We start from the raw sequence: 230,686 nt of genomic DNA on the forward strand, positions 1-230,686 counted from the left end.
AGCGCGACAAGCTCTAACTCGAATAGCAACTCGGCGCAAGCACAGCGAGCTCCTGCTGCACATCGATTACCTGGCAATACAGGTGCTCCAATTCCACAAGCTGCGAGTATGGAAAGCTTGAGTGATTATGTTGCGCAGTTGTCATACCGTTTGGTGAGCAGTAGCCACTATGTTTCACAATCGACGCCGCTTGCTGTGGCGTCATTTGTTGAGTTACAAAATCTAAAAGCAACAAGCCTATTTGGACTCCAAATCGAAGAAAGCATGCTTTCGCAATTACAGCATTATGGTTTCTCGGTGATTGACTATAAAGCCACCGGTTTTATGCGTATTACACCGGAAGGTGACTTCGTTTTTAGTCGAGATGTGAAAGAACTGCCAAGGCGGCATCCCATTGAGTACTATGTCAGTGGAACCTACAGCCGCAGCAAAGAAGGTATTATTGTCAATGCTCGTATTATCGGCGTTGAGTCTAAGGTTATTGTGGCGTCAGCAGAGCAGCTGATCCCTCACCACGTTTATTATAGCTCGGTGCCAAAGGTGAGCCCTAAACGTACTTCTGAACTGTTAGTTCAAAATCGCAAATAAGGGAATGCTGATGAAAACTGTCTTAAGTCCTATAGCGCTAATACTAAGCCTGAGTGCTTGTGCTCCAAATACGGTGGTAGAAGAAGCCATTGTCTATGACCAGGATGTTCACGCAGTCCCTCATGATCATGCTGCTCATAATCGCTCTGCGGTTGCAATTACACAAGATGGACAGATGCTGCTCTATGATGTTAACGATCCACGGATGTTAAATATCAACAGTAATAGTGCTTCTTATCAACGAGGGGTTACGGTTAATTCTATAAAGGCGGGTGAATTTGAAGCCTTAGCATCCAATCCATCGGTAGTACCGCTGCAGCGAAGTATCGATTCAAATGGTCTTGAGGTTGGACCGAGTGCTTTGGTACTCGGGAGCGGTCAAAGTCGAATAATCTCCCCTACTAAAAAGCCTTCTCCAGCGCCCCATTATTTGAGCGGTGTAACGTTAACTGACTATACACAATTGTTAGCGAAGCAATTGGTGAGCAGTTCGCATAAAGTAAATACGAATACCGCTATTGGAATTGCATCATTTGTTTCGTTACATGAGTTTGAACAAACCAATTTATTTGGAATGCAGGTCTCTGAAAGCTTGATCTTTGAAATGCAACAATGGGGCTTTAACGTCATTGACTACAAAATGACAGGGCGGCTTAAGATTACCGAAAAAGGTGACTTTGTCTTTAGCCGTGATGTGAAAAGCTTACAACGTAGTCAACCTATTGAATACTTATTAGTTGGCACCTTTAGCGGTACACAAGATGGAGTTTTGCTTAATGCGCGTCTCATCGATGCGGAGTCTAAATCGGTGGTAGCAACATCGCAGCAATGGGTGCCATCATATGTTTATCAGCGAAGTATGCCAGCAAGCCCTAGCGCTAGTCCGCGTATGAAAGATGGTATTGTTATCTTGGATCCTCAGGTTCAACCGGCGAGTCCTAAATCAAGTCAGTGGGGCGAGCGAGGTTAGTTCGTCTCAGATACAAAAAAACGAAGCTATTGGCTTCGTTTTTTTTGTATCTGTTACTTGTCGATAAATCAGGCGGTGTAATCTTTACCAAGCCGAGACGCAATATTCTTTTGACCAGCTTTATCGTAAGTGGTGCTATTGCCACTCGTAAGTTGTTGTAAAAATTCTCGCTGAGTGCGAGTTTTTTGGCTGGAGGCAATAATGATTTTTTCTAAGACATCATTTTTTTCTTGGCATTGCAAAAGGGTCACATTGATTGAATCGCGCATGCTTGTTAGTTGGGGTATTTGAGCAATTGAATCACGCTGTTGGTGTTCTGATAGTAATTGGTCATTGCTTTCAAGAGAAGTAAGTAGGACGTTTTTTTGTTTGCTTAAATCAATGATATGCTCAGCTTGTTCTTGTTCTAAGGCTAGTTTTTCTTGATCCAAAAGCAGCAATAGCTCTTCAACAAGCTGTTGCTGCGTTTCTAAAATCTGTTCTATTAACATTGATTAGCCATATATTGTATCGAGCTGAGATTCGAAACCACCCATCTTTTGAGCAACACGTTCGGCATTGACTTGATAGCTACCATCGGCAACAGCGGCTTTAATTTGCTCAAAGCGAGCGCTCTTACTTGTATCTTCACCAATCAAAGATTGTTGCACTTGATGTAGTTGTTGGGCTTGTTCAGTAATCATAACCGAATCCTGGGCTGCGGCAGGCTTGCCACTGCTTTTGCCTGAACTAGTGGTATCGTTCGAACGATTTTCGTTGACTTTGGCATTATCGAGGACACTACGTCCAGCACCTAAGTTATTGATGTTCATAGCCATGTCGGCTCTCCACTAAAAAATAAACTTTCTTGATTATATATATCGACGCGATTTCTCGAATCTTTAGTTTTTTTTCACTATTTATTGCAAATGAATTTTTACAAGACCGCTGGCGACAACAAAAGCATTTATTTTTCGTTGTGACTTATTGTTTATAACGCGAATTCTATCACCAATTGTACCGTCGTTTAAAGCGGTTCCGTCGGTAGATATGCTTAAACCTGTACCGACAACTTCAATCGTAATCGGATCTCCTTCACAAACAATACACAAATCGCGGCTTTTTATCAGTTGCCCTGGCCTTAGTTTGCGTTTAACTCGAGCACCTTCAAGTCCTTCAATGTCTTGGTAATAATCGCCACGTACTTTAGACTCTGCTAAGTACTCTCGCTTTATGTTGCTTGAGGACAATAGTTGACCTTCAGCGATGTGCTCACGGACAACGATGGCTGGTTTTAAAATACTAACCCTAACCGGAATATACACACGCCAGTTAATATCGTCAGCGCAGGTTACTAGTACGGAGTTGGACCGGCGTATTTTTGTTTGGGTTAAGCGTAAATTGAAATTGCTGCTGCATTCAATAATATGAGTGCGTTTATCAATCTCAGCTACGTCAATCTCAATTCGTGTGTCAGCGCCACTTTCAAGCTGACTTAACACTAACTGTTCGGCTTGATCTTGTAGCTGTTGCTGCGTCGTTGCCGCAAATGAGGCAAAGTTTGGCAAAAAAGCTAAACTAATCATTAATATGAACTTAAACATTTTCATATTGCTTCCGATATATAGGCATAAGTAATAAATATTTCTGTATAATCTAATTAACTGCCGGTCTTGTTGAGGAAGACGACAATATCTTGGCACAAGTAAAAATTTGTATTCTGTAGACGCTAATTTGCAAAATGCATGCCTTAAATTTATGGAGCGAAATATATGGCCGGAATCTTAGACTCGGTAAATCAAAGAACGCAATTGGTTGGACAAAACCGCCTTGAATTGTTGCTGTTTAAGCTTGCCGGAAGACAACGCTACGGGATTAATGTTTTTAAAGTGAAAGAAGTTCTGCAATGTCCTCCTTTAACTTCGTTGCCTAAGTTGAACTCTGTCATTAGAGGCGTTGCGCATATTCGTGGTCAAACTATTTCTGTCATCGACTTAAGTTTGGCAACTGGCGGTCCAGCTATTCAAGACTTAGAAAACCGGTTTATTATTATTTCAGAATACAATCGCTCGGTGCAGGGATTCTTAGTTGGATCGGTTGAACGTATTGTGAACACCAACTGGGAAGACATTTTGCCGCCACCTAAAGGCTCAGGCAAAATGAATTATCTTACCGCCGTCACAGAAGTCGATAAGGAACTTATTTCAATCTTAGATGTTGAAAAAATTCTAGATGAAATCTCTCCTGTATCAACCGTCGTTAGTCAGTCTATTGTTGATGAGGCTGCAGCTAATCTGAAAATTGACAAGAAGGTTTTGGTTGTCGATGATTCCTCTGTTGCCCGCAACCAAGTTAAGCGAGCAGTGACTTCCCTGGGTGTTGAAGCACTGTTATGTAAAGACGGACGTGAAGCTATCGATTTGCTTAAATCCATGGCCAAAGATGGGCCTATAGGTGACCAAATCGCTCTTATCATTTCAGATATAGAAATGCCGGAGATGGATGGTTATACATTAACAGCTGAAGTGAGATCGACACCTGAACTTAAAGATCTTCACATTATATTGCATACCTCGCTTAGTGGGGTGTTTAACCAAGCGATGGTCGACAAAGTAGGAGCTAATGCCTTTATTGCTAAGTTTAGCCCTGATGAATTGGCAAATGCGGTTCGTAATTCTATTTCGTAACTGAGAAGGTAGCGATAGTGAAAGCCATTTCTGACGCAGTATATAAGCAGTTCAGTCAATTTTTGGAACAGCAGTGCGGGATCGTACTGGGTGACAATAAGCAATATTTGGTTAAAAGCCGGCTCAGCCCCTTAGTGGCACGTTATGACTGTGACAGTATGGATGCGTTGGTTCAACGAGCAATGAACGGCAGGGAACGAGATCTGCGTATTATCGTTGTAGATGCGATGACGACCAATGAAACGCTTTGGTTTAGAGATGGTTATCCGTTTAAACTTTTGAATGATATGATTCTCCCTGATATGAAAGCTTTGCCGCGGCCTGTCAAAATTTGGTCGGCGGCATGTTCATCAGGACAAGAACCCTATTCAATGTCGATGATTGCGCATGAGTTCATGCAGCGCAAGCCAGGATTCATTAAAGGGGCTCAAATTGTTGGCACCGATATATCTCCAAGTATGCTTGAGCACTGTAAACAAGGCGAATATGACTCATTAGCCCTAGCACGAGGTCTTTCACCTGAACGTAAGCGGATGTTTTTTGAAGACTGTGGTAATAATCGTTTTCGCGTCAATGCTAAAGTGAAAAGCTTTGTGAATTTTAGAGCTCTTAATTTACTTGATAGTTATGCTTTGATGGGCAAATTTGATGTTATTTTTTGCCGCAATGTTCTTATTTATTTTAATGCAGACGTAAAAACTAAGATTTTGAATCAGTTTGCGCAAGCTTTAAATCCTGGTGGGTACTTAATGCTAGGAGCCTCTGAATCATTGACTGGTTTAACTGACCGCTTCGAAATGATTCGCTGTAATCCGGGCATTGTTTACCGCCTAAAATAATTATAAGTACAAATCAAATAATGAAAGCGGCAAGCCCATTGCCGCTTTTTGCCGCTTTAGCCCCAAAGTCCTTCTTGCTCGTATTCAAAAAATTAATTGCCGTTTATTTCTTTCAAGCTCAGCGATATTTTATTTCTAAAAGCAACTCAACCTGGCTCAACACTTGCTGTCTAAAACCTTGGCATTGAGTCTGTTATCGAGCTGATGCCTACACCAGTTTAACTGCCGCTATTTCCCAGATTTAATTTTTACCTTTAACATCAGATGGTTAGAGGTTCTTATACGACAATGCCTACTCTTTCTCGAGATTTCGTAGATTTTCGTGAGTGCAGGAAGCGAAAAGTGACAAAAATGTGTCTTTATATTCATTCATAGTTGGCATATTGATTGCTTTAGAATCACTAGCAAAAATTCTAACGGTTCTGACATTGGATCAAAAGTGGGGTAAACATGGCAATTAGTTTCGATAAAGCATTCGGTGTTCATCAATACACCGCTGGCGTAAGGGCTAAAAGGGCAGAAGTCATTGCCAGTAATATCGCTAATGCTGATACTCCGGGCTATAAAGCGCGAGATGTTGACTTTAGTAAAGCGTTAGCCAATGCCAAGACCAATCAGAATGTACGTATGGCAACGACCAATGAACGTCATATTGGTGGCGCTAGTGGCATCTCAAACGACATTTCATACAAAGTACCGACTCAGCCAGACACTGGTGATGGTAATACGGTTGAGTTGGATAAAGAAAAAAATTCCTTTATGCAAAATGGCCTGGAGTACCAAGCCGGTATGAACTTTTTGAACAGTAAGGTAATGGGTTTGAAAAAATCGATTAATGGTAACTAATTATGAGCTTTTTCCGCGTTTTTGATGTGAGTGCTTCTGCGATGAATGCGCAGCAGGTCCGCCTAAATACCACGGCTAGTAACCTAGCCAACGCTGAGAGTATTAGTTCTAGTGTAGGCGAAACCTACCGCGCTAGAAAGCCAGTTTTTGCTGCAGAATTTAATCGAGCCAATGTGGATTTGGCTGCGTCAACAGAAGTGAATGTTGCCGGAATTGTTGAGTCTGACGCCCCGCTGCGTCGCGAGTATTACCCGGATCATCCGATGGCAGACGAAGAAGGTTACATTTATAAACCAAACGTCAATGTCATGGAGGAAATGGCCGATATGATTAGCGCATCACGTTCGTACCAGACTAACGTACAAGTAGCAGAAGCGGCGAAAACGATGCTAAATAGCGCACTCAAACTGGGTAAAGGCTAGGAGAATTCATGAGTATTATTAATCCCGCTTCAGCAGAAATGTACTGGCCGACTGAACAAGCTACGCCAGAAAATAACAATGGCAAACTTGGGCAAGAAGATTTTTTCGCCTTATTGACTACTCAGCTTCAATTTCAGGATCCGAATAACCCGGTTGAGAATGCTGAGATGATTGCCCAAATGGCGCAATTCCAAACGGCAGAAGGTATTGCAGATATGGGGACTCAACTGCAAGACTTAAACTCAATTATGACGTCGCAAGCAGCCCTTCAGGCATCGACACTCGTTGGTCAAAAGGTGTTAGTTCCTATGGAACAGGGGTATAACTCTGGTGCTGGTTTCGATGGTGTTGCTGTTGCAAATGGTAGTGCGTCAAATATTAAAGTCACCATTGAAAATGAAGTTGGGGAAGTGATTAAAACCATTGATGTGGGTGAAGGCAGCGGTAACGTTGAATTTAAATGGGATGGAACAGATGCCAACGGCGACCCGGTAGCCGAAGGTAAGTATAACGTTAAGGTCAATGCAAGTCAGGGGGGTCAACAAGTTGACTTACCGATGGCAACTTATTCAGAAGTAAGCAGCGTGAGTCTCTCCGGAGGTGCAAGCGGTGTGGTTGTTAACCTAACTGGTCTAGGTGCAATTCGATTGTCGGATGTACTTGAAGTAGCCAAAGGCTAATTATAAATTTAGTGATAGGAGAGAGACATGTCATTTAATATCGCACTAAGCGGCGTAAATGCTTCGCAAAAGGACTTAGATGTCACGGCAAACAATATTGCCAACGTAAATACCATTGGTTTTAAAGAATCACGTGCAGAGTTTGCGGATGTATATGCCACATCCATTTTCTCTAATGCAAAAACAGCCGTGGGTAATGGTGTTAAAACTGCCGATGTTGCGCAACAATTCCATCAGGGGTCTCTAGCGTTCACACAAAACGCCTTAGATTTGGCGATTAGTGGCGAGGGTTTCTTTGTTACAGCTTCGGATATTACGACGCAAACTCGCGAATTTACTCGTGCTGGTGCTTTCAAATTGAATTCTGATAATTTTATTGTCAATTCTCAGGGGCAATACTTACAAGGTTATACCGTTAATACCGGTGGCACACCTTCAGCCGTAAGTATGGCAGCAACGAAGCCGATTCAAATCAATTCAGAGGTAGGAACGCCGACTCAAACAACAGAAGTGAGTATGAGCTTTAACCTACCTTCTGGCGGATCTACGCACGATATTGGCGACTTCGATCCTACTGATAGTGATACCTATACCTCTGCGACTTCTGTAACTGTCTATGACTCACAAGGTGGTTCACACGTCGCAGAAACTTATTTTGTGAAGGATGATACTGCGCCCAACACCTGGCATAAGCTTGTCTATATAGATGGAAAACCAACCGATGTTGTAGGTGGATTCCCGCAAACACCAAATGGCGGTAACACCAACCCTATTATCCCGAACTCTGCACGACTGGTGTTTGATAGCGCGGGTGCTCTAGACCCTGTCAATTCTTTGCCATTAGTCATTAAAACTGTTCCATTAGGTGGAACGCTGCCAGCGGTTCCGGGAGAAAATTTCCCAGGGGACGTATGGGACCGTACGAATGGTTCAGTAGACCCAGACCAAGAGATTACATTTAATCTCAACTCACCGACCCAATATGCTTCGGCATTTGAAGTCAGTAGTTTATCTCAAGATGGTTCAACTGTTGGTAAATTGACGGGCATCGATATTGGACCCGATGGGTTAGTGGTTGCCTCATACTCGAATGGACAAACCACCAATATTGCGAAGGTCGCAACTGCAAAATTCGCAAATAACCAAGGTCTTGGCCAAATTGGTGATACCTCATGGCAACAAACCCAGTTAAGTGGGGAAGCGATTGCTGGTGAAGCAAACTCTGGAACCTTTGGTAAAATCAACTCAGCTTCTCTTGAACAAGCAAACGTTAACCTAACCGAGCAACTTGTGAACCTAATTACCGCACAGCGTAATTTCCAAGCCAACTCGCGAGCTTTAGAAGTGAACTCCACGCTACAACAAACAATTATCCAAATCCGTTAATTTCCCCTGGGTTTCGGCAAAGGCGGCTTCGGTCGCCTTTTTTATTTCTTCAAACTTGGTTCGTCTTTTGCATTAGTCCTACTAGTCAGCCATTTGACGAGGATTAGGAATGGATCGTCTCTTATATATATCGATGACCGGTGCCAAAGAAAACATGAATGCCTTGGCATTGCGTGGCAATAACTTAGCCAACGCCAATACCACTGGTTTTAAGGCCGACATCGAGAATGCCCGAGCTATGCAAGCGTTTGGTGAAGGTCTGCCAACACGGGTTTTTGCCCTTACGGAAAAGGCCAGTGAAAACTATACCCAAGGTATGCTTCGCACCACAGGACGGGATCTTGACGTTGCAGTAAAAGGCGATGGTTGGATATCGGTACAAGATGCTGGTGGTGAAGAGGCGTTAACTAGAAATGGTAACTTCGAGATATCTGCCGCTGGTGTTTTACAAACCAGCAATGGTTTACCGGTACTAGGTAATGGAAACCAACCGATTGTGATCCCGCTGCCAGTAGAAAAACTAGAGATCCATCGCGATGGTACGATTGAAATTCAACCCGAAGGCGCATTGCCAAATGCCTTAGAGGAAATAAATCGAATCAAATTGAGCAAGCCTGAAAACCCGAGTCTAGAAAAAGGTGAGGATGGTTTGTTTCGATCTCGGGTGGGTGAACAGTTTGTAGCTGATGCAACGGTTAGCGTTGAAAAAGGGGCTTTGGAGTCAAGTAATGTGAATCCAGTCCAAGAAATGACCCACATGATGAGCTTGCAGCGTCACTATGAGTTGCAAGTAAAAATGATGAAAACTGCCGAAGAAACAGATAAAGCATCTAGCAGTTTACTTCGTTTGACTTAATAAAAGGAATAGCACATGCACCCAGCACTATGGATTAGTAAAACCGGCTTAGATGCCCAGCAAACCAATGTATCGGTTATTTCCAATAATTTGGCGAACGCAAGTACTATCGGTTTCAAAAAATCTCGCGCGGTGTTTGAGGACTTGTTGTATCAAACAGTTAACCAGCCTGGGGGGCAGTCCTCTGCAGATACGCGTCTACCAACTGGTTTAATGTTAGGTGCAGGTGCCAAGGTTGTGGCAACTCAAAAACACCATACTCAAGGAAACGTTCAAACTACCGACAATTCATTTGACATGATGATTAGTGGTCGCGGATTTTTTGAAATTCAATTACCAGATGGAACCTCTGCCTACACTCGCAATGGTCAATTCGCGATGGATGACGAAGGTACCTTAGTGACCTCAGGCGTCGGGTATCGTCTGCAACCCGAAATACAAATCCCACAAGATGCGGAAAGTTTTACCGTCGGTGTCGATGGTGAAGTCAGTGTACGTATTGCTGGTGAGGTGGATAACCAAGTCATTGGCCAAATTACTTTAGTTGATTTTGTTAACCCCGCAGGTTTAGAGCCGCGAGGTGAGAATCTATTTTTGGAGACTGGCTCTAGTGGCGCACCGCAAGAAGGGGTCGCTGCACAGGATGGTTTTGGAGCGCTACATCAAGGTTCGCTTGAAACATCAAACGTTAATGTGACTGAAGAACTGGTAAATCTAATTGAAGCGCAACGAATCTATGAAATGAACTCTAAAGTAATTTCATCGGTTGACCAAATGCTAAGTTTCGTCACGCAACAGCTATAAAGAAAAAGTGTAGGAGTGTAATTATGATTCGGTTAATGATGACGAGTGTTCTAAGTTTAGCGTTAGCGGCATGTTCTAGCCCTAACTACTCGGTGGTTCCTGATGATCCTGCATTTGCACCGGTCTATCCTGAAGTTGTGCCGCAACAAGCTGAGGTTACCGGCTCCTTATTTACCAAAAATTATGCGAATAATTTGTACTCAGACCAAAAAGCGCATCGCGTTGGCGACATCATTGTCGTGAACCTTGATGAGAGTACTCAAGCCAAAAAATCGGCGACCAATGAAAATGCAAAGAACAACAAGTTTCAAGTGGACAGCTTCAGTGTACCTACAGGAACACCCATAGTTGGAGGTATTGATTTAGCCGGAACGTCTTTTGGACAAACACGTTCATTTAATGGCGAAGCCGATGCTGCTCAAAGTAACAGTTTAGCTGGAAACATTTCTGTAAACGTTATTGAAGTACTGGCAAATGGCAACCTGATTATATCCGGTGAAAAATGGCTAATGCTTAACAACGGCAATGAATATATACGACTAACGGGGATTATACGTCCGCAAGATGTTGATCCCGATAACTCAATTACATCGCAGCGGGTTGCCAACGCTAGAATTAACTACGGTGGAACTGGTGATTTTGCTAACTCCACTGAATCTGGATGGGCAACTAAATTCTTCAATGGTCCAATCTGGCCTTTCTAGAACACAGATAAAAGTAAAGGGATAGGACATGAGACATTTAATCGCAATTACCTTGGTATCAAGCTTGTTGTTCAGCGTGACCAGCCAAGCTGCTCGTATTAAAGACGTTGCTGACGTTGCTGGGGTACGTAGTAACCAACTGGTGGGCTATGGTCTTGTTGTCGGTCTGCCGGGTACAGGTGAAAAAAATAGTAAATTCGCCGAACAAAGTTTTGCCACCTTACTGCGTAACTTTGGTATTACTGTGCCGTCCGGTACTAGCTTGAAAATCAAAAACGTTGCACCGGTTGCTGTTCATGCAGAACTTCCAGCTTTCTCAAAACCTGGGCAGCTGATAGATATCACCGTCTCTGCTATTGGTGAAGCAAAAAGCCTTCGCGGTGGAAGCCTTGTACAAACGTTTCTAAAAGGGGCTGACGGAGAAGTCTATGCTTTGGCGCAAGGTAGTTTAGTGGTTGGGGGTTTTGGAGCGGAAGGTGCAGATGGCTCAAAAGTTATCTCTAATACACCAACCGTTGGTCGTATCCCAAATGGCGCAATTGTTGAGCGCTCTATCCCTTCTCCATTTAACAGTGGTGACAAGATTACTTTCAATTTGAAGCGCGGTGATTTTTCTTCAGCGAATCGTTTGGCCGAAACCATTAACGGCTTAGTTGGACCCAATACTGCAACCGCAATTGACGCTAGTTCAGTTGAAGTTTATGCACCTCGTGATCCTGGGCAACGGGTTGCTTATTTAGCGACTTTAGAAAACTTAGAGTTCGAACCGGCATCAGAGGCTGGTCGGATTATTGTGAATTCTCGTACCGGAACGATTGTTATTGGCAAAGATGTACGTCTTCTTGCAGCGGCGATTACGCATGGTGGCTTAACGGTTAAAATTTCAGAAACACCATTGATTTCTCAACCCAATCCATTTTCGGATGGTGAGACAGTTGAAACCACCGTGAGCGATATCGAAGTGACCCAAGAAGACAGCCGTATGTTCAATTTTGATCCCGGCGCCTCTCTAGATGAATTAGTTCGCGCAGTGAACCGAGCTGGTGTGGCACCTGGAGACCTTATTTCTATCCTTGAAGCGCTCAAGCAAGTTGGCGCTATTCAAGGTGATCTGATGATTATTTAGAGCATCGCTATGGATAAGCTAGGCACCAACATACTCAACAACAGTCAAAATGATAGTGTTTTTGACCTACAAAGCTTAGACAAGCTACGTAGTGCAGCGCAGAAAGATCCTACAGCTGCTTTGCAACAAGTTGCGAGCCAATTTGAAGCTATGTTTATGCAAATGTTGATGAAGCAAATGCGTCAAGGGATCGAGGCATTTGAGTCAGACTCGCCGATGAACAATCAACGGGTAAAACAATATACTCAAATGTATGATCAGCAAATGTCTTCTGACTTATCCAGCAGTGGGGCACTAGGGCTTGCAGACGTAATTGTTGCGCAGTTGGATCCCAGTCGTCAGGGGGATCAAAATGGGGCAAGCTTACGTCAATCAGCCAATTTACCTCCAATTCCTCTAGAAAAAACGTTCAATTTACTTGAGCAAAGTACTCTTGGCACAAATCCTGCTCTATCGTTACCTATATCGACAAATACAGAAAAATCTTTAACGTTAAATGGTGAACTTGCTAGCAAAGTACCTACGATTAATGAAACGAATGCTTTTGTAGCGCCAGCAAGACCCTCTACAGAGGAAACCGCGAAAGGGCAAACAATTATTAAACGGCAAAATTTTGCCTCACCTAAAGAGTTTGTTGAGATGTTGTATCCGGTTGCAGAAAAACTTGCTAAACAAAGTGGTGTCTCACCTCTTGCGATTATAGCGCAAGCTGCTTTAGAAACCGGTTGGGGCAAAAAAGTTATCGCAAATAAAGATGGAAGCAGTAGCCATAACTTATTTGGGATTAAAGCTGATTCAAGATGGAAAGGGGACAGTTCAGTGGTCAATACATTGGAATATAGACAAGGTGTTGCAGCGCAAGAAAAAGCCGCTTTTCGTTCTTATGAATCGCTAGAAGAAAGTGTATCTGACTATTTGAAGTTTATACAAGGACCGCGCTATACACGCGCCCGAGAAGTCTCTGCTGACGGTGCAAAATACGCGATTGAATTGCAACGCGCAGGTTATGCAACCGACCCCAATTATGCGAACAAGATAATCTCGATTATGAACAGTAAGCATTTAGCTCAGCATCGAGAGCAAGCAGGGGAGCTTTAAGCTATGGCTTCAAATTCTTTACTCAGTATTGGAACCTCTGGCGTTATAGCCCATCAGCGAATGCTGATGACAACGGGTAACAATATTTCGAATATCAATACCCCTGGGTACTCGCTACAACGCACTTTCTTTCAGTCAGATGTTTTAGGTGGAGTACGCGACGGGAATACCCAACGGGTTGTAAATAGCTTTTATCAAGCGCAAGTATGGCGTGATACTTCAGGCTTCAACAATAAAAATGCGTATCTAGAGAGCATTAGTAATCTCGATTACATTGTTAGTGATGACTCCCTGTCACTTAGTAACCAGTTCGATAGCATGTACGCAGGCCTGCACGCGATGGCTGATGATCCCAGGGCTCTCTCAACTCGCGAGTTGTCGTTATCTGGCTTTAGTACCATGCAACAGCGCTATGCAAATTTAAACGATCAATATCGAATTCAAAGTGATGCCAACAACAATGATCTTAAAGGGAAAGTACAAGAATCAAATGATTTGATTCGAGAAATTTCTGATCTCAATAAGCAAATAAAGGCTTATGCCGAGAACCCTGTCGATGGTGGCGTGGCAATATTACAAGACAAACGTGACGAAGCGACTCGTAAACTTTCCGAGCTCGTAGAAGTTAACGTTATTGGTAATGAGGATGGTACCAGCTTAGTATTCTTGAAATCTGGACAATCCTTAGTTTTAGAACAAGACTATGCCACTTTATCCATGGAAGATGGCGACCCTGACAAGACCAAACTGGACTTTCATATTAGCGTTGCTGGCACTTCACGCAAAGTTCCATTTGAAAACGTCGGTGGTGCTATTGCAGGCCTGATGGAATATCGAGCCGAAGTCATAGAAGTCAGTCGAAACCAACTTGGTCAGCTAGCGATCGCAATGGCGGATGCCTTTAATACGCAAAATGCTTTAGGTATGGACCTCAATGGCGACATTGGTGGGGACATATTTGAGCTTCCAAGTTTTGATGGCAAAGCATTTAGTACGAACCCTTCGACCGGTCAAATTTCGGGTAGCTTTGTTGCTGGAGAAGGCAGTGACGTATTGCCTTATGATTATCGTATACAGTTTACTAGCGCTAACACCATTGAAGTACAGCGTTATCAAGGTGAAACACCTATAGGAACTCCTGAGTTACACGACTTTACCGCACCTGTGCCCCCAAGTACTGCAACAGAGTTTTTTATTGATGGCTTAGAGTTCGATATGTCAGGAGGCCCGTTTGCTGCAACCGACAAGTTTTTGATTCAGCCGACGCGCGATGCATCAGCAGCATTGCAAATGGCAATGACACAACCCGAAAAATTGGCGTTAGCAGCACCAGTTAGAGCTGAGCGCGATATTAACAACCGTGGGAATGCATCTGTAACGATTGATGATGTTTATAGTACGCAGGCAGGTGGGTCGGCGTTTATTCCACCAGGTTCTTATGATATTAACTACCCATCAAGCGTAGAGATTAACGCTGCGGGTGACTACGAAATCTATGACGGAAATACCCCTGCAGTTCTTTTAGGTACCGCGCCGGCTAATAGCAATGGACAAAATTTATTTGCCAGTGCTGGCATCACACCTGATCCAGGCTATGACATTAATATTAACGGTGATGTTCAGGAAGCGGATACTTTTAGTTTGGGTTACAACACAGATGGTTACGCTGACAACTTTAACGCCTTAAAAATGGTTGACCTGCAACAAGCAGATACTGTTCGTAAAAGTATTGCCTCAACGGGTGATAATAAAATGACAATGAACGAAGCCTACGCAAGTTTGGTCAGTTTCGTGGGTGGAAAAACAAGCACTGCTCGTGCAGATGTTGCTGCAAACGATGCATTATTAACTCAAAGCCTCAATCGGCATTACTCGGTATCTGGGGTAAATATGGATGAAGAAGCTTCCAACTTAATCCGTTTTGAGCAAGCTTATGCAGCATCTTCGCAAATTATTGCTGCAGCAAAAACAACGTTCGATACGTTACTTAGTTCAATAAGGTAAGCAATTATGCGCGTTTCAAATAACATGCTTTATCAAACATCGCTTAGGGGTGTACTCAAGTCGCAACAGGAACTAGAGGTATACAACAAGCAATTGGTCTCAGGGAAAAAACTGCTTACTGCGGCTGATGGTCCTGCAGATATGAGTAAAGCTATGTTTCTGAGCACAGAGATTTCGCTTAATGAGCAATATAGAAAAAACGTATCGCTTTTAGAAAGTGGCTTGAACTTCGAAGAGTCGGTATTACAGGGCGTAATGACCTCTATGCAACGAGCTCGTGTTCTAGGAATACAATCTGGGGACGGTATCAATGGGATGCCTGAGCGAGAATCATTAGCAGATGAACTCGAACAAATCAGAGAAGAATTACTAGATTCTATGAATTCGAAGGATGCTAATGGTGAATATATTTTTTCCGGTCACCAAAGCTCCATACAAAGCTTCGCATTTGATGGACAAAAATATAGCTTTCAAGGTGATCTAGGAACTAGCCAATTAAAAGCTTCTTCTTCTATATATATTCAAAGTAATGATTCAGGTGGCGAAGTTTTTGAGAATGTAAACAAAAGATATGGAACAAGTGGAGATGTAAACCTTACTTCAAGGGTTAATGATCAAACAGGATTCGATACTTTCCATCAAAACAATTACGATCCTATTACTGCGGCCAATAATACTTATAATGTGGCTATTACAACTGGCCCGCCGGATACTTATACCGTAACTAACTCATCGCCGGGGTTTATACCCATTACTGGGCCCTATACCGCGGGAGAACCTATAGCATTTAATGGATTATCTATAGATATGAATGGTAGTGCTACCGGTAGTTTTGACTTAGAAGTACCTAGTAAATCCAATGTTCTTAATGTTATTAACGATTATATAAGCGTCTTAAGAGACCCCGCTGCTATTGGCGATCCCTTTGAAGAGGCACAGGCAGATTTCATTGTAGGAATTGACAATAGCATGAGCAAAGTCAATCTCACTATGGGCTCGCTTGGTGCTAGGGGTAACTCTTTAGACCGCGTAGTTGACGCATCTCTTGCAATGGATGAAGTGAATCAAGGGTCACGCGCAGCGATAGCTGAGGTTGATTTTGCCGAGGCTGTTACGAATTTACAAAAGGCGGAGTTGGCACTTAATACCTCGTACTCAAGCTATAGTCGTATTAGTCAGTTATCACTGTTTAATTATTTGTAAAAAATTCTAAAGTTATTTATCTACTATCCGATACAGGGGTGTCTCAAATGAGGCACCTTTTTTTATATATAAAGGCGTACATTATAAATCTAATAGTATTAAAGTTTTAAAAAAACTATTAAAGATTTTTGAATAGAAGCCGTTATAAGTATTAAGCCAGGCGATAAAATAATAACTGGCAACAAATAAAACCAGTAAATGGTTAAGTAAAAATCGATAGGAGATACAATCATGGGTTTATATGTTAACACTAATGTTTCGTCGCTGAATGCACAACGTCAACTATTTAATTCAAGCAACGGACTAGATACCGCTTTCCAACGTTTATCATCTGGTTTTCGAATCAATGGAGCAAAAGATGATGCTGCTGGCTTGCAAATTTCAAACCGAATGACTTCACAGATTCAAGGTTTGGACCGCGCAGTAATGAATGCTCAAGACGGTATATCATTGGCTCAAACTGCTGAAGGCGCGATGGACGAAGTTACAAACATGCTTCAACGTATGCGTACTCTTGCCATTCAATCGCAAGACGGTATCAACAACTCAGATGACCGTTTAGCTCTACAAGCTGAAGTTAGTCAACTTAAGGCTGAGATCAGTCGAGTAGGAACTACGACTAAGTTTGGTACGACAGTATTGTTGGATGGGCAGTATAGTGAGAAATTTTTAGTCGGTGCAAATGCTGGCGAAAACATTTCGGTAGCAATCACCACAACAGTTACGCAAGCAGGTTTGGGTATAGCCGGTTTAGCAGTGACAAGTCCAGGGACTGCTAGTGCAGCAATGGCGTCTATTGACTCTGCGCTTAAATCAATTGATGCTGAACGTGCCCAGCTTGGTGCGGTTCAAAATCGATTCCAATCTACAATCCGTAACTTGTCAAACATCTCTGAGAATGTCACAGCTTCACGTTCTCGTATTAAAGATACAGACTTTGCGAAGGAAACTGCTGAACTAACTAAGCAACAGATTTTGCAACAGACTTCGACGACTATTTTGGCTCAAGCGAACCAACGTCCTCAGGCTGCACTATCTCTCCTAGGTTAATTTTAAACAAAGAAAAGGACGGTGGGGTTCAGACCACCGTCCTCAGACTGCAGTTGCGACACATACTCTTAGGAGGCTCATTTCCATAAAATCGTGCGCAAAAGTTTCGCTCTACATCTCCTATCAACTTGAGCGTTGGCCAGCAAGTTACTTTGACTTCGCTGGCCTTTTTTGCAGTGGTTCAGACTGCGATATAGATAAAGCAAACTGTGTGCCAATATTAAAAACAGTTTTTTGACAGCTATATAGTTATTTTAGTTCCGTTTTCCCTAATGTGCTTGGAATTTGTAATTCTTAAAGTTCATTTGCAGGGCAAAAATTGCCGCCTGGCATTGTTTTTTCTTAAACGGCAAAAAAATTCCGCTTTTTTTCTAAAGTATCATTTCCCCCTGCCGTTATAGATTTTGAAACAATAAAAACTCTTCAAAATCGCTTGTCTTGGTGGAGGTTCAGTCCCCAAGAGGTTCACAAACGGACTTGAAGGATCTGTCTACTCGAATAGTTCAATCGTTGTAGATTAACTCTTAGGAGGCTCAAATTATGGCTTTAGTAGTAAATACTAACGTATCTTCATTGAACGCTCAGCGTCAATTGTACAATTCAGGCAATGGACTAGACACTGCATTCCAACGTCTAAGTTCTGGCTTCCGTATCAACTCAGCAAAAGATGATGCGGCCGGCTTGCAAATTTCTAACCGAATGACTTCTCAAATCCAGGGTCTTGATCGCGCTGTTATGAATGCACAGGATGGTATCTCTGTTGCTCAAACAGCTGAAGGCGCGATGGATGAAGTTACGAACATGCTACAGCGTATGCGTGTTCTTGCTGTTCAATCACAAGATGGTGTGAACAACACAGATGACCGTGTAGCCCTTCAAGCAGAAGTAAGTCAGCTGAAACAAGAGATTAGTCGTGTTGGTACAACAACTAATTTTGGTGGCACTGACCTACTTAAAGGCGATTACAGCGCAAACTTCCTAGTTGGTGCAAATGCCGGTGAGAACATTCTACTTAAAATCGGCCAAACGATTTCGCAAGCTGGTCTTGGTATTACAGCTACCTCTGTAGGTACTGCAGCAGCAGCTTCGTTAGCAATGACAAAAATTGATAGCGCGCTTAAAGCCGTAGATAAAGAACGAGCTAGCCTTGGTGCGGTTCAAAACCGATTCCAATCTACGATTCGTAACCTATCTAATATTTCAGAGAACGTATCTGGTGCTCGTTCTCGAATTAAAGATACGGATTTTGCGAAAGAAACTGCAGAGCTAACTAAGCAGCAGATCCTTCAGCAAACCAGTACTTCAATTTTGGCGCAAGCAAATCAAAGACCACAAGCTGCGCTATCATTGATCTAAGCTTTTTTGGCTTGATGAGAGTATAATAGCCACGCTGATGTAGTTAGCTGTGGCTTTTTTGCTTAGGAGAATAGCGATGGACACAAGTATTTCATCAATAGGTAGTACAGATGTCTCAAGGGACATCTTGCGCGATAGTCAGAAAACGAATGCAGAGATTGATCCGCTAACTAAGACTTCAAAGGCAAGCGAAGCCGTAGAAAAAACTGAGGCAACGCAAACGGCCGAAGTTGACCTTAAGAAGACGGAAGAACTAAAAGAGATTTCTCGAGAAGCAATCGAAGATATAGCTGATAGTGTTAACACGGTAATGGAAACGTTAGATCGTGATATACGATTTGTTATTGACGATAAAGACGGTGAATATTTCACATCTATAGTTGATAAAAACACCAAGGAATTGATTCGTGAGATTCCCAACCAAGAAGTCCGCGACTTGGCAGAGAAATTGCAAAATTATAATGCAGCTATCAATGAAGTGAGTGGACTTTTTGTCGACAAGCTTATTTAGTTAGATTGGAGTCAGAGTTATGACGGGTATTACAGCAGCAGGTATCGGAAGCGGACTAGACTTAGAGGCATTGATTACGGTCACTCTTGATGCTCAGCGCGTCCCACAAGAAGCACGTTTGCAAACTAAACGTGATTCACTTGATGTGACACTTTCGGCCGTAGGCGCGATAAAGTCGGCGATGAGTGCTTTTTTAGATCAACTCGAAAAAGCAAAGACTAGCTCTACGTTTTTACCTCGAATGGCTCTGGTCGATGGTACGGTTGCAACCGATTCCTCAACCGAGACAACGACAAGTTCTTCTCCGTATACAGTGTCGTTGTCCGATGATGCTGCTAATGGTTCCTACGATATCTCAGTTCTTAGTTTGGCCAAAGGTAGTCGTTCTTCAACTCAAACTAGTTATGCTGATAGCAACGCTATTGTTATTGATAGTGCCGGTGAATTAACATTTACCACCGGTAGTGGTGCTGGAGCAGAAAGCTTTACAGTAGAAACCACCGCTGGAATGACTTTAAAACAATTGCGAGAAGCGGTAAATGATGCAACTGGAAATTCTGATGTATCACTGAACTTAATTAATACAGGTAGTGGTACTCAACTTGTTATTGATTCTGCTCGAACCGGGATAGATGAATTTGGTAATCCGAATAACTTAACTATCACAAATAGCGGCGGCGCAGATGCTAGCCTTGATGCACTAATTGCTAATATTGCAACGACCGATGATGCAAGCAACGCTGTAATTACCGTCAATGGTATTGAAGCTCAGAGCGATACGAACAACTTTGGTGATGTGATTTCTGGGGTATCATTAACTGTCAATAGTTTGACTGCTGCAGAAACCAGCATGCAAGTTAAATCTGATGATGATGCTGCGATTGCTAATGTGAAAGCATTTGTGGACGCGTACAACAAAGTTATTAGTGAAATTGATAAATACAGTAAACCTGACACTGTGCTTGAAGGTGAAGATACCGAGCGTAAAGAACTGAGCGGGGATTCGATGTTCCGTTCGATGAAATATACCTTGGGTGGGATGACGACTAAGGGTTATACGGACCCGAATGACCCAAGCCGTATCACAACCTTTTATGCTTTGGGCATAGAAATGGACAACGATGGTGTACTCAGTTTAGATTCTACAAAATTAACCAAAGCTATTGATGGCGATTTTTCTAGAATTGGCGAGATTTTTGCAGGTGAGGGAGGGGTCGCGGATACCTTTACTGGCTTTGTAGAAGCCTACGAAAAATCTGGAGGAGTTCTTGCTTCCAGAGAGGATACCACACGATCTCAGTTGCGTGACTTAGATCACGCAGATTTGGCACTTACAGAACGCATGGCAGAGCATGAAAAAACATTGCGTGCAAAATATACCGCATTTGATGTAACAATGGGTTCCCTAAACAGCCAAATGTCCTACATCATGGGTCAACTTGGTTAAAATAATATTGAGTCAAATATGTATAAAAACGGAATAAATCAATACCGCCAAGTCGGGATCAAGGATCAATTAGCAACAGCTGATCCGCACCGTGTCACACAAATTCTGATGCAGACAGCGCTCGAAAACCTTGCCACGGCAAAAGGATTTCTAGAGCGAGGTGATATAAGTAGCAAAGGTAAACCTTTAGCAAAAGCCACTACGATCATTACGTCGCTAAGGGACACCTTAGATTTCGAGAAAGGTGGTGACATTGCGAGTAACCTCAATGACCTATATGTTTTTATTCTTGCTCGTCTTTCTGAAGCATCCATTACTAACGATGCAGCAATAGTAACGGAAGTCATTGAGTTAATGCTTCCAATTAAATCTGCTTGGGATCAAATTCCAGAATCCGCGAAAGAGGAAGCGTATGCTCAGCGATAGTGCTGACCTAGATAAAGTTACTAGAATTGCTAGTGCAGAGAAAATACTATCTGAAATTAGCCAACTATTAGAAGTAGATGCCCCAGATTTGGAGCATCTAAATGCATTACTATTAAGTCATTTTACAATAATCGAAGAACTTTTCGAAACACACAATCCTGCCTCAGACGAACATTTTGCCTCTCTAATGCGCGACCATTCTGCTAAGCTTGCAGTTGTATTAGAGCATTGTGCCGAACAACATCACTTATTAGGACAAAAACTGGGCTCACTTAATCGTGGCCGGAAAGTACTTAATAAATACAATCAAAACGCATAAAAATAGCCTTATTATGATAAATACTTTTGATTTTCAAATAGAATTAGACGAGTCGATACAACAAGCGAATGAAGCATTGTTGGCGCCATTAATGCGTAAGCGTTATGAGCGAAACTTGCAAGCCATTTCGCAATTTGATCTGAATCTAGCGCACGGAATTGCAAATCACCATAGTGTTAATTACTCGCCATTTATCACTAAACAAAAATACATAAATATTTCAAATCATCATAAAGGGCGTGCGCTTTATTCTGTAAACCCGCAAGCACAAGTTAATAAACAGCTCGATGCGTTTTCACGATATTGCCCCGAGTATAATCCCGGTTCATCACAGATCATTGAGCCTGTTGTTGAGTACGGCGCACCACTAGAACTGCAAATGCCGGGCTTAATTGATAATCTAAAGCCTTTTTCTCAAACTGGAAATAATTTAGTAATACTCGGATGCGGATTAGGACTTCATCTTCGCCAGCTGCTCCAATCGAGAGAGTGGGAACACGTACTAATCGTCGAACCGGAACTCGATTTATTACATAATTCACTTTTGTCCGCACAATGGCGAGAGTTGTTAGCTGTAGTCAATAGTAATAAAACTGTGCTCAGCATCAATTCTGGTAGCGTAGACCAAGAAGCTGTCGACGAAATAGATAATTGGCGTAAAAAGCATAATGTAGAGCAATTCTGTGTCTATCGACATTACGATTATGCTGCCTTTAACCATTTTGAGTATGATGTGTTGTGTGGTAGAGACCCATTTGCTGATAGTTATGCGTACCCAGAGCAGTCTCATCAACGTGATTTTGAAATCAGTTTTTCTTTATCCAATTTCATATCGCCATCTATTCAACAATATTGGAATAACAATAGTTCTGATCTAAAAGCTAAGTTTTTTAAGAACATAGCTGCATTTGAGCGCTATATGCCTGATATTGCGAATTTTGCGCGCAATCACAAAAGTAGCTTATGGACATTAATCACCATTGGTGAAAATGACTACGCTTATGTTGATCTCGAACAAGGTGTTGTTGTTGGCCTGCAAAGTCAGCAAGACTGCGAACGATATTTCGATTTCTATCAGAAAAAACCAAGGATAGATGCGCTTGATGCTCGTCAATCGTTTTTGAAACCTAGTCCATTTATCCACTATAAACATTCAAGTAGTCTAAAAGATCTAGTTCTAGAAATCCCCGAAGAAGAATCGTCTTTACCCTACAAATTGCCATCTTTGATTATGTACGGATGTCAAAAAGGCTATCAGATTGAAAACTTATATCGTGACCACCAAGTTGATAATTTCATTCTCTATGAACCCAATCATGATTTTTTCTTCGGTTCTCTGCATTTAATAGATTGGGAAATGATTTTTAGTAGTGCTCATAAGAATGATGGAAAAATATATCTAAATATTGGTGATGACGGCAGCAATATGTTCGACGATATTCATCTACGCTTACAAAGCTATGGTATTCATATACTTTCCTATACATTCTTTTTTGTTAGTTATTTTCAATCACAAATGGATCGTAGCATCCGCGACACGAGAGAACAGTTCCGGGTTCTACTGGGTATGAGTGAGTTCTACGATCATGCGTTTTTCAATTTAAATCATACCAATGAATCATTTAGGCTCAATCAACACTACCTGTTACGAAATAAGCCTACGTCAATAATACAGCGCTTAGAAAATACGCCAGTGTTCATCGTTGGAAATGGTCCATCTCTAGATCAAAGTGTTGAGACACTTAGGGAGATGCAAGGTAAAGCAATAATTGTATCTGTAGGCACTAGTCTTAAAGCCTTGTATGAGCTAGGTATTAAACCAGATATGCATGCAGAGGTAGAACAAACTAGAGCAACCTTGCATTGGGTTTGCCAAGTTCCCGATCCCGACTGGCTTGCGAGTATCGATTTAATTACAGTTAACGGCATTCATCCTGATGTTTCTGCAATGTTCCGTGATACTTTGTTTTGTTTTAAAGTTGGTGAAGCCGGTACCATTTCACATCAAGAAATTGATCCGGATTTCTCTCGTTTTGAACAAATCGCATACTCATATCCTACTGTGTCAAATTGTGCATTATCCTACTGCTTAAAGCTCGGTTTTAAACAAATATACCTGTTTGGAGTTGATTTAGGCTTTAAAGATATCGATAAGCACCATAGTAAGCATTCAGCATATTACAATGTGAACAGTAAAGGCGAGCAGCTATACGATTATCGTAAACATGGCGTTGGCTTACGTGTAAAAGGGAATTTCGAAGACTTTGTTTTTACAAAGCAAGAGTTTAAGTATTCTGCGATGATCTTGGCACAAGCAATCGAAGAGTATCCTGCTGCGGAAGTCTATAACACTTCTGATGGCTCTTTCATTGAGGGCACGCAACCCTTGCCTTGTGACCGTGTTTTATTAGGTTCAGATGATATTGATAAACAAGGCTTTATTGACGAACTTAAATCAAATTGTTACGACACTAATATGAGACCTGCATATGAGCAGTTCAAAAAACATTTTGAATATGATGCGTTTGAGGAAAACCTTGATGGTGTTACAGAGCTAATTAGCCGAGATTGTGAGTCGTGGGATGATATTCTTGAGGCCCTAAATGCACAAACGAGCCTAATAAAAGCATCGGCGCGACAAGAGAACTCATTATTCTTCTATTTGGTACGGGGTAGTGCAACTTTTTGTTTAACCTATCTAACGCGCTTGGCTTATTCTTCATCGGATGAGCAAACGGGCTTAGACAGATTTAATGAAGGTAAAAGCATATGGTTGCAATATTTAGAGGATATCAAAGTTCAAGTTCGCGATGATTTTGGAGCGTTCGATCAAACTTCAGGGCCGATTCCTGGAAAAGATTTTGAATCACTACCTGCTTTGGATATTCTAGAGAAACGAAAAGCTTTGAATTTGTAGTATAGATAAGGGAAGGATTGTTTAAAAATGGAAAGTATCCAAACTTTAATGGAAGAGTCTGCACAAGATGCAGTTAACTACGCGAACGAAAACTATGAAGTTGTGCTTGATTATTCTTTTGATAGCGTAAAGAGTGCTGATGCTATCGTTCAATTACTAAGTGATACTGTTATTGATGATCAAACAATGTTTACTCTGTCGTACATATTTGGTGCGTATCTTGGTGAAGTTTATAGACGCGAACGAGAAGGCGAATGGTTGTACGTTGAGGCGACTGATAGTGAGCCTCCACAAACGTTTTTTAAACATGGTGAGAAAACCTTCGCACTGCCTAGTAAAGTTTATCATGTATTAAATGGAAGTAGTGATGAAACCTTGACCGAATATATGTGGAAGCTTTTTGATAGTTCGCAAACCCACTAGCATTTGAATAAGTATCTACGGTATTGATCGTCCCAATCACCGTAGGTATTGGTTGAACTATTGAAAGGACGGCAATGGTTGTTATGGTTTTAGCGCCTAGTAATAACTGATACTACTCCTCTCCAACCTTTGTCTTTAAATCAAAAATTGTTGATAATTAACTGCTCGAGATATCTAGTCAAAATAGTTTGTCCTCTTCTTTTAGATGGTGTTTACCTAAGCAGCTCTCGGTTGGATCTTATTTTGCATAGGATTCATATCTATGACTATTAGCTTATTTGGAAATTTTCTATGGCAAACATTGTGAATTGGAAGAACAGTCAGGTTTTAGAGCATGTGTTTGCAGAGGATAAGAAACCATTAGACGCTTTGCATGCTTCAAAAGCACTGACAGAGTTTTTGACACATTTAGAAACAATGAGTGGCTCCGACGCGGAGGAAAGCAATAGAATTTTTAATCTTCTGGTTGGAGAAGTCTATGCTCTTTCAGCGGATAACTTAGATTGGGAAATCCTTTTACACTCGATTAACTTAAGATTTGGTGATTCAGAAAGTGCAATTGAAAGCCTCGTTTCAATTATTCGTAAGCCTTCTATCGCTTTTGAAATTAAATGGTATGTCTATTGGCAATTGGTAAGGCATTTCTTCACCAATAGGCAGAGCTATTCGACGGAGTTTCGTTATCAGCAGTTGAAGAGTGCTTACACATCCATTTTTAATATATTCTACAAAAGCCTAGAGCAAGATATTAAAGCAATCAAAGGAATAGAAACTTCTATTTTGGGCCAAGTAGAGAAAACTAAAATACGACCATCCTCAAATAAAATTATAATTGTAACTAATCAATTTTTGTCCTCAAAACATGCGCCAACTCGCCTGTGTTTAGATATGGCTTGTTCTTATATGGGGATGGGATTTGAGGTTTGTATTGTCAATCTTGCTAGCCTTCCCAGACTTGGAAATACTTTGTTCTTCGATGGTAGAGGTTTTAATCATGTCGAACAGTTAAGTGAGCCACAGCAGCAAATTTCATTTAGCGAGAACAAAATTGTTCGTGCGCCATCACTAACTAGTGGTTCTACGATTAGTTATGGGAATACAGATATTCCATTTGTACAAATCCGTTCTCATAGTGATGTTGCCAGTATTGCGCAGTGTCTGGACGAACATAATCCTGCTTTGGTTATATCGCTTTCCGACAGCAACCTCTTAACGGATTCAATTTCGAAACTCTATCAACAAAAATTTCCAGTTGTAACTTTTCCAACAGTTGCTGATCTCCCTATACAAATTCATACCATTCCGGTTTTGCGTAAAACGAAAAGAGATTTTGTTCCGAGCGATGTTAATTTTGAGAAAGCGTTGTTCTCAAATGACCACTATCCTCACCGGCACGTGAGTTCAAATGCTTCACGAGCTGATGTGGGATTACCAGCTGATAAGTATTTGATATCGATCGTTGGTAGTAGATTACAAGATGAAGTCGATGAAGACTTACTAAAGTGCTTGAGTGCTTTAGTCAAAAGTGACTCTGGTATAGCGGTAGCGTTTATTGGTAGTGAGAGCTTTGCAATCGAAGGTTATTTTGACGATAGCTTGGATAATGTAGTCTTTCTAGGCCACCAAAAAGATCTCTTTACCACAATTTCAAATACAGATCTTTTTGTAAATCCTGATCGAGTTGGCGGTGGCACCGGTGCGGTCATGGCATTAGCCGCAGGTTTACCTGTTGCGACTTTAGATAGGCATTACAGCGACGTAGCATGGAGTGTTGGTACAGAGTTTTCATTTGATAGTTTTTCGACAATAAAGTCTTTTATAGTGCGGTGTAAAAATGAAAGTAGTTTTGCGCAACTACAAAGAGAGTTGAGTCTAAAGAAGTATGCAGAAAAACTAGATGCTAATGCGGTTTATCTAAAACTTTTGAATGATTGTGGTCTAGACATTCCCTATGCAGATTAGGATCGTACGATTTATAGCATCAGTTCTCGAAACTGGCGTTGCAAGTAGTTTGAGGGAGTTGAAATGAAGATTGCCATTATGCAGCCTTACTTTTTGCCATATATCGGATACTTTCAGCTGATTAAAGCGGTAGACACATTTGTTCTTTATGATGATATTCAGTACACCAAAAAGGGTTGGATAAACAGGAATCGTTTGAGTTGTAAAGATGGCGAAGTGGCAATTTCTTTACCAATCAAAAAAGATTCGGATTACTTGAATGTGAATCAGAGGTTTATTTCAGAAGCTTGGAACCAAGAACGTACCAAATTACTAAGAAAAATTGACGCTTGGTATAGTAAATCACCGTTTTTCACTCAGGTTTATCCTTTACTCGAGAGGATATTGTTGGACGATTCTCGTAATCTTTTCGATTTCATTTATTCATCATTAAAAGTACTTATTGAGTTCTTAGGTATATCAACTTCGATCATAAAGAGTTCTAGCTTGTTGTTAGATAATGATCTTAAAGGTCAAAGTAAAGTACTTCAAATCTGTGAAGAATTAAACGCCTTAACTTATGTTAATCCCCAAGGTGGGGTAGACATGTATCGAAGAGGGAATTTTGAAGCTAAGGGGCTTAAACTTGAGTTTTTGTTTAGTCAAGCAGAACCATATGACCAACTGTCTTCGAGTTTTATCCCATATCTGTCGATCGTTGATGTACTTATGTTTAACGATCTTGAAACCGTCAATACGATGCTCAACGAACAATACCTAATTAAGCAGGCGATATAAAATGTTTAAATGGAAAAAGCTAGGAAAAGTATTTGACCCGACAGCTTGTCTTGAACGTGAATGGTTGTGCGAATTTGCTCAAGCACCCTCCGTTTTAGTATTTGATGACTTTATTCGTGTGTACTTTTCTTGTCGTCCAAAAGCTGATGCCAGTGGCCAATATACAAGTTATTCCGCTTTTGTTGATCTTAGTAAATCAAGCCCGTTTAAAGTCATTAGGGTCAGCGATGAACCAATACTTTCATTAGGATCCTTAGGAGAGTTTGATGAATTTGGTACTTATCCTGTTTCGGCTATAAGGCATGAGGGTAAGGTTTGGGCCTATTATGCGGGATGGACGCGATGTGTCAGTGTTCCTTTCAACACAGCAATTGGGCTCGCTCACAGCGAAGATGATGGACAACAGTTTACAAAATTTGGTTCAGGTCCAATTTTATCTTATTCGCCGGATGAGCCATTTGTGATCAGTGGTCCCAAAATTCGACGTTTCAATGGCAAGTGGTATCTCTTTTATATCTCAGGAAGTAAATGGGTTCTTGCAGATAACGGAAGAGCAGAGCCTGTTTATAAGATCAGGATGGCTGTCTCGGATGACGGCTTGAACTGGCATCGAATGAACAAAAACTTAATTGAGAATGTTTTAGAGGGTGATGAGGCTCAAGCTAGCCCAGATGTTTTTTACTCAAATGGTCGTTACCATATGTTTTTCTCCTATCGTTACAGTCTAGGATTTAGAGGAAAGGAGAGGGGTTACCGAATTGGTTATGCTAGCTCATCTGATCTCGAAAACTGGGTACGTGATGATAGTAAAGTTGGGATTGACGTCAGCCAATCAGGGTGGGATTCCGAAATGATCAGTTATCCGCATGTTTTTGAAATTGATAACAAAGTGTTTATGTTCTATCTAGGCGATCAAGTTGGCCGATTTGGTTTTGGAGCAGCTGAACTAGTTGGTGAACTTTGATGAGATGCAATCGATGAAAAATCTAAAGTGGCAAAAGAAGGGGCTAATTTTTAATCCGGGACAACACACACTGGCAAATAATTGTCACTCATTTGCGCAATCGCCGCAGGCTCTTGTATTTGACGACTATGTCAGAATATATTTTTCAACACGCCTTAAAGAACCTGACAACATGTATCGTAGTCATGTGTCGTATGTCGATTTTGATATTGAAATGCAAACTATAATTGCAGTCGCAAAGAACTCGGTGATTCCCCTCGGAGAACTTGGCTGCTTCGATGAGCACGGTATTTTCCCAATTAACCCTGTACAACATGATGGAAGGATCTTAGCTTATACCTGCGGTTGGAGTCGACGTAAATCGGTCTCAGTTGAAACTGCAATCGGTTTTGCTGAAAGCTTTGATGGAGGTGTAACGTTTCAGAAGAAAGGCCTGGGTCCGATTATGGCCGCTTCAAGTCATGAACCATATTTGGTAGGCGATGCTTTCGTGAAATTTTTCGAAGGTAAGTTTCACATGTGGTACATGTTTGGGGTTACTTGGAAGAAGTTTGATACAGAAGCTGCTCCCGACCGAGTTTATAAAATAGGCCATGCAGTTTCTGACGATGCTATAAATTGGAATAGATCATCTGGCCATCAAGTTGTACCTGACCATTTGCACGCTGATGAAAGCATGGCTTTGCCAACTGTTTTTTTCCATGATAAAAAGTACCATATGATTTTTTGTTTTCGAGAGTCCTTTGACTTTAGAAAAAATAGTGGACGTTCTTATAGACTTGGCTACGCGTATTCAGATGACCTTGTAAACTGGAAACGAAATGACTCTCTTTTAGGAATTGACTGTTCGCTAGACGGCTGGGATTCTGAAATGCTTTGTTATCCTCATGTCTTCAAGGTCAGAGAGCAAGTTTACTTATTATATAATGGGAACAAGTTTGGTGAGTCAGGTTTTGGTTTAGCGGCTCTCGATGTATGAATGCTATCCATTATACCGTTAATCAGTCGACATACCCTCAGATAGAAAAGCATCTTGAAGCCTGTTATGAGCCCGAAAGTTCTTCGCTCAGAAAGTACGTTGTGCTTACTGATTATGCTATGAAAATCTTTTCTAAAGCAGAGAAGTTCGAGGCTTGGGTAGACGGTACTCTAGTAGGTCTGGTTGCTGTTTATATGAATACCAAGCAAAGCGCACATGTTACTAATGTAAGTGTACTAAAGAACTTTACTGGTGAAGGGATTGCGACAATTCTTATTGAAAGAAGCATTGTTGCCGCTATTAATAAATCTTTGGATGTAATGACCTTAGAGGTTGAGTTAGCGAACCACTCAGCGCTATCACTTTATCGTAAAATTGGCTTTGTCAATACAAGTGTAATTTCTACAAAACAAGTAATGAATCTTGATATTAAGGGACGTGATGAAACAAGGTAGAGACTATAATCAGGAAATAAAGGATACAGATAGTCATAAGTACGCTTATGGGTTCGATTTCGATGTGATGCACCCGTTTATGCTTCGCTCGTTTGAACCTTTTTTTGTGTCCGGTAACTTACTTGAATTGGGGAGCTTTAAAGGACGTTTCACTCAACGATTAATTCCACTATTCAATGATATAACTTGCGTGGAAGCTTCTTCTGAAGCAATTGAGACGTCACAAAAGATGCTTCCCAAAGATATAAAATGGTTTAACTCTCGATTTGAAGACGCTCAGCTACCTGCTAAATACAAAAATGTCATTATGACACATGTGCTAGAGCATATAGACGATCCCGTGTCGGTTCTAAAACGTATTAATGATGAGTGGTTGGCCGATGGCGGTCGATTTATGTTGGTTTGTCCAAATGCAAACGCACCATCAAGGCAAATTGCCGTTAAAATGGGTCTAATATCACATAACTCGGCAGTTACCGAAGCTGAAGAAAAGCATGGGCATCATCGAACCTATAGCTTAGATACCTTAGAAAGGGATGCAAAAGCAGCGGGGCTAAATGTTGTCCATCGTTCTGGTATTTTCTTTAAAGCCTTGGCTAACTTTCAATGGGATCAGTTATTAGATACCAGTATCATTTCTGACGAGTACCTTGAAGGATGCTACCAATTAGGTCATCACTATCCAGATCTTTGTGGTAGTGTTTTTCTAGTTTGCGAGAAGGGTAAATAACCCAATTGGTTTTAGCTCACTCATAAGGGGGTAATAGTTGCCCCTTAATAAACTAGCACTGAGCTCTATAGGCATGTGCGGGCAAAACAGCTGTTCTGATTGTATCGCAGATCATTGTGACATCATCTTTTGTCATATTACAGTGAAGCGGCAAACAGTATGAGTTTCGAGCTACTCTAGACGCTACAGGCAGGTCGTCTGCAACACTTCCTGGCTGCAAAGGGTAGAAATAGCGTCTGCCAAATACATTTTGAACTTTAAGCGCTTGGTCGACCTTTAATAGCATTTGTTCATCAATAAATTGGAGTGGGAAGTAAGCGTAGTTTGGAGACTTCGTGAGCTTGAGTAGATTCGAGTTTGAAAAATCTGCCAGTTGGTCTTTATATGCTTCAGTAAGCAATTTCCTGTACACAATTTCTTTATTTATGTGTTCGAGATTTGCTAAGCCAAAAGCAGCTTCAATCTCATTCATTTTTGCATTCGTTCCGACATGGCCGGGTTTACCATCTTGGTAACCAAAGTTGATTAGTGATTGAGCTTTTAGATAGTCTTCTTCAGATTTTAAAATCAGAGCGCCACCTTCAACGGTGTTGAATATTTTTGTCGCATGAAAACTCAACGCTGTTGCGTCACCGCTAGTTAGCGCTGTTTTTTGATGTAAACTGGGTGGACCAAAACTTTGCGCACCGTCATAAATTAATTTTAAATTATGTCGCCTAGCTAGCTCTTCGAGTTCTGTATTGTGAGCCGTTCTTCCATAGACATTAACAGGTAAAATAGCCTGAGTATGAGGGGATATTTTATTTGAGACTTGTTTTGGACATAAACAAAGGCTTCTCTTATCTATGTCGGCAAACACCGGTTTTGCTCCAACCCATTCAATAGCCTGACCAGTAGCTGCGAAGGTGAAAGGGGTTGTAATGACTTCTTTGTCAATATTAAATAGTTTTAAGGCAAGCTGCAGAGCGCTAGTCCCGTTTGCAGTGAGAACTAAATAGGGCACATCTAAGTATCCGGTTAATTTTTTTTCTAATTCTTGAACAAGGTGCCCGTTATTAGTTAGCCATCTAGATTTATATATTTCATCGATGTAACCATTTAGCACTTCCCGATCAGGAAGGCTTGGCGATTGCACCAAAAGAGCTTTTTCTCTTATTTTCGAATTCATCTAGACTCTTCCTTAATCATACTGAGACCTTAACTAAATTTTCATTAGTTTGCCAAATGAGCGTTGTAGTCTAATGCAATATATAGTCCAAAAGTGTAGTCCAACATACATGAAGTATATACGAATATACAATTAGGCATCATTTTCTAGTCATAAATGTGCGCACAATGTGATTACTTGTATTTAGGAATAGTCTGCACGTCAATCTTTTGTCTTTAATTGGTATAGATGTTAGTAATTACCATGAGCCCAATAACTTAAGAAACAATGTCCAAAGAATAGTTCTGCTTATTAAGCTTCTTTGGCTATACAATTCTACGGAAACGATCTCAGAATCCATGTACTGCGCGCAACTTCAAACGAAATCTATGAAAGTTTAGCTGCTAAAGGGTAGCCAATTGTAGACTAAGAATTTGTCACATCACGATAATTTCGTAGCGGATGTCAATACACGGTTTCAACAATCATTAACAAAATAAGTTAGCCTCTGCTTACAATTCCCCAGGATATTGGAGTTGCATGATCTATATCGCAATCAGCTCTCAAACCAATTATTTCATCGAGATACTTTGGCGCTAAACCAAAGCCAGGACGTATACTTTTCACATTATCGGTAGTAAAAAGCTCGCCTTTTTGGATGTTTTTGCAGGCATATAATGAACGTCTAAACTGAGCGTTTTCTTTTTCACTCGAAGCCTGAGAATATGATACATGGCCCAAAGCAGACCAAGCGGTTTGTGCCGAACTACAAAGTTGTTTTAACTCTTTTGGCTCGATAGAAAAACTGTCGTCTGGTCCACCGCCGAGCCGATCTAAAGTGACATGTTTTTCAACGATCGATGCACCTAAAGCGACAGCAGTAATAGCGGTCGTGTTATCGATAGTATGGTCAGACAATCCAGTAACCAAACCAAACTGTTCTTGCATATCGACTAGAGTGTTAAGGTTGTAATCACTGGCTGGAGCAGGGTAGCCACTTACACAATGCAATATTGCTAATTGACTACATCCAGCACTTTTAGCTGTATCTATCGCTTCTTGAATCTCGAGCTGATTGGCCATCCCTGTCGAAATGATCATCGGCTTACCTGTTGCTGCTACATATTTAATGAGCGGTAAATCAATGGCTTCAAAAGAAGCTATTTTATAGGCGGGGGTATTGAGATCTTCTAGTAAATCAACGGCGCTATTATCAAATGGTGAGCTAAATAGTGTTACCCCTAATTTGTTCGCGAAATCGAATAGCTCTTGATGCCACTCCCATGGGGTGTAAGCGGATTCATATAGTTCATAGAGAGTTTTGCCAGCCCATAATCCGCCGCTAATTTGGAATTCTAGCTTGTTACTATCCAACGTTATTGTATCGGCACGATAGGTTTGAATTTTAACTGCGTCGGCACCAGATTTTTTAGCTGCTTTGATAAGGGACAATGCATTATCGATGCTCCCATTATGATTTGCAGATATTTCGGCAATGATATAAGGAGAGCAGCCTTTGCCTATATATTTATTGTCGATACATATACGTCTAGTCATGCGGAACATCCTTTGGCGGCGTAGCGAAATCGGTTGTTTCCTATATATTGAAAGCCTTGTTTTCTAAATAATGCTAAGGAAGCAACGTTTTGAGGTAAAATCGTAGCGTAAAAATCTGTTTTGGGCATAAGTATAATTGCTAGTTCTAAGGCTGCTTTCGCAACCCCCAACCTTTTACTACTGTCGGGGGTGACGATAGAAACTTCGTATGCTGAAAATTCTACTAACCAGTCAAGCCTTAGCATACCAAGTTGGGTATCCTTGCTGCTTACCATATATAGGTGGTAGTTTTTATCCGAGAGTTGCCTTTGAAACCAAAGCTGGTGTTCAATATAGCTAGGTATCGAAGGGTTTAAGGCATACTCGCGGGTTGCTGGTTCTTGTTGCCACTCAAACAGTTGTTGGCAATCATTGCTGTTGGCCAATTTAAGGTGGACTAATAGCCCATCCTTTAAGCTTGTTTGAAATATACAGGCAGCTGCTCTCCGAGAGCCGTGTGCATCGACTAGAGCAATAGACTTACTGACCATACTCTGGTAGTTCGATTGAATGTAATTAAGTGCTTGCTCTAGCTTAGTACCGTTGAGCTCAGAGGGAGAACCTAAGGCTATACTAGCGCCTTGGTGCTCAAGAATTTTACAGATTTCTTTTTGATTCTCGGCTAGTTCAATACTGATACTTGGTAGTCCTAATGCGCAGCGCTCCCATGCACTAGCACCGCTAGCGCCAATAGCAAGATCATGCTGAGACAGTATTTCAGCCATGTTAGAAACAGCAAAGAGTACCTTGTAATTTGTGAATCGTGACGTGTTGCTAACATCGACTAAAGATGATTGATGTGGGTTATTTGGGCCAACAATGATTGTGATTCGCACACTACTATTAAGTGAACTATTCTCCAACATTAGCATGAGTTCTTTAGTCACATTATTTCGATCTGTGCCCCCTAAACTGACTAGTAGCGATTTAACTTTCGAAGTGTTTTTACGTTTGACTAGAATTTTATCTTTAAATTGCAAAAATTCATCTCTAAGCAATGCAAAGTCAGTACCCAGCAGTAAGTTTGTAAATTCGGGTACAAGTGGGTAGTAAGCGGAAAGGTCTCGAGCGTATGTTTGGTCTAGTAAAGTGTCACAGTGATGAAATCGATTGGCTAAATCATCAATCACAACGAGATGGCGAGTACAAGGTTTTAGCATTGCTTCCCAACGGCTGTCGATACCATAGTGGTCAACCACCATGTAGTCAACTCGGGGCAATTCTTCGAGATTGCTAATTGTTGCTTTTGCATCACCTCTGTAGCTGCGTCCAAGCCAGCTTGATGTTAATTCTGGGTCAATGTTGCTATTACCAGCTGGTATCAACGATACCTTGAAGCCAAACGATCTTATAATCGAGCAAATATTTCCTGGGTGGTCTGTGCAGATAAAACTCAGGTCATGACCAAATTTTTTTAGTTGATTTGCAAGCGACAAACAGCGATACACATGTCCACTTCCGATGACCAATGATGAATCGACTCTAAATACAAAGTTCACTGACTGGCTCTATAATCGTATAGGAACTCAGCGATGGCCCAGTCTTCTAAGTCGTCTATATCTACGCAGCTGTATTTTCCTAGTCGTAAACCTAATGATTTGTCACTATATATTGAAGTGTTATTTAAAAAAGCCGACACTTTACCCCAGTAAAACTGACCCGTATCGTAATAGGCTTCTCTTAAGTCTTGACTCCTACTATTTAGATGCTCTGGTACTGTCATCGATAGGAAACCTTTTGAATCCCGCAACAATGCTCGTTGAATAGGGCTAGTAAACTCAGCGATAGGGAACACATAATCAGCGCTTTCCGCTTTTAATAAACGGATACCCTCACGTAGTTGGCCTGGAGTAACAAAAGGTGCTGTAGCATATATACAGCAGACATTTTCGAAATGCTCTTCTTGATCGAGTTGCGTAACCGCATGGTGCATAACATCTAGTGTGGTTGCGTAGTCATCGGCAATATGAGCAGGACGCATAAAGGGAACTTCTGCGCCGTATTGTATCGCGATTTCCGCTATTTCCTTGTCATCTGTTGAAATGATTACCCGATCAAAACATTGGCTTTTAATTGCACTTTCGATGCTGTAGGCGATAATTGGTTTACCATTAAACAGCTTGATGTTTTTCCGCGGAATGCGTTTGCTTCCACCGCGAGCCGGAATAATCGCAATATTCAAGAAAACTGCTCCCGTAAGGTAAAACAAATATGCTGAATTTCGGAACTTTCTAAGTCTGGAAACAAAGGCAGGGTCAATATTTGTTGATAAAAGCTTTCAGCATTTGGGAAATCCCCTAATTTAAAACCAAGTTTCATATAGTAGGGTTGCAAATGAACAGGGAAGTAATGCACATGAACTTGAATCCCAAGCTTTCTCATTGCGTCAAATACTGCGCGCCGCTTAGCGGGGTCTTTCAACCGGACAATTTGCAAGTGTCTTGCTGAATAGCTTTGCTTAAGCGGTTCTACGATATCTAAAGGAAAGCCTACAAGTAGTTCACGATAGAGAGCCGCAAGTTGATTTCTTTTATCTACAAAGGAATCTAAACGAGTCAGTTGACTGATACCGAGCGCCGCATGAATATCAGTCATACGATAATTTAGACCCAGCTCATGTTGTTCATAGTACCAGTCACCTTCATTTGGTCGCGTCAATTGCGAATTATCTTTGGTGATGCCGTGGCTTCTGTAAAGCTCAATACGTTTGGCCAAAGCTGGATTCTGAGTTGTGACCATCCCTCCTTCGGCGGAGGTCACAATCTTGACAGGGTGAAAACTAAAAATGCACATGTCACTGTACTGGCAAGAACCAACTTTATTTCCATCATGACTACCACCAATTGCATGAGAGGCATCTTCAATAACTGCGATACCATAATCGTTAGCGAGCTTCGAGATAGCTTGCATGTCACTACTATGGCCTGCTAGGTGAACGACTATTATAGCTTTTGGTAGTTTCCCAACAGCTTCTGCCGCTTCAAGTTTGGTTGCTAGAGCATTGGGACACATATTGCCCGTTGTCGGCTCGACATCAACAAAGTCAATTGTTGCACCACACAAACGGGCGCAATTGGCGGATGCCACAAAGGTAATAGGTGATGTCCAGACAATGGAGGAGCTATCGACATCAAGCGCTAAGCAAGCAATGTGAAGTGCAGACGTTGCACTATTTACGGCAACGGCAAACTGACTATCGACTAATGTGCATACTTTCTGCTCAAACTCTGGGACTTTTGGGCCTTGAGTCAAATAATCTGACTTCAGAACATCTATAACCGCATTGATGTCTTCGTCTACAATATTTTGTTTACCGTAAGGAATCATAACTCTGCCATTTTATCAAAAGCCAAGATTTGTTCCGTAGTTAGAAAGTCTGGATTGGTCTCAGAATGGTATTCAAAGCCCTGTGCTACTGTTGTCCCTAATTCGTCGATTAGGTTACGCGAGTAGTTATGCTCGTCGTTGTAAAACTTGATACTCGGGCAAATTACGAAATGGTCATTAAATTCCAAAGTGAGGTGGGAGTCATCACTTGGGCACATGACCTCATGTAATTTTTCACCAGGTCGAATACCAATAATATCAAGAGGTAGTTCGGGTGCATACGCTTTAGCCAAATCTGTGATCCGAACCGAAGGGATTTTGGGGATAAATATTTCGCCGCCATACATACGGCTAAAGTTTTTGAGTACGAAATCTACACCTTGTTGAAGCGTAATCCAAAAGCGGGTCATATCTTCGTGAGTGATAGGTAAGTTTTCGCTACCATTGGCAATAAGCTGTTTAAAGAATGGGACAACTGACCCGCGGGAGCCAACAACATTGCCGTAGCGTACAACTGCAAAGCGAGTCTGACCTTGACCGACCATGTTGTTTGCCGCCACAAATAGTTTGTCAGACGCCAGTTTGGTCGCCCCATACAAATTGATTGGAGAGGCAGCTTTATCGGTAGAAAGTGCAATGACCTTGGTCACGTTGTTTTCTATAGCAGCCTTGATTACATTTTCGGCGCCATGAATATTAGTTTTAATACACTCCATGGGATTGTATTCAGCTGCTGGAACTTGCTTCAAGGCGGCTGCATGAATCACATAGTCTACGTCATTCATGGCTTGAATTAGGCGCTCTCTGTCGCGAACATCCCCGATAAAGTAGCGCATGCAGGGGTCATTAAATTCCTGCTGCATTTCAAATTGCTTGAGCTCATCACGCGAATAGATGATCAATCTTTTTGGCTTGTAACGCTCCAATATAGTTTTAGTATATTTTTTTCCAAAAGAGCCTGTGCCACCGGTAATCAGGATAGATTTGTTATCAAACATAAAGATTCCATTTATTCATAAGTAATGAATTGCTTGTCTCGTTTGAAAATACTGCAATAACTGCACCATTTTATTATTAATAAGTATTAACGCAGTTTTTTAACGGCATCGCAAACATTCTACGATAGAGCTGTGCTAATGAATTGAAATATTGACCTTCTACAAGGCATACGTCAAACTTTTGTCGTTATTTGGCGACAGACCTTGCAAAATTTTGACGCTCGCTTAGAATAACTGCTAGTAATTGCTTTGAGATCAATAACTCAAGCAACCATAGCCAAGGAATATCAAGGACGATGCAAGAACCACGCACAATTTTGATTTGTGATAATGATACGCAGCGCGCGCATGAGTTAACCACCGTGCTCAAATTCATTGGCGAAAGCAGTGAAATTTGCGAAAGCTCTGTTGTCCAAGAGCGAATTAAAGCTGGCGGCGAATTTGTTGCAATCATCTCTCCTTCGGTTATGGATGCTAATTCACTTATAGAACAGTTTTTAGCCGTACCATTTTTGGTAATCGGCGATGACAACTCTATAAAGGGTCAGGGCAATTTAATTGGTTCCGTCGCACAGCCTTTTGCCTATGAGCATCTCACTCAACAATTACATCATTGTCTGACTTATTTAACTCAACTACCCACCAAAAATGCAGCACCACGAAGTGAACGCTTACGACAAAACTTGGTAGGCAAGGGCATAGCAATACAAGAAGTGCGTCATCTCATTGAGCAAGTCGCCAATAAAGATGCCAATGTATTGATTCTAGGAGAATCGGGCACTGGTAAAGAGGTGGTTGCACAAGCCATTCACGATCACAGCCCACGCGCAGAAGGCCCTTTTGTGCCGATTAATTGTGGTGCTATTCCCGCAGATCTTTTAGAAAGTGAATTGTTCGGTCATGAGAAAGGCGCGTTTACTGGTGCATTCGCCATGCGAAAAGGGCGCTTTGAACTCGCAGCAGGAGGCACGCTTTTTCTAGATGAGATCGGCGATATGCCAATGCCGATGCAGGTGAAATTACTCAGGGTGTTGCAAGAACGTTCTTTTGAACGAGTCGGAGGTGTTAAACCGATAAAAGCCGATGTACGTATCATTGCAGCAACCCACCGTCAGCTCGAAACCATGATAGAAAAAGAACTTTTTAGAGAAGATCTATACTACCGACTTAATGTGTTCCCGATCGAAATGCCTTCACTTCGTGAGCGCCAAGACGATATTCCCTTGCTGCTCCAAGAATTAGTAAATCGCCATGAAGACGAGCATGGGGCTGTCGTGCGTTTTACCCAGCGCGCAATTGAGTCATTAATGGCACATCAGTGGCCTGGAAATGTACGGGAACTATCTAACTTAATTGAGCGTTTGTTAATCCTACATCCAAATCAAATTGTGGATGTCTCAGACTTGCCTCCAAAATATCGGCATATTGATGCACCGGCGTTTGAACCTGATTACAGTGAAGAAATTGCTGAGCGAGAAGCCTTGCTTGCTATTTTTGACGACGAAGCCCCCGAAAATCTAGATCTCTCTGACCAAGCATTTTTTGAAGAAGAAGCGATTGATTTTAGTCAAACCGAAGATGAAGTATCAGAGCCAACACTCAATGGTGGATTACCAGAGCATGGCTTAAACCTCAAAGAGTTATTAGCACAGCTTGAAGTTGATATGATCTGCCAGGCTCTAGAGCAACAAGATGGAGTTGTTGCAAGAGCGGCTGAACAATTACAAATGCGAAGAACAACCCTTGTTGAAAAAATGCGTAAGTATGGCTTGAATAAGGATAACGCCTAAAATTCCCACAAGATGCTGAAATAATTCATTATTTTTTTGGCATTTAAATTGCAATAAATCCGTAGAGCCAATTCAATGACAGTAAGGCACTATGAATTTACCAGCAGACATCGCGTGTTCAAAAAGCGCCAATATCCCCAACCACGATCTGACTCAAGTTTTTGAGGTCATGCCTTCTGCTTTGATTATACTTGATGCGAAGGGATTTATTGCCAGAATTAACAGTGCTGCGTGTGTATTGTTGGGCAAAGATTTAGTTGGCAAACGCTGGTTAGATGTTGTCCCACAAATATTTGCTCCACGAGCCGATGATGGTCACGAGTTATCGCTTAAAGATGGGCAACGAGTACAGTTAAATATCTCACCGTTAAGCGCACCTTTAGGTCAGTTGTTGGTATTTACTGACCTCACTCAAACCCGGGCCTTACAAACTCGCGTTGCGCGTATGCAGCGTTTGTCATCTTTGGGCAAAATGGTAGCGTCCCTAGCGCACCAGATCCGAACCCCGCTTTCTGCTGCAATGTTATACGCAGCAAATCTAGGTAATCCCAACTTAGGCCATGACTCACAACTGAATTTTCAGAGCAAGTTAGTTAATCGCTTAAATGAACTAGAGGGTCAAGTAAGCGATATGTTGTTGTTCGCTAAAGGTGGTGATACCAGTACCGCAACGATAGAAAACGGTAACCAATTATTAGAGCAGCTATCGATAAGCTGTGAAACTATATTAGCTAAGAAAACCCAAAGTCTAACTCTACGGTACAGCGATACTGCGTTACAAATTATCTGTAACCAAAGTACCTTGTTGTCAGCATTAAGTAATTTGGTAGAAAACGCATGCCACGCCAGTGAGGAGCATCAGCAGCTCGTTTTATCTTTAGAGCAAGAGGGTCACTTTGCTAGTTTCTCTGTTGAAGATTTTGCTGGTGGGATATCTGAGATCGAGAAAGTACGCCGCTGCGAGCCTTTTTACACAACTAAAGCAAATGGTACTGGTCTTGGTCTAGCTGTAGTTAATGCTGTAAGTAAAGCGCATAACGGTAAGTTAGAGTTTATAAATACTGATCGCGGTTGCCTTGCCAAAGTTTCTATTCCACTGCACGACGTGCAATCTCATGCCAAAGCTGTAGGAGAATAATTATGCCCACTACACATATTTTAGTCGTTGAAGACGATAAGGGCCTACGAGAAGCACTCGTTGACACCTTATGTTTGGCAAACTATCAGTGTTTGGACGCATCGAGTGCTGAAGAGGCATTGCTAATACTTAAATCTCAACGTGTTGATCTAGTCATCAGCGATGTGCAAATGGGTGGCATGGATGGCTTAAGTTTATTGCGCAATATTCGTCGAAGTTGGCCTAAAGTGCCTGTTTTACTAATGACTGCATATGCCAAGATAAATGATGCGGTGGGTGCCATGAAAGATGGGGCTGTCGACTATTTGAGTAAACCATTTTCGCCGGAAGTGTTACTTACCGCTGTAGAGCAATATGCACCGGCACTAAAAGTTGAAGCAAGAACTCCTATTTATGGCGACCCACATACAGCGCAGTTACTTGAACTCAGCAAAAAAGTTGCACAGTCTGACGCTTCGGTATTGATTACTGGGCCTAGTGGGGCTGGTAAGGAAGTATTATCCCGATTTATTCATGATAGTTCGCCTCGAAGCGAGCAAGATTTTGTCGCTATAAATTGTGCTGCGATCCCAGATAATATGCTTGAAGCCACTTTGTTCGGGTACGAAAAGGGTGCCTTTACTGGTGCTATCAAAGCTTGTCCGGGTAAGTTTGAGCAAGCTCAATCGGGTACAATTTTGCTCGACGAAATTTCTGAAATGGATCTCGCGTTGCAAGCAAAGCTACTACGTGTACTACAAGAAAAGGAAGTAGAGCGCTTGGGCAGTCGAAAGACGATCAAATTGGATGTAAGAGTTTTAGCGACTTCAAACCGAGATATGCGTGAATTAGTTGATCAAGGCCGCTTTCGCGAAGACTTATATTACCGATTGAATGTTTTCCCGCTTAATTGGCTACCGCTTAAACAGCGGCCAGGTGATATTTTACCTCTCGCACAACATATGTTGCAACGCTATCAAGGAGCACAAGCCAAACACTTTTCGCAGCAAGCGAAGAATACCCTGTCGAGTTATGCGTGGCCAGGTAATGTGAGAGAGCTAGAAAATGTAGTCCAGCGTGCCCTTATCCTGTGTGAAGCCGATGAAATTGATAAGGCCCAGCTGTTGATAGAAGGTATACCCTTGCAACAACCGGCAACTCCTATTCGCAAAGAGGCTGAAGTCCAAAGCAATCAAATGTCTGTACCAGCGCCTCTTCGAGAAGAGAGCAGTGGCGAAGAAGCTCTAGGGGCGGAGCTTCGCTATCAAGAACAACAAATTATTCTAGATACGCTCAAGGCCTGTAATGGCAAACGTAAAGACGTTGCTGAAAAACTTGGTATTAGTCCTAGAACGCTGCGTTATAAACTCGCTAAGATAAGAGACTCAGGGGTTGCTTTAAGCGTTTAAGCTTAAACCAGCATACTACTACTCCCAAGTTATCTAAAACAAAGACTTGCACATAGCTTGTTAAGTCTTTGTTTTACCTCTTTTGTAGTACTAATTGATTCCTTTTAGTAAATAAACCTCATCTTTAGACTTAAAATTGCGTATAATACGCCGCGATAAAAAGTCGATTTAGACGTTAATGTGTTGAGGGGAATGAATGCCAAACTCGAGTTCAGTTATCACCGTTGATGGACCTAGCGGAGCCGGCAAAGGAACACTTTGCCAACGCTTAGCAAGTCATTATGGTTTTCATCTCCTTGATAGCGGTGCTATCTATCGTGTTCTCGCCTTAGCTGCTCTGCATCACAATTTAGAGCTCGACAACGAAGAATCGTTAGCACTAACAGCTGCGCACCTTGATGTGCGCTTTGCCTTCAGCAGTGGTGACCTACAAGTCATTCTCGAAGGCGAAGATGTTACCCGAGAATTACGCAAAGAAACTACCGGCAACGCCGCATCTAAAATCGCAGCGTTCCCGAGGGTGAGAGAAGCCCTGTTAAGACGCCAGCGCGCTTTTCGCGAATCCCCTGGTTTAGTTGCTGATGGCAGAGATATGGGGACGGTTGTCTTCACCGATGCGCCTGTAAAGATTTTCTTAGATGCGAGCGCTGAAGAAAGGGCCCAGAGGCGCTATAAGCAGTTGCAACTCAAAGGCTTTGATGTTAGTTTTGACCACCTTTTGAGCGAAATTAAAGAACGTGACCACCGAGATCGTAATCGAAGTGTAGCTCCTTTAATCGCTGCCGAAGGCGCGTTAACTATTGATTCTACTTCTCTTTCTATAGACGAAGTAGTTCAAATGTCGATTAATTATATCGACAAAATACTAAACCGGTAATCTCCGGTATTGGGTCACCAAATCTAAGGATGGATTAGGTGTATATTTTTAACCCCAACTAGCAGGATGCTAGCTGGTCGTTTATATGTGTGTAAACTAATTAAACATGACTGAATCTTTTGCTCTACTCTTTGAAGAATCTTTAAAAGACCTGGAATTCCAAGCTGGTTCCATCGTTAAAGGCACCGTTGTTGGTATTGAAAACGGTATGGTTTTGGTAGATGCAGGTTTGAAATCTGAATCTGCTATTCCTGCTGAACAATTCAAAAACGCTGCTGGCGAACTTGAAGTTGAAATTGGCGACCAAGTCGACGTTGCACTTGATGCTGTCGAAGATGGTTTCGGTGAAACTCAACTTTCTCGTGAGAAAGCGAAGCGCCATGAGTCTTGGATCCAATTGGAGAAGGCTTATGAAGATCAAGAAACAGTAATTGGTGTTATCAATGGTAAAGTCAAAGGCGGCTTTACAGTTGAAGTAAACACAATTCGTGCATTCTTGCCTGGTTCTTTGGTTGATGTGCGTCCTGTCCGTGACACGGCTCACCTTGAAGGCAAAGAATTAGAATTCAAAGTAATTAAGCTAGACCAAAAACGCAACAACGTTGTTGTTTCTCGTCGTGCCGTAATCGAAACTGAAAACAGTGTAGAACGCGAGCAGCTTCTTGAGAATCTACAAGAAGGTCAAGAAACTAAAGGTATCGTTAAGAACCTTACCGATTACGGTGCGTTTGTTGACTTGGGCGGTGTTGACGGCCTACTACACATTACTGATATGGCTTGGAAACGCGTTAAGCACCCAAGTGAAATCGTTAATGTTGGTGATGAGATCAACGTTAAAGTTCTTAAGTTTGACCGTGAGCGCACACGCGTATCATTGGGTCTTAAGCAACTTGGTGAAGATCCATGGGTTGCAATTGCTAATCGTTACCCAGAAGGCGCTCGCCTTGAAGGTCGCGTAACTAACCTTACTGACTATGGTTGCTTCGTTGAAATTGAAGACGGTGTTGAAGGTCTTGTTCACGTTTCAGAAATGGACTGGACAAACAAAAACATTCACCCATCTAAAGTTGTTAACGTTGGTGATCTTGTTGAAGTTATGGTTCTTGACATCGACGAAGAACGTCGTCGTATTTCTCTAGGTCTTAAGCAATGTAAAGCTAACCCTTGGGATCTATTCGCAAGTACTCATAATAAAGGCGATCAAGTATCAGGTAAGATCAAGTCAATCACTGACTTTGGTATCTTTATCGGTCTTGACGGTGGTATCGATGGTCTTGTTCACTTGTCTGATATCTCTTGGGATGTTGCTGGTGAAGATGCTGTTCGTGACTTCAAGAAAGGCGACGAGATCGAAGCTGTTGTACTTCAAGTGGATGCTGACCGTGAGCGTATTAGCTTGGGCGTTAAGCAACTTGGTGAAGATCCATTCAACAACTTCCTTGCAGACCTTAAGAAAGGCACTATCGTAAATGGTACCGTTAGCGAAGTTGATGCTAAAGGCGCTACGATTGAGCTAATCGAAGGTGTTGAAGGTTACTTGCGTGCTGGTGATATCAGCCGTGACCGTGTTGAAGATGCATCACTACTTCTTTCTGTTGGTGATAAAGTTGACGCTAAGTTCATGGGCGTTGACCGTAAAAACCGCGTAATCAGCTTGTCTATCCGTGCGAAAGATGAGTCTGACGAGAAAGAAGCAATGGCTAGCTTGAACAAGAACGAAGATGCTCAACTTGGCAATGCCATGGCTGACGCATTCAAATCGGCTCTTAAAGGCGAATAAGTCTTAAACTAAGCAGTTGATTTAAAGGGGGGACTTGTCCCCCCTTTGTTCTTTATCTACACTGATAACATCAACGTACAAAACTACATTGGAGTTACCATGACCAAGTCTGACCTGATTGAGAAGCTTGCTGCAAGTCACATGCACCTTTCAACCAAAGATATTGAAACCGCAATTAAAGAAATTCTTGAAAAAATGGCTGATACTCTTGAATCTGGCGAACGTATCGAGATTCGAGGTTTTGGAAGTTTTTCTCTGCATTATCGAGCTCCCCGTGTTGGACGCAATCCTAAAACTGGCGAAAAAGTCGAGTTAAGCGGAAAACAAGTCCCACACTTTAAACCGGGTAAAGAGTTACGTGAGCGCGTTAATCTATAGTTGATTCAACGATCAATCGTGGAGTCATAAGCAGTTTTCCGGCATAATCAATCCATTGGATAAACAGCTTCATGGTTTAGGAGAGTTGGATTGAAAACTATTGTTATCGCGATTATTCTCATCGTTATGTTTATTTTGGCTATTGCGCTTGGCGCTCAAAATGAACAACTAGTTTCGGTGAATTATTTAGTAGCCCAACAAGAATTACGATTATCGTGGTTGATGGCTGGCTGCTTTATTGCTGGCGTGCTAGTCGCATTTATGAGCATTGCTTTGTACTACTTCAAACAAAGCTTTGAACGCAGTAAATTAAAGCGCAAAGTCAGTAAACAGCAAGTAACTATTGAGAAATTGCAAAATCAAAACCTTAAGGTTTAGTTTTTAGATGTATGGCCTGCTGTTTTTACTGCTTCCAATTGCTGCCGCTTACGGTTGGTATATGGGACAGCGTAGCTATCAAAACTCTAAAAAACGTCAAGCCAATCGATTTTCTCAACAATACGTCACCGGCCTTAATCTATTACTAAATAATCAAAGTGATAAGGCCGTAGACTTATTCATCGAAATGCTACAAGTCGATGAAGACACCATTGATACCCATTTGGCCTTGGGGAACTTATTTCGTCAACGCGGCGAAGTAGACCGGGCAATTCGCATTCATCAAAACTTAGTTGCTAGACCTAGCATCGATCCAGACCAACGTATTTTAGCCCATCTACAACTTGCAAAGGACTATTTAGCTGCCGGTTTACTCGATCGTGCTGAAGCGCTGTTTATCGAATTACTTGAAGAAGAAGACCATCGCGATGTGGCACTTAGTCAGCTGTTAAACATATACCAGCAAACTCAAGAGTGGACCAAGGCGATTGCTGTTGGTAAAAAAGTATCGAATAAAGTTGTGACTGATATTCAGCGTCAACTTGCTCATTTTCACTGCGAACTGGCAGTTCAAGTCGATACTCTAAGTCAAGAAGCCAAGACCATAGCTTATTTAAAAAAGGCATTAGTCTTAGAGCATAAGTGTGTTCGGGCTAGTTTGCACTTAGCACAAGTTTATAATCGTGCACAGCAATACGAGTCGGCAGCTAGAATGCTCAGCGGAATTTTAGATCAAGATAAAGATTTGTTTTCGGAAGCGTTAGATCCTCTTGAAACGGCATATTTAGCTTTGGATTTACGTCTCGAGTTAGTTGAATTACTTAAAAAAGCGATACAGAATAAAACTGGGGTGTCAGTCGTGATGCGCTTGGCTCATTACTATGAGCAAGATGGTCGCTTTGAAGATGCAAAGCTTCTACTGAATACTGAATTGCATCGGCAGCCGACTATGAAAGGCTTTAAGCAGCTGATGACTTACCATATTCGAGAAGCTGAGCCCGGACAAGCAAAACAAAGCCTCGAGTCCTTACATTCAATGGTAGGAGAACAGCTTAAGCTTAAGCCTCACTACCGCTGTAAACGCTGTGGATTTGCCACACATTCTATATACTGGCATTGCCCATCTTGTAAAAGTTGGGGAAGTGTTAAACCCATTCGCGGATTAGACGGAGAATAATTGTGTTACACGAACCTCGCATCATTGTGGCATTAGATTACGATGATGAAACAGCTTGCCTAAATTTTGTCCGCAGTCTTGAACCTGGTAGTTGCCGGTTAAAAATTGGCAAAGAGATGTTTACCTTGTTCGGACCTGAGTTGGTTCGTAAAGTTCAGGGACTGGGATTTGAAGTTTTTTTGGACCTTAAGTTTCATGACATTCCTAATACAGTAGCCAAAGCAGTGGCTGCAGCTGCTAAATTAGGGGTGTGGATGGTCAATGTACACGCCAGTGGAGGCGAGCGCATGATGATCGCTGCTCGCGAAAGTTTAGATAATGTAGTTGGTTCTAAGCCAAAACTAATTGCTGTGACTGTGTTGACCAGTATGGAACAAGCCGACTTATCTAGGATTGGGGTCACTGTATCCCCACAAGAGCACGTTTTGCATTTAGCCAGTCTTACACAACATTGTGGCTTAGATGGTGTTGTATGTTCCGCACACGAAGCTAGACAGCTAAAAATTCAATGCGGTGACGAGTTTTTATTAGTAACTCCTGGCATTCGTCCATCTGGAAGTAGTGTTGGCGACCAAAAAAGAATTATGACGCCTACACAGGCTAGACACGTCGGTGCTGATTACTTAGTGATAGGGCGCCCGATTACTCAGGCGGATGAGCCGAAACTAGTACTTGAGCAGATCAATCAACAGCTTGTTCAGTAATCAGTCAATGGGGGCTGGCTCTCGGCTCCCATGTTCTTTCTTCGATAGCTGCCCATGTGCAGGTATTTTTGTCGAAAGCCCACCTTTCGTAATCAATATAAATCAAACTTGGTATTCAATTACTTTCCCAATTTATATAAACAATGATGATTTTTCGATCTAACTTCTATTCATCAACACTATATGTCCAAGCTATAACCTAACAGTTGTTATATTATTCGAATCTGGTTGTTTAGTTTCGAAAAACTAATAATGACACTACGTAAGCGTTTAAGTTGTTACAAATTAGATTAGTGACAAGACAAGAATTTAATAATAAACGAAAATTTACTTTTCTTTACAAATGGGGAGGCGTTTAGTCAGTCTTCTTGAACTTTATTTATAGAAGTGACAATAAAGAAGTTTATTTGAAATAGGTAGTTATAACATTTGTTTTACTCGGCACGCTTGATGTGCCGAGTAAAATGACTTTCAAAGCTAGTTAAATCAAAAAGTCTGCTTTTGATTTGCCCTGTTCGTCAATGGCGCGCTGAATTACCGCGGGTGTGCGTCCTTGACCTGTCCATGTTTTCTCAACGCCTGCTTCTGTGTAGCGATACTTAGCTGGAAGGGGAGCGCGTTTGCGTTTTGGTGCTGCAGCTTCAAGCGTAGATACAAGCTCGTTTGGATCAATGCCGTCGTTGGCTAGCATTTCTTTGTACTTCGCTAATAACTCTCTTTTTGCGCGTTGTTGTTCGAATGCTTGGTTTTCTTCTTCTTTGCGAGCTTGGATAATGTTCGAAAGTTTGGCTGATGTTTCTTCTAACTGCTCGATACTAACTTCACGGGTTGCTGCTTTCAAACTACGTGCGTTTAAAAATACCTTTAAAAAGTCACTCATATTAATCCTCAATTTTACAGTGTAGATGTTGTTAATTTACCGTTCATTGGGCTACTGAACTATTATCTTGTTATCGTTGCAGTATATACCTTGATATTATAATAAACGATCACTTTAGAATGTAGAAACTATTATTTGAGTTCTTAATACCTAATTTTTGCAAATAACTGATTTTCTAAGTCAATATAGTATTCATTTGACTGAGCATTATTTTACTTAGATTTATTGTATTAAGGATGAATGCTGTTAAGACATATATAGCTACGTTTCTGAGACTATTATAAAATTAGCGACTGCTTTTTCGAGCATATCATCGTTAGTGCGTGTGGTGTTTTATCTTTACTATTCTTGATTATTTGGAATTTTAGGGTTGCTAAATGCTAATTTCGTGGTGTAAATACCTTTATTTTTGCGTCCTGTTATGGAAGAATGCGCGCTTACTGCAAAGTAGAGGTGCGGTAGTCATTAGTTATCAAGCGTAGGCGGCAGCCGCAAAGACTTGATTAAAGGGGCTATCGCCGAAGCGACAACTTAGGCATAAGTTGAAGCTGGTATTGTTTCGAATAGGAGCTGTACTGTCATAGTTAACCAGGGATTTATTCCCTAGCCTTTAAACTATGGAGCGCTACTGCATATTTAGTTTAATGATTGATAAACTAGACATCAGTAGTTCTCCTTTTAGAAGAAGAGATCATGCAACTAGCACAATATTCAGATTCCGCATTATCGTTAATCGCGCCAATTTGTGCCTTACTGGCCGCCGTGATAACCCGTCGTATTATTTTGTCCCTAGCCATTGGTATCATTGTCGGCACCTTGTTTTTAGTAGAGCTAGATATTACCAAAGGTGGCAGCTACCTTGGGGCGTCTGTCATTGGTTTGGTTTGGAGCGATGGCGCTATAAATACCTGGAATGTATATATTATTGGCTTTCTTTTGTTACTTGGGGTGATGACCAAGTTAATGAGTCTAAGTGGGGCCAGTTCTGCCTTTGCACACTGGGCAAGCCAGCGGATCAAGACTCGCCGCGGCGCGAGCATGTTGACTGCAGGGCTAAGCTTTCTAGTTTTTGTAGATGATTATTTTCATAGCTTAGCTGTTGGTAATCTAGCTCGACCTATAACCGATAAAGCACAAATATCTCGCTCTAAACTTGCCTATTTACTTGATTCAACTGCGGCGCCAGTTTGTGTCCTTATGCCGCTCTCAAGCTGGGGCGCTTATATCGTCACAATAATAGGCGGCTTACTAGCTACGCATGCAATAACTGAGATCAGTCCCTTAGCGGCTTTTGTAAGTATGATCCCTATGAATTTCTATGCGGTTTTTGCCCTAGTTTTTGCCTTAGCTGTTGCCTACTGGAATATCAATTTGGGTGCCATGCGCAAAGAGGAACAGCGTGCACAAAGTGGCGAGTTGTATGATCATCACAAAGGCATGCCAGCTGGTATGGTAGAAACGGACAATGAGCAAGTCGACCTAAACGCAGGTCCGTGGGGATTAGTGTTGCCAATTCTAGCAATGACACTAGCTTGCTTCAGCTTGTTTATTATCACAGGGGCTAATGCTTTAGACGGTGACCAAGGTTTTAGTTTGATGGCCGCGCTTGAAAATACTGATGTAACCTTATCCTTACTACTCGGTGGTGTGGTAGGGCTTGCAGTCTGCTTATACTTTAATTTTAAACAAGGACAAAGTCTGGGTTTAATTGCTAACGCCTCCATTCGCGGTATGCAAACCATGAAAGGTGCCATTTTAATCTTATTATTTGCATGGACAATTAGCGGTGTAATATCTGATTTGGAAACGGGCAAGTATTTAGCCTCACAAATTGGCGACAGTATTCCTTATCAACTTCTACCTCTAATAGTATTCATCCTTAGCGGCATCATGGCATTTTCTACCGGCACAAGTTGGGGGACGTTCGGTATTATGCTACCAATTGCAGCGGACATGGCAGCGGGGACGAATATCAGTATGATGCTGCCAATGTTAGCTGCTGTATTAGCGGGTTCAGTATTTGGCGACCACTGTTCACCGATTTCAGATACAACAATTCTTTCATCGACTGGCGCGGCATGTCACCATTTAGATCATGTTGCAACACAGTTACCCTATGCACTACTTATAGCAGCCATTAGTGGCTTTAGTTATGTGGTTTACGGTTACAGCGAAAACGTATGGATTGGCTTAGGGTTTGGGTTGGCAGTGCTACTTGCGGTTGTTACTATATTGGTCAAACACCCTCGCTTTGCTAAACACACAGTCTTTAACCCGGTTTAATAAGGAATTTAGTTTTAATGGCAAGTCTTTACTTTAAATACGCAGCGATGAACTCTGGTAAATCAACGCAGTTAATTCAAGCGCATTTTAATTATCTGGAGCGTGGATTAAAGCCCATTGCCTATATCCCGCTGATCGATAATCGAGCTGGAAAGGGCAAGATTAAAGCGCGCATCGGCCTTGAACTTGAAGCCTACTCATTCTCAGCGTCTGAAGACTTATATGAACACATTAAGCAGCAAGCGATAAACACCCAAGTAGATGTTGTTATTGTTGATGAAGGGCAGTTTTTAAATCGCGAACAAGTTTATCAACTTGCGAAAATTGTCGATGAACTTGGATTACCGGTAATGGTTTATGGCCTTAAAACTGATTTTCAAGCGAATCTATTTGAAGGCGCTTACCATTTATTGTGTCTTGCCGACAAAGTTGAAGAGCTAAAAACAATTTGTTGGTGTGGGAATAAAGCGCACTTTAATGCACGGGTTAATGACCTAGGGCAAGTTCTTCGCGAGGGCGAGCAAATAGAAATCGGTGGCAACGAACGTTATATTGCGCTTTGTCGTAAACACTTCATGTCGGGACAAGCTAGCTAGTTGAATGTATGTTTGCCAGCGCCTCACTACAACGGCGCTCGGCAGATTTCAGCTCCATTAAAACTACTTGTATGTCTTCTTGCTGTCGCAATAACGCACTGCGTTTTATGGCGATCATTTGCATTAATAACTCAACCTCCTGCTCAGACTCCAAGCTGGCGTCGTACAGATTGAATAGTTCTCTAATTTCGTTAAGAGAAAATCCGAGACGCTTTCCACGTAATATGAGCTTTAATCGCAGCTTGTCATGCTTACTATAAATACGTTGGTTAGCATCGCGTTCAGGACTAAGTAGTCCCTCGTCTTCATAGTAGCGAATACTGCGGGTTGTAATAGCGAACTCGGTAGCGAGCTGAGAAATCGTAAATTGACGCTGATTGGACACGAAAAACTACTCCTGAATGTTTCAACTCACTAGCGCAAACAAGCATGTTGAAATTGCGCATCTGAGAGTGCATTAAAATAGTATTCGCTAATGACTTTTTCATCTAGTCCAAAGCGTACACTTTTGGTCTGAAGTGTTGGCCAGCTCGCTTTTTCAAGATCAATGATGAGCGACAAGTAAAGTGCAAGGGTACCGCGGCGCGTCATCAACGCGTCATTTACTTCGTTAGCTACCCCAATTTCACTCAGTATCACTGACATATCTTGATCTAGTATCGTTGGCATTAATGAGAATAGACCGGTTAAAAATGCGTGGTCGGGATCTGCTTTTTTACTTGCTTTTGCCATTGATTCGCAAAAGTTTGCACGCACCAATGCCATACTAAATAGTTCTCTAGGTTTGTCCTGTGCGGCGGAAGCCATCGCGACTAAGCTTGCAAAACGCTGTAGTTTTTGTTGTCCCAAAAAGCTTATCGCTTGGCTAAACGACGATACAGGTTTAGCGTTACTATAAATAAGTGTGTTAACGTATTTAAGCAGTTTATAACTGATGGATAGGTCTTTACTTATAATCGAATGCAATTTCGCTGGGCTGGTGTCACTTCGGTAAACTTCCGCTAATAGTGCTAATGCACTGACTTGACTAGAACTTAGTTGAGGCTTGCGAAACATCTGCGGTCGACAGAAAAAATAACCTTGGAATAAGGTACAACCAAGCAACTTCATTTGTTCAAACTGAGTATAGTCTTCAACTTTCTCGGCTAAAAACTGAATGGGGTAGGATTGCAAATGTTCAATGGTATCTGATATCTCTTGAGTTGAACTGATCTGAATATCGAATTTTACAAAGCTGATAAACTTAAAAAAAGGTTCCCACTGTTCACTATAGAGAAAGTCATCGAGAGCAAACAAATAGCCTTTAGTGTGAAGTTGCTCAACTGTCTCTAGTAGTTGCACATTGGGCTCTAGATTCTCAAGCAATTCAATGACGATTTGTTGCGGGCTAATGAGGCAAGGGATCATATCGAGCAAAGCTTGGCGAGGGAAGTTCACAAAACATGGACATGCGCCAGCGACCTGTTCAATTCCCATATGAAAGAAACTATGTTCAATAACTTTACTTGTCGCCTCGTTCTCTGGGACCATAGGAAACACATTGTTGGCGCTGTTGCGATACAGTAATTCATAGGCGACTACATCTTGATCTTCATTGAGTATGGCTTGGCGTGCCAAATAGCTAAAGTCAGTCACAAGCGCAGTCCCTCTGGCTAAAAATCTAGTATTGTCGATTTACCGTAACGCTACAAGCAAAAAAGCCACTACAAAGTAGTGGCTTAAAGTATGTATCACAAATTAGCTTTTACTAAGTGATTAGAACTTATGGTTGTATTGAACACCAACAATCCAAGCACTAGTTTTGCTAGTTGCAGTCATAGTGCCGATGTTGTCTTGGGATTCACTTACATCGATGGTTTTACCATCAATATATGCCAAGGCCAAGTCTAAACTAGAAGCTTGGTTAAAGGCATAAGTACCACCAACGCTGTACCACATGCGGTCTGAATCAGGAATTGAGATAACTCGCTTATCTTGAGATATTGGGCTTTCATCTTTGGCAATACCAGCTCTCAATGTTAATTTCTCATTAAGGTAGTAAGTTGTACCTAAAGACAAGCGCCATGAATCATCCCAACCATAGGTTTTCGGATAAACTGTGCCGTCGTCAAGATTGAAGTCTATTTTGTCAAATGAAGACCAGCCAACATGCATTGCACTGTAGTGAACGGCCCATTTTGGAGCAACTAGATGGTACCCAGAGAACTCAACAATGCTTGGTAGCGATAGCTCTAAGCTATTAATTGTTGTTGGTGCCCCCGCTTGGTTAATATAAGAACTGTGACTTGAATCAGCCTTAAAGTCGATACCAGACTTGTAGCTTAAACCAAAGCGATTACGTTCGTTTAGTTCGAGTAGTGCACCAACATCCCAAGCAAAAGCGTAGCCATCGCCTTCAAAGTCAAGACCAAGCTGTCCCGCACCAAAAGCTGACAAATCAGGTCCAGGACGCTTAAAGGTACCTTCTCCCTTTAATGCTTTTAAGCTGGCACCTAAACTGAACATTTCGTTGATACGATACGAACCCGATACACCTAGGGTAAAAGTAGAAACTTCTGTGGTTCCGCCAAATAAGCCAGCTGCTCCGTCTTGAAATCCTGCGGGAGTCAGCATTGACCCTTCTGCATTAAATTCATCTGAAAAGCCAACTGTAGTACCAAAGTCGCTATAAGCCGACAAACCTACAGCAAATTTATTGTTGATTGGGTGGATATAGTACAAAGCAGGCACATATGAAGTGCTCGAAAGGTCTTTTCCATCCATAATATCTTGGGTAGCAGTAACTCCATTGTCGTACTTGACATTGGTTTTGTTGGTATCCGGGATAATTACATTCACACCACCTGAAAACTCAGGGCTGTCGAACATGGCCATAGCAGCAGGGTTGCGAGAGATAACGGCGGCGTTATCGGCGATTGCGGCGTCACCAGCGTAAGCACGGCCAAGGCCAGAAGCAGAATGGTTGGTTAGTTGAAAACCGGCTGCTAAAGTATGTGCGCTGCTAGCAAGTACACCACTGGCGATCAATGCCAATTGAAGTTTGTTTAGTTTCATAGATCCCTCTTAAACAATATGGTTAGGTACGTCGGGGGAAGTGGCGGTTTATTGTTTTTCTAAGTAATCCGACCACTGACCTCGGATTAGTATACTCAAGAAATGCTAAATGTTAATACCTTGTAACAGTTATTTTTGTGAAACCGCTCAATAAAGTCCAATTCTTTAGTCGTATAGGGATTCTAAATAAATTCAACACTTTAGAGCTATTACTCTAAAGAGTGTGGGAACTAAAAACCAAAAGGGCGAGCTTAAAATTAGCTCACCCTTGTTAGCTTATTGTTATATATCTTGTGCTTAGATCGATTGCACGAAGTTTTTACTCAATGATTGTAGCGTAGGCTCCAAGGTTTCCATGCGATCACCTACAATAACCATACTGGCGTTCTGTAAGGTTTGAACTAATCCATGCATGCGCTTGTCACCAAAGGATTGACTGGGTTTTAATCCACGGCCGTCAGGTACCACAAACACGTTAATGTCGCCCATTTTTCCATCAATCACCATATGTAAAGCGGGGCCACCGTGGTAGCTACAGTGATTCACATACTTCACTTGTCCGGGCATGCTATCAAAACTTGCACCGTAACGCGCTAGCTTAGCATTAACCATTGCTAAGTTAGGGTGCTCGTTGGCCTGACTGGTATAAGGCATTTCTTCGTAGACATGGGCCAGTGCAACACTGCCGATGTCGGGCTGCTGAAACTTGCTGAGTAAGCCACTATTGAAACTCAAACCTAAAGCAAATGCTACCGATGCCGCTAACGCGAGATGCAACCGTGCTTTACGTTTATACTGACTGCGGCCCGTATCAAAGCTTTGACGCAGTATCAGCCGCTCAGCCATTCCTTCAGGAACATCAACCTTAAGTGCCGATTCAAGCTTGGATTCAAAGCTTTGCATTTCGTCAAATAGTTTGCGATTGCTGCTATTTTCATTTGCAGCGGCCATAAATTCAGATTCACGCTCTCGCGGATTTGCCAGTAATTGGCGGCGAAATTCTAACTCATCCATGCTGGGCTCCTCGTTGAGATTCGTTTTCCAATGCTTCTCGTAATTGATTACGAGCGCGAAATAGTCGAGTCATTACTGTGTTTTTGTTTAATGAAAGTAAGTCGGCAATTTCATCGCCACTAAAGCCCCCAACAACTTGAAGTAATAGGGGCTCTTTATATTCGTTTTCGAGTTTGTCTATTTGTTTATATAGCCATTGCTGCTCGATCGTCTGCTCAGTTGTCATTGAAGTGGTATCAGCGACGTTGTGGTCTTCGATATCCACCAAATCAAACTGCTTGCGCTCAAAGCGACGTGCATTTTCTCGGCGTAAAATAGTAATCAGCCAGGCTTTGGCTGACGATTCGTCCTTTAAGCTATCGAGGGATCGCCAAGCACGCAAAAACGTTTCTTGGACAATGTCCTCTGCAACCTGTTTATTGCGTACCAGCCAATATGCATAGCGGTAGATATCTTTATGTAGCGCTTGGACGAGCGCTTCATAGCGTTTTTGTTTTTCTTCCATGTCCGAGTTGACCGTGCTTCGGCCAACTTTCTTTCGCCCAAATACCATTTTTATTCCTAATTGCTGCTTTTACGCCGTTTTATAATAAAAGTGATGCTGTTGCTGACCTCATTATTCTAACTCACAATGCGATGTAGGTCAGCGCTAAGCGCTTCAAATCTGCAATTTGATCTAGATCAAATTCTAGGCTTGCATTCTAGGGTACTGTCCTAGGATAAAATTAAAGAGGTTGTCGAATGCAAACTAAACTTGAAGAGTCGAAAACGTGTTGTTGTGTGGATGTTGGAGCAATTATTGATGGAGAAGAGCTGGTAGCGTCGGCTGATGAATTATATGCCAATCAAGAATCTGCCCAAGCACGCCTTGAAGATTTAAGTGCTAAAGCACGCCGCGCTGAGTCAGACCCATGTGTTATAGAGCACAGTTTTGAAACACAAGAAGACGGTGTGCGTTTACGCGCTAGTTTTACTTTCTGTAATCAAGCCGAGAGTTTGATTTTTCAGCTAGGAATGAATCGCTAACACTTTTAGTACTAAATCGGTCCTATCAAAGGCTCCCTAGGAGCCTTTTTCTTTTCCTAGTTCTATTTTGCCATTTAGCTCAGGCAGGCTGGAACGTTTGTTTTGCTGGCTTATGTAAAGAACACGAACCTTACGTGCTTCCTCTAATAATCGGATGTCATCGCGCGGATTGTTCTTTGCGTCGGTATTCCAGATTAGCTCTTGTAGTACTTTTCGTATGGGTTCGATATCGTCCATGGCTTGGGGGTGACGCTCAAGCCATGTGTCTAAGCAAGTTAACATTTGTCGTGGTTCTTGGCCTTCGACACTTTCCTCAAAACTTTGCCAAAGCTGCTTTTCGCTGAGGACTTTATTGTTGGTAGCCATCTTGTTCGAAACAAAAAGCTCAAATTCATCGCTATTAGTGTCTTCGATAGCTTGAGCGGGGCTCTCTTGATTTGTTGTCTGCAACAATTCTGGCTGTGCCTTAAGCCCTTGTCCTTGAAGTTGACGACGTTTATATAGGAATAGTCCTAGCCATGCTAAAAGTGTAGCTATCCAAGCGCTAGCAAAAAACCAGGACCACTTAGAGTTAGGTTTTTCGCTTAGATCATGAGTCCCATTTTCAGTGCTTTGAGCGGCAACGCTCACAATTGACTCAACTGTTTGCGATGGTTCAACAATAATTACTCGACCGTCAATCTGGGCTATTTCGCGTTGGTCCAATTTGGTATTCCACCAAGGAAGAGAAATTCCTGGGAGCACCAAATTGCCAGATTTGTTAGGAATTAAAGTTGTTCGTTGCACCCTTTTGGATAAAACAACGCCATCTTTTACATAAGTTCGGTCAACTGGTGGTTCAGGGTAAGCTCTAAAGTCTGCACCGTAATCTTGATCCAGAGAGGGGAGTTGATTAACCCCAAGGCCTGCTACAGTTATACTTATTTGGCGTACAAAACCATCACCAGCACTGATGTTTAGGACTTCTGGCTCAATTGATTCGCTTATCGCAACATCATGACTGGGAAGCCACGTCCCGTCATAGTTTTCAGGAATGCCTTTGACGTCAAGTACAAAAGGATCTTCTTCAAGTTCAACGGCTATGACGCTATTGTTTGCGGTTCGAGCAACTCCGCTTAGATGCGGGCTGGTTATCGATATTTCGCCTGCGGTTTGTGGTGTTATTAACCAGTAACGACTTAACACGCGATAGCGGCGCCCTTGTATTACTTCGGTTGATCGCTCATCTTCCCCGAGTTGTTCAATTTTGGCCCCTAAAGCATTGGGTGCGAGAATGTTAGCTTGTTCGAGTTGGTCTGCGACAAGCAGCCGCATTTGATAACGAAGTGCTTGGCCAACGTAAGCTGTTTCTGCTTCAATATTGATTTGCATTTGCACCGCTGGATCATCTTCGGTCATCGTTTGCATTGCAATAGCTTCAATTTGAATCGGCTGCGTTTCAATGCCATCAACATTTAGAGAGGGAATAAGGTAAGAGCCTGCTTCTCGGACTAATAGGGTGGTTATCCAACGCGTTTCTTGACTGCTTTTTCCGTTTATATTCTCGTAATTTCTAGACGTAGAAGTGCTACCGACCACAAACCCCGCTCTTAGTAGTGAGCTTGCATCAAATTTTGAGACATCTAAGCTAGCATCCGCGACGACTTCCAAGGTGAAAGCTTGCCCCGCAATCACGGGGTTCTGATTCACACTCGCGCTCACTTTGTAGGCCGCGCTAGCTTGGGTTATGGCAGTGCCAAACACAGTGAGTAAAAGAATTCGAAAAAGTAACTTCATTTACCAAGGTTCCTTTGACTGGGGTTGCTGGCGGCGCTTTTTATATTCAAGGATCATACGATTTCTTAATAATAAGCTTGGGTCATTGGGAAGTTGTTCTAACCATTTCTGAAGTTCTTCGTCACTGGCTTCGCCTTGGGATTTAGAGGGCTGTTGCTGCTGCGGTTCGGTTTGGTTATTAGCTTCAGGTTCCAAGCCTGCTCCAGGTTGCTCGCCATTTTCTTGTTGCGGGCTTTGCTCCTGTTCAGACGCGGGTTGTTGGTCTTTACTCTCTTGCCCTGGTGAACTTTCACCCGCCTGCTGTTTGCCCGATGACTGTTGATTCGATTGCTGATCATCGGATTGCTCATCATTAGACGATTCACTTTGTTGCTGTTGTTGCTGTTGTTCCTTTAGCTTTTGCAATAGTTCGATATTTTGCTGCGCTGCGCTTAAATTAGGATCTAAGCTTAGTGCTTGTTGATAACTTTCTATGGCGGCATCAAGCTCACCAAGCTGGGCTAATGCATTGCCTTGGTTGTATTTACCAACAGCACTTTGATCGAGCTCGAACTTAGCTTTAGCTTTTTCAAACTCTCCGGCACGATATAAAGAAGAACCCTGCCATTGGGGGTCCTCAAATTGTTCAGCGGCTTGGCCATAATCTTGATTTTCAAATAATTGCTGCGCTTGTTGTTGCTGATTTGTCCACCAAGAGCTAGTCGTTTGCGCATGTACTTGACTAGGGCTAAGTAAGGGGAAGGTTAAAAATGCTACTAAGATCGGCGATACACTATAAAAGCTTGAAATCCCAAGTAAGACTAAAATAGGGAACAATAAATAGTAGCCAAAATCCTGATAATTCAGTGCAGTATGACTTAACTCTCCAGATGTTGGGGTGCTAGAGAGAGCGGGCAGCGCTAGCAATTGCTGTATGTCCTGATCGTTGGCTTCTAGTTTTAAGCATAGTCCATTGGTTTGCTGACATAGAGGTGTGAAGTTTTCAAACTTCATTTTACTAATGACCACAGAACCGTCGCTATCTCGCATTTGCTGACCGTCTCCCAAAGCAATGGGAGCACCTTGTTCGCTGCCAAGCGCTAAAACCGAAATACGTAGATTACTGCCGGCGATATACTTGAGGCTTGCTTCAACGCTTTGTGAGCTCATGCCGTCACTTACTAATAATATGTCGCCGCGCTCTAAACCTGATTGAGCAAATAGGTCAACGGCTTTTTGGATACCAAGCTCTATAGCGCTGCCATGAACGGGCATGATTTCAGGCCCCAAATGAGGGATATAGTTTTTGAGGTTTTCTATGTCTGTCGAAAGCGGGCTGATGACAAAAGCGTCACCAGCAACAACAACAAGGCCCGTTTCACCACTACGCCAAAACTCTAATAAGTCTAGGAGTTTAAACTTTGCCAGTTGCATACGGTTGGGTTTTACGTCACGCGCATTCATAGAATAGCTTGTGTCTAACACAATAACGCGTGCAGTCTCATCGCGATACTCTAGCTTTTGTTCAATCAGCAGTGACGGGCCAGATAGTGCAATTACGCCCAGTAAACCAATCAGTAAGTGTAGTTTTTTGGCGTGTTGTTGACCTGGTTTGCGCTTTGCGCCTAAAAAGCTTGCGATTTCGTCTGGTAATATACTGAACCAAGCCTGCTGTTGATCCTGTTTGTGCTGCTTCCACCACCAAATTAACGGGATACTCAGCAACAGTAGCCATGGACGTAACAATATAAAGCTACTCATGGCTTGGCTCCCCCAATGTGTTTAATCTGTCTACGAAAAGCAGCAAAAGAGAGACGACTCCAAGGAAAAGCTAAACTCATTTCAAGAAGACCAGCTATGAGTATGAATACCCAAAACATTTCAAAACGAGGTTTAAACTCACGACTTGCACCTTCAATAGGGTTTAATTTGTCGATTTCTTGATAAATATTCAGTAGATCTTCTGTCGAACGTGCTCGAAAGTACGTGCCATTCGTGAGTTCTGCTATCTCTTTTAGTAAAGCTTCGTCTAGATCTTGAGAAGGATTGACTTTACGCACTCCAAATAGGCTTCGGCTTAGCATTTCATCGGCACCAACGCCAATGGCGTAGATCTGAACATCATTTTGGGCAGCTATTCTAGCCGCATCTATCGGTAGAACTGTACCTGAAGTATTTTGCCCGTCAGTCAATAAAATCAGTATTCTTTGTTCTGCTGGACGCTCCAAAAGCTGAGCTACACCAAGTCCAATAGCTTCACCAATGGCAGTGCTGTCTCCAACTAAACCATGTGCAAATTCTTTTACTTGTTGATTTAAAGTCTCAAGATCAAAGGTCAGTGGTGACGCCAGATAAGCGTGGTCGGCAAATAAGATCATTCCTAGGCGGTCACCTTCCCGCTGCTTGATAAAATCCAATAAAATCACTTGTAGGGCTTGTAGTCGATCTATAGGGTCGCCATTTATTTGCATGTCCTTAATCTGCATGCTGCCGGAAAGGTCGACTGCTATCATCATGTCTCGACCTTGGTCAATTATATTTGTGCCTTGAGGAGCTATCGTAATTGGGCGCATCATAGCGCAAACAAAAAATCCCCATGCAAGCCATCGAATGTACTGCTGCACTTTTGGCTTAGCTTTAGCATTGCTTAAGGTTTGCTCTGGTGTAAGTAAACTGAAATTTTTTATTTGATCATTGGTTGGGGTTTGACGTAAGCGCAGTAACAGCGGAGCAGGTAAAAGTAACAAAAGCCAAGGAAGTTCAAAACTAAGACCGGTCATCAAATGCCATAAATTCATGCTTGATGCTCCGCTTTTGGCAAAGGATATACAGGGCTTTTTAATCCGCAAGCAGAGCGCAGTCTGGTTTTACGTAATCCCAATTTTAACCAGCGTTGGCTAAGTTTGACAAAATCTAGTTCTGATTCCGTGTTATCACCATACAATGCTTGCTCCCAGCGTGCTTGTTGATGGACAAACTGACGCTCGTTTTTTGGTAGTTGCGAATCTAGAAACAACCACCATTCTTTACCATTTAAAGCCGCTACTTGTTGCCTTGGGTAATAAGCGAGCGCACAACGTTTGAGTAAGGTATTAGCTGTTATGACTTTGTTTGATTCGGACTCTAGGGTAGTTAAATCTTGTAAGTAGCGATTGGCTTCGCGTTGGGCTTTCCCGTTTAAATGGTATCGCAACACCAGAGTTATCAAAGCAATAGCAATTAACAGTAAGATAACGGTGAGTATCCACCAGCCGGGCGCAGGTAAGCCGCTTTCTATTGCGGGCAGAATAATGTCGTGCAGTTTTTCAATTGATGCGGGTTCAGATGCCATTGTTTTCATGCCAGTCTTTTGCGGTACTGATGGTGTCAAATACGATACTTGAATTTGCAAAGGTTTCTTCTATTCTCGATTGCCTCTGTTCTGCCAGATGCTGATATTGGCTGCGAAAAAATCGCTTACTTGGCCAAAGAGAACTCAAACCCTTTGCCCCTTCAATTTGTAGTCGCGTTGTTTGCTCGTTTTCAATTTGGCTTTCAAACGGATCCGTGATTTGCCAAGCCATCACTTGGTTGCGACGAGATAGACGTTGGAGCAGGGGAATGTCCTGGACTTGTAGGTGATAAAAATCACTAATTAAGTGAATTTGATACCCGGTTTTAGCAATTAAGTTCAACTGTTCAAGTGCAGGGCTTAAGTTGCTAGGCGCTTCGCTTTTATGAAATTGATCAAGCTGTTGCTGATGGCAATCGACGATTTGCTGCAGAAGCTGTAACCATTGGGCTTGTCGAGCCGCATGTGATGCTAAACTAACGTGTTGTTGTCCTTGATTAATGACAACCGCAACCCGCTCACCAAGCCCAATCGCTGCCCAACCCAAATATGCTGCTAATTCACTGGCGACAATGGACTTTAAGCAGTGTTGGCTGCCAAAAATCATACTCGGGTTTATATCTAGCAAGATAATGACAGGTTGTTCGCGTTCTTCACGAAATAGCTTGGTATGCGCTTTCCCTGTCCGAGCTGTAACTCGCCAGTCGATGCTTCGTATATCGTCTCCAGCTTGGTAGTGGCGAGCTTCGTCAAATTCCATACCGCGGCCGCGGATGTTACTGATCCGCTGTCCACTGCGACTTGCCATTGCACGATGACGCTTTAACTGCGGACCGAGATTTAAATAACGGCTTTGCAAAAGCTGGGACAAGCCCAGTTGTACAGCAGAACTACGCTCAATTTGTGTCATTAACCTATTGCCACTTGTTCGATCAATTTGTCAATAATGGCGTCCGAGGTCATGCCTTTGGCCTGAGCTTGATAAGTTAATAACAACCGATGTCGAAGTACCGGATAAGCTAAGGTCTGAATATCATCAGGGGTAACAAAGTCACGTCCTTCAAGCCAAGCTTTGGCTCTGGCACCTCGAGCCAATGCCATGGTTGCACGTGGGCTTGCTCCATACTCAATAAATTGTTTGAACCCTGCTAATGCGCTGTTTTGACCTCTAGTCGCAATGATTAAATCAACAATATATTGGGCTAACTGCGGGGCCAGCTTAACTTGCATTACCTCTTGTCGAATCTCAAAAAGCGTTTCTTTGGTTAACGGTACCGGCTTTTCAAGTTCTTGCTTTTGTGCTTCTTGTTCATTGAGAGCCAAAATTTTAAGTTCGTCTATTGCGCCTGGATAATCGATATTTACTTTCAACATGAAGCGGTCGAGCTGTGCTTCAGGTAAGGGGTAAGTGCCTTCTTGCTCAAGCGGATTTTGAGTTGCCATCACCATAAACAGCTCAGGTAAGCCGTAACTACGTCGTCCCACCGTGATTTGACTCTCGGCCATTGCTTCAAGCAAAGCTGATTGCACTTTAGCTGGAGCGCGGTTTATTTCATCAGCGAGTAGAATGTTATGAAATAGAGGACCTGGCTGAAACTTAAATTCTCCCGATTCTTGACGAAAAATATCAGTACCGGTTAAGTCCGCTGGTAATAGGTCTGGTGTAAACTGAACCCGGTGGAAACTTGCTTGTATGCCACTGGCTAAGGTTTTTACTGCGCGAGTTTTTGCTAATCCTGGTGGCCCTTCCACCAATATATGACCATCTGCAATTAAAGCGACTAACAGCTGTTGAATAAACTCAGACTGACCGATGATGGAGGTGTTCAAAAAGCGTTGTAAATCAGCTAAAGCATTCATGTTTATTAAGTTTCCGAACGATTGAAGAGCATTTGATTTAGGGAATCATAACTAAGGCAACAGCGAGTCACAACCATTAGCATAGATAAGCGTAATGCACCTGCTTATAAAAGAATCAGTCGAAGAATAGAGCTAAAACTTTAAGTGTTTTAATCGCGTGTTTGATATTTGTAAAAAATTCGTTAAAATGCATTCAGGTCAGACCACTTTGGGGTCGATTTCTGTCACCTTGATTTCGTCTCAAGTCGGAATGTCATCAAGAACGTCATTAGGAAGGAATATGAGCAAACAGCAGAAACTACAAACAGGGAATGGATCACGAATAGCCATAACAGCTGGACTTCGTACACCATTTGCTCGTCAAGCAACCGCATATCATGGGGTGAGCGCACTAGATTTAGGTAAAACCGTTGTCAACGAGTTGCTCGCACGTAGCGATATAGACCCTAAACTGGTAGAGCAATTAGTTTTTGGACAAGTCATTCAGATGCCTGAGGCGCCAAACATAGCCCGCGAAATAGTTCTAGGTACCGGCTTAGATGTTGGATGTGATGCATATAGTGTATCAAGGGCTTGTGCCACAAGTTTTCAAGCGACGGCAAATATCGTTGAATCAATTATGGCCGGCTCCATTGAATGCGGAATAGCTGGCGGCGCTGATAGCTCATCAGTCTTGCCTATCGGAGTATCTAAGGCCATGGCTAGAGCGCTATTAGATCTTTCGAAAACCAAAACTCTTGGCCAAAAACTACAGATCCTCAAGCGTTTAAGCCTTAAGGACTTGGCGCCGGTTCCCCCAGCTGTTGCAGAGTACTCAACGGGCTTGTCAATGGGACAAACCGCCGAACAAATGGCGAAGACGCACCAGATCAGCCGAGAGAGTCAAGATGCCTTAGCCGCTCGTTCACATAAACTGGCCCATCAAGCATGGGAAGACGGCAAGCTAGATGATGAAGTGATGACAGCTTATGTCGAGCCTTATAAGAAAAGTATTAGTCGTGATAATAACGTTCGTGGCGACTCAACAATAGAAAAACTAGCGACTTTGCGTCCTGTATTTGACCGTAAGCACGGCACGGTCACCGCAGCGAACGCAACGCCGCTTACGGATGGTGCATCAGCCATAATGCTGATGCGTGAAGACAGAGCAAAAGAGCTTGGCTTGCCTATTTTGGGCTACATTCGTAGCTATGCTTTCGCCGGTATTGATGTGTGGGAAGACATGTTAATGGGACCGAGCTATGCAACGCCTATGGCGCTAGATAGAGCTGGCTTAACCTTAGACGATCTAACCTTGATTGAAATGCACGAAGCGTTTGCCGCGCAAACCCTAGCTAACGTTAAAATGTTTGGCAGCGATAGCTTTGCACAGAGAATTGGCCGTAGCAAAGCTATTGGCGACATTGATATGGAACGTTTTAACGTGATGGGTAGTTCTATTGCTTATGGCCATCCCTTCGCTGCCACTGGCACGCGGATGTTGACGCAAATGGTAAATGAACTTCGTAGACGCGGAGGAGGCCTCGGTTTAACGACCGCATGCGCCGCTGGTGGACTCGGTGCCGCAATGATCGTGGAGGTTGAATAATGAGTGAACAAACATTTAGCTTGGCAGTAAACGAGCAAATCGCAACAATTACAATCGATGTCCCTGGCGAGTCGATGAATACGCTTAAAGCCGAGTTTGGCCCTCAGTTATCGAGTCTACTTGATGAACTGAGTCAACAAAGTAATATTAAAGCGCTTATCATTCGAAGTGGCAAACCAAACTCGTTCATTGCGGGTGCAGATATTAATATGCTTGCAGCTTGCGAAACTCAAAGTGATGCGCAAAAGCTCAGTAGCGATGGACATGTCGTCTTTAAGCGCCTTTCAGAACTACCTTTCCCTGTAATCGCAGCTATCCATGGCCCTTGTTTGGGCGGCGGTTTAGAAGTGGCGTTGGCGTGTGATTATCGTGTTTGTAGTTTAGATGATAAAACCGCATTGGGATTACCTGAAGTGCAATTAGGATTGCTACCTGGTGGTGGTGGTACACAACGTTTACCTAAGTTAATAGGTGTACAAAAAGCACTTGAAATGATGCTTACAGGTAAACAATTGCGAGCCAAACAAGCGTTAAAATCTGGTTTAGTCGACGAAGCTGTGCCTTTGAGCATACTTGAAGCGGTCGCAGCAAAATACGCAGACAAACCCAAGCGTCGTAAAGCACTTAAAAAACCATTTGTAGCGAAAGCACTAGAAAACAATCCAATTGGTCGAAATATTTTGTTTGCCCAGGTTGGCAAACAAACGCTCGCAAAAACTCGAGGTAACTACCCGGCACCAGAACTTATTATTGAGTGCGTTAAAGCGAGTATTGAACAATCCGAAGAGCAAGCCTTTGCCTTGGAAGCAAGTAACTTTGCTAAATTGGTTAAAAGCCCTGAGTCTGCCGCGCTGCGTCAATTGTTTTTTGCCTCAACTGAGCTTAAAAAAGAAGCTGTCTGTGAAGGTGTCGAACCGCAGCTTGCGCAAAAAGTAGCGGTTTTGGGTGGCGGTTTAATGGGGGCGGGCATTGCATTTGTGACCGCAACTAAAGCTGGTGTTGATGTCCGAATTAAAGACATTAATTCCGAAGGCATCAACAAAGCCTATGAATACGCTTATAAGCTGCTCAACAAAAAAGTTAAACGCCGCTTTATGCGCAAGTCTGTGATGCAACAGCAATTGGCTAGAATAACCGGAGACACTCAATTTCGAGGGTTTTCCAAGTCGGATATAGTCATTGAAGCCGTATTTGAAGACCTAGCTCTGAAGCAATCAATGCTAGCGGAAATCGAAGAACAAACAAAGACATCGACGATTTTTGCAAGCAATACTTCATCGCTACCTATCGCTCAAATTGCTGCTAATGCTAAACGACCAGAAAATGTAATTGGCCTGCATTACTTTAGTCCGGTTGAGAAAATGCCTTTAGCAGAGATTATTCCGCATTCGACAACCAGTGAGCAAACCATTGCCGATACTGTGGAATTAGCTCGCAAGCAAGGTAAAACAGCGATCGTCGTCAAAGACGGCGCTGGTTTTTACGTTAATCGTATCCTAGCTCCTTATGTAAACGAAGCCGGTATTCTGCTTCTTGAAGGTCAATCAATCGATCATATTGATAAATCCTTATTAGATTATGGTTTTCCTGTTGGACCGATTGCTTTGCTTGATGAAGTTGGTATTGATGTGGGAACAAAAATTTCGCCAATCTTAGAAGCAGAGCTTGGCGAACGTTTTAAAGCACCTGCTGCTTTTGACCAACTAATTGCGGATAAACGTCTTGGTAAAAAGAATGGTCGTGGTTTCTACCAACACACCGGTAAGCGTAAAGGCGCTAAGAAAGTCGACGAAAGCGTTTATACAGTGCTTGGGGTTAGTAAGAAGGATCCTATTGAAGCTCGAAGCTTGGCTCAACGCTGCGTCTACTTAATGCTAAATGAAGCTGCCAGATGTCTTGACGAAGGTGTTATTCGCAGTGCCAGAGATGGCGATCTGGGTGCTATTTTTGGTATTGGGTTCCCGCCATTTTTAGGCGGTCCATTCCAAGCCATCGATAGCATTGGTGTAACTCAATTAGTGAGTGACCTAGAGTCATTGGCTCAACAACATGGCGAACGCTTTAAACCCTGTGATGCCTTAGTCAAAATGTCACTTGCAGAAGCGCGTTACTACGACGTTTAATAAAGTCCCTTGTGATAGGAAGTTTTTAGAGTATCAACAGAGGTTCGAGCCATCAGGTTCGAACCTTTTTTTTGTTAGAGATTGTTAAAAGCTAGACCAACAACAAGTGTTTAGTTGTGCAAACAAGCGTCAAATTGCCTTCAATGATGGAATTGATGTATTCCGAGTACTGAATTGATTGGAATTAAACTACAGAAGTCCTCTATAATGACGCCCATTATTTTATTGAATTAGCTAGACAGGACCTTCGGATGCGCACGACTTATTGTGGACAAGTGACTAAAGAGTACGATGGACAAGAAATCACCCTCGTTGGCTGGGTAAATCGTCGTCGCGATTTAGGCGGTGTTATTTTTCTAGATTTACGTGACCGCGAAGGTATCGTTCAAGTTGTATTTGATCCCGACAAAGCCGATGTGTTTGAAACCGCGAACAGCTTACGCAATGAATTTTGCGTGAAAGTTGTGGGTCGCGTTCGTCTACGTCCTGATTCTCAAATCAATAGCGACATGACCACTGGTGAAATTGAACTATTAGGCTTAGATCTTGAGATCCTTAATCGTGCTAAACCTTTACCCTTGGACCTTAATCAAATCAACAGTGAAGAACAACGTCTTAAGTATCGCTATTTAGATTTACGACGCCCTGAAATGACGCAGCGTATGGTGTTTCGCTCAAAAGTAACGTCCTTTGTTCGACGTTATATGGATAAGCATGCTTTCATGGATGTTGAAACTCCAATGCTGACCAAGGCAACACCAGAAGGGGCTCGTGACTTCATGGTACCTAGCCGTGTCAACAAAGGTAAGTTTTACGCGTTACCACAATCTCCGCAGTTGTTTAAGCAGTTGTTGATGATGTCTGGCATGGATCGCTACTACCAAATTGTGAAGTGTTTCCGCGATGAAGATTTGCGTGCTGACCGTCAGCCCGAATTTACTCAAATCGATATCGAAACTTCATTTATGAGTGCTGAAGAAGTAATGCAAATTACTGAAACCATGATCCGTGATTTGTTCGTTGATTTACTGAACGTCGATCTTGGTGAATTCCCACAAATGACATTTGCTGAAGCAATGCGATTATACGGAAGCGACAAACCCGATCTACGTAACCCGATGCAACTTATTGATGTTGCAGATTTACTTAAAGACGTTGAGTTCAAAGTCTTTTCTGGACCAGCTAACGATGAGAATGGCCGAGTTGCTATTTTATCGGTACCTGGTGGCGCTAAGCTTTCACGTAAGAACTTAGACGAATACACTAAGTTCGTTGGTATATACGGTGCGAAGGGTCTAGCGTGGATGAAGGTGAACGACCGTGATGCTGGCATGGAAGGTGTACAATCGCCAGTACTTAAGTTCTTAAATGAAGACGTTGTGACTGCATTACTTGAGCGAAGTAATGCCCAAAGCGGCGACCTCATTCTATTTGGCGCAGACGACTATCGCGTTGTTTGTGAAGCAATGGGTGCGTTGCGTCTTAAAGTGGGTGAAGATCTAGATTTATGCCAAGGACAGTGGAAACCACTTTGGGTTATTGACTTCCCAATGTTTGAGGAAGCTGATGGCCAATTACATGCCATGCACCATCCGTTTACCGCGCCAGTGGCTGGAGTAAGTGCAGAGCAGCTTATTGAAGCGCCAGCAAACGTGCTGTCCAATGCCTACGATATGGTATTGAATGGCTGTGAGTTGGGTGGGGGCAGTGTCCGTATTCACCGTCAAGATATGCAATCCGCAGCATTCAAAGTACTTGGGATCAGTGATGAAGAAGCACAAGAGAAGTTTGGCTTCTTACTCGATGCGCTTCAGTATGGTGCTCCACCGCATGCAGGTCTTGCATTTGGTTTAGATCGCTTGGTCATGCTAATGACTGGTGCGAGTTCTATTCGCGATGTGATGGCGTTTCCAAAAACGACTACCGCAAGCTGTCCGCTTACTAATGCTCCAAGTGCTGCCAATAGCGCTGCACTTGAAGAGCTTGCACTGGAAGTGAAAGCCATTCAAGAACAAGAGTAATTCTTAGACTCACACGTAATACGGCCAGCTTGCTGGCCGTTTTTATATCGAAAGGAAACACATGACTATTGTAAGATCGACTTTTGCGAAACACCTTCAGCGATGACGGTTATACTCGGCATTGACCCCGGTTCCCGTATTACCGGTTACGGCATTATCGAACGTAAAGCAGGCAAAGCTTATTATCTGGGCAGTGGCTGTATTCGTATGGCCAAACAAGATCTGGCCGGGCGATTAGGGCAAATCTATGCAGGGGTTAGTGAGATTATTACCCAGTTTCAGCCCGAAGAATTTGCCATTGAACAAGTGTTTATGGCGCATAATCCAGATTCGGCTTTAAAGCTAGGTCAAGCTCGTGGCGCTGCGATTGTTGCGGCGGTGAATCATCAATTACCGGTGGCAGAGTATTCTGCTAGGCAGATTAAACAAGCAGTAGTAGGGACTGGTGCTGCTAAAAAAGAACAGGTTCAGTTGATGGTTCAGAATATGTTAGAGCTATCGGCCAAACCACAAGCTGACGCAGCAGATGCCTTAGGCGTAGCTCTATGTCACTGCCATACTCAGCAAAGCTTAGTTAAACTTTCAGGACAAGCTAGTAGCCGCGCTCGTGGTCGCTATCGCTAACACTTGAACCATTGTAGCTCGGCTTCAATTGGCTAGCATTTTTTGTTGATGATGCAGGTCTATCTATCCAACACTTGCGCAAATTATTTTTTGCATGGGGGCTAGTTCAGGCTTCTCTATCGCTTGAATAGCAGCTTCAGCCAAAAAATTTCCTGCTGATTCAATGTCTTCTTTTGCGGTAAATATCTCAGGTCTAAAGTAACTCAGAAACGGTGATGAATTCTTAGTAAAAAGATCAATATCTTTGCCAAGTTTGAGCTTCAATTTATCCAAGGCTTTTACCGAAGCTAGACTGGCTGTTGTCGATGCACAAATGATCCCATCGGTCTGTGGATAGCGCCGAATATGGGCCACAACTTCATCCATTATTTTGCTTTCTAGATCATCATTATTTGCACTTTCCAGTACCGTAAACCCTTTGTCGTAGCTGGCTGCTAAATCTTTAGCACCGCAAACAAGGTGCTCGGTGTACTGATGTTCAACAGGGGGAGCGATCATTAACAAATGCTCGCGTTTTCGCTGATACAAATGCTCTGCGGCAAGCTTGGCGAAGGCATAGTTATCAAAGTCGAAATATGGATGTTGCTCAGCCCAAGCTGTACGTCCAAAAGTTACAAATGGTACCTTCTGCTGCATTAAATATGCGACCCGTGGGTCGTGTACTTGGGTTCGTTCTAGAATAATCGCATCGGCTGATTGAGTTTGAACCAAGTATTTAACCGCTTCCATCGCATCTTGCGTGGGCAGATCAGGAATAACTTGCAGGTGATATGGGCCTTGAGAAAGGGCACTTGTGAGAAAGCTAACCATTTGACCGATTAAGTCTGAGATATTCTCGCTGGTCGATAATACCACCGCAATCACATGGTTTCGTCCGGTTTTTAGACGCACGCCGGCACGATCGGGGACATAGCCAATTTCTTGCGCGATAGCTCGAATTCTCTTTTTAGTGTCGTCACTAAGATCTGGAGCGTCTTTGAGTGCTCTAGATACCGTTGTAACGGCTAATCCACTGAGTTGAGCAATGGTCTTAAGCGTTGGCCGTTGGCCTGTGCCGGACTGTTTCACCTGTCGCTCCTATTTTTGTTTGAAAAGTAAGCTGTGATCTATGTCTAGGTTTACAATTAAGTAACATTAATTTCTAGATCAATCTACAACGAAGTGGTATCAATTAATAGAACTATAACGTTGTAGTTGCCAAAGTTCGCTAATTTTATACGGTCCGTTCAGGAGAAAAGTGAAATGAAGATTATGGATAAATCATTCTCAATCAGCATGCTTACTGCTGCTTTAATGACATCAGGGCTTGCTAACGCAGTCGACTTAGAAGTTACCCATTGGTGGACTTCAGGTGGAGAAGCTGCAGCTGTCGCTGAATTCGCAAAAGCATTTGATGAGAACACAAGTCACAAGTGGGTCGACGGCGCAATTGCCGGTTCTGGTGGTACTGCTCGCCCAATCATTATTAGCCGAATCTTAGGCGGCAAACCGATGGGAGCTACGCAGCTTAACCATGGTCGTCAAGCTGAGGAGCTAATCGAAGAAGGTTTACTTCTTGATATTACCGATGTTGCAATGGCTGACGGCTGGAAAGACGTTGTAAACCCAAGTTCATTGTTAGATTCTTGTACCCTTGATGGCAAAATTTATTGCGTGCCGGTAAACATTCACTCTTGGGAGTGGATTTGGTTATCTCATCAAGCTTATGAAGATGCTGGAGTAGCCGTTCCAAGCAACTGGGAAGAATTTGTTGCAGCGGCGCCTGCACTTGAAAAAGCTGGAAAAATTCCATTGGCAATGGGCCAACAAGCTTGGCAACGCAGTGGTGCTTTCGGTGTAATGTCGATTGCTATCGCTGGTATTGATGCTTGGAAAGCTGTAAACATTGATAAAGATGCGGCTGTTGCAGCGGGTCCTGAGTACAAAAAAGTATTTGATGCAGCTGTAAATGCCCGTGCGATGGCAGCTAACAGTAAAGTTCAAGACTGGAACCAAGCAACCAACATGGTGATTACAGGTCAAGCTGGTGGTCAAATCATGGGTGACTGGGCACAGGGGGAATTCCAAGTTGCTGGCCAAGTTGCTGGTGAAGACTATACCTGTCTACCTGGTTTAGGTGCTAACGAAGTTATCTCAACCGGTGGTGACGCGTTCTACTTCCCTAAACAAGATGATCCTGAAGTCACGAAAGCACAAAAAGAGTTAGCATCGTTGATGATGTCTCAGGCTGTGCAAGTTGCCTTCAACCTTAAGAAAGGTTCACTTCCTGTACGTGGCGATATCGAACTTGATACTGCTAACGATTGTATGAAGAAAGGTCTGAAAATTTTGGCTGACGGAAACGTATTGCCAAGTGGCGACATGTTGCTTTCTGCTGACACCCAAGGACAACTTGAAGATTTGATGGTTGAGTTTTGGAGTGACACAAGCTACAGCGCAGAAGATGCGCAAAAACGTTACGCAGCAATTATCGGCTCAGCCGACTAAAAGCTAAATTAGCGGGCTTCGGCCCGCTTTGTCTTAGTTGTTAAGTTGTTGTTGTGACAGCAAAGTTGTAGCTGGTATTGCGTTGGAGCAAACATGGACCGTTCGAAGAACTCCCCTGAATCAGAGTCGGCACGCAGACCCTGGTTAAAAAATATTAATGCAAAGATTGCAGCACTACCGATGATCATTACCGCGCTTGGTATTTTCGTTGGTTGTTCAATCTGGACTATCGTCCACTCTTTTACTAACTCACGTTTATTACCAAAAATGGACTTTGTTGGTTTAGACCAATATGAGCGCCTTTGGAGCACCAGACGCTGGTTGGTTTCGATAGAAAATCTCGCTATTTACGGTATTTGTTCGTTAATTCTAAGCCTGCTTATTGGATTCACCCTAGCGACTCTATTAGATCGAAAAATCCGATTTGAGGGTGTGTTTCGTAGTATTTTCTTATATCCATTTGCCTTGAGTTTCATTGTAACTGGCTTGGTCTGGCAATGGATCCTCAACCCAGAGTTCGGTGTTCAAAAAATTGTCCGAGCAATGGGATTCGAAAACTTTGTCTTTGACCCCTTATATGATCCTCAACTAGCTATTTACGGTATCTTGATCGCCGGAATTTGGCAGGGCTCGGGTTTAATTATGGTTATCATGTTAGCTGGCCTGCGTGGTATCGACGAAGACATCTGGAAAGCTACTCGAGTCGACGGTATCCCGACTTGGAAGACCTATATTGTGGTCATTATTCCGATGATGCGTGGTGTGTTTGTGACAGCCTTAGTATTGATTGCTTCGGGCATTGTTAAAGTTTATGACTTGGTTGTAGCCCAAACTTCAGGTGGCCCAGGTATTGCGACCGAGGTTCCTGCAAAATATGTATATGACAAGATGTTCGCCGCTCAAAACTTGGCGCAAGGCTTTGCAGCGTCAACAATGATGCTGGTCACAGTGGCAATCATTTTGGTGCCTTGGGCATATCTCGAGTTTAAGGGGAAAAAACGTGGATAAGTCAATAGAAGTAACAGGCCCATCGGGGGCGAAACCTCGTCGACGTTTTTCTCGCAACAAGATCATGTTGTACGGCGTCTTGATTGTGATGGCTCTTTATTACCTTCTACCATTATACGTAATGGTTGTTACCTCAATGAAAGGTATGCCTGAAATTCGTATCGGTAATGTGTTTGCACCACCGGTAGAGATTACCTTTCAACCTTGGGTTAAAGCTTGGTCTGAAGCCTGTACAGGTATCAATTGTGATGGCTTAAGCCGTGGTTTTGGCAATTCAATTCAAATTTTGATTCCTTCGGTATTTTTATCCATTTTAATCGCATCGGTTAATGGGTATGCCTTATCAAACTGGAAGTTTAAGGGATCAGAGGTGTTCTTCACGATATTGGTGATAGGTGCGTTTATTCCCTATCAAGTCATGCTGTATCCCATTGTTATCATATTAAGGGAGCTTGGGCTTTATGGCTCCTTGTGGGGACTGGTGTTGGTGCATTCCGTATTCGGGATGCCAATATTGACTTTGTTGTTTAGAAACTATTTCAGCAGTGTGCCCGAAGAACTATTTAAGGCTGCTAGGGTAGACGGCGCTGGATTTTGGGGGATTTACTTTAAAATAATGTTGCCTATGGCCTTACCTATTTTTGTGGTAGCCATCATCTTGCAAGTGACAGGGATCTGGAATGATTTCTTATTTGGAGTCATCTTTACTGAGCCAAGTTTGTATCCCATGACGGTGCAATTGAACAACATTGTGAACTCGGTACAAGGCGTTAAAGAATACAACGTCAATATGGCCGCAACGCTACTAACGGGACTACTTCCCTTAGTGATCTACTTAGTATCTGGAAAACTATTTGTCCGTGGCATTGCTGCGGGAGCTGTGAAGGGATAATCAATGAGCTCTGTAAGTATTCGTAATCTTGATTTAAATTTTGAGTCAGTCAAAGTTTTAAAACAGCTAAACCTTGATATCCCAGAAGGGGAGTTCTTGGTTTTGCTCGGCGCTAGTGGTTGCGGTAAATCGACCCTGCTGAACTGTATTGCTGGCTTGTTAGACATATCGGGTGGTCAAATCTTTATTAATGATCGCAACGTAACTTGGTTGGAACCTTCAGAACGCGGCATCGGTATGGTATTTCAATCCTACGCTTTGTATCCGCAAATGAGTGTTGAAGGTAATCTATCCTTTGGCCTTAAAAATGCAAAAGTGCCGAAAGACGAAATAGCTAAACGTATTGAGCGAGCCGCAGATATTTTGCAAATGAAAGATTTGCTTAAACGCAAACCTGGTGCGCTTTCCGGTGGCCAACGTCAACGAGTAGCCATTGGCCGTGCCTTAGTTCGCGATGTAGATGTGTTTTTGTTTGATGAGCCATTGTCGAACCTTGACGCAAAACTAAGAGCAGATCTACGTGTAGAAATTAAGCGTCTACACAACCAATTGGGTAATACAATGATTTACGTAACCCATGATCAGGTCGAGGCAATGACGCTAGCGGACCGTATCGCAATTATGCGTGGTGGTCTAATTCAACAGTTGGGGACGCCGGATGAAATTTATAATCATCCCGCCAATAAATATGTTGCTGACTTTATCGGTTCACCCTCGATGAACTTTATTGACGGCAAGCTTGAAGATGGCCAATTCTGCTTTGCAGATATCAAGGTCCCTACAGACGTCTACCCGTATACGACTGACGCCAGAAGCGGGGATGTTTGTTTAGGTATTCGACCTGAGCACGTTATTGTGGGTGAGGGAGCTGAAAAACTACCATACCAAACTGAGCTCGAGGTCGAGTTATTTGAACCTATGGGTTCAGATACTCAAATATGGACCAAGTGGGGTGGACAAAGCTTTAGGATTCGAGTGGATGGCCAACTTAAAGTTGCCAATGGCGACAAGTTAAAAGTCGGAATTAAAATTGAACGTTGTTCGATGTTCGACATAAAAACAGAGTTGCCAATGTAATTTTTAAGCGATTAATTTTAAAGGGTTTATCTTGATTGGTAAGCCCTTTTTTTATAGGCCTTTAAAAATTACAAAGCGTGAACAGAACACAAAGGCTGGATATTTATCCAGTACTTGTTTATGCTAACTTTTTTACCGATTGGAAGCTAAGTGTGATTTCTAAAATCCGTGGTCTCTTAGATGAGAAAAATCCTCCTTTTATAGTTATTGACGTGGCCGGAATAGGTTACGAAATTCAAATGCCAATGAGTTGTTTCTATGAACTTCCTCAAGCTGGAGAGGCGGTTAGTGTATTAACCCACTTTGTGGTCCGTGAAGACGCGCAGTTACTTTATGGGTTCACCGATCAATCTTCTAGAAAATTGTTTCGTGAACTGATTAAAGTCAATGGAATTGGACCCAAAGTAGCATTGGCAATTTTATCCGGTCTAAATAGCAGTGAGTTTGTGTTAGCGGTACAACAAGATTCACTCACCTCTTTAACCAAGATCCCAGGGGTCGGTAAAAAGACAGCAGAACGATTACTGGTTGAAATGAAAGATAAGTTGAAGGATTGGCAAGTTAGTGGTGACCAAGCCAGCAACCTAAAGCTTATGCAAGCTAATGGCGAAATGGGCGGTGCACTGGCTAAGCCTGAAGATGAAGCTTTAGCAGCCTTAGAAGCACTTGGGTATAAAGCTGCAATGGCTCAACGGGTATTGAAACAAGTGCAAAGAGATGGAATGACAAGCGAGCAATTGATCCGCGAATCGCTTAAAGCAATGCTATGATAAACCCGTCAATAAGTCTTTTAGTAAAGAGAAACGTAGATGATTGAAGCGGATCGCTTAATAAGCGCTCAAAACCGTGTTGAAGATGAAGTTGTTGATCGTGCTATTCGTCCAAAACGGCTAGCAGAGTATACTGGTCAGCCCGAGGTCTGTGAGCAACTTGAGATCTTTATCGAAGCAGCTCGCAGGCGCAATGATGCCTTAGACCATCTACTTATCTTTGGACCTCCGGGGCTGGGTAAAACGACGTTGGCTTATATTATTGCCAATGAACTTGAGGTCAATATAAAGACCACCTCGGGTCCGGTCTTAGAAAAAGCAGGCGACTTAGCGGCGCTTTTAACCAATCTCGAAGAAGGCGATGTGCTATTTATCGATGAAATCCATCGTTTAAGTGCGGTTGTTGAAGAAATTTTATACCCCGCAATGGAAGACTACCAACTAGATATTATGATTGGCGAGGGACCCGCAGCACGTTCAATAAAATTGGATCTACCCGCGTTTACCCTCATTGGGGCTACAACGCGAGCGGGGATGTTAACTTCACCGCTTCGCGACCGGTTTGGCATCGTTCAACGGCTCGAATTCTATAGTACTAAAGACCTCTCTAGTATTGTCGCCAGAAGTGCGAGCTATCTTAATGTAGAAATGGACGAAGCTGGCGCTTTTGAAGTCGCCAAACGTTCGCGCGGCACTCCTCGAATAGCCAATCGCTTGCTACGAAGAGTACGTGATTTTGCCGAAGTAAAACACCAGGGAAGTGTTGATCAATCGATAGCCAAAGGTGCCCTCGACTTACTTAAAGTTGATAGTGCTGGTTTTGACTATATGGACAGAAAACTTTTGGAAGCAATTGTTGGTTTGTTTAATGGGGGGCCAGTTGGCTTAGACAATTTAGCCGCTGCAATTGGTGAAGATCGTGAGACGATTGAAGATGTAATAGAGCCATTTCTTATTCAGCAAGGTTTTTTACAACGCACGCCTAGAGGACGTATTGCAAGCGACCGCACCTATGAACATTTAGGACTTGATCGCGAGTAGACAAAGCTAAAATGGCAAAATAAAATACGTTTTGTTCACGTTTACGGCAGCTGCTTAGGTAAAAGTCTGTAAATTCACATTTTAATCTGATTCTAGACTTAACGATCTTATGACGCCTGTGTATAGTGATGTGCAATTGTTTTTAATGTTGAGCATGGGATTTACTTAATTAGATGCATCAAATGCTTGTGCGGGTTTATTACGAAGACACAGACGCTGGTGGCGTTGTGTACCATGCTAATTATTTAAAGTTTTTTGAGCGAGCTCGTAGTGAGCTGCTCCGAGAACTTGGCTTTGAGCAAGATGTTCTGCTTGAGCAGAATATTGCATTTGTTGTGAAAAAGGCGGAACTCGACTTTCGCTCACCTGCTAGATTTAACCAACAAATCTCAATTAATACCCATATTTCAAGTTTAAAGCGAGCCAGTCTTGAATTTACTCAAGAGGCTCTCGATGAAAACCAAAAAGTTTTGGTCAGCGCGGTGATAAAAATTGCTAGCGTTGACTTAGTGCGGCTAAAACCGGTCGCAATCCCGTCCGTTATTATTGAGGAATTTAAACGTGCATGCTGATATGTCCTTCCTAGGGCTATTTTTACAAGCTAGCCCGATCGTAAAAGCGGTCATGATGCTATTGATGGGGATGTCCATTTTCTCTTGGGCAGTGATTTTTTCTCGACGTCGGATCTTAGGTTCTGCGCAAAAAGCAGCTGATAGCTTTGAGCAACGATTTTGGTCGGGTATTGACCTAACTAAGCTCTACCAAGAGAGCAACGCACGCGCAGAGCACTTACAAGGGCTAGAAAAAATATTCCATTCTGGCTTTAAAGAATATATGCGCATGCTTAAAAGTGGTAATCGCAGCCCTGAAGCGGTGATGGATGGTAGTTATAGAAGCATGCGGGTGACTTTGTCGAGAGAAATCGAATCCTTAGAGAGTCAACTGCCAAATCTAGCTACTATTGGTTCAATTTCTCCTTATATAGGTTTGTTTGGAACCGTATGGGGGATTATGAATTCGTTTATAGCATTAGGCGAGGTACAACAAGCCACCTTAACCATGGTTGCCCCAGGGATTGCAGAAGCACTTATTGCAACCGCTATCGGGTTGTTTGCCGCTATTCCTGCTGTGATCGCATTTAACCGATTTTCTACTCAAGTTATAAAGCTTGAACAAAGTTACGGCAATTTTATGGAAGAGTTTTCGACCATTTTGAACCGTCAAACGCAGTCAGGCCAAAGCCAAGGCCAAGAGTAGGAGCTGAATTTGAAATACTACCAGCCTACAAAGCGACGCTTAGTTGCCGAGATTAACGTCGTACCTTACATCGATGTGATGTTGGTGCTGCTCATTATTTTTATGGTGACTGCGCCTTTGATTACGCAAGGTGTTGCCGTTGATTTACCCAAAGCTAGTGCTGAAGCATTGCCTGAAGATAGCCAAGTTCCCTTAGTTGCTACGGTAGATCTAGAAGGCAATTATTATATTGATACTGGCGATGGAAGCGACAGTTCTAAGACCGCATTAGGCGTAAGCGATTTACAAGCCATTGTTGCTGCTCATATACGGGTGAATCCTGAAGCGCCGGTCGTTGTCCGCGGTGATAAAGATGTCCGTTATGAACAAATTGTTCAGTTAATGGTACTTCTGCAACAAGCGGGTGTGCCATCAGTTGGTTTGATGACGCAGCCGCAGTAGTTTATTAGAAAAAGGATAGCTTGAACTTGAAGTCAAATTTTAGCCTCGGCCTAGCGTTTTCAATCGCGTTGCATTTAGCCTTGTTAGTGGGCTTGATTGCGACTGTCGAATTTGAACAGGTGAAGATCCAGTCGGATCCAGTGGCGCCAATAATTCAAGCCAAAGCACTCGATATTCGTGATGTCGAAACGCAGGTCAATAAAATAAAAGCCGAGCAACAAGCTAAAAAAGAACGCTTGAAAGCCGAAGAGAAAGCCAGCCAGGTGCAAGCGGACGAAGCGAGGCGTCAGCGTCTTGATGAAGAAAAACAGCTTAAGCAATTAGAACTTGAGAAGATAAGAGCTGATGAGCAAGCAAAGGTAGCTCAAGCTAAGCGAGAACAAGAGCAAGAGTTAGCCAAGCAAGCAGAAGCAGAGCGTAAACTACAAGAAGTTCAACGCCAAGAAGCCGAAGCGGCTGCGGCTGCGGCAGAAGTACTGCGCTTGAAGAAAATCGAAGAACAAAAGCAAGCGGAAGAACAAGCTAAAAAAGCCAAAGAAGCCGCAGATAAGGCTGAACGCGAACGCATAGAGCAAGAACAACAACGCCAGCAAGCGGAGCAAGAACGTCAACAAGCAGAAAAAGAACGTATCGAAGCTGAAGAAGCACAAAAGCTTGCTCAAGAACAGCAACGTAAAGCCGAAGAAGCAGCACGCGTTGCTGAAGAACAGCGCAAAGTTGAAGTGGAAAACGCTCGTAAAGCGAAAGAAAAAGCAGCAAAAGAAGAACAACAGCGCCTGGAGAAACAGCAACGTGAAGCCCAAGAGGCCGAGTTTGAACGCTTAATGCAAGAAGAGATGGCCAATGAAGCTAACCAGCGCTCTCAAAATAGAACATTGGGTGAAGTTGAGAAATATAAAGCAATGATCATGTCAACGATACAACAAAACTGGCGTATCGATAACAGCATGTATGGTAAGCAGTGCAGAATAAGTATAAGCCTTGCCAGCAACGGCTTTGTGACTAATATTGGAAAAGGGGAAGGGGAAAAGTCTGTTTGTGATTCAGCCCGCAGAGCTATTGAATCTGCCCGTGAATTACCAGTATCTTCAGACCCTGCAGTTTATCAACAATTGAAAAATATCACCTTGATATTACAACCGGAATAAAGCAATGAACAAATGGATACGTGTGCTATTAGGTTCGATGGTGTTGCTTCATGCAAGCACACAGGCGAATTTGGAAATTGTAATTACCGAAGGAATCGATAGTGCTAGACCGATAGCAGTAGTTCCTTTTGCCTACGAAGGCTTCAATGCTTTGCCAGAAGATATAAGCAAAGTCATCACCAACGATTTACGCAGTAGCGGTAAATTTAATCCAGTGTCGGTTAGTGAAATGCCACAGACACCTTCGACCTCTGCAGAGGTTGACTATGCGGCATGGACGGCGCTCGGGGTTGAAGCGGTATTAGTTGGTAAAGTAGAAGCATTGCCTGACGATGAGTACCAAGTTAGTTATGAGTTAGTGGATGTGTTGCGTGGTCAAATGGCCAAAGCGCGCGCTGCCGATGCACAGACAGCTGGGCTTGTTGAAGATGACTACCTGCTACTCAACCTACAATCAAACGTACGTAAAGTACAATTGCGCCAATATTCGCATTTGATCTCAGATCGCGTTTATAAGGCGCTAACAGGCGATCGCGGCGCATTCTTGACGCGAATTGCTTATGTGGTTGTTAAACGTGGAGATGCTAGGCCATTTCAACTGCGCGTTGCCGATTATGACGGGTTTAACGAACGGGTTTTACTCAGTTCAGATGAGCCTATCATGTCTCCAAGTTGGTCACCCGACGGTAAGCAACTTGCCTACGTGAGTATTGAAAATAAACGCCACGAAATATTCTTACAAGAAATCTATACCGGTAAACGTACTAAACTTACTAGTTTCCCTGGAATTAATTCTGCGCCTTCTTGGTCTCCTGATGGAAAGCATATGGCAATGGTTTTATCCAAAGATGGACAGCCTGAAATCTATACCATGGAGATTGCGACGAAAAAGCTTACCCGTATCACGAGCAATCGACGCATTGATACAGAGCCTTCATGGAGTCCAGACAGCCGTTCATTGCTATTTTCATCAGAGCGCGGTGGTCGTCCACAGATTTATCAAGTTGATATTGCTAGTGGTAAAACTAAGCGTATAACTTGGGATGGTGAAATGAACCTTGGTGCGTCCCTTACACCGGATGGCAAAGCGCTAATTATGGTTAGCCGAGTTAACGGCGAATATCGCATTGCGCGACAAGATTTAGATAGTGGGTTTGTTCAAATCCTAACCAAAACGGGCCTCGATGAGTCACCAAGCGTCGCGCCCAACGGAAGTATGATTATGTATAGTACGGTCGATAAAGGCCGTCAAGTATTAGCTTTAGTGTCTGTAGATGGGCGTTTTAAAGCAACGTTACCTGCCCGTGAAGGTAGCGTCCGCGCTCCAGCTTGGTCACCATTTTTAAATTAAAGGGAAAGGATAAGTAATGATTAGCAAAATTAACGCAAAAGGCTCATTGGTAGCGGCTTCGCTATTGGTTCTTGCAGCTTGTAGTAACAATCAGACAACCGGTGAAGATAGCGACGTGATCGTTGGTGGTGAAGATACCGCAGGTTATGAGCAAGGCGGCAGTGGCGTTGAAACTGGGTCATTAGAGCCTATCTTGACACCTGAAGAGATTGAACGTCAAAAGGCTGAAGCACTTCGTGACAATCAGGTTATTTATTTCTCTTATGATCAATCAAATATTCAAGGTGAATTTGCTCAGATTCTAGAAGCTCACGCTGAGTATTTGCGAAACAATCCATCTGTATCTGTACTCATTGAAGGACATACAGATGAACGTGGAACACCGGACTACAACATCGCCTTAGGTGAGCATCGCGCTAAAGCAGTCGCAAAATATTTGCAAAGCCTAGGTGTTATTGGTTCGCAAATCTCAACCGTAAGCTATGGTGAAGAAAAGCCGGTCGACTTTTCTCATTCAGAGTCTGGTATGCAACAAAATCGTCGCGCGGTTCTAGTTTACTAATAGCGAATAGAATTAAGGAAGGCAGAAATGACATATTTCAATGTCAAAGCAGATAGCTTTAAAGTATCTCGATTGGTTTGTGTTGGCTTATTTGCAGCGGCTATCGGTAATGCTATGGCCGCAGCTCCAGTGACGGATGCCAATGTCAGCAGTACATCAACCCTGCGTTCCAATTCTAATTTGAGTGTTGAACAACGGGTAGAGCGCCTCGAACGCATGTTGGAAGCGCGCAACCAAGTGCTCATTGAGTTACAAGCGCAAGTCGACGACCTTACTAATACTGTGTATGACGTGGTTGGTAAAAACGAATTGCAAGGCAATGAAATAGAGCAGATTGTAAATCGACAACGTGAGCTCTATCAAGAGATTGACCGCCGTTTTTCACAACTAGACTCAAAGCCAGCAGCTAAACCTGCTGTTGCACAAGCTGCAGGGGAAGACCAATCCTATGATGCTGCAGTTGCTTTGGTGATGAAGTCAAAAGACTATGACGCGGCAATACCGGCGTTTGAAAGCTTTTTAACCAGCTATCCGAAATCGAGTTACGCCCCTAACGCACACTATTGGCTAGGGCAACTGCATTATACTCAAGGGGATCGCGAACAAGCGGCTAAACAATTTGAAACCGTAGTTAGCAAATACCCAGGCACAGCTAAAGTTGCTGAATCCCAATTAAAACTTGGGATCATCGCACAGCACCAAGGGAAAAATGATGTGGCTAAACAGTTGTATCAGACGGTATTGAAAGATTCCCCTAATAGTTCTGCAGCGAAGTTAGCGAAACAACGTTTAGATCAACTGTAAACCAATTGTTATGCTTAATATTGTTTGCTTTTAGAGCGTTTGGCTAAACACTAGGCAAACAGTGCAAGAGCTTGTAAAAAAATGGAAATTGGTCTTGCACAACGCGGGTAAATCCGTATTATAGGCCGCCGTTGCCAAGCGCAGTCGCAAGACTTTGGTAGCCGTCTTTGAAAGTGGGTCGTTAGCTCAGTTGGTAGAGCAGTTGACTTTTAATCAATTGGTCGAAGGTTCAAATCCTTCACGACCCACCACTTTCCAAGACAACCGTGGGTTGTTAGCTCAGTTGGTAGAGCAGTTGACTTTTAATCAATTGGTCGAAGGTTCAAATCCTTCACAACCCACCACTTAGTACGGGTCGTTAGCTCAGTTGGTAGAGCAGTTGACTTTTAATCAATTGGTCGAAGGTTCAAATCCTTCACGACCCACCAATACTAGGTACACGGTAACAGTAATAGATTAGTAAATAGATGGGTTGTTAGCTCAGTTGGTAGAGCAGTTGACTTTTAATCAATTGGTCGAAGGTTCAAATCCTTCACAACCCACCACTATTTATCTTGCAAAGGGTCGTTAGCTCAGTTGGTAGAGCAGTTGACTTTTAATCAATTGGTCGAAGGTTCAAATCCTTCACGACCCACCATTGCAAGCCTTCTTTGATTAATACCTCTTTCTTATCAATCCTTTAGTTTGTATCCCGACAGTTATTGTATAGTTTTGCTCTAGAGCATTTGCACTACTTGCTTTGGATTCAGCAAGCGGTGCGTGTATACTCTCGCTTATGTTGTTTAGGTTGATGATTATCCATGCAAGCACCTATTTATTTTGACGAAACGATTTATCCGTTTCCTGCTAAACCCGCTCCCTTAGACGATTCGCAGCGTAGTGCGTATATACAAAGTATCAAGCAACTTTTAAAAGTTAAAGACGCTGTACTTGTTGCCCATTATTATTGTGACCCCGAAATCCAGGCATTAGCTGAAGCGACTGGCGGTTGCGTCGCTGATTCCTTGGAAATGGCCCGTTTTGGTAACAATCATCCAGCCAGCACGCTGATTGTTGCTGGTGTACGCTTTATGGGGGAAACCGCTAAAATACTTACGCCAGAGAAAACCGTGATAATGCCAACCTTAGAGGCTACCTGTTCTCTAGACTTAGGCTGTCCTCCGGACGACTTCTCGGCTTTTTGCGATTCCCATCCTGAGCATACGGTGGTTGTTTACGCAAACACGTCCGCAGCGGTTAAAGCTCGTGCTGACTGGGTTGTTACATCTAGTATTGCTGTAGACGTAGTTGACTATCTGGATAGCGAAGGTCATAAGATTTTGTGGGCACCAGATAAGCACTTGGGTGCATACGTCGCCAAGCAAACGGGTGCTGATATGGTACTTTGGCAAGGTGCTTGTATTGTTCACGACGAATTTAAAGCCAAGGCCTTGCGTGAATTAAAGCTGCAACATCCTGATGCAGCAGTATTAGTGCACCCTGAGAGCCCAGCTAACGTGATCGAACTTGCTGACGCAGTAGGCTCAACCAGCCAATTGATTGCTGCTGCTCGAGATTTACCCCAACAGAAACTGATTGTTGCCACTGACCGCGGTATTTTTTACAAGATGCAACAAGCTTGTCCGGGTAAAGAGATGATTGAAGCCCCAACCGGTGGTAACGGTGCAACTTGTCGCTCTTGCGCGCATTGTCCTTGGATGGCTATGAATGGCTTAGTAGCGATTGAGCAAGCTTTGCTTGATAAAACGGGTAGAGAAGTGTTTGTTGATGCGAAAGTCCGTGAGAAGGCATTGGTGCCGCTTAATCGTATGTTAGGCTTTAATAAAGACTAAGTTGTTTGAGGCTTAAAATTTATAGCAAAAGGCCGCTGCCCTCGCAGCGGCCTTTTTAGTGCTAATACTTAAGGCTTAGGGAAGTTATAGTGCTAACAGGTAAGCTTTCATCGCTTTAAGACGGACCGTAGCTGCACCGATAATATCCATAAATCCCAAAATGGAATGTGGTTTATTCGCCGAGATCCATGCCGACCCAGTACTCCCAATCGGTATGTCATAACCCTCTGGCTGATCAAATTCAATAATCACAGTACGCCCATGACTGCCTTGGTTCTGGGCAACATGCCCACGCACGTGTTGATCGCCATTTCGAGCATTTAGCATTGCCTCACCGGTTCCGGTTCTCAGGCTATGTACCCGACCGCGGAAAATCTCTCCAGGATATGCTTCCACAAAAAACTCAGCAAACTGACCCTCTTCAATGTTGCTATACGCTTGATCGGGGATCCGCATCTCCAAAAATTTATTATGACTGTCATAAAGGTGCATGTTACCTACGCGGGTACCATCGACAATATTAACGATTGAAAGTTGACCATCAAAGGGAGCTCTGATTTCGCGACGGCCCTGTTGCCAGTTGGCTGCGGTAATTTCTGAACGTTTTGCTTCGATGTTGGCATTCGCTGCGACAATTTTTGCTAAGTTTGACGCAATGGTCGCTGCAAGGTCATCGCGACTAGACTGACTTGCGTAATCATTCAAAGTGGTTAGACGTTGTAGATTACGTTGATCATTTTGAACCACCAATTCCAGTGCTTTGATTTCGTGTTGAGCTGCAACAATTTGAGATTTAAGCGCGCTTACTTTCTCGCTACTATCGATATCAACCAAACTATAGATGGGATCTCCTTTGCTTACGCTTTGGTTATGATCGACAAATACTTGGTCTATCTCCTGACCAATTAAAGGGCTCAATACTGCATGTGGTGCTTTAATCGTGGCGCTATCAGTTAAATCAGCAGGTGACCAAAACCGGTGACTGGCAAAAAGGGTAAAGGCAATAAAGCAACCTAAGCCAACGCTGATAACGGCATTGCGCATATTCCAAGTGATGATGCCTAATTTTACTAAGACCCAAATAATGAGGATGTAGGGGAGCATGATCTCTTTCATGACTTATGCTCCTCGGTGATATCAGTGCTTGGATATTTCCCCGCTCTAATGACATTACTAATTTGTTGTCCAATGATATCCCAGCGAGTAAACGCGATAATAATGGCTAGAACCCACCAGGTTTTATCGATAAATAAACCGCATAGGGATAAGGCAAAGACTATTTGAGTATGGGCACTATTAAGGCGATGGGCGCGGTGCACAGCCACCTCGTGTAACTGCCAGAATAAGTAGATAACGTAGACAATCACGGCGACAGTTACGACGAAAATAAAGCCCATAAAGGCTTCTGAATCTAGTAACTTAAGAATACTTGGATAGCCCGTACTAAAATAATCTTCTGGAATGTGCGAACCATGAATAGTGGCAAGTTGACTAAATAAAAGGCTTGCAGCAACAAGTATTGTTAGCAAAACAACAAGTTTGGTTAAGCCTATAAAAATAGATTTCATTAATACTCCAGTGGAATGGTCTTGCCTATCCACTGGCGATGCATTCATCAAATTAAACCGTTCTTCCTAAACCTAAGGAAGTTGCGAGCTATATACTTAATGGGCACTAGTATAATTGTATGACTAAATCATTTTGGAATAATGATTATTCCAAATGGAATAAGTTTAAAGTGAGCTAGCGGTTAGCTTGATTATCGTTTTCAAAGTGCTGGTTGAAAACTGTGGAACACAATTCAATTAGCCATTGTATTTTCGCTTCCGCTCTTCGACTGCTTCGCACCACATACCCTAGGTGTATTTTCATTTCATAGTCGTTAGTTGGAACTTGTTTAGTACTAACTAGATAGCAACGATAATGTTCTAACAGTTGGTCTCGCAGGGTCATATCATCAATAATGAGAGCAGCTTGGACGTCAGGCTCAAATTGAGAATAAATAGCGTGATGTTCATTAAAGCCTATCACCTCAGTTTTCATTAAGGCTGCTTTAGCATTACCGGCCATAACACCATAGACTTGCCCTAAGCTGCGTTGATATAGAGTCTGTGGGCGATCAGTAATGGCATGAAAACCTATATCGACAACACCGTCGAGTAATTCTTGCTCGGACTTTGTCTGCCACTGCCGTAGTTCAATGACGGCGTCAGTTTGTTGTTTAATAGCAAGAATAAGTGGTTTCGCAAAACGATGTAAGATCGGCTGACTAATGTGAATCGAAATTTTTTCTAGTTCTTTAGGCGAGAAATCGTGGGGCAGCAAGGTTTGATTTAGATTCATCAAGGCTTTGCGCAATTTAGGTGCTATGTCGTGACTATAACTTGTTGGCTCCATACCTGCAGCAGTGCGCACAAACAGCGGATCTTGCAGCTCTTCACGCAGTCTTGCCAAAGACTTAGACACATAGGATTGTGAGCGATTTAAGAATCGAGCCGCCTTTTGGGTTGACCCCGTTGTGTATATTGCAACAAATACCGGTAAATTGTTTAAATCCATGTCGCTCTTGCTACCCCCCGTGTGCAAAGTAATTATTCGCGGATCTGTGTTTAATATGTACACAGCCTTCAATATGTTTACTGCATGACTACATGTAGCCCTATTATCATGATATCTGAAATACCATTTGTAGTTTACGTCAAATACAAGCGAAGGTTACGAATCGGTGCCTTAGTATGCGGAACGATCAGAAAGCAGGCCTCAGAATAATCGTTGATTTGAACCTTAGCTATTAATTCTGGTGATGTGTAATTTTTGCTGTTATTATTCTTCGGTTTTGTGTTTTTCAGAGAGAAATGAGGATTTATGCGTGTAGAAACTGATATTAAGTTGGGCTTCAAAGATGTATTAATACGCCCTAAACGTTCAACATTGCGTAGTCGTTCGCAAGTAGCAGTTGAGCGGCAGTTTAGCTTCAAGCATAGCGACTGCCAATGGAGTGGAGTGCCAGTAATGGCCGCCAATATGGATACTGTAGGTACCTTTGGCCTAGCGAAAGCGTTCGCCGCGCATAAAATGATGACGGCTGTACATAAGCACTACTCAATCGAGCAGTGGGCTGCATTTCTCAAAGAACTGCCTATTGAGCAACAGCAGTATATTTTGGTCAGCAGTGGTACCTCGGCTGAGGATTTTGCCAAAACTCAAGCAATATTGGCCTTGAGTCCAGAGCTGAAATTTATTTGTATTGATGTCGCCAACGGCTATTCAGAAGCCTTTGTAGATTTTGTTAGAAAAGCACGAGATACCTTTCCGAACAAAGTCATCGTGGCAGGTAATGTAGTCACTGGCGAAATGGTCGAAGAACTCATTCTATCTGGCGCTGATGTGGTTAAAGTTGGTATTGGTCCGGGTAGTGTTTGTACCACTCGCGTAAAAACAGGCGTTGGTTACCCACAACTTTCAGCAATTATCGAGTGCGCAGATGCAGCCCATGGTCTTGGCGGACAAATTGTAGGTGATGGCGGTTGTACTAGTGCTGGCGATGTTGCCAAAGCATTTGGCGGTGGCGCAGACTTCGTAATGTTAGGCGGAATGCTAGCAGCCCATGATGAGAATGGTGGTGATATCGTTGAAATCGACGGTGAAAAATTTGCTCGATTCTACGGGATGAGCTCTACAACAGCGATGGATAAGCATGCCGGTGGAGTTGCTGAATACCGCGCGTCTGAAGGGAAAACGGTCTTACTACCTTATAAAGGTAGTATTCAAACGACAATTCAAGACATTTTGGGCGGAGTTCGTTCAGCTTGCACCTACGTTGGTGCATCAGAACTTAAAGAACTAACCAAGCGCACTACCTTTATACGGGTGCAAGAACAAGAAAACCAAGTATACGGGGTTACCAAGTTTTAAATTGAATTCCAATACCAGTTTCTGGTATTACTAGAATTAATTAAAAAAGCTGAAGTTAGATTGAACTCTAATTTCGGCTTTTTGGTTTCAGCAAGCTTAGTTTTGGGCTTATGTAGCTAAGTAGTTATTAATTATGAGGTTAGACTTAATTAAGTTAAGTATGTAGCCGTCGATTGATAAAGGAACGCCAGCGTCCAGACCAATATTTTTGAGTGCTCAATAGTTATGGATAAAAATCTATGAATTAGTGCAACACATTATCCCGTTTGGTATATATTTGACATAGCTCTATAAAACATCAAATTGAAAGGTGACGAATATTAACAATCAAGATACAAGCCAAGCTGTATCTGATGCGATCTGTATGTGGTCGCTCGATCGAAGAACGCGGAAAATAGAAGTCGACGACAATTATCTAGAGATCGTAGGCGAACAGCACCAAGGTCATATCTTATTAGATGATTTTATTAAGTTGTTTTCGACACAAGAAGCAAAACGCGTGGCATTGTTGGTTGCAGGTGTTATTGCTAATAAAGGAATGGAGCAGACCCATACAGTTGTACATTCCAAAAAAGGGGGGAGTCGCCTACTTGAACTTACCTTATGGCTATCACCCGAATTTGACTATAGTATTCAAGGTACCCTGCAGTTAGTTAGCCTTATACCCTCTCAATCGTCTATCGACCGTCTATTGTTCAACTATTTTTCGATGGGCAACTTTAGCGTAATTGTTGCCGATCAATATACTAATATTATTTATTCCAATCACCATGCCAATCAGAGCTTTGGTTATGATGCCCATGAGTTACTCGGTAGTAAAACTCGAATATTTAATGCTCGAAAACACGATAAAGAATTTTATACCCAACTTTGGTCTAGTCTTGATACTCATGGTTTTTGGCACGGTAAAATTCTAACCAAACACAAAAATGGCGATATATCACCACTTGACTCTGAGATCCACAAGGTCGTGGACAGTGAAACTTCGCAGCCTTTTTATATTGCAATATCGCGCAATATCAAAGGCTCAACGCATCGCCTGACCGGTCGAAACATTGGCGGAATTGACTTAGAAACATACCTACCAGTAAAAAGTAAGTTGATTGATAACATCGCAGGTCTTATTCGTAGTAAACAAGAGAAACGAACGGTCATTTCAGTCGCATTTGCGCCCCTAACTAAGGGCGACAAAGCAATATCTACTGAACTAAGCCAAGCCTTCCATTCACTCATTAACGATTATCATAGTGCCTATTGTGGTAATCAACAGTATGTCGTTGCGTTTCGCTGTAATTCAGACTTAGATACAATACTGTCTAGGATTAAACAGCTAATTACCCACTTAAGGAGTCTCAATAACCGTTCTCTGTCGGTAGCAATTAGCCAAGGGAATATCGGTATTTCTGTCTTCGGACGTGATGCGAACAATGCAACAGATCTTGTAGAGCATTCAATTCTAGCCATGGTCGAAAGCCACGCTACAGATGGCTCAAACATTTCGTTTTATGATGATAATATTCATCTTGAATTGAGTCGTAAAGAAGGGATCCCTGACTACTTAAACGATAGTCTGGATCGCAAAGCGATAGAGCCTTGGTATCAAGCAATCGTGTCAACCCAAACCTGGAGAATCGTAAAATTTGAAGCGCTTTGCCGTTTCCAAAATGCTTCAGAGTTTGGCTATCGTCTTGATGAGTTAATAGCTGTAGCAGAGCAGCAGGGACGAATAACAGAGCTAGACGATACTATTTGTTTAAAAGCTTTGAATGACTTAAGTACAATCCATAAGCTTTTGTCTGACAACAGTATTGGACTTACATTAAATCGCTCGTTATACAACGATGTTGCAAGCGCTAGTTTACCCAAAGCCTTAACCTTGGTTCTAGACTCAAAGGTCGCACAACAGAACATCACCCTTGAGATAACTGAGAGCGCCTATTTTGAAGGCAATAGCCAACAACAACAACAGCTTGAAGCGATTCGGAAACAAGGTGTATCAATCGCAATTGATGACTTTGGTACTGGGTATTCCTCTTTTTCATATTTGTATCAGAGTCGTTTTGACTTACTTAAGATTGACCAAAGTTTTGTTCGTAATCTAAAGAAAGCAACCAAAGCCTATTTCATTGTTGAAACCATAGTCATGCTAGCCAAAAAACTGGGTATTGAAGTTATCGCAGAGGGCGTAGAAACATTAGAAGAGACTCAGTTGCTCTATGAATTGGGGGTCACCTATTTACAGGGTTTCTATTTCAGTAAGCCATTGCCTATTTCAGATATTAAGAAATCTAAGAACTACTACAAAAATATCGATAAACTTAGTTCACTACATGTGACGCAGTCAGCCCAGAAGCTAGGGGTGTTTTGCAATAAACGCCATCCGACTATTTCTTTAGATGGTACCTTCAAACAGGTGCTCGATATTTTTGACCATTGCTCAGTCTCTAGTATTCCTGTTTTGGCCGAAGGGAAGTGTGTTGGATTGATTGAGCGCGAGGCATTTGGATATGTCTTATCGCCTACAACGGGTGGCGTGGGTGAAACCAAAAAGGATTTAGAGAACTTAAATCGTCATATTCAGGGGATAGTGAAACGCAGCTTTAGCCAAATTGATGCGAAAGGTTTTGTCAGCAATATTTCCAGTATGATGGAAAGCTCTCTAGCTTTGCCATGGGTGGTTTGTGACACCAAAGGTATGTATCTCGGAATGATAGATGAAAAAATGGTTATGGATTATCTATTGTTGAGAGTTCGCCAATCCTAAGTCAGTTTCAGTGCTGAATAGGTAAGGTAGGATTCCCCTGAGACGAGAATAGATCTCGCCGTCGTAAGCCAAGCTTTAGTAAGGATCGCTATGCCTATCGTAAAACTCAGTTGCTATCTATTTATTCTATTGTCATCCGTTTCCTTAGCATCAGCGCAAGTATCATTAAGGGTCTTAGAAACGAATAGTGATGAGCAATCTCAAGGGCTATTACCATTGTATCGCCAAAGTATTAGCGATTTGGTGATGCTACTAAATCAAAGGTTTGAACTTAGTCAGTCCCTTGAAGTTGTAGTCGGTGCAGATGATGGACCACTATTTGACCCTCAATCAGAGCAGATATTAATCCCCTTCGAATTTGTAACTCAGATTAGTCACCGCTTTGAAGAAGCTGATTATCTAGAAACTGGAATTACCGTAGAACAAGCAGTATCAGATGCAATATTACATACCTTACTACATGAATTCGGGCATGCATTAGTTTATCAATACGAGTTACCAATAGTGGGTAAAGAAGAAGATGTCGTCGACAGTTTAGCTAATTTTCTGCTAATTAACTTTTTTCAAGAGGGTCAAGAAATCGTGCTCAGCGCAGCAGATTTATTTGATCTAGAAAGCCAAGATGTTACAGAATTTAGTGACCAAGATTTTTGGGATGAACATAGTCTTGATGCACAACGGTACTTTACTAGTCTGTGTCATGTCTATGGAAGCGCGTCCATGAAATACCAAAACCTAGTAGACCAAGCAGGATTCTCTGAGGAGCGTAAGCTGTTATGCGAAGAAGAGTACCTAACCTTGGAAAGAAGTTGGTCCCAACTGTTGGCTCCCTTGTTAAACAATTAAGTAATATATTTGGGTAGATACTGAAATTTTGTAGCATAAAATCAATAGACTAGGGCGTAACAGTAAAGGGATTGCACTTTTTTTGGTTTTAATAGAAATGTTTTTACTTGCTCGGAATTTCAAAAATGCTAATGTTAATTTATAGGTAAAGATTGATCCGTATTTTTAAACTATAATTATCAGTGTCTTAGCGTGAACTTAATTTGATTGTGGTCCTCGCTGTAATACGTTTGTGTCTATGGGAGCTTACGACCTAGAAATGACATTAAATGAAATGGTTCTTCAAGACCTTATGTTTCCGACTTTGGTCATCGCTACAGATGGACAAAAAGCGTTTAATTCGCCATTTCTTGAACTCAGTGACTTTGAACCTAGCTATATCCTTGATAGCTCCTTAAACCAACTTGTTCGTGTGGCGCCGAGTAAAGCCGATGGGGACCCCGTAGATATTGACGTGATTTTAGAGCAAGCTAAAGCTCAATTATCGCCGATTGTATTTGAAGGAGAAATCGTCGATGCCAACTTTTTCCCTATCACATGTAAGATTAGTTGTTGCTTTGCACAAAGCCCACAACCGCATTGGAAACTACAGTTTCACTTAATAAGTAATAAGTCTGTTGACGTTGTAACGCACCTGCCGAACGGTTGGGCGTTTGCTTACAAGGCCGGGCATTATTTTTCCGATGCGAAAAACATGCCTAATAATTTAGCTTTGTTGGTCGTGAATATTGATAATTTCGCGACGATTAATTATCGATATGGTTTCTCTGTTGGAGACAAGTACCTCACTGCTTTTGGACTTCGTTTAAAAGAAAAGGCGAGGGACTTAGGTTTAACCGTTCGTTTTTCTAATGCTAGATTTGGTGTATTAGTCGACAAGTTAGGAGATCGCAGTGCGCAGCAGGCGAAATCTGAAATGTTGGCCTTCTGTGAGCAATTATGCCAACTCAGTGTCACCGGTCTTGAAATTGACAAGCGCTACACGATTATAAAAAGCTTAAGTCTTGGCTTATGTATTCACGAGCCAGACTTTGATAACCACCTACAGTTAGAGCTAAACGCCGATACGGCTATGTTACGCGCAGCCAGATTTAGTCATTCTAGTTATGAATTAGCCGATTCAAAGCGATCTGAGCAATTCTATAATCGGAAAATAATTATCGATGAATTGCCTCAAGCCATTGAAAACAATCTTTTTGAATTGCGCTACCAGCCTCAATATCAGCTGCATGACGGTCGCTTAATCGGATTTGAAGCGCTATCTCGCTGGCAACACAGCCAGCAAGGACACGTCAGTCCAATATTGTTCATTGAGGTAGCTGAAGAGCTTGGCATGCATTTTGAGTTCGACCTGATGGTCGTAGGTAATGTGTGCCGCCAAATCAACTACTGGATACAACTGGGCTTAGATCCTGTTCGGGTGAGTGTAAACATCTCGTTTAAGACCCTTGAAATGTCGACTTTCGTGCACCGTGTTTGTCAAATTCTTCGAGAGCTTAAGTGTCCGACAAAATTTTTGGAGTTTGAGATTACCGAAACGTCAGATGCGAAGAACTTAGAAACACTTTCTGAGAATATTCAAGCATTGGTTGATCTGGGAATACGAATTGCGATAGACGATTTTGGAACGGGTTATTCGTCGTTAAGTTTGATCCGCGGCTACTATAAATCGATAGATACCTTAAAACTTGATCGCAGCCTAATCGAAGATATTACAGGGAATCAGACCGCAAAACGTTTTGCGCAACATATTGTGGATTTAGGTAAAGTACTTGATTTAACTATTCTTGCGGAAGGCGTCGAAACCGCTGAGCAAAAACACCTTTTAAATGAGATGGGGTGTCAGTATGCGCAAGGTTATTTCTTTGATAGGCCTTTAGATATCGTAGCCACAGAAAAGTTGTTACGCGCTCAACGTTAGCGTGTGACACGTAATGCTAGGCTAATACAGGCTTTAGTAAGCGGTGTAAACTAACAATTTTACTCGTATCACAAGGCTCATACCTTGCTTATCATTCGCTCTGCGGGCAGTTAAAAGAACGCGCCATAAATCTAATCACCTTTCTGGCTAAAGATAATGCCTGTTTGTTTTCACTTAAAGTAATCACCAACATCTGTAGTAGAAACTAGGTTTATTGATTAAGGATAATCACAACATGTCGACAATTACTGGAAGCTGCCTTTGTGGGCGAGTGAGTTTTGAATGTAAGAATGACTTTCATAGTTTTCACCTTTGTCATTGTAAGCAATGCCAAAAAATTACCGGTTCGGCTCATGCCTCAAACTTGTTCACCCAAGTTGGTAACATCAAATGGTTGAAGGGTGAGGCTTTGCTAAAGCGCTACAATATGCCAGAGCGTTTTTTTAGTAAAAACTTTTGTACCGAGTGTGGTAGCTCAATGCCATACGAAACTCAGTCAGGCAAAGCGTTGATTGTTCCGGCAGGGTGTTTAGACCAAAGTCCCAGCATTGAGCCGCAGGACAACATTTTTTGCACAGAGAAAGCAAGCTGGTATGCATCAGCAATTAAAGCGCCGAGTTTTGATAGGTTTCCCTAACAAAACTCGTCCTTATCTTTGTAAGACAGCTAACAATTAATGGCTATCGAAGAGCTCTAAAAGCGGCTGACCAGTGCTACCACTAGGTGAATTGATATTTAAATAGTGAGAGAGCGTTGGGGCAATATCATAGGGTGTCACTGGACGTTGTATGACCGACGAGTCTAATCCCGGTGCCAAGAACATTATTGGTACATGCGTGTCATAGTTCCATGGTGAACCATGCACCGAGGCGACCTCTAATCCGTCAAAGTCATTAATATAAACATTTGGCTCAAACACTAAATAAATTTCACCTGAGCGATCTGGGTGAAAATTATTGCTAATACGTTCCATAATCGGAGACGATGCTAGGCTGGTTCTTTGCAAATCCGACTTGCTTACAGCATATTGAATGCCATCGAGCTGCTGTAGTATTTGGGTGAGTGTCTGCGCTACTTGGTTCGAGTCGAGTTTGTTGGTCGCTAATACCTCTTGGTTAAGATAGATGTATGGATGGGTATAGAGATCTATGAGTTCGACTCCCACACCAAAGCTGCTTTTAAGTCTTGCATCTACTGACTCTGAGGTCAGAGAGTTTATATCAAAATAACGGGACTTCTTGCCACCCAATGAGCTTAAATAACCAGGTACCTCTGGTGCTCCATGGTCAGCACTTAACACGACCAGAGTGTTCTGTAAGCCCACTTTATCATCAACATATTGTAATAATTCAGCAATGCGCTGGTCGAGTTGGATCAGGTTATCTTCAGCTTCTCGACTTGATGGCCCAAAGATATGAATCACATAGTCATTCGAGCTAAAACTGACCGATAGGTAATCTGTTTGTTGGTTATTACCCAAGTTCTCTGCGTCTAACAAAGCTTTTGCAAAATCTAGGGTTAAAGCATCACCAGCAGGGCTTAAGGTTAATTTGGTCGTGAAATATTTATCACTAGCCGGGCCGTAAGGGTGAGGGAACTGTTGACCAAATCCGGCTAAGTCTGTTTTGTAGCTAACATCTTGATCAGCAGGCACACGGTAGTCATTGCTATCAACACTTAGCTCCCAAGAAGTATCAGAGTAGCGATTGGGATGCCCCTGAGCGTTGAACTCGCTGACCCATTGTGGATAGGTGTCATAGTAGTAATCGCTGGTAACAAACTGAGATTTGGACTTTGAGAACCAGAAGGCTTTGCCGTATTGACCGGCTAGTGAAACAGCACCTCGGTCTTTAACTGAAACACCAAATATCTTTGATTGTCCAAAACTGGATATCGCTAACTCGTCGCTGAAGGTGGAAACTAAGAACGGTAAGGGTGACCGACCATCGCTGTTCGCTGCTTTTTGAGTGGCGTCAATTTCAGTGCTTTTATCTACATCACCCCCTTCACCAAGTAAGGAGTAGTTTTCGTCTTCGATGTTATAAACAACCCGGTCTTGTGTTCTATCAAACCAAATATTGCCGACCATACCATGAATGGATGGCGTAGCCCCGGTAGCTAAGGATGCGTGGCCGACTATCGTTTCAGTATTCGCGTGTTGGTAATGGGCATTTTTAAATACAAGTCCTTCGCGCATAAAGTATTTAAACCCCTTGTCTCCAAATTGTTCCTGGTAGCGATAGGGTAAATCTCCACGAAGCGCATCTACTGTGATCTGAAGGACCAACTTGGGCGCAATTTGGGTGTCAGAATCTGCGGCAGCAAAGTTGCTGAGTGAAATACTTGATAAAACTATCATTTTGAGTAGTGTTTGCTTACAAGTGCGGGGCATGCTTGGCTACCTCAATTCTTGGGAAATGTTGTAGAAAACGGTAAAAATAAAGAAAAACGTTTATTCAAATTCGAAAATGAAAAAGGGGCTTTCGCCCCTTTAGTATTGTTTAATTTATCACTTATTTGGACTTTCTTGCAGTTTAGCCATCACTTGATCGAGGCTAAAACTAGCGGCTTTTTGTCTAGGTGGAAATTCTTCAAATGTTGACAGAAATTCACCAACATAGGTCTGCGCAGGAACTAACAAATATGCGTGGTCAATTAACCAATCATAATAGGTGTTCGAAGTGATATCAGCATTTTCATACGGGTCAGTACGTAAGTTGAAAATCTTAGGCAAACGTAAGGTTACAAAGGGTTCTGCCCAGATTTGTAAGGTTCCCGTAACCCGCTGCTCCATGAATACAGCCTTCCACTGGTTAAACCGCAGTGCGGCAAGGTCACCATCATCAGTGAAATAAAATATCTCTTCACGTCGACCTTTTTCTTCTTCACCAGTAAGGTAGGGTAAGAAATTATAACCATCAAGGTGAACTTTGAAGTCCTTGTCTCCGGCTCTATAACCTTCGCGTAGTTTATCTTTAATACCGTCATCACCAGCAACAGCAGCAAAGGTAGGCAACCAATCCATATGGTGCATAATCTCGTTCGATATACTGCCAGCCTCAATTTTTCCAGGCCAGCGAACCATAGCGGGTACGCGATATGCGCCTTCCCAGTTAGTGTTCTTCTCACCTCTAAAAGGAGTTAGGCCTGCGTCTGGCCAAGAGTTCATATGGGGCCCATTATCAGTAGAGTAGAACACCATCGTATTATCAGTAACTTCAAGCTCGTCGAGTTTATCGAGTAATATGCCTACGTGGCGATCGTGTTCCAACATACCATCAGCGTATTCACTGATACCGCTGCTACCCTGCAACTCAGGTTTAACGTGTGTTCTAAAGTGCATACGGGTTCCGTTCCACCACACAAAGAATGGCTTGTCTTCTTTAACTGCTTTTTCAATAAATACCAAGGCCGCATCGACAGTTTCGTCATCGATGGTTTCCATACGTTTACGCGTTAGTGGTCCTGTGTCTTCAACTTTGCCATCGGCAAAAGAGTTGATCACACCACGTGGGCCATACTTCTCGCGAAATGCTGGGTCTTTGGGATAATCGATGTTTTCAGGCTCTTCTTCCGCATTCAAATGATATAAGTTACCTAAGAATTCATCAAAACCATGATTGGTTGGAAGGTGTTCATCTTTGTCGCCTAGGTGGTTTTTACCAAACTGGCCGGTTACATAGCCCATTGGTTTTAGAATTTCAGCTATCGTCGCGTCTTCAGCTTGCAAGCCTATTTCTGCCCCAGGCAAACCTACTTTGCTTAAGCCTGTACGTAAAACACTTTGACCGGTAATAAAGGTGGATCGTCCAGCAGTACATGATTGCTCGCCATAATAATCGGTAAACATCATACCTTCGTTAGCGATACGGTCGATATTATCAGTTTTATAACCCATCAATCCGAAGGTATAAGCGCTCACATTAGACTGACCAATATCATCCCCCCAAATTACGAGAATATTGGGTTGTTCTGCTGCAAAGGAGTGGGTTGATAAGATGGCTGCAGCGCAAAGCGTCAGTTTGAGCAAGCCTTTGTGTAACGATTGTGGTGACTTAAGCATATAGTTCTCCATAACATCGAATAAAGTCGTTTATTTGATCACCATTAGGTATAGCACATGATTGAGATAATGAAGTGCTCTGCCAAAATTTTTTTAAATCCATTATAGGTCTAGGTTGTAACGAAAATAGTACAAAATACCTTCCAAAACCATTGTCCATTGGATGATTAAACGTATTGATAAATATAGGAAAAATAGTTATTGAGTAAAATAATGGTTATATTTGCTTAGAATACTTTTTCAGATAGTGGTTTTGCGAAGGTATTCGTTCCGATTCAGCCCTTTCATGCTAGTGGGGTATTTGCCCTTTTTGAATTGCATTTTAGTGCGATTTTAATGTCTCTATTTTACAGAATGCCGCCTATTTTCTTTAGTCATCTTGCGCTTTGGGCAAGCCCTGATGTTGAGGGTTGGAAAATATACAGCTTAATTTAGTCTTAATTTGCAGTAAAACTTATATCACCATATAAGGCCTTGGCAACACCTTTACTATTGTCGGTGTCAGTCATGATGGCAACGGCATTGATATAGCGATAGGCTTTTTCGTTTGCGCTATCGCTGCCTTTGTCACCAAAAGCAAGAATAAGATCCTGATAGACATTCCGTTTTTCATATACCCAGCGTTGATTGGGACTTTGCTGGTGGCGTATGGCCAACATTTTAGCGTTCTTGGGGGCGAAGGGGTTGCCCCATGGTTTTAAATTTTGCGGTTGAGAAGACCATACATAATTAATAGCAATGGTGTTCCACTTGAACCATCGGTCCTCGCAAATCAAGTAAATACGAGCGGCAAAATCATCGCCATCTTTTTCACTTTCGACCAAATTCAGCAGTGCTTGTTCAATTCGCCAGCTCCAATTGAGGTATGGCGTTTCGAACAGATCAATATTAACCGCTTTGACTAGGCCTGAAGCGCTGGCACTTGCCGACGCTGACAGCGCAGGTATACCATCAATAGTCGTTGTTTCATATTTAGTGAACCCGCTGAATTCGCGGGTTTGCCAACTGTCCAAACTATCTTGTTCGAAGTTACTAATGTTTATGGTTGATTGCGCTGATGTAGCGGGGATACCAAAAGCTAGCAACAGCGCTAACGCCACTATCCATGTTTGCATCAAGCGGAGCCTATACATTAAGCATCAACAAGGGCAGATTCGATTTCTGTCTGCAGTTGTAGTTTTCGTGCCTGACTGGCAAAGCTGGCTTCCACACTATTGCTTAGCAATTGTTTAAATTGAGATGCGCTCATGGCTAAATCTTGATATAGAGCATGAAAGTTTTCGTTCATGTAGCCACCAAAATAAGCGGGGTCATCAGAATTGACAGTCACACACAGTCCTTTATCGAGTAGTTGAAAAATATTGTGTTGTGACATGTGCTCAAATACCTTGAGCTTGGTGTTAGATAATGGGCAAACGGTTAATGGCATGCGAATTTGAGCTAAATGGCGCATTAACTGTTCGTCCTCAATAGCACGTACACCGTGATCAATGCGCTGCACTTGTAGATCGTTGATTGCGCTCCAGATGTAACTTGCGGGACCTTCTTCACCCGCATGGGCCACTAACTTTAGTCCTAGTTCACGTGATTTTTCGAAAACTTCCGAGAATTTTTCTGGTGGGTTACCCAGTTCTGAACTGTCGAGCCCAACCCCGGAAATTTTTGACAGATGCGATTTAGCGAGTTCGAGTGTCGTAAAAGCTGATTCTTGATCTAGATGACGCAAAAAACACATAATTAACATACTGCTCATACCAAACTGACTTTGAGCATCAATTAATGCGCGATCAATACCATTAATGATCGTTTCAAAACTAACCCCCCGTTCCAAATGAGTTTGCGGGTCGAAGAATGGCTCAATGTGCCTAACATTTTGAGCATGACACTTTAAAACATAAGCCCATGTGAGATCGTAGAAATCTTGCTCATGGAGTAACACATTAGCGCCGGCATAATATACGTCTAGGAAGCTTTGTAAGTTCGAAAAATTATAAGCTTTTTGTAAGGCTTCGAGTGATTCATAACCACAATCGACGTTATTGCGTTGGGCTAGGGCAAACAATAGTTTGGGCTCTAAGCTGCCCTCAAGGTGCATGTGCAATTCAACTTTTGGTGCGGAATCAATTACCGCCTTGCTTAGTTTCATCATTATAATTACCCACTAAAAATCCAAATACTAATTTGATCCGTGCTAGTGGCTACGTTAGCACCGTCTAGACTGTGGGTCGAGCAAGTAAGTTCAGTTGTTTGTTGACGTTTTTCAAATATTTGGTGGGCATTTGATATATAAGTTGCAAATATAAGCAATGAACATCTATTGTCATTAAAGAGTTGGATTATTGGTCTTAAACTTGTAATCATTCGCTAAATTAAGCGTCAACTCATGCTTTCGCTTCTATCTGAGGTAAATATCGTTGAAGGTCTACACTGCTCGACAAGCTATTTTTAATCGAAAACTGCAAGTTGTAGCTTACGAGTTGTTGTTCCGAGATGGCCCAGAAAACATATTCCCGGATGTTTGTCCCCATGAGGCGACAACGCGAATGATAGCTCAGACCCAATTAGTCAGTGGTATCGAAAGTTATACCTCTGGTAAACCAGCGTTAATCAATTTTACCCGCACCTGTCTCGAAAAAGATCTGCCAACTTTATTACCGACAAAAAAAGTGATGATTGAAATATTGGAAACGGTTGAGCCTGATGATGCCATGTATGAAAAGGTGCGCGAGCTTTACCATGCCGGCTACGCTATAGCCTTAGACGACTTTATCTATGAACCGCGGTGGCAACGATTTTTTAAGTTCGTTAAATTAATCAAATTTGATATTACTAAAACACCTTTGACTGAATTGGGACCAATAGTTGAGTCCCTAAAAGAAAATAAGAAGCCTCGAATCCTAGCTGAAAAGGTAGAAACTCAAGAAGAGTATCAGTTGGCTAAAAAGATGGGATTCGATTTTTTTCAAGGATTCTTCTTTTGCCGACCACAAATGATACAAAGTCGTGAAGTTGAATCGAATCATCTTTTATTGTTGCAGATTTATCATCAGTTATGCCGACCGAGCTTGTCCGTACCTAAATTAACCAAGTTGTTTGAACAAGACTTAGGGGTAACTTACAAGCTCTTGCGTTACATTAACTCTGGCGTGTTGCCCACCACGGCAGAAATAACATCAATAAAACAGGCTTTGGTCTATCTCGGTGAAGAACAAACCAGAAAGCTGTTAACGATACTAACGTCGGCGGTTTTAGGCGGCCAGCAATCCCAAGAAGCAATTCGGTTTGCTATAGTTAGAGCGCGCTTTTGTGAGTTAGTTTGTGAGCGTGTTGACAAACAATACAGCGGTGAAGCTTTTATGATGGGTATGTTATCAATGCTTGGTGGGCTTCTTAATCAACCTTTAGACAAAATACTGGCTAAGCTGCCGATCTCAGAACGGGTGTTCGATGCACTAACAAGTAACGAAGACAGTAATTTAAGAATAGTATTCAAAAGCGTTACCTTATATGAATCGGGTCAATGGCACCTCACTACACTAGAAGCCGAAAAAATCGGGTTAAGCTACCAAACTTTGAGCGAGTGCTACAAACGAGCCGTTGATTGGGCTGAGCTCTATCAAACTAAAGACTAAACCTTCAGCTATGCACATCACTTGCAAGTCGCTATAAGCCATCTTATTATGCTCGGCAATATTTTGTTTGAATCAGATGGAAATCGATATGTTAGTGCTAGGTCATACCAATCCAGATTGCGATAGTATTGCGGGTGCAATCTCTCTTGCGGAACTTCTTACTAAAAAAGGAACACCAGCAACGGCAGTAGCGCAGGGTGAGCCAAATCCGGAAGCTAGTTTCCTACTCAATATGCTAAATCTTGAAGCACCTGAAATTCGAACTTCTATTGCCGGCGAAGATGTTTGGTTAATCGATTATTCAGATTGGGGACAAGCTCCTGTTGACGCTAAAAAAGCCAATATACGCGGAATTGTTGACCACCATAAATTGGGTGATATCACGACAGCTGAACCCCTTGAATGCTGGATACGCCCCGTAGGTTGTAGCTGCACAATTGTTTACAGTATGTATAAAGACGCCGGACTGGTTCCAAGTAAAAGCTCTGCTACGTTAATGTTGGGTGCTATCTTAAGCGATACAGTTAAGTTTAATTCGCCAACGTTTACACCTATTGATCGCACGACTGCTGATGAGTTAGCTGTTTTGGCTGGCGTCGATGACCTTAATGCTTTTGCTGACGCACAATTTGCTGCGAAGAGTGATGTGGGCGCCGTACCAGCCGATGAGCTCGTGTTGCGTGACCAGAAAATCTACGAAATAGCTGGCAAAAAATTTGCTATTGCTCAATTAGAGCTTACCTCACTAGCGCCGGTTATAGACCGTCTTGATGAGCTACAAGCATCATTAGAAGCACTGAAAGCCGCAAATAATTATCATACTGCTTTGGTAATTCTTACTGATATTACGAGCTTGAATTCAAAAGGCTTGATTGTTAGTGACGAAGCTGAACTAGTAACCGCCACTTTAGGTGGTACATTTGAAGGAAGTATCATTGATTTACCAGGTGTCGTGAGCCGTAAAAAGCAAGTCATGCCTCCTTTACAAAAACAATTTGATCAATAGACACCGGTCTATTTAACACTAAAAAGGCAGCTTTGCTGCCTTTTTTAATATAATCAATAACCTAGCTGATTCATTCGAATTTCAGTTCAATAAACACTCTTTAAACTGTAATTATTTTACCAAAATTATGAAGCATTAATTTGTCACATATTTGAATATGTTTTCACAATTATGGACAACCTAGCGCTATAATCGACTATCTATTCACTAAAACCTGGTTAGTATGTGCTAATTGAATTTTTGCAGTGAAATATGCCTGATGACTGTGCTAGTATTCCGGGTCGGTCTGCACTCTTTATCTAAGCCATAAAGACCATAATAGAACGACTATTAGCAGTATATGTAGTGTTAATCACTACCATTAGAGCCTTAAGTAGACTTTTAGACCATTAAAAGGCCATCTGCTCAGTGAAAAATTATGCTAATTTGGAGTGTTTGCTTTTGTGTGTTCTCGTTATGGACAACCAGAACCTCAGTTGCAATACCTAAATGTAATAGCAGTAAATAGGAATTACTGGATGACAAACACAATGCAACAACCCGCAGGACTATATCGGTCCGATTTTGAGCATGATGCCTGTGGCATCGGCTTTGTAGCTCACCTCAAAGGGCGTAAAAGTCACGATGTGATTGAAAACGCTTTGACCATGCTAACCTGTATGGAACACCGTGGTGGTACGGGCTGTGATGTAGATAGTGGCGACGGTGCCGGCATTCTTATTCAACTTCCCCACGAATTTTTTAAAGAAGAGAGCACTAAGCTCGGATTCTCCTTGCCTAAACCAGGTGAGTACGGCGTCGGTATGGTGTTTTTCCCAGCCGATCCTGACATTCGTCAAGAATGCAGAGAAATTCTTAATCGTAATATTAATAAGCTTGGCTTAGAACTGCTAGGTTATCGCGTGGTTCCAAAAGACAATAGTAGTCTTGGTAAAGCTTCCGTTGATAATGAACCACAGATTGAACAAGTCTTTATTGCTCGCCCCGCATCGTTAGACCAACAGATTTTCGAACGAAAACTGTTTGTTCTTCGAAAATATACACTGCATTTAGCTGATGCCACAGTGACCGGGGTAAACGAAGATTTTTACATCGCTTCAATGTCCTCTCGCACGATTGTATTTAAGGGCCAGCTAACGACAGCGCAAGTGCGTCGTTATTATGTGGATCTTCAAGATCCGCGTGTTGTTTCAGCGATTGCGATGTTCCACTCACGTTTTTCAACAAATACCTTCCCTGCGTGGCGTTTAGCACAGCCGTTCCGTTATATGTCGCATAACGGCGAAATCAATACGGTAAAGGGCAATGTTAACTGGATGAAGGCTCGACAAGCGTTGTTTGAGTCGGCAAATTTCAGCAAAGTAGAATTGGATATGGTGACGCCGATTTGCGATGTCACACGTTCAGACTCCGCAAACCTTGATATGTGCGTAGAATTGCTGGTATTAAGTGGTCGTCCTCTCGCTCAAGTAATGATGATGGTGGTACCTGAAGCTTGGCAAAGTCAAGATGACATGGACCCCGTCAAACGTGCGTTTTACGAATATTACGCATGCATTATGGAGCCCTGGGATGGTCCGGCATCAATTTCATTTACTGATGGTAAAGTTATTGGCGCAACATTAGATCGAAATGGTCTTCGTCCTTCTCGTTACTGCGTGACTGATGACGATATGGTGATCATGGGCTCTGAAACGGGTGCTTTGATTGTTGACCAAAGTAAGGTCGTCGCTAAAGGGCGTCTACAGCCTGGTAAAATCTTTATTGCCGACCTTGAGCAAGGTCGCATCATCGCTGATGATGAAGTGAAACATCAAGTCTGCTCATCCCAGCCTTATGGGGAATGGGTTGCTAAAAATAAAATTGTACTTGATGACCTTCCATTACCAGAAGGCGGTGATCGTTTTGCAACACAACACAGTTTAGACAAGCGTCAAAAAGCTTTTGGTTACTCCCAAGAAGATATCAACGTTGTATTGAAATCAATGGTAGCTACCGCTAAAGAGCCATTGGGTGCGATGGGTACTGATACGCCATTGGCAGTTTTGTCAGACCAAAACCCTCATTTGAGTCACTATTTTAAGCAGTTGTTTGCTCAAGTAACTAACCCGCCAATAGATCCAATTCGTGAAGAAATGGTGATGTCGTTGCGTACATATGTGGGTGCTGATTTAAACCTACTTGACGAAACGCCCAAGCATTGTCGTAAAGTAGAAATCAAACAACCGGTTTTAACTAACGAACAACTCGCAAAGCTTCGCAGTATCGACCAAAATCATTTCCAAGCTGCGACGATTCATACGACGTTTAAAGCTAGCGGTAAAGAAGGGTCCCTAGAGAAAGCACTCGAGCGTATTTGTCGTCATGCAAAAGATGCCGTAGAAGATGGTTTCTCTATACTAATTCTTAGTGACCGTAAGGTAGATAGCGATCATGCAGCAGTACCGTCTGTACTTGCTACAGCTGCGGTGCACCATTCGTTAATTCGAGCGGGTCTACGCGCTTATGCTGACTTAGTGGTTGAATCAGGTGATATCCGTGAAACTCATCACCTTGCGACAGTATTAGGTTATGGGGCGGCGGCGGTTAACCCTTATCTAGCAATTGAAACCTTGTTGGATATGCGCGACCAAGCGATCATTGATTCAAGTTTAAGCAACGAACAAGTGATTCAAGCCTACAGCAAAGCTGTCAATGGTGGTCTGCTTAAGATTTTCTCGAAAATGGGGATCTCGACCCTACAAAGTTACCAAGGTGCTCAAATCTTTGAAGCTCTTGGAATCGAACAGTCTGTGGTTGATCGCTATTTCACTGGAACCGTGACTCGAATTGGTGGACTTGGTCTCAATGGTATTGCCCAAGAAGCCTTAAATCGTCATCGTGAAGGATTTCCGACCGACGACAACCCGTTCAGAGATTCGCTGCTTCGAAGCGGTGGCGACTATGCATGGCGTCGTGATGGCGAAAAGCATTTGTTTAACCCGGATACTGTACGCTTGTTGCAGCATGCAAGTTCAACCAACAATAATGACGTATTTAAAGAGTATGCGCGTAAAGTCGATGAGCAAAGCAAAACGGCCTATACATTACGTGGTCTACTGAAGTTCAATTCAGACCGACCTAGCATCGCTTTGAGCGAAGTGGATTCAATTGAAACTATATTGAAGCGTTTCGCAACTGGCGCCATGAGCTTTGGTTCAATCTCCTGGGAAGCCCATACCACACTTGCAATTGCAATGAACCGTATTGGTGGTAAGAGTAACTCAGGTGAAGGCGGTGAAGACCCAATCCGCTTTACACCCTTAGAAAATGGCGACTCAATGATCTCTAAGATCAAACAAGTTGCGTCCGGTCGCTTTGGTGTGACTAGCCATTATTTGGCTAATGCTGAAGAACTACAAATTAAAATGGCACAAGGGGCTAAACCCGGCGAAGGCGGACAGCTACCCGGTGATAAAGTTGATGCTTGGATTGGGAAAACTCGTGGCTCTACGCCGGGCGTTGGGCTTATTTCTCCGCCGCCTCATCACGATATTTATTCTATCGAAGATTTAGCTCAGCTTATTTACGATCTTAAAAATGCTAACCGCGAAGCACGAATCAACGTCAAGTTAGTATCAGAAGCAGGGGTTGGTACGATAGCCTCAGGTGTATGTAAGGGTTATGCCGATGTGGTTTTGATTGCTGGATATGACGGCGGCACCGGTGCTTCTCCTTTAAGCTCGATTAAACATGCGGGTTTACCTTGGGAGTTAGGATTGGCTGAAACTCACCAAACCTTAATCCAAAATGGTTTGCGTGACCGGATTACAGTTCAAGCCGATGGTCAATTGAAAACTCCTCGCGACTTAGCTATCGCAACGCTGTTAGGCGCAGAAGAGTGGGGTGTTGCAACCGCAGCTTTGGTTGTGGAAGGGTGTACGATGATGCGTAAGTGCCATCTAAACACTTGTCCGGTTGGTATTGCCACTCAGGATAAAGAGCTACGTGCTCGTTATGCTGGTCAAGTTGATCATGTGGTTAACTTTTTCAAAATGCTTGCCGAAGGCTTGCGTGAGATAATGGCAGAGCTTGGCTTTAGAAGTATTAACGAGATGGTCGGTCAAAGTCAGTGCCTAACACCTCGTGATGACTTAGAGCATTGGAAATTTACGCAAGTGGACTTAAAACCCTTACTTTATAAGCATCCAATGGCTGATAAAGTATCTAACTATAAAACCCAAGAGCAAAAACACCTGATCCATGACATTGTGGATCGTGAGCTCATGATTGAGGCTGCATCTGCTCTTGAAAGTGGCACTAAGGTACATCTTGAAAAACCAATACTAAATACTAACCGCAGCGTTGGTACCATGTTGTCGAACGAAGTTTCGAAACGATATGGTGCTGAAGGTTTGCCGGAAGACACGATTAATGTGAAGTTTAAAGGCAGCGCAGGCCAAAGCTTTGGTACGTTTGTTGCCAAAGGCATTAGCTTTGAACTTGAAGGCGATGCGAATGACTATTTCGGCAAAGGCTTGTCTGGTGGTAAATTAATTGTTTATCCTGATCAGAGTGCTCCATTTAGTGCCCGTGACAATATCATCGTGGGTAATGTTGGCTTCTTTGGCGGCACTAGTGGTGAAGCGTATATCAATGGTATTGCTGGGGAGCGTTTCTGCGTTCGTAACTCAGGTGTGACCGCTGTTGTTGAAGGCGTTGGTGACCATGGTTGTGAATACATGACCGGTGGTAAAGCCGTCATCCTTGGTGAGACAGGTAGAAACTTCGCAGCCGGTATGTCTGGTGGTGTGGCTTATGTACTTGATAAAAATCAGAAGTTTGCAGCTCGCTGCAACATGGAAATGGTCAAACTAGGAAGTGTTGAGCAAGCTGACGAAGCCGCGGAACTTAAGTCTCTTGTTGAGAGCCACTTAAAGTACACGGGTTCTGATATCGCTAAAGAATTGTTAGACAACTGGGACCATGCTTTGACGCAGTTTGTTCGTGTTATGCCTGTTGATTTTGAGCGTATGCAAAACTATATGCAAACTGCGCGTGAAAGTGGCGAATACGAGAACGAGTATGATATTGCAGTAGCAGCATTTGATATGCATATGGCTAGTGTTACGGGCGCAAAACCAGTGCCTAAAGTGTCAAACGCAAGTCAAGCTGTCTAGGAGAGAAAAATGGCTAACCCAACTGGATTTATGAATATAGACCGCAATTTGAGTGCCGACCGCGATCCTAGTGCGCGCTTGATTGACTGGCTAGAAGTCAAATCACCGATGAGTGAGCAAGCAACGATGGATCAAGCTTCACGTTGCATGGATTGTGGAATTCCTTTTTGCCATAGCGGTGATTCAGCAACAGCGCCGCGTGTCGCAGGTTGCCCTGTAAACAACTTGATTCCTGAGTGGAATGATTTGGTTTATCGTGGCCGCTGGAAAGACGCAATAGATCGTCTGCACAAGACCAATAACTTCCCAGAGTTTACCGGCCGTGTTTGCCCTGCACCTTGTGAAGATTCTTGTGTGTTAGGTATTAATGCGCCACCAGTAACGATCAAAAACCAAGAGCTAAATATTATTGAGCGTGCGTTTAAAGAAGGATGGGTAAAAGCTAATCCTCCAGCAACGCGAAGTGGCAAAAAAGTTGCGGTAATTGGTAGTGGTCCTGCTGGATTAGCAGCAGCTGTGCAGCTTAATTCTGTAGGCCACCTGGTTACTGTATACGAACGAGCCGACCGCATTGGTGGTTTACTTATGTACGGTATACCGAACATGAAGCTTCAAAAGGAATATGTTGAGCGTCGCGTGCAGTTGATGCGAGAAGAAGGCATTAACTTTGTGGTGAATACGGAAATTGGCAAAGACATTTCTGCTAGTCGCCTTAAAGATGATTACGACAGTGTACTCATCGCAACTGGGGCTACAGTCCCAAGGGATTTAGCGGTAAAAGGTCGCGAACTTGATGGCGTGCATTTTGCGATGGAGTTTTTGGGTAAAAATACCAAGAGCTTGCTTGATAGTGAACACAAAGATGGCCAGTATATTTCTGCGAAGGATAAACATGTTGTGGTTATCGGCGGCGGTGATACCGGTACTGACTGTGTTGGCACATCATTGCGTCATGGCTGTAAGAGTGTTATTCAACTTGAGATCATGCCGCAGCCACCACTTGAACGTGCAGAGAATAACCCGTGGCCTGAGTTTAAACGCACCTTAAAGCGTGACTATGGTCAAGACGAAGCGATTGCCATTCAAGGCGAAGATCCGCGTCGTTATCTCATGCTGACGCAAAAGATTGAAGGTGAGAGTGGCAAAGTCGAATTTGTGCATACCACTAAAATTGAGTGGGCTAAAAATGCAGAAGGTCAAATGATACCTATGCCTATTGCCGGTAGTGAAGAGAAACTACCTGCTGACCTGGTTTTGCTCGCTATGGGCTTTATGGGACCTGAAGGTGGCGTGCTTGACCAACTGGGCGTCGCAAAAGATGCGCGTAGTAATGCGCAAGCTGAATACGGTGAGTATGATACGAATATCCACGGTGTTTTTGCCGCTGGTGATGCGCGTCGTGGCCAAAGCCTAATTGTATGGGCTATTAATGAAGGACGTGGCGCGGCTAAGGCTGTCGATACCTATTTAATGGGGCGTAGTTACTTACCCGATTAATACAGTTGCAGGTACATGATGTAAGCTAGCAATAGCATTATTCATAGCAAACTCAGAATAACTAAGCCTAGCTAATCGCTGGGCTTTTTTGTTAAATTGTGAGATATAATCCATGCTTTGTCTTTCCTTTGACACAGGCTTAGGATATAACATCAATCCTGCTTGAGCTGTAAAATAATGTTCCGCGTCTCAGGCTCACTAACGGAGAACCTTCCTTGATAAACGTATTGTTGGTTGATGACCATGAGTTAGTGCGAACAGGGATACGCCGCATTTTAGATGACGAACGGGGATTTAAAGTCATCGGAGAAGTTGATAGTGGAGAGGGCGCTGTACAGTGGTGCAGAGAGAACCAAGCCAATATCATTCTAATGGATATGAACATGCCGGGTATTGGTGGCTTGGAGGCTACCAAGAAAATCCTGCGCTATGATCCGGACGCCAAAATAATAGTGCTAACGGTACATTGTGAAAATCCTTTTCCTACCAAAGTTATGCAAGCTGGGGCTAGTGGTTACTTGACCAAAGGCGCTGCTCCCAATGAAATGATAAATGCCATTCGGGCTGTGAATTCTGGTCAGCGTTACTTATCTCCAGAAATTGCACAACAAATGGCATTGAGCCAGTTTAGCCCAAGTGACGAGAATCCTTTTCAGTCGCTTTCAGAACGCGAGCTGCAAATCATGTTGATGATCACCAAAGGTGAAAAGGTGACTGATATTTCCGATCAGTTGAACTTGAGCCCTAAAACGGTGAATAGCTATCGCTATCGTTTATTCCAAAAGCTGGATATCGGTGGTGATGTAGAGCTCACCCACCTAGCGATACGTCACGGTATGCTTGACTCTAAAATGTTGTAAGAGAAGCTGTGAGCGAAGAACAGGAATTTGATAGCCAACAGTTTTTAAAGCATGTTAGTGAGCGTAGTGGTGTTTACAGGATGTATGACAGCACTGCTTGCGTTATTTACGTGGGTAAAGCCAAAAACCTCAAAAATCGCCTCAGTAGTTATTTTCGTAGTAAAGTAGACAGTCCTAAAACACAGGCTTTAGTTGCCAATATTGCGCAAATCGAAGTCACTATTACTCATACTGAGACCGAAGCTCTCATTCTTGAACACAACCTGATCAAGAAATATCTGCCTCGCTACAACGTGTTGTTACGTGATGACAAGTCGTATCCCTTCATTTTCCTGAGCGCTCATAAACATCCACGCTTAAGCATGCATCGCGGTGCAAAAAAGGCTAAAGGTCGCTATTTCGGACCTTATCCAAATGGTGGTGCTGTTCGCGAAAGCTTGCACTTAATGCAAAAGATATTTCCGATCCGTCAATGTAGTGATAGCGAATATGCAAATCGCACTCGCCCTTGTCTTCAATATCAGTTAAAACGCTGCAGTGCACCTTGTGTTGGCTTTGTAACTCAAGAGGATTACCAACATCAGATTGATTTGGCAACTTTATTCTTAGAAGGTAAAGGCCAAGCTGTCATCAATGATTTGGTGCACGATATGCAGCGCGCTAGTGATGAAATGGCCTACGAGAAAGCAGCCATGCATCGTGATCAAATCCAAGCTATGCGTCGAGTTTCAGAGCAACAGTTTGTCAGCGGTGATATCGAGCAACTTGATTGCGTAGGGTTTGCATTTGCTAGTGGCATGGCCGTAGTACACCTATTGTTGATTCGCCAAGGAAGCGTATTAGGCAGCCGCAGCTATTATCCAAAAGTGCCAAAAGGAAGCGAGCCTCAAGAAGTACTGCGTAGTTTCATTGTCCAGTATTACTTAGCAGAGCAACGTAAAGGACAAGTGGTCAAAGAGATTATTCTCAGTCACGATGATGAAGAATGGCGAAGTATCAGCGACGCCATTAGTAACGGTAATAGTCATAAAACTAAAATCACGGTGCCACAGCGCGGTGATAAAGCTAAATTTGTTCATCTGTCTAATACCAATGCACAAATAGCTTTGCAAACACGTCTCAATCAGCGCTCTACAATACACCAACGATTAGTTGAACTCGAAAGCTTACTTGAGATTGAATCTGGTATTAAACGCATGGAATGCTTTGATATTAGCCATACCCAAGGAGAGCTTACAGTGGCTTCGTGTGTGGTGTTTAATCGTGAAGGTCCGTTGAAATCGGATTACCGGAAATTTAATATCGAAGGCATTACAGGTGGCGATGATTATGCGGCCATGGCGCAAGCATTAAGCCGACGTTATCGAAACCAAAGTGACGATGACAAAATGCCAACTGTACTTTTTATTGATGGCGGAAAAGGGCAACTGTCTGCAGCTTATCAAAGTATTGACCAACTCGATTTAAGCCCAGAGCCGCTGCTAGTTGGTGTTGCTAAAGGGGTTACCCGTAAGGCTGGATTAGAAACCTTGCTTATTGGTCGAGAAATGGAAGCAAAACATTTACCTTCTGATAACGGCGCCCTGCATCTAATACAGCATATCCGTGATGAGAGTCACCGCTTTGCAATAACTGGACACCGTCAACGACGCGATAAGGCCCGCCGCACTAGCGTACTTGAGGGAATTGATGGGGTAGGGCCAAAACGTCGTCAAAACATTCTGAAGTACCTCGGTGGCTTGCAAGAAGTGCAAAAGGCAACCGTTTTAGAGTTAGAAAAAGTGCCAGGGATCAGTAAACAGTTAGCACAGACCATTTATGATGCGTTGCATCACTAGCTATATACAGGCAACATAGAGCCTGAAGTCCATTGAAGATGAATCATGAATAATATTCCTAACATCCTGACTATGTTTCGTGTGGTATTGATTCCAGTATTTTTGGTATGTTTTTACCTGCCAACAGAAAATGCCGGGTTCTGGTCAGCTCTCGTTTTTACTTTCGCCGCTTTTACCGATTATCTTGATGGATACTTAGCGCGGCGGCTTGGCCAATCGACTCCTTTTGGTGCCTTCCTCGATCCAGTTGCAGACAAATTAATGGTTGCCGCTGCTTTAGTTGTTATTGCTGAGTATTTTCAAAGTCCGTGGGTTACCGTGCCTGCGATTGTTATGATTAGTCGTGAGATAGTTATTTCTGCTCTACGTGAATGGATGGCCGAATTGGGCAAACGCGGCAATGTTGCGGTATCTTCACTAGGGAAGTACAAAACAACGTTTCAAATGATCGCAATTACTGCTTTGCTTTGGAATGGTTATCAATGGATGACCGTAATAGGCACTGTATTGCTATTTATCGCGATGGTTCTTACCTTGTGGTCAATGGTGGTTTATTTACGTGCAGCATGGCCAACATTACGTCAATAAGTTGCTTATTTGTACTCGGCCGTCTAATTTTCAGGCGAACGGACCAAAATTACAAAAAAGGTGCTTGACCTGAACGCTCAGCTCGCTAAAATGCACCTCATTCAAACAGCGCAGCAAATTAGCTAACTGCTTGAAGTATGAATCTAAACGCGGCACTAGCTCAGTTGGTAGAGCGCGACCTTGCCAAGGTCGAGGTCATCGGTTCGAACCCGATGTGCCGCTCCAAGATTCAGCCCTTTGGGCAACAGTGATGGCGGGTTGGCAGAGTGGCTATGCAGCGGATTGCAAATCCGTGTACCTCGGTTCGACTCCGGGACCCGCCTCCATCACAACAAAATTTGAAAATTGTGCGGCCATGGTGAAATTGGTAGACACAAGGGATTTAAAATCCCTCGCTTAATAGGCGTCCCGGTTCAATTCCGGGTGGCCGCACCACTTTTCAAATGTAAAGAACCAGCTTAGCGCTGGTTTTTTTGTATCTAATTTCCTGGCCTTTCATTTTTTTTAATCACAATAGAACTTCTTTTCGCTGCTATGTTTATTTAACGGAACCCTCATTCTTCTCTTTGTTGTAGATTAGCCTCCTTCCAATACAGCTATTGAGTACAACAGCTGTTCATACTAATTCATAACTTCATGACCATAGAGTGCGATAAAGTGCACGTGCTTATATATAATGTGCACCAACAGCGCTATGTTTGACGGGAATACAAAGAGCTGCGCTTTACCAGCAAGTTCCAAGCTGTCTTAGATAGTTTACTTTCGATAATCAAATGGGAGTACGGCTATCTCAAAGCGCTAAATGCGCATTATCCCAACATCACAAGCTCTGTCAAAGCTCGGATTATACCAATCCCATTATATTTTTGGTCTTATACTTGTTGTACTAAAACGCTTAGCTTTAGGAAGAAGTCGCGGTTATTAGCGGTCTAATGACAAGAGTTATGACGACAAGATTGGTGTTTTAGTCAAACAATAGTGATCAATAAATTACTGTGATTGGTATTACTTACCCGATGAGCTAGTAATTCTACGGCGGCGGTTTGGAATGGGTGCTCTGCATAGGTAAAACATCAGCAAGTATTCTGGTGAAGCGGTTAAACTGCAGTGAAAGAGTTGCTTTGCAACTTGATTTGCAATCTGAACCGCTTATCGAGAGTATAATTTCTAAGTTGTATTAGGCTGTACTAGTTCACTACCTTGTGGACGTTAATCACATCAAACATTGAGCACGAAGATCAGTTGGGCAGGGCAGCCAGCATTCGCTGGCTGCCCTAAAGTTACGTTTGCTGGTTCAATGACTGTTTGCTTAAGTGCCATTTCCAGAACTGGTAGTTTTGTCCCTGTTTGGCTTTATCAGACGCTTTAATTGCTAATATACGGCTTTCTGGATCTAGGCCTATATCTTTTGCAATATGCGCACTCATACCGGTAAAGCGAATACGGGCTTTACGCTCTACTTTTAGCCAACGTTGAACTTCGAGATGGTTTTGATACCGAATTAAAATTTCTAGAACGGTGCTTATAATACGAATTTGAATAGACATCATGTCATTAGGTTCCCTATTAAAGAGCGAAATGACACGATGCTAGGATCAAAAAAGCTGCGTCATTTCGCAGCTTCTTGTTAAAAAATTAATTTTTATTTCAAGGTGTTAGCTGCTTATCCTGTAGTCGGTATCCGACATGTGACATAGACGGATAGCGTAGATGGATTTATTAGAAAGTTGTTTCATGGCTACCTCGTCTTAAACAGTTACACTTGAGAGCAAAATATAACCAATCAAATTTAATACTGCAACAGTTAAATCAAAAAAATATAAATATTAGTAAGCTTAGAATAAAAACTATATTTGTAATCGTTATTTAAATAATTAACTGTTATCCCTTGCGTATATGCAATGTTTAGTTTCTGATGAAGCTTAATTCTCGCTAGAGTATAAAGTTGTGAGTCGTAAACCCCGTTCAAAAACAGCTATCGGCCTAATAGCCTCTATAAATGCCTCATGCCTTTTCGCCTTGTTTCCCGCCTATGTATTGCTGATGCCCGAGCAAGCGCAATCTGGGAACTGGTTAGCGGCTCAGCGCATCGTTTGGAGCTGCGTTATTTTGATGTTTGGCTTGGGATATTTTGGCCAATTTAAACAACTGCTGGCGTTAGTACGTCAATGGCGGATGTACCCCATTTATGCTTTGGCTGCATTACTGGTTGGTTGTCAGTTTTGGTTGTTTCTTTGGGCTCCAACCCAAGGACAAACGCTATCCGTAGCTTTAGGCTATTTTGCGCTTCCACTTGTGCTGGTTGTCGTTGGCCGGTTTGTGTATCAGGAAAGACTACGATTTTTGCAGTGGATAGCAGTCGCTATAGCTAGTTGTGGCGTTGCTTATGCGTATTTGTTGGCGCAAGGTTTGTCTTGGATAGTGTTAATGGTAGCTTTAGGATACCCAATGTATTTTATGCTACGCCGTCGCTACCCTTTACCTAGCCACTTAGCATTTAGTTTAGACAATCTCTTTTTGTTACCCGTGGCAATTATTTACATTCTCAGTTTTCATTCTCAAATCATTGCGTTTGAGGCTTTTTCCGCTTGGATTTACTATCTTGGTCTTGGTGTATTAGGTAGTATCTCAATGCTGCTATTTTTGCTTGCATCGCGTAGCTTATCGTTAACTATATTTGGCTTAATGAGCTACCTAGAACCGACATTGGTATTTGCAGTTGGCTGGTTATTGGGAGAACGTTTAGATCCCGGACAATGGCCTATCTATTTATTGATTGTTCTCGCATTGTTGGTGCTAGCTACCGATGGTCTTATTCATATTTATCAACAACGTCGCGCAGTGCGACCTTCACAGTGAGTTTATATGCAACACATGAATGACACCCGTTTTGCGGTGTTAATGGCGCTAATCATTGCGGCATCTCCATTTGCGATTGACGCTTATTTGCCAGCAATACCTTACATGGCCAGCTATTTCTCTGCGGGTATTGATCAAGTTGCGAACACTATTAGTCTGTATATCTTAGGTATGGCCTTTGGACAAATAGTCGGCGGGCCAATGGCTGACCGATTTGGTAAACGTGTCATGATCCTTGCCGGTTTGAGTGTGTTTGCTTTAAGCAGTCTCATGATTGCATTATCTGAGCAACTGATTTACGTCCAAGCCTTTCGATTGATACAGGCGCTTGGTGGTGGTTTTGCTATGGTTTGTGTCTCACCGTTAATCCGTGAACGGGCGACGGGTAATGCAGCAGCGAAATTGTTCTCATTAGTGGGTTTAATCATGGTGGCCGCTCCCGCGATTGCACCTAGTGTCGGTGCGCTACTGATTAACTTCTTTTCTTGGCAATCTATATTTTACTTTTTGTGTATTTATGCGGTGGTCGTGACATTTATTTCTATGTCAGCTATTCCGAAAGACAAACCGATCAAGTCCGCCTCGAGCATCAGTGCCTTGCAGCGTTACCGCAATGTTTTAACTAATCGAAGTGCAATCAAATACATTTTTATCCAAGGATGCGCGTTTAGTGTGATGATTGTATTTGTCACAAATGCATCCTTTATCTACCAAGACTATTACCAGTTCTCTGATCAGAGCTTCGCTGTTTTGTTCGCGCTTAACATTATTATGATGGCCATAGCCAATCGACTTAATAACTACTTTTTGAATCGATACTCAGCAGAAACCATCATGCGTTTTGCTCTGGGAGTTCAGATGCTTGCGGTAATCGCGATGTTTTGCATGAACGTATTGGAAGTTGCTCCAGGTTTAATGGTTGTTGGTATTGTATTTAGTGTGGGCGCACAAGGAGCTATAGCTCCAAATTGTAATGCTATTTACATTAGTCAATTTAACCAAGATACCGGTAGTGCCTCAGCATTAATCGGTAGTATTCAGTTTTTTATGGCAGCTGTCTTGGGGGGCGTTTCAACGTTCTTCTTTGATAGTAGTCTATGGCCGGTGATAACGGTGATGTTAATTCTAGCTATGTTAGCAAACGTATTAGCACAGAGAAAACTGCCAGTCGGCATGATGCAAAACTAAAGAGCTAGGAGTTTGAAATGTTAAGAATTTACGGTGATAGGTTCTCTGGAAATTGCTATAAAGTTGAACTCGTCAGTCACATTTTAGGTTTAGACTTTGAATGGATTAACATCGACATACTTGCAGGCGATACACAGTCCAGTGAGTTTTTAAAAATGAATCCGAATGCGAAAATACCACTCTTAGTACTGCCTGATGGGCGTTGCTTATCTGAATCAAATGCGATAATTAACTTTCTTGCGGATGCAACATTGCTTAGTCCAAGCGACAAGTATGAGCAAGCGTTAATGCAGCAATGGCAGTTCTTTGAGCAATATAGTCACGAACCTTTTATTGCAGTTGCACGATTTATTAATAAGTATTTAGGCTTACCTGAGTCACGCCAACAAGAATATTTGGACTTACAAGTAGGTGGGCATAAAGCTCTAGCGGTTATGGAGCTGCACCTGCACCATAACCAATACTTAGTTGGCAATCAATTGAGCTGCGCGGATATTTCCTTGTATGCATATACTCATGTTGCCCATGAGGGGGGGGTCGAACTTACCGATTATCCAGGTATCTGCGCTTGGATGAGACGTATTGAGGGTTTGGCTAGTTATCGAGCGATGGCAACGTAAGGCTGCTGTCAGACAGCATGACCAGCAAGCAGTTGTTCCTAAACGACATAGTGGTAAACGCTAGCAAAGTGAAAACTACAGCCTGCTATCACAAATAAATGCCAAATAGCATGGGTGTAAGGCTTGTGCTTAGCCACATAAAATAGCACGCCAATACTGAACATTAAGCCACCGGCGGCTAACAAGTATAAGCCTGCGCTGGCAACGTTTTGGTAAAGTGGGTAGGCTAATAGCACCGAAAACCAACCCATTCCTAGGTAAGTACTCAACGATACTTTCGGAAATCGAGTTTGAGTTAGTAATTTGAAGGCTACGCCAAATGCCGCTAAAGACCAAATTGCTAGCATCGAAGCCCACGAAACCCAACCGTCAAAAGCTATCATTAAAATTGGTGTGTAAGTGCCAGCGATCAAAATATAGATTGCTGAATGATCGAGTAATTTAAGGCGCTGCTTCCAAACAGGGTCGGCCACTGTATGGTATATACACGACGCCAAGAACATGAGGATTAAGCTGCCACCATAGATACTAACTGCAGTTATTTCTAACGCACCCTCTGCTTTAGTTATTAAAAACAGTAAGCCAACAACGGCAAGCAAGAATCCTAAACCATGGGAACTTGAATTGAGTCGCTCTTCTAAAGCGTTATACGCAAGTTGTGGGATGCTTTTTTTTATTGTAGCCATTTTAGGCCTCAATTTACTGAACAATTTTTGTTCAAATTAAATAAATGATCTTCAGTCTACAATTTCAGCGTACACGTGTACACCTAAATTTGGCACGATGAATCGTGACCCACGCTCTAGACAGTTCACTACACATCAGTATTATGACTGCATGATCATCAAGGAAGACTTTATTAATGCAATCGCAACTCACTGAATTGGGCCTAATCGCTAGTCTATTACGCTTAGATGCCAGCTGGGAGCAATGTTCATTCGAAATACCTGGATCGTGTATAGTCCAATGTTTGGATGAAGGCTGTATTGAAATTACTGCCATGCAAAACAGCAAACAACGTGCACTAGTCTATTCTGCGGGCGTACACGGCAACGAAACTGCTCCCATAGAATTATTGGATCAGCTTCTTTCGTTAGTACTTCGTGGCGAACTTATCCCTCATCAAAATCTGCTATTGTTAATTGGAAATCCAGAGGCCATGCGTCTTGGGTGTCGAGAGCTCGGGACGAATTTAAACCGTTTGTTCTGTGGCGCTCATAAGCGACTAGATGTCGACGGAGAACATGTTCGGGCGCAGATCTTAGAGCGTCACGTAGCTGATTTTTATACGTCAAATACTGGCAGTGTCGAGCGCATTCATCTTGATCTACATACGGCGATACGAGATAGCAAATTTGCTAAGTTTGTCGTTTATCCTTTCACACATGGAGAGGCTTTAGACGCGAATTCTTTAGCCTGGCTTCAAGCTTGTGAATTAGATTGCGTGCTGTTTTCAAATACTCCAACCACAACCTTTAGCTATCACAGTGCACGTACCCATGGTGCTCGGGCATTTACCATTGAACTTGGTAAGGTGAATGACTTTGGGGAAAATGACCTGACGTCAATGTCGGCTATGTTTGAGCAGCTTAAATATTTATTAAGCGCAGAAACTAGTCAGCAGCACTCGCTGGTACTCGAACGTTGCCACTGGTTTGAAGTCAGTGAAACCCTGGTGAAGGCTCAAGCTCAATTCGAACTATGTTTCAGCGTCGACTTGGCTAATTTTACTCAATTTGAAAACGGCGATGTAATTGCGCTGCAAGCTGATGAGCCGGTAATCATTAGTGATGGTCCCAAAGCCGTAATATTCCCCAATGCTAATGTTGCAGTAGGACAGCGAGCGGCCTTATTGGTTAAGAAAATGGACAGTGAAAAAATACGACTAATTGCCGGCGATCAGTTAAAACTTGGCAAATTCTAAGCTTTCCGCCATGCTTAGTACATGCTTAAAAAAGGGTGTACTGTGATGAATTTAGGTAAATCTTCGATTAGTCTTTCTGTTAAAAACTTGCAGGCTTCTTTCGATTTCTATCAAAAGTTTGGCTATTCGGTAGTCGGCGGAAATGCCGATGAAAAGTGGTTGGTTCTAAAAAATGGTGAACATATTATCGGAATTTTTGAAGGTATGTTCGAAAAAAACATGCTGACCTTTAATCCCGGTTGGGACCAAAATGGCCAACAAGTGGACGGCCATACTGATGTTCGAGAATTACAACGTCAGCTTAAATCCCAAGGTGTAAAAATAGAGAGTGAAGCAGACGAAAACAGTACCGGTCCTGCAAGCTTTATAGCCATCGATCCTGACGGCAACCCGATATTAATTGACCAGCATTTTTAGTAATTGCGTTACCCGATCATCTAAATAAGCTTTGGGTACCCCATGCCATTAGCGACATTTAGTTTGTGTTTATGTTCAATTCACTAAACAGTAATCCCAACTGATTGCGTAACCAAATATGCGCTGGTTTATCATTCATGCGTTGGTGCCAGATAAGGCAATATTCGACTTTAGCCAAGGTTAGCGGCATCGGTAGAATATTGATTTGAAACTGGTCCGCATATTTGAGTGCCAAATGGCGGCTGCAAGCTCCAATGCAATCACTTTGAGCCACTTGTGCAATTTGTTGTAGTAAAGATGAGCTCTCCATCGCAATCTTTCGTTCAGCTATTTGTTCGCTCGCATAATATTCAACAGCCGACAAGTTTGAACGCCTTAATCGCAGCGTAATATGCCGCTCAGTATAGTATTGCTCGAGACTAATACTATTTTTAATTCGGGGGTGTCCCTTGCGACAGATCAACACAATATCTTCTGTAAATATGGGTTGATAAACAAAACCTTTTTCGCGATTTGTCGCGGTATCAATAGCGATATCAAATTGCTCTAAACGTAAAGCGTTGATTAGTTCCGTATGGTTGCTAGGAGCTTGTACCAGGGAAATATTTAGCTGGATGGTTTTACAAAGTGCTTCGATTGCAGGAAGTAACAGATTGGCGATGACTTCGATTGCAGAGATCCGAAACTCAAAACCACTTTGTTGCGGATCAAATCCAGAAAACTGAGCAAAAGTATGTCCTACGCTGTCTATTGCTGGAGCTATTTTATTGGCTAGTTGAACGGCAAAGTCAGTAGCAATGATACCCCGACCTTGGCGTAAGAATAGTTCATGTTGACAGCGCTGGCTTAAACGTTTCATAGCAGAGCTAACTGCAGCTTGGGTCAACTCAAGTTTCTGCGCAGCCAAGGTAATTGACTTTAAGCGATAAACTTCTAAAAACATCGCTAACAAATTTAAGTCATTTTTCTGTGTCATATCGAATACGGTTTTTGAAATTTACATGACAGCAATACTAACCTAATACATAAATTAAAGTTAAGTATTAAGCATAGCCAGGAGTGTTTATTTAATGAATTGGCTCAATTAGTCTATAACTATGTTCAGAGAGAAGGAGGCTCCTGGGGTTATTTTGATTCTGTATAAGGGTTCACATGAAAAAGACCATCATTGCTTCAAGCATCATCCTGTTATTAACCACGCCAGCATTTGCCTCAAACCATAGCCATGCCCATGGCGATCATGAAGGCATGACCCTTGATTACCAAGGCAAACCAGCATCCGTACATACCAAACGTCTTAACGATGAACTAGACGCTCGCCTTCCACATGAAGACCGGGGCGGATTTGAAAACGCAGAAGTAGGATTGATCGCAGCGTTTGATCGCGACATATTTTTGGGTGGTGAAAACCACGACGATCACGACCATGTAGTATGGGATCTAGCGCAGTATGAATTTTTAAATGGCGAACGTCCTGACTCGGTAAACCCTTCACAATGGCGTCAAGCGCAACATAACTTACGTCAAGCTGGTATTTATCAAGTAACCGACGGCTTTTACCAAATACGCGGCCTTGATCTCGCGCATTTATCAGTTATTGAATCAGACACCGGCTACATTTTATATGATGTGCAAACAACTCGTGAAGCTACTGAACATGCACTCGAACAGTTTTTCAAGCACATGCCTAAAAAACCTATTAAAGCAGTCATCTACTCACACAGTCATGCGGATCACTTTGGCGGTGTTAAAGGTGCCGTTAGCCAAGAAGACGTTGACGCCGGTTTAGTTGATGTGATTGCCCCGCGCAACTTCATGGAGTATGCGATCTCTGAGAATATTATGGCCGGTACAGCGATGGCACGACGCAAGGTTCCACAATATGGTGAGGGGATTAGGGCCGGTGACCAAGGACCAGTCACTGCTGCAATTGGTAAAGGTATTTCTAATGGTGAATTGACCTTAATTGCCCCAACCATTACTGCAACTGAAGACCTACATGAAATGGTTATCGACGGGGTACGCATGATCCACCTCAATGCCGATAACGCTGAAGCGCCTTCAGGTATGATGACTTATTTCCCTGACCAAAAAGTACTCTGGGGCGGTGAGATTGTAGTCGATGGTATGCACAACATTTATACCCTCAGAGGTGCAGAGGTACGCGACGCCCTAGCATGGTCGAAGTACATCAATATCGCTATCAATGAGTTTTCAGATGCAGAGTTTTTGTTTGCAAGCCATGGTGCGCCAAAATTCGGTAACGCTGCTATTTTGGAATACATGAAGTTGCAACGTGACAACTATGGTTTTGTACACAACCAAGCCTTGCGTCTGGCAAACCACGGTGTTGATATTCATGCAGTTGGTGACATGCTGGCAGATATTGTACCCGAGGTGCAGTTTAACACCTGGGAAACTAATGGTTACCATGGCTCGTATTCTCACAATGCAAAAGCTGTGGTAAACAAATACTTGGGTTATTACAACGCAAACCCCGCAACCCTAGACACCTTGCCATTAGAGAAATCAGCAACAACTTGGGTTGAAGCGATGGGTGGTATGGATACAGCTTACAACTTTATGCAACAGCAAGTTGAAGCCGGTAATTATCGTTTCGCTGTCGAAATGGGTAATAAAATGGTTTACGCGGAACCGAGCAATCAAAAGGTAGCAAACCTGCAAGCAGATGCGCTAGAGCAATTAGGCTATCAAGCAGAAAGTTCTGGATGGCGCAACAGCTACTTAGTTGCAGCAACAGAGCTGCGTGAAAACCGAATTATATTAGGGACCAAAGCTGCTTCTCAAGATGCGATTAATGGTATGACAACCAGCCTAATGCTCGACTATGCCGGTGTGCGCCTAAATGCGCCAGCAGCAGAGGGAGTAAGCTTTACTATGAATCTTATTGTTCCTGATGAAGACGCTATCCACTTTGTTGAGCTAGCCAATAGCAACCTGAACAATATTATTATTGAGCAAGCTACTGAGGCCGATTTAAGCCTGACAATCAACCGAGCTGACATCAACCAAATAATGATGAAGCAGACCACCTTAGATGAGCTATTTGAATCGAAACAAGCAAGCTTCGACGGTAACATTGAAGGTCTAGTGCAACTGCAATCTATGCTCGACAATTTTGATGAGGCCTTTGAACTAATGCGGCCACATCCAATGGTTAAGTAATTAGATTTATTAAACCCCAAGCTGTTTGTTTTGGCTTGGGGTATTTTAACTTCAGCAATCCAATCACCGCGCATTTCATGGTTCAACATGGTACAAGACTCTTTTAATTTGTAGTTTTGTAAAATGAGGTCGTCAATATGGCTAGGATCATCGCCGTCTTCCTACTGCTTTTTTGTAATTTTTCAGCACTTAGCACACCTTTCCCTATAGTGCTTGATGATAGTCAAGCGCAGCAGTTGGGGCAGCTAATTTGGAAAAATGAAGGGCAGCAAAAAGTTGAGCATTTGAGCACTTGGAATAAAAATGAAGACTTTCCGTCATTAGGACTGGGACATTTTATTTGGTACCCCACAACACAAAAAGGACCTTTCAAAGAACAGTTCCCTCAATTACTAAATTTTATGACCGACAATGGCGTTGTATTACCGCAATGGCTAAATGACGCAAAGCTAGCACCTTGGAAATCTCGCGAACAGTTTTATGCCGAGTTTGATCAGCCGCAACTAAGTCAGTTACGCGCTTTACTCAGTGAGCACTTAGCACTTCAAGTCCGTTTTATTATCATTCGCTTAGAACAAGCTATTCCACTTATTCTTGACAGCAGTACCGCCCTAGAGCAAAAGCTAATCCAAGAGCATCTTCAACAGCTCTCCAGCGTGGAAGGCCTTTTTGCCTTACTTGATTATGTGAATTTTAAAGGTGAAGGCGTCAATTTAAAGGAACGTTACCAAGGTGAAGGCTGGGGCTTAAAGCAAGTCCTATTGAGCATGCCTATCCATTATGATAATCCGCTGCGCAGCTTTGGCCTTGCTGCAGATGAAGTCCTCACAAGACGCGTGAAGAATGCCCCTCGCGACGAAGAACACTGGTTAAAAGGTTGGCGGGTTCGGGTTCACGCATATCAAGACTTAAGCGTTGAATAGTCCTTTGTTTTTATTAACATTGGTATTTATGGATAAAAAGATTTTAAACAAGCTTGTTAAAACTGGTGGCCGTAAAACCTACATAAGGAATTTGGAATGAGCCAAACTAGCAACATAAAACCGCTTGTAATTGAGCCGAATCAAGGCCGACATTACTCTATGGGTCGCATGTCATCGGTGTTTATAGTCGATGGCAGTGAAACGGATTCTAAGCTTTCAGTATCAGAGTGGTGGCTAGAGCCCAACACCGAAGGTCCACACATGCACTCGCATACTGAAGACCACGTGTTTTATATACTCGAAGGCACTGTAGCAATCCTTGTAGATGAAAATTGGCTAGATGTTGCTAAAGGCTCTTATGTATTTATTCCTGGTGGACATAAACATAGCTTTGAGAATAGAAGTGCTAGCACTGCCGGATTTATGAGCATCAATACACCAGGTGGCTTCGAGCAAATGATGCCCAATATCGTACATTACCTCGCAGAAAACCCACTGGGCGACACTAACCGTTAAGTTAGATGTTAGAGCATTGCTGGGATACATGTACCAACATCAACAACCATTGAACGTCATATCGTTTAAAATTTCTTGTAGCTTTGCTCATCCCTAGTTTTACGCGCCCCTTGTGCATTTTTGGTTACATAACAAACGATTCATGTGCAAACCTTGATGACTATTAACACATTGGTTTTTTAAACCATTACAGTTAATTTGATGACAGATGCGGATTAAGGAATACTGATGGAAAGCTTTGTGATTGAAACCTTTCTTGACGGTGTTAAGGAAGATACGGTGAAAGTGCCGCTGGCGCTAGCAAAACTGGCCTTGCGTCCATTTTTGAACCAGCTCAATAGCGAGCAGGCCGAAATGATGGATACTGCAATCAAGGCAAAGGATTTTGAGGGCCTTATCTTTGAGTGCGAAGAGCACGACTCTGGCGAGAAAGTGGTTTTTTCTATTCTTTAGTATCACCATTTTAATCTTGGCATACGCGATACGCGGTCCGTTAATTGTCTAGTGCCTAGCCTGAGAGCAGAGGCTTAAATTGGCTGCAATTTATGTTGTTAAATAATGATTTGAGCTCACAGTAGCTCATTTAAATAGTGGCGGGCCATATCTAGGTAGTGATTTATCGCGCCAGCGCTACCTAGCAAAACGGATAATAGTGAGCTACTTACGAAACTGAGAGTTTTTGCCCAGTGATTGGCAAGGCGAGGGGGTGTGGTATACTCGGCCACCAACAAATGACCACTTCAGTCGGATAGAAAACGGATGATCCCGAAGCTCTCTTCAGCGCAATTACTCTCTCAAATATACATAGATTTTCTCGATGATTTAAGCAAAACGCAGTTTAGCGGCGAAATCGAAAACAGCTACGCTAGCCGACTAGCGGTGAGTACCGATAATTCAGTCTATCAGCAGTTACCTCAGGCGGTAGTGTTGCCACGAAGCCACAGTGATGTAATCACTGTGATGACTTTAGCTGGCAAAGAGCGTTACCAACAAGTGGCTTTTTCTCCGCGCGGCGGTGGCACCGGTACTAACGGCCAAAGTCTAACAACAGGCATTGTGCTTGACCTTTCTCGGCATATGAAAGGCGTGTTGGAGTTAAACGTCGAAGAGCGTTGGGTGCGGGTTGAAACTGGCATTGTGAAAGACGCGCTAAATGCCGAGCTTAAGCAGCATGGTTTGTTTTTCTCGCCAGATTTATCGACTAGTAATCGGGCCACTTTAGGTGGCATGATTAATACTGATGCTTCAGGGCAAGGATCGCTGGTCTACGGTAAAACCAGTGACCATGTCTTGGCACTTAAAGCGGTACTCGCTAATGGCACCAGTATTGATACCGCGGCTGTCGACTTAAACGACTTACCTAGTGATCCAAACCAAAGTGAGATATATCAAACTGCGCGCGCAATTTGTGTTGATAAACGTCAGCAAATTGAAGCGAAGTTTCCTAAACTAAATCGTTTTTTAACCGGGTACGATCTAAAGAACTGTTTTAATCCCCAGCAGCAAAGCTTGGACTTATCGCGCCTGTTATGTGGCAGTGAAGGCTCGTTGGCAGTTATCACTGAGGCCAAACTTGACTTAACCCCAATTCCTAAGTTTCGTACCTTGGTTACCGTTAAATACGACAGCTTCAATGCAGCACTTCGCCACGCACCAACCTTAGTTAAAGCCAAGGCGTTGTCGGTAGAAACCATTGATTCAAAGGTCTTGAATTTAGCGCGAGAAGATGTGGTTTGGAAGAGTGTCGATCATCTAATTTCCGATGTGCCCAATATCGATATGTCAGGCATCAATATTGTAGAGTTTGCCGAAGACGACCAACAAACTCAGTTGGATAAAGTTAATGCGCTGATTGAATCATTATCCGATTCAAGCGCACTCGGCGTTATTGGTACGCAGGTTTGTGATGATCTTACTGGCGTGATGGCGATCTACAACATGCGTAAGAAAGCAGTTGGCCTACTAGGCAACGCAAAAGGCAGTGCTAAGCCAATAGCTTTTGTAGAAGACACCTGTGTCCCGCCAGAGAATTTGGCCGATTACATTGTTGAGTTTAGAGCGCTGCTTGATCAACATGGTCTGAGTTACGGTATGTTTGGACACGTTGACTCCGGCGTATTGCATGTTCGGCCGGCACTTGATCTAATTGATCCTGAGCAAGAGCTGTTGCTGCGAGAGATTTCCGATCAGGTGGTTGCTTTGACGGCTAAATATGGCGGTTTGATGTGGGGCGAACATGGTAAAGGGTATCGCTCGGAGTACAGCCCAGCATTTTTTGGCGACGAACTGTTTGCCTGCTTACGTGAAATAAAATCTAGTTTTGACCCTTACAATCAATTGAATCCTGGAAAAATTTGTACCCCCTTAGAAAGTGATGCACAACTGGTCAGTGTTGATAGTGTTAAACGGGCAAGTTTTGATCGCCAAATACCGGTTCAAATCAGAGAGTCGTATAGTGAAGCAATGCTGTGTAATGGTAACGGCCTTTGCTTTAACTATGACGTCCATAGTCCAATGTGCCCATCAAGTAAGGTTAGTGGCGATCGTCGTTATTCACCTAAAGGCCGCGCAGGTTTAATTCGAGAGTGGCTGCGCTTGCTTAGCGACGATCAGAAAGACGTATTAGAAATTGAACAAGCTCAAATGAATGCGCCGATGTGGCACAATTTATGGCAAAAAACCCAAAACACGTGGCGTAAAAAGCAAGAGCAAGACTTTAATCATGAAGTGATGGACGCTATGCAAACCTGTTTAGCGTGTAAAGCGTGCAGCACGGCCTGCCCAATTAAAGTTGATGTACCCAATTTTAGAGCCCGCTTTATGTATTTGTATTATGGGCGCTATCTGCGACCAGCTAAGGACTATTTTGTGGCGGAAGTTGAAAACTACGCCCCATTAATGGCCAAAGCACCTGGATTTTTTAATTGGTTTACCGACCAAAGCTGGATGCAATCTGCCATCAAGCATTCCATTGGCATGGTAGATATCCCGCGATTGAGCCAACCGAACCTTAAGCAACGCTTGAGTACTCATTTGAATTCGGATTACGACTATTTGGCGCTAAACGCAATGTCAGCTGAGCAAAAAGCCAAAACGGTGCTCATCGTCCAAGACCCGTTTACCTCTAATTACGAAGCCGACTTAGTTGAAGATTTTATTAAGCTTTGCCAAAAGTTAGATGTGAACCCTATTGTGTTGCCCTTTAGCCCTAATGGCAAAGCTCAACACATTAAAGGTTTTCTAAAGGATTTTCAGAAAACAGCCACGACCACAGCAACTTTTTTGAACCAAGTTGCGCAGCTCAACATTGCTATGGTAGGTGTAGAGCCGGCATTGGTGCTTTGTTACCGTGACGAATACAAGCAAGTACTCGCAGATAAACGGGGAGACTTTCAAGTTCATATGGTTCAGGAGTGGTTATCAGAGCAAATAAAAGATAACTCACAGCTGCCGCAACTGCGTGATCAAGAGCCGTGGCAGCTATTTGGTCATTGTACCGAAAAGTCACTCGCAGCGAGCGCCGAAGGACAATGGCAACAAGTGTTCGCGGCATTTGGCGGCAAGCTTAGTCCGGTTGCAGTAGGTTGCTGCGGGATGGCCGGTACTTATGGGCACGATGCTAAACAAGTCGAAACGTCGCAAACGATTTACCGACAAAGTTGGCAGGTACGCTTAGCTGAGTATGACCGTGAACGTTGTTTGGCAACTGGCTACTCGTGCCGCAGCCAAGTTAAGCGTTTTGAAGGTCAAAAATTGAAACACCCTTTGCAAGCCTTGCTCGAAAATCTTTAAGGAACTTAAAATGTCGCAATCTATTTGGCAGCAAGAGTTTGACTTAGAGCGCTTAAATGCAATGAACGAGGGTAATTTAGCAGGCTTCTGGGATCTTGAGTTTACTGAAATAGGTAAGGATTACCTGAAAGCCCAGTTTCCGGTAACTGACAAAGTACGCCAACCTATGGGTTTACTGCATGGTGGGGCTAGTGCGGCGGTTGCTGAAACCATTGGCAGTTGCGCGGCCTTCATGTGTGCACCCAAAGGTTCAATGGTCTTGGGGGTGGAAATTAATGCCAACCATTTGAGCGCGGTGCGTCATGGGCATGTTGACGTCATTGCAAGGCCGCTAAAGCTAGGCAACAGCCTGCAAGTTTGGCAAATTAACCTTGAACATGCGAACAAACTAGTTTGCAGCTCAAGGTTAACGGTCATGGTCAAAGCCGCCAAAACCTAAGGTGTTTGGCTAATCGGCTGAAGCATTTCGACCATTAACTCGGCCAGTATCGGTTGGGCTGCGGTATTGGGATGGATGCCATCGTCTTGCATATAGTCCGGCTGCGTTGCCAGCTCTTGCATAAAAAATGGCAGGTAGTCAATTTCGTTTTGTTCAGCAAGTTCGCTAAATATATTTCGAAAGGCGCTGGTATAACGACTACCATAATTAGGTGGGATCTCAATTTGCATAATGGCAACTCGCAAGCCACGTTGCTTACCAATATCAATCATGTTTTGAAGGTTTTCGCGGGTTTGTTTGGGCGGGTAGCCTCGCAAACCGTCATTACCACCAAGTTCTATGATCAATCCGTCAACTGAGGACTCATCTAACGCTTGGTTTAGTCGTTGTAAGCCACCTTTACTGGTTTCACCACTAATACTGGCATTAATGATCTGCCAGGCACTTGGTAACGTAGTAGATTGTTGATTGAGTAGATTAACCCAGCCTTGCTCGGGATCAACTCCATAGCTGGCGCTGAGACTATCACCCATCAGTAACCACTTAAAACTACTTGCCTGCGCGTTGAGCGCTGGAGCAACTACAAGTAAAGATATGCAAAGTAAGTTGCATAGGTAAGCTTTAAAACCGCAAAATTTCATATTGCACCATAAATTATATTGCCGTATCGAGGGATCAATGCAGCCAGAATGTTTAATACAAGCGACGCAGCTCAATCATAACGTGGAAACTCAAGCAGGCAAACTAGCCTTGTTACACGATATCAATTTGAGTATTTACACCGGAGAATCCGTCGCCATTGTTGGGGCATCGGGTAGTGGCAAAACCACCTTGCTGGGTATGCTAGCAGGTTTAGATACACCTAGCACGGGTGATGTAAAACTATGCGGCAAACAATTACGTGAACTCGATGAAGAACAGCGGGCTCAATTGCGCCGCGAATCTATCGGTTTCATTTTCCAACAGTTTTTATTGGTGCCAGCGTTAAGTGCACTTGAAAATGTGATGTTGCCAGCTGAGCTTAAAAACCAAGCCAACGCGCGCGAACTAGCTCTCGATTGGCTCGATAAAGTTGGGCTTTCCAAACGAGCCGATCATTATCCTAATCAACTTTCCGGAGGTGAACAGCAGCGGGTTGCTATTGCTCGCGCATTTATAAGCCAACCGGCGGTGTTGTTTGCCGATGAGCCTTCAGCGAACTTAGACCGTGAAAATGGTTTGCTCATTGAGAAACTATTATTCGACCTAAACCAACAAAGCAAAACAACCTTGGTACTCGTGACTCATGAACCTGCACTTGCGCAAAGTTGCCAGCGAATTCTGCGTATGGATCAGGGGCGTTTAACTGAATCTTCGGAAGCTAGCGCCGAGGAGCAATAACATGTTTAGTTTATCTTGGCGTCTATTTCGCTCAGAGCTACGCCGTGGTGAGTTAAGTATTATAGCTGCCGCTATTGTTCTGGCTGTTGTGTCAGTTTGGTTGTTCTCAAGCGTAAGTGCTCGTATAGAGCGTGCTATCGTTAGCCAAAGCTCCAGTTTTATTGCCGCTGACCGCGTACTACGAAGCGCCCACGAAATTGAAATTGATTTGTCAGCTCAAGCTAACCAGCGAGACTTAGGTTACGCCGAACAACTGGTCTTTTCGTCCATGCTATTTGCAAATGACGATTTCAAATTAGCCAGTGTAAAAGCGGTGAGTTCCCAATACCCACTGCGCGGACGTTTAAGTATTAGCGAGCAGCGCGAAGTTGGGGAAGAACGTGAAGTAAAAGCGCCCAACATAGGTGAAGCCTGGTTGGCAGAGCGGCTGTTCTACCAAATGGACTTAAACGTTGGCGATCCCATCTATATTGGAGATTTACAGCTTAAAATTGCGGGCCGAATCACCCAAGAACCTGATGCACCGTTTTCAGTATTTATGGCGGCCCCCCGTGTCATTATCAACATCGATGATGTTGAAGCCACCGGGGTCGTACAACCGGGAAGCCGTTTAAGCTACCGTTATATGTTTAGTGGCCAGCCGGCTGCTCTTGATGGACTAGGCGAATGGCTTAAACCACAGTTGCAAGCCAACCAAAGTTATCGGGATGTGAGCTCTGGTAGCTCTGCGCTTGCGCAAGCCTTACAAAAATCAGAACAGTTTTTATTACTTGCAGGCTTGATTGGGGTGCTTTTGGCTGCTACAGCAGTGGCCGTGGCAAGTAAGCTCTATGGCCAGCGTCACTATGATTCGGTTGCTATCTTTAAGGTCCTTGGAGCTTCGCGTAGTCAAGTTAGGCGCATCTACATAGGGCATCTGAGTTTAGTGATCACGGTTTCAATTATTGTCGGTCTGCTGCTTGGCTTGTTATTGCAGGTACCTATTGATAGCTATGTTCAGCAAGCACTGAATATAGAAATGGCTGATACTGGCTACAGACCCTTATGGTTAGCCGCTCTGAGTGGCTTAGTGTGTGGTTTTGGCTTTTCGCTTCCCCCGCTAGCACAACTGTTCTCAATTGCACCCTTACGCGTCATTCGCCGGGAGCAAGAACAAAAGTTTCAGGGTAAATGGCAGCACTTGTTGGTTGTTGCTGTGGCGGTGTTTGCACTACTGTTACTGTATAGCAATTCCTTAGTACTCAGCGCGATCTTATTTGGTGTGGGTATAGCGGTAGTGGTGATGTTGTTACTGTTGGGGCGATTGTTTTTGTTTTTTAGTCGAAAACTCAGCCAAAGCTTTGGTCAAAGTGCGCTTAAACTTGCTGCGGCAAGCTTACAGCGAAATGCCCGTGATAATGCAATTCAGTTGATAGGCTTTACCATCGCGATTCAACTGTCGTTGGTAGTCTATGTGGTACAAAACGACCTGATCGGACAATGGCAAAGCCAACTACCCGAGGGTACGCCTAATCATTTCGTGCTTAACATCGACAGTGATGCGTTGCCTGTTGTAGAACAAGCTTTTGCAGCGCAGGGCATTAGCGATGCGCCTTTGTATCCGATGCTGCGAGCACGTTTAACCTCGATTAATGATGTGGATGTTGCCCAAGGCGGTGATGGGGTAGGCGAATATGTTGATCCCGATGACGGCAAACAGCAAGAACAGCGGCGTGGCGTAGGGCGAGAACTAAATCTAAGTGCTACCTTAGAATTGCCTTATCGCAACGAAATACAACAAGGCCAGTGGCTTACCGATACGAGTCAAAACAGCGCGTCAGTTGAGTTAGAATTTGCTGAACGCCTAGGTCTTAAAATGGGTGACAAACTCAAATTCTTGTCTGGAAATCAGAATTTTGAGGTGACCATCAGCAGCATCCGCAGTTTAGATTGGTCGACAATGCAGCCTAACTTTTATGTCATTCTGAGTCCTGATGTCATAGAGCAACTAAATGTTAGCTATATGAGCGCGTTTTTCCTCGAACAAAACCAGCAAGTTTGGTTAAGTGAACTACTTAACCAAGTGCCCACGCTGATTGTTATTGATGTAGCTGCAATTATTGGACAAGTGAATACAGTTGTAGGTCAAATATCCTTGGCGATGCGTTTTGTACTGGTGGTTGTGGTACTGGCGTCTCTCTTAGTGCTGTTAGCGCAGGTTCAAGGCTCACTTGAAGAGCGCCGTAAGCAAACAGTGATATTACGCACTATCGGCGCCTCAGGAGCATTGCTAAGAAACGCAATTTTCTATGAATTTTTCTTGCTAGGTGCAATAGCCGGTCTAATGGCAGCAATTTCGGCCCAAGTTATTATCGCCTTATTGCAAATTTGGGTCTTAAGTATGCCACTAAGTATCAACTGGATGCTTTGGCTAGTGGGTCCATTGAGTGGCGGCTTGCTGGTTGCGATTAGTGGCTGGCTAAGTACGCGGAGTTTATTGCGCTTAAAACCATCTCAATTGGTGAGACAATTAGGTTAGCTTAATGCCAAAGCACTATAAGAGTGTGGTGATATTGGAGCTTGAAAAGCAAGTAACAAAGTCATCGCGCTCTAGTACGAGCCAATGCTATGATCGCATCTGTATTCATGCCTTCTGGCAGAGAAGCAAATTGAATGTGCCTTCGTGCTTGCTTGTATAGTCTCAAATTATTAAGGATTGGATTGTGAAAAAGATATTAATTGTTAGTGCATGCGTCGTTGCCTTATCGGGTTGCCAAACCACACGGCCAAATGCCACGACAGGCGAAATGGAAACCAGTAATACTACAACCGGTGCACTTTTAGGTTGTGCTGGTGGTGCAATTATTGGAGCCATTGCAAACAATGGTAAAGGCGCTGCCATTGGTTGTGCTGCTGGCGGTGTGACCGGTGGAGTGATCGGTGCTCAAATGGATAAAACCGAAGCGGCTTTACGTCAAGAGTTAGTTAACTCAGGTGTTCAGGTTAAGCGTAATGGCGACCAAATACAGCTGATCATGGCGAACGCCATTGCTTTTGAAACCGGTAAAGTCGATTTATCTCAAAGCATTAAGCCTAGCCTTAACTCGGTGATCAAGGTGATGGCAAGATACCCAGACACCAATTTGTTGATTGAAGGGCATACCGATAGCGTTGGTAGCGAAAGTAGTAACCAAGTGTTATCTGAGCGGCGCGCATATGCAGTCTCAAACTACCTCAATGCGAATGGATTTGACGCCAACCGCAGTCGCGCTGTGGGCTTCGGAGAGCTAAGCCCGATGTGTGGTAACGACAGCGAACAGGGCAAAGCTTGTAATCGACGTGTTGAACTAAAGATTACCCCTAAAACATAGTTTGAAGCTTCGTAATTATCAACAAGATGCAGTCGATGCAACCTTAAAACATTTTCGCCGCAGCGACAAAGCTGCGGTGATTGTTTTACCAACGGGGGCCGGTAAAAGTTTGGTGATAGCGGAGCTAGCTAGGCTGGCGCGCTTTCCGATAATTGTGTTGGCGCACGTTAAAGAACTGGTTGAGCAAAATCACGCAAAATTTGTACAATTGGGCTTATCTCAGCAGGGCTTAAAAGCTGGAGTTTTTGCTGCGGGTTTAGGTAAAAAGCAAAGTCAATTTCAAGTGACCTTTGCCAGTATTCAGTCAATCACGCGCAATCTAAGCGCATTTGATGGGTACTATTCGTTGCTCATCGTTGACGAGTGTCACCGGGTAAGTCTTGATCAAGATAGTCAGTACCAGCAACTCATCACGCATTTAAGCATTACTAACCCACGCTTAAAGGTACTGGGATTAACCGCAACGCCCTACCGACTCGACAAAGGTTGGATTTACCAAAAGCACTACCACGGTTTTTATCGTAGCGAGTCCGAGAAAATGTTCGAACGCTGTATTTTCGAGCTGCCATTGCGACGTTTGATAAAAGATGGTTTTTTAACTGAACCCAAAGTGATTGATGCACCAGCTGCTCGATATCAATTTGATGAACTACCAATCCAGTTTCAAAATGCCCAACTTGAGCAGTTTCTCAGCCGTTATGCGCGTATCACTCAAGCAATTTGTGCACAGATAAAAAGCCTTGCAGAAGACCGACAAGCGGTGATGATTTTTGCTGCAAGTGTCAAGCATGCTCAAGAGATCCAAAGCTATTTTGAGCCCAAGCAATGTGCGCTGATTACCGCTGAGACACCAATGCTTGAGCGAGACCAATTGATCCAGGCTTTTAAAAACAAAGAACTAAAATTTTTAGTCAACGTGTCGGTACTGACCACCGGGTTTGATGCGCCTCACGTTGATATGATTGCAATTCTACGCCGCACCGATTCCGTGAGTCTGTATCAGCAAATAGTTGGGCGAGGTTTGCGACTTGCTGACAATAAATCCGATTGCTGGGTGATTGACTATGCGGGAAATGGCTACGACTTATACCAACCTGAAGTTGGCGAACTTAAACCGAATGCTCAAAGTGATTTGGTCCAAGTTCCTTGCCCACAATGCGACTTTGCCAACTTGTTTTGGGGAATCGTCGATAGCAATGGACATATTATTGAGCACTATGGTCGACGATGTCAGGGGGAGGTCGAGCAGCAGCAATGCGACTACCGCTTTAAGTATAAAGTTTGTCCCAATTGTGACGGCCAAAATGATATTGCCGCGCGCGAATGTACCCATTGTGGTACTGCATTAGTTGATGCGGACAAAATGTTAAAGCAAGCATTAGCGTTAAAAGACCGCAAAGTATTGCGATGCAGTGGGATGAGCGCCAGTGTCAGCGGCAACAAATTGCGGCTAGTCTATTATGATGAAGATGGAGCCGAGCTTAGCGAGAGTTTCAATTTTGAATTTGCCAACACCCACAAAAAATTTGAACAACTATTCTTTAGAACCATATTAGGGCAAGCTTTTAGTTATAAAGAACCCTTGGTTATTGCAGATAAAATTGACCAGCTAGTTGCACCTGATTTTGTGATTGCGCGTAAACAGAAATACTATTGGAAAATCGAACACCGTATATTCGACTATAAAGGCAGTTTCCGCAAAGCAAATCAGCTTTAAGGCATTGTAGTAGGGGCATTATGATGACAATTGATACTAAGTCTTTGGTAATAGCGGGCCCAATCTTACGTCAAGTAGGACCGAAACGATTCTGCTGTTGGATTGCCACGCGTGCACCGGTAGCTATAGCGGTCACCTTTAAAAGTACTACGAGCTTTGAATTGAAGGTAGACCCTACCACGCTTTCCAGAAGTACTCGCACTCTGCGGGCAGCCCAACACTTACACTACCAACTTATTGATTTGCATCTAGTTGATGAATTCCCGCAACAACAAGCAATATTCTACGATTTACAGCTAAAAACTAATGACAGTAGCGATTGGAAAGGGCACCAAAATTGGGCATCTTGCCTGGTCTACGAACACCAGAACCTGCCATTTTTTATCGTAAATCCTCAAGTCAGCAATATTTTGCATGGCTCATGCCGTAAACCTCACTTTGATAGCCCAGACGGACTTGTACGAGCAGATCAGTGGTTAAGTCAGCAGCAGCACGGCGATTGGCCTAGTTTGTTGATGATGAGTGGTGACCAGGTTTACGTGGATGATGTTGCAACCCCAATGTTGGTCGCCATTCATCAATTAATAGCAAGCTTAGGCTTTAATCCCGAACAATTTAGCCAAGCCAATATAAAAGATTGCAGTCAGTTGCATAGCAAACATCAACACTATATGTCCCGTGAGCAACTATTGCCTGATATTGAGTCAAATCAAGGCATGCTGAATGTTTTGTTTAAAGGGGTTAAAAAGCCAGTTTTTACCAGCGACAGTGCCCACAATCATCTGATTTCTTTAGCTGAAATGCTGAGTATGTATCTATTGGTATGGTCTCCTGAGGCATGGAGAGACATAGACATGCCAATGCCTAGCGGGCTAAACCCAAAACAACAATTGGAATTTGAAGCTCAGCTGCAAATTATTGAGAACTTTAAGTCACAGCTAGCGAAGGTTCAGCGTTTACTTGCCCATTTGCCCACGGCGATGATGTTTGACGATCATGATGTGACTGACGACTGGAATCTAACCGCCGCTTGGGAAGAAACAGCCTATGGGCATCCATTTTCAGAACGCATATTGGGTAACGCCTTGTTAGCCTATCTCATCAATCAGGGGTGGGGAAATGAGCCTGATCACTTTCCCGAATCGTTACTTGATAGAGTACAGCATGTCTTAGACGCGCCCGGAGACGAGCGACATCAACAACTGTTATCAGATCTGCAGCGCTTTCATCAATGGGGTTATCAATGGCAGACGCAGCCTCCACTATTAGTATTAGACACTCGAACTCACCGCTGGCGTAGCGAACGCAATTTTAATAAACCTTCGGGTTTAATGGATTGGGAGTCGCTCACTGATTTGCAGCAAAGCCTATTGGGTCAAAATGCCGTGATCATGGTCTCGCCAGCTCCGGTATTTGGAGTCAAACTGATTGAGTCTATCCAAGCACTGATGACTTTTTTTGGAAAGCCGCTAATGGTCGACGCGGAAAACTGGATGGCCCATCCAGGTTCGGCAAGCGCCTTAATGAATCTATTTCGGCATCCAAAAACCCCGAAGCATTTCGTTATTTTATCCGGTGATGTCCACTATAGCTTTGCCTACAGCGTTGAACTAAGGGGCCGACGCGGCGGGCCAGACATATGGCAAGTGACTAGCAGTGGTTTAAAAAACCAGTTTCCAACCCGGCTTTTGGATGTACTCGATCGTTTGAATCGTTGGCTATTTTCGCCACGCTCACCACTTAATTTGTTCACTCGGCGACGGCAAATGCGCATTATCCCGCATAAACCTATCGGCAGCGATGCAGGAGAACGTTTAGTGAATTGCTCGGGCATTGGCTTGCTCCAATTACGAGAAGATGGTTCAGTTAAAAAGATTGTCCAACTTGGTGCCGACGGTAGCACAATTGAGTTTGAACTTGATGAAGATCAAGCGCGTTGGGAATAGCTGTAAAATATCCTTATAAAACAGAGACTAAAATTCGCTTAGCTGGGATAAATCCTATGCTATTATAGGCTCACTGTTGAAAGGGAATTGTTGCCGCCATGAAATTACAACAACTGCGATATGTCGTTGAAGTTCAAAATAATAACTTAAATGTCTCAGCCACGGCGGAGAGTTTATATACCTCGCAGCCTGGTATATCCAAGCAGATCCGCTTGCTTGAAGACGAATTAGGTGTGCAAATCTTTAAGCGCAGTGGTAAACATCTAAGTAAAGTGACACCAGCAGGCGAAGAAATAATACGCATTAGTAGTGAAATACTTGCCAAGGTAGAAAGCATTAAAGCTGTTGCTCGCCAGCACACTCATCCCGATCAAGGCTCCTTAAACATATCGACAACCCATACCCAAGCCCGTTACGCATTGCCTAGCGTGATCAAAGGCTTCATTGAGCGCTATCCAAATGTGTCCTTGAATATGCACCAGGGGACGCCAAGTCAAATCAACGATGCGGTCGCCAAGGGAAGTGCGGATTTCGCAATCGCCACCGAAGCCTTACACATATTTTCAGATCTTGTGATGTTGCCTTGCTATCACTGGAATCGCAGCATCTTAGTTAAGCCTGACCATGAGCTTGCAATTAAACATGCGAAAGGTGAAGCAATTACGATTGCAGACTTGGCCAAGTTTTCGATTGTTACCTATATTTTCGGATTTACCGGTCGCAGTGATTTAGATGAGGCATTTGGCGAAGCCGGAGAAACCCCACACATCGTGTTTACCGCAACAGACGCGGATGTGATTAAGACCTATGTACGCGTCGGAATAGGGGTAGGGGTGTTAGCAAGTATGGCGATTGACCCGAATCAAGACAGCGATTTAGTCGCCATTGACGCAAGCCATCTTTTCCGCTCCAGTACAACCAAGATCTGTTTTAGAAAAGGAACCTTCTTACGCACCTATATGTATGATTTCATTGAGCGTTTCGCTCCGCATCTAAGCCGGGACTTAGTTGACAGAGCGGTTATGGCAAAAACAGTTGACGAAGTAGAACGTATCTTTGAAGGTATTGAGTTACCGCAGCGTTAACATTCGATAATGTTAACCGCCAGCCCTCCACGGGATGTTTCTTTGTAGTTGCTTTGCATATCGCATCCCGTTTGCCACATGGTTCGAATCACTTTATCTAATGAAACCTTGTGGTCTCCGCTACCGCGCAGCGCCAATCGTGATGCATTGATCGCTTTCATGGCACCCATGGCATTACGCTCGATACAAGGCACTTGTACCAACCCGCCAATAGGGTCGCAGGTAAGTCCCAGATTGTGTTCCATACCGATCTCAGCAGCATTTTCTATTTGCTGAGGGCTTGCACCAAAGATGGCTGCTAATCCGGCCGCTGCCATTGAACAGGCAACTCCAACTTCCCCCTGACATCCCACTTCAGCGCCGGATATCGATGCGTTAAGTTTGTAGAGCGAACCGATAGCGGTAGCGGTTAAAAAGAAGACTTTACAGGTTTCTGGGCTTAGTGGTTCTACAAATTGATGATAGTACTGAAGCACCGCGGGAATAACCCCTGCGGCACCGTTGGTTGGGGCTGTGACCACGCGGCTACCCGCTGCATTTTCTTCACTGACAGATAAGGCAAACAGATTTACCCAATCTAAAACATTAAGGGGGTCTTGACTCAACGACTGCCCCGCACGAAGTTGCCGCGCAAGGGTTGGAGCTCGGCGCGCAAGTCGTAATCCACCAGGCAAAATTCCCTCTGTGGTCATGCCACGCTTTACGCTGTCTTGCATGGTGAGCCAAATGGAGGCGATGTACTGGTCAATTTGCTCCTGACTGTGGGCGCAACGTTCGTTTTCTTCAACTAAGGCGGCGATACTTTTGCCTTGTTCTTGGCAAATCTCTAGCAATTGTTTAGCGCTGCTATAGGGATTAACAGCTTGGTACTGATTGGTTTCGACCACGATGCCTTGTTCAGTGATGTAACCGCCGCCGACGGAGAAGTAAGTTTTCTCTAAGCATTCACCATCGTCAAATTCGATAAAAAAACGAAGCCCATTGCTGTGTTCCTCGAGCGTGGTCTTATGCTCGAATAAAATGGCACCGTGTTTTGGAAAATCAATGATATGGCTGCTGTTTAAGCGTAACTTTTGGTCGCGCTCTACCTCGAGGAGTAGTGTATCGACTTGATTAATGTCGATACTTTGAGGGTGCTCGCCCAGCAAACCTAAGATAATGGCTTTACCGCTTCCGTGTCCTTTGCCGGTTGCCCCTAGCGAACCGTACAGTTCAACGCGAAGGTTTTTTATGCGTGCAAGTTTGCCTTGCTCGCTTAGCTCATTTACCAAGCGGTGTGCGGCTAACATTGGGCCAACAGTATGCGAGCTGGATGGCCCGATACCGATTGAGAACAAATCGAAAACACTGATCATCGAGTTAGTATTCTTCTAAATTAATAAGGATAGACAGCGTATTCTAAAAGCCTTGGCAATGAATCGCAAAATTTCTCAAGATGTGAGCTGTAGCACCCCATATTATATGCTGCTGTTGTTTAACAAAATAAACATCTTGTTCTAGTCCATTTCGTTTAAAGCGATAGCTCTGGTAATTATCTTGATTTAATAAAGGGGCCAAAGGCAGTTCAATTATCTGTTCAACTTCATCTGGATTGGCTTTAAGTACAGGGCGGGTGGCCAAGGTGGCAACAAAGGGGGTCACATTAAAACCACTAACTGTCATCTGTGGCCTCATCTGTCCAATAACTTGGGCGCTGTCCATGGGTAAATCTATTTCTTCGTTACTTTCTCGTAGTGCTGTGTATTCCAAATTGTGATCACCAAGATCAAAGCGACCACCTGGAAAACTAATCTGTGAAGGATGGTGGCGCAGGTGAGCACTGCGCTGCGTTAAAATCACCCACCACTGGTCATTTTTTTGGTAAAGCGGGATTAACACCGCAGCATGTTTAAAGCGCTCTTGGGGATCAGAAGCTTCTATCAGCGGTTGTAGAACAAAGCGATTTACGAAGTGCTGCATTTATTGATGTTTTCCAAAGCGGGTAATATTTTACTCAATTTATCAAAACACTCTTGGTATTCCGCGTCAAGCTGGGAGTCAACGACAATGCCCCCGCCAGCCCAGCAATATGCGTTGTTGTCTTCGAATATCAAGGTTCGAATGGTGATATTTGTGTCCATGTCACCATTGGCACTGATGTAGCCAATCGCGCCGCAATAGGCACTGCGACGGTGTGGTTCGAGTTCTTCAATGATTTGCATAGCCCGTACCTTTGGGGCTCCGGTTATTGATCCGCCAGGAAATAATGCCCGGAGTAAATCTTCGGCGCTATATTCTTGTTTTAGTGTTGCGGTAACCGTACTAACCAAATGGTGGACCGCTGGGAAGCTCTCTATGGTAAACAGTTCAGGGACGGTGACACTGCCAGTTTGAGCTACTTTCCCAATGTCATTTCTTAGCAAATCAACGATCATAAGATTTTCAGAGCGGTCTTTCTCTGATAGTTCTAGTTCGGTTTTGAGTTGTTGATCTTTAAGCGGGTCATTGCTACGCGCAATCGTTCCTTTGATCGGTTTGGTTTCAATGCTACGACTGCGTAGTTTAACGAAACGTTCCGGAGATACACTAACGATGCTCGACTGAGGTAGGTTGATAAAGCCACCAAATGGCGCTTTATTAGCAATCTGAAGGGCTTGGTAGGCAGCCCATGGCTGACCGCTATATGCTGCTTTAAAACGTTGAGTGAGATTGATTTGATAACAATCACCACTAAGCAGGTAGTCCTGTACTTTTTTAAAGCGCATGGCGTAGTCTTGTTTAGATAAGTTACTTTGCCACTTTTGCTCAAGTTTAAAGGCTGGTGTTTGTTGCTGTGTGTTCTGGTGCAACTGGGTGAGCCAAGCTAAACGACCTTGCATTTGCTGTTGTGCATCGTGTTTGTTTAGGGAATTAACCACCAAGGTCGATTCGTTAGTTTGTTGGTCGCTAATTAATGCCCAATCGTAAATACCAATGCCCATAAGCGGGGTGTTGAGTTCATCTATTGCAGTGTTGGGTAAGGGTTCAAGAAAGCGTCCTAAATCATAACTCCACAGTCCGGCTGATCCACCAATAAACGGAAGTTCACTAACTATCTGGGTATCGAGCAAGCGGGTGCGTAGTTGTTCAATGAGGCTAAATGGATCGTCTTGGTTATGGCTACGTTCACCATTGATTGCAACTGAATTTCCGTGAGTGAAGGTTTCGACTGTCGCTATCGGTTGCGCTAATAAAATATCGAAACGCGAATTTGGGTGAGTATTCGACCCAGACTCAAATAACATCGCCCATGATTTATCGGAAATTTTGGCGAATAATTGCTTCGCAGAGTAGGGAACAACTTTGGTTTCAATCATTTTTTCATTAATTCATTCATTGGGCTGTTAAAAACGAGAGCTCAGCTTATGGCGACTCAGAGATGGCAAGGTTATCATAGGCGCAACTTTTCTAAACATTGCTTTTATAAGAAAAAGTACCCTTGGTATTCAAATAAGGAAACGTGGAGCCACTATGACTATAATCCGAGAACAGGATTTCATTGAGAGTGTTGCCGATAGTTTGCAATACATTTCGTATTATCACCCGCTTGATTTTGTACAAGCGATGGAAAAAGCCTACAACAAAGAACAAAACCCGGCCGCAAAAGATGCCATCGCGCAAATTTTGATTAACTCTCGCATGTCGGCTGAAGGTAAACGCCCCATTTGCCAAGACACTGGTATTGTGACTGCATTCGTTAAACTAGGTATGAAAGCTCAGTTTGATGGCGAAATGACAATTCAAGAACTAGTCGATGAAGGTGCCCGACGAGCGTACACCCATCCTGATAATCCATTGCGGGCTTCAATTGTAGCTGACCCTAATGGTAAACGCCTTAACACCAAAGATAACACTCCTTGTGTTGTTCATGTTGAAATGGTTAAAGGTAACGGCGTTGAAGTTATGGTAGCCGCTAAGGGCGGCGGCAGTGAAAACAAATCTAAAATGGTCATGCTTAATCCCTCGGATTCAGTGGCTGACTGGATTGAAAAAACCGTACCCACCATGGGCGCAGGTTGGTGTCCACCGGGCATGCTCGGTATAGGCATTGGCGGCACTGCTGAAAAGGCAGCGGTGATGGCCAAAGAAAGTCTTATGGATCCTGTAGATATTCAAGAATTAATGGACCGCGGTGCTAGTAATGCCGATGAAGAACTACGGTTAGAAGCTATGCAACGTGTGAATGCCTTAGGTATTGGTGCGCAAGGGCTTGGCGGTTTAACAACTGTATTGGATATAAAAGTTAAATCTTGTCCAACCCATGCGGCTTCAAAGCCAGTCGTGATGATTCCTAACTGCGCGGCAACCCGCCATGTTCATTTCCATCTCGATGGCAGTGGGCCGGCAGATATTACGCCTCCAAAATTGAGTGATTGGCCAGAAATCACCTGGGAAGTTGGCGATAATGTACGCCGGGTTAATGTTGATCAGCTGACCAAAGAAGCTATTCGAGAATGGAAAATGGGGGATACGGTTCTACTAAGCGGAAAAATCCTCACCGGACGCGATGCGGCACATAAACGTATTAAAGAATATATGGATGCTGGTACGCCATTACCAAACGGCGTGGACTTCAGAGGACGTCTTATTTATTACGTAGGCCCAGTTGATGCTGTGGGCGATGAGGCGGTTGGGCCAGCAGGGCCTACAACGTCAACTCGAATGGATAAGTTCACCGATATGATGCTCGATCAAGCCGGATTACTAGGCATGATTGGTAAAGCCGAACGCGGGCCTGAAACAGTTGAGTCGATTAAAGAACATAAGTCAGTTTATTTAATGGCAGTTGGTGGTGCCGCATACTTGGTGGCTAAAGCGATTAAGAAAGCTAAAGTGGTCGCTTTTGAAGATCTCGGAATGGAAGCGATTTACGAATTTGAAGTCGAAGACATGCCAGTGACAGTAGCTGTTGATAGTAACGGACATAGTGCCCATGTTAGTGGTCCTGCGGTTTGGAAAGCGCGCATCGAAGAACTAGATGATGCCTTAAGTGGCCGTCTAATCCCATAGATTAGAATTCTAGCTTCGATCATAAAAACCCCCAGTCTATCATTTGGGGGTTTTTGCTAGTGGGCGTAAAATCGAGCGCGCTGGGTTTGGAAAACACGCCGGTCTTCGATTAATTCGCCTTTTTCAAATGCAGCATGAGAATCAGTGTCTTTGTCAGCTGTGTATACAATAATGCGATCACGCTGTTTGTTTTTTAACGTCATCATAAAATGAACAAGATCGCGTCGCTCTAGCTGTTCAATCCATTGTGCTATCTGTTGGCGATGGTCAAATTCCCAGTCTTTGTTCCCAATACTCACCCAATATCGCTGTGCTCGGCTTTGCATGTTAGATTCTTTATCGAGAACTTGTGAGATTAAGCCTGCTTTACTTTGCTCCCATTTTTCATGGCTCAATTCAAACATTAGTATTGGGAATACATCTAAAAATGCATCGATCGCATCCGCTAATTGCTCACTAGATGCATGTGGGCTTTGTACATAAAACATCAGTCCCGGATGACGGTTAAGTGGCAAATTGTCGGTTCCTACGATATATCCAAGCTGTTGTTTGGTGCGTAATTCGTTGAAAAATGTCGAACTCATAAGGTGATTGCAAAAGGTAAACAAAGCCATTTGCCGAGCACTAGTACTGGGGCTTTGATAATAAATAATCATGGCATGATCTGGGTGTGGGCAACTAATTGGATAGCGTAAGCTGCCAGTGCGCTGAATATTGACTAAAGGTCGAGGGGTTTCCATAGCGGCTTTGCCATTTTCTTTGACGATTTCCTCACCGATAAAATCAGCCATTGCGGTAGCTTGGCGTAGCGACCAATTTCCGTAGACCATCACTTCCAAATGGACTTTCGAATAAACCCGTTTTACGAATTCTTTAAGTTCATTGAGTTGAACATCCTTCACCAACTCTGCCATTAACTGTGGCGGTAAATTATTCGGTTGTAGTAGGGACGTAAGTTGTCGAAACAACTGACTAATAGGTTTGGCTTTACTTTGGTTCTCCCAACGACGAATTAACTGTTGTTTAATTATTTCAAAGCGTTGTGGATTAAACTGACCAAAAGTACGGTTGCCCAGTACCATTTTTAGTAGCAAGGCTTGCTTCTCGCTAAAGCCAGATATATGCAAGGTGTAGCCGCCTTGATGAGCATATATATGGTAATTAATACCGGCAATTTCTGCCTGATATGTTAACTGAGATAAGTGGTCTAGAAACAACTCTAAGGCTAAACGAGTGCGCACGATATTACTTTGCGAGGCAACTGTAAGTGAACTATCTAAAGATGCGTAAATGTGGCCCTTTGGCATATCGAACTGTGGCTCTTGGCAAAACCAAAGCCGAAAACCGGCGTCATCACGAATACATACCGGTTTTCCACTGAAATGCTCTACAATTTTTTCTAATGGAGCTTGGCTATGCTGAATAAACGGATTGACAGCAGGCAGATAAACATCGCTAGCTAGACTCGGTTGTTCCCAGGCATTAAGTCGATCCGCTGCTATTGTTTGTATTTGATATGGACACGCATACCATGGGCTTTCTTGATCGCATTTGACATTGGGACCACTTAAACTCAATCGTAGCCTTGATGGTTTCATTTGCGATAAACAGGTGCTGATGAGTTCTGGATCGAAACAATCCATAACGTAATCGCCATAGATGATGTCGCTTTCCTCATATAGTCCCATGTTAGCGCTAAGATGGGTAACCGTGTCTAAGGCATTTGACTCCTCTTGATATAAGAAAGCTCGTTCATGAACCTGTTGTTTCTCAAGATAACGCCAATGGACCAGTCCTTGCTCTTGTATTAAGTTCAAATATGCAAAGGTTTGCGCCACTATATAGTCGATTTGTTCAGTGCCATGTTCGGTTAACGAATAGACAATATTAAAATCTCTAAATCCGACCCCATTGACACCACCACCAGCCGCCATGGAGTTAATCAAGCCTCGCTCGCGCAGGGATGAAACTAGGCTGCCTTGGCCTTCATAGCCAACCAGATGCGATATAAAGGTTAAAGGTTTGGAGCGATAGTGCTGGCGCATATCATCAAAGCCAAAGCTCAGGCTGAGTTTGTTCAAATCACGAAGCGATTGAATATGAATTTGTTGCCCTAGATGCTCATCTAAATACATAGGTGCTTGGATCTTAGGTGTCCAAGAAATTTTAGAGATGGGACTAAATAGCGCTTCGACCATTGCTCTGGTTTTACTTATTAGTTGTGGGGCAAGTACCACCAATGTCATGCGATCTGAGGAGTATTGTTCTTCATAAAAGGTAATAAGTTCATCTCGAATAGGACGCTGCTCTGAGTTGGCTAAGGTTTCTAAGTTGCCAACCGAAAATTTAGAAAAGTCATGTTCGGGATTTATGGTCGCTTTATGCACGTCGTAGCTGCGTCGAAGGTCATCTTGGTATTTGAGTTTAAACTCGCTGTCTACCGCTTGGCGTTCTTGATCAACAAGCTCAGGAATAAACAATGGTGCAATGAAAAACTGACTAAAGCGCTGCAATGCTTGTTCGAACCATTGTGGTTCAATGTCAAAAAAGTAGTTTGTTTGTTCCGGACCCGTCCACGCGTTGTGACTGCCGCCGTGGCGATCGATAAAGCTCTGATACTCGCCGGGGATAGGATAGGCTGAAGTGCCGAGAAACAACATATGTTCTAAAAAGTGTGCTAATCCGGGGCGATCGCTTGGATCCTGAAAGTGACCAACATTGACTAGTAAAGAAGCCGCGGCCAATTGAGAACTTGCGTCCTCGATAACCAGTACTTTAAGACCATTGTGAAGCTCAAAATGTTGATATCGTTTCGCATCATTGGGACTTTTAAGCAAAATGTAGCCACTTTGTTTGTTGTTGTTTAATTATATGATTATCAACGCGCTTATGTTTTCGCGCAAATAAATGTTAGCTACAAATGAAATTAATGATGGAATGTGCGAAAAAGCCAAGAAAAAAATTAAACCTCGGTGTATAAAGACGCTAAACGAAGGCTAGTTCCCTAAAGACCACAGTAAAGAGAGAGTTATGGAAGTATTTATCATGCGTCATGGCGAAGCCGAATTTATGGCGGCACAGGACTCACAACGAGCGCTGAGTAAACACGGAATTGAACAATCCAAGCTAGCTGGTGAAAAACTTAACCGCTGTTGTCCTCATTTCGATATCGTTGCGCATAGCCCTTATCTAAGAGCGACTCAAACTTGGCAACACGTTAACACCAAATGTAACAGTGTTGGCAAAGTGTATGTTCTTGATGAACTTACCCCATCTGGGGATATTGAGAATCTAACAGCATGGCTTGAAGAACTATATATAGAAGACTCACAGCGGTCTATTTTACTCGTGTCCCATCTCCCCCTCGTATCGTATTTAAGCCAAGCTTTAGCGAAACAAGACCAAGCAATTGCCTTCCATACCGCTAACATTGCCCGCTTAAGAATGACAAACACAGGTGTTGCGCAATTGTTGCAATTTACATAAATGTCACGATAGTGTTTTATACTAAGGAATTACTAATTGTACAGTTGCAAACACTACTGCCTTTTTATTGTACAACTCTAAATATCGTAGATCATGGATCACAGATCTTACTCAAAGCATAAAAACAAAAGCGGTCGCTTGCTATACTTACCTTGTTTACAAGCTTATTACGTTTTAGAAGCAGTCCATCAAGCTTAGTGTGGTTAACCTGAACGTAGGATCTTCGAAGATCTTAGGCAAGGGTGAAATATCAAATTTCGACCGGATTTATTGTTTTTGTCCAGTAAGAAACTTTGGTTTAAGAGGTGATACATGAAACGATTTTTAAGATATTCCCCCCAGCGCATAGCGCGCTACGTGAAAACTTTTTTTAAGGGGCGTTTACACATTCAGGGGCGAGGTGCCTACGAATTTAAAGATGGACGTCTTTATACATTACCTAATCATTCGACTAATGCTCATCGTAAAACTGTAGATGAAGTTAACCAGCAAATTGAAGTTTTGCAGTCGTCTCGGAAAGCTGCCTAAGCCTTTGACAGTTGATGCTCGTCACTGGTCAAAGTACTACATTTTATCTGCACCTTATTCGATTTATTAAACCGAACTAAGAACTATAGATAGTTACCTGGTTTCGACCTTCACTTTTCGCCTTGTATAAGGCGTCGTCTGCTTGCTTGTAGCTTTGCACAGGGTCGCCAGTTAAGGTACTTAAACCGGCACTAATGCTGACTTTATTATCGTTTCGATAGTGTATTGCTATACGTAAACGATTGAGTACTATTTCGGCGTTACCAACACTAGTATGCGGCATAATCACTGCAAACTCTTCTCCGCCAACCCGCGATATAAAGTCAGTTGAACGGCATTGGACCCGTAGCGTATCGGCAACAATTCCGAGTACTTTATCGCCATGTTGATGCCCGTATTGGTCATTCACCTGCTTGAAGTGGTCAACATCGATGATTGCGATACAACAGTCGCTTGATTTAGCTGCATAGCGTGAGATTAGCTTACTTTGATATTCAAGTTCTTGATTAAACTTTCGTCGGTTCCATAATTGAGTTAGCTCATCGCGTTCACTTAATCGGCGTAGTTGTTCTTCTAACTGTTTGCGTTCTGTAATCTCGACATAAGAAGCAATGTAGTACTGTGCTACGTTGAAGCGGTCTTTAATTGCCTGGATGCGCATCAGTTCGGTAATAATAGACCCGGACTTGGTTCTATTTTTAATCTCGCCTTCCCAAGAACCTTTTCGGTTAAGTTGTTCCCACATTTCCCGGTAGTATTCTTGGTCGTGTTCCCCGCTTGATAACATGGATGGTTTTTTTCCTAACACATCATCGGATTCATAGCCTGTTAAGCGAGTAAATTCAGCGTTAATTTTAAGTATACGATTATGTTTGTCAGAAATGACTACCGGCGACATCCCTTGCAGAGCCGCCCTAGCAAGTTTTGCTTCCAGGGAATGGTAACGTTGTCGCGCAATGACTAAAGCAATGCCTATAGAAACGAGAAACACCAACAGTAAACTTAAAATAAAATCTCGCTTTATGGTTCCAATCACATCACGTGCAGAGTGCTGTATATCCTTCAAGCTGTAGTTAAGTACAAAGAAAGTATGGTTATCTAGGTTTTTTGGGTGAAGGTCTGTCGTTATGAAGACGTGTAGAGAATCCCCATCAAATACAAACCCCCGTATTTTGTCTGTCATTTCTTGCCATAAACTAGGATTTTTTAGACGCAAATTGTGTTCACGGCGCTCTTTAATCAAGTGACCAAACGTTAGGTTGCCAGAATTACTAAATAAATAATAACCTTGCTCATTCACGACTTCTGGTAATTGACTGGAGTTAAGGGAATAGTTTAGAGAATTCATTAGAAAGGCGACATTAAGGTTTGCAACGATATAGCCTAAACGTTGTCCGTCACTGTCCACGGGCATGATGACGCGAATTGCTGGCGTATAGGGTAGGACTAGTGCGCCATTTTCCATCTCTAAATCTAGTCCAAAAGCGCCAGAGTTACCTGCTTCCAGCTGCTGTGCAAATTTAAAGTAGTCGCGTTCGATCTTGTTTTGAAGTTCACCCTCTTCAACAAAGCGGCTTTGTTTACTATTTACATTGAGGCGGATTAATTCTTGTCCTGCTTCGTTTATCAATCTTACATGAGTATATATAAGTTGGTTCTCAAGCATGCGCGACCAAAATGTAGAAAGCTCTGTTCGCTGGACTGGAGCCTGGGTTCGCAAAAACGACACTAAGCGCTCATCGGCACCTAACAATCGGACGGACGAATGGACATGATCTATCAAGGTTGCCAAATTTCTTTGACTATAAGTGAGTTGTCGTAAACCTTCCTGACTGGTTTGCTCAACTTGTTCGTTTAGCACAGCATTGTACTTACTATTAAAATAGAACGAGGGAATAGGTGCTAAAAGAAGCACAAATAGACAGCTGTACGCTAAAGTTCGAAGAATTAAGCCTTTCAAAAGATCAACATTAGTCAGTTATGGGTCGCATAATATAACACCAAATTGTTGCGATTTTGTAGCGAATAGTTGCCAAGGCTACTATTATTTTTCTGAGCGATGAAGAAGCACAAATAAAGCGCTATCACCGCCGTATTCCTTACTAGCTTGATGGAAACACAAAACTAAAGGATGTTGTGCCAACCATAACGGCACATTTTTTTTAAGAATGTTCTTACCATAACCATGCATCACCGATGCAACCTGCAAATGGGCGCGTTCGCATTCCGCAAGCATTGCTGCAAGCTCCTGTTTTGCTTGGTCTTGGCGTAATCCATGGAGGTCTAAAAATATCTCTGGCGCATAGTCACCACGCCGCAGTTTTTTAAGTTCATAAGGATCGCAATTAGGTGAACGCCAGCGCATTGGTCCATCGTCGGGTAGCAAAGGTTGGTACTCATCAGAAAAATAATGAAGATGATTATTTGAATTCGCTTGGGTATTTCGAACTTGCTGGCTTTTTTGCTTGATTCGAGTTGGCACAGGACTTACTTTATCTTGCTTAATTTGTTTTATACCGCGCATCGCGTCGGCAAAACTGTTGAATTTGTTTTGGCTCGTTGGGTCATTACTCATATTCAATATCGATATGTTTAAGCAGGGGATAAAGCCCTGATTGTACTGAATCTGGAGAGCAAATTGGAAAGAATTTTAGTAGAAGAAGCTGTTGCAGAGCTTAGAACGATTCAGGATATGCTACGTTGGGCTGTTAGCCGTTTTAATCAGGCTGAAGTTTTTTATGGTCATGGGACTGATAATGCATGGGATGAAGCAGTGCAATTAGTCTTGCCGAGTCTTCATTTGGATCTCAATGTTGATCCTGAAGTACGCCATTCCCGTTTAACCAAACAAGAGCGAGTTAAACTCGTAGATCTTATTGAGCAACGTATAGAAGAACGTATTCCTGTTGCCTATTTAACTAACCGTGCATGGTTTGCAGGGCTCGAGTTCTTTGTTGATGAACGTGTGTTAGTCCCGCGTTCACCTTATGCGGAGCTATTGACCAGTCATTTTGAACCTTGGTTGACCAAGACACCTGAGCGTGTGCTTGATCTATGTACTGGTAGTGGCTGCATCGCTATTGCAAGCGCTTATGCATTTCCTTATGCCGAAATCGATGCAGTGGATATTTCTGAGCAGGCACTTGAAGTTGCAGAGATAAATATTCAAAATCATGGTTTAGAGCAGCAAGTTATACCTATTCGTTCTGATGGCTTTCAAGAGCTTGAAGGCCAAGTATATGACTTGATCATCAGTAATCCGCCGTACGTCGATGCTGAAGACATGGCTTATTTGCCAACCGAATTTGGCCACGAACCTGAACTCGGTTTAGCATCGGGTCATGATGGACTCGATTTGACCCGTAAAATTTTGTCACAAGCAGCAGCGCATTTAAGTGATGATGGTTTACTATTCGTTGAAGTTGGCAATAGCCAAGTTCACCTAGAAAATGCCTTCCCTGAAGTGCCATTTACATGGATTGAGTTTGAACAAGGTGGGCATGGCGTGTTCATGCTTAACAAGCAAGACTTAGTTGCTTGCGCAGAATTTTTTAACTAAAGGAAGAGCAATGGCTGGTAACAGTATTGGACAACATTTTCGAGTCACGACTTTTGGCGAAAGCCATGGAGAAGCTCTCGGCTGTATTATAGATGGTTGCCCAGCAGGTCTGGAACTAGACATCGAAGCAATTCAACTGGACCTCGATCGCCGTCGTCCAGGCAGCTCTCGATTTACAACTCAGCGCCGAGAAGCCGATGAAGTGAAAATACTTTCTGGTGTGTTTGAAGGCAAAACCACGGGTACGTCTATCGGTATGTTGATTGAAAACACCGATCAACGTTCTCAAGATTATTCGAAGATAAAAGATCTATTTAGGCCTGGGCATGCAGATTATAGCTACCATCAAAAGTATGGTCTACGTGATTACCGCGGTGGTGGGCGTTCTTCTGCGCGCGAAACCGCAATGCGAGTTGCTGCTGGTGCAGTGGCTAAACAGTTTCTTAAATCAGAGTTTAATTGCGAAGTCCGTGGTTATCTAAGTCAGCTTGGTCCTATTTGTGCCGAGCAAATCGACTTAGATGCTGTTGAAAGTAATCCATTTTTCTTCCCGGATGTTGCTAAGTTAGATGCCTTGGAAGAGTACATGCGAGACCTTAAAAAACAGGGTGATTCAATTGGTGCTAAAGTGAGCGTTGTTGCTAACAATGTGCCACTAGGTCTAGGTGAGCCTGTATTTGATCGGCTTGATGCAGATATTGCACATGCGCTGATGGGGATTAACGCAGTTAAAGGCGTAGAAGTAGGCGATGGTTTTGCTGTGGTGAATCAAAAAGGCAGCGAGCATCGTGATCTAATGCGCCCTGATGGATTTCAATCGAATCGTGCTGGTGGGGTGCTTGGTGGCATAAGTTCGGGGCAGGATATTATTGCTCACATGGCTTTGAAACCAACGTCGAGTATTACCATTCCAGGTGATAGTATTGATCAGTTTGGGCAACCTGCTGAGGTCATCACCAAAGGTCGTCATGATCCATGTGTTGGAATACGTGCTGTTCCTATTGCAGAAGCAATGGTTGCTATTGTGCTCATGGACCACTTTTTGCGTCAACGTGGTCAAAATGGCGTGGTAACGACTCAGACGCCAGTGCTGCGATAAGTGTCCAAGAGTGTTTATAATTGTCGCGAACTGCAAATTCTGTTCGCGACAACTTTTAGTGGCTACAACACCCGCTTAATTAGTGGTGCAGCAGAACCGCTATACTTGCCTGCTAGTGAGCAATCCCCGTTCCATGCAATTTACTTCAGAGAAGACTATTTTTCGTCAGCCTTGCATGAAATTGCCCATTGGGTTATTGCCGGTGAAGCAAGACGAAAACTAGAAGACTATGGTTACTGGTATTCCCCTGATGGCCGCGACCAGCTACAACAGGCAGAATTTGAAAAAGTAGAAGTATTACCGCAAGCAATAGAACTCGCATTTTGTAAAGCAATTGGTAAAGACTTTGATGTCAGTGTAGATAACTTGGACGGTGACGCAATGAACATTGAAGGGTTTCGCCAGCAAGTCAGTGCCAAATGTCAGCAGCTTTGTGAGTCGGGTATGCCAGCTCGAGCACAATTGTTTATCGCTAGCCTCGAGCAGCACTACGGTAAACACAAAACTCAACAAGCACTGCAAAGTAGTCCTCAGAGGTAGACGCGATGTTTAGTATATTTTGGCCCTTAGTCAGCTTTGCGACATTACTTTGGGCTTCAATCAATGGACACTGGATAGCGCTTTTTATCAGTAGTGCTTGTGTTGGTCTGTGGTTGTGGAGCATGCATTGCGCGAAGCAACGGATGTTGGCCATGCGCCTAGAACGCAAGCAAGCCGCCGAGAGTGATGGCAGCCAAATATAGTCGCCTCCAAGGTCGCTTTACTCGACATGGACCAGATTATCGTTTTGGTGAAAACTTAGGTTTCACCGAAATTAAGCAAGAGTTTGGTTTTCTTACGATAAAAATAGGCCGGTGGGTGAGTAAGGACGAGCAACAACTTGCCGCTAATCTGTTTTACGATGCCTTTGCTGATCTTGCTTATTTGCTCAATGTCCCCAGTGAAGTGATAGGCTTGCGTAATAGTTTGAATTTGGCCTTTGGAACTGGAGGTCAAAAAAACGTTCAAGCGCATTACGCTCCTGGTGAGAGAACCTTAGCCCTAGCGAAAAATGCTGGCGGCGGGGCGCTAGCACATGAATGGTGGCATGCTTTTGACCACTATATTGTGAATAAGCTCTACCCACATTCCAAAGCAAAATTTGCGTCAGAGCAATGGTTGAACCAGAAAACCAAGGCAAAACATCCTCTAAATCAACGCTTAGAACACTTCTTTTCAAGTAGTATTTTAACCCAGGATGGGAAGCAAGCTAATTATTACGCTCATCAAGCCTTTGCATTAGATAAAGCTCAGGGCCGCATCTATTATAGTGACCCAACCGAGTTAATGGCGCGTGCGTTTGAAAGCGTATTGGAGTCACAAACAAGCTTGGTTAATCAATTTTTGGTCAGTGGTACCATGGAAAACGGACCAGCACTGGTTTATCCGAACAATGAACACCGAGTTTTAATCAGCGAAGCCTGTTTTGTGTATTTTGCCGCGCTAGGAGATACCTTGCGACAGCTGTCTTTGTATTCCAAATGAATAGCATTAACGTTTCATCGAACACGATTTACAAACGAAGGCTTACGGTATGCCATACATAGAAAAAGAGTTTTTTAAAATTGGTAGCTACCATTTCGTAGCGGCGAGCTACCAACAACAACTATGTATGTTTGATTATCAATACCGAAAACAAGGTGCTCAGATTGAGGGTCGTTTGCAACAACAATTGGGAGTATCAGTACGCGAGCATAGCTGTGACACAAATCGTCAGGGCGCGCAGCAGGTGGAACAATACTTATTAGGGCAACGACAGCAATTTGATTTGCCCTTATTACTGGTGGGAACCAGTTTTCAAAAATTAGTGTGGCAACAGCTGCTTCAGATCCCCTATGGAAAAACCACAAGCTACGCACAGTTGGCCGATGCGATTGGTGAGTCTAAAGCGATTAGAGCCGTTGGTGCCGCCAATGGTGCCAACGCCTTAGCTATTATTGTGCCGTGCCATCGGGTTATCGCAAGCGATGGTAACTTAACCGGCTATGCTGGGGGCCTCGCTTTAAAGAAAAAGTTGTTGAAACTTGAAACCAGTATGTTCTAAAACCAGTAACACTCCTTTCAAATTGCATCGTTATAGGATGGGAAGTAAGTTGAAATCTAGATCAGCACCTTGTTGTTTACAGGTGTAAGTGTTTTGTTCATTGATGGGCACCGACAGCTAACAAAATCAGGTAAACTATCGTCATAATCTATATCGGGAAATACCAATGTTTGACTCTTTATTTAACAGTGTGCAACTCGGTGAGCTAACGCTAAAAAACAGAATTGTAATGCCGCCCATGACTCGTTCTAGAGCATCGCAGCCCGGTGATATACCCAATGAAATGATGGCTCGCTATTATGCACAGCGCGCCAGCGCGGGTTTGATTATTGCTGAAGGAATGCAAATCTCTGAGCTTGGTAAAGGCTATGCTTGGACTCCTGGTATTTATTCGCCTGAGCAAGTACAAGGTTGGAAACGAATCACTAAGGCTGTGCATGACAACGACGGCTGTATTTTTGCGCAGATATGGCATGTTGGGCGGGTCACTCACTTTGAAAACACCAATGGGCAGACTCCAATTTCATCAAGCGCCTTAAAAGCTGAAAACGTGCGGGTGTTCATCGACAATGGCGATTCAGATCCTGGTTTCGTCGAAACTGTAATGCCGCGAGCAATGAACAAGCAAGACATAAAAACAGTGATTGGAGAATTTAAGAGGGCAAGCCAAAATGCCTTAGATGCGGGGTTTGACGGCGTTGAACTACATGCTGCCAACGGTTATCTAGTGAATCAGTTCATCGACTCGCAAGCTAATAATCGTAGTGACGAATATGGTGGCAGCTTAGATAATCGGCTGCGCTTTCTCGATGAAGTCGTGACCGCAATGGTCAGTGTGGTGGGCCCCCAGCGAGTAGGGGTGCGCCTTGCACCATTAACAACGCTAAATGGTACCGTTGACGATGATCCTATCGAAACCTACACCGCAGCCGCCAAGTTACTGAATCGACACAACATTGCCTACTTACACATTGCTGAAGCCGATTGGGACGACGCGCCAGTGATGAGCAAAGAGTTTAAACAAGCCATTCGTGATGTGTTTGATGGCATCATCATTTACGCGGGTAAGTATACGGCTGAGCGAGCGCAGCAAAACGTGCTTGACGGCTTCGCCGATATGATAGCCTTTGGACGTCCGTTTATTGCTAATCCTGATTTGCCCAAGCGTATTGCCCTAGGTAGAGCTTGGAACACCCATCAACCTGAGACGCTATTCGGTGGTGGGGTACAAGGTTTAACCGACTATCCTTATTTGGAAGATTAGTCTCTAGCTTACCAGCCAAACCCCGAAGCGATTAAGTATTGTTTTAGCGCTTCCTAAGAGTTTTGTTGGGCTGAGATGCTCGGTGGTTTATCTGCACTAAAACGGATGAAAAATGATAAAAGCTGCAATTTTTGACATGGATGGGACTCTGATTGATTCAGAACCGATGTGGAAAGAGGCTGAAAAACAAGTTTTCTCATCAGTCGGAGTAAAAGTTACTGATGAACTGTCATCAAAAACAGCAGCGATGACTACGCGAGAAGTAACCGAGTTTTGGTTTAAGCTTTTTCCTTGGATAGGTAAAAGTTTAGAGCAAGTTGAAAATGACGTTATAGACCGTGTAGCAACACTGATTTCGCTGCAAGGCGTTCCCATGAATGGCGTTATAGATATTTTAGATTTCTTTAAGGAAAAGGAAATTAAAATAGGCTTGTCAACGAATGCGCCTTCTAGACTAATCCCTATAGTTCTGGAAAAGCTTAATATAACTGAATACTTTCATGCGACTTGCTCTTCTGAAAATGAGTTTAGAGGGAAACCCGATCCTGCAGTTTACTTAACTACAGCACAAAAATTAGATGTCGAGCCAACACAATGTATTGCTTTTGAAGACTCGATCACTGGAGTTACATCAGCGAATAGAGCAAAAATGAAAACGGTAGTTGTCCCACCTAGTTTGAAGTTCAATGACGAAAAATATAGTAAATCCCATATCAAGCTTAGGTGTTTATCTGATTTTTCCGATGCCCATTTAGAAAAGATAGTTAGTGGTTTATAGTTTTGTAGAATAAATTGCATTTATTTCTAACTTAGCGGACGAAAGGTCAAAGGGACAGAATGAGCATCCGAGCTTTTAAACGCGATGATTTACCAGCCATATTTAGAATCTATGATAGCTCAAAGCTTGATGAGCTCAAATTTGAAGACACCCTTTTTACCCTGTTACCTTTAGAGAATGACAAGGTGAGATTAAATGGACTGTTGGAGTCCGATATCTATGTGTACGAAGATCTCAATTGTATTGTTGGCTATGCAGCTGTTTATGGAAAAGAAATTCGAGCTCTATTTGTTAGCTCTGAATCTAGGGGTAAGGGCGTAGGAAAGACCTTATTTGTATTTTCGTTATCACTTATACAAGAACAGGCATACTTATACGTTGTACGTTCAAATAAGAGGGCGAAGCAATTGTACCAAGAGCATGGATTCAATGTTATAGACACATTCGAAACGACTTATAACCAAGAGCCAGTAGTTGCACAAAAAATGGTTCGTACAGTTCTCGCACCTAAGCAACGGGGTTAGATCTAAAAGAAAATTTTCACGGTGTTCGCTGCATGGGAGCAGGCATGTTACTTGTAGGGTGTTGTTTATTGATTATTATCGGGTTTGTTCATTCATACTTAGGCGAAAAATTTATACTGATCCGCTTGTTTAGACGCGACAATTTACCAAAGTTACTTGGAAGTGATTGGTTTACGAAGCGGGTCCTAAGATTTGCTTGGCACCTTACGACGATAGCCTGGTGGGGATTTGCCGCGATACTGTATTTTCTATCTCACCCTAGTGACAGCACTCATGCTGAAATCCTAGTCACAATTAGTATAGTCTTTGCTATAAGTGGGATCGTGTCACTACTTTTTTCTCATGGCAAACATCTGTCGTGGTTGTTCTTTTTCGGTATCTCCGCTTCGAGTATACTCGGCGCAATGTACAGCTAGATAGGCACTCTAAAGCAATAAAGAAGTTTGCAGGTTCCGATCAAGTACTTCACACCAATAAGCCTTTAGTGTTCTGCGCGGCGCAAAGCCAAGTACTGAATCGATAATGTGACGAAATCAACGATGTAAAACATGCGCGGTATCGACTAAATATCGGGATTTTCACGAGTGAAATACCAGCAACTCAATGACGCCAATGACACCATGATGACGCCCTGCCAAAATGTAGTGCCTAAACTAATTCCAAAAATTAGCGCAGAGAAAAAAGCCGATAAGATTGGCGTGAAATAGGACAGTGTGGCCAGTAGCACCATGTTGCCGCCAATAATGGCTATGTTCCACAGTCCATAACCACCAGCCATAGCGATAGAGGCTAAAACCAAATTCAGCAGGGTTTCTCCACTCCATACCATTGCTGGCTGCTCGCTCAGAAAGTACTTTAGCCAAAGAGCAATGGCGGTTGCGATGAAAAACCAGGCAATCGCATTGCGTCCATTTGCCAAACGTTTGGTAATATTGCAGTAAATGGCCCAAATAAACGCCCCACTAAACGCCAAGAGATAGCTAGTCGGATTGCTGGCGACATTGCTTGTTAACTCTGTAATCGAAAGACCTTGCTCACCAGTCACTGTCCAAGCAACCCCGAAGAACGCCATTGCCATTGCTGGATATAACCATTTACTCACTGACTGCCGGCTTACGATCACCGCTAGTAACACAGTTAAAGCCGGCCAAAGGTAATTAATTACGCTCATTTCGACGGCCTGAAGCTTGTTGTTTGCCATGCCCAAAGACAAAGCCAGACACATTTCGTAGCTTACAAATAATCCGCCGCCAACAACTAGATACTTGGTAGAGAATTGGCTAGGCTTTGGTGCTCCAAGCACTAATACCAAAATTACCGAACTGAGGGTGTAAATCATTGCAGCGCCGCCGACTGGCCCAAGCTGTTCTGCAACATTGCGGATAAAGGCAACAATGGTGCTCCAAAGCAAGATAGCGGCGCATCCCGCCAGGGTATATTTGTGCTTAGAAAACAAAGAAAACCGCAATATCTAGAGGTAAAAGAATAGACTAGCACAGTGCAGATCGCTTAAATATGCTACGGCCATTCTTTGGTAGACAAAATGTTCTCTGGAAAGAGTATTCTTAAATAATAAAAGGCTAAACCAATAACAGTGATGCAATGGCTGTTAACGGTAAGCTTTGTATTGCTGGGCAAGCTCGGCATTAGATGGCCGAGTCTATGAGCAAACGAAAATTGAACAAGACGGGTATGCTGATTTGTTATTTTCACGTAGAGTTGGGCTGCCCAATCGCATGGTGTAGGCTAGGGAATAAACTACTGTACCGCGCTGTGTTTATAGCGTCGTCAACAACTATAAAGGGTGTTTCTTTGCTTAAAAAAAACTATCGCGATGAGATACTACGCCTATTAACTCAAGAGTTTGTACCCGCAGGATATCTAATAAGCAGCAAGGTAAGCTTAGATCCAGTAGCTGAAAGTGTTAAGTATGACGCCTTACATTTTTCACTTAATGATAAACGTATTGTTTATCGCAAAGGCAAGGTTACACCTGATAGACCTGGTGCTTTTTTAGCCCTTTGGCAACGCCCAGCTCCGCAAGCTACTGAGGCAAACAAACCAGTGCCGTACACATCCAGTGACTTAGATTTTTTGTTTGTACGGGTGGAGGGCCATTCAATGATCTCTGATGAGATTGAACAAAGCCTTAACTGTGGTCTGTTTGTATTCCCTGTCTCTGTTTTAGTTGATAAAGGAATCGTTTCGTCGCCAACAAGCAAAGGAAAAACTGGGTTTAGAGTTTTCGCGCCGTGGAGCCAAGATCGTGGAACAGTTGGCACCAAGGTATTTTCCGCATCTGGCAAAAAAACTCAGCGTTGGCAACTGCCATTCTTTTTGGAGGTGGATGAGAAAGGTTTAATAGACACCAATAAACTTAATAAACTGCTGAGCCATGCCAAAGTTTAATGGACTTCTCGGATTGCCTATTTCATCGTAAAACGCGCTTTAAGGACTTCAGTGACGGATAGTGCAACGTAGCCCCAAGTAACGGGGCTACTATTTTTTGAGATAGTGCTTAAGCGATGATGACCTGAGCAAGTGCATAACCGACCAAACATGAAGTAATCACAGAAATGAGACCGGGTGCCATAAAGCTGTGGTTAAAATAGTACTTACCAATTTTCGTTGTTCCTGAAACATCAAAGTTGCAGGTGGCAATATCTGATGGGTAATTAGGGATAAAGAAATAGCCATAGCAAGCAGGCATAATACCAATCACTAATGCGGGGGGGAGTCCCATTCCGAGGGCCACGGGTAGCATCATAATTAGAGTTGCTGCCTGGCTATTAACTACAACAGAAACCACAAATAGTGCTAACGCAAAGGTCCAAGGGTAGCTTTGGACCATATCGATAATCCCACCTTTAAACGCAGGCATGGCATATTGGAAGTAAGTGTCACTCATCCATGCTATCCCGTAAATGGCTAAGGCTGCGACCATCCCCGATTTAAACACCACTCCATCAGGCACTGTAGATGCTTTAGTGCGTGTGACTAACAAAATTACACCACCAAACGCAAGCATCATCATTTGAATAACGACGCTCATTTTTAAGGGTTTCTCAGCATCTGCGATGGTGCGGATCTCTGGAAACATTGCGATGACCACAATAACAGCGATGGCCAACAAGAAAAGGTATACAGCATGTCGCGATGATGCTGGAAGCTTATCGTTTAGCGTCGTCGCCGTGGAGGACTTTATTTTCTCTGACCAGATTGGATCTTTAAGTCGCGCTTGAAATTCAGGATCGTCGTCTAACTCTTTACCGCGACGCACGCTATATAAAGAAAGCGCAAATACGCCGCAAAGTGTTGCAGGAATGGTGACACCTAAGATGCTAAAGAGGGTTATATTGGCATCAATATTAGATAGTTGAGCTAGGTAATAAACAACAGCCGCTGACAATGGGCTCGCAGTAATCCCTACTTGTGACGCGACTGAAGCAGCTGCCATTGGACGTTCCGGTCTAATTCCATTTTTTAGCGCCACATCACCGATAATAGGCATGACTGAATAAACAGCATGGCCAGTACCCAACAAAAACGTCATGGTGTAGGTTACCAGTGGACCTAAGAAAGAGATTTTACTTGGATTTGAACGCAGTATTTTCTCTGCGATCTGTAACATAAATTTTAATCCACCTGCCGCTTCTAAAATGGACGCACAAGTTACGACGGCCATGATAATGAGCATCACAGTCACGGGAGGCGAGGTTGGTGGCATTTGAAATACAAAAACTTGTACGACTAAGCCAATACCGGACACAACCCCGAGACCAAGACCGCCAAAACGGCTACCAGCATACAAAATGCCGAGAAGAAATAGAAACTGCATGTACAACATGATTAGAGCTCCAAAAATGAATGATTTGGCTTATTCTGACCATTAGCGATGATTAATATTTGATAAAGATCATCTAAATCCCTGCCAGCAAGTCATTTGTTGCAGTTTGGAGTTTATATCTCTAAAGAGGTGGTTAAGAAGATGAGTAAACTGCCGTACTAGTCAATTTAGGCAGGCAATTTAGTAACTACGAGTCAAAGGCTCTTCATAACTCAAATGACCAACCGAGCTTGTCGCAACTGGTTTAGTACTGACTAAACACACTGATGCCGATAATTGGATAAGAATGCTTTGTTTGAACCAGATTTATTTTTGTCGGAGCCTCAAGTCGAAGGTGAGTTGCTAGCGCAGCCAGCTTACAGTAATGTCATGTTTTATAGATATCAGATAGTCTAATAATAGAATAGTTAAGTTAACTTTGGCCATTTGTCGTCGGCGTCTAGCTTTGGGTCATTATGATTCTAAAAAAATGTGTAAACGGAGAAACGAACTGTGCTGGAAATAGATGTTTATTTGGTCAATTCCTTTACCGACAATGGAAGTGGAGGAAACCCTGCTGGTGTGGTGCTAATCGCTGATCACCTGTCCTATGACCAGAAGTTAACCATAGCGCAAGCCGTCGCTTATTCAGAAACTGCGTTTGTATCTAAAGCTGATCAACCTAGCGTTGACTTTGAATTGTCATTTTTCACGACTACGGGTGAAGTCGACTTTTGTGGGCACGCCACCTTAGCCGCTTTCTCTATGCTGTATAAAAAGGCAATGATCACCCATGGCCGATATGTACAACGAACCAAAGCTGGTTTGCTCGCTGTCGTTATAGAGCCCGGCGGTTTTATCGTTATGGAGTTAAAGCCACCTGAATATCTAGAGGTGTTTGCTAGCACGCAAATATCAGCGTTGATTGGCATTCCTGCAACAATCCTCGACTCAACACAACTTCTAGCTGAGGCTATTTCAACTGGCTTACCCGATGTTATTGTACCGGTGCCACTGGGCTACTTAGATCAAATACAAATTAACGAGCATTTACTCACGCAATTTTGTAAAGACCATGGGCTGGTCGGTTTACATGCTTTCGAATTGTGCGACCAAGAAAGCTCTCTGACAGCTAGTTGTCGCAACTTTGCGCCGCTATTTGGCATACCAGAAGAATCAGCTACGGGAAGCTCTAGCGGAGCATTAGCATGCTACTTAAGCAAATATGTTAGCGACAAACGATCCGGCAAATTTATCTTTGAGCAAGGTAGGGCGATGAACTGTCGGTCAATCATCACCGCATCGGTTGAATGTCGGGGACTAAGTATTCTTAAAGTGGAGGTTGGTGGGCTTGCTCAAGAGCTTGGACTGCTGCAGTTAACCGTATAGTCTGGTATAGAGTTTCGACAATAAAGCAGGGAAATTTACATTCGTGAGTCGACATTTCTTTATACTAAACACGAGATGAAACTCTTTACGTACAATCGGCCATCAAGGATGCTCCTTTGCAAATCGCGTTTGAACCCTATCTACTTATTGCTTTAACCATAGCTATTCTTAGCTTGTGGAAAACTTATTCGGGTCCAATGATCGCGGCGACTTTGTCCTACTCATATATTGAAATGCTGACTTTTACTGTCATCCCAGCTTTATTCGCAGCATATATTGCATGGCGTCTAGCGCCAATTTATTCGGAGCTATTTCGTAGTAAAACAAAGCCAGCGTTTAAGCCTCGTTTGAAACGGTTTGTGAAAATGTGGAACACCTATGGTCAAGTTGCCATGGCAATATTGGCGCCGATAATTGTAGGGATCCCCAGCTATACATTCATTGCTAAACAGCTCAATCAAAATGCAGTAAAAACCTTTAGTTTATTACTCGCGTCAATTATTTTTTGGAGTAGCTTGGCCTATTTCAGCTTAGCTTTTTTTAACTTAGAGCAATACTTCGCTATTGAGGCACTATTACCCCAATCATTACGCTAAGCGCTCTGTTCGCAATTTATTCAACGACAAAACAATTTTCACTGAAATCAAGCCAATACAAGCCAGCCATAGCTGATAATGTTAAGCAATGGTTTTTAAAGCCCTACGAATTATTGATTCATAGGCGCGGGTATTTTCGAGAAAAAGTAGGACTTAGGTTTGGTTTTGGTGTATAAGCACTGCCAAATCGATTTACTCTCTATTAAAGGCAGCTCCATGTCCAAGTTCTTCTACAAAGGTCGTATTACTCCTAAACCCAAATATCAAAGCTCTGGCTTTAATACCAAGCGTCAAAACAAACTGGGTAGTGCGGAGTTTCCTTTGGAGTTAAGCGTAGTTAATCAACAGCGCGAACTCGAGATTAATGAATTACTTTTGGCCAATAAGCTGCACGCGAACATCAACGTCGACGCTAACAAAGACGAAGACATAAAGGCACTGACTGCGCTACTTGAAACTCCAAAAACTACGCAAGTTGAAAAAGTCGCTAAACGTAACGACCCTTGCCCATGCAATAGTGGTAAAAAATTCAAAAAATGCTGTGGTCTTAACTAAGCTGGCCTAGTTCAAGAGACTATATTTTTGTGACCGCTTCAACAAGCTGGTTCATGTGATTGATGATTGTGACCTGTGAGCTCTTAAACCCTAAACTTTGTGGGTCATAGTAAATACAATGCATCCCAGCTTTGAGTGCTGCTTCAACCCCTACCAGACTATCTTCGATAACAATACACTCACTTGCTTGAGCGGACATTTGCGTTGCTGCGTGTAAAAACAAACGCGGATCTGGTTTCCAAGCTTGAACGTCATAGGCACTAAAAATATGCTGCTCAAAATAGCTGTCTAAACCGGTAAGCTGTAGAGACCTAAGTGTTTTGGAATGGGGTCCATTAGATGCAACGGACATGGGGAATTTTAGTTGCTCTAAGGCATGTAAAACACCGGGGCAGGGCTCAATATGCTGGGTAAGCAGATCAGCAACCAACGCTCGGTACTCAACTTCGAAGTTGTCTGCGAAGGATGTCGAAAATTGCTGCGAAATCTCTTTAAGTATTAAATCGAGCTTAATCCCCTTGAATCGCTTAATAAGTTCCTCGGTGCTTATATTGATACCATAGTCTCGAAACTTAAGTTCAAGCCCATGTTGGCACCAATACTCACTTTCAACCAAAGTACCGTCACAATCAAAGATTAAAAATTTACGCACGCTTTACCCTTTGCTCAAATAAAAACGCCACGCTAGGCGTGGCGTTGTTTCATCTTACAATGGCTTATTCGCCGTCGTAAGCTTCGTTGTGTACTGACAATACTGCGCGACCTGAAGGATCGGCATTGTTTGCAAAACTAGCATCCCAAGCGATGGCTTCGGGTGTTGAACAAGCAACTGACTTACCACCAGGTACACACTGCGCAGCGGTATCTTGTGGGAAGTGTTCGGTGAACATAGTTCGATAAAAATAGCCTTCTTTAGTATCCGGAGTATTAATCGGGAATCGGAAAGCTGCTGTTTCTAACTGTTGGTCACTTACTTCTGCTTCAACGTGTTCTTTTAAAGTATCAATCCAAGAATAGCCAACACCATCTGAGAATTGTTCTTTTTGACGCCAAGCTACACTAGCCGGTAGATAGTCTTCAAAGGCTTCACGCAAAATGTGTTTTTCCATTTTACCGTTGCCACACATTTTGGCAGCTGGGTTTAAGCGCATTGCAACATCAATGAATTCTTTGTCCAAGAATGGAACTCGACCTTCGATTCCCCACGCCGCCAAAGACTTGTTAGCGCGGTTACAATCGAACATGTGTAATTTTTGCAATTTACGCACGGTCTCTTCATGGAATTCTTTAGCATTTGGCGCTTTGTGGAAATACAAATAGCCACCAAATATTTCGTCTGCACCTTCACCAGAAAGTACCATTTTAATCCCCATCGCCTTAATCTTACGAGCCATAAGATACATAGGTGTTGAAGCGCGAATAGTCGTTACATCGTAAGTCTCTAGATGGTAGATCACTTCACGTAATGCATCGATACCTTCTTGAATGGTGAAATGGATTTCGTGGTGCACTGTACCAAGTTGGTCCGCTACCACTTTGGCTGCGATTAGATCTGGAGAGCCGACTAGGCCAACTGCAAAGGAGTGTAGCTGTGGCCACCAAGCTTCACTGTTGTCATTGTCTTCAACGCGGCGCTCTGCAAATTTTTTGGTAATCGCTGACGTGATTGATGAATCTAACCCACCCGACAATAGTACGCCGTATGGAACGTCACACATGAGCTGACGTTTAACGGCCGCTTCAAGCGCTTCACGTAAATCATCCACACTTGCAGGGTTGTTTTCTACAGCGCTGAAATCTTCCCAGTCGCGTTGGTAATAACGCACCGGTTCACCACCGTTAGCTTTGCTATACATGTAGTGACCTGGAGGGAACTCGCTAATTGTTTTACATATAGGCGTTAGTGCTTTCATTTCTGAAGCAACATAGAAGTTACCGAGATCATCGTAACCGGTATACAAAGGAATAATCCCAATGTGGTCACGACCGATTAAGTATGCATCGTTCTCTTCGTCATATAAGCAAAAAGCAAATATACCATTGAGATCGTCAAGAAAATTCTCACCTTTTTGCTTATACAAAGCCAAAATGATTTCGCAATCCGAATCAGTTGCGAAGTCAAAGTCGACATCTAAATTTGCGCGCAATTCTTTGTGGTTATAGATTTCACCATTTACTGCAAGGGCGTGCGTTTTTTCTGGATTATAAAGAGGTTGAGCTCCATTATTTACGTCGACAATCGCTAAACGCTCGTGAACGAGAATCGCATTATCTGCAGTGTAAATGCCTGACCAATCAGGACCACGGTGACGTAAGCGTTTTGACATCTCAAGCGCCTGCTTACGCAGTTCGCTTACATCAGATTTGATATCAAGAACTCCAAAAATGGAACACATAGTTTTCCCTTCGTACAATTTTAGCGAACCACAGCTGATTCGCTTCCTCAAGACATTTCAATTTGCCAATCTTGAAAAATTTTGCAAGTGTTGATTAGTTTTTTTTGTGATTTCTTTCGATTTTCGACCCTTAAGGGCTAAAAATACAATTATATTTAACTAAGTGTTAATAAAAAGTGATGAAATCAGGGCATGGAGGTGGGAATAACCAGCGACAAATTTACTGCCGCTGGTTTATTTTTCTAGTGGCTCGATACTGCGTGTGTTGCCGCATCAGCTGCAGCTGCAACGTGATGAGTTAGCCAACCGTTATCTAGCATCCAATCGGTCGAGGGGATTAAAGCAAATTCTACTGCGAGCAGTCCCACAAACGTCAGTACAATAGTGTAAGGTAGCGCCATCCACACCATACGGCCATACGAGAGACGTATTAATGGAGCCAGTGAAGACGTTAATAGGAATAAAAACGCGGCTTGACCATTTGGCGTAGCAACCGAAGGCAGGTTAGTACCGGTATTAATAGCTACTGCAAGTAAGTCAAACTGAGGACGAGTAATCACACCAGAAGTCCATGCTTCTTTCACTTCGTTAATGTATACCGTACCAACAAACACATTATCACTTACCATCGAAAGTACACCGTTGGCCAAATAGAAGGCGACTAACTGTGCGGGCCCTTCGATTTGCAATACGGCGTCAATAATAGGTGCAAATAGGTCAAGGTTGATAATGACAGCAACGATTGAGAAAAACACGGCTAGTAGCGCGGTGAATGGCAAGGCTTCTTCAAATGCTTTACCCAACTGGTGCTCTTCAGTAATACCGGTTAATGCGGTCGCAAATATGATAACTGAGAGGCCGATAAGACCGACAGCTGCTAAATGCAGTGCTAATCCAATCACCAACCACACGCAAATAATCGCCTGAACAATCAGTTTTGCCCGGTCACGGTTGGTTCTATCGGCATCCGCTTGCTTGTCGTAATCATACAAAATTTTGTAAACAGCAGTTGGCAGTTTCGCGCCATAGCCAAAGACCCCAAGTTTTTCGACGATGTAACAAGTCAGTAAGCCAAAAACTAATACCGGTAAACTAACTGGGGCCATGCGTAAAAAGAACTCTAAGAATTGCCATCCCGCTTGATCAGCAATAATTAAGTTCTGCGGCTCTCCTACCATGGTACATACACCGCCGAGCGCTGTACCTACACCAGCGTGCATCATTAAGCTACGTAGAAATGCTCGAAAGCCTTCTAAGTCTTCAGACTTCAAGCTGTCTTTAGTATGGTCGTGTTTTTGGTCGGCCGTTTTACCTGAAGCGACCTTGTGATAAATGCTATAAAAGCCAATTGCAACGCTGATGACAACGGCAATGACAGTCAATGCATCTAGGAAGGCTGATAGAAAAGCGCCGGCGAAACTGAATGAAAGTGCCAGTAGCGCTTTATTTTTAATTTTGATTAGCATTTTTGTGAAAACAAAAAGCAACAAGTCCTTCATGAAATAGATGCCTGCAACCATAAACATCAACAACAGAATAACTTCAAAATTTTGCACTAATTCATGCTTTACCATTTCTGGGCTAGTCATGCCTATGGCGATGGCTTCAATTGCAAGTAAACCACCGGGTTGAAGCGGATAACACTTCAAGGCCATAGCGAGTGTGAAAATGAATTCAATGATTAACAACCATCCAGCAACAAATGGGTCAATCAAGAAAAATACTAAGGGGTTAATAATTAAAAACAGCACGATCGCCTTTTTAAACCAAGTCGGAGAGTTTCCGAGAAAATTCTTGGCAAAAGACTGAGTAAGACTAGTCGTCATAGTTGGGTCTCGATAATATAAATTTGAGGGAATTCATTTACCGAAATATGTAGCGACGATCACGAAGTAGGGAGTTTTTTAGTCCCACAATCGATCTATATAGATAAGCCGATGCGGACACAACTGCTCGAGTCCTTCGAAATAATCGCGTTCATCCAGTAAACGCGCGCGAATTGTAAAGAAAAATCGCTACTGTAGAAAGAACTAAAGCTGGATAAGCACAAAAAAAGCTATATGTTGGTTCTTTAAGTCAATAAATGAGCATTTAGTTCTCAGTTTGGCATGACGACCGACCACTTGCTTTTGTCATTGCCGATCGTTTGTTACTATATTGTTTTATTAGTCGTTTTCCGCATTAAAGGTTACACATGGTTATTAAAGCTAAAAGTGCAGCAGGATTTGCCGAACAGTACATTATCGAATCGATATGGAATAACCGTTTTGCACCAGGAACAATTTTACCCGCTGAGCGCGAATTGGCAGAGGTCATAGGCGTTACTCGAACAACGCTACGTGAAGTACTACAGCGTCTCGCGCGCGACGGTTGGTTGACGATACAGCATGGTAAACCAACTCAAGTTAATAATTTTTGGGAAACATCAGGGCTTAACATCTTAGAGACCTTGGCCCGTTTGGACCAAGACGGCGCTCCTGAGTTAGTAGAGAACCTTTTGTCTGCACGTACCAATATCAGTGTTATTTTTATTCGAGGAGCGCTTAAAAATAATCCCGAACTTACCCGTACAGAGCTAGGTCGCTATGTCGATGTTGAAGAAACTGGTGAAGCGTTCGCAGCCTTCGATTATCAATTGCACCATCGTTTAGCCTTTGCATCGGGCAATCCAATTTACGCATTAATTATCAACGGTTTTAAGGGCTTATATAGCCATGTCGGCTCTTACTATTTTGCGGATCCCGAAGCCCGAGAACTAGCCAAACAATACTATTTGGATTTGATCGCGCTTGCTGAAAAAGGCCCTGCGGATGCAGCCTTGCAGGTGGTTCGCCAACACGGCATAAAAAGCGCAAGTGTTTGGCAACGCTTACGTAAAGATTTACCAGACGATTTTGCTGAACAAAACCATCTATAAAGTTGTTAGGGTGCTAAACAAACAGTTTGCACCCTAAACAACTGTCATTAATAAATTTGTTGATAATATAGTCCATACTAAGACAGTTCTAGTCGCGTAGTCGTATCTAAAATTTGTGAAGGATAACAATATGTCATCGATGCCCAAACCTAATTTTCTAGTGTCTGCGATACAATTAGCGTTGTTGTTTTTAATGCTATATGTATGCTTTCTAATTGTGAAACCGTTTACCATTCCGGTCATATGGGGCATGATCTTAGCGATATCACTCTACCCATTGCACCTTAAGATTGCTCGCAGTTTAGGCGGACGGTTGAAACTCAGTGCAACGCTGATCAGTTTGGTTGGTATTTCGCTAATTATTTTACCCTTAGCATTATTTGGAACGGCCTCGTGGGAGCATGGTAGTCATTTTTTTGAACTTGCAACATCTGGTGAGCTTAAAGTCCCACCTCCGTCAATGAGCGTTAAAGAATGGCCGGTCTTCGGTCCAGATTTGTATAATTTTTGGCTAGCCGCTTCTCGAAATTTGGAAACGACCTTAATTACCCATGCCGCAGCTATTAAAGACATATTTGGTACGATGGTCGGCACCGTTGGAGGTATTGTTGGTAGTGCATTTGCTTTTGTTTTCTCGTTAATTATTGCTGGAATATTCCTAACTAAAGCAGAAGAAAGCTCAAAGTTTGCTTCAATTGTCGCCAGTGGTTTAGCTGGGGCTCATGGGCCAAATTTAGTTACGCTGGTGAGTCAAACGATAAAAAGTGTGGCGACAGGTGTCATTGGAGTAGCCGCAATTCAGGCGGTGGCAGCGACCATTGGTATGGCTTTGGTTGGTATCCCGGGTTCTGCAATCTTTGGTTTAATTATTATGATATTGGCTATTTCTCAACTTCCGCCAATCATCATCTTGGGGCCAATGGCGGCCTATGTGTTTTCAGTTTCACCGGGCACACCGGCGGTGCTTTTCCTTATTTGGTCACTAGTTGTTAGCGCGAGTGATGGTTTTCTTAAACCCATGTTTTTAGGTCGCGGTATGGAAATACCGATGCTAGTCATTCTATTAGGTGCTATCGGTGGCATGCTGTTGGCAGGAATTCTTGGCTTGTTTGTCGGTGCTGTTTTCTTAGCTTTAGGCTACACCATATTTATGGCTTGGCTTGAAGGTGAACATCCACAAACATCAGAAGAGGTAGAACGTGAGCACTCCTAAATCTCCAGCAAAGAATAAAGCTAACCAAGACGAAGAAGCGACTCAAAATCTAGATAATGTGGATCAAGATAACGACATAGTCGCGGCTAAAACCAGCAAGCGCGCATTGTACGTTTTAATTGCGTTATCGATGTTGATTTTGTTTTGGTATGTCGGCTCGGAGCGCTTAACACCGACAACTAACCAAGCCCGAGTTGAGGGCTATTTCATCCCGTTGTCAGCTCAAGTTAGTGGGCAATTAAACAACATTACGGTGGTGAACAATCAACTGGTCAAAAAAGGGGATGTGTTAGCTGAAATTGCGCCTGAGCGTTATGAGTTAGCCATTCAAATAGCTGAAGCTAATCTGAAGTTGGCTGGCCAGGAGGTTGGTGCCGGTACCGCGAGTGTTTCATCAGCGCAATCAGCATTAATTCAAAGCCGTAGTGATTATCAATCTATTTTGGCTGACGCCAATCGTTTATTCGCAGTTGAAGACACGGGGGTTATTCCACAAGCTGACATCGACCGTGCTCGGGCGAAAGTAACTCAAGCCAATGCCAGAGTGCAACAAGCAGAGGCCGAATTATCGAAGGCCAAACAACAGTTAGGTGTAGCAGGGGATGAAAACCCAAAACTCCAGTTAGCTTTGGCACAGCTTGGACAAGCACGTTTAGACCTTAGAAATACCCAAATCATTGCTCCCAGTGATGGTGGCATAACCAATGTACAAATTGATGTAGGCCATTACGCAAGCGTAGGTCAAGCCTTGATGACCTTTATTTCAACGCGAGATGTTTGGTTAGAAGCGTCATTTCGAGAGAATAACCTCGGCAATATGCAAGCAGGGGATACGGTCGAGATTATATTAGATAGCGCACCAGGTCAGCTGTTTAAAGGCGAGCTGGTATCTATAGGTTTTGGGGTCTCTGATGGGCAAACAGATGTGATCGGTAGTTTACCAACTATCGCCAATCAAGCTGGATGGTTTCGCGCGGCGCAACGTTTTCCGGTTGTTATTCGGTTCGATGAGAACCAAGCGCATGGATTGAGACGTTTTGGTGGTCAAGCCGATGTGGTTGTGTATACACAAAAGGCAGCACTTACTAAATACTTAGCCAAGCTTAGTATTCGAATAAAGAGCTGGCTTAACTATGTCTACTAGTACGGGCGCTGTAAATTGGCGACAAAACCCATACTTGATTAAAATAATTCGCTTTACCTTTGGTGTGACAATAGCTTTAGTACTTAGTAGCACTTTTCAATGGTCTTTGTCCTTTATAGCGCCATTGTTTGTGGCGATGTTCTTAGGTCCGCCAAGTCAGCCTTTAACCTGGGCATCAATTCGACTTATCACCTTGGGAGTTGCGGCAGTTTTGTCTGTTGGGTTGTTGATTGCGGTCGCGACTGCCCATATCCCAATATTATGCCTATTACTGGTACTCAGTGGTTTGTACTTTGCGTATTACTTGGGAAACACCGGGCAAAACCCATTGTTGGTGATCATGTTAATGGTTGGTCTTAGCATTATTCCTATGATGGGGGTTAATTTCAGAGACCTTGCCTTAAACTTTACCCTTGGCTTCGTATGGAATCTGTTTTTAGCTTTGTCTTTAGTTTGGTTGTGTCACACTGTTTTTCCTAATCCCATAAGTCGTAGTGCGAATAAGGTCATAACAAAACCTAAAAAGCCAGCAATCGATAAATCAAAGGCATCACGAGACGCACTAACGAGTACGGTGATACTAAGCCCGTTGCTAGTTTATTTTTATCTATTTAACGAAATGAGCAATGTCTTGGTACTGTGTTTTGCGGTCCTTTTTTTGCAAAACCCAACAGCGTTTAGCAGCATTAAAGCTTCGCTGGTGTCACTTTCGATTAATACCGTTGCTTGTGTCTACGCAGCGATCATTATGGTTGTATTGCAAATGGTGCCACATGTCGGGTTTTTTACTGTGGTTATGGCTTTTGTTTGTCTTTATTTTGGCTACAAAATTTTCCTTAGCGCTAATGGTGCTGCTCATAGTTCAGCACTTAATCCCATTTTGGTGCTTATTGGTTCAACGATTGTTACCGATCCGTCAAGCTTCGACGATAAATTGTGGCTTCGGCTGCTACAGATTAGTTGTGTTCCCGTGTATTTTGCTTTTGCGTTTCATATTGCACGTGCTTTCAGGCCTCGCGCAAAACCAAATGCTGTTGGTTCGTCGACTATTCCTACAGAGTAGATGGGCTTCATTAGTTGTATATGAAATTGCTTAAATCTAGGAAAAATTGCAGTTATTACTTGGCCTAATGACAGCGTTTTTGACGCTGATATAAGTGATAGTAATCGACTAGCTGATTAAATAGTGAGTAGGATTGGTATTGTCAGTGAAGGTGAAATATATACATAAGGTTGCTTGGTGTTGGCGATGCAAAAATGATTAAAAATGGGTTTGTTTATTCAAAATTGTTCAAATTTAACGCACGGACTGGAAAAAGCTAACCACGGTTCCTTTTCCTTTTGCTTTAGCGCTATACATGGCTTTATCTGCAGAGCGTAGCACCTGCTCTGAGGTTTCTGGTATGTTACGCTGAGTCATATGCACACCGATGCTCACGCCTACCTTTAACTCGAGCCCTTCAAAAATTATGGGCTGCGCAACCGTCTCAAGTACTCTTTTTGCAAGGTGATCTGCTCCCGAATTGTCAGTATGACGAAGAACAATTACAAATTCGTCTCCGGCTAAACGAGCAACTAGGTCTTGGTTCCTAACCAATTGTTGCATTCGAACAGCGATTGTTTTTAACACAGCGTCACCTGCGACATGACCATGGTTATCATTGATGGCTTTAAATCCGTCTAAATCCATGTAAATGATAGCGAAGCTTCCCAATTGTCCTTTGGCTATAATTGACTCAAGACTCCCGTACAGCTGGGCGCGATTGGCCAAACCCGTTAAGCTATCATGATGGGCGAGATATTCTAGACGCTCTACTTCTTTAACATTACTAATATCTGAAACGATTAGCACGATGTCATTGCCAAGTTCTTTGTTGTTGGATACTAGAGGATTTGCTTTTACCGACAGCGGAATTGAACGACCACTTTTGTGTTCTTCCCAAACCTCTCCTTGCCACATGTTAAACGTTTTTAAACTGTCATTTGCAGTGTGTAAAAGGTTTCTAAGCTGATGCCATGGCGTTATATCGTCGAGTGTTTTACCAACTAGTTCTATCTCTGAGTAGCCAAGTAATTGCACGAAAGCAGGATTGGTCATTGTGATCTGAAACTTAGGATTAAGAACTAAAATGCCATCTTGGCTATTTTCAAAAACCCGTGCCATTAATTGTTGGCGCTGCAGATGTTTTTCCTGTTCGGTGACGTCTTCTATTGTGAATAGGCTCCAACCAATGTGTGGTAGTTCACTGCTGGTGACCCTCAGTTGTCGCTTCTCTCCAGAAGATCTTTCGAATTGGGTTCTAGCTCCTATCAAAAAGCTTGATTGTTTGAGTGCATCTTGAAGTTTTTCTGCTTCAAATTGAAGATAGTTACTAATTGAATTACCTTCTAGTTGAGGCCTACTTTGACCAAATAACTCTAAGGCTTTTATATTGCTTAATTTGATAGTGCCGAAACTATCAGCAACGATTAAGGCGTACTGAGCGGACTCAATAACTTCGTTAGCATAGGCTTTTTCTTGTTCTAGTCTTTCTAGTGTCTGTTCGATTTCAATGCCTTGTTTGGTGAGTTCTTCGCCCATGTTATTAAAGCCTTGAACTAGATTTCCAAGCTCATCGTTGGCATGGGTATCTACAGCTTGCCATTGTTGTTTGGTTCCACTTAAGCCACGCACTGCTGAGTTCAGTTTCTCGACGGGCGCAATAACGTGGGAGTTAATACGATAATAGAGAAACAAACCCGTGAGGGCGCACAAAACTAAGTAGAATATGGCTTGCCGCAAAGCATTACTCCAGTCAAATAAGCTTTGCGCATTAACCACCACTGTTAATGTACCAAGTTTATCTGCACCTAACATCACGGGCACTTGGCTAAAGAGCTCACGCTGATAAATGAAGCTTCGTTGCCTTGCTAAATTTTGTTCGACTAAAGGTGGGAATTCATAGACAGAATTTGAACTAGCACTGTACTGTGAAAAATGCGGTTGATTGTTCAGTGATAAAACCGCATATAACACTTGTGGATCGGCTGAAAATGTATCCATCACTTCTAAGGCTGCATCTTGATCTTCAAATAGGACTGCAGCGCTTAAATTAATTGCAACGCCTTTACTTAGCACCTCTATATGGCTAATCAAACTGTGTTCAGCTTCTTTACGATAGTTGTAGTCGCTTACCAGCTGAAATACGATAAACAAGCCTAAAATGGATGCAAATAAAGGAAAAACTATGCGTCGACGTAGAGAAATAAATTTCATCTAGCTACCTCTCTCAATTTTAGAGATTCGCATAAACTTACTACTAATCGAAAAGCGATCAGACTTGCTTTCTTTTAAGTTGACTATGGGTTGGATTTTGTCTTTGATTTGGCGCAGCTCTATCGTTCCACCACTTTTAGCAAAACCTTTTTTACTACTTACGGTCACAGTTTGTGCTGACAGCTCACTATCAACAATTGTTTTGGATACATAAAGCACATCACAAGGCCGACCTTGTTCGTTAGTGACAATATCCAAGCCGCGGATAGATTTCCCCTTGGTGATAGTTACGAAGGTGCGGCTTAATTGTTGGTCATCACGGATACAAAAATAGAGTTTAGTTTTTTGAGATTCATTGCTCCATTTTACGAAGTTAGCAATTTGATATAGGTAGGCGGCCTTGACCTCATGCGGCTTATAGGGAGCGGCGAGGGCAAAACTAGTAGCTGCGAAACTTAGTAAAACTATACTAAGTAATGCATGCTTAAAACTCGAGTGAAATTCGAGCACGAACTTGCGGTTCATTTTGATAATGTTGCCATGAGTCAATAGTAGAGCTTCCACCTATGTTTTGACCGATAAGTTCAAGCCGTGGTAGAGCTGGTTGATGTTGCCATGCTAGTCTAGCATCAAAGCTGATATAGTCATCGTAACTAAAAGAATCGGCAATTTCCGGGAAACGAGTCGATTGGTACCTTGTAACAACATCAAACTGCCATTGGTGGTTTATTTCCCACAACATCTGAAGACTGGCTAAATGTTGGCTATCTAGGCCAATGTCGTAATCAACCCAGCACTCATCACTTGGAACTGAGCTTGCGCAACTGCCTTCTAGTGTCAGAAAGCTATAGCTTAAATAGAATTCTAGGCTATCACTGTGTTTATAGAAGGAAGATGCTTCGATACCTCTGGTTTTAGCAAGATAGTCGTTAGTAGGTACAACTATATCTAGGTAATTATCCGTATACTCTCCAGTGTAATAGTACGAACGAAGATCTGAATAATCCGAGATGAAAGCGGTTAAATCGGCATAAAACTGATAATTGGGTGTAAAGCGGTAACCCGCTTCAAGGGTTTCAACCGATTCATTTGCTAGATGCGGATTTGGTCGGTAAAAGGTGTAGTCATCTACAAATGTTGTATCGGTATCGAAGTAAGAGGGCAGCATGCTCATTTTCGAGTAACCAGACCAAACTGCATGGGTATCATTGAACTTATATAAACCGCGAATCTGAGGTGATAACTCCCATTTGTTACTGCGATCTAGGTATTCTGTTTTAATCCCAATCAGTGTGGAAAAAGCCGCACTCCATTGTGATTGGGCTTGTATATAAGCGTTAAAAATAGTGTCTTTTATGTCAAGTTCTTCGGTAAATCCATAAAGGACACCGTATTCGGGATAATCCGCCGAACCAATTCCTTTATCAAAATGCAGGTCTAAATGGCGCAAGCCAGTGCCGATGGTAATGTCGCTACGATTATTTGCTTCAAAATGATAATTGGTATCGAAATCATAGGTACGATAATTACCTGAACTAAAGAGATCATCGTCTTGGTCATAATTCATATACAAAGAGGTATTAAGTGTTGAACCGTTGGCTTGAGTTAGTTCATGATTTAACTGCGCATAGTAGGAATGACTGTCAAGTTCGAGGGTTTGTGTTTCGTAATAAATCGAGTAATCCTCATTATAACGAGAGCGTTCTCCCCCTAACCTGAAAGTTGTTTTATTTGAAGTGCCGTAGTGCTCTAGTGTTAATCCTGAGACTTCTGAGCGTCGAGAATAGGCCTCATTGCTTAATGTTAGGGGTACATTTCGTTGTTGGTAGAACACCCGGGCATAAATGTCGTTATCAAAGGCATGACCGTAACGCAGTGCAACAGCATTTTCATCATATTTACCAAGGTTCACTTCAGCGTAAGCACCGACGGTTGCTTGGGCACTTTTGGTAATAATGTTGACTACGCCGTTAGCAGCATTTGAGCCCCACATGGTTCCACCTTGGCCCCTAAGTACCTCAATTCTGTCAATATCATGTAGCAAGTAATCCAAGTCGGACCAATATACACCGCCATACATTGGGCTAAATACACTACGGCCATCAACTAATACCAACATTTTGTTGTATAGGCTGTCGTGAAACCCTCGAGCTGACACGTTATAACCCTGTTCGTTGTACTTCGCGCTAAAAAAGCCAGGCACTAAAGTCATAACTTCGGCTATTGAATCATAGCCGCTACGTTTAATCCGCTCGTTACTAAGTACAAAAACGGAAGAGGGAATGTCGGAAAGCTTCTGTGAGGTTTTACTAGCGCTTTCCATTTCAACGTCGAGCATAGACAGGGACTCGAGGTCTAGGTTCATTAGATCATCGAGGTCGTCCGCAAGGGTGGTCATTGGTAGTAAAGAAGACACTAGCAGTATAGTGGAAGTCCGTTTCATAGCCTGTACCTAGTTAAATTTGGGCTATATCAAGTGACACGCTGTAGATGGCACTTAAAAAGCTCAGAATTAATGCAATTGCACACCCTTGTGCGATTTAAGGCACGCAATATACTTACTACAACATACAAATTAAATAGTTGCTGAGGCTTTAACCCCACAAAATATAATTGTTTTATATGCCAACAAGCTATTCGAGTGCTTTGCGTGCAAATTAGTCAATTATAAGTATCTGTTACGAAGTTAGCTGGCTTTGTGGGGGCAAGTTGCTAAATCTTTAAGATATCCTTGCTCGTCTTCAGTTTGTAGAACGACATCAAACTGCCACAGTCGGTGAACGTGCTTTAAAACTTCTTCGTAGCCCTTTTGCAGGGGAATTTCTTGCTGCGGTATATAACGCAAAGTTAACGAGCGATCGCCTTGGATATCAACATTCACCACTTGAATGTTGGCCTCTATATTACTGAGATTATATTGGGAGCTAAGCGCCTCACGGACCTTTTGGTAACCTGCATCATTATGAATAGCGCTTACTTCAATATAATCGTTCGCACTTTTATCACTGATCGCGAACAGTTTTAGATCGCGCATCACCTTAGGTGACAAATACTGACTGATAAAGCTTTCGTCCTTAAAATTTTGCATTGCAAAATGCATTGTCGTCAACCAATCACTGCCGGCGATATCTGGGAACCAACGACGATCTTCTTCAGTCGGTTCTTGGCAAATTCGTTGGATATCGCGCATCATCGCGAAGCCAAGTGCGTAAGGGTTTATACCAGAAAAACCGGGGTGATTGTATGGCACTTGCATCACCACTCCCGTGTGACTATGCAGGACTTCAAGTAACACTTTCTCAGTGACAATACCTTCATCAAACAGATAGTTCATAATGGTGTAGTGCCAAAATGTTGCCCAACCTTCATTCATCACCTGAGTTTGACGCTGGGGATAAAAGTACTGACTTATTTTTCTTACAATGCGAACAATTTCGCGCTGCCATGTATCGAGCAAAGGTGCATGCTTCTCAATGAAATAGAGTAAATTCTCTTCAGGTTGAGCTGGAAAATTAGGCGCTGTGCTATCCTTGGTTTGTGCGTGTTTAGGTAGAGTTCGCCATAAATCGTTCACTTGGCTTTGCAAATACTTTGCGCGGTCTTCTTGGCGCTGCTGTTCTTCTAGTAGTGAAATTGGGCTAGGGCGCTTGTAACGATCGACGCCATAATTCATTAAGGCATGACAGCTATCTAACATTTGCTCTACAGCTTCCTCTCCGTGCTTTATCTCGCATTCTCGGATGTAGTTTTTGGCAAAAACTAAATAGTCGATAATCGAGCTGGCGTCAGTCCAGGCTTGGAACAAGTAGTTATTTTTAAAAAAAGAGTTATGTCCATAGCAAGCATGCGCCATCACCAAAGCCTGCATTGCAATACTGTTTTCTTCCATTAAATAGGATATACAAGGATCGCTATTAATCACGATTTCATAAGCTAATCCCATTTGTCCACGTTTGTAGGTTTGTTCAGTTTGAATAAAGCGTTTTCCATAAGACCAATGATGGTAGCCGATTGGCATGCCGACACTTGAATAGGCGTCCATCATTTGCTCGGCAGTGATGATTTCGATTTGGTTTGGATAGGTATCGAGCTTAAAATGTTCGGCAGCTTTGGCAATCTCAACGTGATATTGCTCAAGCATGGAAAAAGTCCATTCAGGACCATCATCTAGCGGGTAGTTTTGCGCCATATAAACGTTCCTCTAGCTGTGACTTAATTGCTTTTGAAAAATTTCCCGAAAGGTTGGGACAACATCGGTTTCGTCGACGATATTTTTGATAGCAAAATTTGGGAAGCTCTCTGCTAGACGCTGATATTCACGCCATAAGCTTTGATGACTTCGCTTGGTGATCTCAACATAACTATAGTGGCGAACTATCGGTAATATTTGTTCGTCCATTATTCGGTGGCAAAGTGGCGAATCGTCTGCCCAATTGTCACCATCAGATGCTTGAGCTGCGTATATGTTCCATTGATTTAGCGGATAACGTTCAGCCACTATTTTGTGCATTAAACTCAAGGCGCTAGAGACTATGGTTCCACCGGTCTCTTGTGAATAGAAAAACTCATGTTCGTCTACTTCTTTGGCTTGGGTGTGATGTCGGATAAACACAACTTCAGTTTGTTTGTATTTTCGACTTAGGAACAAATACAGCAGAAGATAAAAACGCTTGGCAATGTCTTTGGTCGCTTGATCCATCGAACCGGAAACATCCATTAAACAGAACATAACCGCTTGGCTGCTAGGTACCGGATGTTGTACAAAGTTATTGTATTTAACGTCGAAGGTATCGATAAATGGAATGCGTTTAAGTGCTTGTTGCAACGTTAGTATTTGTTCTCGTAGGGCTAAAATGTCAGCTTGAGGTACATTCGGATCGTTTTCATCATTTGTGAGTTGCTCGAGTAAGGCATTTAGTTGTTTTCGTTTACCTGAGCCGAGTGCTACCCGGCGCATAAGCGAGCTTTGTAACGAACGAACGATGTTAATATTGCTCGCGACGCCATCGTTTGTGAAACCTGCACGATGGCTTTTATATTCAACTACGCTAGCTTGGTCTGTTTGTTGTAGGTTGGGAAGCTCTAAGTCCTCGAATACAATATCAAGATATTCATCGCGCGATATTTGAAATTGAAAATCGTCGTTACCTTCGCCTTGGTCGCTTGCGTCCCCGTCACCGCTGCCTTGCTCTGAGCCCTGCGGTGGTGGCCTCTCGATACGGTCGCCCGGGATAAACTGGTCATTGCCTGGTAGCACGCGCTGTTGATTTCCACCGCTTCCCTGGCCAAAACTTGGCTCGCTAATATCCTGCTGTGGAATACTGACGTTTTCTCCGCTTTCTAAATCACGAATACTACGTTTATTTACTGCTTCGCGAACAGCGTCTTTAATCTGACTTTTATAGCGGCGTAGAAAGCGCTGCCTATTTACAGCACTTTTGTTTTTACCGTTAAGTCGCCGGTCAATAAAATGGGCCATAGACTACCTCTCATACAACTATGAAGACTTACGCACGCGTAAATACCACTCAGAGAGCAAGCGGACTTGTTTTTTGGTATAGCCTTTCTCCATCATTCTTGCGACAAAGTCATCATGTTTGCGCTGGTCGTCGTTACTGGTCTTGGCGTTAAATGAAATAACCGGAAGTAAATCCTCGGTGTTCGAGAACATCTTTTTCTCGATAACTGAACGTAGTTTTTCGTAGCTCGTCCAATCAGGGTTGTTACCGGCGTTATTAGCTCTAGCTCGTAGTACAAAATTTACGATCTCATTGCGAAAATCTTTCGGGTTACTAATACCTGCTGGTTTCTCAATTTTTTCTAGTTCTGCGTTAAGTGCCGAGCGGTCAAATAGTTGGCCTGTGTCTGGGTCTCGATACTCTTGGTCTTGTATCCAAAAATCAGCGTAAGTAACGTAGCGGTCGAAGATATTTTGACCGTATTCTGAATAGGACTGTAAGTATGCGGTTTGGATTTCTTTACCAATAAAATCGACGTACTGGGGAACCAAAAATCCTTTTAAAAACTCTAGATAACGCTCTGCTAATTCTTGATTAAATTGCTCGCGTTCTATTTGTTGTTCAAGTACGTAGAAAAGGTGAACCGGGTTTGCTGCAACCTCTGCGTGGTCAAAGTTAAATACGCGGGACAATATTTTGAAAGCAAAACGAGTTGAAAGCCCATCCATACCTTCGTCTACACCTGCGAAATCTCGGTACTCTTGATAAGACTTTGCCTTTGGGTCGGTGTCTTTTAGGCTTTCGCCGTCATAAACCCGCAACTTTGAATAGATACTGGAATTTTCAGGGTCTTTCAGTCGCGATAAAATAGAAAACTGAGACAAAATCTCCAATGTACTAGGGGAACATTTTGCGGTGTTTAACTCACTATTTTCGAGTAATTTACGGTAAATATTAACTTCTTCGCTGACGCGCAAGCAGTAGGGGACTTTAACAATGTAAACCCTATCTAAAAACGCTTCGTTATTTTTGTTGTTTCTGAAGGTTTGCCATTCCGACTCATTTGAGTGAGCTAAAATTATGCCTTCAAAAGGAATCGCCGACAGACCTTCAGTTCCGTTGTAGTTTCCTTCTTGGGTTGCTGTGAGCAATGGGTGAAGGACTTTTATCGGAGCTTTAAACATCTCTACAAACTCCATTAAGCCTTGGTTGGCTTGGCATAAAGCGCCGGAGTACGAGTAAGCATCGGGGTCGTTTTGGGCAAAGTGTTCCAGTTGCCGAATATCAACTTTACCCACTAAAGATGAAATATCTTGGTTGTTCTCATCGCCAGGTTCAGTTTTTGCGATTGCACGTTGATTTAGAATGGAGGGGTAGCACTTTTCAACGCTAAACTTACTAATATCCCCACCATATTCTTTTAGTCGTTTCGCAGCCCATGGAGACATAATGGAACGTAAAAATCGTTTAGGTATTCCGTACTCTTGTTCTAATATTTGACCGTCTTCGCCGGCATCAAAAAGACTGAAAGGATGGTCGTTTACCGGTGAGCCTTTTATCCTATAAATAGGAATGTGCTCCATTAAGGATTTTAGTTTTTCAGCTAAGGACGATTTACCACCACCAACAGGGCCCAGTAAGTAAAGAATCTGTTTACGCTCTTCTAGACCTTGGGAACTATGTTTTAGATAAGAAACAATCTGTTCAATCGCTTCTTCCATGCCGTAAAAGTCTTTAAACGCAGGGTAGCGAGAAATTACTCGGTTTGAGAAAATACGACTAAGTTGGGGATCGAGTGCAGTATCAATAAGTTCAGGTTCGCCAATGGCCAATAGCAACCTCTCTGCGGCTCCGGCATAGGTGCTGGGGTCAGATTTACAAAGACTTAAATACTCTTGTAGGCTTAACTCTTCTTCTTGTGCTTGTTCGTAGCGTTGCTGATAGTGGTCAAAAATACTCATAGCAATCTCCTAACATCATTTGCGCCGAATCTTTGAACATGCAGCCCATTTCTAGCATGTCTGCTACTTAAGCGTAGCCCAAGATTTGTATAAGTTTCTTTAAAAAGTAAACATTTACAATGCTTCTTACTTAGTCATCAATGACTGCAAGTACTTGATAGTAGTGCTTCAATCGTTCCTTTAAGGTGCCCGTCGTGGTCTTACCACTTAATAATCTAATGAATTATCATTAAGATAACGTGACCCACTTCAAAAAGTAACGCATATGTTAATAAAATGTTTGTTATTGGTGTGCCCCGTGCTAATCTCACTTCGTAGCTTAAACCTTCAAGCTTTGGTCGGCGGATACTGATACGAGGGGATTAGTATCGAAGGTTACACACAAGCACGTTTCCATTTGGCTCTTGATTTCAAGAGCCTTTTTTTTTGCATGTCATAAAGCTACTGCTGCTTTTTATGCCCATATGTTAATTCACAAAAAGTATTTCTTTGTCAATATTTAACGTGAACCAACAGGTTTAAACCCACCTTTGTTTCTAAGTATTCATAATTGTGCAACCAAAGCGTAACAATCGCTGTTTATCTTGAGTTTTTATTTCCGACCACGATAACAAGGGATAGTATGAGCGATCACAATCAAAGCAATGACAATAATCAAGCCCAATTTACCCAAATGATTGAGCGCCAGATGAGTCGCCGTAAGTTCTTAGCCACTAGTGGAGCGCTTGGACTTGGCAGTTTTCTTAGTCTAAATCCAATTAGCTCAGCGATTGCGAATTCCTTTGAGTCAGTACTACTTAACTTTGAGAATATCCCAGCATCAACTAGCGACACCATTACTCTACCCAAAGGTTATAAAAGCGACGTGCTTATGTCTTGGGGTGACCCTGTTTTAGCTGGAGCTCCTGAGTTTGCTCAAGACGGGCGACAAGACTCAATGGCCCAAGCTGGTCAGTTCGGTGACAACACCGATGGCATGAGTCTATTTGAACTAAGCGCCGGGCATGCAGTACTCGCTGTAAACAATGAATATACAAACTACGAGTATCTATTTGATCATGGTGGTAAGAAAATGACCGCCGATGACGTTAAAAAAGCGCAAGCCGCCCACGGCGTGACCATTGTTGAATTAAGAAAGACTAATGGTGCTTGGAACGTCGATCCTCAAGGTAAGTTTAATCGCAGAATCACCGCGAATACGCCGATGCTGCTGACAGGTCCTGCTGCTGGCCATGAACAGCTAAAAACAACTGCAGATAGCAGCGGTACAAAGGTTCTAGGAACATTTAATAACTGCGCTAATGGCGAGACACCGTGGGGTACTTATCTAACTTGTGAGGAAAATTTTCATGGCTATTTTGGAAGTAATGAAAAATTAGAACTCGACGAACGCTATGCTCGATACGGTGTTAAGGCTGTCAGCGTAGAGGATAGCCGCTATAAATGGCATCAATTTGACGAACGATTCGATTTAGCGAAAAATCCAAATGAGCCTCACCGCCATGGATGGGTGGTCGAAATTGATCCTAAGGATCCAAGTGCCACGCCATTAAAGCGAACTGCATTGGGTCGGTTCAAACATGAGAATGCCGCGCTAACTCTAGATGACAGTGGTCACGCTGTTGTTTACTTAGGTGATGACGAGCGCGGTGAACACCTCTACAAGTTTGTTTCCAAAGGCAAATTTATTGAAGGTGATGATGCTAACAATCGTCAGTTATTGGAATTTGGAACCTTGTATGTCGCTCGATTTAGTATGCAAAAGGATGAGCTCAAGGGCAGCGGCGAATGGTTGGAGCTAACTCATGGTAAAAACGGGCTTACCGTTGAAAACGGATTTGCTGATCAAGCTGAAGTGATGATATTTGCTCGTCAGGCCGCGACCATCGTTGGTGCGACAACCATGGATAGACCGGAATGGGTCGCTATCCACCCGGATAATAAACATGTGTTTTGTACACTAACCAATAATAAGAATCGTGGTAACAAAGAAAATCAGCCTGTTGGTGGACCAAATCCACGCGCCGATAACCATTACGGCCAAATCATTCGATGGCAGCCAAAAGCTGGTGATCATACTAGTCGAGAGTTCAATTGGGATGTTTACGTACTTGCAGGTAATCCAACCGTACATCCAAACACTTTGTATGCGGGTAGTAACAACATCACTTCAGACAATATGTTTAACAGCCCCGATGGAATTGGTTTTGATAAGTCCGGACGCTTGTGGATACAGACCGACGGCAAATACAGTAACCAAGGTGACTTTGCTGGCATGGGTAACAACCAGATGTTATGTGGCGACCCAAATACAGGGGAAATAAGACGCTTTTTAACCGGGCCTATTGCTTGTGAAATAACCGGATTGTGTTTTAGTTCAGATCAAACAACCATGTTCGTCGGTGTACAACATCCAGGAGAGGGAGGAGCACCATCCCACTTTCCAGATGGTGGAAACAGTAAACCACGATCTAGTGTAATGATAATTACTCGAGAAGATGGCGGCGTCATAGGAGCTTAGCCAATAGAGTGACTCTAAACTAGATTGTAACAAAGCCCGGAGAGTCTCTGGGCTTTTTGCTATGTGCTCTTTATTGTTCTTCGCGATGTAATTTATTAGTGTTACTAGGCTCAAACTTTAAACAATCTGTTCTTTCTAATGCTTTCGTTTTGTAGCATATTGCTTATGTTTAATTTCATATCTGTCTTTGAGCTTGTTCACAAAATTACGATCCCACTATTTAATACCCTCCTTATTCTGGTATCTTGGTGCTACCAATGTTTTTTTGTTGTTAACATTGCATATAACTCTAAGAAAACCCTACAAGGATAGAACCATGAAGCTCTCGAAAACTTATCGCGCAATGCTTGTCTCTGCCTTAGTGGCTAGTTCGTTTAGTGCGGCTGCTGCAACTCAATTAGAAGTGAGTTCTTGGAAAGGTGGTGCGAGTGAAATCGCAAATTTCCCAGAAATCATAAAGATGTTTGAAGAGAAGTATCCAGATATTGAAGTTAAACTAACCTATATATCGCGGCCAGATACAACGACTGTTATGCCTGCTCGTTTGCAAGGTGGTAACCCACCAGATGTAATGATGGTTGACCGAGAGTTTATGCATATGTGGGCTGAAGAAGGCCAGTTGATGGATCTACGGGGTGAGCCTTGGGTTGAAAAAATGCAACCAGCCTTATTACCAGAGATGCACCATGGTGAAGGTTTATACATGATGATGCTGGAGTTAAGCGGCATCGGTATGTTTGCCAATATGGACTTGTTAGCAGAAGCCGGTCTCACCGAAATTCCTCGTAATATTGACGACTTAACCAAAGCTTGTGTGAAGTTAGTCGACAAAGGCATCACGCCTATGCTCATGCCTGCTAGCAGCGGCTGGACACCTGGTTTATATACCATAGCAATTGGCTTAGCAGGTGATGGTTTACCCGATCACAGTCGACCTGAAAAATTTAATACAGGCGAGCTAAATTTTGCTGAAGATGAGGCCTTTATTCGTGCAGTTACGGCAACAAAACAGATGGCGGATGCGGGTTGTTTTGATGCCAAAATGAATGCGGGTATCGACCCATGGACTGTAGGTATTGCTGGCTTCCAATCTGGGCGAGCAGCGATGTTACCGCAAGGGCTTTGGAACATAGGGCCTTTCCTAAAGGATGGCTTACCTGAAAACTTCAGTTTTGGACCGCTACCAGCATTATCAGGTGATAAAGGAATAGCATTAGATTTACTTGGACCTGCATGGGCCATTCCAAAAGACAGCAAACAGGTCGATGCAGCTAAAAAGTGGATAAATTTTTGGTCTGATGACGAAATCCTAAATTCATTTTTGGTTCCTGAGTCTGCGGTAACGACAATCATTGGTGGCCGCTCGGGTGTCCCAGAGAATGCGACCTCATATGTGGCAGCCCGAGAAGAAGGTTACGCAGTGTTTACCCCGGAAGGTTTATGGCATGCAAATGTTCCAATTGAAGCGATGAACAGCATGACGTCTTACATGTTGGATTTAAGTCAAGATCCAGTCGATATCCTAAAACGTTGGGATGATGTCCGCGATAAAGAAAACGCGGCTAAGTAGACGCCCTTAAAAAGCTCCGCTGCGGCGGAGCTAGGAGTTTTATATGCGCGGCCTAGACAGACGCTACTGGTTTGTATTACCAGCACTTGCGATATACCTCGTCTTCATGATTTATCCATTATTTAGTGGTGTGAGCCTTTCTTTCACTACTTTTTCTGGCGTAGGTGAAGCTAAGTGGACTGGTTTAGACAATTATCAGACAATTTTTACCGACAGCGTTTACCTCAAAATCTTAAGTAATACACTTATATATTCTGCTTTTGTCGTCGTTTTTCAAAACGGTATTGGTTTAGCGATTGCGTCAATGCTCAATGGTCTTCCTAAAGTTCGAAGTCTGTTTCGTACCGCTTTGTTAGTCCCATCAATGGTGTCACTGGTGATCGCTGGTTATGTTTGGCAATACCTATACTCGCCACTTGGTGGAGGACTTAACGAGGCTTTAGCTGCATTAGGGCTAAAAAGTGTTCAACAAATATGGCTCGGCGATCCAAGCATCGCACTAATTGCGGTAGCAGCCGTGCATGTTTGGATGTACATCGGCTATTCAGCTGCAATATTTTTAGCCGGTTATGCAGGGATTAGCTCTGAGCTACAAGACGCAGCACGTATGGACGGTGCTACCCGCTGGAAACGTTTTAGATTTATCGAATTTCCCCTTTTAGCTCCAGCACTTACGGTTAACATAACCTTAGCAACCATCAATTCTCTAAAGAGTTTCGAATTCCCCTACATCATGACGGGCGGAGGCCCTGATGGGGCAACCATGACCCTAGGTCTGAAGGTGATAAAACTGTTGTTCAATGAGTATAAGTTTGGATTGGCGGCTGCTTTGTCAGTGGTATTGATTGTAATGGTGGCATCCATTGGATTAGTTCAAAACGCTTATCTACGCCGTCGTGAGGATAGAATATGAGTAGCGAAGGATTACAAACCCAAAGTTCGGGTGAAATAAGTGTAAGCAAAAGAACGAAAACAAAGAACAAACAACGTTGGGTTGACCGTTTTCAAGTCCTGTTTTTGAGTGTGCTTGCGATACTAATTTTACTGCCTATTTTCTATATGATTAGCATGTCGTTTCGAACTCGACGCGAAATAATGATGGATCCTTTGGGACTACCATCGAGTTTGTTGATAGAGAACTATCAAAAAGTAGCCGAAGCCATGAATTATGGTACCAGTATTTTTAATACGATATTCATCACAGCAAGCGTCATTGTGCTCGTATCAATTTTGTCATCATTAGCCGCATACCCATTGGCTAGGATAAGACATAAACTTTCAACCTGGCTCTATATTTTGCTGACCCTCGGTTTAGTTATTCCTCCTTTCGCTGGTTTAACGCCTTTATATTTGTTTATGCGTGATTTGGGCCTACTCAATAGCTACTTAGGTTTAATCATCGCGTATACCACTCTCAATTTGCCGCTGGGTGTGTTTTTCTATACCAGTTTTATGAAAAGTGTTCCGATAGAACTCGAAGAAGCTGCTCGGCTTGATGGCGCAAGCTATCTTAAAACCTATTGGTATGTAGTGTTGCCCTTGCTGCGCCCAATTACAGGAACACTAGGTTTATTTATCACTCTTACAGTTTGGAATGACATTGTCTATCCATTATTGTTTGTTACTGACGATAGCAAATATACCATTATGGTTGCCGTGGTACGTTTCCTTGGAACTTATTCAATAGACCCAACTCAATTGTTCCCTGCCGCTGTTTTAGCTTCGGCTCCTTTACTCATTTTATTTATGTTGTTGCAAAAGCAAGTGGTCTCCGGGATCACCGCTGGTGCAGTTAAGTAACGAGGTATAGCAATGCTCAAGCAACAAAGCCTGATATGGGAAACGCCAAGTCAAAATAGTCAGGATTCTATGCCCATTGGTGGCGGTGGCATTGGCTTGAATGTTTGGTTCGAAAATGGCGAATTATTGGTCTATTTTCAACAAAGCGGTAATTTTGACGAACACAATGGCTTTCCTAAGCAGGGACGTTTACGCATTAGTAATACCACGTCTGATTGGGCTGAATTAACGTCTTTTAAGCAAGAGCTCAATAGCCAAAAAGCGACTATACAGATATCAATAGTGGACCAAGAGGAGGTTAAGACTGACTTCTTAGTTTGGGTAAACACCAGTCACAGTGTTTACCACATTGAGTATTCATCAAGCAAAGAGCAGTTGCTTAGTGTTGCATACGAAAGCTGGCGTTATGAAGACAAACTTTCCAAAGCCCAAGATCAATCGACTTATATTTTTACTGAGCGAAATGACATTTTTGCTTATTGGATGTATCCCAAAGACTTGATTCGACACAAAGATGTAATTACCCAAGACAGCAATAGCATACGCTGGTGGCATCAAAACGATAATGCCGATCTAGCCTTCGACAAAGAAATGGACCAGCAAGGATTCTGTAATCACAAACAAGATTTATTTAATCCCCAGCGTGATCTAGTCTTTGGCGGAAGTCTGGTTGCTAAAGGTATGCAAGGTACAACTTCACGAGAAGGCGAGTACCTAGGCACCCCGTTTAAAGCCTTATGTTTAAAAGGTCCATCGTTGCCAAACATGCAGCGCATCGATGTTTATTGCTGTTGTGAGCAAGTTCCTGATATATCCAGTTGGCATCACGCCGTAGATAAGCTTATAGGCACTTATAATGATCTTGATTACAGTGCACACAAACAAGCGACTCAAGCGTGGTGGGCGAAGTTTTGGCAACGCAGTTGGATAGATATACAAGCCAAAGAGCAAGATGCACAGATCAATGCTGAAATAGACCAAGTATCGCGGAACTATCGTTGGTTTCGTTTCATGCAAGGCTTTAACGTTAATGGCAATTTCCCGCTTAAATTTAACGGTGGTTTAGTCACCTACGACTCGGGATTGGTTGGCTACGTTGAAGATCAACGAGACTTAAGTGCGGTACGTGAAGTTGAGGCACAAAAGGCTAAAACGCTAGATGGTGCGCAGCAGATAGAAGCCAACGAGAACCTAAGAATTGAGCGGGACTTCGGACCCGATTATCGCGCGTGGGGAGGGGGAAGTATCACCCCACAAAACCAACGCTTACTGTATTGGCCGCTATTAAAAAGTGGCGATTTCGATTTGTTCGAACCTCAGTTTAGTTGGTATAAAGACACCTTAGAAACCACCGAACTTCGAAGTCAGTTAGCGTTCGGCCATGATGGCTGTAGCTATACGGAACAAATTAATAACTTTGGTTTGCCTATTGGTAGTCACTTCGGTTGGGAACGCCCTAAATCGATGGGCCTGGGTCAGCAAATTAACCGCTCTTGCGACGATCACTATTCAACTCAGCTAGAATTTGCGTTTATGATGTTGGAATACCAACGTTATAGCCAACAATCTATAACAGAGTATTTACCCTTTATTCAGAGTGCCGCTCAGTTTTTCTTTAGTCACTATGAATATCTGGCTGCTAACGATGGTCGCGAAGCCTATGACGAAAATGGACATCTTCATATCTTCCCGTCTAGTGGTCTGGAAAGCTACAAAGAAGCCAGCAATCCCAACGATGTGACTTGTGGGCTACGTAATATCTATCAAGGGCTTTTGCGACTTGAAGATATTAGCGCTGAGCAACGCACCTTGTTTGAGTTGCGCTTATCCAAAATTCCACCTCTTATTCATCGCCAATACAATGGTTATACAACGATCGCACCGGCTTATGACTGGGCAGAGATCAATAATGTTGAATTGCCGCAGATGTATCCCGTTTATCCCTATCAGGAATTTGGCGTTGGCTTAGAAGGTTTGCAAATTGCGCGCGATACTTGGGAACACTCGTGTAACGAAATCTATGGTCAACGTAGCTATGCTAGTTGGCATCAAGATGGCATTTTTTGTGCTCATTTAGGATTGGTCGAAGAAGCTAAACAAGTACTCATCTGCAAACTTGGTGATGGTGGACGACGTTTCCCCGCTTTTTGGGGACCGGGCCACGACTGGACTCCTGACCATAACTGGGGCGGTACCGGTATGATCCAATTGCAGGAAATGCTGGTTCAGGACAAAGCCGGTAAAATAGTATTGTTGCCTTGCTGGCCTAAAAACTGGGATGTCGACTTCAAACTTCATTTGGGATTGGGAACAACACTAGAATGTGAAGTTAAAAATGGTGAAATAATTAACTTAGTGATTGAGCCAAAAGCTAGAATGCAAGACATAGAAACCGACTTTGAGCTCAATTTGACGAACGTGACAGAGGCTGTTTGAGTATGCCACAAACGATTGTAGATGCGCACATACACTGGTGGGACCTAGATAATCACTATTATCCTTGGTTAATGGATAATAAAACAATTGAAGGAGGCAAAGCGGGTTTAGAGACTCTAGCTCAAACCTATTTGCTGGAGAACTATCGCAAGCATAGTGCTGGTTACAACGTTGATGCCATGGTGCATATTCAAGCAGATTACGACCCTAGCAATCCAATTGGCGAAACTCACTACCTAAGCGAATTGATAGAAACACCTGACTACCAAGGTATTGATGTGGCGCTAGTTGGTTTTGCAGATCTAGCCGATCCAAAGGTTGAAGCCTTGTTAGCTAAGCAAGCCAGTTATAAGCAGACTCGCGGTATTCGTCAAATGCTTAATTATTTGCCAGATGAACCAGGCTACTGCTGGGCTAGTGAGAACTACTTAGACAATTCAATGTGGTGTAAAAACTTTGCCTTACTAGAGAAATATCAGCTTAGTTTTGATCTCATGTGTTTTCATCCACAAATGAAAGCGGCGGCAACATTATTTGCTAAGCACCCAAATATCCCTGTGGTATTAGAACACGCGGGAATGCCAAGGTTAGGTGATCTTGAATTATGGAAAGAAGGAATTAAACAACTGGCGGCATTACCACATATTTGTTGTAAAATCGGTGGCTTTGGTACCATGATCGAAGATTGGACCCAAGAACAAATAGAACCGTATGTAGCTTGGATAATTGAGTGCTTTGGGGTGCAACGAATTATGTTTTCGTCTAACTTTCCTACCGATTCGAAGTTCAGCAGCTTTGCTAAAGCGATTGATGCACTCGATCAATTAAGCCTTGGATTATCAGCCACCGAACGCGAGCTTTTTTTCAGTTTAAACGCACGACGCTTTTATCGTTTTTAGATTGAGAAATGTACGCCGGCTGTCAGCTTTAGTTACAAACAACAACCAACGAATCTGTATTTACCTAATAGCCACAAACACGCAGCTTAGGGTCTTTGTGGTGTTACTGTTACAACTTTAATTACGTCGATGTACGATCTTGCCGTTTAAAAAATGTGTAGTCGACTTGGGTTTCGTGCAGCTTATAAACATTTGTCTCTACTTGCTTGTGAATATTACGGTTTAGAACAATCAGATTGGAGCTTTTTACCTTCTTCCAAGGTAACGGGCATGTGTTCCTTATTCAGGATTTTGACGCTGCCCAAGGTATAACTGTAGATAGTTTGCTCAATGATTAAGTCTTTGCCCGGTAATTTCTCACCTTCGGATTGACCAAGCGGTTGTCGGGTAATCGCAATTTAAATGCCGTTGAATGGTTTGTAAATAGGGCTTGTCGTTGATTCGGAGCCAGCCCCGTATTCAATACCTGATTGACAATCATTCCATGCATATTAAAGGTGTTGTCTAAGATATAGTTTTGTAAGTTATTCTTATTAGTGACCTTGAGATTGAGTTGGGTTTGAGTCTACTCAAACGAAGTTCTAACAGCCAATTATTTACCGAAATCGGAGGGCATATTTTTGAGCAAGCGCGGCTGTTAGTCCATCAAAGTTTGCGGATTTTATCGTTGTCTTCTGCAATAAGAGATTCTGATAAAAATTGACTAAATATTGGTATTGGGCAATTAATCCCATTTGCTTATATTGAGTCCAAACTTGTTGTTAGCCGTCATTATCCACATACAAAACTAAAAATTGAACGCCTAGATAAAGATGTATTTAAAGGAAAACTGAAGTCGGGTGAGTTAGATTTTCTCCTGCAATTGATGGGAGGAACTCCAAATCTGAGTAATGATTTTGTCGAGTTGCAACTTCTGGAGTGATGCTACGTTTGTTTTCCTGATTCAGCGGCAGTATAGATTCAGCGTCAGTATAGGTTCTAACGAAGCACGTCCTTAGACATTTAAAGTCATTATTTCTTGAACGAAAATATCTGCTGCTATTGAAGGTTCGGTTTCAGATAAGTGAGCGATTTCGGCAAACCAATTGACACCGGTCCCACCTTCTATGGAAAATTCTACTATCCTTCCTTTATCAATCCAATCTTGTGCCATTGCGCGAGGCACGCTTGCCCATCCAATTCCCTCAGAAACCATATTCAGTATTTCTTGCGTATTGTTGACCGGACATACTCGATGGCTTATTTGATACCGTTTGTCTAAATCTACTTGATTAAGATGTGAATAATTGAGTTGTAATAAGTTACGCATCTGAGCATGCGAGACGACCGCTCCATGGTTAAACCATGTTGGGGCAGCGACTTCGACCAATTCAAAGTTAAAAGCGGTAAATTGAGTCATTCCATCAAATTGGCGTAATGCCGCGGATATTAGGCCAAGTTCTACACGCTTAATCGATATCCATTCAATCACTTGAAGGGTATCGCCAGTCATCACCTCCAACTCTATATTTGGAAACGCTTCTAAAACCGCTCGATAACAGCGACTTATTTGAGGGTGTGTAAGCATGCTATCGATTGCGACTGAGAACTTCGTAGGTTGTTGCTGATTGATACTATTAACCATAGAGCTAAAATGAGCTGCTTCACGAAGAGTTGCGCTGGCAACTTGTTCGAGAGTGCGTCCCGCTTCAGTCAATATTAGTTTTCTAGTGTGTCGTTCAAACAGTTTGATATCACTTTCATCTTCAAGTGTGGACACCAGTTCAGCAACAGTGGAAGCGCGTTTATTCAGAGATATAGCAGCTTGTTTGAAACTGCCATGTTGGCAGGTTGCTACGAAGGCTTGTAATTGAACGATGGAATACATAAACAGGGAAACCCGTTCCAATGGAACTGTTATAAAACTGAGTACCCTACATAATACATCACAAGAAGCAATAATCAATTCGGGCCTCAGCGCTCTCTTTATTAAATCGGGTGACCATTATGAAAAAATCAATCTTAGCCTTCGCAACTGCTGCAGTGTTAGCTGGAGCCATCTCAAATACAGCAACAGCCTGTTCTTACTTCAATTTTGAAGCGACCGACGGTAACCAATATATTGGTCGAACTAACGAACTTCCAAACCAAACCGATGAACATTTTGTAGTGGTGCCGCGCGGTTTTGAAATGCGCGATTCGACAACAACGCATGGTTTCGTAGGTATACGCCATGGTGATACCGAAATGATTTCATCTGGGCTAAATGAGCATGGAGTAAGCATTGAAGCACTAGGGTATTGGGCTGGAGAATATGCAGATATGCCAATTTCGGAAGCTGACGCGACATCGCTCTCTATTGTTTCTACGCTACTAGGCCAAGCTAAATCAACAGATGAAGCAGTAGAAATAGTGGAAAATTTGGTTGTTGCATATGAAGATATGAAGCAATTCAACGGGGTAAAAGTTGCATTCCACTACGCCATTAACGATGGTAAACGCGCTGTAGTTGTAGAGCATGAAGACGGTGGCAAGCCTATGGTTTACGAAAACACGATAGGGGTTATGACCAACGACCCAAGCTTCCCGCAGCAAATAGAAACGGCTAAACAAGCAATCAAACTTGTAAATTCTCGCCAAGACGATGATAAAGCGGTTTTTCCTGGTTTTGATACAGAATCAGTAGGTCGATTAGAACGCCTTGCTGCTCAAAATGCTAGCTATAACCTAGCAAGTAATATGAAAGCTAATGATGCACGCGATGAGGGAGTAAATCGAGCGTGGTCAATGGTGAACAATGCTGAGATCGTCGCTGGAACTATGTATTGGGACTTCCTTGCGCCTGAGCCACAGATCATAGCCTATGGCAATGTGGTTGATATTGCAGATAAAGCATATTACTTCTGCACCTATGATAATCCGATGATCCGCAAAGTGGATTTAGACGATATCAACTTCGCGACAGCATCGTACTCAGCAACTGCAATATATGGTACGGAACCGACATTTGTTGAAGTACTAACGCACTAAGCTGTACGATCCTTTTCTGTTTACTGCCCATGAATCAGTGCTAAATAGAATTAGTAGAGCAGATTGTTTTCATCCGCAACGCACCCGGCACCTAACATTGGTGAAATTGAATGTTAGGTGCTTTAAACGATGACTTTGAGTCTAAACTTATGAACGATGCAAAACAGGAAAATAGTAAACCTATGCAAGTCAGGCATTTTATTAACGCCCACAAGATAGCCACGCCTTTTGTGGTGATGGGTATGATGTACTTGTTTAACTTTTGGGGAGCTACTGCCTGGATCTACCTTGCCTTGCACAGCAGCTACTGTTTGCTATGGCTGATAAAAGAGTACACGTTTAGAGATAAACGCTTTGAGACAACGATTCACCCAGTTGCGGGCTCAATTTTTGTATTTGGTATGTTGGGCTTGTATTGGATTGCACCGTATCTGATCATTTCTAGGCATTTTGAAGCGCCGAATTGGATAAAAGCATGTGCTGTAGTCACTGTGGTGGTAGGAATTTTTTATCATTACGTTAGCGATGCGCACAAACACACCCAGCTGGCGAACAAAAAAGAGCTAATTGTAAATGGTTTATTTAGCCGCACTCGTAATCCAAATTACTTGGGTGAAATGCTGATCTACGCCGGTTTTGCAATGTTGGCGCTGCACCCATTAGCGTTGGTAGCGCTAGTTTACTGGTGGTCTTTCTTTATCCGTAACATGCTACAAAAAGATAAATCACTATCTCGATACGAAGGTTTTGAAGAATGGAAAAACAACTCAGGACTCTGTATTCCCAAATTGTTTAAAACCTGAGTAACCCCTACCTTAGTTAGCGCGTTTAAGCGCTAACTGCCATCGCAATGGCTATAGGTCGCTAGTTGTATGCAAGTAGTCCATATCAGGTTTTTCGGTGGCGTAATAGTGAATCCAGATATAGGCGTGGCTAAAAGCTGCGACTAACATAGCAGCACTAGAATTGAATCCAAGCGCTATCGCCCAAAAAAGCAAGAAAGCATACTTATACATACCATTGTTGGTAAAGCGGAAAATACCCTGATTAACCAAGGGCATATTTCTATACTTAGGATCAAAATGATCGGCACCAGACGCACGGAGCATGCCAAAGTATCGTTGTACGCTATACATTGCGTAGATGCCGGGTAGGGCGCAAATACTGGTTAGAATGACCACCATTGTATTTGGCAGCATTAAACTACCGCTGTCCATCCAAGCAAGCGCGAACAAACTGACAAAGCGGCCACCAAATAGTAAGAAAAACAAAACAACATAGACCTTAAAGCCAATACTATTACTGATCGCTGAGTGGCGCAGTTCTATGCGCCATGTGAACCACACGTATACCTGATGCAGCACTGGAAATGCCACGGCTATCCAAAAAGTGTAGGGGTAAGGCTTAGCTAAAACTGCCCAAAGCAAATATACGATTAACAGTAATAGAGTTAGTGCCCAATAGTGAAGTCTTTGTCCTTGCCATAGATCGATCGTTGATTTGCTGTTGTTCATTGGTATTCCATAGATTGATGAGCCTGCGAAATAGTAGAGCTAATACGACAAACCAGCACTTGAAGGCCCCAAGAACTGACAGAAGTTCAAACCCTTGACACTGAAACCGTCGGTTGACTCGTATTTTTTTGCGCTGTAGCCCCGTTTAACGTGTTTATCCCTTGTTACTTAACTTGAACGCATTGGTGTGCGGATAAGACTAATTGAACAAACAACACTAAGACCTACACTGTAAAGCGTAGTAATAACGCCGAGTTGAACTAAAGTGTAGCCGTGTGCAGCACCTTTGGCACTTGAAAACAAGGTTAATGGTTGTTGAACTCCAAGCCAAGTAAGCCAAATACCCATGCTCGCAATTGCAACTGAAAAGATCAAAAAACCAATCACTTTCCAGCGACGGTCAAATACCTTATTTGCATCCAATTTGGAGCTTCGTTTAATATCTAGAACATAAGTCGTGATGAAATACAGCAATAGGCAAAAGACAGGGAACACGACAAGGTCAATAATAGTGATTGGAAGTCCGGTATAAAAACGAATGAGCTCTGGGATGACAATTACCAGTGCGATGATAACTATCGATTTGATTTTATTCCAGATCAGCAAGCTTTATCCTTTACCCTCTAGGGCCGTGTTGTAGTCTATTTGTTGAGCTGAGTGTTTGTCTAAGCATGCGGGTGAGAAACTGCCAAACAACTTGTATTGGGCCGACAAGCATTAAACATCATAAAACCCGCAGATAGTGCATTAGCGCTTTCTAATCCAATGCCAACACTAACAAGTACGTCATCTTTAAACCATGATAAATCGTAGTGATGCTTTCGTTTAATGATAACTAGATTCAGAACTGTCAACAATGCGCCGTGTGCATCAAAGTATGTAATGGTATAGCTTCCGTCAAAACTCAATTGATTATTTCCAGTTGCCAAACCGGTTCCATGGCCACAATCAGCATGGACCCACACCGCTTTTAGCTCTCCAATGATGTCGCTTTTGGTTTAGTGAACAGAACCAATATTGGGCATACAAACTCCAAGAAACGAATGCACAAAGAGACCTATATTGATGCGTTGTTGAGTGAAACAGTATCAGTCTGATTACGCTTAAAGAAAATGTAGTTTGATATTTTACCTTTTAGAGCCCTTACTAATATGTTTGAAGTCAATATATGGTTTTGATCCAGACATTTTTGCTTACCGCTTCAATAAACCCGTGTTGGTTCGACGGGTTAAGCTAACATTAAGCAACTTAGATAATACTTGAAGCACTGTCATCGTAATGGGTAAAGCACTACACACCGTATACTGTTGCTGATAACGAACAGCACGTGCTAATGTGATTCGACCATCAGACACATGTATAGAAAGCTATGTTTATTCGAGTTGCTCAAAAAGGCGATGCTCATCAGATTAGCCATTTGATTAAGTCGCTATCCCATTTTTATTTAAACAAGCCTAATACAGATTTACCGAGCTGGCTGACAGATACGCTCACTAAGAGTGCGATTCTAAAGCGGATAGGTAGCGATGAGTTCTCCAATTTTGTGTGTGAATCTAGTGGCGAGATCATTGGCTACATCGCAATGAAGGGAAATGACTACTTGTATCACTTGTTTGTATCAAAGATGCATCAAGGTAAAGGTATTTCTCGCAAACTTTGGCGTTATGCAACGCAGATTTGTGTGTCTGATGTCTATACGCTTCGGTCGTCATTATTTGCGGTACCGGTGTATAAGAAATTTGGATTTATTGAGGTTGGTAGTGCGGGCGAAAAAGACGGTATTGGCTTTCAACTCATGACACTGCAGGTGTAGCGGAGTCATTATTGTTTAGATGAGCAAGCTCTGCGTGCGGTTTAAATCGTTGGTAAAAAAGCGCTGATGGCCAATCAACGCTTACGATTTCTAGATTTTTAACTAGCGTCTGAACTCGCATACGCCTGTTCAACACAGTACATACTCTGATAAACATCTTCAACACTGGTACGCAGTTGCGAATCATCACCGCACACAAAACGCTGTAGTTCTGCCATACTGCCAACAAAGGCTTCTGGAAACCATGAGCCTTCGAGTTTCAAGGTATGCCACTGTACTTGGTTACTATCGTCAACAATACAATACTCAAACTTATCTTCTAAACCTTCAGGATAGTTCATCAGCAGACCCAGTTTGGCCACAATTGCGCCCTTAGTACCTTCCCATTTAATAAAGCTATCTTGATGGGAAATACCGAAGCGATGGTCATGATTAGTATTGATGACAGCGCGTTGCTTATCGCCATAATCCATAATAATAGTCGAGCGTGTTGATGAAAGCTTATTTGCTGGGTGGCCAACCGTTTTAGCCAATACACGGCTTGGCTCACCTAAAAATGAACGCAACAAATCGATGTAGTGCACGCTATGCTGTTGAATTTCTAAGCGCGGATGATTGATCACATTTGGGAAGTACTCCCAAGGCGTGTGCACGGTCACGCGAACTTCTAAATCGTATAACTCCCCAATTAAACCCTGCTCGATGATGGAGCGCGCAGCGGCGACGAAAGGTGCGAAACGAAGCTGACAATTAACCGCGGCTTTAAGCTGTTTACGATTACATATTTCCAAAATTGCTTTGGCGTGCTCTTGATCGTCTCCCATCGGTTTTTGAATAAGCACTGCAGCGCCATCGGGAAGTAATTCTAAACTTTGAATAAATTGAGCTGGCATCAAGGCTAGGTCAAAAATAGCATTGCTTGGAGCGTTAGCAACCTGTTGGGCAATATCGTCAAACACGTGGGGAATATCGAAGAGCTCAGCCAAGGCTTCAGCTTTAGCTTTTGAGCGGTTATAGATGGAATGAACTTTAAAACCTGCTTGAGCATAGGCCGGTAGATGTGCGTCTTTAACTATGCCGCCTGCACCAATGATACAAATAGGCCGAGGATCACTGGGCAACACCGGTAAATATTGGATATCCATGAAAACTCCGAAACTAATGACAAGGGCTTCAAACGCATTAAGTCTGAAACCCTGTTAACAAATTACTTATTTGATACTAATTGTACCTTCATTGAGCGCTGGCGATCTTTTGCAAGTTCAAAAGCTTGCTGTGCATCAGCCAAATCAAATTGCGCACTTAACATTGGGCGTACATCTACTTGCCGATTCAGGATCAGACTTAGAGCCTTTTCGAACTCTAAACCGAACTGCATGGTCCCCAAAAAGTTAAGCTCTTTGAGCATAATCATATTGGCACGTATTTCGACTTTGCCTGCAGGCAGATTCGATAGCAAGACAATGGTTCCGCCGCGACGAACTGCGCTCAGTGCGTTATCTAAAGCAGGTAGAGCACCTGACGCTTCAACAACCACATCAAACTGACCGTTACCTTCAAAATAACGTTGGAGTTGTTCTGGATGATTGGCAACGTTGATGCATTCATCCGCGCCCATTTGCGCAGCAATAGCCAAGGTGTCATCGCTTAAATCGGTACACGTAACACTGGCTGCACCAGCAGCTTTTGCACACGCTGCTGCCAAAACACCAATTGGACCTGCACCACTGACTAGAACCTTACGACCAAGCAGGTTGCCGGCGCGTTCAATCGCATGCATTGAGCAAGACAATGGTTCAACAAAGGCCAACTCTTCAAGTGAGGTTTTGGGATCAACCTTAATACAAGCACTAGCAGGATATTCGAAGTACTCACGGAAAAATCCATGAATATGGGGAATGGTTGTAGCAGATCCTGGGAAGCGTTTATTCTCGCAAAGGTTTGCTTGGCCTCGACGACAAGGCAGACAGTGACCGCAAGCCACTACCGGATTGATAGCAACTTTGTCACCAATCTCAAAGCCTACAACATTAGGACCGAGCTCGCTAACAGTGCCGCTGGCTTCATGGCCGAGCGTCAGTGGGCTTTGTATTTCAAAGCCAGAGTTTGCATAGGCTGCATAATAGTGTAAATCGGTTCCGCAAATACCGGCGGCGCCCAGCTTGATGCGCACTTCACCTTCACTTAAAGTCCTGGGCGTCATCATTTGAATTTCGGTATGTTGTGCGCGGTCTAAAACCAAAGCGCGATATTGTTTTGAATTATCCATTGTTTAAAATCCTACGCTGTAGCCGCCATCAATCGGCAACAATTGCCCATTGATATAGCCGCCTTGTTCAGAACAAAGAAATACAGTTGCATTGGCGATATCTTCGCCTAATCCCAAGCGAGGCATTGGAATACGGCCGTTAATTTTAGCGGCTCGTTGTGGGTCGCCAGCAAGTACTTTTCGAGTCATTTCGGTATCGATAAAACCAGGACACAGAGCGTTAGTCCGAATATTATAAGGTCCTAGATCAACGGCCATGCTGCGCGTTAAGCCTACGATTGCTGTTTTTGTAGTGACGTAGCCGGTCGCGCCTGGAAGCGCCATTAAACCGCCCATTGAGCTAATATTTACGATTGATCCGAACTCGCGTTTCATCATGCGTTTAGCGACTTCACGACTCATCATAAATACACCAGTGACGTTGATGTCATTGATGTTTTGAAACTCAGCTAGTTCGACTTCCCAGATAGGCTTTTTAAGATGCACGCCCGCGTTGTTTACCAAAAATGCAATTGGACCAACTTCGTCTTCTATGGTTTGCACAAATCCAGGCGTTGCTTCAAAGTCTTTAACGTTTTGCACGTAGGTATAGACATTTGGACTATCCAAACTTGCTTTTGCGCTTGCTAATGCATCAGCGTCTAAGTCAGTGATGACGACTTTGGCGTTTGCATCTAGTAATGCCTTGGCTTGGGCTAAGCCTAAGCCACGTGCTGCGCCGGTGACGATTGCTACTTGTTGTTTTAGATCGATACTTGTACTCATGTCGTTACCTATTCAAATTTTTGGCTTGCAGGGTGGGTTAGACTGTATTGGTACAATGCTTCGAGTTGTTTGAGGCACTGTTGCGTTGAAACCCGTTTGTGTAAATAGTTGTTGATCAAATCGCCGCCATCATCAGCTAAACTCATATAGCCGTCGTAACGCGGGCGAACCCAAGATTGTTCAAGGGTTTCAAAGGTGTCTTTAAAGAAGTTGTTACATTGCTCATTAATCGTTGGATTCAGCCAGGCTTGCTTATGCGCAGGCTGACCTTGATGCTCGAAGTAATATCCAGACTGCACCGATTCACTGGCGAGATAGAAACTAAAGTCGATGGCCGCCTGTTGATGCTTAGATAAGCTTGAAATACAGATCCCGGTGCCGCCAATGATTGACCCTTTGCAACCTAAATCGCCAATTGCGGGCATATCGTGGAAGCGAAGCTGGTGTTTACGGTAATTCGGACGGCCGTAGTTGGTGTAGCCAAACATCAACGGACAGTAACTAAAATCATCTTCTTGACTCATGATTTCGAAAATCTCGATGGGGTTAGCACTTAGGCACATTTGCGGTACATGACTTGCTAGTTCGCGTAGTAGCCGTAAACAGTCAGAACCAGTTTTGGGATCGACGAGTTGCGCCTCATGTTGTGCGACAGGGTTTCCGAGATTGGCACACAGACTAAAGAAGCCATCAATGGCATCTACGGGTTTGAGTGGGCAGAGCACTTTGCCAGTTTTAGCAAGCTCAATGACCTCAGACCATCGCCTTGGCGCAATGTCAATTAGATCGGGTCGCGAACAAGCAATCTGAGCCGCAGCATCAATTGCCAGTGCCCACTGGTGGCCATCGTAGTGGTAACTTTGATGAGATGGACCGATACTGTTGCGTGACAAATGAGCGAGCTCTTGGTCTCGACCCACTTGGTCAAGTTTTAGCAAACATGCTTTTCGTGTGATTTCACCGACATGGGGATGATCGATAATCATAAGATCATACTCCGCCGCCATGACGTCGATAGGGCGATCAGCAAAGGCCTGTAGCGAACGACGCTCCCAAATAATGTTAACCTCGGGATGAAGTTTCGAGTATTCGAGTGCTGCTTGTTCGAGCGGCGCATATCCTCGGGGATGGTCCCAAGTCATTCCTCGTAATGTAAGCATGTTTACCTTCTTAAATTGGTATCTTGGTGCTACCAAGACAAGCGTTAAATTAAGCTTTCTTGTTTGCTAATAACAAATGGTCGCAAACTAGAACGACTGAACCATCTTGTTTGGTAACTGTTAATCGTTCAGTTACAAAACCGAATTCAGGTTTCCGTTCGTGATCGCGTTTTTCAGTAATTTCAACTTTAACGTTAATGGTATCGCCAATATGCACTGGATTTGGAAAGCGTAAACGCTCATATCCATAGGTCATTGCAACGGGGTTAATCAAGGTTGCAGTCATGCCAACCCCTACGGCAAAGGTTAGGGTGCCATGGGCAATCCGTTGTTTAAACGGTTGTGTTTTACACCATTGCGCGTCCATATGGTGCGGGAAAAAATCACCTGTATGACCGGCGTGCAGAACAATGTCTGCTTCGGTGATTGTTCTACCCAAGGTTTGGCGAGTATCACCAATCTGGTAGTCTTCAAAATAAATTTCCTGGATCATGCTGAGCTCACTTAGCTAATTTGGATAAAATTTTGTGATTGTCTTCTCCGATTTTGGGAGACCCTTTATTGCTTTTCAGTATCTGACCATTGATACGGATTGGGCAACGGGTTGTTAGCATTTTAACGTTGCCTTGTTCTATCTCTTGGACGAAATCTAAGACTTTAAAACCCTCATGGGCGAATAATTCAGGCCAATCCAATACGTTGGAACACCACACCTGATGGCTTGACAGTAAACCTAACCAATAATCGCTGTTTTCGCTGACAAAGTGTTTTGCGAGGCGTGCGTAAATGTAGCTTCGCTCGCTATACCATAAGCGAGAATCGTCCATGCGAGCTAACTCGTCTAATCCTAGTATCTCGCCAAGTTTATTGATGGCAAAACTAGCAATCGCAAAGTAGCCGTTTTGACTCTGATAGATTCCGTAAGGTGCGCTCATATAGGCATGCGCGTTGAGTTCACTACAACGGCTTGGTCGTGCATCCCCGCCATTGAGATAGTTAGAAAAGACTTCAAATTGCAAATCAACAAGTGCTTCTAGCAAGCTAACTTCGACCAAGCCACCTCGCTTCGTTTTACCACGTCGTACTAATAAAGCTAATATGCCTTGTACGAGCTGATAAGAGGCGCTTAGGTCTGCTATCGCTAAACCGAAGGGAGTAGGGGCGTCACTTGCATTACCATTTAACCATGTAAGCCCTGACATGCATTGGGCCAACAGGTCTTGTCCCGGTTTGGAGCGCAAGCTACTTTGATTGTTACCATAACCGCTCACAGAGGCATAAATGAGTTGTGGATTGATATGTTTTAGACTTTCATAATCAAGACCGAGACGTTCGATAACTCCAGGTCTGAAGTTCTGGATCATGACATCTGCGCTGGCGATTAACTCAAGTGCTAATTGATGATCGACCGGATCTTTAAGGTCTAGGCTTACGCCTTCCTTGTTTCGATTGATCGCGTGAAATATTGTACTGTCGCCTTCTATTTTTTGCTTAGCAATATATAAGCTACGGCAAATGTCGCCGCCTTCAGGCCGTTCAACTTTAATGACTCTAGCCCCCAGATCAGCTAAGCGAAGAGCCGCGGACGGCCCGCTTAAAAATTGACTAAAATCTAATACCGTCAATCCGTTTAATAGTCCGTCTGATTGGGCTGTTTTCATTATTTAAAAAACTCGGTTTCAATGGCGTCGTTGTGTTCGCCAAGCAATGGACTGGGTTTGGCTGAATACAACCGTTGGCCATCAATGTTAATTGGGCAGCGAGTGGTATGAAATTGGTGATCACTTCCACGTTCGGTGGTTTGGGTGAATGCCAGTTCTTTAAAGCCGTCGTGCGCACTGAGTTTGTCCCAATCAAAGACTTCAGCACACCAATAGTCTGCTGGTTCTAATTTGTCCAACCAGTATTGACTTGTTTGTGACTTGAGATGACTAACTAAAATGCTTTTAATAGTATCGCGTTGATCAAACCAATCGTCAGGGTTGTCATAGCTAATTAACGCTTCGCAATCTATTAACTGACCAAGGGTGACAACGGATCCCATGGCTAAAGCAATAAAGCCATCCTTGCTTTGGTAGATACCATAAGGAGCACCTAAATAGGCATGAGCATTGTTGATTGAGCTACGCTGAGGAAGTTGATTACCGTCATTAAGATAAGTACTTAAAACTTCAAATTGGAAGTCCAAGGTTGACTCCAATAAGCTTACCTCCACAAAGCTACCTTCACCACGTATACCGCGTTTGACCATAGCCGCTAGTAGCCCTTGAACTAAATGGGCGCCAGTAATCATATCGGACACCGCTAAGCCAAAAGGCATAGGGGGTTGATCTGCATTTCCGTTAAGGTTTACCAGACCACTCATTGATTGGGCGAGTAAGTCTTGTCCTGGTTTGTGTTTCCAAGGACCTTCATCGCCATAGCCACTAACACTCCCGTATACAATATTCGGATTAAGTTTTTTAACTTCTGGATAGTCTAGCCCAAGCTTTTGCATGACGCCTGGTCGAAAGTTTTGAATCATAATATCGGCCTCTTTGATGAGAGACTTCACTTTCTCAAGATCTACAGGGTCTTTAAGATTGGTGCTATAGCTTTCCTTATTACGATTGATGGTCTGAAAAACGGCACTTTCCCCACCGACGGTTAAATTAGAAATGGTGAGTTGTCGGCACAGGTCGCCAACACCACTGCGCTCAATCTTAATAACACGCGCACCTAAATCGGCTAAACGGAGGGCAGCAGAAGGACCTGCTAAAAATTGAGAAAAATCTAAAACCAATATCCCGGCTAAGGGAAGATCTTGAGCTTGCATATCGTAATCCTTATTGTACTTAATAAGATTGTATACTGGTACTACCGGTAAACCACGCGCAAATTGCCAAAAACATCGTCCAGTGCACAGTTTTAATCTTGGTGAAATACTTCGTCCATCGATGCCCACCATTCACCTTCGGCGCGATCACTAAAAGGTAGGTGCATAGGCTTACAAATATCCCACCAAGCTTGTACGTCAGCGTTGTCCCCGAGCAATGCCATATCCTGCTCGAAGTTTGTGCCTGTGTATTCAAAGTAGCTAAATAAATAGTACTTTTTGTCCGGTAGCTGACGTAAATAAATGGAATAGTTGCTTAAACAAGCTTTGCTTAGTGCCGACGTGATCGAATCCCACTGATTGGCGTGCAGTTCACGGTAGTGCTCAATTTGGTCTGCTTTAATTTCGATAACGCTGCCGACGCGTTTAAGATCCATACTATGCTCCTTATGCTTGGTCTAATGGTGCTACCAAGGGGCTCTTAAAAAAGCCAAACTTATGCTTGGCGTTGATCTCAGTCTTTGGTTTCGTAAAATGACTTCGAATTATGGAAAAATTGTTTAAGAGCCGTTTCTAGTTCACTTCGTTGTCCATTGTGAAACGCTTCAAAAACAGCTTTACGTAATATGAAACTGTTTTCCTTACCACCCGCTACCCGCAGTGTTTCTAGGGCCGATTCACGACGCAGATGTTGCAGCGTTTGGCTAAGTTTTAGATACAAGGTATTTTGACTAAGCTCTGCTAGTACAAGATCGAACTCGTCAATACATGCCATGTAGTCTTCGACACTGGCCAAACGACTTTGCTCCAGTGCGGTAAAGCATTTATCCAATCGAAGTCGGCCATTGTCATCACAGCGCTCAAAAGCGCGAATCGCGACTTCGGTTTCAATAAGCTCGCGGGCTTCAAACATTTCAGACACACTGTTTAACGCCTCGTGATACATCCAAACTGTTGCATCTTTAGGCGTGTTATTGCGCTTGTCGTTTACAAAGCTACCTTCGCCAGCACGGATAGTGATCATGCCGACCATAGACAAGGCTCGTAGTGCTTCGCGCAGACGACTGCGGGTTACACTTAGCTGCTCGGCTAAATCACGCTCGTTGGGTAGTTTGTCTCCCGGTTTTAGTTGGCCAGAAGTTATCAACTCAGCAATTTGCTTAATGATTTTCTCGGTAACTGTTTCTTTTTCGACAGTGGCAAATTGAATCATGTGTATCCTTAAACATTGCGTTACGCGAAGCCAATTTGCCGTTGAACATCGAAAAAGTTTATCAATGTTCACTAATGGCACTTTTTGAAATTTAGCTTTCGCGTTTGAGGCTGTTGAGAATTACCGCCCCTAATATTAATAGTCCCTTAGCAACTTGCTGCATATAGGGATTAACGTCTAGCAAAATCATACCATTAGTTAGCACGCCTACAAATAAAACTCCCACTAAGGTGCCAACTAATCGTCCTGAGCCGCCAAACATACTTGTTCCACCAATAATTACGGCGGCAATGACATCTAATTCCCAACTAATCCCCAATTCTGGAGATCCGGCCATCAAACGTGATGACAATATGATGCCCACAAAGCCTGAAAGAGCAGCTGTAATGGCGAACACTGCTATTTTTACTTGGCTTACATTTAAGCCAGACAAGCGTGCAGCTTCAGAATTACCACCGATGGCATAAATGGCGCGTCCAAATGGGGTTTTTTTCATTACAAAAATACCAACAATGTAGATTACCGCCATATAGATAATCGGCAATGGGATCCCTGCAAAATACCCAGATCCTAGCTGTAAAAACTCCATCGGCAATCCACTAACAGGGTAACCACCGGTGATGGTATAGGTGACCCCTCGAATCAAGGTCATCATGGCTAGTGTTACCAAAAATGCATGTAAGTTAAAGTAGGCAGTTACCCAGCCACTGATAACACCCCATAGCGAACTAATGGCAACCGTTAGCAATAAAGCCACGGGAATAGGGATGCCAGCTTTAATCATCAGCGCGTTTACGACAGCAGCAAAAGCAACCACGGAACCAACACTAAGATCAATTTGAGCCAAAATGATAATCATGGTCATACCGACCGCAATAATGGCTTGGAACGAAACCTGACGCAGTATGTTGGTTAAGTTAGCAGTGGTTAGAAAGTTGTCAGACAATATGGTTAGGCTTACCACCAATATTGCAAGTACAACATACAGCGCATTATTGAGTAGAAATCGTGTCACTAGTTTCAATGATACCGGGTCGGTGCCGGGATTTATTTTATTTGCTTGAGTGGTCATGTGTAATCCTTACGCTGCGTTAAAGCTGGTGCTGGAGGTGGCGTAGTCCAAAATTTGATCTTGGCTGAGGTTTTCATTATCACCACAGAACGTAATCTGCCCTTGGGCCATTACGATAACTCGGTCACTTTGTTCAAGTACTTCCGGTATTTCCGAAGAAATCATGATGATGCCAACCCCTTCCTGGGAGAGTGTTTTCAACAAGCCATATATCTGAGACTTTGCGCCAACATCAATGCCGCGAGTTGGCTCATCCATAATTAAAAGTCGTGGTTTGGTTGCCATCCATTTCGCGATAACCACTTTTTGTTGGTTGCCACCACTAAGATTTTTAGCCAGCTGTTGACGGTTATTACACTTAATATGTAGATCTGTGATCATTGAATTAGAAAGCTTGTTCTCTGTTTCTTGGGGTATAATAAGCCCGCGCTTGATACGTTCGAGAACGGTCAGGTTGATGTTGTCTCCAATGCTATGATCAAGCACTAAACCCTCTTCTTTGCGGTCTTCGGATATAAACCCTATTCCATTTGCTTTAGCTTGCCGTGGCGACTTTATTTTTATCGATTTACCATCTAAAAATAGCTCTCCGGCAGGCAGCGGATCTGCGCCAAACAGAGCTCTTACTAGTTCAGTGCGTCCAGCGCCAGCTAAGCCAGTTATCCCCAAGATCTCTCCCTCGTGAACTTCAAATGAGATATTTGAAAACTTACCAGGACTTGAAAGATTTTTTGCTTCGAAAAAAGTAGGGCCAACGTCGCGCTTTTGGTGAGCTTGTACAGAAATAGAGTTTCCGACCATTTGTTCGATGATAACTGACTTCGGTGCATCGTCGATATCCAAGGTTGTGATATAACGACCATCACGATAAACACTAATTTTATGCGCTATTTGCGGTAGCTCTTCGAGACGATGAGAGACATAAATAATGCCCATCCCTTTTGCACTTAAGCTGCGCATCACTTTAAATAGTTTTTGAACATCTTCCTCAGATAGAGATGACGTTGGTTCATCCATGATCAACACTTTGCTTTCATAGCTAAGTGCCTTCGCGATTTCAACAATTTGACGCTCGGCTACACTCAAATAACGTACAATTGCCTTAGGCTTAATCGGGCTTTCAAGAGTATCCAGAATAGCTTGCGCTTTGGCTTGCATTTCCTTCCAATCAATAAGATTTCTTGATGTTTTGGGGCTATGCCCTAGAAATATGTTTTCAGCGACGCTGAGATCGCTAATAAGACTAAATTCTTGATAAACAGCGCTAATACCGGCCTCGCTAGCTTGCTTAGGATTCCTACAGTTAAGTGCTTCTCCCTCAAGCATTATTTGGCCAGAGTCGGCCTGATGAGCTGCGGTTATCACTTTGATTAATGTGCTTTTACCAGCACCATTGGCACCCACTAAGGCATGTATTTCGCCTGGTTCAACTTGTAGAAATGCGTTCTCTAATACACTGACACCAGAAAACTGTTTGTTGATACCACTTGCTTTTAACAATGGTGAATTCACAGTCAACTCCTTTGAATAGTGCGGCGACTAAGTCGCCGCAACTAGTTATTACAAGTAATCGCGGCTTTCTATGTACTCTTTAAGTTCCGCTGGTGTCCCTGAAACATAAGTGCGTAGTGGCACAAGTACTTCAGATTTAGTTTCGCCTTTGGTCGCTAATTCATAAGCATTAGTCACGGCTTGGTAGCCAATCTCGAACGGTTGCTGCGTTGTCACAGCTTTCAAGAATGTGCCTTCTTCTTGCATGAAACGCGCAACGTCTAAGCTCATGTCAGTACCCATCATGACCATATCGTCCAGCCCTTGAGTTTTAACAGCGGCATAAGCGCCTAGCATTGAGGTTAAGTTCCATGCCCAGATCATGTCAGTTTCGGGCTTGGCTTGAAGGATTGCCTCGGTTACGCTCATACCGAGTTCAACATATTCCGCATCTTGTCTGGCTACAATTTCAACCCCTGGTAACTTTGTTACTTGGTCTAAAAATCCGTTAACACGTTCTAGGCCAACCGAATATTTACTCGTACCAATGACCGCAATTTTGGCATTCCCACCCATGTTCTCATTGATATAGCGTACTGCTACTTCGCCAGTTTCTTTACCTAAGTCGTAATTGTTTACACCTACAAAATACTTCATGTTTTCAGAGTTAACTTTTGAATTCCAAGTAACTACTGGAATGCCGCTGTTGACTGCACGGTCGAAGGCTGCCGCTGAAGCTTCGTCGTTTTGCGGGGAAATGGTTATCGCATCAACCCCTTGAGCAACAAAGTTGTCCATGATTGAGGCTTCTTTAGCCAAGTCACCGCTTGAATCAGCAACTCTTACTTTAATGTTTAAATCTTCTCCGGCCTGTTTCATTCCGTGCATAACCTCAGACATCCATTCGCCTTTGGTATCTAGCAAAATGGCGCCAATGGTTACATCTTTTGCAATGGCTGCGCTTGAGCTGGCGATGATAAGGCTGGCTAAAATACCTTTTACCAATCCGTTCATAGGTGTTCTCCTTAAGTGTGTAGGGTGGTAGCTTGTTGTTGTGGGGGTGTGGTACTACCGGGATCAAAAATAGGGCTTAAATGACTAAATATCTGAGATCTTGATCATGTTTTTTGATTATGGTGCGAAAAATAAGCAATTATGTGTTGAGAATGAGATCATCAACCGGTGATATCAAATCCCACCATTTCCGATTTATGTTTGCTAAAATACAGCCAATTATTACGGTGTTCTGGTGAAAAAGTGGAAAAAGGTTATTCCTGTATAGGCTTGGTTAACCCCAAAAATGCAGATAATGTAGGAAGCGTGTTACGCGCAGCAGGCTGCTATGACAGTCATGTCGTTTTTTATACGGGTCAACGTTATGGCTACGCTAGAGAGTTTTCTACCGATACAAAAAGTGCTGCTCACGCGCTACCACTAATTTCAGTTGACGATCTTAAATCAGTTATTCCAACCGACTGTACGCCCGTTGCTATTGAATTGGTTGAAGGCGCCCAGCCATTAACTGAATACAAACATCCTGAGCGAGCTTTTTACATTTTCGGACCCGAGGATGGCTCAGTGCCTAAGTCCGTAATGGCTTGGTGCCAAGAGGTAGTGTATGTGCCAACAAAAGGCTGTATGAACTTGGCGGCAACAGCTAATGTTGTTCTCTACGATCGGCTTCAAAAAGGAACCGTACATGGTAAGCCGTGGGGGCCAAAATCAACGGAAAGCTAGCGTTTACAGGTTTGATTGTTAGTCAAACCCGCTCTTAATGGTTTTAATTAGGTGAGCAGCCTTAAAATTCGCATGGCATTACTTCGGGGCAAACTCCCTAAAGGCAAGCTTAGAATACGACCACTTTACAATTTGGATACACAGCAAATTAGTTATACCAATCCTACTCATTAGTTGGTCGTTATTAGTCGTATATAGTATTGCTTGAATCAAGTGAAAAAGCACAGTTACTAGTTGTCCTAATGACACCATTTTTGACGCTGAGACAAGTGATTGCTGTCGACTCGGTTTAATAAATAGTCAGTAGGATTGCTATTATGTCTTGATTAGCGATTTAGTTTGAAATGCGCATTGCTCTCGAACAAGTCCATAATTATTGGCTGTAAAACATCTGCCAGTTTAATGTGCTCAGTGGCTTGCCAATGAATACCTTCCTTGGGGCAAGACGCAACTATTTGGCCTAAATCCAAATACCTACAACCGAGTTCTTGCGCTTGCTGCTGATAGTAATGGGCTAATTGCTGAGACTTAAGTGCGCCGCCTTTGAACATGTCGCTAAAGCCATCAATTTCGTGTATCGCTGGTGGCGTAAGCAAGATGACCTCAGCAGGACTCGACTTTGAAGCGTGTTGGTAGGATTGAATTTCCTGAACGATCCGCGCTGCGCCGCGCGCAATATCATAGGCTGATTGGTTCAAAAAGGCCTTTAAGTCGTTGGTTCCCAAAAGTACGAGTACTAAGTCTGGAATATGTGATTCGAGAATTGGTCGTAAGTGGCGCATTCCATTTCGGTCCCCTTCATAGGGGTCTTCGTGTACGGTCGTGCGTCCAGGTTGTCCGGCTTCTATAACTTCGTAAGCTGGGCCAAGCTTATCGGCAAGAATGGTTGGCCAGCGTTGTCGCCGACTGTAACGGCTGCCATCATTTGGATTCGCTCCCCAAGTATTTGAGTCTCCAAAACATAGTATGCTTGGCATGTAAGTCCTTCGCTGCGTTAAAAGCTTTGTATAATGGCCAACTATGCCTCTTCTAACAACAAATTATCTCGTTGAATTTCTGTTTCTTGTTCACAGTGCATAATTTTGTTGTTGTTTTGATATTCAGGTCCAACAACCCAGGCCTGGCGTCTACGGTACTCACTGGGTGAGCAGCCTACGTAATTCCTAAATATGCGAGAAAAATAAGCAGGGTCGTCAAAACCTAAGCGCTGTCCAACACGATGTACCGACAAATTGCTCGATAGTAGTAATCGTGCGGCTTCAGTTAAGCGGTGTTTTTTCTGATAGTTTTTGGGACTTGTTCCAAAAAGCTCGTACCAAATTCGACGAAAGGTTGAGTAAGAGATATTGAGATCGTCCGCTATTTTTTCGAACATTACCGTGTGCTGATGGTTGGTTTTTAAGCTCAGTGCTATGTCACGTAACTTAGCTACCAACTCGTCGTCTTCATTCACAGGGGCGGGCATTAGTGTTTCTAAGATAACCCGTTCACTAAGCTGCTCTATAATGTCGCAAGGTCGTGTGGTTTCGGCTGCTTTTTTTAGTTCAATGATGGCGTCACTAACGCTATAACGATTGTTTATTTTTCGAACTGCAATTTTAGGATCGAGCCAAGCATTATCGAATAAACGGCTGAGTTGACGTTGATCGTATATAAAATACATCTCTTCCCAATTCTGACCCGCCTCAGGACCATAGTGGTATTTTTGTCCGGGAAGTTGCACTAAAACGCAGGGCGCTTCAACGCGGTAAGTAATGCCGTTGACTTCGTAAAAACCTTTCCCACTGAGGATGACTGAAAAATTTACAGTAGGGCACTCGTAATTAAGCGTAAAAGGCTTATTCGGAAAGTAACCAATTTCTTTTAAACCACGGTCTTTAGTATGGCGTAAAAAGTCTTCAAGAACGAAAAAAAAACCTTTCTTAAACAGATGGCCCATAGGGTTTCCTTAGCACAAGGCAAACAACAAATGCGCCTTAAGATAGGCGCATTTTAGCTTTACAATAGTGGCCTACTATTGAAAATCATAGGCTTCTTGTAACATCGCTATTGCATCTTCAGGACTGATAGTACCACCAACGAGTTCAGTAGAAACGTCGTTTACTGCACCACCGAGATGTGCGCCCAGTATTTGATCCACAAAGCCATGCACATAGGTACTTTCAGGGACCAATGCCGCCATACGTAACATTAGTGGTTCTTTAACTTCTTTTGCTGAATTACCATTAATCGGCAACATCATGGCTTCGGACGCGAGCTGGCCTAAGTTTTGTTCATTGAGCCAAAACTCCATAAATTTAGCTGCAGCAGGGGAAGCGGAATTGGTAAACGCCCAACCATCGATACCGGAAATAATGTCATTGAGTTGGCCTTCACCGCCAGCCACCGTTGGGAAACGACCAAGCCCTAAACTATCTGCCGCAACACCTTTTTTAGAGTGTGAATTGTCTTGCTGGATTTTATAACCCCATTCACCTTGCAACTGCATGGCCGCTTCGCCATTACCAAATTGGGCAAATGCATTCGCAGTATCTTGTGCCATGTAGCCTTTTTGGAAAGGTTTCATATCACTTAATCGGCGTAATTGAACGGCAGCTTCTAAGAACGCTGGGTCGCCAAAACCGTTTTCAATTGCGTCTTTGAAGATATCTGGACCGCCAATACGCATGGCCAAGTAGCTATAGTAAAAGTGCGCCGGCCAACCTTCGCTAGCACCAATTGCTAAAGGAGTAATCCCTGCTGCTTTAAGTTTTTCAACTGCGCCAATGAACCCTTCCCAGGTTTCAAGTTCGCTGGTTTTGACGCCCGCTTTGTTTAAAAGCCCAGTATTGTAATAAAGCATAGTAGGTTTACTGACCGACGGTAAGCCATAAAGACGTCCGTCTACGCGGTAGGCATCCACGGCGCCTTTGGGTAGCTCTTTTTGTAAGGTCGGTAAATAGTCTGTCATATCTGCAAGTAGGCCTGAGCGTGCACGATCTGAATAGTCTGCACCGCCCCAAGTACCAATAATGTCAGGCTTGCTATCGGACATAAGCAGCGTTTGCAGCTTGGTTTTAAATGCTTCACCGCCAATGTACTCAAAATTTACCTGAATATCTGGGTTCTGGGCATTAAAGCGTTCAACTTGGTCATCCCAGGTGGCGTTTACTACCGACTCATTACTGGTATGTAGAACCGTAACTTCTGTTGGAGCTGCGTTAACTGAAAATACGCTAGCGATACCTAAAGCAAGTGCAATCTTTGCAAGTTTCATGTTTCTTCCTTTTTATTGTATATGTAGGGTTGTGCAATTTATTAAGTACTAATTAATGACGCGATAAACAGCTGCGCCGCTTTGCGTGTCAAAAATATGTAACTGCGATAAATCAATATGTAAGGTCATTGCCTGGCCACTTTCTAAGGCATAGTTGGCGCTGACTTCAACCTTAAAGCTTTGTTCTCCTCGGCTGACTACAATAAGGGCGGTTGCACCGAGTAATTCATAGCTGTCGATGTTGGCCTCAAATTCGTGTAATGGATTGTTATGACTACATGTCTTTGGACTTAAGTAGATATCACTAGGGCGGATACCAAGATCCACTTCTCCAACATTGCCGCTGTAGCTTTGGTCAAGCTGAACATCGTTTCCGGCAAAGTTAAGCCAATAGTTACTGCTGTCGTCTATACGGACGTCGCCTTTTAAAAAGTTCATGGTTGGCGAGCCAATGAAGCCAGCAACAAATTTAGACTGTGGATGCAAAAACACATCTCGAGGTTTGCCAATTTGAGCAATGTGACCTTCGTGCATAATGACCACTCGGTCAGCCAAGGTCATTGCTTCCACTTGGTCGTGAGTGACGTACACGGTGGTTTTTTTAAGTTGATCGTGTAGCTGCCGTATTTCGGCACGCATGGTGTGGCGTAGCTTGGCGTCGAGATTAGACAGCGGTTCATCGAACAAAAATACATTCGGTGTTCGCACCATTGCTCTACCCATTGCCACTCGCTGACGTTGTCCACCAGAGAGATCTTTAGGTTTTCTATCTAACAGTGGTGTAAGTTCAAGCAGTTCAGCGACGTCTCGAACTTTGCTATCAATGATTTGCTTATCAACTTTGGCTAAACGAAGACCAAAGCCGATATTTTTGTAAACACTTAAGTGCGGGTATAAGGCGTAGCTTTGAAATACCATCGCGATATTTCGCTCTTTAGGCTCTAAATCGTTAACCACTTGTTGGTCAATTTCAATACAACCTTCACTGATATCCTCTAAGCCAGCTATCATTCTCAAGGTTGTTGATTTGCCGCAGCCAGAGGGGCCTAAGAGCACTAGAAATTCGCCACTTTCAATTTTGAGGTCGATGCCTTTGACGATATGTGCGCCTGGGTAGGTCTTATGTACTTGTTTAAATTCGACAGTTGCCATGCTAATTATCCTTTTACTGCGCCGCCGGTGAGACCAGCAACGATATATTTTTGAGCGACGATGAAAAATGCTAGCGCTGGAAGTACTGTAATTGAGACGTAAGCAAGTACTTTGTTCCACTCCACTGCGAACTCACCCTGATACTGCATAATGCCAAGGGTCCAAGGATACAAATCACTATTGTTTAGAACGACCAAAGGCAATAAGTAGTTGTTCCAACTTGTCACTAAGACAAACACGCCTACGGTGGCCAATATTGGGGTTGATAATGGAATGACAATTTCAAAGAAAAATCGTGCGTAGCCGCAGCCATCAACGCGAGCGGCGTCAAACAATTCAGCGGGTAATTGCTCAAAAAAGGTTTTGAAAAGCAAGATGGCCATCGCTAAGCCAAAAGCGACCTGTGGGATAACCACGCCATAAAATGAATCCAACAAGCCTAAGTCTCTTATCTTGATAAACAGAGGCAAAATTCCAGTGGCGAAAGGGAACATCATGCCTAGCAAAAAGTAGCTGTATACGTAGCGGTGGCCAACAAAACGAATATGCGAAAAAGTAAACGCGGTCATCGCGCCACCAAGTAAGGTTAAAATCAGCGTCATCGAAGAAATAACAAAGCTGTTTTTCATCGAATTCCATAGAAATGGGTTATTGAGAACAGCGCCGTAGTGTTCAAATTCCCAGTTGTTAGGTAGGCCAATTGGATTTGACTGCAACTCACCAAGACTTTTAAATCCCCCTAAGACGGCGGCAAGTAGGGGCACCAATACAAAACCAGCGATAAGCATTAAATAGCAGATCTTGACCCAATCGTTCATAAAGCGTTTTTTCATGACTTATAATCCTATTTCTTATCTTTCATGAAGGCGTTTTGATAAGTAAACGCAAAAACAACACAGGCAATGAACAACAACACGCCTATAGCACTACCAAAACCAATTCGCATTCTGGATATTCCAAAGGTATACAGATAACTAACGATGGAATGGCTGGAGTGGCTTGGACCGCCGTTGGTTAAGGGAATGATTAAGTCAAACAATTGCAATGCGCCCAAAATACTGAAGAACATTGATAGAATAATGGCGTGCTTAATCAGTGGGATCTTGATTAAAAAGGTGGTTTGTAAGCGGGTTGCACCATCGATTTTAGCCGCTTCTACGAGATCGTTAGGTACGCCTTGTAAGGCTGCAATAAAGATCATCATATGAAATCCAAAATACTTCCAAATAATGACTATTAAAATTGCGGCAAAGGCCCATTGCTTATCACCAAGAATGAAGTAGTTTTCCAAACCAAAGAACTCGGTGAACATATTAACCACGCCGTAATTACCGTCGTAGATGAACTTCCAAATCAGACCAGCAACAACTTCAGCTAAAATGTAAGGTAAAAAGAAAATGAGTCTAAAAACTGTGTTTGCCCATGACTGCTTGTAGACACAAAGCGCGACTGAAAGGGCGAGAGGAAGTTGAATTAACAATGAAACAGCGACGATTTTTAAGGTATTTCCAATCGCAGTATGAAAGGCACTGTGACCAATAACTTTACTGTAGTTTTGTAAACCTAAGTAGTTATTAAGCTCCCCAATACCATTCCAACGATAGAAACTAAAGAACGATGCTTCGAACAAAGGTACAACTACAAATAAGGTAAATAGGCACAATGCTGGTGGAAGAAACAACAATAGGGTCCAAAGACGCCCCCCTTGATTGTTGCGTGAAAACCAAGACGTCTGCGCCTTACCTTGGCTTAAACTTGTAGTATCTTGCGGCATAAGAAATTTCCCTAATAGCCAATTCAACTGAACTAATAAACTGAAATAAATCTAATAAACCCATCAACGTAAATTCATCTTAGGATTAGTGTTGGCTAGATTGAATAGACGAACTGTTCAAGGCTCTTGGACGAATCGTTCAATGTGAACTAGATCGTTATTTAAAAAGTCCAAAAGCGATCTAGATAGTGATGAAAAACAAAACTACTGATTATGGTTTTTGGTTTTTATGTTTAGCGGTGATTTGATAGTCAAGATAATCAAACTGGGCTAGTAACTGTTGTTGACGTAAATCTTCGCAAAATAATCCTACGAAACTGCCAGTAAATTTTTGACTGCCGTACTCATCGCTTAAGATAGAGGCATCGAGACAGGGCCCAATGTTGTGCCAAACACCGTTTGCCAAGCAATAACTTGCGTGTAGGTGTTTTCCTTGTAACTCGAATGCAAGTTGAACCTTACAGGTGGCGTCGATTGCGATGCGGTACTGGGTATACTCAGTTTTACCCGCTAAGGTGCTACTGAGTATAGAGATAGCCCGCTGGCCTAAAGACTCACTCCAATAAACTTTGAGATAGTAAAAATTGCTTTGGCTATAGAAGCAGGTGAGACCGGCGCTGCATAAGTGGTGTTTGGGTTCAACGCTAAGGCTGGTTTCGAATCTGCAATTAAAATGACTTATTCGACGTGCTAGCAATGACATGTGACGACTACTAAACAATGAGCCCGTGCCTTTGATTTCAATACCTGGGTTGGTGAGTCGAATACAGTCATTACGCAATGGCAGTCGATAGCTTTGGTAGTCGTCAGCGAGCTTGTTTGGGTCAAAATTGTCGCGTCCAAAAGAATAGGGGAGCTGCCCTATTGTTTCTGGGTGTTGTAGAGGTGGCTCACAGGTAAGTTGCGCTTGTTTGCCGCCATCTTTTAAGCGTAACCAGCCATTGTCTGTCCATTGACAGGCTTGCAAGGCGGTTTCTCGACCAAGAATGCAATTGGCTTGTTCGGCAAACGGACGAGCACATAGATGGGCGATATAAGGCTGACCTGATGCGGTATGCACCAAACTACCATGCCCAGATTTTGCAAGTTTTGAATGCGGTTCAAAGCGGTGTAGTTTCACGCTGTCATCAATTGCAAATTCGTCAAACTCATCGAGACAATTGCTTAAAACAATGGATTGTGGATCAGGTTCGTAGGGGCCAGTAACGTTAGTGCTGCGTAGCATCACCACCGCATGACCATAGCCAGTGCCACCTTCGGCAGTCATTAAATAGTAGTAGTCGCCACGTTTATATAGATGTGGGGCTTCGATACATCCACGTTTAGTGCCACCAGTTGTTAAGCGGGTTACATTACCAACCAAGCTGTTCGTTTCCAAGCAATACTGCTGCACAACAACCCAGCCGGGGTGATCGTAGTTACTGCGGTTTTCCCATTCAAGACTGACTAACCACGCAAGCCCATCATCGTCATGAAATAAAGACGGATCAAAACCGCTACTATTTAAATAGCTGGCCTCGCTCCATGGGCCTTCGATATTTGGCGCAGTGACCACAAAATTGTCGAGGTCAAAGTATCCCGAGCGCATGGAATAAACATTGCTATACACCAGATAGAAAAGACTTTTATCGTCGTTATAGCTTAGGCAGGGAGCCCATACACCGCGCGCAGTATCAAGGCTACTAAGGTCAAGTTGGGAGCTTCTATCAAGAGCGTAACCAATTTGTTGCCAGTCGCTCAGATTATTAGACTGGTAAAGCTTTACCCCAGGGAACCATTCAAAGGTTGATGTTGCTATGTAGTAGGTATCACCGACACGCAAAATGGACGGGTCTGGATTAAAACCCGGTAAAATTGGATTGTTAATCATAAGTCCTCACTGACTAAACTATTGTGTGCATGCTGACATGTAGTTTCACTATGGGTAAGACACAAATCGTTCAACTTACTTGGATAAATCGTTCGTTGTGATAATGATCGGATTTTGTTTCGATGGCTTGTTCATGCTTTTACTGACATCGAGTCGTTAGATGATTTAAGCTATGCTCATCAAAATTCGCTACAGGTTTCACTCGACCAAGTTATTAATCGGTCGATAATTGGAGAACAACATGACCAACAAAAATGACGTTATAGCCCAAAGCGATCCGCAGTCTCGTTATCTATTTTTTATGCAAAGCGCCGTTGATCACCAAGAAATATGGATCCTCAATGATAGTGATGGCTGCGTTATGTTTAATACTGATGATGAAGACTGTGTACCCGTTTGGCCGAGCCAAGAACATGCACAAGCTTGGGCTGTTGACGAATGGCAGGATTGCGAAGCCAAATCAATAGAACTTAAAGTATGGCTGGAACGCTGGACGCGCGGCTTAGAAGGTGATGAATTGGCTGTTGTGGTGTTTCCTAACATAGAACAGGAAGGCTACGTAATGGATCCCGAAGAACTAGACGCTGCTTTGCGTAAAAAAATGAACAAACAACAATCGCGTTAAGCCAACAGGGCTAAACTTCGGCCCTGACTTCCTTATAGAAATAATCCCAAATAGATAGACTTGTTTGCACAAGTGAGTAATTACAAGGAAGAGTTTTTAGTTGTCAAACAGCGACATTGAAGCTTTTACTATTACACCATTAGCAGAATCCACAGGGTGGAAATTCTGATACATGAAGTACATCTGCTTCTAAGCGACGGCACCGATTATGTATACATTAAATTTTGATACTGCTGAATTCCTTCGTGAATATTGGCAAAAGAAACCAATTGCCATTAAAAATGCATTCAATGCATTCGAAGATCCCATTTCTGCAGATGAACTTGCTGGTTTAGCCATGGAAGATGATATTTCTTCACGAATTGTGCAAACACAAGCTGATGCTTGGAGTGTGGTCCAAGGACCATTTGAGGATTATGAAAAATACGGTGAAGATGGCTGGCAGTTATTAGTCCAAGCTGTGAATCATTGGTATCCAGCATCTCAACCACTGGTGGAAGCCTTCCGCTTTTTGCCTGATTGGCGTTTTGATGACTTAATGGTCTCGTTTGCGACACCCAAAGGCGGCGTTGGGCCACATATCGACAATTATGATGTTTTTATTATTCAAGGCGAAGGCGAACGGCGTTGGCAAGTCGGTAATATCGGTGAACATCAGCAGCGCGGCGGTGATAAAAACAGTCCTCTAGTGGACGACTTTGACCCTATCATTGATGTTGTATTAAGCAAAGGCGATGTACTGTATATCCCACCTGGTTACCCCCATTGTGGTGAGACTTTATCGCTTGCCTTAAGCTATTCGATAGGGTTTAGAGCCCCAAGCCAACAAGAGCTATTAACTGGACTTGCTGATTCATTAATCGACAATAATTCTGGTGAACAGCGATTTACATCAACTCAAGAGAAGGCCAACAAGGGACTTGTGGGTCAACAACAGCAACAAGCTATGATGGATATGTTAGCCGAGCTAGCCACTAACCCAAGCCAATATCAAACCATGTTAGGTAAGCTACTGAGTCAAAACAGATTTGAACTAGACCTAAATCCAATTGAACAAGCGATTTGCGAAGCTGATGTTATTGAAGCCATCGAAGACGGTGCGAGCATCCAACGTATTGGCGGTTTAAAGGTCTTGAAACTAGAAGCTGATACACAAGCCCACCTTTATGTGAATGGTGAAGTTATTAATGTTGATGGCATTGATGCTGATATTGTAAGCCTCATCGCAAATGAGCACTTGTTCAGTCAACAGCAATTATCAACTTGGGTTAGCCAACCTTCGGTAATGACACTACTGTCTGAGTTTATCAATCAAGGTTGGTTTTATTTCTCTGAATAATGGTTCGAAAGTGTAGTCGCCACATTCAGACTGTCCTTACTTCTTGGATATGTGGATAAGAAAAGATGAAGACCGGAATGCTGTAGAGCAAGATGTTGATTAGGCTGTAGTTGTAAAGCAATAGGAAAAGAGCTGACTAGCCACAGTACTTGGATGTTTTTCTTGCTCCTCATCCAAAGAAACGTAAATTACGACTACTCGAAACTGAATCTAAACTGAAAACGCCATTTACAAGTGACTGCTCTAACTCATTGCTAAGCAAAAGTGGGTTAGGGTGGTTAGCATACTTCTGCCCCAAAGTAAGATACGCCTTCTTCAAGAAACAACATTATCGCCAACGCATGGCTACCTTGGCGATATTCAAAAAGCTAGTTCGTCTATTTATGTTCCGAAAACCTAGCGTGATAGGGAGTCAATTCGTTTCCTTCAATTGTTAGGGGGCGGTAGAGCATAGGTCTCCGGCCTCTGATCCAGCGTTTACCGGTACACATTTCTAGTTCTTCAGCTTTTAGATCGGCAATAACCATATCGTTATCAACGCTATCAGTTTCAGCGATAATTTCTCCATAGGGATTGAGCACCATCGCATTACCCGTTCTAACTTCATTCATATCTACCCCAACACCGTTACTAAAGATCAGAAACATGCCATTGTCATGAGCACGAGCGGGTAGCCAACGCATTAACCATTCTCTTCCTTTTGAGCCTTGCATCTGTGAACGAATCGACTCAGGATCTTGCTTACGGTTAAGCCAAAGTTGGGGATCAATCAACCCCATCGCATTTGGGCTGCGAGAGTTCGTTCCACCCGTTTGATGAGGGGCAACAAGGATGTCGGCCCCTAGTAATGCTGTGATTCGAGCATTCTCTACCAAGTTATTGTCCCAGCAAATTAGAATACCCACACGGCATTCATGTGGTGTATTAAATACAGTATATTCATTCCCACTGGTCATGTGTTTGCTGACAAAGGTATGCAGCTTTCTGTGTTTTGCTATCTGACCGTCAGGCATCGCCATTACGTAAGAATTATAAAGATTTCCGTCCGTGTCCTTTTCAATTAAACCAACACCGATGCTAAGTTGATATTTATCTGACATTTTAAGCAACAGTTGAGACGTTTCCCCTTGTGGAATGAACTCGGACAAATCATCGATCTCTGGTTTTTTAAGTTTTGAAACATGCCAGTAGCCAGTAACACACATTTCGGGGAAAACGATAATTTTTACCCCTTGTTTAGCCGCCTTTTCTGCGTAACTTTGAATGATTGATAAATTGTATTTTTTGTCGTCAGCATGGTGGTTAAACTGAACAGTGGCAACACGGATATCTTTCATAACGATTCCTCTTCTAGTGAATATCATCATTTTAAAAAGATCCTTTGATTCCGTATAATGAATAAAAATCCCATGTTTAATAAGTATATGGAATGGATATTAGTGATTTACGTACATTCTGCCAATTAGCGGAAGATGGTAACTATCGTGTAGCTTCAGAGCACTTACACATTACTCAGTCAGCTTTAACTAAAAAAATTCAACGCCTTGAGGCTTATTGTGAAGTGGTTTTATTTGAAAGAGGTCGTCAAGGAGCTAGCCTGACTGCGGCTGGAGTGGACCTTTTACCTGAAGCGCAGCGCATTGTTTTGAGTTTTGAATCTTATAAATCTCTAACCCAACGTGTTGCCAAGGGAATTGCAGGTTACCTCAATATAGGTTTTGGTATCTCTTCCTATCACCTTGCGCCAGATTACATAGCGAAGTTTAAAAGAAAGTACCCGGAGATCCATATCACACTCAACGATATACCATCTCAAAAGCAAACGCAGGAGTTGCTTTCGGGGGAACTTCAGCTCAGTTTTAGTCGGCTTCCAGCCATTGCTCCGCTGACGGGCGTGAAACTCTCAACGGATTACTTGGTGCTAGCTACGCATAGCAGTCAAATCATCGATAAAAACAAATTGTGGTCTTCATTAGATGCAATCGATTATCTACAGCTCAATCCGGAACGGGGTATGGGTCTAAGCCAACAAATAAATGGGCTATTAAGGGAACATGAGATAAATCTGAATGTTGTTCAAGAGGCTGATGATATTCAAACACTGTTGGCGCTGGTATCTGCAAATTTGGGCTTCACCATTGTTCCGGCAAGTGTAAAGCAGATTGCGAATGAACACGTCGCTTTTTGGAAGCTAACAGGAGAAAACAGCTCGTGGGACGTTGGTATGATTTGGAATGAGCACTTAGAGAGCGCTGCAAAAGGAAACTTCATTCAATATGTAGAGCAACTTCGGGCTCAATAGCAATGATTTTTGGATGTGTTCTACCTCATGATTGTCGAGAAATGTGCATGGGTGTTGAGCTAACTCATTTGTGCCCCTTTCGGTGCTAGCCTCACTACTTACACTAGTTCTGATTATTTTTCCTTTTCCCAAATAGAAGTAATGTCGAAGCTAGATGTACGGACATATATTTTGTCGGTAGAATACTCTTTCGCGGCTGCACATGAATTTCAGTCCATTTTAGAGAAAATACGATGATTGTAGAAAATGTGCTTCCTGAAAGTTACGCAGAAATGCTTAAGGTTTGGGAAAATTCAGTCCGAGCAACTCATGACTTCATAACAGAAGAAGATATTGAGTTTTTTAAACCAATTATCATTGAGCAGGCATTTCCTGCTGTCACGTTAAGATGTGTGAATAATGAAAGTGGTTCAATTCAAGGTTTCGTGGGTATCCACAACTCAAAGGTTGAAATGCTGTTCATCTTAAATGAGGCAAGAGGACAAGGCGTAGGTAAGGTGCTACTGCAATACGCAATAGAGCAGTTAGGTGCAACCAAAGTCGATGTAAACGAACAAAATCCACAGGCAGTAGGTTTCTACGAGCATATGGGGTTCAAAATAGTTTCACGCTCGCCACTTGATGATATGGGAAAACCTTTTCCAATTCTGCATATGACACTTTAAAGCTCGGTTTGTCGTAACCAAGTTTGTTAGAAGAAACGCCCAAAGCTAATAACTTTGGGCGTTTCCGTGTACGGTGGGAAATCTCCCTGCAAACATTTGAGATGTCACAACATAAAGTTTTTTGGGATACTTTTATTAATCCAAATAAGACACGTTTGAGGCAATTTTCTAACGTGTTTCTGTCCAGAAGTGGGTTAGGACGTGCTGACTCATTTATGCCCATTGCTTGTTAGGTAGATAGTCCAATAAAACCTTAAAAATTCGCCATCCCCCTTCGCAAAACTAAACGTTTACTAAGCGCTTCTTCAATGCTCTGTCGAGGAAAACTGAACGTTTAGGTCTGCGCACTTTTTCACTGTTAATATATACAGCCTCTACATTTCTCAAGCTGCTTTTTGTCAAAACGGTCTAGAAAATTTGAACGCTGACCATTGATAAAATTGAAAGAAAACCTCAGAGTAGACAATAAGTTAAAGAGAGAGCATGATCCGACTGGCGACTTTACGCTAGGTCACACTCTCTGTGATAGGAAGCGTGATCATTGAATGGATAGGAAGCACGTACTTCCTACTTAGTGTTATGTTGCTAGGATGGTTTGTGCAAGGATCTGGTTCACGGTTATGTTAATTAAAGCAGCTTTAGACCAAAAGCTGACGATCGGAAAATTAAACGCAGACACAATTTTCATATTGTGTGGATAATGTGAATTAGCTTGCGTATTTACCTAACTTCTGGACATAATTTGTACACCAAAAGAGTAGTTATAACCTAAGGTGCTGCTTCATCGTTTTACCTATTACTCAACTAAATAATTATACGGGGAGAATTTTAATGTACGAAATTGCAAAAATCCTTGGTCTAACAGTGTTGCTTTCGAGTACAGCTAAGGCGGATAACGTTGAGGTGTACGTTACTGATTTACTTGATAACACCCAAAATGGGTATTGTCTGGACATTGCGAAAGGTAAAGGCGCGGATGCCAACCCCGCTGATGGTATGCAAGCGCATACATGTTATAGCCCGTTAGGTGAAGTTTTAGTTGATCAGGCGTTTGATCCAGCTAAATTCGAAGAAGGCGTCTTGTATATGCCAGAGTTCGATGTTTGTATGCAAGCCTCGTCGACCGAAATAGGCGCATCACCCGAGTTAACGACTTGCGATGGCTCAGAAGCACAGAGTTGGGTGTTTGATGGTGAAGGTACAATCGCGCCAGCAGCTGCGCCTGAAATGTGTCTGACGTTAACAGGAGATACGCGCACTGGGAGAAGTGACGAAAATCAAATGAAAGCTATGACTTTAGAGGCTTGTTCTGTTGACTTGGCACCTGTTCAGATGTGGTCCAATAGAACTGCCGATTGAACTGGACCTCTGCATCGAATGTGGCTCCATACTAATTAAGAAATAACAAGACACCCATCGCAATAGAAATAAAAAGCCCCCCATAAAAGGAAAGAACAAGGCACTCATAATAGTGGCACTCACGGAATGATGGTCTAGGCTTAAATGATTATTTAATCAATAAGAGTTCTGAGATGCCAAGGCCACGTAAGGAGCAAGTGAGTTTATCGGATACGCCTTATTACCATTGTATTTCGCGCTGTGTGCGTCGGGCTTTCTTGTGTGGCGAAGACGTTGTAAGTGGGCGCAGTTTTGAGCATAGGCGGCAATGGGTTGAGGACTATTTGCTTAAACTCGCTGGTATTTTCTCGATAGATGTTTGTGCCTTTGCGGTGATGAGCAATCATACGCATTTGGTATTGCATGTGGATCAACAACAAGCCCTCAGTTGGTCTATGGAAGAGGTTCTACATCGTTGGCACTCCTTGCACAAAGGAACTTTACTGACGCAATGTTACCTTAATCCAGAATTACGCCCTAAGCTTGATGCAGTGCAGCTACAGTCTGTTAGGGATACAGCAGAAATCTACCGTCAACGCTTGTTCGATTTAAGTTGGTTTATGCGCCATCTCAACGAACACATAGCCCGTGAAGCCAACAAAGAAGACCAATGTACTGGTCGATTTTGGGAAGGTCGGTTTAAATCTCAAGCCTTACTTGATGAAGCTGCGTTGGCTGCTTGTATGGCATACGTAGATTTAAACCCAATCCGCGCAAAGATAGCAGACAAACCAGAAACCTCAGCCCACACCAGTGTAAAACAACGAATTAAACAGGCCAAGTACGCCAAGCAGCCTAAAGCTTTATATCCGTTCGTAGGTAACCCTCGTAATAACATGCCCAAAGGCCTGCCATTTGAGCTTAAAGACTATTTAGCCCTCGTTGATTTAACCGGCAGAGCTATCCGCCAGGATAAGCGCGGGTATATTAGTGCTAGCCACCATTCAATATTAGAGCGGCTAAACATCGACCAAAGCAGCTGGCTTACGCTTACGACAGGCTTAGAGCAGCAATTCGGTGCGGTGGTCGGTAATTGCGCGAATATGTTGCTATATAAAAGTGAGCATAAACACCAACGCCTGCATGGTATGGGCGCCGCCAAGCGACTACTGAACAGCGCTTAACTTTTTCTAACGACAGTCTTCTTGCAGTTCTAACAAACATGAGTCCACTTACTGTGGCTTAGATACAACAAAGGAGGCTAAATTCAGAAAGAGTGACGATTTCCTGGTCCTCGTCAGAGGTCTTCATGGTCTAAAGGACAATTGTTTTTGAGGAAGTGCTGTACTAACTTATCATGGGTGTCTTTTTAACTTCTTTTTTAACTTTCTTTTAACTGCCATTTGTAACTATTAGTTGCTAACTATTTTTTAAATAATTTTGTACTAACTTATTCTGTTTTATTAATTCTTGCTAGCTTATTCTTGGCTGTCTTGTTAATTCTCTGTCTTGTTAATTTCTTTTAATTCCTATAGAACGTCGACTCTTATAATAAGGAGTATTTGTGTCCAATAAATTTACAGATCAAATTGTATTTAATCGTTCAATAAATTAAAGCACTGATAATAATGAACTTTAAACTCATGGCCTGATCTTTGCGTTAGTCTCGAACTTCTAGCCTTGTACAAAGTTTACTTTATGCATTTATTGCCGTTAAGACAGTTCAAAATAAACCTTTTTCACAAGAGCAAATTCCGAATGGTTTTCGGAGTCTTGTTAAGTAGTTTGTTTATTAACAATCCAGCAGCTAGCGCTGTTCCAAACTCTTGTAAGGTGCAATTAGCAGTTGGGAATTCGTATAATTTAACTCTCCCTGACGAGCAATGCTATGATTCTATCAATTTAGGTAGCTACGCTACTTTAACGATTGAGAGTAACGTTGAGGTTTACTCATCCTTAGATTTGGGCGCATATTCACACCTTAATATTCGTGGATCACATGCTCGTTTAATCAATTATGGTGAAGCATACTTGGGTGATATGTCCTTAGTAAGCAACTTTGATAGTTTTGATAACTTTGGCGATTTACACTTCTCCTATTCAGCCAAATTGGAGAATTTTAGTTCGAGTATTTTCCTAAATACCAACCGCGTTACGATGGATTTTATGTCGTCAGTTGTGAATGATGGACGAGTGATTAATCAAGGCGAACTCTCTATCCGTGGGAATATTCAGAATAACTACGGAGCTAGCTTTATTAATCAGGGACAACTGATTAAAGAAGATATTGGAGTGTTTGAAAATCGTGGTCTCTTTGTTAATCAAGGCGAGATACGCTCCAACGGAACACCGCTAGAGCCTTGGAAAAATACAGGAACGTTTGAGAACATGGGTTCCTTTTTGACTAATAACTTAGATCAAATTACAAATGAAGGAGAGTTTAGGAATACAGGTTTGTTCATTCTTGAGCAAGGTGGTCGGTTCCAAAACCAAGGTAGCTTTGTAAATTCAGGCGATCTAGTCATCAATGGTCAATTTGATGGTTCCGGTCTGCTGCGTATGCAATCAGGGAATTTGAAAGGCAGTGGGCTAGTTGAGGCAGATATCTTTGTTGACAGTAACTCAACACTTAAACCGGGGGATTCAATCGGAACCTTGGATATTCATGGTGATCTAGCATTGGCTGGATTACTCGAAATAGAAATCGCCAGTGCTTCTAGCTATGACACACTGAATGTTGGCGGTCTTTTGAGTCTTTTTGACACAAGCAGTTTTTCTTTTTTGCTCGATGAGCATCACCAAATCAGCGATGGGACATCTTTTGCATTTATTAAGGCCGATGGCTTTGATTTTTTTGAATATTCTAGCTTTGAAAAGTACTTTGAGAAATTCAGTAGCAACTTTTTTGTTCACAATCTGGATTCAAATTTAAACTGGAAGATTCGGCATAAAAACGACTCGCTTTTTATCGATTTTTTGACTTTTCAAGTACCTGTTTCTCAGGTTTCAGAGTCTAGTACTTCAATATTGCTACTAATCGCAGTGTTGTGTCTGATACGCAGACCCAAAAATATGAGTTCTAAAACACAAAGACACTAAGACACGCATGAAAGTGGCACTCACGGAATGATGATCTCGGCCTAAAGTATAAGTACCAAGACTCCCATAACAGTGGTATCCCAATTCTTTTTCATGGGTGTCTTGTTATCCACGTTGTTATCCTAATAGAGCTCTGGAAACCGTTTTTGGTGCTGGCCAAAGATGTATTCGCGCAGTTTCTCGCGATAGTGCTCGTCAGCAATGATATTTGCAGCCACGGTATCGCTATCGTTGCGACAGGCTCGCAGCTTAATCTCAATTCTATGCTGCTGCGGGAGTTCAAGTAAGGTGAACTCTTCGGTTTGGATTGCACCGCAGCGCATTTTTAGTCCAGTGCTCGATATGGATAGCACTTCAGTTGTAATGCGTCGCTTTGGACTGCGCACTTTTATATCTGTGGGTTTGTCTATCCGCCAACAGCGTTCTAACCCTTGCATATCGATAACCTCTGGACAAGCCAATAGTGGACGAAGATAGCCAAGGTCACTGGGGGTGAATTGTATTGGAAACCATAGCTTGAACTCCCCTAAAGACAGTTTCGCTTGCGCAAGTGCACGACTTAGGTGCAATGCTTGAGTACCCGCATTTTTTTGGGCGAGTTGGGGGCTCTCAGCGCAGTCTTCACCGGTAAACATACCGCGAATGAAGTCGAGCTCATCGTGTGTTAATGCCTCCATCGGTCTCCCCAAGCGTTGAATATATTGTCTAATTATCTTAGTCCGCGATTGTGGTTTAATCATGGAGAAATTATGGAGAAATTTTAGAGTTCGTGAATGAACTAAGTTGCAAGTTTGTATGATATTTAAAGGTAGTATCGTTTACGAACTCTAGAATGAAAAGTCATCTAGAACGCGCATATCTTTGTTTATATGTTATACATCCGATTGGATCTTCACCACCAATGCTGGATACCAAATTAAGCGACTTTGCATACCAATCGTTATTCGCGAGGCGCTAATATTCGATTTTTCGAAACTCGTTTATATCTAAAACAGAGCTAGCTGATGCGGCTAGCTCTGTTCAACAATGTGATGAATAGGATACATCGCTTAACCTAATATCCTAGGTAAGCGAGATAAACTTTTATGTGACGGTTTGGGCGTTTGATGTATTAGACAGGCTATTGGATTTAAGCCAAATGGAAGTCCTACTTTGCTGTTAATGCATTACCATCGAAGCGAATGCCAGCCCAGCCGTGTTGGATAAAATTGCGAATATTGGCATGGTCTAGCCCATTCGGGTTGCTTAAAACGTCATCTCGATAGAACTGACCAAAACATGCTAGCGTTGATGGTTCATCTAATCCTAGCGACTGAGCGAAAGCAAAAATTTTGCAAGACCCGTTATTCTGTCCTGCTTGGTTTTCAGTTTCCCCATTTACAAAGCTGACTGGGCTGAACTCAAAATTTGCATCTATAACTTGCATTGTCTGTTCAAACGTTACTTCATTAGGTTTTGAAGCCAATAACTCTAGAAATTGTTTCATATGACGTCCTTTGTCTCTATTTAGCGAAGTGTTCTTCGCAGGTTACTCAATTTTTGAAACGTACTCACGAACAATTTCTTCTCGTAACATGTTAATGAGTACCTATATCTTATTAGGGTATAGGAAATAGTTGGATAGACCATTGTAAGCTGCCATTCATTTGGTAGGGTCTAGTTATTCGATGGGTAGTATATACATAAAGGGAAGGCCGCTGAGTTTCAAGCTATCTTTGATTGATAATCCAGATAGTAGCTGTTGTTCGGTTGCCTAAGCCGATATTAGTTTAGACCTTAAAACGGATAGATCTATTGCTCACAAAACCATAATCGCGCCCGAAGACGCGATTAGTTATTGCAGTTCTAAGCTAGCCATTTTGAATGGTCGCTTTAAAGTCTACTAACTATGACTGAGTTGCCTTAAGTTTTAATCTCATGGCGTGTAATACTGGTTCAGTATAGCCACTAGGTTGATTACACCCGTCGAACACCAATTGACACGCGGCGCTAAAGGCGATGCTTGACTCAAAATTTGGTGACATATTCGTGTAGATAGGGTCGCCGGCATTTTGCCCATCCACGACTTTGGCCATCCGTTGCATGCTTGCCAGCACTTGCTTTTTAGAGCAAATCCCGTGATGTATCCAGTTGGCGAGGTGCTGACTAGAAATGCGCAGTGTGGCTCTATCTTCCATTAAGCCTACATCGTTAATATCGGGTACTTTGGAGCAGCCTACACCTTGATCAATCCAGCGCACCACATAACCGAGTATTCCTTGAGCATTATTGTCTAACTCGTTTTGAATTTGAGACTGAGTTAGTGTTTGGTCTGCTAACAATGGAATGGTTAAAATGTCATCTACCTTGGCTCGAAGGCGCTGGGTAAGTTCTTTTTGGCGGCTTGGCACGTTTACTTGGTGGTAGTGGAGGGCGTGCAAAGTTGCAGCTGTAGGCGAGGGCACCCATGCCGTGTTTGCACCTGCTTGCGGGTGGGCTATTTTAGCTAACATCATTTTAGCCATGTTATCTGGCTCTGGCCACATGCCTTTGCCAATCTGCGCTTTGCCTTGCAAACCACACTCTAGCCCTAAATCGACGTTCTGGTCTTCGTAAGCACTAATCCATTTCATGGTTTTAAGTTGTGCTTTAGGAGCAAATGGGCCGGCTTCCATACTGGTATGTATTTCATCACCCGTGCGGTCTAAAAACCCTGTATTAATAAACACCACGCGTTCTTTAGCAGCACGGATACACTCCTTGAGGTTGACGGAGGTGCGGCGCTCTTCATCCATAATACCTACTTTAATGGTATTACGAGCAAGGCCTAAAGCATCTTCAATGCGACCAAACATCTGCGTGGTAAACGCAACCTCTTCAGGGCCGTGCATTTTCGGTTTTACAATATTAATGCTAGCTGCGCTTGAATTTTGATAGGGGCTATTACCATTTAAATCATGCATTGCGATTAGGCAGCAGATCATGCCATCCATGATCCCTTCAGGGATTTCATCACCATTTTTGTCCAAAATAGCGGGAGTCGTCATCAAATGTCCAACATTACGAATAAACAGCATGCTGCGACCTTTAAGTGAGATTTCACCACCTTTAACGCTAGTGTATTGGCGATCAGGGTTGAGTGTTCGAACAATAGTTTTACCGTTCTTTTGCAAGCTTTCTTGTAAATCGCCTTTCATTAAGCCCAGCCAGTTCTTATATGCTAGCGCTTTGTCTTCGCCATCAACTGCCGCTACAGAATCCTCGCAGTCCATAATGGTTGTAAGTGCAGCTTCCATTAAAACATCTTTTATACCGGCTTTATCAACCCGGCCAATAGGCGTATCGGGATCAATTTGAATTTCAATGTGCAGATTGTTGTGCTTTATCAAAATGGCGCAGGGCGAATCTGGCGCACCTTGATAACCAACCAACTGTTCAGCATCGATGAGCACTACTTCTTCATCATTTTGTAAGGTAGCGGTTAAGGTGTGACCTGTTTTTAATCCGCCTATGCTGTAATTGACCACATCTTTATGGGAAGCGCCATTGAGTGGTGCGGCTTCATCCAAAAATGCTCTTGCGTAAGCCACTACTTTTTCGCCGCGTACAGGGTTGAAAGTGCTTGTTTTTTCAGCACCTTGTTCTTCGCTGATTACATCAGTGCCGTATAAAGCATCATATAGACTGCCCCAACGTGCGTTCGCAGCGTTGAGTGCAAAGCGCGCGTTCATAATTGGAACTACGAGCTGTGGCCCTGCTTGGGTGGCTATCTCTGGCTCGACATTTTCTGTGCTTACTGAAAAATCGCCAGCTTCTGGAACGAGGTAGCCAATTTCAGTTAAAAAGAGTTTGTAAGCTGCTGCGTCAAACGCTGAGCCTAGATGGGCTTTGTGCCAATTGTCGATTTGTTGTTGGAGATATTCGCGCTTTTCTAACAGTGCACGATTCTTTGGAGTGAGGTCGTTGAGAATAGACTCAAAAGACTGCCAAAATTCATCGGCATTAATGCCTGTTCCTGGGATGGCTTGTTGGTTAACTAAATCAAAGAGGGTGCTATCAATGCTCAAGCTTCCCTGTTGAACTCGACTAATCATAGAATCTCTTTTTATAATCAAAGGTTGTTCTAACACTCTATAAAAGTCATCAGCATTTATCCAATTTATGATGTCTATGCTCAATATTCACAGAATAAATGCCATGTAATTGATTACATTTCAACCACACCACTTTCGATTTCATTAGCTACTGCTTTAATGAGCTGTCTCATCCATTGGTGGTCTGGGTTACTTTGCAATAACGGGCTCCAAGCCATTTTTACTTCAAAGGGCTCTATCGCAAACGGGGCAGGTTTTATTAACAGTTTAGGATTATCGCGTTGGGACTGGGCCGCTTTACTCGGAATGGTGAGTATAAGATTTGGTTGCTGGGCGAACAACACCGCTGACAAGTAGTGACGAGTAAACACGGTAATGTTACGCGTTTTACCAATTCGCATGAGTGCCTCGTCTATCCAGCCTAGTTTTAGAACTTCATTTGGATTTACTCCAACACCGGTGCCCATACCAGTCTTGCTTACCCATATATGTTGCGCCTTTAAATACGAAAGTAAATTGAAATTGTCGGCAATTGGATTGTCTTTACTAAAAAGACAGGAGAACCCGTCATGCCAAAGGCTGACTTGGTGAAAGGAGAGGGGGATG

The 230,686-nt window shown here is 43.0% G+C and carries 203 protein-coding genes, 8 tRNA genes and 1 riboswitch (2 of these 212 running past the window's edge); of the genes, 133 read left to right on the forward strand and 78 right to left on the reverse strand.

The window, feature by feature from the left end; genetic code table 11:
- Positions 1–588: the 3' portion of a FlgO family outer membrane protein gene (locus DBZ36_RS03885; RefSeq protein ID WP_120353620.1), read on the forward strand. Its footprint begins 63 nt before the window's first position; 588 of the gene's 651 nt are visible here — the last part of the coding sequence; its start codon lies beyond the left edge, outside the window; it ends in the stop codon at positions 586–588.
- Between the two features lie 10 nt (positions 589–598).
- Complete coding sequence (locus tag DBZ36_RS03890; RefSeq protein WP_120353621.1) at positions 599–1,558, forward strand: FlgO family outer membrane protein; 960 nt, start codon at positions 599–601, stop codon at positions 1,556–1,558.
- A gap of 68 nt (positions 1,559–1,626) precedes the next feature.
- Here the strand turns inward: DBZ36_RS03890 and flgN are convergent, their stop codons facing one another.
- The 3 genes from flgN to flgA form a co-directional block, all read right to left on the reverse strand.
- Positions 1,627–2,049, reverse strand: a complete 423-nt coding sequence (gene flgN, locus DBZ36_RS03895) for a flagellar export chaperone FlgN (protein ID WP_120353622.1) — start codon at positions 2,047–2,049, stop codon at positions 1,627–1,629.
- A gap of 3 nt (positions 2,050–2,052) precedes the next feature.
- Positions 2,053–2,376: a flagellar biosynthesis anti-sigma factor FlgM gene (gene flgM / locus DBZ36_RS03900; protein ID WP_120353623.1), complete on the reverse strand. Its 324-nt coding sequence runs from the start codon at positions 2,374–2,376 to the stop codon at positions 2,053–2,055.
- Positions 2,377–2,457: 81 nt separating this feature from the next.
- Positions 2,458–3,147 (reverse strand): flagellar basal body P-ring formation chaperone FlgA, encoded by a 690-nt coding sequence (flgA, locus tag DBZ36_RS03905; RefSeq protein WP_120353624.1) that lies wholly within the window; start codon positions 3,145–3,147, stop codon positions 2,458–2,460.
- A 162-nt stretch (positions 3,148–3,309) separates the two neighbouring features.
- Here flgA and DBZ36_RS03910 point away from each other — a divergent pair, with 162 nt between their 5' ends.
- From DBZ36_RS03910 to DBZ36_RS04040, 27 genes are all read left to right on the forward strand, one after another.
- Entirely contained in the window at positions 3,310–4,224 is a 915-nt protein-coding gene (locus DBZ36_RS03910) for a chemotaxis protein CheV (RefSeq protein ID WP_120353625.1), read from the forward strand.
- A gap of 14 nt (positions 4,225–4,238) precedes the next feature.
- Positions 4,239–5,063: a CheR family methyltransferase gene (locus DBZ36_RS03915; RefSeq protein ID WP_407641481.1), complete on the forward strand. Its 825-nt coding sequence runs from the start codon at positions 4,239–4,241 to the stop codon at positions 5,061–5,063.
- 450 nt (positions 5,064–5,513) lie between these two features.
- Entirely contained in the window at positions 5,514–5,909 is a 396-nt protein-coding gene (gene flgB, locus DBZ36_RS03920) for a flagellar basal body rod protein FlgB (RefSeq protein ID WP_120353627.1), read from the forward strand.
- Positions 5,910–5,911: 2 nt separating this feature from the next.
- Positions 5,912–6,331: a flagellar basal body rod protein FlgC gene (flgC, locus tag DBZ36_RS03925; RefSeq protein ID WP_120353628.1), complete on the forward strand. Its 420-nt coding sequence runs from the start codon at positions 5,912–5,914 to the stop codon at positions 6,329–6,331.
- An 8-nt stretch (positions 6,332–6,339) separates the two neighbouring features.
- Positions 6,340–7,011: a flagellar hook assembly protein FlgD gene (locus DBZ36_RS03930; RefSeq protein WP_120353629.1), complete on the forward strand. Its 672-nt coding sequence runs from the start codon at positions 6,340–6,342 to the stop codon at positions 7,009–7,011.
- A gap of 27 nt (positions 7,012–7,038) precedes the next feature.
- The gene (flgE, locus tag DBZ36_RS03935; protein WP_120353630.1) at positions 7,039–8,397 is read left to right on the forward strand and encodes a flagellar hook protein FlgE; all 1,359 of its coding nucleotides are present in this window, start codon (positions 7,039–7,041) and stop codon (positions 8,395–8,397) included.
- 109 nt (positions 8,398–8,506) lie between these two features.
- Entirely contained in the window at positions 8,507–9,253 is a 747-nt protein-coding gene (gene flgF, locus DBZ36_RS03940) for a flagellar basal-body rod protein FlgF (protein WP_120353631.1), read from the forward strand.
- Positions 9,254–9,268: 15 nt separating this feature from the next.
- Positions 9,269–10,057 carry a flagellar basal-body rod protein FlgG gene (gene flgG, locus DBZ36_RS03945; protein WP_120353632.1) on the forward strand — a complete coding sequence of 263 codons (789 nt, stop codon included), beginning with the start codon at positions 9,269–9,271 and terminating at the stop codon, positions 10,055–10,057.
- Positions 10,058–10,080: 23 nt separating this feature from the next.
- Positions 10,081–10,761, forward strand: coding sequence for a flagellar basal body L-ring protein FlgH (gene flgH / locus DBZ36_RS03950; protein WP_120353633.1), 681 nt, complete (start codon positions 10,081–10,083; stop codon positions 10,759–10,761).
- A 28-nt stretch (positions 10,762–10,789) separates the two neighbouring features.
- Positions 10,790–11,887: a flagellar basal body P-ring protein FlgI gene (locus DBZ36_RS03955; protein WP_120353634.1), complete on the forward strand. Its 1,098-nt coding sequence runs from the start codon at positions 10,790–10,792 to the stop codon at positions 11,885–11,887.
- 9 nt (positions 11,888–11,896) lie between these two features.
- Positions 11,897–12,985 (forward strand): flagellar assembly peptidoglycan hydrolase FlgJ, encoded by a 1,089-nt coding sequence (gene flgJ, locus DBZ36_RS03960; RefSeq protein WP_120353635.1) that lies wholly within the window; start codon positions 11,897–11,899, stop codon positions 12,983–12,985.
- 3 nt (positions 12,986–12,988) lie between these two features.
- Entirely contained in the window at positions 12,989–14,989 is a 2,001-nt protein-coding gene (gene flgK, locus DBZ36_RS03965) for a flagellar hook-associated protein FlgK (protein WP_120353636.1), read from the forward strand.
- Positions 14,990–14,995: 6 nt separating this feature from the next.
- Entirely contained in the window at positions 14,996–16,192 is a 1,197-nt protein-coding gene (gene flgL / locus DBZ36_RS03970) for a flagellar hook-associated protein FlgL (RefSeq protein ID WP_120353637.1), read from the forward strand.
- A 231-nt stretch (positions 16,193–16,423) separates the two neighbouring features.
- Positions 16,424–17,242: a flagellin N-terminal helical domain-containing protein gene (locus tag DBZ36_RS03975; RefSeq protein ID WP_120353638.1), complete on the forward strand. Its 819-nt coding sequence runs from the start codon at positions 16,424–16,426 to the stop codon at positions 17,240–17,242.
- Between the two features lie 540 nt (positions 17,243–17,782).
- The gene (locus DBZ36_RS03980) at positions 17,783–18,598 is read left to right on the forward strand and encodes a flagellin N-terminal helical domain-containing protein (protein ID WP_120353639.1); all 816 of its coding nucleotides are present in this window, start codon (positions 17,783–17,785) and stop codon (positions 18,596–18,598) included.
- Between the two features lie 76 nt (positions 18,599–18,674).
- Positions 18,675–19,109 carry a flagellar protein FlaG gene (locus DBZ36_RS03985; protein ID WP_120353640.1) on the forward strand — a complete coding sequence of 145 codons (435 nt, stop codon included), beginning with the start codon at positions 18,675–18,677 and terminating at the stop codon, positions 19,107–19,109.
- Positions 19,110–19,128: 19 nt separating this feature from the next.
- Entirely contained in the window at positions 19,129–20,556 is a 1,428-nt protein-coding gene (fliD, locus tag DBZ36_RS03990; RefSeq protein ID WP_120353641.1) for a flagellar filament capping protein FliD, read from the forward strand.
- An 18-nt stretch (positions 20,557–20,574) separates the two neighbouring features.
- The gene (fliS, locus tag DBZ36_RS03995; protein ID WP_120353642.1) at positions 20,575–20,982 is read left to right on the forward strand and encodes a flagellar export chaperone FliS; all 408 of its coding nucleotides are present in this window, start codon (positions 20,575–20,577) and stop codon (positions 20,980–20,982) included.
- Positions 20,969–21,301, forward strand: a complete 333-nt coding sequence (locus DBZ36_RS04000) for a hypothetical protein (protein ID WP_120353643.1) — start codon at positions 20,969–20,971, stop codon at positions 21,299–21,301. The genes fliS and DBZ36_RS04000 overlap by 14 nt, the downstream gene beginning before the upstream one ends.
- 13 nt (positions 21,302–21,314) lie before the next feature.
- A complete protein-coding gene (locus DBZ36_RS04005) occupies positions 21,315–24,218 on the forward strand; it encodes a motility associated factor glycosyltransferase family protein (RefSeq protein ID WP_120353644.1) in 2,904 nt (967 codons plus the stop codon).
- A 27-nt stretch (positions 24,219–24,245) separates the two neighbouring features.
- Positions 24,246–24,641: a hypothetical protein gene (locus DBZ36_RS04010; RefSeq protein WP_120353645.1), complete on the forward strand. Its 396-nt coding sequence runs from the start codon at positions 24,246–24,248 to the stop codon at positions 24,639–24,641.
- A gap of 291 nt (positions 24,642–24,932) precedes the next feature.
- The gene (locus tag DBZ36_RS04015) at positions 24,933–26,603 is read left to right on the forward strand and encodes a glycosyltransferase family 4 protein (protein WP_120353646.1); all 1,671 of its coding nucleotides are present in this window, start codon (positions 24,933–24,935) and stop codon (positions 26,601–26,603) included.
- A 63-nt stretch (positions 26,604–26,666) separates the two neighbouring features.
- A complete protein-coding gene (locus DBZ36_RS04020) occupies positions 26,667–27,380 on the forward strand; it encodes a WbqC family protein (protein ID WP_120353647.1) in 714 nt (237 codons plus the stop codon).
- A 1-nt stretch (position 27,381) separates the two neighbouring features.
- On the forward strand, positions 27,382–28,344 hold the full coding sequence (locus tag DBZ36_RS04025; RefSeq protein WP_120353648.1) for a glycoside hydrolase family protein: 963 nt from the start codon (positions 27,382–27,384) through the stop codon (positions 28,342–28,344).
- A 13-nt stretch (positions 28,345–28,357) separates the two neighbouring features.
- On the forward strand, positions 28,358–29,323 hold the full coding sequence (locus DBZ36_RS04030) for a glycoside hydrolase family protein (RefSeq protein WP_120354456.1): 966 nt from the start codon (positions 28,358–28,360) through the stop codon (positions 29,321–29,323).
- Positions 29,320–29,778 (forward strand): GNAT family N-acetyltransferase, encoded by a 459-nt coding sequence (locus DBZ36_RS04035; protein ID WP_120353649.1) that lies wholly within the window; start codon positions 29,320–29,322, stop codon positions 29,776–29,778. Before DBZ36_RS04030 ends, DBZ36_RS04035 begins: the two co-directional genes overlap by 4 nt.
- The gene (locus DBZ36_RS04040; protein WP_120353650.1) at positions 29,765–30,508 is read left to right on the forward strand and encodes a class I SAM-dependent methyltransferase; all 744 of its coding nucleotides are present in this window, start codon (positions 29,765–29,767) and stop codon (positions 30,506–30,508) included. Before DBZ36_RS04035 ends, DBZ36_RS04040 begins: the two co-directional genes overlap by 14 nt.
- 52 nt (positions 30,509–30,560) lie before the next feature.
- On the opposite strand, the gene DBZ36_RS04045 is transcribed toward DBZ36_RS04040, so the two are convergent.
- The 6 genes from DBZ36_RS04045 to pseB form a co-directional block, all read right to left on the reverse strand.
- Entirely contained in the window at positions 30,561–31,676 is a 1,116-nt protein-coding gene (locus DBZ36_RS04045; RefSeq protein WP_120353651.1) for a DegT/DnrJ/EryC1/StrS family aminotransferase, read from the reverse strand.
- 480 nt (positions 31,677–32,156) lie between these two features.
- A complete protein-coding gene (gene pseI / locus DBZ36_RS04050; RefSeq protein ID WP_120353652.1) occupies positions 32,157–33,212 on the reverse strand; it encodes a pseudaminic acid synthase in 1,056 nt (351 codons plus the stop codon).
- Positions 33,209–34,750, reverse strand: a complete 1,542-nt coding sequence (gene pseG / locus DBZ36_RS04055) for a UDP-2,4-diacetamido-2,4,6-trideoxy-beta-L-altropyranose hydrolase (protein WP_120353653.1) — start codon at positions 34,748–34,750, stop codon at positions 33,209–33,211. The genes pseI and pseG overlap by 4 nt, the downstream gene beginning before the upstream one ends.
- Entirely contained in the window at positions 34,747–35,433 is a 687-nt protein-coding gene (gene pseF / locus DBZ36_RS04060; RefSeq protein WP_120353654.1) for a pseudaminic acid cytidylyltransferase, read from the reverse strand. Before pseF ends, pseG begins: the two co-directional genes overlap by 4 nt.
- Entirely contained in the window at positions 35,430–36,578 is a 1,149-nt protein-coding gene (gene pseC / locus DBZ36_RS04065) for a UDP-4-amino-4,6-dideoxy-N-acetyl-beta-L-altrosamine transaminase (protein WP_120353655.1), read from the reverse strand. Before pseC ends, pseF begins: the two co-directional genes overlap by 4 nt.
- On the reverse strand, positions 36,575–37,576 hold the full coding sequence (gene pseB / locus DBZ36_RS04070; protein WP_120353656.1) for a UDP-N-acetylglucosamine 4,6-dehydratase (inverting): 1,002 nt from the start codon (positions 37,574–37,576) through the stop codon (positions 36,575–36,577). The genes pseC and pseB overlap by 4 nt, the downstream gene beginning before the upstream one ends.
- A 296-nt stretch (positions 37,577–37,872) precedes the next feature.
- Here pseB and DBZ36_RS04075 point away from each other — a divergent pair, with 296 nt between their 5' ends.
- The 9 genes from DBZ36_RS04075 to pyrF all read left to right on the forward strand — a co-directional run bounded on the left by DBZ36_RS04075 (position 37,873) and on the right by pyrF (position 47,186).
- Positions 37,873–39,366 carry a sigma-54 dependent transcriptional regulator gene (locus tag DBZ36_RS04075; RefSeq protein ID WP_120353657.1) on the forward strand — a complete coding sequence of 498 codons (1,494 nt, stop codon included), beginning with the start codon at positions 37,873–37,875 and terminating at the stop codon, positions 39,364–39,366.
- A 91-nt stretch (positions 39,367–39,457) separates the two neighbouring features.
- Positions 39,458–40,504, forward strand: a complete 1,047-nt coding sequence (locus DBZ36_RS04080; protein WP_120353658.1) for a sensor histidine kinase — start codon at positions 39,458–39,460, stop codon at positions 40,502–40,504.
- Positions 40,505–40,506: 2 nt separating this feature from the next.
- Positions 40,507–41,892: a sigma-54-dependent transcriptional regulator gene (locus DBZ36_RS04085; protein WP_120353659.1), complete on the forward strand. Its 1,386-nt coding sequence runs from the start codon at positions 40,507–40,509 to the stop codon at positions 41,890–41,892.
- Between the two features lie 196 nt (positions 41,893–42,088).
- Positions 42,089–42,769 carry a (d)CMP kinase gene (cmk, locus tag DBZ36_RS04090; protein ID WP_120353660.1) on the forward strand — a complete coding sequence of 227 codons (681 nt, stop codon included), beginning with the start codon at positions 42,089–42,091 and terminating at the stop codon, positions 42,767–42,769.
- Between the two features lie 106 nt (positions 42,770–42,875).
- A complete protein-coding gene (gene rpsA / locus DBZ36_RS04095) occupies positions 42,876–44,549 on the forward strand; it encodes a 30S ribosomal protein S1 (RefSeq protein ID WP_120353661.1) in 1,674 nt (557 codons plus the stop codon).
- A gap of 87 nt (positions 44,550–44,636) precedes the next feature.
- Positions 44,637–44,927, forward strand: a complete 291-nt coding sequence (locus tag DBZ36_RS04100) for an integration host factor subunit beta (protein WP_267900174.1) — start codon at positions 44,637–44,639, stop codon at positions 44,925–44,927.
- 90 nt (positions 44,928–45,017) lie between these two features.
- Entirely contained in the window at positions 45,018–45,305 is a 288-nt protein-coding gene (locus tag DBZ36_RS04105; protein WP_120353663.1) for a LapA family protein, read from the forward strand.
- A 7-nt stretch (positions 45,306–45,312) separates the two neighbouring features.
- Entirely contained in the window at positions 45,313–46,482 is a 1,170-nt protein-coding gene (lapB, locus tag DBZ36_RS04110) for a lipopolysaccharide assembly protein LapB (RefSeq protein WP_120353664.1), read from the forward strand.
- A gap of 2 nt (positions 46,483–46,484) precedes the next feature.
- Complete coding sequence (gene pyrF / locus DBZ36_RS04115) at positions 46,485–47,186, forward strand: orotidine-5'-phosphate decarboxylase (RefSeq protein ID WP_199711766.1); 702 nt, start codon at positions 46,485–46,487, stop codon at positions 47,184–47,186.
- Between the two features lie 481 nt (positions 47,187–47,667).
- Here the strand turns inward: pyrF and DBZ36_RS04120 are convergent, their stop codons facing one another.
- On the reverse strand, positions 47,668–48,066 hold the full coding sequence (locus DBZ36_RS04120) for an H-NS family histone-like protein (protein ID WP_120353666.1): 399 nt from the start codon (positions 48,064–48,066) through the stop codon (positions 47,668–47,670).
- A gap of 440 nt (positions 48,067–48,506) precedes the next feature.
- A riboswitch (Lysine riboswitch) is annotated at positions 48,507–48,702 on the forward strand.
- Between the two features lie 57 nt (positions 48,703–48,759).
- On the opposite strand from DBZ36_RS04120, the gene DBZ36_RS04125 reads away from it, so the two are divergent.
- Positions 48,760–50,349 (forward strand): Na+/H+ antiporter NhaC family protein, encoded by a 1,590-nt coding sequence (locus DBZ36_RS04125; protein WP_120353667.1) that lies wholly within the window; start codon positions 48,760–48,762, stop codon positions 50,347–50,349.
- 17 nt (positions 50,350–50,366) lie between these two features.
- Positions 50,367–50,945: a thymidine kinase gene (locus DBZ36_RS04130; RefSeq protein ID WP_120353668.1), complete on the forward strand. Its 579-nt coding sequence runs from the start codon at positions 50,367–50,369 to the stop codon at positions 50,943–50,945.
- On the opposite strand, the gene DBZ36_RS04135 is transcribed toward DBZ36_RS04130, so the two are convergent.
- The 5 genes from DBZ36_RS04135 to DBZ36_RS04155 all read right to left on the reverse strand — a co-directional run bounded on the left by DBZ36_RS04135 (position 50,938) and on the right by DBZ36_RS04155 (position 55,566).
- Entirely contained in the window at positions 50,938–51,330 is a 393-nt protein-coding gene (locus DBZ36_RS04135; RefSeq protein WP_120353669.1) for a MerR family transcriptional regulator, read from the reverse strand. The two genes, DBZ36_RS04130 and DBZ36_RS04135, sit on opposite strands and share 8 nt — an antisense overlap.
- Before the next feature lie 29 nt (positions 51,331–51,359).
- The gene (locus DBZ36_RS04140) at positions 51,360–52,580 is read right to left on the reverse strand and encodes an EAL and HDOD domain-containing protein (RefSeq protein ID WP_120353670.1); all 1,221 of its coding nucleotides are present in this window, start codon (positions 52,578–52,580) and stop codon (positions 51,360–51,362) included.
- 120 nt (positions 52,581–52,700) lie between these two features.
- Entirely contained in the window at positions 52,701–53,999 is a 1,299-nt protein-coding gene (locus DBZ36_RS04145) for an outer membrane protein transport protein (protein WP_120353671.1), read from the reverse strand.
- 297 nt (positions 54,000–54,296) lie between these two features.
- Complete coding sequence (locus DBZ36_RS04150; protein WP_120353672.1) at positions 54,297–55,013, reverse strand: DUF3379 family protein; 717 nt, start codon at positions 55,011–55,013, stop codon at positions 54,297–54,299.
- Entirely contained in the window at positions 55,006–55,566 is a 561-nt protein-coding gene (locus tag DBZ36_RS04155; RefSeq protein WP_120353673.1) for a sigma-70 family RNA polymerase sigma factor, read from the reverse strand. Before DBZ36_RS04155 ends, DBZ36_RS04150 begins: the two co-directional genes overlap by 8 nt.
- Positions 55,567–55,754: 188 nt before the next feature.
- Here DBZ36_RS04155 and DBZ36_RS04160 point away from each other — a divergent pair, with 188 nt between their 5' ends.
- The gene (locus tag DBZ36_RS04160; RefSeq protein ID WP_120353674.1) at positions 55,755–56,039 is read left to right on the forward strand and encodes a YfcZ/YiiS family protein; all 285 of its coding nucleotides are present in this window, start codon (positions 55,755–55,757) and stop codon (positions 56,037–56,039) included.
- Between the two features lie 36 nt (positions 56,040–56,075).
- Here DBZ36_RS04160 and DBZ36_RS04165 read toward each other — a convergent pair whose 3' ends face one another.
- From DBZ36_RS04165 to DBZ36_RS04190, 6 genes are read right to left on the reverse strand one after another with little or no spacing between them, the layout of a single operon-like run.
- Positions 56,076–57,815, reverse strand: coding sequence for a BatD family protein (locus tag DBZ36_RS04165; protein ID WP_120353675.1), 1,740 nt, complete (start codon positions 57,813–57,815; stop codon positions 56,076–56,078).
- Positions 57,816–59,555: a vWA domain-containing protein gene (locus DBZ36_RS04170; RefSeq protein WP_120353676.1), complete on the reverse strand. Its 1,740-nt coding sequence runs from the start codon at positions 59,553–59,555 to the stop codon at positions 57,816–57,818.
- A complete protein-coding gene (locus DBZ36_RS04175) occupies positions 59,552–60,592 on the reverse strand; it encodes a VWA domain-containing protein (protein ID WP_233558090.1) in 1,041 nt (346 codons plus the stop codon). The genes DBZ36_RS04170 and DBZ36_RS04175 overlap by 4 nt, the downstream gene beginning before the upstream one ends.
- Positions 60,589–61,134: a DUF4381 domain-containing protein gene (locus tag DBZ36_RS04180; protein WP_120353677.1), complete on the reverse strand. Its 546-nt coding sequence runs from the start codon at positions 61,132–61,134 to the stop codon at positions 60,589–60,591. Before DBZ36_RS04180 ends, DBZ36_RS04175 begins: the two co-directional genes overlap by 4 nt.
- Complete coding sequence (locus tag DBZ36_RS04185; protein WP_120353678.1) at positions 61,115–62,035, reverse strand: DUF58 domain-containing protein; 921 nt, start codon at positions 62,033–62,035, stop codon at positions 61,115–61,117. The genes DBZ36_RS04180 and DBZ36_RS04185 overlap by 20 nt, the downstream gene beginning before the upstream one ends.
- The gene (locus DBZ36_RS04190) at positions 62,035–62,991 is read right to left on the reverse strand and encodes an AAA family ATPase (RefSeq protein WP_407641482.1); all 957 of its coding nucleotides are present in this window, start codon (positions 62,989–62,991) and stop codon (positions 62,035–62,037) included. Before DBZ36_RS04190 ends, DBZ36_RS04185 begins: the two co-directional genes overlap by 1 nt.
- A 274-nt stretch (positions 62,992–63,265) precedes the next feature.
- Here DBZ36_RS04190 and fadI point away from each other — a divergent pair, with 274 nt between their 5' ends.
- From fadI to ruvC, 4 genes are all read left to right on the forward strand, one after another.
- Entirely contained in the window at positions 63,266–64,573 is a 1,308-nt protein-coding gene (gene fadI, locus DBZ36_RS04195; protein ID WP_120353680.1) for an acetyl-CoA C-acyltransferase FadI, read from the forward strand.
- Entirely contained in the window at positions 64,573–66,696 is a 2,124-nt protein-coding gene (fadJ, locus tag DBZ36_RS04200) for a fatty acid oxidation complex subunit alpha FadJ (protein ID WP_120353681.1), read from the forward strand. Before fadI ends, fadJ begins: the two co-directional genes overlap by 1 nt.
- 251 nt (positions 66,697–66,947) lie before the next feature.
- Positions 66,948–68,717, forward strand: a complete 1,770-nt coding sequence (gene aspS, locus DBZ36_RS04205) for an aspartate--tRNA ligase (protein WP_120353682.1) — start codon at positions 66,948–66,950, stop codon at positions 68,715–68,717.
- Positions 68,718–68,819: 102 nt separating this feature from the next.
- On the forward strand, positions 68,820–69,341 hold the full coding sequence (gene ruvC / locus DBZ36_RS04210; protein WP_120353683.1) for a crossover junction endodeoxyribonuclease RuvC: 522 nt from the start codon (positions 68,820–68,822) through the stop codon (positions 69,339–69,341).
- A 63-nt stretch (positions 69,342–69,404) separates the two neighbouring features.
- Here the strand turns inward: ruvC and DBZ36_RS04215 are convergent, their stop codons facing one another.
- A complete protein-coding gene (locus DBZ36_RS04215) occupies positions 69,405–70,409 on the reverse strand; it encodes a LacI family transcriptional regulator (RefSeq protein WP_120353684.1) in 1,005 nt (334 codons plus the stop codon).
- A 174-nt stretch (positions 70,410–70,583) separates the two neighbouring features.
- Between DBZ36_RS04215 and DBZ36_RS04220 the strand changes: the two genes are divergently transcribed.
- The 19 genes from DBZ36_RS04220 to nadA all read left to right on the forward strand — a co-directional run bounded on the left by DBZ36_RS04220 (position 70,584) and on the right by nadA (position 84,011).
- Positions 70,584–71,828, forward strand: a complete 1,245-nt coding sequence (locus tag DBZ36_RS04220) for an ABC transporter substrate-binding protein (protein ID WP_120353685.1) — start codon at positions 70,584–70,586, stop codon at positions 71,826–71,828.
- A 93-nt stretch (positions 71,829–71,921) separates the two neighbouring features.
- Positions 71,922–72,836, forward strand: coding sequence for a carbohydrate ABC transporter permease (locus DBZ36_RS04225; RefSeq protein WP_120353686.1), 915 nt, complete (start codon positions 71,922–71,924; stop codon positions 72,834–72,836).
- Entirely contained in the window at positions 72,829–73,728 is a 900-nt protein-coding gene (locus DBZ36_RS04230) for a carbohydrate ABC transporter permease (RefSeq protein ID WP_233558091.1), read from the forward strand. The genes DBZ36_RS04225 and DBZ36_RS04230 overlap by 8 nt, the downstream gene beginning before the upstream one ends.
- Before the next feature lie 3 nt (positions 73,729–73,731).
- Positions 73,732–74,805: an ABC transporter ATP-binding protein gene (locus DBZ36_RS04235; protein ID WP_120353687.1), complete on the forward strand. Its 1,074-nt coding sequence runs from the start codon at positions 73,732–73,734 to the stop codon at positions 74,803–74,805.
- Between the two features lie 152 nt (positions 74,806–74,957).
- Positions 74,958–75,575, forward strand: a complete 618-nt coding sequence (gene ruvA / locus DBZ36_RS04240; protein ID WP_120353688.1) for a Holliday junction branch migration protein RuvA — start codon at positions 74,958–74,960, stop codon at positions 75,573–75,575.
- Positions 75,576–75,614: 39 nt separating this feature from the next.
- Positions 75,615–76,616 (forward strand): Holliday junction branch migration DNA helicase RuvB, encoded by a 1,002-nt coding sequence (ruvB, locus tag DBZ36_RS04245; protein ID WP_120353689.1) that lies wholly within the window; start codon positions 75,615–75,617, stop codon positions 76,614–76,616.
- Positions 76,617–76,789: 173 nt separating this feature from the next.
- Positions 76,790–77,188 (forward strand): tol-pal system-associated acyl-CoA thioesterase, encoded by a 399-nt coding sequence (ybgC, locus tag DBZ36_RS04250; RefSeq protein ID WP_120353690.1) that lies wholly within the window; start codon positions 76,790–76,792, stop codon positions 77,186–77,188.
- Positions 77,178–77,873 carry a protein TolQ gene (gene tolQ, locus DBZ36_RS04255; protein WP_120353691.1) on the forward strand — a complete coding sequence of 232 codons (696 nt, stop codon included), beginning with the start codon at positions 77,178–77,180 and terminating at the stop codon, positions 77,871–77,873. Before ybgC ends, tolQ begins: the two co-directional genes overlap by 11 nt.
- A 9-nt stretch (positions 77,874–77,882) precedes the next feature.
- Positions 77,883–78,314 (forward strand): protein TolR, encoded by a 432-nt coding sequence (tolR, locus tag DBZ36_RS04260; RefSeq protein WP_120353692.1) that lies wholly within the window; start codon positions 77,883–77,885, stop codon positions 78,312–78,314.
- Between the two features lie 26 nt (positions 78,315–78,340).
- A complete protein-coding gene (tolA, locus tag DBZ36_RS04265) occupies positions 78,341–79,462 on the forward strand; it encodes a cell envelope integrity protein TolA (RefSeq protein WP_158589027.1) in 1,122 nt (373 codons plus the stop codon).
- A 4-nt stretch (positions 79,463–79,466) separates the two neighbouring features.
- Positions 79,467–80,813: a Tol-Pal system beta propeller repeat protein TolB gene (tolB, locus tag DBZ36_RS04270; RefSeq protein ID WP_120353694.1), complete on the forward strand. Its 1,347-nt coding sequence runs from the start codon at positions 79,467–79,469 to the stop codon at positions 80,811–80,813.
- A gap of 16 nt (positions 80,814–80,829) precedes the next feature.
- Positions 80,830–81,375: a peptidoglycan-associated lipoprotein Pal gene (gene pal / locus DBZ36_RS04275; protein ID WP_120353695.1), complete on the forward strand. Its 546-nt coding sequence runs from the start codon at positions 80,830–80,832 to the stop codon at positions 81,373–81,375.
- A gap of 27 nt (positions 81,376–81,402) precedes the next feature.
- Positions 81,403–82,179 carry a tol-pal system protein YbgF gene (gene ybgF / locus DBZ36_RS04280; RefSeq protein WP_120353696.1) on the forward strand — a complete coding sequence of 259 codons (777 nt, stop codon included), beginning with the start codon at positions 81,403–81,405 and terminating at the stop codon, positions 82,177–82,179.
- Between the two features lie 175 nt (positions 82,180–82,354).
- Positions 82,355–82,430 (forward strand) — tRNA-Lys (locus DBZ36_RS04285).
- Positions 82,431–82,447: 17 nt separating this feature from the next.
- Positions 82,448–82,523, forward strand: a tRNA-Lys gene (locus DBZ36_RS04290).
- 8 nt (positions 82,524–82,531) lie between these two features.
- Positions 82,532–82,607, forward strand: a tRNA-Lys gene (locus tag DBZ36_RS04295).
- 41 nt (positions 82,608–82,648) lie between these two features.
- Positions 82,649–82,724: transfer RNA gene (locus DBZ36_RS04300), tRNA-Lys, on the forward strand.
- A 16-nt stretch (positions 82,725–82,740) separates the two neighbouring features.
- A tRNA-Lys gene (locus DBZ36_RS04305) sits at positions 82,741–82,816 on the forward strand.
- A gap of 163 nt (positions 82,817–82,979) precedes the next feature.
- Positions 82,980–84,011 (forward strand): quinolinate synthase NadA, encoded by a 1,032-nt coding sequence (nadA, locus tag DBZ36_RS04310; protein WP_120353697.1) that lies wholly within the window; start codon positions 82,980–82,982, stop codon positions 84,009–84,011.
- 84 nt (positions 84,012–84,095) lie between these two features.
- On the opposite strand, the gene DBZ36_RS04315 is transcribed toward nadA, so the two are convergent.
- From DBZ36_RS04315 to DBZ36_RS04325, 3 genes are all read right to left on the reverse strand, one after another.
- Positions 84,096–85,127, reverse strand: a complete 1,032-nt coding sequence (locus tag DBZ36_RS04315) for an HlyD family secretion protein (protein ID WP_120353698.1) — start codon at positions 85,125–85,127, stop codon at positions 84,096–84,098.
- Positions 85,124–85,579, reverse strand: coding sequence for a magnesium transporter (locus DBZ36_RS04320; protein WP_199711767.1), 456 nt, complete (start codon positions 85,577–85,579; stop codon positions 85,124–85,126). Before DBZ36_RS04320 ends, DBZ36_RS04315 begins: the two co-directional genes overlap by 4 nt.
- A 175-nt stretch (positions 85,580–85,754) precedes the next feature.
- A complete protein-coding gene (locus DBZ36_RS04325) occupies positions 85,755–86,570 on the reverse strand; it encodes a LysR family transcriptional regulator (protein WP_120353700.1) in 816 nt (271 codons plus the stop codon).
- 306 nt (positions 86,571–86,876) lie between these two features.
- Here DBZ36_RS04325 and DBZ36_RS04330 point away from each other — a divergent pair, with 306 nt between their 5' ends.
- The 5 genes from DBZ36_RS04330 (at position 86,877) to DBZ36_RS04350 (ending at position 94,094) form a co-directional block, all read left to right on the forward strand.
- A complete protein-coding gene (locus tag DBZ36_RS04330) occupies positions 86,877–87,926 on the forward strand; it encodes a GMP reductase (RefSeq protein ID WP_120353701.1) in 1,050 nt (349 codons plus the stop codon).
- A gap of 310 nt (positions 87,927–88,236) precedes the next feature.
- Positions 88,237–90,690 carry an EAL domain-containing protein gene (locus tag DBZ36_RS04335; protein ID WP_120353702.1) on the forward strand — a complete coding sequence of 818 codons (2,454 nt, stop codon included), beginning with the start codon at positions 88,237–88,239 and terminating at the stop codon, positions 90,688–90,690.
- Positions 90,691–90,780: 90 nt separating this feature from the next.
- Positions 90,781–91,536: a DUF4344 domain-containing metallopeptidase gene (locus tag DBZ36_RS04340; protein WP_120353703.1), complete on the forward strand. Its 756-nt coding sequence runs from the start codon at positions 90,781–90,783 to the stop codon at positions 91,534–91,536.
- Between the two features lie 259 nt (positions 91,537–91,795).
- A complete protein-coding gene (locus DBZ36_RS04345) occupies positions 91,796–93,457 on the forward strand; it encodes a putative bifunctional diguanylate cyclase/phosphodiesterase (protein ID WP_158589028.1) in 1,662 nt (553 codons plus the stop codon).
- A gap of 235 nt (positions 93,458–93,692) precedes the next feature.
- The gene (locus DBZ36_RS04350) at positions 93,693–94,094 is read left to right on the forward strand and encodes a GFA family protein (protein WP_120353705.1); all 402 of its coding nucleotides are present in this window, start codon (positions 93,693–93,695) and stop codon (positions 94,092–94,094) included.
- A 36-nt stretch (positions 94,095–94,130) separates the two neighbouring features.
- Here the strand turns inward: DBZ36_RS04350 and DBZ36_RS04355 are convergent, their stop codons facing one another.
- The 4 genes from DBZ36_RS04355 to DBZ36_RS04370 all read right to left on the reverse strand — a co-directional run bounded on the left by DBZ36_RS04355 (position 94,131) and on the right by DBZ36_RS04370 (position 99,669).
- A complete protein-coding gene (locus DBZ36_RS04355; protein ID WP_233558092.1) occupies positions 94,131–95,849 on the reverse strand; it encodes an alkaline phosphatase family protein in 1,719 nt (572 codons plus the stop codon).
- Positions 95,850–95,966: 117 nt separating this feature from the next.
- Positions 95,967–97,520, reverse strand: coding sequence for an arylsulfatase (locus DBZ36_RS04360; RefSeq protein WP_120353706.1), 1,554 nt, complete (start codon positions 97,518–97,520; stop codon positions 95,967–95,969).
- Between the two features lie 437 nt (positions 97,521–97,957).
- On the reverse strand, positions 97,958–98,635 hold the full coding sequence (locus tag DBZ36_RS04365) for a DUF3047 domain-containing protein (protein WP_158589029.1): 678 nt from the start codon (positions 98,633–98,635) through the stop codon (positions 97,958–97,960).
- Between the two features lie 17 nt (positions 98,636–98,652).
- Positions 98,653–99,669 carry an adenosine deaminase gene (locus tag DBZ36_RS04370; protein ID WP_120353708.1) on the reverse strand — a complete coding sequence of 339 codons (1,017 nt, stop codon included), beginning with the start codon at positions 99,667–99,669 and terminating at the stop codon, positions 98,653–98,655.
- A 265-nt stretch (positions 99,670–99,934) separates the two neighbouring features.
- On the opposite strand from DBZ36_RS04370, the gene DBZ36_RS04375 reads away from it, so the two are divergent.
- The 10 genes from DBZ36_RS04375 (at position 99,935) to DBZ36_RS04420 (ending at position 112,535) form a co-directional block, all read left to right on the forward strand.
- On the forward strand, positions 99,935–101,152 hold the full coding sequence (locus DBZ36_RS04375) for an EAL and HDOD domain-containing protein (RefSeq protein WP_120353709.1): 1,218 nt from the start codon (positions 99,935–99,937) through the stop codon (positions 101,150–101,152).
- Positions 101,153–101,240: 88 nt separating this feature from the next.
- Positions 101,241–102,158: a manganese-dependent inorganic pyrophosphatase gene (locus DBZ36_RS04380; RefSeq protein ID WP_120353710.1), complete on the forward strand. Its 918-nt coding sequence runs from the start codon at positions 101,241–101,243 to the stop codon at positions 102,156–102,158.
- Between the two features lie 518 nt (positions 102,159–102,676).
- Positions 102,677–107,317, forward strand: a complete 4,641-nt coding sequence (gltB, locus tag DBZ36_RS04385) for a glutamate synthase large subunit (protein ID WP_120353711.1) — start codon at positions 102,677–102,679, stop codon at positions 107,315–107,317.
- A gap of 9 nt (positions 107,318–107,326) precedes the next feature.
- On the forward strand, positions 107,327–108,814 hold the full coding sequence (locus tag DBZ36_RS04390; RefSeq protein WP_120353712.1) for a glutamate synthase subunit beta: 1,488 nt from the start codon (positions 107,327–107,329) through the stop codon (positions 108,812–108,814).
- Positions 108,815–109,029: 215 nt separating this feature from the next.
- Positions 109,030–109,674 (forward strand): UvrY/SirA/GacA family response regulator transcription factor, encoded by a 645-nt coding sequence (gene uvrY / locus DBZ36_RS04395; RefSeq protein ID WP_120353713.1) that lies wholly within the window; start codon positions 109,030–109,032, stop codon positions 109,672–109,674.
- Between the two features lie 80 nt (positions 109,675–109,754).
- On the forward strand, positions 109,755–111,512 hold the full coding sequence (gene uvrC, locus DBZ36_RS04400; RefSeq protein ID WP_233558107.1) for an excinuclease ABC subunit UvrC: 1,758 nt from the start codon (positions 109,755–109,757) through the stop codon (positions 111,510–111,512).
- A 45-nt stretch (positions 111,513–111,557) separates the two neighbouring features.
- Positions 111,558–112,100: a CDP-diacylglycerol--glycerol-3-phosphate 3-phosphatidyltransferase gene (gene pgsA / locus DBZ36_RS04405; RefSeq protein ID WP_120353715.1), complete on the forward strand. Its 543-nt coding sequence runs from the start codon at positions 111,558–111,560 to the stop codon at positions 112,098–112,100.
- A 149-nt stretch (positions 112,101–112,249) separates the two neighbouring features.
- A tRNA-Gly gene (locus tag DBZ36_RS04410) sits at positions 112,250–112,325 on the forward strand.
- 27 nt (positions 112,326–112,352) lie between these two features.
- A tRNA-Cys gene (locus DBZ36_RS04415) sits at positions 112,353–112,426 on the forward strand.
- A gap of 23 nt (positions 112,427–112,449) precedes the next feature.
- A tRNA-Leu gene (locus DBZ36_RS04420) sits at positions 112,450–112,535 on the forward strand.
- A gap of 845 nt (positions 112,536–113,380) precedes the next feature.
- Here DBZ36_RS04420 and DBZ36_RS04425 read toward each other — a convergent pair.
- Positions 113,381–113,650 (reverse strand): hypothetical protein, encoded by a 270-nt coding sequence (locus DBZ36_RS04425; protein WP_120353716.1) that lies wholly within the window; start codon positions 113,648–113,650, stop codon positions 113,381–113,383.
- A gap of 397 nt (positions 113,651–114,047) precedes the next feature.
- Here DBZ36_RS04425 and rarD point away from each other — a divergent pair, with 397 nt between their 5' ends.
- Genes rarD through DBZ36_RS04440 form a run of 3 tightly spaced genes read left to right on the forward strand, consistent with a single transcriptional unit; the run spans position 114,048 to position 116,767 of the window.
- On the forward strand, positions 114,048–114,959 hold the full coding sequence (gene rarD, locus DBZ36_RS04430; protein WP_233558093.1) for an EamA family transporter RarD: 912 nt from the start codon (positions 114,048–114,050) through the stop codon (positions 114,957–114,959).
- A gap of 6 nt (positions 114,960–114,965) precedes the next feature.
- Entirely contained in the window at positions 114,966–116,147 is a 1,182-nt protein-coding gene (locus DBZ36_RS04435) for a multidrug effflux MFS transporter (RefSeq protein ID WP_120353717.1), read from the forward strand.
- A 17-nt stretch (positions 116,148–116,164) separates the two neighbouring features.
- Positions 116,165–116,767 (forward strand): glutathione S-transferase family protein, encoded by a 603-nt coding sequence (locus tag DBZ36_RS04440; RefSeq protein WP_120353718.1) that lies wholly within the window; start codon positions 116,165–116,167, stop codon positions 116,765–116,767.
- Between the two features lie 38 nt (positions 116,768–116,805).
- Here the strand turns inward: DBZ36_RS04440 and trhA are convergent, their stop codons facing one another.
- Positions 116,806–117,453, reverse strand: a complete 648-nt coding sequence (gene trhA / locus DBZ36_RS04445; protein ID WP_120353719.1) for a PAQR family membrane homeostasis protein TrhA — start codon at positions 117,451–117,453, stop codon at positions 116,806–116,808.
- Positions 117,454–117,629: 176 nt separating this feature from the next.
- On the opposite strand from trhA, the gene astE reads away from it, so the two are divergent.
- Entirely contained in the window at positions 117,630–118,691 is a 1,062-nt protein-coding gene (gene astE / locus DBZ36_RS04450; RefSeq protein ID WP_120353720.1) for a succinylglutamate desuccinylase, read from the forward strand.
- Between the two features lie 45 nt (positions 118,692–118,736).
- Entirely contained in the window at positions 118,737–119,108 is a 372-nt protein-coding gene (locus DBZ36_RS04455) for a VOC family protein (protein WP_120353721.1), read from the forward strand.
- A gap of 58 nt (positions 119,109–119,166) precedes the next feature.
- Here DBZ36_RS04455 and DBZ36_RS04460 read toward each other — a convergent pair whose 3' ends face one another.
- Positions 119,167–120,084, reverse strand: coding sequence for a LysR family transcriptional regulator (locus DBZ36_RS04460; protein ID WP_120353722.1), 918 nt, complete (start codon positions 120,082–120,084; stop codon positions 119,167–119,169).
- A gap of 176 nt (positions 120,085–120,260) precedes the next feature.
- Here DBZ36_RS04460 and DBZ36_RS04465 point away from each other — a divergent pair, with 176 nt between their 5' ends.
- The 6 genes from DBZ36_RS04465 (at position 120,261) to DBZ36_RS04490 (ending at position 127,964) form a co-directional block, all read left to right on the forward strand.
- Positions 120,261–122,294 (forward strand): alkyl/aryl-sulfatase, encoded by a 2,034-nt coding sequence (locus DBZ36_RS04465; protein ID WP_120353723.1) that lies wholly within the window; start codon positions 120,261–120,263, stop codon positions 122,292–122,294.
- A 137-nt stretch (positions 122,295–122,431) separates the two neighbouring features.
- Positions 122,432–123,217 carry a hypothetical protein gene (locus tag DBZ36_RS04470; protein ID WP_120353724.1) on the forward strand — a complete coding sequence of 262 codons (786 nt, stop codon included), beginning with the start codon at positions 122,432–122,434 and terminating at the stop codon, positions 123,215–123,217.
- Positions 123,218–123,313: 96 nt separating this feature from the next.
- On the forward strand, positions 123,314–123,733 hold the full coding sequence (locus tag DBZ36_RS04475; RefSeq protein ID WP_199711768.1) for a cupin domain-containing protein: 420 nt from the start codon (positions 123,314–123,316) through the stop codon (positions 123,731–123,733).
- 228 nt (positions 123,734–123,961) lie between these two features.
- Entirely contained in the window at positions 123,962–124,186 is a 225-nt protein-coding gene (locus tag DBZ36_RS04480; RefSeq protein WP_120353725.1) for a hypothetical protein, read from the forward strand.
- Between the two features lie 306 nt (positions 124,187–124,492).
- The gene (gene ydiJ / locus DBZ36_RS04485; RefSeq protein ID WP_120353726.1) at positions 124,493–127,525 is read left to right on the forward strand and encodes a D-2-hydroxyglutarate dehydrogenase YdiJ; all 3,033 of its coding nucleotides are present in this window, start codon (positions 124,493–124,495) and stop codon (positions 127,523–127,525) included.
- A 10-nt stretch (positions 127,526–127,535) separates the two neighbouring features.
- Positions 127,536–127,964: a hotdog fold thioesterase gene (locus DBZ36_RS04490; RefSeq protein WP_120353727.1), complete on the forward strand. Its 429-nt coding sequence runs from the start codon at positions 127,536–127,538 to the stop codon at positions 127,962–127,964.
- On the opposite strand, the gene DBZ36_RS04495 is transcribed toward DBZ36_RS04490, so the two are convergent.
- On the reverse strand, positions 127,961–128,605 hold the full coding sequence (locus DBZ36_RS04495; RefSeq protein WP_120353728.1) for an arylesterase: 645 nt from the start codon (positions 128,603–128,605) through the stop codon (positions 127,961–127,963). The two genes, DBZ36_RS04490 and DBZ36_RS04495, sit on opposite strands and share 4 nt — an antisense overlap.
- Before the next feature lie 37 nt (positions 128,606–128,642).
- Between DBZ36_RS04495 and DBZ36_RS04500 the strand changes: the two genes are divergently transcribed.
- The 6 genes from DBZ36_RS04500 (at position 128,643) to cysB (ending at position 137,442) form a co-directional block, all read left to right on the forward strand.
- Positions 128,643–129,344 carry an ABC transporter ATP-binding protein gene (locus DBZ36_RS04500; protein ID WP_120353729.1) on the forward strand — a complete coding sequence of 234 codons (702 nt, stop codon included), beginning with the start codon at positions 128,643–128,645 and terminating at the stop codon, positions 129,342–129,344.
- Between the two features lies 1 nt (position 129,345).
- Positions 129,346–131,862 (forward strand): ABC transporter permease, encoded by a 2,517-nt coding sequence (locus DBZ36_RS04505; protein ID WP_120353730.1) that lies wholly within the window; start codon positions 129,346–129,348, stop codon positions 131,860–131,862.
- Between the two features lie 184 nt (positions 131,863–132,046).
- On the forward strand, positions 132,047–132,694 hold the full coding sequence (locus DBZ36_RS04510; RefSeq protein WP_120353731.1) for an OmpA family protein: 648 nt from the start codon (positions 132,047–132,049) through the stop codon (positions 132,692–132,694).
- A 1-nt stretch (position 132,695) separates the two neighbouring features.
- Positions 132,696–134,411 carry a DEAD/DEAH box helicase gene (locus DBZ36_RS04515; RefSeq protein WP_120353732.1) on the forward strand — a complete coding sequence of 572 codons (1,716 nt, stop codon included), beginning with the start codon at positions 132,696–132,698 and terminating at the stop codon, positions 134,409–134,411.
- A gap of 20 nt (positions 134,412–134,431) precedes the next feature.
- Positions 134,432–136,357 carry an alkaline phosphatase D family protein gene (locus tag DBZ36_RS04520; protein ID WP_233558094.1) on the forward strand — a complete coding sequence of 642 codons (1,926 nt, stop codon included), beginning with the start codon at positions 134,432–134,434 and terminating at the stop codon, positions 136,355–136,357.
- 98 nt (positions 136,358–136,455) lie between these two features.
- Positions 136,456–137,442 carry an HTH-type transcriptional regulator CysB gene (gene cysB / locus DBZ36_RS04525; protein ID WP_120353734.1) on the forward strand — a complete coding sequence of 329 codons (987 nt, stop codon included), beginning with the start codon at positions 136,456–136,458 and terminating at the stop codon, positions 137,440–137,442.
- On the opposite strand, the gene DBZ36_RS04530 is transcribed toward cysB, so the two are convergent.
- From DBZ36_RS04530 to pabB, 3 genes are read right to left on the reverse strand one after another with little or no spacing between them, the layout of a single operon-like run.
- Positions 137,439–138,797: an L-serine ammonia-lyase gene (locus tag DBZ36_RS04530; protein ID WP_120353735.1), complete on the reverse strand. Its 1,359-nt coding sequence runs from the start codon at positions 138,795–138,797 to the stop codon at positions 137,439–137,441. The two genes, cysB and DBZ36_RS04530, sit on opposite strands and share 4 nt — an antisense overlap.
- A gap of 43 nt (positions 138,798–138,840) precedes the next feature.
- Positions 138,841–139,401: a CoA pyrophosphatase gene (locus tag DBZ36_RS04535; RefSeq protein ID WP_120353736.1), complete on the reverse strand. Its 561-nt coding sequence runs from the start codon at positions 139,399–139,401 to the stop codon at positions 138,841–138,843.
- Entirely contained in the window at positions 139,386–140,777 is a 1,392-nt protein-coding gene (gene pabB, locus DBZ36_RS04540; protein WP_199711769.1) for an aminodeoxychorismate synthase component I, read from the reverse strand. Before pabB ends, DBZ36_RS04535 begins: the two co-directional genes overlap by 16 nt.
- A gap of 154 nt (positions 140,778–140,931) precedes the next feature.
- Here pabB and DBZ36_RS04545 point away from each other — a divergent pair, with 154 nt between their 5' ends.
- Positions 140,932–142,470, forward strand: a complete 1,539-nt coding sequence (locus tag DBZ36_RS04545; RefSeq protein ID WP_120353738.1) for a fumarate hydratase — start codon at positions 140,932–140,934, stop codon at positions 142,468–142,470.
- Between the two features lie 56 nt (positions 142,471–142,526).
- On the opposite strand, the gene DBZ36_RS04550 is transcribed toward DBZ36_RS04545, so the two are convergent.
- The gene (locus tag DBZ36_RS04550; protein ID WP_199711770.1) at positions 142,527–145,307 is read right to left on the reverse strand and encodes an insulinase family protein; all 2,781 of its coding nucleotides are present in this window, start codon (positions 145,305–145,307) and stop codon (positions 142,527–142,529) included.
- A 193-nt stretch (positions 145,308–145,500) separates the two neighbouring features.
- Here DBZ36_RS04550 and sixA point away from each other — a divergent pair, with 193 nt between their 5' ends.
- Together sixA and DBZ36_RS04560 are read left to right on the forward strand one after the other, a co-directional pair.
- Positions 145,501–145,956, forward strand: a complete 456-nt coding sequence (gene sixA, locus DBZ36_RS04555; protein WP_120353740.1) for a phosphohistidine phosphatase SixA — start codon at positions 145,501–145,503, stop codon at positions 145,954–145,956.
- 312 nt (positions 145,957–146,268) lie between these two features.
- Positions 146,269–146,484 (forward strand): DUF1107 family protein, encoded by a 216-nt coding sequence (locus tag DBZ36_RS04560; protein WP_120353741.1) that lies wholly within the window; start codon positions 146,269–146,271, stop codon positions 146,482–146,484.
- Positions 146,485–146,560: 76 nt separating this feature from the next.
- On the opposite strand, the gene DBZ36_RS04565 is transcribed toward DBZ36_RS04560, so the two are convergent.
- Together DBZ36_RS04565 and smrB are read right to left on the reverse strand one after the other, a co-directional pair.
- Positions 146,561–148,345, reverse strand: coding sequence for a sensor domain-containing diguanylate cyclase (locus DBZ36_RS04565; RefSeq protein ID WP_120353742.1), 1,785 nt, complete (start codon positions 148,343–148,345; stop codon positions 146,561–146,563).
- A 183-nt stretch (positions 148,346–148,528) separates the two neighbouring features.
- Positions 148,529–149,065, reverse strand: coding sequence for an endonuclease SmrB (gene smrB / locus DBZ36_RS04570; protein WP_407641480.1), 537 nt, complete (start codon positions 149,063–149,065; stop codon positions 148,529–148,531).
- 57 nt (positions 149,066–149,122) lie between these two features.
- Between smrB and prmB the strand changes: the two genes are divergently transcribed.
- From prmB to DBZ36_RS04615, 9 genes are all read left to right on the forward strand, one after another.
- Entirely contained in the window at positions 149,123–150,043 is a 921-nt protein-coding gene (gene prmB / locus DBZ36_RS04575) for a 50S ribosomal protein L3 N(5)-glutamine methyltransferase (RefSeq protein WP_120353744.1), read from the forward strand.
- Positions 150,044–150,053: 10 nt separating this feature from the next.
- Positions 150,054–151,142, forward strand: coding sequence for a chorismate synthase (aroC, locus tag DBZ36_RS04580; RefSeq protein WP_120353745.1), 1,089 nt, complete (start codon positions 150,054–150,056; stop codon positions 151,140–151,142).
- Positions 151,143–151,682: an elongation factor P hydroxylase gene (locus DBZ36_RS04585; RefSeq protein WP_233558095.1), complete on the forward strand. Its 540-nt coding sequence runs from the start codon at positions 151,143–151,145 to the stop codon at positions 151,680–151,682.
- 5 nt (positions 151,683–151,687) lie between these two features.
- Positions 151,688–151,885 carry a hypothetical protein gene (locus DBZ36_RS04590; RefSeq protein WP_120353746.1) on the forward strand — a complete coding sequence of 66 codons (198 nt, stop codon included), beginning with the start codon at positions 151,688–151,690 and terminating at the stop codon, positions 151,883–151,885.
- Positions 151,869–152,666 carry a CLCA_X family protein gene (locus DBZ36_RS04595; RefSeq protein WP_120353747.1) on the forward strand — a complete coding sequence of 266 codons (798 nt, stop codon included), beginning with the start codon at positions 151,869–151,871 and terminating at the stop codon, positions 152,664–152,666. Before DBZ36_RS04590 ends, DBZ36_RS04595 begins: the two co-directional genes overlap by 17 nt.
- A 49-nt stretch (positions 152,667–152,715) precedes the next feature.
- Complete coding sequence (locus DBZ36_RS04600) at positions 152,716–153,225, forward strand: methylated-DNA--[protein]-cysteine S-methyltransferase (protein ID WP_120353748.1); 510 nt, start codon at positions 152,716–152,718, stop codon at positions 153,223–153,225.
- Between the two features lie 166 nt (positions 153,226–153,391).
- The gene (locus tag DBZ36_RS04605; RefSeq protein WP_120353749.1) at positions 153,392–154,489 is read left to right on the forward strand and encodes an alkene reductase; all 1,098 of its coding nucleotides are present in this window, start codon (positions 153,392–153,394) and stop codon (positions 154,487–154,489) included.
- A gap of 112 nt (positions 154,490–154,601) precedes the next feature.
- On the forward strand, positions 154,602–155,267 hold the full coding sequence (gene hxpB, locus DBZ36_RS04610) for a hexitol phosphatase HxpB (RefSeq protein ID WP_120353750.1): 666 nt from the start codon (positions 154,602–154,604) through the stop codon (positions 155,265–155,267).
- A 59-nt stretch (positions 155,268–155,326) separates the two neighbouring features.
- Positions 155,327–155,791 (forward strand): GNAT family N-acetyltransferase, encoded by a 465-nt coding sequence (locus tag DBZ36_RS04615; protein WP_120353751.1) that lies wholly within the window; start codon positions 155,327–155,329, stop codon positions 155,789–155,791.
- A 562-nt stretch (positions 155,792–156,353) separates the two neighbouring features.
- On the opposite strand, the gene yddG is transcribed toward DBZ36_RS04615, so the two are convergent.
- Positions 156,354–157,247 carry an aromatic amino acid DMT transporter YddG gene (yddG, locus tag DBZ36_RS04625; protein ID WP_120353753.1) on the reverse strand — a complete coding sequence of 298 codons (894 nt, stop codon included), beginning with the start codon at positions 157,245–157,247 and terminating at the stop codon, positions 156,354–156,356.
- Between the two features lie 356 nt (positions 157,248–157,603).
- Here yddG and DBZ36_RS04630 point away from each other — a divergent pair, with 356 nt between their 5' ends.
- Entirely contained in the window at positions 157,604–158,200 is a 597-nt protein-coding gene (locus tag DBZ36_RS04630) for a MepB family protein (protein WP_120353754.1), read from the forward strand.
- 109 nt (positions 158,201–158,309) lie between these two features.
- Here DBZ36_RS04630 and DBZ36_RS04635 read toward each other — a convergent pair whose 3' ends face one another.
- Positions 158,310–159,638: an anaerobic C4-dicarboxylate transporter gene (locus DBZ36_RS04635; RefSeq protein ID WP_120353755.1), complete on the reverse strand. Its 1,329-nt coding sequence runs from the start codon at positions 159,636–159,638 to the stop codon at positions 158,310–158,312.
- Positions 159,639–160,130: 492 nt separating this feature from the next.
- On the opposite strand from DBZ36_RS04635, the gene DBZ36_RS04640 reads away from it, so the two are divergent.
- The 3 genes from DBZ36_RS04640 to DBZ36_RS04650 all read left to right on the forward strand — a co-directional run bounded on the left by DBZ36_RS04640 (position 160,131) and on the right by DBZ36_RS04650 (position 162,157).
- Positions 160,131–161,006 (forward strand): PhzF family phenazine biosynthesis protein, encoded by an 876-nt coding sequence (locus tag DBZ36_RS04640; RefSeq protein ID WP_233558096.1) that lies wholly within the window; start codon positions 160,131–160,133, stop codon positions 161,004–161,006.
- Between the two features lie 116 nt (positions 161,007–161,122).
- Entirely contained in the window at positions 161,123–161,602 is a 480-nt protein-coding gene (locus DBZ36_RS04645; protein ID WP_120353756.1) for a hypothetical protein, read from the forward strand.
- A 216-nt stretch (positions 161,603–161,818) separates the two neighbouring features.
- Complete coding sequence (locus tag DBZ36_RS04650; RefSeq protein WP_120353757.1) at positions 161,819–162,157, forward strand: PBPRA1643 family SWIM/SEC-C metal-binding motif protein; 339 nt, start codon at positions 161,819–161,821, stop codon at positions 162,155–162,157.
- Between the two features lie 19 nt (positions 162,158–162,176).
- Here DBZ36_RS04650 and DBZ36_RS04655 read toward each other — a convergent pair whose 3' ends face one another.
- The 3 genes from DBZ36_RS04655 to nhaB form a co-directional block, all read right to left on the reverse strand.
- Complete coding sequence (locus DBZ36_RS04655) at positions 162,177–162,809, reverse strand: HAD-IA family hydrolase (protein WP_120353758.1); 633 nt, start codon at positions 162,807–162,809, stop codon at positions 162,177–162,179.
- Between the two features lie 64 nt (positions 162,810–162,873).
- Positions 162,874–164,553 carry an asparagine synthase B gene (gene asnB, locus DBZ36_RS04660; RefSeq protein ID WP_120353759.1) on the reverse strand — a complete coding sequence of 560 codons (1,680 nt, stop codon included), beginning with the start codon at positions 164,551–164,553 and terminating at the stop codon, positions 162,874–162,876.
- A 242-nt stretch (positions 164,554–164,795) separates the two neighbouring features.
- Positions 164,796–166,379 carry a sodium/proton antiporter NhaB gene (gene nhaB / locus DBZ36_RS04665; protein ID WP_120353760.1) on the reverse strand — a complete coding sequence of 528 codons (1,584 nt, stop codon included), beginning with the start codon at positions 166,377–166,379 and terminating at the stop codon, positions 164,796–164,798.
- Between the two features lie 368 nt (positions 166,380–166,747).
- On the opposite strand from nhaB, the gene fadR reads away from it, so the two are divergent.
- The 4 genes from fadR (at position 166,748) to DBZ36_RS04685 (ending at position 170,890) form a co-directional block, all read left to right on the forward strand.
- Positions 166,748–167,470, forward strand: a complete 723-nt coding sequence (gene fadR, locus DBZ36_RS04670) for a fatty acid metabolism transcriptional regulator FadR (RefSeq protein ID WP_120353761.1) — start codon at positions 166,748–166,750, stop codon at positions 167,468–167,470.
- A gap of 130 nt (positions 167,471–167,600) precedes the next feature.
- A complete protein-coding gene (locus tag DBZ36_RS04675; RefSeq protein ID WP_120353762.1) occupies positions 167,601–168,683 on the forward strand; it encodes an AI-2E family transporter in 1,083 nt (360 codons plus the stop codon).
- The gene (locus DBZ36_RS04680) at positions 168,670–169,827 is read left to right on the forward strand and encodes an HlyD family secretion protein (RefSeq protein WP_233558097.1); all 1,158 of its coding nucleotides are present in this window, start codon (positions 168,670–168,672) and stop codon (positions 169,825–169,827) included. Before DBZ36_RS04675 ends, DBZ36_RS04680 begins: the two co-directional genes overlap by 14 nt.
- Positions 169,817–170,890: a DUF2955 domain-containing protein gene (locus DBZ36_RS04685; protein WP_120353763.1), complete on the forward strand. Its 1,074-nt coding sequence runs from the start codon at positions 169,817–169,819 to the stop codon at positions 170,888–170,890. Before DBZ36_RS04680 ends, DBZ36_RS04685 begins: the two co-directional genes overlap by 11 nt.
- Before the next feature lie 234 nt (positions 170,891–171,124).
- Here the strand turns inward: DBZ36_RS04685 and DBZ36_RS04690 are convergent, their stop codons facing one another.
- The 6 genes from DBZ36_RS04690 to DBZ36_RS04715 form a co-directional block, all read right to left on the reverse strand.
- Entirely contained in the window at positions 171,125–173,083 is a 1,959-nt protein-coding gene (locus tag DBZ36_RS04690) for a diguanylate cyclase domain-containing protein (protein ID WP_120353764.1), read from the reverse strand.
- Positions 173,084–173,608: a YfiR family protein gene (locus tag DBZ36_RS04695; protein ID WP_120353765.1), complete on the reverse strand. Its 525-nt coding sequence runs from the start codon at positions 173,606–173,608 to the stop codon at positions 173,084–173,086.
- Positions 173,568–175,526 carry a TonB-dependent receptor plug domain-containing protein gene (locus DBZ36_RS04700; RefSeq protein ID WP_120353766.1) on the reverse strand — a complete coding sequence of 653 codons (1,959 nt, stop codon included), beginning with the start codon at positions 175,524–175,526 and terminating at the stop codon, positions 173,568–173,570. Before DBZ36_RS04700 ends, DBZ36_RS04695 begins: the two co-directional genes overlap by 41 nt.
- 243 nt (positions 175,527–175,769) lie before the next feature.
- Positions 175,770–177,272 (reverse strand): SpoVR family protein, encoded by a 1,503-nt coding sequence (locus DBZ36_RS04705; protein WP_120353767.1) that lies wholly within the window; start codon positions 177,270–177,272, stop codon positions 175,770–175,772.
- Between the two features lie 12 nt (positions 177,273–177,284).
- Positions 177,285–178,562, reverse strand: coding sequence for a YeaH/YhbH family protein (locus DBZ36_RS04710; protein WP_120353768.1), 1,278 nt, complete (start codon positions 178,560–178,562; stop codon positions 177,285–177,287).
- An 18-nt stretch (positions 178,563–178,580) separates the two neighbouring features.
- The gene (locus tag DBZ36_RS04715) at positions 178,581–180,503 is read right to left on the reverse strand and encodes a PrkA family serine protein kinase (RefSeq protein WP_120353769.1); all 1,923 of its coding nucleotides are present in this window, start codon (positions 180,501–180,503) and stop codon (positions 178,581–178,583) included.
- 622 nt (positions 180,504–181,125) lie between these two features.
- On the opposite strand from DBZ36_RS04715, the gene DBZ36_RS04720 reads away from it, so the two are divergent.
- The 6 genes from DBZ36_RS04720 (at position 181,126) to DBZ36_RS04745 (ending at position 189,729) form a co-directional block, all read left to right on the forward strand.
- The gene (locus tag DBZ36_RS04720; RefSeq protein ID WP_120353770.1) at positions 181,126–183,024 is read left to right on the forward strand and encodes a PhoX family protein; all 1,899 of its coding nucleotides are present in this window, start codon (positions 181,126–181,128) and stop codon (positions 183,022–183,024) included.
- Positions 183,025–183,340: 316 nt separating this feature from the next.
- Positions 183,341–184,594: an ABC transporter substrate-binding protein gene (locus tag DBZ36_RS04725; RefSeq protein ID WP_120353771.1), complete on the forward strand. Its 1,254-nt coding sequence runs from the start codon at positions 183,341–183,343 to the stop codon at positions 184,592–184,594.
- A 43-nt stretch (positions 184,595–184,637) separates the two neighbouring features.
- Positions 184,638–185,507, forward strand: coding sequence for a carbohydrate ABC transporter permease (locus tag DBZ36_RS04730; RefSeq protein WP_199711771.1), 870 nt, complete (start codon positions 184,638–184,640; stop codon positions 185,505–185,507).
- Positions 185,504–186,394: a carbohydrate ABC transporter permease gene (locus DBZ36_RS04735; RefSeq protein WP_120353772.1), complete on the forward strand. Its 891-nt coding sequence runs from the start codon at positions 185,504–185,506 to the stop codon at positions 186,392–186,394. The genes DBZ36_RS04730 and DBZ36_RS04735 overlap by 4 nt, the downstream gene beginning before the upstream one ends.
- Before the next feature lie 12 nt (positions 186,395–186,406).
- Positions 186,407–188,830, forward strand: a complete 2,424-nt coding sequence (locus DBZ36_RS04740; protein ID WP_120353773.1) for a DUF5703 domain-containing protein — start codon at positions 186,407–186,409, stop codon at positions 188,828–188,830.
- 2 nt (positions 188,831–188,832) lie between these two features.
- Complete coding sequence (locus DBZ36_RS04745) at positions 188,833–189,729, forward strand: amidohydrolase family protein (RefSeq protein ID WP_120353774.1); 897 nt, start codon at positions 188,833–188,835, stop codon at positions 189,727–189,729.
- Between the two features lie 994 nt (positions 189,730–190,723).
- Here DBZ36_RS04745 and DBZ36_RS04750 read toward each other — a convergent pair.
- Positions 190,724–191,596, reverse strand: coding sequence for a LysR family transcriptional regulator (locus DBZ36_RS04750; protein ID WP_120353775.1), 873 nt, complete (start codon positions 191,594–191,596; stop codon positions 190,724–190,726).
- A 119-nt stretch (positions 191,597–191,715) separates the two neighbouring features.
- On the opposite strand from DBZ36_RS04750, the gene DBZ36_RS04755 reads away from it, so the two are divergent.
- Complete coding sequence (locus DBZ36_RS04755; RefSeq protein WP_120353776.1) at positions 191,716–192,738, forward strand: linear amide C-N hydrolase; 1,023 nt, start codon at positions 191,716–191,718, stop codon at positions 192,736–192,738.
- Between the two features lie 110 nt (positions 192,739–192,848).
- The gene (locus tag DBZ36_RS04760; RefSeq protein ID WP_120353777.1) at positions 192,849–193,541 is read left to right on the forward strand and encodes a methyltransferase family protein; all 693 of its coding nucleotides are present in this window, start codon (positions 192,849–192,851) and stop codon (positions 193,539–193,541) included.
- Between the two features lie 51 nt (positions 193,542–193,592).
- Here DBZ36_RS04760 and DBZ36_RS04765 read toward each other — a convergent pair whose 3' ends face one another.
- From DBZ36_RS04765 to DBZ36_RS04775, 3 genes are all read right to left on the reverse strand, one after another.
- The gene (locus DBZ36_RS04765) at positions 193,593–194,252 is read right to left on the reverse strand and encodes a methyltransferase (RefSeq protein WP_120353778.1); all 660 of its coding nucleotides are present in this window, start codon (positions 194,250–194,252) and stop codon (positions 193,593–193,595) included.
- Between the two features lie 168 nt (positions 194,253–194,420).
- Complete coding sequence (locus DBZ36_RS04770) at positions 194,421–194,858, reverse strand: hypothetical protein (protein WP_120353779.1); 438 nt, start codon at positions 194,856–194,858, stop codon at positions 194,421–194,423.
- Between the two features lie 59 nt (positions 194,859–194,917).
- Positions 194,918–195,181, reverse strand: coding sequence for a hypothetical protein (locus DBZ36_RS04775; RefSeq protein ID WP_147394995.1), 264 nt, complete (start codon positions 195,179–195,181; stop codon positions 194,918–194,920).
- A gap of 440 nt (positions 195,182–195,621) precedes the next feature.
- Between DBZ36_RS04775 and DBZ36_RS04780 the strand changes: the two genes are divergently transcribed.
- A complete protein-coding gene (locus tag DBZ36_RS04780) occupies positions 195,622–196,065 on the forward strand; it encodes a GNAT family N-acetyltransferase (RefSeq protein WP_120353781.1) in 444 nt (147 codons plus the stop codon).
- Between the two features lie 98 nt (positions 196,066–196,163).
- Here DBZ36_RS04780 and DBZ36_RS04785 read toward each other — a convergent pair whose 3' ends face one another.
- The 12 genes from DBZ36_RS04785 to DBZ36_RS04840 form a co-directional block, all read right to left on the reverse strand.
- Entirely contained in the window at positions 196,164–197,210 is a 1,047-nt protein-coding gene (locus tag DBZ36_RS04785; RefSeq protein ID WP_120353782.1) for a Gfo/Idh/MocA family protein, read from the reverse strand.
- 62 nt (positions 197,211–197,272) lie between these two features.
- On the reverse strand, positions 197,273–198,334 hold the full coding sequence (locus tag DBZ36_RS04790; protein ID WP_120353783.1) for an L-idonate 5-dehydrogenase: 1,062 nt from the start codon (positions 198,332–198,334) through the stop codon (positions 197,273–197,275).
- Between the two features lie 3 nt (positions 198,335–198,337).
- Positions 198,338–199,099 (reverse strand): SDR family NAD(P)-dependent oxidoreductase, encoded by a 762-nt coding sequence (locus tag DBZ36_RS04795; protein WP_120353784.1) that lies wholly within the window; start codon positions 199,097–199,099, stop codon positions 198,338–198,340.
- An 8-nt stretch (positions 199,100–199,107) separates the two neighbouring features.
- On the reverse strand, positions 199,108–200,259 hold the full coding sequence (locus DBZ36_RS04800) for a type 2 periplasmic-binding domain-containing protein (protein ID WP_120353785.1): 1,152 nt from the start codon (positions 200,257–200,259) through the stop codon (positions 199,108–199,110).
- 49 nt (positions 200,260–200,308) lie between these two features.
- Positions 200,309–200,752, reverse strand: coding sequence for a MaoC family dehydratase (locus tag DBZ36_RS04805; protein WP_120353786.1), 444 nt, complete (start codon positions 200,750–200,752; stop codon positions 200,309–200,311).
- A 7-nt stretch (positions 200,753–200,759) separates the two neighbouring features.
- Positions 200,760–201,920: a CaiB/BaiF CoA transferase family protein gene (locus DBZ36_RS04810; protein WP_120353787.1), complete on the reverse strand. Its 1,161-nt coding sequence runs from the start codon at positions 201,918–201,920 to the stop codon at positions 200,760–200,762.
- Positions 201,920–203,074 carry a CaiB/BaiF CoA transferase family protein gene (locus DBZ36_RS04815; protein WP_120353788.1) on the reverse strand — a complete coding sequence of 385 codons (1,155 nt, stop codon included), beginning with the start codon at positions 203,072–203,074 and terminating at the stop codon, positions 201,920–201,922. Before DBZ36_RS04815 ends, DBZ36_RS04810 begins: the two co-directional genes overlap by 1 nt.
- A 92-nt stretch (positions 203,075–203,166) precedes the next feature.
- Positions 203,167–203,511, reverse strand: a complete 345-nt coding sequence (locus DBZ36_RS04820; protein WP_120353789.1) for an L-rhamnose mutarotase — start codon at positions 203,509–203,511, stop codon at positions 203,167–203,169.
- 77 nt (positions 203,512–203,588) lie between these two features.
- Positions 203,589–204,287: a FadR/GntR family transcriptional regulator gene (locus DBZ36_RS04825; RefSeq protein WP_120353790.1), complete on the reverse strand. Its 699-nt coding sequence runs from the start codon at positions 204,285–204,287 to the stop codon at positions 203,589–203,591.
- 91 nt (positions 204,288–204,378) lie between these two features.
- Positions 204,379–205,359 carry an ABC transporter permease gene (locus DBZ36_RS04830; protein ID WP_120353791.1) on the reverse strand — a complete coding sequence of 327 codons (981 nt, stop codon included), beginning with the start codon at positions 205,357–205,359 and terminating at the stop codon, positions 204,379–204,381.
- A gap of 9 nt (positions 205,360–205,368) precedes the next feature.
- Positions 205,369–206,871, reverse strand: a complete 1,503-nt coding sequence (locus DBZ36_RS04835; RefSeq protein WP_158589030.1) for a sugar ABC transporter ATP-binding protein — start codon at positions 206,869–206,871, stop codon at positions 205,369–205,371.
- Between the two features lie 48 nt (positions 206,872–206,919).
- Positions 206,920–207,864, reverse strand: a complete 945-nt coding sequence (locus DBZ36_RS04840) for a sugar ABC transporter substrate-binding protein (RefSeq protein WP_120353793.1) — start codon at positions 207,862–207,864, stop codon at positions 206,920–206,922.
- Between the two features lie 243 nt (positions 207,865–208,107).
- Here DBZ36_RS04840 and DBZ36_RS04845 point away from each other — a divergent pair, with 243 nt between their 5' ends.
- Positions 208,108–208,587 carry an RNA methyltransferase gene (locus DBZ36_RS04845; protein WP_120353794.1) on the forward strand — a complete coding sequence of 160 codons (480 nt, stop codon included), beginning with the start codon at positions 208,108–208,110 and terminating at the stop codon, positions 208,585–208,587.
- A gap of 326 nt (positions 208,588–208,913) precedes the next feature.
- Here the strand turns inward: DBZ36_RS04845 and DBZ36_RS04850 are convergent, their stop codons facing one another.
- The 7 genes from DBZ36_RS04850 to DBZ36_RS04880 all read right to left on the reverse strand — a co-directional run bounded on the left by DBZ36_RS04850 (position 208,914) and on the right by DBZ36_RS04880 (position 216,639).
- On the reverse strand, positions 208,914–209,564 hold the full coding sequence (locus tag DBZ36_RS04850; protein WP_120353795.1) for an SGNH/GDSL hydrolase family protein: 651 nt from the start codon (positions 209,562–209,564) through the stop codon (positions 208,914–208,916).
- A 41-nt stretch (positions 209,565–209,605) separates the two neighbouring features.
- Complete coding sequence (locus DBZ36_RS04855) at positions 209,606–210,526, reverse strand: helix-turn-helix transcriptional regulator (protein ID WP_120353796.1); 921 nt, start codon at positions 210,524–210,526, stop codon at positions 209,606–209,608.
- A 75-nt stretch (positions 210,527–210,601) separates the two neighbouring features.
- The gene (locus tag DBZ36_RS04860; protein WP_120353797.1) at positions 210,602–211,843 is read right to left on the reverse strand and encodes an extracellular solute-binding protein; all 1,242 of its coding nucleotides are present in this window, start codon (positions 211,841–211,843) and stop codon (positions 210,602–210,604) included.
- A gap of 48 nt (positions 211,844–211,891) precedes the next feature.
- Positions 211,892–212,995: an ABC transporter ATP-binding protein gene (locus DBZ36_RS04865; protein ID WP_120353798.1), complete on the reverse strand. Its 1,104-nt coding sequence runs from the start codon at positions 212,993–212,995 to the stop codon at positions 211,892–211,894.
- 5 nt (positions 212,996–213,000) lie between these two features.
- Positions 213,001–213,828 carry a carbohydrate ABC transporter permease gene (locus tag DBZ36_RS04870; RefSeq protein WP_120353799.1) on the reverse strand — a complete coding sequence of 276 codons (828 nt, stop codon included), beginning with the start codon at positions 213,826–213,828 and terminating at the stop codon, positions 213,001–213,003.
- An 11-nt stretch (positions 213,829–213,839) separates the two neighbouring features.
- The gene (locus DBZ36_RS04875) at positions 213,840–214,769 is read right to left on the reverse strand and encodes a carbohydrate ABC transporter permease (protein ID WP_120353800.1); all 930 of its coding nucleotides are present in this window, start codon (positions 214,767–214,769) and stop codon (positions 213,840–213,842) included.
- Between the two features lie 211 nt (positions 214,770–214,980).
- Positions 214,981–216,639 carry a glycoside hydrolase family 43 protein gene (locus tag DBZ36_RS04880; RefSeq protein WP_120353801.1) on the reverse strand — a complete coding sequence of 553 codons (1,659 nt, stop codon included), beginning with the start codon at positions 216,637–216,639 and terminating at the stop codon, positions 214,981–214,983.
- 241 nt (positions 216,640–216,880) lie between these two features.
- Here DBZ36_RS04880 and DBZ36_RS04885 point away from each other — a divergent pair, with 241 nt between their 5' ends.
- Positions 216,881–217,264: a DUF2750 domain-containing protein gene (locus DBZ36_RS04885; RefSeq protein ID WP_120353802.1), complete on the forward strand. Its 384-nt coding sequence runs from the start codon at positions 216,881–216,883 to the stop codon at positions 217,262–217,264.
- A gap of 208 nt (positions 217,265–217,472) precedes the next feature.
- On the forward strand, positions 217,473–218,603 hold the full coding sequence (locus tag DBZ36_RS04890) for a ribosomal protein uL16 3-hydroxylase (RefSeq protein ID WP_120353803.1): 1,131 nt from the start codon (positions 217,473–217,475) through the stop codon (positions 218,601–218,603).
- Between the two features lie 377 nt (positions 218,604–218,980).
- Here DBZ36_RS04890 and DBZ36_RS04895 read toward each other — a convergent pair whose 3' ends face one another.
- Positions 218,981–219,940: a nitrilase family protein gene (locus tag DBZ36_RS04895; RefSeq protein ID WP_199711772.1), complete on the reverse strand. Its 960-nt coding sequence runs from the start codon at positions 219,938–219,940 to the stop codon at positions 218,981–218,983.
- A 92-nt stretch (positions 219,941–220,032) separates the two neighbouring features.
- Here DBZ36_RS04895 and DBZ36_RS04900 point away from each other — a divergent pair, with 92 nt between their 5' ends.
- The 5 genes from DBZ36_RS04900 (at position 220,033) to DBZ36_RS04920 (ending at position 226,007) form a co-directional block, all read left to right on the forward strand.
- On the forward strand, positions 220,033–220,905 hold the full coding sequence (locus tag DBZ36_RS04900) for a LysR family transcriptional regulator (protein ID WP_120353805.1): 873 nt from the start codon (positions 220,033–220,035) through the stop codon (positions 220,903–220,905).
- A gap of 233 nt (positions 220,906–221,138) precedes the next feature.
- The gene (locus DBZ36_RS04905) at positions 221,139–221,570 is read left to right on the forward strand and encodes a GNAT family N-acetyltransferase (RefSeq protein WP_120353806.1); all 432 of its coding nucleotides are present in this window, start codon (positions 221,139–221,141) and stop codon (positions 221,568–221,570) included.
- Positions 221,571–222,401: 831 nt separating this feature from the next.
- Complete coding sequence (locus DBZ36_RS04910) at positions 222,402–222,929, forward strand: RICIN domain-containing protein (RefSeq protein WP_120353807.1); 528 nt, start codon at positions 222,402–222,404, stop codon at positions 222,927–222,929.
- 173 nt (positions 222,930–223,102) lie between these two features.
- Complete coding sequence (locus DBZ36_RS04915) at positions 223,103–224,092, forward strand: transposase (protein ID WP_120353808.1); 990 nt, start codon at positions 223,103–223,105, stop codon at positions 224,090–224,092.
- A 574-nt stretch (positions 224,093–224,666) separates the two neighbouring features.
- A complete protein-coding gene (locus tag DBZ36_RS04920; RefSeq protein ID WP_120353809.1) occupies positions 224,667–226,007 on the forward strand; it encodes a hypothetical protein in 1,341 nt (446 codons plus the stop codon).
- Between the two features lie 122 nt (positions 226,008–226,129).
- Here the strand turns inward: DBZ36_RS04920 and DBZ36_RS04925 are convergent, their stop codons facing one another.
- The 4 genes from DBZ36_RS04925 to DBZ36_RS04940 form a co-directional block, all read right to left on the reverse strand.
- Positions 226,130–226,684, reverse strand: coding sequence for a PilZ domain-containing protein (locus tag DBZ36_RS04925; protein ID WP_120353810.1), 555 nt, complete (start codon positions 226,682–226,684; stop codon positions 226,130–226,132).
- 470 nt (positions 226,685–227,154) lie between these two features.
- Entirely contained in the window at positions 227,155–227,493 is a 339-nt protein-coding gene (locus tag DBZ36_RS04930; protein WP_120353811.1) for a HopJ type III effector protein, read from the reverse strand.
- Positions 227,494–227,893: 400 nt separating this feature from the next.
- A complete protein-coding gene (locus DBZ36_RS04935; RefSeq protein ID WP_120353812.1) occupies positions 227,894–230,080 on the reverse strand; it encodes a malate synthase G in 2,187 nt (728 codons plus the stop codon).
- Positions 230,081–230,193: 113 nt separating this feature from the next.
- A protein-coding gene (locus DBZ36_RS04940; RefSeq protein WP_120353813.1) for a LysR family transcriptional regulator crosses the window boundary here: on the reverse strand, positions 230,194–230,686 show its 3' portion. Its footprint extends 464 nt past the window's final position; the window shows 493 of its 957 coding nt (coding positions 465–957); its start codon lies beyond the right edge, outside the window; the stop codon is at positions 230,194–230,196.

Origin of the sequence: Alginatibacterium sediminis, assembly GCF_003610775.1 — a bacterium.
GTDB classification, from domain to species: domain Bacteria; phylum Pseudomonadota; class Gammaproteobacteria; order Enterobacterales; family Celerinatantimonadaceae; genus Alginatibacterium; species Alginatibacterium sediminis.

Excerpts from the sequence above, each read along its gene's own strand:
- DBZ36_RS04495 (WP_120353728.1), bottom strand. The coding sequence starts at position 128,605 with ATGAAATTTTGCGGTTTTAAAGCTTACCTATGCAACTTACTTTGCATA.
- DBZ36_RS04010 (WP_120353645.1), top strand. The coding sequence starts at position 24,246 with ATGGAAAGTATCCAAACTTTAATGGAAGAGTCTGCACAAGATGCAGTT.
- DBZ36_RS04855 (WP_120353796.1), bottom strand. The coding sequence starts at position 210,526 with ATGGGCCATCTGTTTAAGAAAGGTTTTTTTTTCGTTCTTGAAGACTTT.
- DBZ36_RS04910 (WP_120353807.1), top strand. The coding sequence starts at position 222,402 with ATGTACGAAATTGCAAAAATCCTTGGTCTAACAGTGTTGCTTTCGAGT.
- DBZ36_RS04695 (WP_120353765.1), bottom strand. The coding sequence starts at position 173,608 with ATGAACCGCAAGTTCGTGCTCGAATTTCACTCGAGTTTTAAGCATGCA.
- DBZ36_RS04185 (WP_120353678.1), bottom strand. The coding sequence starts at position 62,035 with ATGACACAAATTGAGCGTAGTTCTGCTGTACAACTGGGCTTGTCCCAG.
- DBZ36_RS04155 (WP_120353673.1), bottom strand. The coding sequence starts at position 55,566 with ATGGTATTTGGGCGAAAGAAAGTTGGCCGAAGCACGGTCAACTCGGAC.
- DBZ36_RS04365 (WP_158589029.1), bottom strand. The coding sequence starts at position 98,635 with ATGCAAACATGGATAGTGGCGTTAGCGCTGTTGCTAGCTTTTGGTATC.
- DBZ36_RS04790 (WP_120353783.1), bottom strand. The coding sequence starts at position 198,334 with ATGGATAATTCAAAACAATATCGCGCTTTGGTTTTAGACCGCGCACAA.
- DBZ36_RS04480 (WP_120353725.1), top strand. The coding sequence starts at position 123,962 with ATGGAAAGCTTTGTGATTGAAACCTTTCTTGACGGTGTTAAGGAAGAT.
- flgK (WP_120353636.1), top strand. The coding sequence starts at position 12,989 with ATGGCTTCAAATTCTTTACTCAGTATTGGAACCTCTGGCGTTATAGCC.
- DBZ36_RS04715 (WP_120353769.1), bottom strand. The coding sequence starts at position 180,503 with ATGAGTATTTTTGACCACTATCAGCAACGCTACGAACAAGCACAAGAA.
- flgB (WP_120353627.1), top strand. The coding sequence starts at position 5,514 with ATGGCAATTAGTTTCGATAAAGCATTCGGTGTTCATCAATACACCGCT.
- DBZ36_RS04345 (WP_158589028.1), top strand. The coding sequence starts at position 91,796 with ATGACATTAAATGAAATGGTTCTTCAAGACCTTATGTTTCCGACTTTG.
- flgM (WP_120353623.1), bottom strand. The coding sequence starts at position 2,376 with ATGGCTATGAACATCAATAACTTAGGTGCTGGACGTAGTGTCCTCGAT.
- DBZ36_RS04235 (WP_120353687.1), top strand. The coding sequence starts at position 73,732 with ATGAGCTCTGTAAGTATTCGTAATCTTGATTTAAATTTTGAGTCAGTC.
- DBZ36_RS04675 (WP_120353762.1), top strand. The coding sequence starts at position 167,601 with ATGTCATCGATGCCCAAACCTAATTTTCTAGTGTCTGCGATACAATTA.
- DBZ36_RS04015 (WP_120353646.1), top strand. The coding sequence starts at position 24,933 with ATGGCAAACATTGTGAATTGGAAGAACAGTCAGGTTTTAGAGCATGTG.
- DBZ36_RS04925 (WP_120353810.1), bottom strand. The coding sequence starts at position 226,684 with ATGGAGGCATTAACACACGATGAGCTCGACTTCATTCGCGGTATGTTT.
- DBZ36_RS04880 (WP_120353801.1), bottom strand. The coding sequence starts at position 216,639 with ATGATTAACAATCCAATTTTACCGGGTTTTAATCCAGACCCGTCCATT.
- DBZ36_RS04225 (WP_120353686.1), top strand. The coding sequence starts at position 71,922 with ATGGACCGTTCGAAGAACTCCCCTGAATCAGAGTCGGCACGCAGACCC.
- DBZ36_RS04905 (WP_120353806.1), top strand. The coding sequence starts at position 221,139 with ATGATTGTAGAAAATGTGCTTCCTGAAAGTTACGCAGAAATGCTTAAG.
- DBZ36_RS04490 (WP_120353727.1), top strand. The coding sequence starts at position 127,536 with ATGTCGCAATCTATTTGGCAGCAAGAGTTTGACTTAGAGCGCTTAAAT.
- DBZ36_RS04650 (WP_120353757.1), top strand. The coding sequence starts at position 161,819 with ATGTCCAAGTTCTTCTACAAAGGTCGTATTACTCCTAAACCCAAATAT.
- DBZ36_RS04560 (WP_120353741.1), top strand. The coding sequence starts at position 146,269 with ATGAAACGATTTTTAAGATATTCCCCCCAGCGCATAGCGCGCTACGTG.
- tolB (WP_120353694.1), top strand. The coding sequence starts at position 79,467 with ATGAACAAATGGATACGTGTGCTATTAGGTTCGATGGTGTTGCTTCAT.
- DBZ36_RS04860 (WP_120353797.1), bottom strand. The coding sequence starts at position 211,843 with ATGAAACTTGCAAAGATTGCACTTGCTTTAGGTATCGCTAGCGTATTT.
- DBZ36_RS04390 (WP_120353712.1), top strand. The coding sequence starts at position 107,327 with ATGGCTAACCCAACTGGATTTATGAATATAGACCGCAATTTGAGTGCC.
- DBZ36_RS04545 (WP_120353738.1), top strand. The coding sequence starts at position 140,932 with ATGACTATAATCCGAGAACAGGATTTCATTGAGAGTGTTGCCGATAGT.
- pgsA (WP_120353715.1), top strand. The coding sequence starts at position 111,558 with ATGAATAATATTCCTAACATCCTGACTATGTTTCGTGTGGTATTGATT.
- DBZ36_RS04325 (WP_120353700.1), bottom strand. The coding sequence starts at position 86,570 with ATGGATTTAAACAATTTACCGGTATTTGTTGCAATATACACAACGGGG.
- DBZ36_RS04885 (WP_120353802.1), top strand. The coding sequence starts at position 216,881 with ATGACCAACAAAAATGACGTTATAGCCCAAAGCGATCCGCAGTCTCGT.
- DBZ36_RS04930 (WP_120353811.1), bottom strand. The coding sequence starts at position 227,493 with ATGAAACAATTTCTAGAGTTATTGGCTTCAAAACCTAATGAAGTAACG.
- DBZ36_RS04500 (WP_120353729.1), top strand. The coding sequence starts at position 128,643 with ATGCAGCCAGAATGTTTAATACAAGCGACGCAGCTCAATCATAACGTG.
- DBZ36_RS04875 (WP_120353800.1), bottom strand. The coding sequence starts at position 214,769 with ATGCCGCAAGATACTACAAGTTTAAGCCAAGGTAAGGCGCAGACGTCT.
- DBZ36_RS04025 (WP_120353648.1), top strand. The coding sequence starts at position 27,382 with ATGTTTAAATGGAAAAAGCTAGGAAAAGTATTTGACCCGACAGCTTGT.
- sixA (WP_120353740.1), top strand. The coding sequence starts at position 145,501 with ATGGAAGTATTTATCATGCGTCATGGCGAAGCCGAATTTATGGCGGCA.
- DBZ36_RS04795 (WP_120353784.1), bottom strand. The coding sequence starts at position 199,099 with ATGAGTACAAGTATCGATCTAAAACAACAAGTAGCAATCGTCACCGGC.
- DBZ36_RS04075 (WP_120353657.1), top strand. The coding sequence starts at position 37,873 with ATGCAAGAACCACGCACAATTTTGATTTGTGATAATGATACGCAGCGC.
- DBZ36_RS04125 (WP_120353667.1), top strand. The coding sequence starts at position 48,760 with ATGCAACTAGCACAATATTCAGATTCCGCATTATCGTTAATCGCGCCA.
- DBZ36_RS04040 (WP_120353650.1), top strand. The coding sequence starts at position 29,765 with ATGAAACAAGGTAGAGACTATAATCAGGAAATAAAGGATACAGATAGT.
- DBZ36_RS04935 (WP_120353812.1), bottom strand. The coding sequence starts at position 230,080 with ATGATTAGTCGAGTTCAACAGGGAAGCTTGAGCATTGATAGCACCCTC.
- flgJ (WP_120353635.1), top strand. The coding sequence starts at position 11,897 with ATGGATAAGCTAGGCACCAACATACTCAACAACAGTCAAAATGATAGT.
- flgN (WP_120353622.1), bottom strand. The coding sequence starts at position 2,049 with ATGTTAATAGAACAGATTTTAGAAACGCAGCAACAGCTTGTTGAAGAG.
- flgE (WP_120353630.1), top strand. The coding sequence starts at position 7,039 with ATGTCATTTAATATCGCACTAAGCGGCGTAAATGCTTCGCAAAAGGAC.
- DBZ36_RS03910 (WP_120353625.1), top strand. The coding sequence starts at position 3,310 with ATGGCCGGAATCTTAGACTCGGTAAATCAAAGAACGCAATTGGTTGGA.
- DBZ36_RS04535 (WP_120353736.1), bottom strand. The coding sequence starts at position 139,401 with ATGCAGCACTTCGTAAATCGCTTTGTTCTACAACCGCTGATAGAAGCT.
- DBZ36_RS04800 (WP_120353785.1), bottom strand. The coding sequence starts at position 200,259 with ATGCTTACATTACGAGGAATGACTTGGGACCATCCCCGAGGATATGCG.
- DBZ36_RS03975 (WP_120353638.1), top strand. The coding sequence starts at position 16,424 with ATGGGTTTATATGTTAACACTAATGTTTCGTCGCTGAATGCACAACGT.
- DBZ36_RS04760 (WP_120353777.1), top strand. The coding sequence starts at position 192,849 with ATGTTAGGTGCTTTAAACGATGACTTTGAGTCTAAACTTATGAACGAT.
- DBZ36_RS04755 (WP_120353776.1), top strand. The coding sequence starts at position 191,716 with ATGAAAAAATCAATCTTAGCCTTCGCAACTGCTGCAGTGTTAGCTGGA.
- DBZ36_RS04425 (WP_120353716.1), bottom strand. The coding sequence starts at position 113,650 with ATGATGTCTATTCAAATTCGTATTATAAGCACCGTTCTAGAAATTTTA.
- DBZ36_RS04145 (WP_120353671.1), bottom strand. The coding sequence starts at position 53,999 with ATGAAACTAAACAAACTTCAATTGGCATTGATCGCCAGTGGTGTACTT.
- astE (WP_120353720.1), top strand. The coding sequence starts at position 117,630 with ATGCAATCGCAACTCACTGAATTGGGCCTAATCGCTAGTCTATTACGC.
- DBZ36_RS04895 (WP_199711772.1), bottom strand. The coding sequence starts at position 219,940 with ATGAAAGATATCCGTGTTGCCACTGTTCAGTTTAACCACCATGCTGAC.
- DBZ36_RS04810 (WP_120353787.1), bottom strand. The coding sequence starts at position 201,920 with ATGAAAACAGCCCAATCAGACGGACTATTAAACGGATTGACGGTATTA.
- DBZ36_RS04600 (WP_120353748.1), top strand. The coding sequence starts at position 152,716 with ATGCCATACATAGAAAAAGAGTTTTTTAAAATTGGTAGCTACCATTTC.
- DBZ36_RS04220 (WP_120353685.1), top strand. The coding sequence starts at position 70,584 with ATGAAGATTATGGATAAATCATTCTCAATCAGCATGCTTACTGCTGCT.
- DBZ36_RS04830 (WP_120353791.1), bottom strand. The coding sequence starts at position 205,359 with ATGACCACTCAAGCAAATAAAATAAATCCCGGCACCGACCCGGTATCA.
- DBZ36_RS04685 (WP_120353763.1), top strand. The coding sequence starts at position 169,817 with ATGTCTACTAGTACGGGCGCTGTAAATTGGCGACAAAACCCATACTTG.
- DBZ36_RS04435 (WP_120353717.1), top strand. The coding sequence starts at position 114,966 with ATGCAACACATGAATGACACCCGTTTTGCGGTGTTAATGGCGCTAATC.
- DBZ36_RS04475 (WP_199711768.1), top strand. The coding sequence starts at position 123,314 with ATGAGCCAAACTAGCAACATAAAACCGCTTGTAATTGAGCCGAATCAA.
- DBZ36_RS04440 (WP_120353718.1), top strand. The coding sequence starts at position 116,165 with ATGTTAAGAATTTACGGTGATAGGTTCTCTGGAAATTGCTATAAAGTT.
- DBZ36_RS04840 (WP_120353793.1), bottom strand. The coding sequence starts at position 207,864 with ATGAACGGATTGGTAAAAGGTATTTTAGCCAGCCTTATCATCGCCAGC.
- DBZ36_RS03985 (WP_120353640.1), top strand. The coding sequence starts at position 18,675 with ATGGACACAAGTATTTCATCAATAGGTAGTACAGATGTCTCAAGGGAC.
- DBZ36_RS03930 (WP_120353629.1), top strand. The coding sequence starts at position 6,340 with ATGAGTATTATTAATCCCGCTTCAGCAGAAATGTACTGGCCGACTGAA.
- DBZ36_RS04470 (WP_120353724.1), top strand. The coding sequence starts at position 122,432 with ATGGCTAGGATCATCGCCGTCTTCCTACTGCTTTTTTGTAATTTTTCA.
- DBZ36_RS04320 (WP_199711767.1), bottom strand. The coding sequence starts at position 85,579 with ATGAAATCTATTTTTATAGGCTTAACCAAACTTGTTGTTTTGCTAACA.
- DBZ36_RS04700 (WP_120353766.1), bottom strand. The coding sequence starts at position 175,526 with ATGAAACGGACTTCCACTATACTGCTAGTGTCTTCTTTACTACCAATG.
- DBZ36_RS04000 (WP_120353643.1), top strand. The coding sequence starts at position 20,969 with ATGCTCAGCGATAGTGCTGACCTAGATAAAGTTACTAGAATTGCTAGT.
- DBZ36_RS04045 (WP_120353651.1), bottom strand. The coding sequence starts at position 31,676 with ATGAATTCGAAAATAAGAGAAAAAGCTCTTTTGGTGCAATCGCCAAGC.
- fadJ (WP_120353681.1), top strand. The coding sequence starts at position 64,573 with ATGAGTGAACAAACATTTAGCTTGGCAGTAAACGAGCAAATCGCAACA.
- DBZ36_RS04520 (WP_233558094.1), top strand. The coding sequence starts at position 134,432 with ATGATGACAATTGATACTAAGTCTTTGGTAATAGCGGGCCCAATCTTA.
- pal (WP_120353695.1), top strand. The coding sequence starts at position 80,830 with ATGATTAGCAAAATTAACGCAAAAGGCTCATTGGTAGCGGCTTCGCTA.
- DBZ36_RS04370 (WP_120353708.1), bottom strand. The coding sequence starts at position 99,669 with ATGATGAAACTAAGCAAGGCGGTAATTGATTCCGCACCAAAAGTTGAA.
- DBZ36_RS04085 (WP_120353659.1), top strand. The coding sequence starts at position 40,507 with ATGCCCACTACACATATTTTAGTCGTTGAAGACGATAAGGGCCTACGA.
- flgG (WP_120353632.1), top strand. The coding sequence starts at position 9,269 with ATGCACCCAGCACTATGGATTAGTAAAACCGGCTTAGATGCCCAGCAA.
- fadR (WP_120353761.1), top strand. The coding sequence starts at position 166,748 with ATGGTTATTAAAGCTAAAAGTGCAGCAGGATTTGCCGAACAGTACATT.
- DBZ36_RS04505 (WP_120353730.1), top strand. The coding sequence starts at position 129,346 with ATGTTTAGTTTATCTTGGCGTCTATTTCGCTCAGAGCTACGCCGTGGT.
- DBZ36_RS04710 (WP_120353768.1), bottom strand. The coding sequence starts at position 178,562 with ATGGCCCATTTTATTGACCGGCGACTTAACGGTAAAAACAAAAGTGCT.
- ruvB (WP_120353689.1), top strand. The coding sequence starts at position 75,615 with ATGATTGAAGCGGATCGCTTAATAAGCGCTCAAAACCGTGTTGAAGAT.
- DBZ36_RS04780 (WP_120353781.1), top strand. The coding sequence starts at position 195,622 with ATGTTTATTCGAGTTGCTCAAAAAGGCGATGCTCATCAGATTAGCCAT.
- DBZ36_RS04465 (WP_120353723.1), top strand. The coding sequence starts at position 120,261 with ATGAAAAAGACCATCATTGCTTCAAGCATCATCCTGTTATTAACCACG.
- asnB (WP_120353759.1), bottom strand. The coding sequence starts at position 164,553 with ATGTGTTCCATTTTTGGAGTTCTTGATATCAAATCTGATGTAAGCGAA.
- pseC (WP_120353655.1), bottom strand. The coding sequence starts at position 36,578 with ATGATTCCTTACGGTAAACAAAATATTGTAGACGAAGACATCAATGCG.
- DBZ36_RS04020 (WP_120353647.1), top strand. The coding sequence starts at position 26,667 with ATGAAGATTGCCATTATGCAGCCTTACTTTTTGCCATATATCGGATAC.
- DBZ36_RS04080 (WP_120353658.1), top strand. The coding sequence starts at position 39,458 with ATGAATTTACCAGCAGACATCGCGTGTTCAAAAAGCGCCAATATCCCC.
- flgA (WP_120353624.1), bottom strand. The coding sequence starts at position 3,147 with ATGAAAATGTTTAAGTTCATATTAATGATTAGTTTAGCTTTTTTGCCA.
- DBZ36_RS04035 (WP_120353649.1), top strand. The coding sequence starts at position 29,320 with ATGAATGCTATCCATTATACCGTTAATCAGTCGACATACCCTCAGATA.
- DBZ36_RS04705 (WP_120353767.1), bottom strand. The coding sequence starts at position 177,272 with ATGGCGCAAAACTACCCGCTAGATGATGGTCCTGAATGGACTTTTTCC.
- DBZ36_RS04030 (WP_120354456.1), top strand. The coding sequence starts at position 28,358 with ATGAAAAATCTAAAGTGGCAAAAGAAGGGGCTAATTTTTAATCCGGGA.
- aroC (WP_120353745.1), top strand. The coding sequence starts at position 150,054 with ATGGCTGGTAACAGTATTGGACAACATTTTCGAGTCACGACTTTTGGC.
- DBZ36_RS04380 (WP_120353710.1), top strand. The coding sequence starts at position 101,241 with ATGTTAGTGCTAGGTCATACCAATCCAGATTGCGATAGTATTGCGGGT.
- DBZ36_RS04740 (WP_120353773.1), top strand. The coding sequence starts at position 186,407 with ATGCTCAAGCAACAAAGCCTGATATGGGAAACGCCAAGTCAAAATAGT.
- DBZ36_RS04170 (WP_120353676.1), bottom strand. The coding sequence starts at position 59,555 with ATGAGTAGCTTTATATTGTTACGTCCATGGCTACTGTTGCTGAGTATC.
- DBZ36_RS04785 (WP_120353782.1), bottom strand. The coding sequence starts at position 197,210 with ATGGATATCCAATATTTACCGGTGTTGCCCAGTGATCCTCGGCCTATT.
- flgC (WP_120353628.1), top strand. The coding sequence starts at position 5,912 with ATGAGCTTTTTCCGCGTTTTTGATGTGAGTGCTTCTGCGATGAATGCG.
- gltB (WP_120353711.1), top strand. The coding sequence starts at position 102,677 with ATGACAAACACAATGCAACAACCCGCAGGACTATATCGGTCCGATTTT.
- pabB (WP_199711769.1), bottom strand. The coding sequence starts at position 140,777 with ATGATTGAAACCAAAGTTGTTCCCTACTCTGCGAAGCAATTATTCGCC.
- lapB (WP_120353664.1), top strand. The coding sequence starts at position 45,313 with ATGTATGGCCTGCTGTTTTTACTGCTTCCAATTGCTGCCGCTTACGGT.
- DBZ36_RS04730 (WP_199711771.1), top strand. The coding sequence starts at position 184,638 with ATGCGCGGCCTAGACAGACGCTACTGGTTTGTATTACCAGCACTTGCG.
- DBZ36_RS03980 (WP_120353639.1), top strand. The coding sequence starts at position 17,783 with ATGGCTTTAGTAGTAAATACTAACGTATCTTCATTGAACGCTCAGCGT.
- DBZ36_RS04635 (WP_120353755.1), bottom strand. The coding sequence starts at position 159,638 with ATGTTGTACATGCAGTTTCTATTTCTTCTCGGCATTTTGTATGCTGGT.
- DBZ36_RS04725 (WP_120353771.1), top strand. The coding sequence starts at position 183,341 with ATGAAGCTCTCGAAAACTTATCGCGCAATGCTTGTCTCTGCCTTAGTG.
- nadA (WP_120353697.1), top strand. The coding sequence starts at position 82,980 with ATGCAAGCACCTATTTATTTTGACGAAACGATTTATCCGTTTCCTGCT.
- DBZ36_RS03955 (WP_120353634.1), top strand. The coding sequence starts at position 10,790 with ATGAGACATTTAATCGCAATTACCTTGGTATCAAGCTTGTTGTTCAGC.
- rpsA (WP_120353661.1), top strand. The coding sequence starts at position 42,876 with ATGACTGAATCTTTTGCTCTACTCTTTGAAGAATCTTTAAAAGACCTG.
- flgL (WP_120353637.1), top strand. The coding sequence starts at position 14,996 with ATGCGCGTTTCAAATAACATGCTTTATCAAACATCGCTTAGGGGTGTA.
- DBZ36_RS04120 (WP_120353666.1), bottom strand. The coding sequence starts at position 48,066 with ATGAGTGACTTTTTAAAGGTATTTTTAAACGCACGTAGTTTGAAAGCA.
- DBZ36_RS04870 (WP_120353799.1), bottom strand. The coding sequence starts at position 213,828 with ATGAAAAAACGCTTTATGAACGATTGGGTCAAGATCTGCTATTTAATG.
- cysB (WP_120353734.1), top strand. The coding sequence starts at position 136,456 with ATGAAATTACAACAACTGCGATATGTCGTTGAAGTTCAAAATAATAAC.
- cmk (WP_120353660.1), top strand. The coding sequence starts at position 42,089 with ATGCCAAACTCGAGTTCAGTTATCACCGTTGATGGACCTAGCGGAGCC.
- DBZ36_RS04605 (WP_120353749.1), top strand. The coding sequence starts at position 153,392 with ATGTTTGACTCTTTATTTAACAGTGTGCAACTCGGTGAGCTAACGCTA.
- fliS (WP_120353642.1), top strand. The coding sequence starts at position 20,575 with ATGTATAAAAACGGAATAAATCAATACCGCCAAGTCGGGATCAAGGAT.
- flgF (WP_120353631.1), top strand. The coding sequence starts at position 8,507 with ATGGATCGTCTCTTATATATATCGATGACCGGTGCCAAAGAAAACATG.
- DBZ36_RS04915 (WP_120353808.1), top strand. The coding sequence starts at position 223,103 with ATGCCAAGGCCACGTAAGGAGCAAGTGAGTTTATCGGATACGCCTTAT.
- DBZ36_RS04890 (WP_120353803.1), top strand. The coding sequence starts at position 217,473 with ATGTATACATTAAATTTTGATACTGCTGAATTCCTTCGTGAATATTGG.
- uvrC (WP_233558107.1), top strand. The coding sequence starts at position 109,755 with ATGTATGACAGCACTGCTTGCGTTATTTACGTGGGTAAAGCCAAAAAC.
- hxpB (WP_120353750.1), top strand. The coding sequence starts at position 154,602 with ATGATAAAAGCTGCAATTTTTGACATGGATGGGACTCTGATTGATTCA.
- DBZ36_RS04330 (WP_120353701.1), top strand. The coding sequence starts at position 86,877 with ATGCGTGTAGAAACTGATATTAAGTTGGGCTTCAAAGATGTATTAATA.
- DBZ36_RS04595 (WP_120353747.1), top strand. The coding sequence starts at position 151,869 with ATGGCAGCCAAATATAGTCGCCTCCAAGGTCGCTTTACTCGACATGGA.
- DBZ36_RS04355 (WP_233558092.1), bottom strand. The coding sequence starts at position 95,849 with ATGCCCCGCACTTGTAAGCAAACACTACTCAAAATGATAGTTTTATCA.
- DBZ36_RS04165 (WP_120353675.1), bottom strand. The coding sequence starts at position 57,815 with ATGAAGTTACTTTTTCGAATTCTTTTACTCACTGTGTTTGGCACTGCC.
- fadI (WP_120353680.1), top strand. The coding sequence starts at position 63,266 with ATGAGCAAACAGCAGAAACTACAAACAGGGAATGGATCACGAATAGCC.
- DBZ36_RS04530 (WP_120353735.1), bottom strand. The coding sequence starts at position 138,797 with ATGATCAGTGTTTTCGATTTGTTCTCAATCGGTATCGGGCCATCCAGC.
- DBZ36_RS04160 (WP_120353674.1), top strand. The coding sequence starts at position 55,755 with ATGCAAACTAAACTTGAAGAGTCGAAAACGTGTTGTTGTGTGGATGTT.
- DBZ36_RS04005 (WP_120353644.1), top strand. The coding sequence starts at position 21,315 with ATGATAAATACTTTTGATTTTCAAATAGAATTAGACGAGTCGATACAA.
- DBZ36_RS04690 (WP_120353764.1), bottom strand. The coding sequence starts at position 173,083 with ATGAAATTTATTTCTCTACGTCGACGCATAGTTTTTCCTTTATTTGCA.
- DBZ36_RS04765 (WP_120353778.1), bottom strand. The coding sequence starts at position 194,252 with ATGAACAACAGCAAATCAACGATCGATCTATGGCAAGGACAAAGACTT.
- DBZ36_RS04150 (WP_120353672.1), bottom strand. The coding sequence starts at position 55,013 with ATGGATGAGTTAGAATTTCGCCGCCAATTACTGGCAAATCCGCGAGAG.
- DBZ36_RS04920 (WP_120353809.1), top strand. The coding sequence starts at position 224,667 with ATGGTTTTCGGAGTCTTGTTAAGTAGTTTGTTTATTAACAATCCAGCA.
- DBZ36_RS04175 (WP_233558090.1), bottom strand. The coding sequence starts at position 60,592 with ATGAATTTATGGCATTTGATGACCGGTCTTAGTTTTGAACTTCCTTGG.
- DBZ36_RS04825 (WP_120353790.1), bottom strand. The coding sequence starts at position 204,287 with ATGATTCAATTTGCCACTGTCGAAAAAGAAACAGTTACCGAGAAAATC.
- fliD (WP_120353641.1), top strand. The coding sequence starts at position 19,129 with ATGACGGGTATTACAGCAGCAGGTATCGGAAGCGGACTAGACTTAGAG.
- pseI (WP_120353652.1), bottom strand. The coding sequence starts at position 33,212 with ATGACTAGACGTATATGTATCGACAATAAATATATAGGCAAAGGCTGC.
- nhaB (WP_120353760.1), bottom strand. The coding sequence starts at position 166,379 with ATGACGACTAGTCTTACTCAGTCTTTTGCCAAGAATTTTCTCGGAAAC.
- DBZ36_RS04850 (WP_120353795.1), bottom strand. The coding sequence starts at position 209,564 with ATGCCAAGCATACTATGTTTTGGAGACTCAAATACTTGGGGAGCGAAT.
- DBZ36_RS04720 (WP_120353770.1), top strand. The coding sequence starts at position 181,126 with ATGAGCGATCACAATCAAAGCAATGACAATAATCAAGCCCAATTTACC.
- DBZ36_RS04865 (WP_120353798.1), bottom strand. The coding sequence starts at position 212,995 with ATGGCAACTGTCGAATTTAAACAAGTACATAAGACCTACCCAGGCGCA.
- DBZ36_RS04750 (WP_120353775.1), bottom strand. The coding sequence starts at position 191,596 with ATGTATTCCATCGTTCAATTACAAGCCTTCGTAGCAACCTGCCAACAT.
- DBZ36_RS04350 (WP_120353705.1), top strand. The coding sequence starts at position 93,693 with ATGTCGACAATTACTGGAAGCTGCCTTTGTGGGCGAGTGAGTTTTGAA.
- DBZ36_RS04735 (WP_120353772.1), top strand. The coding sequence starts at position 185,504 with ATGAGTAGCGAAGGATTACAAACCCAAAGTTCGGGTGAAATAAGTGTA.
- aspS (WP_120353682.1), top strand. The coding sequence starts at position 66,948 with ATGCGCACGACTTATTGTGGACAAGTGACTAAAGAGTACGATGGACAA.
- DBZ36_RS04745 (WP_120353774.1), top strand. The coding sequence starts at position 188,833 with ATGCCACAAACGATTGTAGATGCGCACATACACTGGTGGGACCTAGAT.
- flgH (WP_120353633.1), top strand. The coding sequence starts at position 10,081 with ATGATTCGGTTAATGATGACGAGTGTTCTAAGTTTAGCGTTAGCGGCA.
- DBZ36_RS04590 (WP_120353746.1), top strand. The coding sequence starts at position 151,688 with ATGTTTAGTATATTTTGGCCCTTAGTCAGCTTTGCGACATTACTTTGG.
- DBZ36_RS04315 (WP_120353698.1), bottom strand. The coding sequence starts at position 85,127 with ATGAAAGAGATCATGCTCCCCTACATCCTCATTATTTGGGTCTTAGTA.
- trhA (WP_120353719.1), bottom strand. The coding sequence starts at position 117,453 with ATGGCTACAATAAAAAAAAGCATCCCACAACTTGCGTATAACGCTTTA.
- DBZ36_RS04820 (WP_120353789.1), bottom strand. The coding sequence starts at position 203,511 with ATGGATCTTAAACGCGTCGGCAGCGTTATCGAAATTAAAGCAGACCAA.
- ybgC (WP_120353690.1), top strand. The coding sequence starts at position 76,790 with ATGCATCAAATGCTTGTGCGGGTTTATTACGAAGACACAGACGCTGGT.
- DBZ36_RS04340 (WP_120353703.1), top strand. The coding sequence starts at position 90,781 with ATGCCTATCGTAAAACTCAGTTGCTATCTATTTATTCTATTGTCATCC.
- DBZ36_RS04180 (WP_120353677.1), bottom strand. The coding sequence starts at position 61,134 with ATGAAAACAATGGCATCTGAACCCGCATCAATTGAAAAACTGCACGAC.
- DBZ36_RS04805 (WP_120353786.1), bottom strand. The coding sequence starts at position 200,752 with ATGATCCAGGAAATTTATTTTGAAGACTACCAGATTGGTGATACTCGC.
- DBZ36_RS04130 (WP_120353668.1), top strand. The coding sequence starts at position 50,367 with ATGGCAAGTCTTTACTTTAAATACGCAGCGATGAACTCTGGTAAATCA.
- pseB (WP_120353656.1), bottom strand. The coding sequence starts at position 37,576 with ATGTTTGATAACAAATCTATCCTGATTACCGGTGGCACAGGCTCTTTT.
- DBZ36_RS04900 (WP_120353805.1), top strand. The coding sequence starts at position 220,033 with ATGGATATTAGTGATTTACGTACATTCTGCCAATTAGCGGAAGATGGT.
- DBZ36_RS04460 (WP_120353722.1), bottom strand. The coding sequence starts at position 120,084 with ATGACACAGAAAAATGACTTAAATTTGTTAGCGATGTTTTTAGAAGTT.
- ydiJ (WP_120353726.1), top strand. The coding sequence starts at position 124,493 with ATGATCCCGAAGCTCTCTTCAGCGCAATTACTCTCTCAAATATACATA.
- ruvC (WP_120353683.1), top strand. The coding sequence starts at position 68,820 with ATGACGGTTATACTCGGCATTGACCCCGGTTCCCGTATTACCGGTTAC.
- DBZ36_RS04360 (WP_120353706.1), bottom strand. The coding sequence starts at position 97,520 with ATGCTTAAGTCACCACAATCGTTACACAAAGGCTTGCTCAAACTGACG.
- DBZ36_RS04455 (WP_120353721.1), top strand. The coding sequence starts at position 118,737 with ATGAATTTAGGTAAATCTTCGATTAGTCTTTCTGTTAAAAACTTGCAG.
- DBZ36_RS04815 (WP_120353788.1), bottom strand. The coding sequence starts at position 203,074 with ATGCAAGCTCAAGATCTTCCCTTAGCCGGGATATTGGTTTTAGATTTT.
- ybgF (WP_120353696.1), top strand. The coding sequence starts at position 81,403 with ATGACATATTTCAATGTCAAAGCAGATAGCTTTAAAGTATCTCGATTG.
- DBZ36_RS03890 (WP_120353621.1), top strand. The coding sequence starts at position 599 with ATGAAAACTGTCTTAAGTCCTATAGCGCTAATACTAAGCCTGAGTGCT.
- DBZ36_RS04615 (WP_120353751.1), top strand. The coding sequence starts at position 155,327 with ATGAGCATCCGAGCTTTTAAACGCGATGATTTACCAGCCATATTTAGA.